The sequence below is a fragment of the Phycisphaerales bacterium genome (assembly GCA_035627955.1).
Taxonomy (GTDB): domain Bacteria; phylum Planctomycetota; class Phycisphaerae; order Phycisphaerales; family UBA1924; genus JAEYTB01.
Genome location: DASPKU010000002.1, coordinates 1 through 230,686, shown reverse-complemented (window position 1 = coordinate 230,686; position 230,686 = coordinate 1). Strand labels below are relative to the sequence as shown.

Sequence of the window (230,686 nt, the reverse complement as noted above, 5' to 3'; positions counted from 1 at the left end):
GCCGGAGGGCGGCGGTGCTGGAGTGGGGTGTTCGACCCGGGTTGAGCGGCAGCATTCGGACGAATGGCGACGTTCGCAACGAGCCCCGAACGAAGTGAGCGGGCCGATTTCACTGACGCCGCAAATGTCTCGGAGGACCCGTCACTGCGTTCCGGGCTCGTTCCGAACGCAACAGTCACAAAAAAAAGGCCCCGTATCGGGCGGGGCCTTTCGACTCACTCAGGTTGTCGCGGAGGCCTTACTTCTTCGGCTCGCTCTTCGGGGCCGCGGGGCTGGTGGGAGCCGTCGCGGGCGTGCCCGTGGTGCTCGGCGCCACCGGCCCCACGGCGGGCTTGGTGGTCTCGGCCGCGGGCTTGCTGGTGTTCTCGGCGCGGGTGTAGTTGATCTCCATCGCCTTGAAACTCTGGCCGTCGGGCGTGTTGGACCACATCTCGAAGGTCATGTGGTTGCGGTCGGTGAACCGCATGATCGACTTGCCGGTCTTGTGCGTGCCGTCCATGGGGCAGGTGTAGTCGTCGTTGAACACGATCTCGCCGCTGGCGTTCTTCTCGCCCTCGCTGAGCATCGTGCCCGTGCTCATGTTGTCGATCCACGTGCTCTGGTACTTCTTTGCCTTCTTGTGGTAGCCGATCGTGCCCTCGCCCTTGAAGGTCTGCGGCCCGAACTTGCCCTCAAAGCTTTGGCGGATGAAGCGGGCGCCCATGATCGGCTCGAACCGCGCGGTGCCCGTGCTCGTCATCGGCTCCTTCATGTCCGGGCCCATCCACGACTTCACCTCGGCGGTCCAGTCGCCGCTGAGGTTCTTGGCGAGCTCGATGTGCTCAGGCGCCAGGCGACCGGCCTCGGCCATCGCCTCCTGCATCTCCTTCATGTTCTCCGTCGTGGGCATGCCCGAGCTGCCGCCGGACTTGCTCTCGGGCTGCGTGGTCTTTGCAGAGGCGGGGGCGGCGCTGGCCGGTTTCGCCTCGGGCTGGGCAAAAACGACGGCGAGGCCAGAGCAAAGCACGAGCGCGGCGGCAACAGGGGCGAGCTTCATCGATGGGTCTCCTTGAGTTGCTGAGGTTGGATTCCCCCGGGTGGTCCTTTGGACGCTCCCCTCGGGGGAGGAACTCTATCCACCTGTATCGGCGAGATGCCCACCATGTCTGGACTGTGTTTGGACTTCCCCTTCGCGCCGATCCCCGGTGCCGGTAATCTGCCCCCATGCGACGCTCCCTCCTCTCGTGGGTTTCGGTTCTCGGCCTCCTCGCGACCGCCACGGCCTTCGCCCAGCCCAGCAGCACCAGCCCCCTCGCCCCGCCCGCCAACGGACCTCGGCGTGCGGACGCGACGTGGGTGGCCCTGACCAACTGCACCGTGCACGTCGCCCCCGGACGCACGCTCCAGCGGGCCACTGTCGTGTTCCGCGACGGCGTGATCACCCGCGTGATCGAGGAGGAGCGCGTCACGATGCCGAAGGGGGACAAGACGATGGTGGAGGTGATTCCCGCCGACCCCCCGCCCGGCGCCTTCGCCATCGACTGCACCGGCCTGCACGTGTACCCCGGGTTCATCGACCCGTATGTCGAAGTCGACGCCCCCGCCCCAGCCGGCGACGCGAGCACCAAGCACTGGAGCCCGAAGGTGACGCCGCAGCGCTCCGCCCTCGACGGCGCGGGAGTGGACGCCGCGACCGCGGAGTCCCTCCGCAAGCTCGGATTCACGACAGCGGTCATCTCGCCCAAGGGCGGCGTATTCCGCGGCACCTCGGCGGTGGTGTCCCTCGCCAAGCCCGCCGACGACGCCAGCGCCGCCCGCCCGCCTGTCTATATGGATAGGGTGTACCAGTCCGTCGCTTTCGAGCTCGGCGGCGGCTACCCCAGCAGCCAGATGGGCGCGATCGCGCTGATCCGCCAGACGCTGCTGGATGCCGACTGGCAGCAGGAGGCCCGCAAGGCCGGGGAGACGATTGAGCCCAACTGCCTGGATGCACTGGGTACCCCGCCGTTCCGCGGCGGCTCTTCCGATTCGCCCCAAGCCTCGGGCACCAATGCGACGAACAAGACCGCCGCGGAGCGGCGGGGTACCCAAAGCCAAACGCCCCTCCTCTTCACCACCGACGACGAGCTCGAGGCCCTCCGCTGCATCAAGATCGCCGACGAGTTTTCCCGCCCCTTCCTGCTGCTGGGCAGCGGCACCGAGTACCAGCGGCTCGCGGCCCTCGACGCCGCCCTCCGCGTCAAGCACGTCAACAAGCCGATGTTCCGCAGCACGCTCCTGCTGCCGCTCAACTTTCCCAAGGCACCCGACGTCGCCAGCATCGGCAAGGCCGAGACCATCGAGCTGCGCGAGCTGATGCACTGGGAGCAGGCCCCGACCAACCCGCGCCGGGTGGCCGCGTCGGGGCTGGGCTTCGCGCTCACCACCGCCAAGCTGCGCGACAAGGGCGACTTCCGCAAGAACCTCCAGACCGCCATCAAGCACGGCCTGACCGAAGAGCAGGCGCTCCAGGCCCTCACCGTCACCCCCGCGCAGCTCTTCGGGCTCGCGGGCACGCTGGGCACGATCGAGAGCGGCAAGCGGGCCAACCTCATCCTCGCCGACGGGCCGATCTTCGGCGACAAGACCAAGCTGCGGAGCGTGTATATCGACGGCGTGGCGCACGAGATCAACGCCGCGCCCATCGAGCTGGACGGGCGGTGGGACGTCCTGATGGCGGGCAAGACCCGCGAGGAGGTCGCCAACGACCCGACGCACGTGGAGCGCTGGCTGTCGATCGACAAGGACAACGCGATCACGCTCCACCGCGGCAAGAAGAGTGTGAAGGCCAGCAAGGTGAGCGTGGAGAAGGAGAAGGTCTCGTTCACCTTCGACCACGAGCCGCTCGACGGCGTCGCGGGGGTGTACGTGGCGACGGCGATCCTGGAGCGTGACGGCGGGCCCCAGAGCGACCCGGTGCGCATGAGCGGCGTCATGATGCGTCCCAACGGCGAGCAGGTCGCTTTCAACGCCTGGCGCACGCCCGCGAGCCCGCTCATCGGCAGCTGGAAGGTCATCGAGGCCGACGGCGTGCAGTTTGACCCCAAGGACAAGAAGGGCCTCACGATTTCGATTACCGACGGCGGCGCGACGCTGACGTTCGTGAAGGAGAAGAAGAAAGACACGAACGCGGAGGGGGCTGAGAAGGAAGCGGAGGGCGCGGAGAAGAAGGATCCTGAGAAGGATGTGGAGAAGAAGGAGCCGGGGAAGACGGATCCTGCGAAGCCCGCGACCCCGCCCGCGCGCCCGACCGAGAAGCCCGGCGTGAACAAGGTCGACACCGCGGACGGCACGGAGAAGCCGGCCCAACCCGCCGAGAAGACTGACAAGAAGCCCGACGCCGACCAGCCTGAGGCCGGCAAGGACGCCAACAAGCCCGACGGCGACCGCCGCAAGCGTGACGACGCCGACCTCGTCATCAAGTGCGAGGACGTCGTGCTCAAGGGGGACACGCTCACCTTCACGCATGACCTCAGCAAGCTCGGCACCGAGGGCAAGAGCACCGACACCATCAAGCTCCAGGAGAACGGCCCCGGTCGCGAGGACGACACATTCACGGGCGAGGGTGTGATGCCCGACGGGAGCAGGCACACGTACAAGGCCATCCGCACGCCGCGGGAGGGGACTGAGATCGCGCCGGGGCTGTGGGCGACCGACGACGAGCTCACCCGCATCAAGGCGATCCCGGAGAAGCTGCCGACGCCCTTCGGGCCGTACGGGCTCGAGGAGCTCCCCAAGCAGTCGACCGTCATCTTCAGAAACGCCACCGTCTGGACCAACACCGATCAGGGCATCGTGAAGAACGGCACGGTGGTCATCGCGGAGGGGAAGGTTGCGGGGGTGTTCGGCGGGAACAGCGACATCGGCGTCGCGCTGCCTACACGCGAAAAGCCCATCGAGATCGACCTCCAGGGCAAGCACATCACCCCCGGCATCATCGATGCCCACTCGCACACCGGCATCAGCCGCGGCGTCAACGAGGGTGCCCAGGCCGTGTCCGCCGAGGTCCGCATCGCCGACGTCACCGACCCCGACACCGTCGACTGGTACCGCCAGCTCGCCGGCGGCGTCACCGGCGTGCTCAGCCTGCACGGCTCGGCCAACGCCATGGGCGGCCAGTCGCAGACCAACAAGCTCCGCTGGGGCTGCGCCCACCCCGACGACATGCACTTTGAGGGCTCGATCCCCGGCATCAAGTTCGCACTGGGCGAGAACCCGCGTCAGGTGAACTTCGGCGGCGGCCAGCGCACCGGGCCCGTCCGCTACCCCAGCACACGCATGGGCGTTGAGCAGATCATCCGCGACCGGTTCACGGCCGCGCGGGAGTACGACGAGCTGCGCGTGACCGATCAGTTCCGCAGTTCAGCACAACCACCCCGTCGCCGCGACCTCGAGCTCGAAGCCCTCGCCGAAATCCTCCGCGGCGAGCGCCTCGTCCACTGCCACAGCTACCGGCAGGACGAGATGGTCATGCTCTTCAACGTCGCCCGCGACTTCAACTTCAAGATCGGCACGCTCCAGCACGCCCTCGAGGCCTACAAGGTCGCCGACGGCGCGCTCCAGTTCACTGGCGGCGCCTCGGGCTTCGCCGACTGGTGGGCGTACAAGGTGGAGGTGCAGGACGCGATCCCCGGCGCGTTCCCGATCATGCACGACGTGGGCCTGCTCGTGAGCTACAACAGCGACAGCAACGAGCTGGCACGCCGCCTGAACGTGGACGCGGCGAAGGCCGTGAAGTACGGGCGGAATATCACGCCCGAGCAGGCCCTCAAGTTCATCACGCTCAACCCCGCGAAGCAGCTGCGCATCGACAGCAAGGTCGGCTCGCTGGAGCCCGGAAAGGACGCGGACCTGGTCGTGTGGTCCGGCGAGCCGCTCTCGGCCTTCAGCAAGGCGGAGCAGACCTACGTCGACGGCCGCTGCCTGTTCTCCCTCGAGCAAGACGCCAAGCACCGCGAGACCATCCGCAGCGAGCGCGAGCGGCTGATCCAGAAGATCCTCGCCGACGGCAAGAAGAAGAGCGACGGCGACAAGCCCGAGGGCGACCGCGCAGACGGCGCAGCCCGGCCCGAGGGCGCTCCCGCCGGCGGTGGCCGCCGCCGCCGCCCGCCGCAGGACGCCAACGCCAGCTACGACTACTACATGAACCTCTTCACCAGCGGCAAGCGTCCCGGCGACACGCCCGGCGAGTGCGGCGAGGACGAGGTTATCGTCAGCGAGTGAGTGAACACGGAAGACGTAGCCGACGAGCCCGGAACGAAGTGACGGGTCGAGACATGCCAGATACCGAGACCACCATGACAACTGCACGCATCGAAACAACAAGGCCGGCCCGCTCACTTCATTCGGGGCTCGTTGCGAACGTCGCCGCGGCGCTATGTGCTATGGCTGCATTCACGAGCACCGGCAAGGCCCAAGACCTCACCATCAAGTCCGCCCCGCAGGCCCAGCCCATCGCGATCCACAACGCGACGATCCACACGGTCTCCGGCCCCGACATCGCCGACGGCGCGATCGTGTTCGAGAAGGGCCGCATCACCGCGATCTACACGAGCGACGAGTGGCAGAAGACGGCCCAGCAGCCCAAGAGCGGCTGGAAGCTGATCGACGCCAACGATGGGCACGTGTACCCCGGCCTGATCGGCGCGTACACGCACATCGGCATGACCGAGATCCAGGCCGTGCGGGCGACGATCGACTTCGAGGAGGCCGCGAGCCCGATCACGCCCGAGGTGCGGGCAGCTACAGCGGTGAACCCCGACTCGACGATCATCCCCGTCACGCGCAGCAACGGCGTGCTCACCGTCGGCGTCTTCCCCGCGGGCGGTGTGATCAGCGGGCAGGTCTCCGCCATCCGCATGGAGGGCTGGACCACCGAAGAGCTCACGCTCAACCCGAGCCTGGGGATCGCCGTGCGGTGGCCGAACACCCGTGCGATCACCGCGTGGTGGAACGACCGCAGCGAAGAAGACCAGATGCGGGAGATCCGGCAGAACCTCAAGACCATCACCGACGCCTTCGACGCCGCCGAGGCGTACGCCCGCGCGAAGGCCGCGGACCCCAACCACCCGACGGACCTGCGGTGGGAGGCGATGAGGGCGGTGCTGCCCGGCAGCGCCGCGTTTGCGTCCGATCTCAAGCCGGTGGTGAGTGAGAGCGCTGTCGGCATCGCCCCAACCCTCGATGTGGTGAGCGCCCAGGCCCGCACCTTCATCCTCGCCAACGACGTCGACCAGATCACTTCGGCCGTGGCCTTCGCCGTCACCCGCAAGCTGAGGCCGGTGATCGTCGGCGGGCGCGACGCCGCCCTCTGCGCCGACCTCCTCAAGAAGCACGACGTGCCCGTGATCGTCCAGGGCGTGCACCGCATGCCCCGCAAGGACGACGCGCCTTATGACGAGGCCTACACCCTGCCCGCCCGCCTCCATGCCGCGGGCGTCAGGTTCTGCATCGCCACCAACGACGACACCGCCCACGAACGCAACCTGCCCTACAACGCCGCCATGGCCCAGGCCCACGGCCTGCCCGCCGACGCCGCGCTCAAGTCCGTCACGCTCTGGCCGGCCCAGATCCTCGGCATCGACCGCGAGGTTGGCTCGCTCGAGGTCGGCAAGGCCGCGGTGCTGATCGTCACCACTGGCAACCCGCTGGAAGTGACCACACACGTCAAGCGAGCGTACTCCGATGGTCGCGACATGGACCTCTCCAACAAGCAGACCAAGCTCGACGAGAAGTACCGCGAACGCTACCGCCAGCTGGGGCTGATCAAGGAGGAGAGCCAGGGCGAGAAGCAGCAGCGGGAGAGGCCGGCGGGGTCGCAGTGAGCAGCCCCGTATAATCAGTCATGGCCCGCAAGATCACCATATCGATTTCGGATGACCTCGAAGCACGCATTGCGGAGCGGGCAAAGGCTCGTGGTCTGACACTCGAAGAGTGCGCAGCAATCAGTCTCTCCGAGTCACTCATCGAACTGCCCCGCGTACCGGCAACCCAAAAGGAGCTCGAAGTCGAGCTGCTCAAAGGGTTGGAAGGTCCCGGGATCGCTCCTGACAGGGCTTACTGGGAGCGCAAGAAAGCCGAGCTCGTCGCCAGGTACACGCGGAACAAGGCGGGTTGATGCGCTTCGAACTCAGCCCTCGTGCGGCGATTGATGTCGACCATATCGCCGAGTACTACTTCCGCCACAGCATCGATACTGGCACCCGCTTCTATGACGCCATAAGCATCACTCTTGAAGCTCTCACTGAGTTCCCGCACGTTGGCCGGGTGAGGCTCTTCGATGATCCGTCGCTCACGAACATCCGGAGCTGGCCCGTGGACGGGTTTCCCTCCATTCTGCTGCTCTATCAGATCCGAGAGGAGCTCCTCTGGGTAGTCCGGGTCCTGCACGCCTCGCGAGACATCGAAGCGGACCTCACCGCCCCGATCTGACCCCCTCCGCAAGGGAGCCGGGCCGCACCGGACCACCCCCCCACCCCCCGCCTATCCTTCCGCCCCTATGGGCAAGACCCGCGAGATCAAGAAGCGCATCAAGGCCGTTGGCAACATCCGCCGCATCACCAAAACGATGCAGATGATCGCCACCAGCAAGTTCGCCCGCGCCCAGCAGGCGTCCACCGCCAGCAAGCCCTACACCGAGGCCCTCTTCCAGCTCGTCACCGAGCTCGCCGCTGGCCTGGGCGACATGGGGCACCCGCTGCTCGACTCTGGTAGAGCCCGCTCCGGCAAGCCTTTGACGCTCGTCCTCACCAGCGACCGCGGCCTATGCGGGCCTTACAACGGCGCCGTCCTCCGCTCGCTCATGGGCCTACTCCGCAACACCCCCGGCGTCCGCGACGGGATCATCGAGCTCGTCGGCCGCAAGGGCGCCGGCTTCCTCAAGTTCGCCAACGTGCCCGTCGCGCAGCAGCACAACCAGTTCGGCGACAAGCCCAGCTACGACGCCGTGCGTGCCCTCGCGGACGAGTACATCAACAAGTTCAAGTCCGGCGAGGTCTCGACGGTGCGCGTGGTGTACATGAAGTACATCTCCGCCGGCCGCCAGACCCCCACCGCCATGCAGATCCTGCCCTTCCAGACGCCCGAGGCCAAGCCCGGCGCCGATAAGGCCCAGGGCCCCAACCAGGTCTTCGAGTTCAGCCCCAGCGCGGGCGAGTTGCTCGACGACCTGCTCCCGGCCGCGGTGAAGGCCCTGCTGTTCCAGGCCTTCAACGACGCGGTCGTCTCTGAGCACGTGGCCCGCATGGTGGCCATGAAGGCCGCGACCGACAACGCGGGCAAGATGGGCAAGGCCCTCACCCGCAAGTTCAACCGCGCTCGCCAGGCCCAGATCACCACCGAGCTGACCGAGATCATCTCGGGTGCCGCAGCACTCGAGTGAGGTAGGAACCGCGACCGTCAGGGAGCGATATGGCCGCGCTGCGCGGCCATGTTTCTTCTCGCTTGCCTAGTCGAGTGCAGGGTTTGCCACCGCTCCCTTACGGTCGCGGTTCTTACCTCTCTAGCACCGGCGCCCACTCCAGCCACTCCTTCTCCGCCTCTCGCGCCAGCACGAACCGCTCACCGCCGACGACCGGCTCGCCGGCCTTCGTCGGGGTTGCGAAAGCCACGCCGCCGCCGATGGCCGCCTCGATCGTCGGCATGCGCAGTGATGGCCCCTTCAGCCCCCAGTCCACACTGAACCCGCCGGCGTTCCAGAACCGCGAGTTCACCCGCACCAGGTGCCGGTACGCGGGCTCGATCGCCAGTGTCACCTCCACCACGCGGGCGTTGGCCGAGAGCGCCATCGACTTCACCGCACCCACACGCACGCCGCGGTAGGTCACGGGCGAGTCCACCGAGAGCGACGCACGGTCGGAGGTCTCTACCACCACCAGCAGCGCACCGTCGGTCGCGATGGTGCGGGCCGGCGGGCTCGCCAGGCCCGTGAACCGCGTCGCCCGCGCGCCCTGGCCCGGCAGGCACTCCACGTACCGCGGCCCCAGCAGGGCATCCAGCCCGCTTACCCGCGCGGCAGAAATCTCAGGCCGCACCACCCAGAACTGGCTGCCCTCCACCGCCAGCCCCGCCGCGTCCTTCCGCAGGCGGGCCTCGACTCGCACCTTCGTCAGGTCGGGCGAGAGCGTGACCGCTCGGACTTCACCGACGCGCACGCCGCGGAATGTCACCGGGTCGCCCGCCGCCAGCCCCTCGCCGCGATCGAAGTCGATCGCGATCAGCGGCCCACGCCCCGCCATCACCTGCCACGCCAGCAGCCCCGCGGCGACCACCGCCACCAGCGGCACCACCCACGGCAGCCACCGCCACCCGCCGCGAGAGACCGGCTTCGCCTCGCACGCACCCGCCTCAGCCGACCGCGCGAGCGCCACCTGCGATGGCGCGGGCGCCGCTACCACCACCGTCGCCGAGGACTCCGTCTTCATGCCCCGCCCTCCAGCCCGCGCGCGACGGTCGCCTGCGCCCGGGGAACATCAAACACGGCCGAGGCCAGCAGGCTCAGCACCACCACGCTGGCGAACGCGATCACGCCGGGCCCCGGCGAGATGTCCGCCCAGCTGCCCAGCTTGATGGCCGCGACCAGCACCGCCACCAGCAGCACATCCAGCATGCCCCACCGCCCGACCCAGTCGATCACGCGGTGCGTGCGCAGCCGCTGGTGCCCGCGCCCGCGCCAGGGCGACTCAAAGCCCAGCAGGAAGATGCCCAGCAGCTTCATCAGCGGGATCACGATCGAGCACAGGAACACCAGCACACCTACGGCCGTGTGCCCGCTGCCCAGCAGTTCCACCGCCCCCGACCACACCGTCACGTCGCGCACATGCCCCAGCTTGCGCAGCTGCATCACCGGCAGCGAGACCGCCAGGGGGTAGAGGATCAGCGCCGCCAGCGCGAATGCGCCGGCCCACGAAAGCCCACGGGATTCCCGCCGCTGGTCCATCCCGTCAGTTTATTGGGATCGGCGAGGCGTGCGTTACCGCTTCTGATGGGTACCCCGTCTTTCCGAGACGGGTGTTCATCCTCCCGTCTCGGAGAGAGGGGCTACCCAAGCAAAAGGGCCCGGGAGCTGCCCCGGGCCCTTGGACGCTCATTCATCCTGATCAGTTCTTGGCAGGCGCCGCCGAGACCGGCGTCTTCTCGTCCTTCTTCCCGCCGTCCTTCTTCGCCCCGCCCTCGGGCTTCACGGTGACGACCACCGCCGCGTCGGGCTTGTAGTACTTCGCGAACGCCGCCTTCACCTGCTCGTTCGTGAGCGCCTCGATCGCCGCGGCCTCGGTCAGCACGTCGTCGATCTTCACGCCCTTGAAGTCGATCTGGTCCAGCCGCCCCTGCCAGTACTGCGGCTGGATCACCTGGTCCTCGTAAGTCTTGGCGATCTGGTTCTTGGCGACGGTCATCTCCTCGTCGGTCGGGCCTTCCTTTGCAAACTCCGCGAACATCGCGTTAACCTTCGCCACCAGCGCATCCACCTTCTCAGGGTCGGTCGTGGCGCCGGCCTGCACCAGCCCGAAGCCCGGGATGGTGCTCGCGGGGCTCGCCGACGTGCCGATGCCGTACACCAGCTGCTCCTTCTCGCGGATCTCCTTCACCATGCGTGTCGAGAGGATCCGCGACGCGAGCGCCAGCGCCCGCACGTCCTCCACGTCCGTCAGGTTGGGCCCGTAGAACCCGCACATCACGTACGCCTGCTCGGTCTCGCTCGCGACCGTCGCCTGAGTCTTGCGCTCGCCCTTGGGCCGCTCGATCTTCCGCTCCTTGGCGTACAGGCTCGGGCTCACCCGCTCCCGCTTAGGCAGCGAGCCAAGGTACTTGGCCACCAGTTCCTCCGCCCGCTCGCGGCTCAGATCACCGACAATCGTCACCTCGATCGGTGAAGTCGTGACCAGCTTCTTCAGCCACGCTTGGGCCGCGGGCAGATCGATCCGCTGGATCTGCTCGACAGTCTCGGGCTGGAGGCGCACCTCGCTTTCGGGGTACACCGTCCGCGCCCGCACCCGGGCTGCGAACGACGCGGGGTTCTTGTTGGAAGCCTCGATGCCCTGGATCGTCTGCGTCTTCCAGCGGCTGAAGGCCGCCTCCTCCACCTTGGGGTCCGTCAGCATCAGGTACGCGAGCTGCATGCCGCTCTCCAGGTCCTCGGGGCTGCCGGAAACAATGAGCTTCACGCCCTCGGTCAGGCTCCCGCCCCCACCTCGACGACCGCCGCCCCCGCCGCCGCCGCCCACGATGACCTTCTTCCCGGTCATCAGCTCGCGAATGTCCGACGAGGTCAGCTTGCCAGTGGCCGGAGAGTTGAACGCCACCGCCGCGGCGTTGGTGATGCCGCGGTTCTCCGCCGTCTCCAGCAGCTCGCCGCCGTAGAGCGAGATCGAGATCGTCACCGAGTCCTTGCGCTCATCCATGAACTTGTGGTGCACGCGCACGCCGTTGCTCAGCCAGGCGTTCCACACGCCTGCGCCCTCGTGCACGGCGCTCTCGGCCACCTTCCCGCCCTCGGGCAGCTTGTCGATCAGCTTCTCCGCCCGCGCGATCTCCTTCTCCGGCGTGGGCTCCACCGTCAGGGCCTTGAGGCCCAGGGCCAGCACCTGCTCCTCCGTGGGCACATCGGCCGACGCAGGCAGCGTCACCACGAACGCGGCGTTCCTGGGCTCCATCTCCTTCGCGAAGTGCGACGAGACCTCCGCCAGCGTGATGCTCGGCAGGATCTCCTTCAGCAGGTTCAGCTCCTGCTCGGCCGACATCGTCACGCCCTCTCGCCCGATGTCACTGATAATCCCCTGGATCACGCCCCGCGAGGGCGTCGTGCTCTCGGTCTGCACGGCCCGCTCAGCGCTGCTCATCATCCGCTTCTTGACATTCGCCAGCTCGCGCTCGGTGAAGCCGAACTTGCGGGCCCGCTGCAGCTCCAATGCCGCGTCGCTCAGGGCCCCCTTCCACTTCGCCGGCTCGCAGGTGGCGTCCACCCCGCACTCCCGCAGCATGTGGGCCTGATCGCTCATGGAGGCGCTCAGCCGCAGGTAGCTCGTCCCCCCACGCGACACCTTGTCGGTCATCCGCGAGTTGAAGCACGACGCGGCCATCGCCTCCACCAGGTCCGCGCGGTACTCGGCGACGGTGCGCGGCGCCTTCTTCGGCAGGTCCACGCGCGAGATGCTCACGCTGCCAGAGGTGATCTCCTTGTCGCTCGCCACGATCGCGTACGGCTTGTCCGCGGGCTTGACCTTCATGTCCTGGCGCGCGGGCTTGCCGGTCTTGGGCAGGTCGCCGAAAGCCTTCTCGATCATCGGCTTGATCTCGTCGGGCTTCACGTCACCCACCACCACCAGCGTCGCGTTCCCCGCGCCGTAGTACGTGCCCCAGTAGTCCTTGAAGTCCTGCTGGTTGACGCTCTTGATCGTCTCGGCCGTGCCGATGGTCAGCCGCTTGCCGATGAGCGAACCGGGCACGATGCGGTCCATCACGTAATCGCGCACGCGCTGCATGCCGCCCAGGCGGCTGGTGCGCTCCTCCAGGATGATCTTCCGCTCGTTCTCGATCTCCTCCGGCAGCATGCTCAGCCGCCCGGTCACATCCGAGAAGAACAGCAGGCCCTTGGCGATCAGCTCCGGGTTGTTCTCCGGCATCGACAGCTGGTACACCGTCTCGGTCATGTTGGTGTACGCGTTCTGGTCGCGCCCGAACTGCAGGCCCATCGACTGGAACAGCGGCACCAGCGAGCCGGGCTCGAAGTTCTTGGACCCATTGAACGCCATGTGCTCGACGAAGTGGGCAATGCCGCGCTGCCGGTCTGTCTCGTTCATCGAGCCGGTCGCGAAGTGGATCTGAAGCTCGACCCGACCCTTGGGCACGTCGTGCGGGCGGATGATGTAGGTCAGGCCATTCTCGAGCTTGCCCGTGACCAGCCGCGGGTCGGTGGGCAGCTCCTGCGCAAAGGCAGAGGTAAAGGCCGCCAGCGACACCACGATCGCGGGCACGGGGGCGTACGTGTACATCCACATTCTCCTTCGCGTGCGCAATGCACGCGTCAACCAACACTGTCAACCACTCACATCATCACTCATGCGACGGCTCGCGGGCCATCAACTCCCAAACAGCGTGCACGGCCCCCCGCACCCATCCCCGCACGGGAACTCACCCTTCAGCATCCCGCGGGCCGCCTTGTCGATCTGCGCCCGCACCTTCGCCTCGTCCAACTCGGCGAAGGAGATTGTTCCCCGCTCGCCGGTCGAAAGGCACCAGTATTCCGCCACCCCCCGAACATCGCCCCCATCGGCCCACCCCAGACCCTTGGCCAGCTTCAGGGCGAGTGCGTAGATGCCCATCTGAAGATCGTCCTTCTTGGGCGCGAGGTACCGCTGCGACGCGTAGCCCGTCTTGTAGTCGATCACGCGCACACCGCCATCGGGCAGCAGGTCGATGCGGTCGAGCTTGGCCGTGAAGCGGTGGGCGACGCCGTCGACCTCGTAATCGAAGTCGATGGACCGCTCGGTCTCCAGCACCTGCGCCCCATCGTGGTGCAGGTTGGCCATCAGCAGCCGCATCTGGGCCGAGAGCTGCTCCAGCGCCTCGTTATCCACCACCTGTCGCGAACCCAGCGTCGCGATGAACGTCTCGCGCGCGAGCGTCACCAGCTGCTCCGCTCCCGGACGCGGCAGCCCCTCGGCGTCGGCCTTGGCCCAGCGGTCGTAGAAGGTCTTGAGGGCCGCGTGCGCCACGGTGCCCAGGTTCGCGTCGTCCGAGTACGGCTGCGGCAGCCGCAGCACCCGCCCCAGGTACCAGCACCGCGCGCAGTTGTGGTACTCGTAAATCGTCGTGTACGAGAGGTGCAGCGGCGCCGGCATCGCCTTCACCAGCAGCGACTCGGGCGATACATCCGCCGCGTTCTCCTCCTTCATCAGCCGAGCCAGCCGCTCGCCCATGGGCCGAAGGTCCGGGCGCTGCTTGAGCAGCCACGCGGGGGCCTGCCCCGCCGCCTGCGTCGCGGCCGTGAGGGCAATCTGCTCGGCCGCGCCCTTGAGCATCTCCGCCGCCTTCGTCACCTGCTCGGGCGTGACGTCGCCGCGGTCCACCAGTTCCAGCGCCCGAGCCGCCGCCAGCCGTGCCTCGCGCCGCGCCCGCTCCCCCGCCTGACGCGCCGCCGCCCGACCCTTGAAGTCCAGCCCCGCGACCTCGATCGCCGACGCCGGCACCCCGCCCCGGGCCGCGGCCTCTTCCAGGATGTGGCGTGCCTCGTGCACCGACACCGGCGTCCCCGGTGTCCGCGTCAGCTCGTCGAAGTAGTTCACCGTCTTGGTGACCGTCTTGTTGGGCTTGCTCAGCAGCACCAGCCGCCGCTCCGCCCGCGTGCACGCGACGTAGAACAGCCGCCGCTCCTCATCCGCGCAGCGCTCGGCCTCCGTCCGCGGGTCGAGGCTGTCGAACAGCCCCTCCGGCGGCTCCCACCCGCTGTCGCTCCGCAAGCACGGGAAGCCGTAGGGCGCCTTCACCCGCGGCACAAACACCGTGTCGAACTCCAGCCCCTTGGATGAGTGCGCCGTCAGCAGCTGCACGCCGCCGGCGGTCTCGTCCTCGTCCAGCGTCGCGGGGGTTTCGGACACCGACGACATGCCCTCGACCGCGGGGATGGCGCCGGCGGCCGAACGCAGCTCCTCGAGGTACCGCCAGAACTCCGCCAGGTCCCCCGGCGGCTCCAAGCGGTGCTGCTTGTCGCGCGCGAGCCCGATGAGTGCTACCAGCGCCGCCACCCGCTCCGCCCGGTCCCGCCCCGGCAGCAGCTCCGCGTGCGCGGCGTCGGTCGCGGTGATCACGCGGAACACCGCCTCGTCGCCGCGCATCGACCCCACCTCTGTCATCAGCCGCTGGTAGAGCTCAACCGCCCGCGCCACGGCCGGGTACTCCACCGCCCGCACCTTCAGCCACTCGTCGAACCGCCCGGGCTCCTCAACGCCCTCGCGCCCCGCCCCCCACTGCGACGCCTGCCCCTTGTACTCCAGCTCCCACGAGAGCGCGGCCTCCGCGGGCACGCCGTACGGCGGCCTGGCCAGCACACGGCGCGCCGCCCACGAGGCCTCGGGGTTGATCAGCCACTCCACCCACGCGAGCACATCCTCCACGCCCGCGTCATCGAGGATCGACCGCTCCTTCACGCGCTCGTACGGGACGCCCTCCAGCCGCAGCGCCGCGGCCACGCGGTCCAGATCGCCGTGCCCGCGGGCGATCACCGCGTAGCGGTTCCACGCACGCGTCTGGCCCGCCAGGGCCGTGGCGGTGCGGTCGCCGGTGATCATCGCAGCGATCACCTCCGCGTCCTGGAACTCCTCTTCGAGACGCACGCACTCAACGCCGCACTGGTCAGCAGGCAGTGCCACCTTCTTCTCGGGGAACACGATCGTCTTGTCGGGGCGGAAGCGCGACTGCGCCCGCCCGATCACCGCGTTGCCGACCGCGATGATCGCCGGCTGGCTGCGGTAGTTCTCCGTCAGCGGCACCACCTTGGGCCCCGGCCAGATGGTCTCGAAGCGCCGGAACGCCTGCTCGTCGGCGCCGCGGAAGCGGTAGATCGCCTGGTCGTCATCGCCCACGACGCACAGGTCCGGCCGGCTCTCAGGCGGCGAGAGCAGCCGCAGCAGCTCGATCTGCGCGGGGTTGCAGTCCTGGAACTCGTCCACCACGAACGCGCGGTAGTCGCCGCGGCAGATCGCCAGGGCGCTCTGGTGCTCCCGCAGCAGCCGCAGCGGCAGCGTGAGGAAGTCGTCGAAGGTCACCCACCCCCGCTTCCACCGCGCCTCGGCGAAGAAGTTCATCGCCAGCACCGCGTCGGCGAACCACGCGTGCTCCGCCTGCTGCGCCTCGTACTCGAGTTCAGTCAACGCGCCCGCGGTGGGCGGGCGCGGCGCCCGCTCCAGCCGCACGCCCCACTCGTGCACAAACTTGGTGCACTGCTTGTGCGATAGCCCGCGATTGGCGATCCCCGCGAACACCTGCTCCAGGTTCGCAATGAGCGACCGCAGCCCCTCCGCCCGCGAGTCTGCGAACAGGCCGTGCGTGACGATGACGTCCTTCAGCAGGCGGTGCGACTGGGCCGCGTCGATCAGCTCCAGCTCCGGCGGCAGTCCCAGCAGGTCGCCGAATCGCCGCACCAGCTTGTGCCCGAAGCCGTGGATGGTGGACACGTTCACGCGGTCGGCAAGCAGCGCCCCCACCTGGCCCGCCAGCCGCTCCCGCAGCTGCCCCGCGGCCTTCACCGTGAACGTGAGCGCCACGATCGACTCGGGCTCCACGCCGCGCTGCTCGATGAGGTGAGCCACGCGGGCGATGATGGTCCGCGTCTTGCCCGTGCCAGGGCCCGCCAGCACGATCAGCGGCCCCCCGCTGTGCTGCACCGCCTCGAGCTGTTGCCTGGTCAGCTGATCCGCCACGCGGGCAATGTACCACGAGGTGCGATAACCCCAACCGACGATTCACCCAGCCGCTGACATGATGTGTTCAGTCGCGCGAGGAAAGGTGGTCAGAGCGCCTCTCACTCCGTCACTTTGCCACTTTGCCACTTTGCCACTTCGCCACTTCAGGCTTTCCCTAGGCCTTCCGCATATACAGGTGCACCGCCATGTTGTGGTATACGTGGGTCTCCGGCCCCTGCGCGTTGGGCAGGTGCAGGTCCACGTCGATCCACGACGCCTTTGCCACCGTCGGCGATGCCTCCGCCAGCTCCTCGAGCGCCTCGTCGCGAGCGGTCAGACCATGGGCCGCCCGCCCGGGAGTGCTCCGGGGTTCAAGCACCTCGCGCTCCCAGGCTCGCCGATCGAAGCGGCCCTTGCCTTTCTTGGTCACCGGCGGGGCCACGGGCGCGGGCGAGCCCTGCTTGTGCTTGAGGGGCCACGGCGTGCGCAGCACCACGAAGCCGTCCAGGGTCAGCAGGTCCACCATCTTCTGCACCTGCGCCATCGTCCGCTTGAACCCCACCGCCTCCTGCACCAGCGGGTAGGGCGGGTCGAGGAACGCCAGCGTCAGTGGGCGCGGCGCCCGCGCCAGGGCCCCCGGGCCAAGCGCGTCGCCGATCACCAGCTCCGCCCGATCCTTCACGCCCAGCGTCTCGATGTTCTTTGAGAGCAGTTGCCCGATGGACTTGTCCTGCTCCACGAACACGCACCGCGAGGCCCCGCGGCTCAGGGCCTCCAGCCCGATCGCCCCCGTCCCCGCAAAGCCATCGAACACCGACGCCCCCTCGCAGTGCCCCCGCAGAAGGCCGAACAGCGACTCCTTCACCCGGTCGGGGATGGGGCGTGTGATCGAATCATCCGGCGGGGTCAGCAACCGCCTGGAACGGAACTCGCCAGCGATGATGCGCATTGCATCCAAGCGTAGGTCGGCACGAAGACCCCGCTCATTCATGAGAGCAGGTCCCCGTCAGAGCTACCCGACCCAGCAGACCTATTGGACCTACGCGCCTTACCGCTTGCCCAGCAGATCAATCCGGTACCGCATGAATGGCGGCGCCTCGATCCCCGTCACGACTTTCCAGAACGGCTCGTCGTGCTCATCGGCCCGCCAGCTCTGGAACTGGCCGCGGGCGTCCTCGCCGTAGATGTCCAGGATCGACCCGCCCACGTACACCGCCCGGTGCAGCAGCAGCAGCTCGTCGCTGACGTACTCGGCCTCGGCCGCGACGCCCGAGATCGCGTCCACCAGCTGCCCGAAGAGCTTGTGATTGGCCCGCAGCAGCACATCCGCGTCGTGCCAGATGTAGTAGCGGAACTTGCTCTCCGGCCGCCCGCGGAAGCTCGCCCGCGTCCGCAGCAGAGCAACCACCCCGCCGGGGCCATCGACGCGCCGCTCCAGCGTCGGCCCGGGGATCGCCCGCTCCAGCTGGTAGCAGAAGCTTTCGAGGTCGGTGATGTGCTTGCCGTAGAAGACACACACTTCGGTGTCCCGCTGGCTTCCGAGGAACTGACCCAGCGAGACTGCGAACTGTGTTCGGCGGGCGTGGCTGTCGGACCACGCCACCAGATGGTGCTCATCCAGCAGCTGCGTGACATCCGCCTGCCAGTCCTGGGCAAGCAGAATCACCTCGGGTTGACGCGACAGCGCACTCATACCACTCGCCCGATTGCGGCCGGGCGACTCCACGCAGCAGAACCCTCGACCGAAGGGACAGCCCCCCAGCCCACACGCACGGGCGTGCTGTGTCGAGAACGGGACCCACGCAGTGGAGCCCGTCCGTAAACCCCAACCCGGCCCGTCTGCTGGGAATGTGCACCAATTTTGCCTCTGGGCCACGATAATGGCCGCTCTTTTGGAACAAACGGCACAGGCCGAACGAAGGCGCGGCTCTCGGACCCTCGCCGCACGCCGCAAACGCCATCCGCTGTTTCGCACCCGTCACCCGCGCCGGGGAAGCCGCTGGGCTGTCGCTGCTTGCGCGCTCACGAGCCCTCGCCGATCCCGACCTCTTCCTCGCCGATCGGCCCCGCCGCGAGATCGCCGACTTTCGCTTCGATCAGCACCGCTTCGGGCTTCGCTTCCGCGTGCGCAACGGACGGCCTGATCCGCTTCTCGCCCGAACCCGCGTGCGCCGGGCGCTCGTGCACGGCCGCCTGACGCCCGTCCTCGGTCACCTTGTACACCACGCCGATGGTGGTCTCCGGCTCTCCCAGCAGCAGCCGGTTCACGCACTCCACGCCCTGCATGAGTGTGTGGTCGGTGTTCGCCACCTCGTACTTCCACATCCCGAACCGCCCGCGCGAGTAGATCCCCCGCGCCTCCAGCCAGGGAATCAGGACGCTCAGCACCTCATCGCGCTCCACACTCGGCGTCGGGTACGAGTAGTCCGCGTAGTAGTGCCACGTCGAGACGATGTCCTTGGTCTCCTCGCGCGTGATCAGCCCGGCGTTGATCAACCCCTCGATCGTGTCCTCCACGATGCGGGAGGCGTCCACCGGCTTCACGTCGCTCGTGCTCGTCTCGCACAGCAGCGAGTAGTACCGGTCCTTGTCCGGCGTCATGAAGGGCGAGTAGTTCGAGAGGTACGTCACCCGGTAGAAGGGGCAGTTGGCCTCGGGGAAGTACATCCAGCTCTTGGTGCTCGGGCACGGCCGCTTGATGCCGATGCCCACCATGTGCCCGCCGCTGTGCAGCAGCCTGCCTGCCGCCGCGCGGATCGAATCGGGAACGTTCCCCACCAGCACCTCGCGGCACAGCACGTCCAGTGGCATGGTGCTGATGAGCGTGTCGTAGGGAACCTGCTCCCCCGTGTTAAACGTCACCACCCGCGCATCCACATCGATGCTCACCACCGTGCGGCTCAGCTTGATGTGCGACCGCTGCGTCTCCCGCCCGTCCTCGGTCAGCCCCAGCACCGGCCCGAACCGGCGGTAGAACTCGCCCGTGCCGCCCTTCAAGGGGAACTTGAACTGGTTGTTGGGGCCCCAGCCGAAGTCATCCAGCCCCAGCATTACGTTCTTGAGCGCCCGCTCCACGTCGATCACCGCGACCCGCTCGCCGATCCACTGCTTGTTCATCATCTCGGGCGGGTACGCCCAGACCTTGAAGTTGTACGGGCGCATGAAGTGCTTGGCGATCCCCTCGCCGAACACCGCGTCGATGAACTCGCCGAAGTTGCGGGCCGCCGCGGGGCTCGGGACCTTCCCCTTGCCGCCCTGGGCTTTGATCAGCCCGGCGATGCACTCAAACGCCGCCTCCTTGGGCAGGTAGCGCACGTTGTTCTGGAAGGGGTACGGCACCCACCGGTCGAACATCCGCACCCAGCTCTCGCGGTTGTTCAGGGTGAAGTCGCTCCCCATCAGCTTCTCGAAGCACTGGTCGTAGTACGTGTAGTGCGAGAACATCACGTGCCCGCCGATGTCCCACGTGAAGCCCTTGTCGTCGGTGAAGCTGTGCGACAGCCCGCCTACGTAGGGGTGGCGGTCGTAGATCGCGAAGTTCGTGTGGCCGAGCTCCTTCAGGCGGTACCCGGCGCCCAGGCCCGTAGGCCCCGCGCCGATGATCACGATCCGCTCATCCGGCCCGACGGTCGCATGCTTAGTCAAACGCGGTCCTCTCCTGACAGATCCCAGCACCGATTCTAGCGGTGGTGGCCAGAGGACCCCATCATCGGCTGCGGTTGGGCGCTACGCCCGAGAACTCTTCCCCCACTCATCCCCCCGATCGACGGCCAGGACACCGGCGGCACCGGACGACGGCCGCTTATGGCTGCTGCGGTCAAGCCCTGACCAGGTTCACGGGCCATCCGTGCACCGGGCCCGGCCGTCGATCGGGGGGACGAGCACGGAGGTTAGTGCCCCCCGCTCCCCCAATCAAACCTGAACCCGCCGCCACCCCCAACCCGTACACTTGGACGGTGATCCTCCGCCCCAGCCAATCCCCCGAGCCCAACTACTCCCTCCACCCCGCCGAGGCCGCGGCCCGCCAGCGCGCGGTGATGCTCAAGATCGTCCGCGCCGCCTTCTTCATCCTCATCGCCACCTTCACCACCCTCGCCTTCCTCCAGCATCAGGAGGGCTTCAACGAGGGCGTCGGCACCCAGTGGTGGCTGCCGCTGCTCGTCTCGGTCATCCTGTTCCTCGGGGCCCTGGGCGTTGACCTCCTCACGCCCAACAAGAAGACCGGCACCATCGTCGGCGTGCTCGTGGGCGTCCTCGCCGGCCTCATCGCCACCTTGGCCCTTGGCTTCATCATCGACCTCGCCGTCGAGAGCTGGGCGGTGGAGGAGAAGGCCGTCGCCGAGCTCAAGCCCACCGTCAACTCCATCAAGATCATCATCGGCATCACCCTGAGCTACCTGGGCGTCTCCACCATCCTCCAGACGCAGGACGACTTCCGCCTCGTGATCCCCTACGTCGAGTTCGCCAAGCAGCTCCGCGGCGTGCGCCCCATCCTCATCGATACCTCCGTCCTCATCGACGGCCGCATCGCCGACGTCGCCGCGACCGGCTTCATGCAGGCTCCGGTGGTCATCCCCCGCTTCGTGGTCGGCGAGCTCCAGCAGCTGGCCGACTCCGCCGACGCCATGCGCCGCAGCAAGGGCCGCCGAGGGCTAGAGATCATCGCCAAGCTGCAGCGACAGCCGCGCCTGGACGTCACCATCGACGACACGCTCGTGCCCGGCAAGGCCGTGGACCAGATGGTCGTCGAGCTCGCCCGCTCGATGTCCGCGATGGTCGCCACCACCGACGTCGGCCTCGCCCGCGTCGCCAACATCCACGGCGTCCCCGTCCTCAACATCAACGACCTCGCCAACGCCCTCAAGTCCGCCCTCGTCCCGGGCGAGCAAGTCACCATCAAACTCGTCCGCCAGGGCGAGCAGGCCACGCAGGGCGTCGGCTACCTCGCCGACGGCACGATGGTTGTCGCCGAGGACGGCGCCCACGCCATCGGCCACACGGTGACGATGACGGTCACCTCAAGCCTCCAGACCTCCGCCGGCCGCCTCATTTTCGCCCGCATCAACGTGGCGGACGCGATGAACGACAGCCAGGCGCCGGCGATTGCCGAGGTGCCGCAGCCCGCTCCCGCTGCTCCCGCTAGTCCAACTGCTTCCGAGCAACCAGTTGCTCCCGAAGCGCCCACGCCCCACGCTGCCGCGAACGGCGCGGCCGAATCCGCTCCACCGCCGCGCACCCCCTTCCCCCCCAAGCCCCCGCGCACCCTCAAATCCGGCACCCCCCGCAACCCACGGCGCTGAGTGGCACGACCTCTGAACCCGCGTAGCGGGTGGCTTGTAGTAGCCCCGGGTGAAGCGAGTCTTCGAGCGCAACCCGGGGTTGTGTTCGCGAGCGTCTGCAGAGCCCCATCGGGGCGATTCTTCCGCTAACCGCTGCCCAAGAAGGCCCGATCGCGCATGGGCTGCTGGCTCCTTTCAACTACACTGCCCCAGCGTGATCAAGTACCTCGGCTCCAAACGCACGCTCCTCCCGCTGATCACAGAGGTGATCGCCGAGCTCGCCCCGGGCGGCACCGTCCTCGACCTCTTCTCCGGGACCTCACGCGTCGGCCACGCCCTCAAGGCCCGTGGCCACCGTGTGATCGCCAACGACCACAACGCCTACGCCCACGCCCTCGCCACCTGCTACGTGCAGGCCGATGCGGAGGACGTGCTCGAGAATGCCCAGCTGCTCGTCCGCGAGTTCAACACGCTCCCCGGCCGGCCGGGCTACTTCACCCACACCTTCTGCCAGCAGTCCCGCTTCTTCCAGCCGCACAACGGCGAACGCATCGACGCCATCCGCGAAGCGATCGCGGCCAAGTCCCTCGACCCCGAGCTCGAGGCCGTGATGCTCGTCTCGCTCATGGAGGCCGCGGACCGCGTGGACTCCACAACCGGCGTCCAGATGGCGTACCTCAAGTCGTGGGCACCCCGCGCCCACAACCCTCTCGAACTCCGCGTCCCCAACGTGCTGCCGCGCCCACAGGGCGCCAAGTGCCGCGCCCTCAGCCTCGACGCCCTCGACGCCGCCCGCACGCCCGCCGACATCGCGTACATCGACCCGCCCTACAACCAGCACAGCTACCTCGGCAACTACCACATTTGGGAAACCCTCGTCCGCTGGGACAAGCCCGCCGTCTACGGCACCGCCTGCAAACGCGCCGACGTCCGCGACCGCCGCAGCCCCTTCAACTCGCGCACGCAGTTCGCCGACGCCTTCGCGCGCCTCATCGAAGCGGTGGCCGCGCCCATCCTCGTCGTGTCCTTCAGCAACGAGGGCTACCTCACCCGCGAGCAGGCCGAGGCCATCCTCTCCACCCGCGGCCACGTCACCGTGCATGAGCGCGACTACAAGCGCTACGTCGGCGCCCAGATCGGCATCTACAACCCCGGCGGCCAGAAGGTCGGCACCGTCAGCCACCTGCGCAACACCGAGTTCTTGTTTGTCGTTACGTGACGCTCCCACGCGTACGAGATCGGAGCGCGAGCTCCTGACGAGTACGCGGTCACTCATATAACGACGCGGCCAGCAGCACTCGAGGTACCCCTCAAGCGTTGTGTGCCCCCATCGCTCAGGATTCGTTGTGAGGTCTGCTCGTAGCACTCGAACAAACGTACGGAAGTCCTCGACAGAGCCCACTCGCTCAACCTGCTCATATACGTCCATCCCTACTACCTCCCCCACTGCTGAAACGGCCGCTTCATCCACTCATCCAGGTCCTTCTGCTGCTCTGCGTTCAGCCGCTTCCGCAGTGACTCCAGCATCGCATCCGCGCTCGCCCGCGAGATCTTCCGCGACCACGCCGCGGCGAGCGTCGTCGCGTCCGCGCCCGGCTGATCCAGCCGCACGTTGTCGTACAGCACCTTCAGCACGTCGTCTTCGGGCGCCTCCAGCAGCGGGTACGCCGCGAGCCACAGTGTGTCCTGCAGCACCGGGTCTTTGGCCAGCTCTCCCAGGTTCGCGTACAGCTTCACCACGCCCGCGTTGTTCCCGCTCCGCAGCGCCGCCTGCACCGCGTACGCGACGCCGCGCGGTTCCAGCCCCTCTGGCCTGTCCTTCAGCAGCGAGAGCGCCAGCTGCGCTGCCTTCTGGTCCTTGCCCGTGAGCGTCAGCACCCGCAGCGCCTCCGTGAACTTCCCGCCCGTGAGCAGCTCGCGCAGCCCCTCGCTCACGTCCACCGCGCCCTCCAGCCCCAGGTCATCAAACCGCGGCTGCTCCCGCCCCAGCACGTACAAGGGGTCGCCCACCACCGCGAGCTTCCAAAGCTTGGCCGCGTCGGTCCGCACCGCCGGCGCAAACGGCGCCCCCGCCACCAGCCGCCCGGCCGCCGCCGGCGTCGGCAGGAACGCCTGCAAATACGGCTCGTTCACCGACCCGTAGTAGCCAAACGCCCCCCGCTCGATCCACCGCCCCGCCACCGTGCCCCGCGCCGTCAGGAACTGCGCCGACCACGAGTGCACGAAGTGCACCACGCTCGGCACGTCCAGCACGGGGATATGCCCCGGCCGGCACTGCCCCGGCTCCAGATCGAAGAAGTTACTCCCGCCCTTGCTGTTGACCAGCACCAGCTCCGCGCTCAGCGCCCGCGCACTCCGCAGCTTCCACTCCCGCGCCCCCTGGCGCGGCGTGTCGTCCACCTCCACCGCGACCCCCGCGTCCTTCAGGATTCCCCCCGCCTTCGTGCAGTCCCACTGGCTCCACGGCTCGCCCGTCGGGTACCCGTCGAACAGCCACGCCTTGCGCGTCGGGATGAACAGCGAGCACATCGCCATGTACGCGCTCTGCTGCTGGTTGCCGAACACCTGCCCCGTCCACGCCCAGCGCGTGCCGTCCTCCAGCCCCGTGCTGATCCGCCCGATGCGGTCCGTCAGCGCGTAGTACTCGTTGGGCTTGCCGGTATCGAGCTTCGAGGGGCAGTTGAGGCACAGCGTCACCGTCTCAATGGCGTCGCCCATCCCCCGCCACGCCTTACCGCTCGCCTCGGCACCCTCCTGGATGGTCTTCTCCAGTGCATCCGCGTCGGCGGTCGAGATCATCCCGCTCACGCCGCCGGGCACGCTCGCGCCGATGACCAGCTGCCCGCGGGCCGCCGCCAGCGCGACCGCCGCGGGCCACGCCGTGTCCCTGGGGCTCATCACCACCACGCCCGGCGGCTCGAACTTGAGCTTGTCCCACAACTGCACCAGCAGCGGCTCCGACGCGTGCTCTTTGGGGATGCCCCACGAGCGCGCCACGACCTTCTGCACATCCTCAACAGCCACCTCGGGCCATGCCGCGCCGCCTTCGCCGGCACCCTCCGCCTTCCACCGCACCACCTTCGCCGGCCCATACCCGCGCACGAACCTCGCGATGTTCTCGTGGGCCTCGGGCGTGCCGTCGTCGATCAGCACCGGGTACCGCGCGTCGGGCCGCCAGCGGCTGATCGCCTCCAGGTACGACGCGGCGTCGCTCACGATCACCACCGCGCTGCCGTGCTTGGCTAGAGCCCGCAGGCCGTTCACCCGCTGCCCCAGCTTCAGCTGCGGCGGCAGCGGCTGCGGTGCGGGCTGCGTCCCCGGCGCCGCCGGACCCGGGGCCGGAGGTGCCGGTGGCGGCTGCGTTTGCGCCCCCGCCCCCACACCCACGACCCCCACCACCACCGCCGCGACCAGTGTGCTTGGCTTCACGCGTCAAGCGTAGACCCGCCGCGAATTCCGCCACCTTCGCCTGACGGGCTTCCGCCGATCCTGCATCATCCTCTCCGGTGGCCGTGGTGCCCCTCCGCCCGCACGCGCCGGCGGACCTGCCAAGATTCCCGGAGCGCTCCCAATGACAACGCGCCGTCAGTTCCTCCAGACCTCCATGGCCGCGGGCCTCACCCTGTCCCTCGCCGGCGCCGCGATGGGCCAGCCCGCGACCAAGGGCGAGGCCAAGCCCGCCGGCAACGGCAAGAAGCTGCGCATCCTCATCCTCGGCGGCACCGGTTTCCTCGGCCCCGCCATCATCCGCGCGGCCCAGAAGAACGGCCACTCGGTCTCCACCTTCACCCGCGGCCGCACTCGCCCGGGCCTCTTCAAGGACGACGAGGTCGAGAAGCTCTTCGGCAACCGCGACCCCAGCAAGACCTCCGACCCCATCACCGTGAACGGCGAGGAGAAGAAGTACGAGGGCGTCAAGTCGCTCGAGGGCAAACAGTGGGACGTCGTCATCGACGACTCGGGCTACTACCCGCGCCACGTCAAGGCCTCCGCCGACCTCCTCGCCCCCAACGTCGGGCAGTACATCTTCATCTCCAGCGTCTCCGCCTACGGCCCCTCGCGGGGCGTCGGCGATGACGAGACCGCCAAGCTCGCGGAGATGGACGGCGACCCGACGGTCGAGAACATGGGCCCCGGCGGGAAGTACTACGGGCCGCTCAAGGTGCTGTGCGAGCGCGCGGTCGAGGCCGCGTGCCCGGGCAAGACCACCATCGTCCGCCCCGGTTACATCGTCGGCCCGGACGACCCCACCGGCCGCTTCGCCTACTGGCCCGCCCGCGCCGAGCGCGGCGGCGAGATCCTCGCCCCCGGCACCCCCAATGACCCCATCCAGCTCGTGGACGTGCGCGATCTGGGCGAGTGGCTCGTGCACCTCGCCGAGAACAAGACGCTGGGCGCCTACGACGCGCTCGGCCCCGCGGCCGGTGAGCTCAAGTGGGGGCGCGTGCTCGAGGCCTGCCAGAAGGCGTCCTCAAACAAGAGCACACTGACGTGGGTGCCCCACGAGTTCCTCAAGGATCAGGAGGGCGTCTACTTCCCGATCTGGATCCCGCCGGTCGATGAGTACGTCGGCTTCCACCAGCGCAACGTGAGCAAGGCGATCAAGGCCGGCCTCAAGTTCCGCCCCATCGAGGACACCTGCCGCGACACGCTGGAGTGGTGGAAGGGCCTGCCCGAAGCGAGCGGCCGCCGCAAGTTCCACCCCGGCGTCCCCGACGCCGAGAAGGAGCAGGAAATCCTCGCACGCTTCCACCAGCAGGGCCAGTCCAAGCCCGGCGAGAAGCCCGAGAAGGACGAGCCGAAGAAGGACTGACGCAGCTCTTACAGCACAGACAACCACAACGGCCGGCGCACCAGCGTCGGCCGTTTTCTTTCTGTTCCTGCTTTTTTTCCGCGCCGCCGCGAGCTCCGCGAGAGATTAAGACCTCACCTGGCCAATAGCGAAAAGACCCCATGCACTTCCGGGGCGCGACACGCGAATATTCCCTCGACATGAGCAACACCAACGAGCAGCGTCCGTCACCCGACAGCACCCAGCCCGCGGTCCCCCCCGCGAAGAGCTTCGACAAGAAGGTTGACCAGCTCCAGCAGTGGAATGTCGTCCTCATGAAGGACCAGGACCACTCGTACAACTACGTCACCTCCATGCTCCGTGACCTCTTCAAGCTCCCCGCCGCCAAGGCGGTCGAGGTCGCCTCCAAGCTGGACCGCCAGGGGCGTGCGGTCTGCATGACCAGCCACAAGGAGCACGCCGAGTTCAAGCGCGAGCAGGTCCTCGGCTACGGACGCGACACCCTCGTGGACCGCTCCAGCGGCTCCATGAACGCCGTGCTCGAACTGACCCAGTAACGAGAGCCGCCCCGGGATCGGGACACCGGCCGGGGCGAGTTTGCATCTGTTTCTCCTGAGCGGAGCCGGCCACGAGCAACCGTGGCCGGCTCTTTTTCTTGCCTCATCGCCCCAACGGGGCGCCAGAGTGTTGCCACCAGTGAAGCGAGTCTTCGAGCGCAACTGGTGGTAGGGGCCGGCCAACTCACATCGCCCCTAAGGGGCGAAGGATGCCTCCACCACGATCGAACCTAACCCCCAGCCCGCCTTCTCCCCACCCCCCGCCAATGATCCCCCCGTGACCCGCCCCTTCGTCCTCCAGACCGAAGACCTGGACCCCGCGGCCGCCGCATGGCTGCGCGAGTCCTGCGAGCTGGTCGCCAAGCACTTCTCTGAACCCGGCTTCGACGACCTGCTGGCTCGCGCCGACGCCGCCGTCGTCCGCACCTACACCCGCGTCGACGCCGCGTTCCTCGACAAGGCCCCGCGCCTCAAGGTGGTCGGCCGCGCCGGCGTTGGCCTCGACCGCATCGACGTCGCCGAGTGCCGCCGCCGCAGGATCGAGGTCGTCCACACGCCCGACGCCAACACTCAGGCCGTGGCCGAGTACGTCTTCGCCATGCTCTTCGACGGCCTCCGCCCCCGCCGCTTTCTGAGCGAAGCCATCGACCAGCAGCGCTGGAACCGCCTGCGGCGCGAGATGGAGGCCATCAACCAGCTCAGCGAGCTCACCATGGGCATCCTCGGCATGGGACGCGTCGGCTCACGCGTCGCCCGCGTCGCCCAGGGCCTCGGGATGGACGTCCTCTACACCGACCTCGTCGACGTCCCCGAGCAGCGCCGGCACGGCGCCCGCCCTGTTCCTCTCGACGAGCTCCTCTACCGCACCGACATCCTCAGCATCCACATCGACTCCCGCCCCACCAATCGACACTTCGTGAACGCCGCGCTGCTCGCCCAGCTGCGCAAGACCGCCATCGTCGTCAATACCAGCCGCGGCCTCGTCGTCGACGCCCCCGCTCTGGCCAGCTGGCTCCGCGCCACCCCCACCGCCAAGGCCCTCATCGACGTCCACGACCCCGAGCCCTTCTGCAACGATTACCCGCTGCTGGGCCTGCCAAACGCCTTCCTCTCGCCCCACCTCGCGGCATCGACGGCTACCGCCCACGTCAATATGAGCTGGGTGGTCAAGGACGTCTACCGCGTCCTGATCGGCGAAAAGCCCGTCCACCCGGCGCCCTAGTGCCACCGAGATGTCTTCATCTCGGTGGTGACGTGGTTCCACCTCGCTTACCGCACGGTTCAGCCCACACTCACCCCGTACGCGCTTTGGAGGGCGAACGCTGAAGGTGAAGGGAGCACTCCATGCCCCTCGCCGTGCGACACCCCCGCGACCCCGTCCGCATCACCAGCGGCCTCGACACCCTTGTGGGCCTGTGGCTCTTCGCCTCCGCCTTCCTCCTACAGGGCACCACCGCGTTCCCGTGGGACCTCGCCATCACCGGCCTGCTGGTCGCCACCCTCGCCGCGGCGCGAGCCGCCGGCTACGGCCCCGCCTGGCCCAGCTGGGTCAACGCCGCGCTCGGCCTGTGGATCATGCTCTCGCCGTGGATGATGTCGCGTGTGGTCGATCTCACCCTGATGTGGAACGCAGTCATTACCGGCGTCGTCATCATCATCCTCGCGACGTGGAGCGCCCTCGCCACCGAGCACCACGTGCGAGCCGAAGACATCAAGCGGGCGAGCTGAGCACACATGAGCAAAGGGCAAATGTCCAAAGGGCAAATGGGAACGCCGGCGGCCCGGCTCTGATTTGCCATTTGCAACTTTGCCCTTTGCCCTTTCGTTCCCCCCTTACACCGACGGCCGCTTCCCCGCCCGCCGCCACGCGCTCAGCTGCCCCAGGTGCGTCGCCTCGTGCGACGTCATCAGGTACACCACCGCGTCGCCAACCGTCGGGAACCGCGCCTTCCACCGCTCCAGCGGGATCGGGCGCGACATTACCGACACGTCCGCCCGCTCCAGCGCCGCCGCGGCGTCGTCGTGCGCCCTGATGAACGCCGCCACCAGCTCCGCCTTCTTGGGGTACACCCCAGCGTCCGCGCTGGGCGAGCTCCCCTTCGCAAACGGCGAGTTCGCCGGATCGGGGAACGCCTCGCCCCGCACCATCGACGCCACCGTCGAGCAGTACGGCAGCAGGTGCCCCAGCGTCCACGCCGGGTGGTTCATCACCACGCCCGGCACCGGTTGCGACACCATCTCCGCCTCCGGAACATCCGCCACCAGCTTCTGCACGTAATCACGGTGTGAGGCCCAGGTCGTCAGCAGCGCTCTGATCAGTGGATCCATGCGCAATGCTAGTGCCGCGCACGCAGGCCGAGACGCCGCCACACCTGGGCCGCCCCCGCGTAGGATCGCCCCATGCTGTCGCGCCGTGAAAGCAGCCGTGCCCGCTACCAGAGCTACCGGGCCAAGCGGCGCGAGGGCAAGCCCGACGAAACCGCAGAGGCGATGGCCAAGAAGAAGGCCCGCTCCCGCTCCTTCTTCCACCTCTTTGCCCAGTTCTGGTCCCTCTGCAGGGGCCACCGCGCGTACATCGCCCTCGCCCTCACCACGCTCACCATCGTCACCGGCATCGGCCTGCTGATCCCGGCCGCGACCAAGATCGCGATCGATTACATCATCACCGATCAGCCCGGCCCCACCGGTTTGCCCGAGTGGCTCAAGCCCCGCCTGCCCGACTCCCGCACCACCCTGCTCTACTGGCTTGGGGGCGCGATGATCGTCCTCTCCCTCGCGGCCGTGCTCATCGGCACCCTGGGCCGCTGGCAGATGACCCGCGTCACCAAGCGCGTCGCCACCGAGCTCCGCACCCGCGCCTTCGTGCACGCCGGCGCCCTGCCCCTCCACCGCATCTACCACTACAAGTCGGGCGGCATGTCGAGCCTCCTGCGCGAGGACGCCGGCTCCGTCGCCGACCTGCTCTTCCAGATGATCTACAACCCTTGGAAGGCGATCATCCAGCTGCTGGGCACGCTCGTCATCCTCGCGTGGGTCGATTGGCGCATGCTCGTCGGCGGCCTCGCCCTCATCCCCCTGCTCTTCGTGACCCACCGCACCTGGATCAGCCGCATCCGCCCGATGTTCCGCGACACCAAGATGGTCCGCCAGGTCATCGACTCCACCACCACCGAGGCCTTCGGCGGCATGCGCGTGGTCCGCGGCTTCAACCGCGAGCGTGCCGAATCGCTCCGATTCACCACCGCTCAGCACTACCTCGCGCGGCTCGAGGTCCACATCTGGTGGTGGAGCCGACTGCTTGAGTCCATCTGGGCCGTGCTCATCCCCGCGGCCTCCGCCGGCGTGCTCATCTACGGCGGCACGCAGGTGCTTAAGGGCAAGCTCACCATTGGCGACGTGATGATGTTCTCCACCTACCTGCTCATGCTGCTGGGACCCATGGAGACCCTCACCGCCACCGCCACCCTCATCCAGAACAACCTCGCCGCCCTCGACCGCGTCCTCGACCTCCTCCATGAAGAGCCCGAGTTCCACGGCCAGCGCACCGGCAAGCTCGTCTCCCGCGCCACCGCCAAGGGCGACATCGAGCTCCGCGACGTCTGGTTCTCCTACCCCCGCGCCGCCAAGAAGACCGCCGTGGAGGCCCTCGCGGCCAACACCCAGACCGTCGACAACGGCCAGGCCAAGACAAGCGCCGAACCCGAGCCCGTCATCAAGGGCGTCTCGCTCAAGGTCCGCGCCGGCGAGACCATCGCCCTCGTCGGCCCCTCGGGCTCGGGCAAGACCACGCTGTGCAACCTCATCGCCCGCTTCTACGACCCCACCAGCGGCAGCGTGCTCTTTGACGGCACCGACCTCCGCGACACCGACGTCCGCTCCTACCGCTCGCTGCTGGGCATCGTGGAGCAGGACGTCTTCCTCTTCGACGGCACCATCGCCCAGAACATTGCCTACGCCCGGCGCGACGTCAGCGAGCAGGAGATCACCGACGCCGCGAAGATGGCCAACGCCGACGGCTTCATCCGCGAGCTCGACAAGGGGTACAACACACTCATCGGCGAGCGCGGCGTGCGCCTCTCCGGCGGCCAGAAGCAGCGCATCGCCATCGCCCGCGCCCTCCTCGCCGACCCGCTCATCCTTATCCTCGACGAGGCCACCAGCAACCTCGACAGCGAGAGCGAGGCCCTCATCCAGCGCTCCCTGACGACGCTCATGCAGGGCCGCACCAGCTTCGTCATCGCCCACCGCCTGAGCACCGTCCGCAGCGCGGACCGCATCGCCGTGCTCGAGGCTGGCAAGCTCATCGAGCTTGGCACCCACGACGAGCTCACCGCCCTCGGCGGCCGCTACGCCGACCTCCTCCGCCTTCAGGTCGAAGGCCACAAGGCCATGCAGCTCGAAGCCCAGAAAGCCGCCCACACCGCCGCGCAGGCGTGAAGTGCCACCGAGATGTCCTCATCTCGGTGCTTTCCCCCGTCCCAACGGGGCGACAGAGTGTTGCCACCAGTGGAGCGAAGCCGCGCTTCGCGGCGAGCGCAACTGGTGGACCGTTGCGCAAAGAGCTCACTCGCCCCGAACCGGCGAAGGAAAGGCATAGGAAGTCCGAGCTTCACCGGCCGCCTCCCCGCCCCAACGGGGCGCCAGAGTGTTGCCACCAGTGGAGCGATGCCGCGCTTCGCGGCGAGCGCAACTGGTGGATGCCCGCGCGGAACTCACTCGCCCCGAAGGGGCGAAGGAGAACTCACACATCACCGCGCGCCAACCCCACCCCCCGCGCCCGCCCGCCCCTTCATCCACCCCTTCACTAACGAATACACCGGCCGCTCCACCCCAAACGTTAGCCCACTCGCCAACCCCGCCACCACACACAGCGCCACCACCACCGCCACATTCGCATCCACCCCACGAGCCTCACACTCTCTGATCACCACATACCCGATGTTCTGGTGCAGCAGGTAGAAGCTGTACGAGATCGCCCCCAGCCACACCAGCGGCCTCCACCGCAGCACCGCCGGGCGCATCCGCGCGGCCACCCACACCAGTGCTGCCGCGGTGACGACCACGAAGAAGTGCTCCCACCCGCTCGGCCCCGGCCGGTCCTCGAACATCCACGGCCAGTCCGACACCAGCTGCCCATACCCCTTGGCCTTGTTCAGCGGCAGCAACACGTCCATCATCGCCACCGCCAGCACCACCCAGTGGCGCACCTTCCACGCTCCTTTGAGGGTCTCGTACAGCACCATCCCGATGGCGAATAGGCAGAACCACCGCAGGTTCACGCTGTCGTAGAGCTGCGACGCACTCTTGAACCCTACCGCCTGCGCCCAGGACGCAGCCGTGTCGGCGCTGACCCACAGGCCGCACAAGTGCAGCCCCGCCAACCCCCCCACCACCCACAGCGCATGCTTCCGCAGCCCCACCAGCAGCACCACCCCCATCACCACATAGAACAGCAGCTCTTCCTTCAGGCTCCAGTACGCCCCGTCCACGTACCACACCCACGGCGCCACCGGCTTGAACCACATCGGCGCCATCGTCAGGTTCAGCCCCAGCACCGCCCCCGACACCTGCCGCCCCTTCAGCCCGCACCACTCCACGATCAGCCACGTCGCGGCGCACGCCACCCAGAACGCCGGGTACAGCCGCGCTGCACGCTGCACCGCGAACTGCCCCGCGCTCTTCGCGCGGCTCACGCTCATCAGGATCACGAACCCCGAGATGATGAAGAACAGCTGCACGCCGTACCGCCCGTACGACATCACCTCGTGCGTGTGCTCCCACCCCCCCAGCAGCCCCGGCGTGTGCCTGTACAGCTCGTCGTACCGCGCCGTGTAGTGGTACACCGCTACCGCCAGCGCCGCGATCCCGCGCAGCGCGTCCAGCTCCGGGATCCGCTCGTCCCTGACGCGCACGCCACCGCTCGGCACCACCTCCACCGGCGCCGGCGCTCGCTCGACCACTTGTTCAAGGACGCCTTGCGACATCAGGCCCGCAGGATACCCGCCCGCTCACGATCGCTGCACGCGTCCTCCGCGGCGTGCACTGACCACCGCCCTGTTCAGGGCCTGCGGTTCACCAGGTCCCCCCGCTCATAGAACCGCAGCGTCGCGTGCAGCAGCACCCGGTCCGCGCTATCCGCCGCGCCCGAGCGGTCCACGTCCGACGGCGTCACCTGCCACGCGTACGCATCGCCCACGCCCACCCGACCGCTCGCGTCCACGTCCTCGCTGCTCCGCCACGCCCGCGCCAGCGGATCGCCAATGGCCACGTGCATCCACGACAGGCACGGCACGCTGGTCCACGCCGCCTCCGCCCAGTGCAGGTTGCCCAGCAGGAAGTTGCTCGCCAGGTACTCGTTGTCCGCGATCGTGTCCGCCAGCGGCTCCCACACGTGCCCGATCGCCAGCGTCCCCCCCGCCGCGATGAAGTCCGACGCCTGCTCCTGCACGATCGACCCCTCGGTCAGTCCGCCGAACTTCCGCCCGTTGTAGCTCTCGATGGTGTTGAAGATCGCCCCGTTGGTGTAGTTGAAGGAATCCGCGAAGCTCGTCGCTACCGAGGCGCCGCCCGAGTTGGTCGGGAACGTCCCCGCGTGGTTGCTGCCGTACGTCGCCAGCAGCGCCACCGGGCTGGTCACCAGGATCCCGCCGTTGGGCCCCACCCGCGGCCCGATGAAGAAGTTGGCCGCGCCCCCCGCCGCGTTGTACCGCACGTTCGCGGCCGCGAACCGCCGGTCGGTGTTCAGCAGGTAGTCGCGCGTCCGCTCATAGTCATCACCGGATCGGATCCCGCCCAGCGCCCCCGAGTTGTCCAGCTCGTCGTTCGCCGCCGTGTCCGTAACGCCGTTGGAGTTCGCCTCATCCAGCAGCACGACATCGGTGTTCACGTTGTACAGGATGTTCTTGCCGCGGTTCACCATCCCCTGCACGTCCGCGAGCGAGTGCCCGTCGAGCCTGCACACCAGGTACATGTCACCCGGGAACAGCCGCGTCGCCCCCGCACCGCCGATTGCCCACACCGGCCCAAAGCTCGTCGATGTGAACGTCTTTGCCGTGGTGATGTTCGCGTTGGTGTAGCTGTTGATCGGCAGGTTGAGTTTCCAGTACGGGTTGACGATCAGCCCGTCGTCCTTGCTGTCGCTGGCATTGCCGTTCTCGCCGGTGTTGAGGTCCTGCCACAGCAGCGTCAGCTGGCTGTCGATGCTCGCGCTGGTCACGTCGAACGCGTTGTACTCGTTGACGAACGCGCCCGGGTTGTCCCCCACCACCAGCGCGTCGCTGTCGTCCATCCGGTGCGGCAGGCCTCTGGTCATCACCAGGCACCGCACCACCCGCTGCAGCCGGTTGGCCGTCAGGTGGGCCCGGATCGGGTCGCGGACCCGCGTGCGGAAGTCGTTGTACGAGCAATAGTCGGCCGTGGTCACCGGCGCCCCGCTGGTCGCAAGGTCAAACACCCGCACGCCCGGGCGCGCCGGCAGCACCCCGCCCACGCCCCCCGGCACCTTCTTTGACCCCGCGTAGAACTCCGCCACCGCGCGGCTGTCCGCCACCCGGCTGTCGTACACCACCAGCACCTGATCCGGGAACAGCGGGGTCTGCCCCGCCGTCTGGCCCAGGGCCTGCACCCCAGCGCACACGCCCGCCGCCGCCAACACCTTCACAAACGTCTTCCTCACGCGCGGGCTCCCGGGGTAAGAATCCAAAGGCCGTACCAGCGTAAAGCAGGCGGGGTGGAGGGCAACCCTATTTCTTTACGCACTTGCTTGATCGGCGGCCTCACCCAAGGGGTTTACGGATGCCCATGTTCGAGGACGACCCCCACACCCCCCAGTCGGTCCGCATCGCCCTCAAGGTCGTCCCCGGCAGCCGCCGCGACCAGATCGTCGGCCCCCTGGGAGACCGCCTGAAGGTCAAGGTCTCAGCCCCGCCCGAGGCCGGCAGGGCCAATAAAGCCGTGTGCGCCCTCCTGGCCGCGGCGCTCAACGTTAGCGAGCGCGACGTCGAGGTGATCGTCGGCCACGCCTCGCCCGAAAAGGTGGTCCGCGTCACCGGCAGGACCGCGTCAGAGGCGTCCGCCCTGCTGGCATGAGAAACCACATGGGCCACTCATCCCGGCGTCAGGCCGTCCCGCGAACATGCGGCCAAGGAGGTCGCCTTCCATGCCCAGCCCCAGACTCCGTCTGCCCGACAAGGTCGCCATCGTCACCGGCGGCGGCACCGGCATCGGTGAGGCCATCTGCAAGAAGTTCATCGATGAGGGCGCCTCCGTGGTCGTCGCCGGCCTCCCCGGCGACCCCGTGCACGACGTCTCCCAGGAGATCCGCGCCAAAGGCGGGCGCAGCACCGACTTCTCCGGCGACCTCGCCGACGACCTCCAGGCCCGCGCCTGCGTCAAGCTCGCCGTCGACACCTTCGGCAGGATCGACATCCTCGTCAACAACGCCGGCAGCTTCCCCAACCTCGAAGAGCTCCAGAACTTCACCACCGACGACTTCCAGCTCCTCCTCAAGAACAACATCACCTCCGCGTTCATGATGACCCGCGCCGCGCTCCCCGAGCTCCAGAAGAGCAACGGCGTCATCCTCTTCGCCGGCTCCGAGTCCGGCCTCGTCGGCCTCGAGCAGGGCGCCCCCTACGCCGGCACCAAGGGCTACCTGCACGCCTTCGCCAAGAGCCTTGCCGCCGAGCAGGCCAAGCACGGCGTCCGCGTCAACTGCGTCTGCCCCGGCCCCATCGACACCTCCTGGACTCACCGCGAATCCGGCCCCATGGACCTCAAGACCGAGAAGATGGCCATCGCCTCCACCCTCCTCGGCCGGCGCGGCACGCCCGAAGAAGTCGCCAACGTCTACGCCTTCCTCGCCAGCGACGAGGCGAGCTACGTCACCGGCTCGCTCTACAAAGTGGACGGCGGCATCACCATCGCCAAGGGCCCCGCTGGCCTCCAGGCCGAGCGCGATATGAAGAAACCCCCCGCCGGCCGCCTCGACCTCTCCCACTCCCGCGAAGGCCGCCCCAAGGGCGAGCGCGAAGCCCCGCGCCACGAGAAGCAACCCAAGCACGACTAACGAGCCCGAAGCGCAAGCGAGGGTCTTCCCGCTGGACGCCCGTTCACTCCAGCACCAACCCATCCCACGCCAACGAGACCCCCTCCGGCAGCTCCGCGTCCGTCTCCGCGTGCTTGAGGTCGTGCGTCATGTGGATGAACCACGTCCGCTCCGCACCGACGCGGTGCGCCACGCCTACCGCCTGCCCCACCGTGAAGTGCGTGGGGTGGTGCCGGTGCCGCAGCGCATCAAGGACCAGCGTCTTCACACCCTCCAGCCGCGCCCAGCTCTCCGGCGGGATCCCCGACACATCCGTGCAGTACGCCAGCGGAAACACGGAGCTCTCAACCCCCGCGGGAGGATCAATGCGGAACCCCAGCACCGGCAGCTTGCCATGCAGCAGCCGGATCGGCGTGACCCGCAGCCCGAACACATCGATCCCCCGCCCGCCCGCCACCGTCGACTCGTCGATCCGGTGCGCAAGCAGCGTCGCCACGAACGAGTCGTTCACGTTCCGGTGCGCCTCGAAGATGTGCTTGTAAACCCGCTGCAGGTGCTCCAGCGTGTGCGGCTCGGCATAGATATCGATCGGCCCGTGCTGCAGCACGTTGAACCGCCGCACCTCGTCCAGCCCGAACACGTGATCCACGTGGTTGTGCGTGAACAGGATGGCGTCGCACCGCTTCATCCCCCGCCGCAGCGCCTGCTGCCGCAGGTCTGGACCGCAGTCCAGCAGCACCACCCGCTCCTGCCCCTTCGCGTCCGTCCACTCCACGGCCGCGCACGTCCGCAGCCGGTTGTCCCGGGGGTCCGCGCTCGTGCACGTCGCGCACTCGCACCCGATCGCAGGGATGCCAGAGGACGTACCCGTTCCCAGGAACACGAAACGCATGATCCACGATAGTCACGGCCTTCCCTCCGGCTTCCTATGGCTCCTATGACCTCCTCTGAGTCCTATCTCCTGTAAGCTTCCCCTCATGAGCGACCGGTGGTTCAACTTCAAGCGCAGCGCCGCCCACAAGCTCGCCGACGGGCGCGACCGCTGGCGGGCACTCCCCCGCGAGACGCAATGGAAGATCGCCGGCGGCCTCCTCGCCGTCTCCGGCTTCTGCATGCTCATCGCCGTCGCCGTCCTCTGGCGCCGCGGCTCCGAGAACAACCAGGCCGACATCCCCACCAGCGTCGTCCTCTACACCTCCGCCGACCCCAACATCTACAACCCCGTCATCGCCCGCTTCGAGCAGCAGACCGGCATCAAGGTCGAGGTCCAGGGCGACACCGAAGCAACCAAAACCACCGGCCTCGTCCAGCGTCTCATCAACGAGCGCGCCAAGCCCCGCGCCGACCTCTGGTGGAGCAACGAGGCCTCCGGCACCATCACCCTCGCCAAGTCCGGCCTGCTCGACCCCTACGTCTCGCGCCAGGAGGCCGAGATCAAGGGCGGCTGGCCCGCCCACCTCCGTCCCACGGACAAGATGTGGTACGGCTTCGCCCAGCGCGCCCGCGTCATCGGTTACAACACCAACCGCTACACCAAGCAGACCGCCCCCACCAAGCTCCGCGACCTCACCAAGCCCCAGTTCTCCGGCAAGGTCGGCATGGCCCGCCCCCAGTTCGGCACCACCCGCACCTTCATCGCCGCGCTGCTCGCCCAGTCCGACGAGAAGACCGTCCGCGAGTGGCTCCAGGCCCTCAAGGACAACGGCCTCAAGCTCTACGACGGCAACTCCGCCGTGGTGCAGGCCCTCTCCACCGGCGAGATCGTCATCGGCCTCACCGACTCCGACGACATCTACGCGGGCAAGCGCGAGAACTGGCCCGTCGAGCTCGCCTTCGAGGTCCCCGACAAGCCCGGCATCAAAATCACCGGCCTCCCCAGCCACGGCCCCCTCGTCATCCCCAACACCGTTGCCAAGATCCGCGGCAACCAGCACCCCAACGAGGCCACCCGCCTCGCCGATTACCTCCTCTCCGCAGAGGTCGAGGAGATGCTCGCCACCAGCGACGCCCGCAACACCCCCATCCGCCCCGAGCTCGTGAAGAAACTCGGCATGACCGAAATCCCCAGCCCCTCCGCAATCGCCCCCGAGGAAGTCGCGGCCATGCTCCCCGCCGCCGACCGTCTCATAAGCGACCTCTTCCCCCTCCAGTGACGCACGCGCCGCCCCGATCCCCCGCGCACACATTCAGACCCGCTCATACCGCGCACGCGCTCTGCAGTCGGCGCAGTTTCCATCCGATCTGTTGGCGTGCACCCGTTCCGTAAGACAGGACCCCTGCGCATCCGCAGCCGCGCGACCCTCATCGCGCTCACGGTCCTGCTCCAGGCCGCCGTCATCGGCCTGGGCTGGCTCGCCAGCCTCCACCTCGCCCGCGCCGACGTCTCCGCCCGCGCCCGCGACCGCTTCATGGAAGAAGTCTCCCGCGGCGTCGAGCAGTTCAACGAGCAGCTTGCCAAGGTCACTGCCGGCCCGCTCCGCTACTCGGGCACTGGCTGGGAGGCCGCGCAATCCCTCGTCGAAACCTACAAAATGCCCCGCGGCGCCAGCCTCGTGCTCATCGACCGCTTCGGCCACATCGTCTGCCACCCCGGCCTCCGCAAGAACCCCAACCTCCGCTCCATCGACTACTCGGACGTGGTCATCACCCTTCACCCCAGCGGCGAGAAGGTCTCGGTCGCCGGGATCACGCCCGGCACCATCCTCACCGGCGACACCGACCTGCTCAATGGCAACGCCTCCGTCGCCGTCATGTACAACCCCACCGCCGAGACCAGGATCGTGGCTCACCAGTCCGCCGAGGCGATCGCCGCCCTGGAGTCCCGCCTGACGGGCGGCTTCACGATCTGGGGCGCCGCCGCGGGCCTCTGCGTGCTGGGCGTCACGCTGCTCGGCTCCATCATGCTCGTCCGCCGTTACGACAGCATCCTGGAGCGCGCCAACGAACGCCTCGAGCACGAGGTCGAGCGCCGCACACAGCAGGGTCTCGCCATCCGCAACGGCGTCATCTTCGGCCTCGCCAAGCTCGCCGACTCGCGCGATTCCGATACCGGCCGTCACCTCGAGCGCATCTGCCAGTACAGCGAGATCCTCGCCGAGCACCTCCTGGGCGTGCACCCCGAGATCGACCGCCCCTGGATCGAGCGCCTCAAGCTCGCCAGCTCGATGCACGACATCGGCAAGGTCGGCATCCCCGACGCCATCCTCCTCAAACCCGGGCCCTTCACCCCCGAGGAGCGCCGCCTGATGGAGCTCCACCCCATCATCGGTGCCGACACCCTCGCCGCCATCCGCCAGCGCGTGGGCGACGACGACCTCATCAACATGGGCATCCAGGTCGCCCTCTCCCACCACGAGCGCTACGACGGGCGCGGCTATCCCTATCGCCTTGAAGGCGAGCAGATCCCCTTGGCCGCCCGCATCGTCGCACTCGCCGATGTCTACGACGCCCTCACTTCCGCCCGCGTGTACAAGCCCTCGCTCTCCCACGCCGAGGCCGCGGCCCTCATCCGCGACTCCCGCGGCTCACACCTCGACCCCCTCGTGGTCGACGCCTTCGTCCAGGCCGAGCGCCAGTTCGACGAGGCCCGCCGCCAGTTGCACGCCGGCGAGGTGACGCTCGCGCCCGCCAGCCACGCCGAGCGCTCCGCCGCGTAGCATGCCCCCATGCCGCTCGCCGAGCTCATCCAGGGCGGGAAACTCCTGATCGCGGTCGCCGCGGACATCGAAGCCCGCGCCGTCATTGCCGCAACTCCGATGCATGCGCCCGACCCGCTGCCCCAATGGCAGTTGATCCCGCTGACCGCCACCACCGACCTCGTCATCACCGGCGTGGGCAAGGCCCCCGCCGCGGGCGCCGTCGCCCGCGTCCTCAACGCTTCCCACAAGCTCGTCCTCAGCACCGGCATCGCCGGCACCTACGGCCACCTCCCGCTCCTCGCCACCATCGCCGCTACCCACTCCATCCTCGCCGACGAGGGCGTCGCCACCCCCACCGGCTTCGACGACCTCACCGCCCTGGGCTTCGCCCCCTCCCCCCACGGCCTCCACATCCCCACCGACCCCCGCGCCCTCGAAGCTCTCCGCCCCCACTGCACCCACACCGGCCCCATCGCCACCGTCTCCACCTGCTCCGGCACCGACACCCTCGCCCGCGCCGTCAGCACCCGCACCGGCGCCCTCGCCGAGGCCATGGAGGGCGCCGCCGTCGCCCTCGTCGCCGAGCGCCTCAGCGTTCCCTTCGCCGAGCTCCGCGTCATCAGCAACACCACCGGCGACCGGCCGAACCAGACCTGGCGCATGCGCGAGGCGCTGAGCACGCTCACGAGCGTTATCGGGTCTGTGCTCAAAGGCGTCTGACACGCCTGACACGCCGCGTGTACCGCCTGCGCCGCCCCGCACGCCCGCGACGCCTGGGCAATCTGCACTCGACCCTGACACGCTGAACACCCGCACCCCGCTGGCCGATGCACCTCCTGCCGCGAACACGCGCGCCGGCGGGCACATGCTGCCCCCGACCTGCCTGTCCTGCCCCGTGTGGAGCTTGCCCGCCGATGGCGTTCAACGTCCCCAAGTTCAGCTCGCTCTCCAAGCTGGGCAACGTCCTCTCCTCCTCCGTGGGCGAGACGCTCGGCATCAACACCACCCACGCCCTCCCCATCGCCATCGAGTTCGGCACCGCCGCCCTCAAGATCCTCCAGGTGCAGCAGGGCGAGCCCCCCTCGCTCGTCGCCGCGGCCTGCCTCGAAACACCCCTCGACCTCCTCCGCGACCAGTCCCGCCGCCTCAAGTTCCAGCTCGAAGGCCTCCCGCGCCTCCTCCGCTCCGGCGGCTTCAAGGGCAAGCGCGCCGTGTGCGCCATCCCCGCCTGGGCCATCCACTGCAAGCACCTCTCGCTGCAGCGCGTCGAGGGCCAGTCCACGGCCGCGCTCGTGAACGCCGCGCTCCCTGGCGCCTTCAACCTGGACCCCGCGACGATCGTGCACCGCTTCACCGAAGTCCCCGCGCCCGACCGCCCCGGCAAGGCCGAGGTCATCGTCACCGCCGTCTCCTTCGAGCTCGTGCAGCAGCTCATGGGCGCGATCGCCGCCTGCAAGCTCCAGCCCGTCGGCATGCACAGCGAGTTCGCCGCCGTGCTCCGCACCTTCGATCATGTCCACAAGCGCGAGACCGACTCCGCCATCAACACCCTCTACCTCGACATCGGCAACGCCACCACCAACGTCATGATCTCGCACGGCAAGGACCTCGCCTTCGCCCGCGCCATCCAGCTCGGCGGCCGCCACTTCGACGAGACCATCGCCAAGCAGCTCAAGTGCGACCTCGCGGAGGCCGGCCGCCGCCGCATGGAGGCCGACGAGCTCGTCCGCACCATCCACCGCCCCGCCACCGTCGCGGCACCCGCTCCCGCGCTCGTCGGCGCGGGCGCGCACGCCGAGCCTTTCAAGCGCTCCGACGAACGCGGCCTGCAGCCCCTCGCCACCGGCTTCACCACCGACCTCGCCGCCCAGCCCCGCGCCGCCTTCGCCCCCGCCGCCGCCGACCTCAGCGAGCCCCTCGAGAGCCTCACCGACGAGGTTCTGATGTGCGTCCGCTACCACGAGAGCCAGTTTCCCGGCAAGCGCGTAGAACGCGCGATCTTCGTCGGCGGCGAGGCCCGCCACAAGGGCCTCTGCCAGGCCATTGCCAAGGCCCTCCGCCTGCCCGCGCAGATGGCCGACCCCCTCGCCCGCGTCGCCCGCACCGGCAGTGAGCCGGCGCTCGGCGTTGACCTCAAGCAGCCCCAGCCCGGCTGGGCCGTCACCCTCGGCCTCTGCCTCTCCCCCACCGACCTCTAACCCACGAATGTCCCCGACCCCCTGGAGCTCTCCATGAGCAACCCCTTCCGCCCAGTCGCGCCCGCGAACAGCAGCTTCCTCCCCGAGGACTACATCGCGCGCAAGACCGAGTCCCGCGTCAACATCCTCATCCTCTCGCTTTTCATGCTGGTCATGGCCGGCGTGGTCGGCGCCTTCCTGGTCACCAACCAGCAGGGCAAGGACATCCGCGCCCGCCAGATGCTCGTCAACGAGCAGTTCGACGCCGAGGGCAAGAAGATCGAGCAGCTCAAGGCCCTCGAAAGCCAGCGCGCCCAGATGATGGAGAAGGCCGAGATCACCTCCGCCCTTATCGACCGCGTGCCCCGCTGGGCCGTGCTCGGCGAGGTCACCCTCCGCAAGCCCATGTCCTCCACGCTCGACTCGCTGGTGATCAAGAGCACCCGCAAGGACCCCGTCGTCGCCGCACCCGCCGCGGCCGCGCCCGCCAAGAAGCCCATCGTCAAGAGCCTCACCGACAAGGTCGCCGGCGCCCCCGACCCCACCCCCGAGAAGCCCAAGGTCACCGCCCCCACGTTCACCTACGCCATGACCATCAGCGGCAGCGCCGACAACAACTCCGATGTCGCCGACTTCCTCAAGAGCCTCAAGGACAGCCCCATCCTCGACAAGGTCGAGCTCACCTTCATCCGCGAGGCCAGGGAGAAGGACAAGGAGTTCCGCAAGTTCGAGATCTCCGCAAGCATCAGGACCGACATCAACTCGCAGGTCCTCGCCGACAGCCTGACCAGCCTCAAGGCCGCCCGAAGCGCGCAGCTGCAGAAGGGCAGCACCACGCCCGACGCCAAGGCCGGCCCCACCATCACCGACGCCACTCCCAAGCAGGAGAACAACCCTTGAACACCCACCTCCGCGCCCTGCTCATCGCCGCCGTGGTCGGCATGCCCATCGCCAGCTACTTCTTCGTCTTCAAGCCCCTCAACAACGAAATCCAGACCCAGAAGCTGGAGGTCGAGCACAAGGAGCAGCTCCTGGTAAAGCTCCAGGAAGAGACCGCCCGCAACGCCGACCTCGAGCGCAGCAACGCCGAGATCCAGAACAGCATCAAGGTCATCGAGGCCCGCCTGCCCTCCAGCAAGGAGGTCGACGACGTCGTCCGCAAGGTCTCCGACCTCGCCGAGACGTACAACCTGCAGGCCCCGGCAATGAAGACGCTCCGCCCCATCCAGACCGCGCTCTACATGGAGCAGCCCATCGAGATCGAGGTCAGCGGCGACTTCCTCGGCTTCTTCACCTTCCTCGCGAGCGTTGAGAAGCTCCCCCGCATCACCCGCGTGCACGACCTGAAGATCTCGGGCAATCCCAAGGACGGCGTCGAGCTCAAGGCCGAGTTCACCCTCAGCATCTACTTCCAGGACGAGGCCCAGCTGGCCCAGGGAGGTTCCAAGTGAGCGGCAACGACATCTCCAACCTCAACGACGCGCCCATGATCACCGCCCCCGGCGCCCGCAAGCCCAAGATGCCCTCGCAGGTTCCCGTCCTGCTGCTCATCCTCAGCGTCAGCATCGGCGCCCTCTGGGGCATGCGCTCCTACGGCATGCGCTCGGGCTTCAAGTTCACCGAGGTCCCCGTTGACTTCAAGGAGGACGACTCCGCCAAGGCCCGCTCCTATGAGCGCATAATGGCCGACCTCGCCCGCGTCCAGAACCCCCTGGATGTCACCCTCACCGAGTTCGGCAAGAGCCCCTTCATGCGCGAGCGCCCCCAGGCCCTCGTCACCCCCGACGCCGGCCCCATCGAGCCCGGCCTCTCCGACGCCGACCGCCGGCGCGCCGAGGCCGTGGACGCTCTCAAGCGCATGAAGCTCCGCGGCATCATCGGCAACGTCGCCCGCATCGACGACCTCACCGTCCGCACCGGCGACCAGATCGACATCTTCACCGTCACCGGCGTCAGCGGCCGCACTGTCACCTTCGAGGCCTACGGCGAGACCTTCACCCTCTCACTCGAGGAGCCCAAGCCCAACACCCAGAAGAAGTCCCCCACCCGCATGGGCACCGGCCCCGTGACCCGTTGATTCGCCGCCCGTCATCGAGACTCGCAGGGAGAGACCGTGGCCAAGTACAACATCGACGACATCCTCAGCGAGCTGGGCGTTAGCGACCCCAAGGCCCGCAAGGAGGCCCAGAGCTCCAAGGAACTCCAGAAGGAGTCCGCCGACCGCAAGCACCGCGTCGATGAGGCCGAGGCCTCGTTCTCTCCCCTGCCCTCCATGCCCGCCAACCAGCGCGCCTTCGGCCAGGACGCGCCCTCCACCGCCGACGACCCCGCGGTGAAGCAGGTGAAGGGCTCCAGCGGCCCCGCCGTGGGCCCCGCTATCAGCGAGATCTACACCCCCGACGCCGCCATCGAGGCCGGCGCCAACCCCACCCTCGCCGAGCTGCTCCTCTCCCGCCAGGTGGTCAACGCCGAGAAGCTCACCACCGCGCTCAGCGTCGTCAAGGCCTCGCCCAACCGCAAGCTGCCCGACGTGCTCATCGAGCAGGGCGCCGACGAAGCCGGCGTGCAGTCCTGCGTCGCCGAGGCCGCGGGGATCCCCTTTGAGCGCATCGACCTCATCAAGGGCCTCGAGGGCGGCTTCGACGGCTCGCTGGTGCAGCGCCTCACCCTCGAGTTCTGCAAGCACCACATGCTCATCCCCCTCCGCACGGAGGGCAGCCGCGTCATCATCGGCACCACGCAGGCCGACAACGTCTTCCTGCTCGACGAGGTCCGCAAGGCCCTGGGCACCACCGGCGTCAAGATCGTCCTCGTCCCCGCCTTCGACCTCAAGGGCGCCTTCGAGATCCTCGGCGGCGGCAAGAACGACGAGCCCACCGACGACGTCAACCAGATCCTCTCCGAGGTCAGCGAGAACGACGTCCAGGTCGAGAAGAAGTCGCAGGACGAGGTGGACCTCGAGAAGATCGCCGGCGAGAGCCCGGTCATCCGCTTCGCCAACTACATCATCCAGACCGCCGTCAAGGAGGGCGCCAGCGATATCCACATCGAGCCCGCCGAGAAGAAGCTCAAGGTCCGATTCCGCATCGACGGCGAGCTCTTCGAGATGATGAACCCGCCCGTCTCCATGGGCCCGGCCATCGTCTCCCGCCTCAAGATCATGGCCAACCTCGATATCGCCGAGCGCCGCCTCCCCCAGGATGGCCGCATCCGCTGCACCGTCGCCAACCGCAAGCTCGACCTCCGCATGTCCACCCTCCCCACCGGCTACGGCGAGAAGGTGGTCATGCGAATCCTCGACACCCGCTCCATCAACGTCGAGCTCGAGAACCTGGGCTTCGACGAGAACACCTACACCATCTGGAAAAAGCAGGTCGACGCCCCCCACGGCATCGTCCTCGTCACCGGCCCCACCGGCTCGGGCAAGACCACCACCCTCTACGCCTCCCTCCGCCAGCTCGACAAGAACTCCATGAACGTCTGCACCGTCGAGGACCCCATCGAGTACCACCTCGACGGCATCACCCAGACGCAGATGCACGAAAAAATCGGCATGACCTTCGCCACGGCCCTGCGCTCCCTCCTCCGCCAGGACCCCGACGTCATCATGCTGGGCGAAATCCGCGACCACGAGACCGCCCACATCGCCGTGCAGGCCGCCCTCACCGGCCACCTCGTCCTCTCCACCCTCCACACCAACGACGCCCCCAGCTCCATCACGCGCCTGGTCAACATCGGCCTGGAGCCCTTCCTTGTCGGCGCCGCCGTCAATGCCGTGCTCGCCCAGCGCCTGATCCGCCGCCTCTGCACCCACTGCAAGCACCTGACCAAGCCCACCGAAGAGATGGCCGACTTCCTCGCGATGCACAGCTTCGACGCCGACGAGGTCTGGTCCCCCAAGGGCTGCGACCGCTGCCGCAACTGCGGCTACTCCGGGCGCGTGGGCATTTACGAGCTCCTCACCGTCGACGACCAGCTCCGCGACATCATCGCCCGCAACCCCAACGTCGCCGAGTTCCGCCGCCTCTGCATCGAACGCGGCATGGTCACCCTGAGAGCCGACGGCATGCGCAAGGTCGCCAAGGGCCTCACCACCGTGAGCGAAGTCCTCCGCGTCACCGAGGCGGTGCACTAGGCAACAGCCGCGTTCGTATGAGTCCTATGAGTCCTATGGCACGCGCTCAATCCTCGTGCCGCCCCACAATCAACCGCTCCAGCATGCCCTGCACGTGATGCCCCTCGGCGTCCTCGCCCGCGCCCGGCACGCCCATCGCCACCAGCACGCCGTAGCCCAGCCCCACGTGGATCAGGGTCCACGCGATCAGGTCCGCCGAGAACACCCTCATCACCTTCCGCTCGTCCTGCGCCCGCTTGAGCTCCCGCGCCAGGAACGCGTGCAGGTTCTTGAAGTGGTCCGACACCGCCTTGTTGATCTCCGGGTCGTTCACCTCGGTGATCGCCTGCAGCAGCACGCGGTACGGCGCCGCGCCCTCGCTGCTCACCATCGGGTTGTCGCCGATCAGCCTCCGCAGACGTTCCGCCGGGTCGCTCGCGTCGGCCAGCCGCTGCTCCCAGTGGTCCAGCGTCGCCTTCGCCGTCCGCTCGATCAGCGCGATGAACAGGTCCCGCTTGCTGTTGAAGTGCCGGTAGATGATCGGCTCGGTCACGCCGGCCGCCTTGGCCAGCTCCGCCGTCGTCGCCCGCGCGTACCCGCTCTTGGCGAACAGGTCCGCCGCGCAGTCCAGTAGCTGCTCCCGTCGTTTCTCCGCAGGCAGTCGGCTCATGGTCGCCCCATGCCGCACCCGTTCACACCACAGCTGAACGTGAGTGCGTTAGCAAGAGCAAACCTTATCACGCCTGCTGCGCTTTGTCGGCGGAAATCCCCTCAATCGCCACTTACAGGAGGCACCGGGTCGTAACCCCCCTTGGCGAAAGGGTGGCAGCGCAGCACCCGCCGCGCCGTCAGCCACGTCCCGCGCACCACACCGTGCGACCGGTAAGCTTTCAGCCCATAGTGCGAGCACGTCGGCCAGTACCGGCACTGCCCGCCAAGGAACCGCGAGAGCGTGATCTGGTACAGCCGGATCAGCAGCTCAAACGGGATCGACCACACGCTCGCACGCCCGGGCAGATCGACTCCCGGGGGCGACGCTTCCTTCTGACACCCGGGACAGCCCATCACCCCCGCCTCCGCCGCCACTCGCGATCCAAACTCCCCCCCAGATCCACCAGCAGCCGCCGGTACTCCTCCAGCGGCAGCTCCTCATGGTCCCGCGCCGTCACCACCAGGTCATAGCTACCGCCCTCATGCCGCGGCAGCTCCCCCTGCGCCAGCCGAAACGCCTCCCGCAGGTGCCGCTTCAGCCGATTCCGCGTCGTCGCCAGCCCGAACTTGCGGATCGACAGCCCTAACCGCGGGTGCGGCAACGCGTTGGGCAAAGTGAACATCGTCAGCGGCCCCAGCGTCCGCTTCACCCGCGCGCCGTACACCGCCGCGTACTCGTTGTCGTGCGTCAGCCGGCGGGACCTCGGGAACGTCTGGGCCACTCCGAAGCGTAGTGCCACGATCATGTCCTCATGATCGTGTCTCCCCCAACTACTCCAGATAAGGGTGCTTCCGCGCCGGGTGCCCCCACCCCCCGCTCGCCGGCAGCAGCCCCACCAACACGCACGCGGCCCCCGCCACGATCAGCCACAAGCGCGACCGCTCGCCGTTGGTCCACCGTTCCAGGATCGAGTCGTCCTGCACCCGCTCCGGCAGTTTCAAAGCCGGCGGCTCCAGGCTCGGGAACACCGACGCGTCCGCCATCGCCCCCAGCGCCCCCCGCTGCCCCGGGATCGGGGCCCGGTCCTCAGGGATCTCATTCAACTGGCTCGCCGCCAGCGACAGCACCAGCGACGGGTCCTTGTTGTCCAGGGCCGCGAGGTACTCCTCGTACCGCGCCAGCCGCTCCAGCCGGTGCTTCTCGATCGCCAGCGCCCGCTCGCGCTGGAACTTGGTCGCCGCCAGATCATCCGCTGCCGGGATCAGCACCGTCGCCGCCAGCAGCGCCAGCCCCGCCAGCAGGAACAACCACCCCGGATCAACCAGGTACGGCGCGCGCTGCGACTGGGGGGTGCGGATCACGCCCCCTGTATCGGCAGCCCCGCGCACCGATGATCAAATCCCGTCAGTTCGCCGCGTTCGGATCAACCTTGGGCCGCGGCGCAGGAGCCGGCTCTCTCTTCCGCCCCTCCTCGCCCAGCAGCCGGATCGCCGCCAGCGCCAGGTCCAGCAGGCGCGCCTCCTTCACCTCGCCTTTGGGGTTGTTCCACCCGATCGACATCACGAACAGCCGCCCGTCGTCCCGCTCCAACAGCCACGTCATGTTCAGCACGCCCGGCTCGTCCCCGCCCTTGTACCAGGCCCGTGGCCATAACTCCTGGCTCAGCTTCACCCCCCGGTTTGACTCCAGCGCCTCCGATAGCGGCTCCATGCCTTCCTTCTGCGTCAGCCGGTGCAGGTCCATCATCACGCGGCAGCACTCCGTCGCGCTCGCGAACCACCCGACCCGCTCGATCTCCGTTGGGTCCGTCCACTCCTCCGCCGCGTCCTCCGTCAGCGGCAGCGCGGCCACCTTCGCCAGCATCCCCCGCCGCTCCTCCACCCCCGCCACGCCGAACTTCGCCAGCATCTCCTTGTCCTTCCCGGTCTTGAGCGCAAAAACCTCCCGACTGCTCAGGAATGGCTGATTCCGTTCCGCCGCCAGATGCATCTTGGCCAGGTACGCCTCGACCTTGTCACGCCCGACATGGTGCAGCAGGTGGTCCGCAGCCGTGTTGTCGCTGTCGTCCATCACCCGCAGCACGAACTCGCGCAGCGCATGCTCCCCCTCCATCGCGCGCATCTCCCCCGGCGGCAGGCTATTCCACTCGGGCTTGAGGGCCACCTTGTCGTCCCAGCCCATCCGCTTGCCCGCGACCTCCTCCGCTGCGGCCCCCACGACATACAGGTACCCCGTCGCCCCCACATTCAGCCGCCGGTCCGCCCCGTTCTCCGCCAGCACCCGCATGGTCAGCGGGCTGCCCTCGACGTTGGGGTTCACCGGCACCAGCTCGTACGCCCCGAACGACACCCCCTCGGGCACGCGGTTCATCGCGTTGTCGAACTGCTTCCAGTTCCCCACGTTGCGCCCCACGCCCCCCGCCGGCGCGAACCGCAGCCCCCGGATCTTGCCGTCCTTCTCATCCACCATCAGGAACACGTGCAGGTACCGCCAGGACTCCTTGCTCGTGACCTCCGCTGAGATGTCGTTCTCCCGCTCGCCGTCGAGCACCTTGTTGACGATGACCTTGCCGCCCTCGAACACCTCCTGCCGCAGCCCCTCCAGCAGCACCTTGGTGTCGTCCCCCCGCGTCTGGATGAACCGATCGGAAAAGTGGTCTTTGAGGTCGCCAATCTCCTGCCCATTGACGACCTTCAGCACCCACATCAGCTGATTCCCCGCGGCCGTGGCCGGCAGCGTCGGCGGCCCCGCCTCCCGCTCCACGTCCTCCCGATCCTGTCCCAGCGAGGTTTTTGGCGTCAGGATCAAAAAAACTGCCACCGCCGCAACTGCTAGTCGGTACATCCACTTGTGGGGGTACGCTCGGTTCGGGCGTGCATCCATGGTCTGGCTCCTTGTCGGAACTCGGGGGGGATTCGCGCTACTACACCTATACCGGCGGCTTCATAGACCGGCAGCAGGGGTCCGTTAGACTTGCCTTCCATGCACAAAAGAGTCTTCATCACCGGTATCGGCGCCGTCACGGGCCTGGGCGTTGGCGTATCCGCTTTGTGGGAGGGTCTTTGCGCCGGCCGCTCCGGCATCGGCCCCATCACCCGCTTTGACCCGTCCGGTTTTCCCTGCAAGCTCGCCGCGGAGGTCAAAGATTTTTCCGCCAAGGACTACGTGCCCAAGAGCTACCGCAAGGCGGTCAAGGTCATGGTCCGGGACACCGAGCTCGCCGTCGGCGCCGCCAAGCTCGCGGTCGACGACGCCGGCCTGGTCACCAAGGCCACCCTCGAGTCCGACCCCTCGCGCCAACTCACCTACCCGCCCGAGCGCGTCGGCTGCCACATCGGGGCCGGCCTGATCTGCTCCGAGACGCAGGAAATCTCCGCGGCCATGGTCACAGCCCGCGACCCCGCCGCCACCCCCGAGCAGCTCGACAAAACCAACGGCCTCACCCTCAAGCGCTGGGGCACCATCCCGCCCGAGGGCGGCGGCGGCATGGACAACCTCCAGCCCCTCTGGATGCTCAAGTACCTGCCCAACATGCTCGCGTGCCACGTCACCATCATCCACGGCACTGAGGGCCCGAGCAACACCATCACCTGCGCCGAGGCCAGCGGCCTTCTCTCCATCGGCGAGTCCTGCCGCGTCATCGAGCGCGGCGCCGCGGACCTCTGCTTTTCCGGCGGGGCCGAGTCCAAGCTCAACCTGATGGGCATGGCCAAGATGACGCTCTGGAACCGCCTCCGCCCCACCGATGGCTCCCCCACGGTCCGCCCCTATGAGGCGGAGGGCGCCGGCACCATCCCGGGCGAGGCCGGCGGCCTGCTCGTGCTCGAGGAGGCCACCGCCGCGACGAAGCGCGGGGCCAAGGTCTACGCCGAGGTCGCCGGATTCGGCGCCGCCCACTCGATCCCTTCGGACGAGCCGCAGGGCGTGAACGAAGGGCTGGCTCATGCCATCCGCAACGCGCTCAGGGATGCACAACTCAAAGCCGAGGATATTGATGCCATAATCCCCCAAGGCTGTGGAATTGCGAGCGTTGACGCCGGAGAAGCCGGCGCGTTGCGTCAGGTATTTGGCGAGCACCTCAACACCGTCGAACTCGTCACCCTCACCCCGGCCCTGGGCGACTGCGCCGCCGGGAACGGCTCGATTCTCGCGGCCGTGGGGGCTCTTTGTGTGAAGGAGCAGCGTCTGCCCGCCCGATTTGAGACCGGCGGTGTCTTATCTGATAACTTCGTCGGTTCCAAGGCGGCCCGCGCGGCCCGCCTGCGGGCTATTCTCGTTTGTTCCAGCGCACAGGGCGGCCAGAACGCGGCCCTGGTGCTCAAGTCTGCTAACTGATCCAACCAACACCTCTACACAAAGAGGTTCTTTTCAGCGGAGTTTTTGCGTGCCGAACGACTACAGAGATGACGGGCGTAACCGGGGGGGGCGGAGCGGCGGTCGTGGTGGTCGAGGCTATGGGGGCCAGAACGACCGCAACTACAACGACCGCGGCTCGAACGGGGGCGGCAACGGCGGCGAACGCCGCGGCATCCCCCTCTCCGACCTTGACCCCAAGATCACCGAGGCCTCTCGCAAGGTCATCGGCTGCTCCATCGAGGTGCACAAGGCCCTTGGCCCCGGCTACCCCGCCGACATCTACCTTGAGGCCCTGCGCCTCGAGCTCGACAACATCGGCCTTCACTACAAGCCCCGTCAAACCTTCCCCGTCACCTACCGTGGACAGAAGGTCGGCGAGGTCACCTGCGGGCTGTTCGTCGATGGCCTGTTCCTGGTAACCGTGATGGCCGAGCCGCGCGAGGTCGACACGCCCGACCGCCTGCGCCTCCGCGCGCAGCTCAAGGCCGCGAACCTCGACCTCGGGCTCATTATCAACTTCGCTGACAAGCGCCTGACCGACGGCCTGGTCCGCGTGCTCAACATCGAGAAGATCAACCTCGATCGGGGGGTCACGAGTCAGCACGACGGCGAAGTGGACTCCGATGCGGGTCCCAGCGGCCAGATCCACGACTTCGAGAACCAGTAAGTCCCCGCCGCACTGTGACTAAACTGTGCCCGCACCGTCCCCCCGCTCTGAGGCCCGGGGCCGGTGCGGTTTTCTGTTCTTGATCTCGGGAGCACCATGAGCCAGCGGCGGGTCGTCATCACGGGCATGGGCTGGGTCACCCCCCTGGGCTCGGGGCTGGAAGAGGTATGGCAGCGGCTCCTCCGCGCCGATTGCGGCATCGGCCCCATCACCCGCTACGACGCATCCAGCTTCGCCACAAACTTCGCCGCCGAGGTGAAGAACTTCGACCTGTCGCGCTACGTCCCCACGACCCCGCGCCTGGCCAAGGCAGGGCTCAACTCGCAGTTCGCCCTCGCCGCCGCGAGCATGGCCTGGCAGCAGGCGGGCCTCACGAAGGGCGCCTTCGAGCCCTCGCGCATGGGCATCTACATGGGCGCTGGCGAAGGGCCGATGGACTTTGACACCTTCGCCTACGTCAACATCGCCGGCTGGGACGCCACCAAACGCGCGGTGAACGACGGCGAGTGGGAGAAGGCGGCGCTCTCGCGTCTGGACCCCATCAACGAGCTGGAGCAGGAGCCTCATCAGGTGCTGTCGCACATGGCCCGGCAGTTCGGCTGCATGGGGCCCTCCTTCAACTGCATGACCGCCTGCGCCGCCAGCACGCAGGCCATCGGCGAGGCCTTCGAGATCATCCGTCGCGGCGACGCCGACCTCATGTTCGCTGGCGGCAGCCACTCGATGATCCACCCGCTGGGCATGACCGGCTTCATCCGCCTGACAGCGATGTCGACACGGCGCGACGACCCGGCCCACGCCTCGCGCCCCTTCGACGTCTCGCGTGACGGCTTCGTCATGGGCGAGGGCGCTGGCGTGCTCGTGCTCGAGTCGCTCGAATCCGCCAAGGCCCGCGGCGCGACGCCGCTCGCGGAGATCGCGGGCTTCGGCAGCTCCGCCGACGCCTTCCGCATTACCGACATCCAGCCCGACGGCAAGGGCGCCATCGCCGCCATGAGCCAGGCCTGCCGCCAGGCCGGCATCGACCCGCGTGAGCCCGGCGAGAACGGCCGCCCGCGCGTGCACTACATCTCCGCCCACGGCACCGGCACGCAGGAGAACGACAAAATCGAGACCGTGGCGGTGAAGGGCGTCTTCGGCAACCTTGCGAAGCAGGTGCCCTTCAGCAGCGTCAAGAGCATGCTGGGCCACCTCATCCAGGCGGCGGGCGCAGTGGAACTGATGACCTGCGTCATGGCCATCCAGTCCGGCTGGGTGCCTCCCACGCTCAACCTGCACACGCCCGACCCCGAGTGCGACCTCGATTACGTGCCCAACAGCGCCCGCGACCTGCGGCCCCTCGGCGGCGTCGACGTCTGCCTCTCCAACAGCTTCGGCTTCGGCGGGCAGAACAACACGCTCTGCGTCCGCCGCTTCCGCTGAGGTCTGTGACGGGTTCAGGGGTTGAGCAGCGACAGCTCGCGCGAGCCCATCGGGTTCTCAAACGCGATGCCCACATCGTGCTGCTTAGACCCCACGTACTCGCACCGCACCACGCGCCCGGGCACCGCGAACAGCACGCCCTTGCCCCGCAGAAAAGACACCGTGGTCGGCGAGCCGGGGTACACGTAGTTCCCGTGCTGCACCCGCATGCCTGTGCGGGAGATGTCCCGCCCCTGCACCTCGAAGGTCACGGTCGTGGACCCGGGGTGCTCGACCGTGACCGCGACGCGGTGCTCGAACGGCACCCTGGGCGCCCGCTCCAGCTTTGGGCGCTGCGGCTGCTCACGTGAGCTTTTCCTGGGGCGCGGCGAGTTCACCTATCGAACGTCGGTCCGCGGCACGTGGTTGTTGAGCAGGACATCAAACTCCGGATGTTCTCGGGCCCTGCACGCCCTTTGTCCTGATCACCGCCTCAAGCGCGCCCCTCCGCTGGTCGAAAAACACACCCGAGTCCTCTGCAATGACCCACACCGCGGACATCAAGGCCGGAACGTCAAGCCGCGCAGGGTTTCTCCCCGTCTCCCTCGAGCACCTGCCCGTGGAATCGCTGCGCGGCATGGACACGTACATCCGCATCCGCCCCGAGACCCTCAACCTCGGCAGCGGCCCCGCCATCGAGGGCTACCGGCTCTACTGCTCCGGCGACATCCGCTTCACCGAGTTCCACCGCCAGCGTCTGATCGAGCACGGGCTGCGCTTCATCTACCTCCGCATCGCTGACCAGTCCCGCTTCCGCAAGCAGGTGGCCGAGAAGCTCGACCAGGTCGCCGCGAGCGGCGCCGCGCCCGAGGCAGCGACGATCATCTACGAGACCAGCATCGAGCTGATGAACGAGCTGCTCGCCGACCCCGAGACGCTCGCCAACTCGCCCAAGCTCGAGCAGCTCTCCCGCGGCGTAACGACGTTCGCCCTCAAGAACCCCGCAGCTTTCGAGCACCTCTTCGCCGCCTCCCACCATGACTTCTACACCGCGACGCACATGGTCAACGTCGCGACGTGGATGGTGCCCCTCGCGGTGGAGCTGGGCATCACCGACCAGGACGAGCTGAACCTCATCTGCCGGGCCGGCCTCGTGCACGACATGGGCAAAATCGGCGTGCCCGAGGAAGTGCTCAACAAGTCCGGCCGGCTCACCGACGATGAGTGGCAGATCATCCGCGCCCACCCGCAGGCGGGGTACGAATACCTGAAGAAGTTCGACGGGCTGGACGAGAAGATCCTCCGCGTCACGCTCGAGCACCACGAGCGCATGGACGGCACGGGCTACCCGCACGCGCTGACCGCCGAGAAGATCCACCTCTACAGCCGCATCTGCGCCGTCGTCGACTCCTTCGACGCCATGACGGCGTTCCGCCCCTTCAAGAAACACACGATGGGCGTCGGCGAGGCGATGGCGATCATGGAGAAGGAGGCCGGCACCAAGTACGACGCGGAGGTGATGGCCGCGTGGTCGCGGCTCGTTGCTCCCGCCGCCAAGGACGCGCCGCAGCCCACTGGCCACGACCTGCGCCGCCACCCGCGCACCACGTTCCACTGCCGCGCCAAGCTGCACGCGCTGGTGACCGAGGGCGACGCGGTGTGCGAGCTCCCCGGCTTTGCCGTGACAGCGCACAGCATCTCGCGCTCGGGCCTGGGGTTCATTTCACCAACGCCGCTGCGCCCCGGCCAGGCCGTGCGCGTGTATGTCCAGGCCGCGGGATGGCAGAAGCGCCCGCTCGAGGGCGAGGTCGTGCGCTGCCGCGAGCAGGGCGACAAGCACCACGAGTGCGGCATGAAGTTCATCCAGGTCAACGCCGCGGCGGCCTGAAACGACGCCGGGACTGAGCCGCTCTGGGCGAAGTCCCGGATTGGCGGCGACGCACCCACCGCGACTCGCTACGCCCGCGCGTCCTGCTCCTCGCCCCGCGCTTCCACCGCCTCTTCCACAGGCTCTGACCGCTGCACGCGCACCCGCGTGACGCGCATGGGCTGGGCCTCCAGCACCTGCACCATCACCCGCTCGTGCGTGAAGCTCTCGCCCGCCGCGGGGATCCGCCCCAGCGTCACCGTCACGAACCCGCCCACGGTGTCGTACTCATCGCTGGTGGGCAGCTCGATGCCCAGCGGCTCGATCCGGTCGTTCACGTCGTCGATGTACGCGCGGGCGTCGATCTCCGCGGTCTTGGCCGCGATGTCCACCTTTACCTCGGGCACCTCTTCCTCGGGCGCCTCGTACTCATCCTGGATGTCACCGAAGACCTCCTCGATGATGTCCTCCATCGTGACCAGCCCGGCCGTGCCGCCGTACTCGTCGGCCACCATCGCGATGTGGACGCGCTTCTTGAGCAGCTCGGGCAGCAGTTCGCGGACGGTCTTGGTCTCGGGCACGAAGAACGCGGGCCGCAGCAGGCGCTTGAGGTCGAAGGTCTTGCCGCCTACGCGCGCGTCGCCCGCCAGCCACTTCATCAGGTCCTTCACGTAAAAGATCCCGACGATGCGGTCGATGCTCTCCTCGTACACCGGGATGCGGCTGTGCCCCACCTCGCGGACCAGGGCCGTGACCTTGCCCAGATCGTTGGTCAGCTCCATGGCCTCGATCTCGGTGCGGGGCGTCATCACCTGCGCCACCGTGCGGTTGCGGAACTGCACCACGCCCTCGATCATCTGCTTCTCGGCCTCGTCGATGCCGCCCTCGTCCTGGGCCTCCTCGACCACCGACAGAAGCTCTTCTTCCAGCGCGTCCATGTCGTTCTTGGCCGAGCGCCCGGTCAGGCGGCGGATGACCTCGTCGATCCCTCGGGCCAGGGCGGTGATCGGCTTGCACAGCAGGTACGTCGTCCGCAGCACCAGCGACCAGGAGTAGACCGTGCCCTCACCCGCGTGCTTGGCGATGCTCGTGGGGATAGCAACGCCGAACACCCACAGCAGCACCGAGGCGATGCCGATGCCAATCACGGCGTCCACCCAGGTGATGCCCGGGTTGGGGTCATCCGCGGGCGTGCGGATGATCACCACGTACATCACCAGCGCCACCACCAGGACCAGGTTGGCAATGATGCGCGGCAGGGCAATCGCCGCGGCGTGACCCTCGAGGTCCTCGAGGATGGCCTTCACCCGCGCGGTGCGGGCCGGGCGGTTGCGAATCGCGGCGATTTCTTCGAGGGCGGTGCGGGAGAGGTCCCGCAGCGACTGCACCAGGGTGGACAGCACCGCGCCCGCCAGCAGGGCGAGGGTTGCGATTCCAATCCAGGCTGATGCGTTCACCCGTCAGGCTCCAGAACCGCCGCCAGGGCTCCCGGGCCGAAAAACTGGCCCGACCCCGATCGCGGCGAGCACGCCGTCCTCCACCCTGTGCATGGCCTCAAAGGCCTGCTCCTCGTGATCGTCCATCCCGAGGCAGTGAAGGATCCCGTGCAGGACGTACAACAGTAGTTCCCTCTGCACCCCCGGGGGAGGGTTTCCACCCGGTGCTGCCCCCCCGGATTGGCGGGCAGCTTCGTCCAGACAGACCAGGATATCCGTATCAATCTCGTACGGATTGGGTGTAGATTCCAAACGGGCGTGTTCCAGGACCATGGCCGGGGGTGGCCCCAGGTCCGGGTCGGTGAGGTCGAAGGTGAGGACGTCGGTCGTCCCGGAGACCCCCGCGAACTCCTCGTGAGCCTGGGCCATCTCGGCGTCGTCCACCACCCGGACGCGGACCTCTCCGACGCACCCCAGGTGCCGCATGCCTTTTTCCGCGTGCTGGGCGATCCAGTGCAGGGCCGGCTCGGGCAGGCGGCGGGTAGCGTCGAAAACCTCAACCGAGATGGTCATAGGTGATGGTACGGGGTGGGCGTGCCCCGCCGAGGGCCGTTCAGGGCGCCAGCAGCTTCAGAGCCTTTGGTACGACGTCGATGTTCAGCTCGACCCCCTTGGGGAAGGTGTGCCGCCCGCACTCGCCGTCCACCTGATAGGCAGGGGCGGGGCCTCGGTGATTGGGCGCGGTGATGCGGACCTTGCCAGCGGAAACGTACGTGAGCGGCTTCCCCAGGTGCTTGCGGAAGCGGGACTTGAGCATCCACGCCGCGAGCGAAACCCGACCGGCGCTGGGGAAGAACACGACGTCAAGAAGGCCATCGGTCATGGAGGCATTCAGGGCCGGGTCGATCCGCATGGCGTAATGGCGGCTGTTGGCGACGACGCACATGCCCGGCTGATCATCAATCACCTTCCTCCCGTCGACCTCCACCGTGAGGCGGGGCAGTGAGGGCGCGAGCAGCTCGGCCACGATCGGCCGGACGTAGGACAGGTGGCTGATGGGGCCACTCCTGGCGGCATCAAGCCTTCGGATCACCCCGGCGTCGGGGCCGATGCTGCACATGAGGACGAAGGGGCGCGGGGAGTCGCCATCGAGGGTGAGGGTCGCGACATCGATGTCGAGCGTCCGCCACGCCTTGACCGCTCGTTCCAAGGTCGCCGGCGAGCCGTCCATCGCGAACTGGCGGGCGAAGAGGTTCTCGGTGCCCATCGCCAGGTGGTAGAGCGGCACGCCCGAGCCGACCACGGATGGGAGCGTGTGGTGCAGCGTGCCATCCCCGCCAGCGACGATGAGCAGGTTCTGGCCCGCGAGGGCCGCGCGGAGGCGGGCGTGGAATGCGTCGGGCGGCTCCTTGGCCGTCCCCAACAGCGTGGGCGTGCCCCCGGTGCTGCGCAGCATGGCCGCGACGGACTCGGCGGTGCGCTGGCCGCGCCCGCGACCGGAGTGAGGGTTGTAGAGGATGAGGGCTCGCATCTCTCCCATAAGTCCCATAGGTCGTATGAGTCCTATGGGTCTTATCAAAGCCCCGCCGTCACCGCTGCGCACTCCGGTCCGCCACGACCGAGATCGGCAGCACGGCCTCGGCCTCGCTGCCGCTGGTGCGGTCCTTGACGGTCACTTTCAGGTTGTACCGCCCAATGCTGAGTGTCGCGGGCAGCTCGATCTGCTGGATGACGTAGAAGTCGCGCCGCTTGTTACGGCTGGTCTCTACCACTGCCCGCGCCGGGCGATGCCAGGAGAGCAGGCCGCTGGGGTCGGCGTAGAGGGAAAGCGCCTGCGACAGGTCCACGGTGACCAGCTCGCCGAGCGAAGCCCCGGAGAGCGCCACATCACCCTCGCGCGCGGGGCGGGCGGTGAAGCCGTCGAGTTCGACATACACGATCACCCGGATCGGCCGTCCAAACACGAACGTGCTCGTGGGCAGCGGGTCGTAGTGCCCAAAGCCGGTGACCCGCGAGCACAACGCGGCCCGCGCGATCTTCAACGTTGGCGGCGGGGCCAGCTTCGACAGGGCCTTCACCAGCGCCTCGTTCGCTCCGGCGGGGTTGGCCAGGATCGCGTCCCGCGCGCCGATCAGCGCCTCGCGATCCTCCGTGCTCAGCTTCGGGCCGATGCGGTTGTCCGGGTCCTCCAGATCCGCGAGGATCCCCGGCTCCAGCGCCTCGATGGGCCCCAGGGCCACGGCGTCAGGGATCTTTCGCCGCCCTTCGCCGGGCTCGCGCAGCAGCTTCGCGATCCGCTGGGCTAGGTCCAGTGTCTGGTCGAACGGCTCGGGCTCGGGCTCCGGCGGGGGCACCACCTCGGCGATCGGACCCACGAACTCCTCCGGCGGCTCGAAGGCGTAGGCCTCCGGCTCGCTTGTCGGCGTGCCGCTGCTCGCGTCGCCCTGACGCGCCCGGTCCAGCACGCCCGAAGCCAGCAGCTTCTCCAGGTTGATCGCGGCCAACTCCGCCTCCCGCGCCAGATCGCCCCGCGGCGGCGCGTGCGGGTCAGGAACGTTCAGGATCGGCGTCCCCCCCGAGCCCTCGGCGAGCGCTTCCAGCGATGTATTGGGGCCCTGGTCACCAGTCTTGGGCAACGCGGCGTCAGACTGGCGGGCAGGCGCGGCCTCACACCCCGCGAGCACACCCGCGAGCAGCAAAAGCCCCGAGGCTGTCAATGTCCAGCGGACCACCTGCGCCCTCCTGGCGAGACCAACGGAGCCTCCGGCCCCACCGCTCTATCGGCCAGACCACGCCCGCCGCGTTGACTTCGCTTCCACCCCGCCCGGGGCAACCCCGAAGCACTACCCTCCGCCATGCGCGTCAACGACCTCGTCAGGCTCATGGGCCAGATCGCACCCCTGGAGTACGCCGAGGAGTGGGACCGCGTGGGCCTGCTGGTGGGCGACGGCGAGCGCGAGCTAACGGGGCCCGTCCTGCTGACCATTGACCTGACCGAGCCCGTGCTGGCCGAGGCGATCGGCGCGGGCAGCAAGGCGATCATCGCCTACCACCCGCCGATCTTTGAGCCCCTGGCCCGCGTGACCGACGCCACGCCCCGCCAGCGGATCATCCTGCGGGCGATCGAAGCCGGCATCGCGGTGTACTCCCCGCACACGGCCCTTGACGCCGTGCACGGCGGGATCACCGACTGGCTCTGCGAGGGCCTCTCCGGGGGCGAGCCGGGCCGCATCAAGGGCGACGTCCGCGCCCTCACCCCCCACGCCAAGCTGCCCGCCATGCAGCAGGTCAAGATCGTCACCTTCATGCAGCCCCCGGATGTCGAGCGCATCCGCAACGCCCTGGCGAGCGGCGGCGCGGGCAACATCGGGGCGTACCAGCTCTGCTCCTTCGAGACCCGCGGAACGGGCACCTTCCTCCCCGGCCCCGGCACCCGCCCCGCAGTAGGCGAACCCGGGCACGTCGAGCGCGTGGACGAAGTGCGCCTGGAGATGGTCGCGGGCAAGGCGGCCCTGCCGCTGATCACCGAGCTACTGCGGCGCTTCCATCCATATGAAGAGCCCGCGATCGACGTGTACGAGCTGATGCCCCAGCCCCGCCGCAACGCCGGCGCGGGCCGCCGCCTGGTGCTCGACCGCCCCACCACCGTCGCGGAGCTCACCCAGCGGCTCAAGCACTTCCTCAAGCGCGAGCGCATGCGCTACGCCTTGCCCGCCGAGGACCGGCCCGTCACCCGCATCGGCGTGGTGCCCGGCTCGGGCGCGTCGCTCTCGCGCCTGGCGCGGGACGAAGGCTGTGAGGTCTTCGTCACCGGCGAGATGAAGCACCACGAGGTGCTGGGCGCCCTCAACGCCGGCATGGCCGTGATCCTGGGCAACCACACCAGCACCGAACGCGGCTACCTCCCCCGCCTGGCCCAGCACATGCAGCGCCTCGCGCCCGGGCTGCCGACGATCATCAGTGAGGTGGATCAGGATCCGTTGATCACGGTGTAAGCTGCACACAGGTTCGGTCTTCGTTCACAATGAGAATGGCCGCAACCCGCAAGTCTGTTCCCCTGTAGACGCTTCCGCGGCATCCCGTCATTCCTTTGCTTCGCCGCGCACAGAACGGAGCACGCTCATGCTCAACCGCTGGTTGCCGCTGCTGGTCATCGCGCTCACATGCGCGCGGAGCGTGGCCCAATGCGGCGAGTGGACCGTGGCACTGCCCGAGCAGCCCCGTAACACCGCCGCGCCGATATTTCTGGACACCACACAGAACAAGGTCGGTCTGTTCGAGCTCGCCCCCGGCAGCAACGAGCAGATGTGCTTGTGGCAGTGGAACGGGCAATACTGGGTTCCAGGTGCGCCGCTCTCGACGCCGGTGCCGTGGCGCGGGCAGTTCAAGCACGCTTACGACGCGGCACGCCAGCAGCTTGTCTGCGTGGCCCGCGCCGCGTCCGGTTCGCGAACCCTGCTCTGGAACGGCGCGACGTGGACGTCTGCCCAGGTCGCGAGCCCTCCGTGGAACGTCGAGCCCTCGATGACCTTCGACGTGGCAAGGGGCCGCGTCGTGTACTTCAGCGGCTCCGGCGTCGGGCAGACGTGGGAGTGGGATGGGCTTTCATGGACGCTGCGCACCACCGTCGGCCCCGGTGACCGCTGGGGCGCGACGCTCGCTTACGACGCGGCCCGCCAGCGTGTCGTTCTCTTCGGCGGGTACCGCTATGCTGGAGTGGTCATTTACCTCAGCGATACGTGGGAGTGGGATGGCGAGGCCTGGACGCAGCGCCAGGTGCAAGGTCCATCGCCGCGGGTGATGGCTTCCGCGGCGTACGACCCGTCGACTCAACGCCTGATCCTCTTCGGCGGAATGGCAGGCACCAACCCCACTGTGATGCCCGATGACACGTGGGCCTGGGACGGCACGGGCTGGTCCCGGCTGCAGGTGCCGGGCCCGCCCGGCCGTGCCGGTGCGGGGATGGTCCATAACCCCATCACGAATCGCATCATGCTTATGGGCGGGACACTGGCTCCGACGAAGTCTTACGGCGACTTCAACGACACCTGGGAATGGGACGGACAGCAGTGGACGAAGCGGGGTCCCGTCGCACCCAGCAACCGTCAGGACCACGCGATGGCATACGACGCTGCGCGTGACGAGATGGTCCTCTTCGGCGGGTATCAGACGAACTCCTGGACCTCACCTCTCGGTGATACCTGGCTGTGGAACGGAGAAACCTGGCGTCAATACGAAGGCGCAGGGCCGTCGGGGCGTACCCGCGCTGTGATGGCCTATGACCCGATCCGCCAACGCGTAGTCATGTTTGGAGGGGGAGCCCAGTCACTCTCGCCAGAGACCTGGGAGTGGGACGGTGACGCGTGGGCCCTCCGTGCTGTCGTCGGGCCATCGCCGCGGTCCGGGCACGCCATGACCTTCGATCCCGCACGCCAAGGAGTTCTGCTCTACGGCGGTCAGGTGGCGGGACAACCCTCGGCAGAGCAATGGCTGTGGAGTGGTGAAAGCTGGTCGCGATTGGCTGATGGTCCGCGCGCGGCATCTTCGGCACGGATGTCATTTGACACCGGGCGACAACGGCTCGTCCTATTCCTGTCACCCGCTTCGGTGTACGGGCCGCCTGACGAGACATGGGAGTGGGATGGTCATGACTGGGTACCATTCATCCAGCGCCTTGAACTTGGTGGTTCGCTCGGCCGGGCCAACGCTGGCTTCGCATACGACCCGGTTCGGCGTGCCGTCGTCATGCACGGCGGCGGATCGCCCTTAGCAACCTACTCCAGCGTGATGGAGTGGAACGGTTGGTTCTGGTACCAACGCCAGGCCCACTCATCGCTGTACCGCTATGGGGCGCCCATGGCGTACGACTCACTCCGCGGGCGGATGCTCATGTTCGGCGGCCAGGGAACGGTCGTGCGAGGCGACACAATCGTGCTCGCCTCCAGCCCCGCGCCGCCGCGCCTGCTCGTCCGCCCCGCGTCGGTGACGGTCAACGCCGGCGCTGATGTGACGCTTAGTGTGGGCGCCGAAAGCATCGAGCCGCTGTCGTATCAATGGCGCTTCGGCAGCACGCTACTCACCGACATGATCGACGCTCCGATGGCGCGAGAGATCACCGGCGCGTCAAGCCCCAACCTCACCCTTCGCGGCGTCCGCGCCCCCGGCGGCTTCGCGAGGTTCACCATTCAGTGCACGGTTTCTAACGCGTGCGCCACCCTCCCACCGCTCGAGGCAAGCGTCACCGTGCTCCCGTGTTCCGCCGACTTCGACAACGACGGCGACGCCGGGACCGACCAGGACATCGAGGCATTCTTCACCTGCCTCGGCGGTCACTGCTGCCCGACATGCGGCTCGGCCGACTTCAATGGTGATCGCGACACGGGCACCGATCAGGACATCGAAGCATTTTTCCGTGTCCTAGGAGGTGGTCACTGCTGAGGATCGTCCCGCAAACCCTCACTTGACCTCGACCACTCCCCGCCCCGCAAACCCCGTCTCCGGCCGGATCACATCCATATCAAACATGGCCTTCGCCAGCACCCCCGGCACGACGTACGTCACCGTGCCCTCGATCGTGTACGGCACCATGCCGCTGAGCTGCTGGGCGTGCGCGGCGGGAATGGCCGCAGGGAGCTGGAAGTCCTGCACGCCGTAGCGGCGAACGGTGGCCTGGGCGGAGCGGGTGCCGCTGAACAGGGGCTTGCCATGGAGTGAGACGGTGTACTCGACGTCGCGCAGGGGCACTTCCTGACCCGACGCGTTCTCGGCCTCCACCGTGAACAGCACCACAAGCCCATCCTGGGTGCGCTCGGTGACCTCCGCGCCCACTACCTTGAGCGTGGGGGCGGGCTGGCTGGAGCAGCCGACCAGGCTGCCGCAAAGGGGGAGGGTGAGGGCGAACAACAGGCGACGCGCGGCGGTAGTCTTGAGCATGGAGGGCGCGAGTGTAACCGCGCCGGCCATCGCCTGCCCTTGGCAGCGTCAAGCCCGGGTCACACCCAGAGTTAGGGTGTAATGCTGATCCACCGCGGGTCGTCCACAGCGGCCATCACCGCGTAATCTGGTTCGGTCGCCGTGACCTCGGCGTACGTGAGCCAGTGGTAACTCAGGGCCGCCATCGCGACGAAGCACACCCACGTGCCGACTTCGGCCCCGCGGTACCGCCGGGCCCAGAACAGCAGCCCGATGCCCACCAGCATCGTCGCCAGCTTCCACAGCACCACGTAGCCGGGGTGGTTGAGCTGCATCACGGCCCGGGCGACCGGGTTGGCCTCGATCATTCCGACGGAAGTGAGGAACGTCAGCGTGAGCGCGAGGTCGGCCAGCCCCATCAGCACCGTGGCGAACAGCAGCAGGGTCACCCGCTGCGATCGCGTGCGCGGCGTAAATGCCTCGCTCAGCGGCTGCCAGAACCTGGTGCTTGGCGCGTCCACGTTCATCAGCATTGGTGATCGGCGGTGCAACTGGAACGCTCAAGCGGAAGAAAGTGTCTTAAGAGGTTGCCGTTCCGGCAGTAACGGCTGGGCAACCCTCACCGGTCAGTGATTCCACGGGCCTTCCGGGTCGATGATGTACCCTGAGGCTGCCCGCAATCGGAGGATGGATGCGTCCGATCGCCCGACCCATTGCCCTTGCACTCCTCATGGTCCTCACCGCCGGCGTGGCCACTACTCCCGCGCTCGCCCAGCGCGGCCGCAGCGTCTTCCCCGATGAAGGCGTGGGCACACGTGACGCCCTCATCCGCGTCAGCGAGCTCAGCCAGGCTGGCAACATGCCCGAGGCCCTCCGCGTCCTTCAGAAGACCCTCGAAACCGAGGGCGGGCAGGTCGTGCAGTCTCTCGACCAGCCGGACCTGTTCGTGCCCGTCCGCGCCCACATCCACTCTTTATTGATCGCCAGCCCCGACCTGCTGAACCGCTATCGGCTGGAGCAGGAGCCCGCCGCCCGCCAGCTGCTGGAGCAGAACCGCCTGACCGAGCTGGAAGAGTCGCGGATGCTGACCCCGTCCGGGTTTGAGGCCGTGCTGCGGCTGGCGCAGGTGGAGCTGGAGGCGGCCCGATTTGAGTCGGCACGCCTGATGCTCTCGCAGCTGGAGCAGCACCCCGACCGCGCCGACAAGGCCCGGGGCGCCGATGCCGCGCGTCTGGCGGGGATGATCGCGTCGTACCTGCCGCGCGAGGATGTCCGCGCGTGGGCCGCCCGCTGGAGCAAGGACGCGGGGCTCAACGGCGAGGCGATGCTGCCGCCGGCGAAGATTCCCACGGAGGCCGCCGCAAGGGGCGTGTCGCCGCTGGTCACGCAGATCGCGCCGAAGTTCGACAACGTCCCCGCGCGCCCGTTGCAGTCGGTGGGGCTTGACCTCGAGCGCCTCGAGGTCGAGCGCAGCCCCGATGCGCCCGCGTACCTGAACCGGGTCGGCGCCTCGCCCTGGATCATCCCGACGCTTAAGGCAGGCGTGGTGTACGTGAACGACGGGCGCCGCATCAGCGCGTGGGACGCGGCGACCCTTGGCGAGCTGTGGCAGGTCAACACCGGCCCCGCGAGCATCAGCCCCCGCGCGGTTGAGGAGGACCTCGGGCTGTTCATCCAGCCCGGCGCGACCCAGAAGGAAGACGCGGCCACCGTGTGCGTCAGCAACGGCATCGCCGTGGGCGTGACGGGCATCGCCGAGGGTCGCGGGCGGCGCGGCGACCGCCGCATGCACGCCATCGACAGCGCCACCGGGCGCACGCTGTGGTCGATCGATCCGGCGACGCTCTCGGAGAAGCTCGCCGGCGGCGCGGTGTACGGCCCGCCGGTAATCGAGGCCGACACGATCGTGGTCGCCATGCGCTCGACGGGCGTGGTGCGCCGCGACACCCGCCTGCACCTTGTGGGCGTGAACCTCTACACCGGCGGCCTCAAGTGGGTGCGCCTGGTGGGCACGGTGCAGAGCCCCGGCTTCATGGGGCGGACCGCCGGCCGGCCCGACGGCGCGATGCTGCACAACGGCGTCGTTTACCGCTGCGACGAGATCGGCGTGATGTTCGCCTACGAGGCCGCCAGTGGCCGCCCGGTGTGGCTGCGCTCAATGCCCCCGAACTCGTTTACCAGCATGCTCCAGTTCGGTGGGGGTCGCGAGAGCGCCCCTCCGCAGGAGATGCACATCCCCGTGGTGGACGGCGACGCCCTCATGGCCGTCGAGTTCCCCAAGGGGCGGGTCGTGCGCGTGGGGCTCAATGACGGCAAGCTGCTGGCCCAGCGCGAGGGCTCGACGCTTGGCGACCCGCGGTACCTCGTGAAGGTCGGCGAGCACGTCGCGGCCGTCAACGGCAGCCGCATCGCGTTCATCAAGGGCGCGGACCTCGAGAGCGGCAAGGCACAACTCGTGTCGCCCAACGCCCGCGATTCCGTCGTCGGGCGCGTGTGCGCCGCCGGGCCCTACGCCCTGGTCCCCATGGAAACCGGCGCGGCCCTCGTCGACCCCAACAACCTCCGCAAGGAGATGACCGCCGCGTTCGAGTGCTCGGGCAACCTCCTGGTGGTGGGCGATGAGCAGGGCACGCACCTGGTGTCCGCCGACGCGACGCGCCTGCACACCTTCCTCTCGTGGGAAGAGGCCGAGACGATCCTGACGCAGCGCGTGGCCGCCCAGCCCAACCAGCCGCAGCCGCTGCTCACCTATGTGGAGCTCGCGGCCCGCACAGGGCGCGCCGAGCGCGTGCCCGAGCTCGCCGACCGCGCGCTCACCGTGCTCGACGCCCGCGCCGGCGACGGCGAGTCTGCCCGCCAGCGCACCCGCCTGTACTCCATGCTCCTGGAGATGGTGCGGGCCAGCCGCGGTGCGTGGACGAACCCCGGCCAGGTCGTCGCCGTCGGCGCGGCCCAGCCCATCAACGACGCCGCGCTGCTCGCGCAGCTGATGGACCGCCTGGAGCGCACCGCCGAGGCCCCGCAGCAGCAGGTGGCCATGCTGCTGGAGAAGGCGTGGCTCGCGGAGAAGCAGAGCGACAACGCCGCGGCCGTGGAGGCCTACCAGCGGATCCTCACCGACACCGGCCTTGTCGCGGTCGAGCTCGACAGCGGCTCGCGCCTGCACAACCAGCAGCGGGCGACCTCTTTCAGCAACGCGCGTACGGAGGCCACTGATCGCCTCGTCGCGCTGGTGAAGCGTGTGGGCCCCGCGCCCTACGCGGCCTTCGATGAGGAGGCCGCGCGCCTGCTCGCCGAGGCCGACGCAAGCAACCCCGAGCGGCTGGCCGAGCTCGCCCGCGCGTACCCCGTCGCGGCCGTCGCCCCCGAGGCGTGGAACCGCGCCAGCGCCGCCTACGCCGCGGCCAACATGCAGCAGCAGTCCAAGCTCGCCGCCGGCTCGGGCCTCGCGGCCGCTGAGCTGGGTGCCGCCATCGGCCGGCAGTCCACGGGCGAGATGCTGGGACGTCTCACCGGCTCGCTGCTCGCACGCTCGACGGGCCCGGCGGACATCGAGCCCGCGTTCCGCCTCATGCTGCGGCTGGACCGCGACATGAAGGACCTCGCCATCGATTGGAACGGCACCACCGCCGCGCCCGCGCAGATCGCGGCGGAGCTCCGCGCGCGTCTCGCCACCCGCAGCGGCCGGCCCGTGATCGGCCAGAACCTCTCCCGCACAGTGCAGGTCATCGAGACCTGGGTGCCGCTGGAGCCGATCGTCCGCCACGCGCCCGGCGTGTCGGGTGACTGCGTGGTGATGGATGACGAGAACGGCAAGAGCGTATCGATGTGGGCCGTGGCCGCGGAGGACGGCAAGCTCCGCCAGCTGTGGAGCAAGCCGTACTCAATGCGCCCGATCGTCGTCCGGGTGACGCCCGACAGCACGCTGCTTTTCTGGCCCAGCCAGAGCGGCGGAGCGATCGAGAGCATCTCGACCATCGACGGCAAGCCTCAGTGGCGCACGAAGGAGTTCGCCGCGTTCTTTGACGGCGGTGCGAACGGTGCGGACGACCGCGTCAACACGCCGCTCGACGGGCCCGTGCGTCCCAACGACCTGGTCGTGACCGCCGACGGCAGCACCCTGGTGCTGGTGCAGCGGCGCGGTCGGGCGGGCGCCTTTGACCTCACTAATGGCAACCCGCTGTGGACCAGCACGCTGGGGCTGAGCCGCGTGTACGAGATCGAGCAGGCGGGCGACCATGTCGTGATCGGCGGCACGGTGGGCAGCAAGTCCGGGCGCACGTCGGTTGCGGGCGTCATCGCCCTCGACAAGCGCACCGGCAAGGAGGTCTCGCGCCTCGGCCCCGATCAGCTCGGGGATCACGCACGCTGGATGCGGGCGGTGGGCGCCGACGTAGTCCTCGCGACAGCGAACGGCCTGCTCCGCTTCACCCCGCAGAGCGGCAAGGTGGCGTGGTTCACCTCCGGCGCGCCTGGCGCAAACTCGTTCGCGGGCTGGGTGGTGGGCGACGCGCTGTTCGTGCTTGACGGCGACGTCAACCTGTGGCACGTGTCGCTCAAAGACGGGGCGCACGCGGGCCGCCCCCTCGACAGCCGCGGGCGCATCGTGTTCCCAGTCAGCGGCACGGTCATGGGCAAGACGCTCGCGGTGGCCAGCACCAACGGCCTGCTGGTGTTCAACGACAAGGGCGAGCTCGTGGGCGCCGACGCCCTCGATGGCCAGGGCTCGCTGCAGACGCCCGTCGCCACCGAGTCGATGTTCGTGGCGGTGGAGAACAACCAGCGCGAGCCCGCCAGCGGCACCGGCATCGTCTCCCGCGTGTTCATGTTCGCTCACCCGACGGGCAAGCTCCTGAACACAGAGCGCGTGCGCCTCTACGAGAACCCCCACGCGACGATGGTCATCGACGGCAAGCTGCTGCTGAGCGAGGGTCCGGTGACGCTGGTGCTGGATGCGCCGCCGAAGTGATGTGCCACGATCATGGCTCTGCATGATCGTGTCCTGGGCTCATGGAGCACGATCATGAGGACATGATCGTGGCACATATCATCCATCATGTCACGCTACGAACAGTTCCAGCAGTACCGCTCCAAGATGAACTGCCGCATCCTCGGCGAGGATGACCAGCGCGGCACCAACGCCGACGGTTCGCCGCGGATGGGTGGCACGCTGGTCACCAAGCGATTCTTCTCTCTCGACGGCAAGACCTACGAGGACGGCGCGCTCTCAGCGAAGACCAAGGAGCTGCTCGGCCTGGTGGCCTCGATGGTCCTCCGCTGCGACGACTGCATCGCCTACCACATCGACCAGTGCGTGAAGGCCGGCGCGACCGACGAGGAGCTCTGGGAGACCTTCGACGTCGCCCTCATCGTCGGTGGATCGATCGTCATCCCGCACCTGCGCCGCGGCGTCGAGTTTCTCGACGAGGCACGCGCGGCCGTGCCCCACCAGCCCGCCTGCAGCTCCCACCCAAGGCAGTAGCCGCGGAGTTGCGCGAAGCAGGCGAAGTTGCGCTGAGTTTCCACACCCTGATTCCAAACTCCGCGCCACTCCGCCCTCTCCGCGCAACTCCGCGGTAGCTCTTCCCTCTTAGACTCAGCACGTGGGAAGACCCTCACACCACCTCTCCGCCCGCAAGGCCGCCGAGCACATCGTCCGCACCCTCACCGGCGCCGGGCACATCGCCTACTTCGCCGGCGGCTGCGTCCGTGACGAGCTGCTCGGCCTCACCCCCACCGACTACGACGTCGCCACCGACGCCAGCCCCGACCGCATCGCCGCCCTCTTCCCCCGCACCGCCGAGGTCGGCGCCTCCTTCGGCGTCATGCTCGTCCGCATCGACAGCGAGGTCATCGAGGTCGCCACCTTCCGCTCCGACGGCGAGTACACCGACCGCCGCCGCCCCAACACTGTCACCTTCAGCGACCCCCTCCAGGACGCCCACCGGCGCGACTACACCGTCAACGCCCTCTTCCTCGACCCCATCCTCGCCGACCACCCCTCGCCACCCATCGAGCACGCCCCCGGCGCGGCCATCGTCCCCGTCGCCGCCCACGGGCGGGTCATCGACTTTGTCGGCGGCATCGCCGATCTGGAGCGGCGGGTGCTCCGGGCCGTGGGCGATCCCGACCAGCGGCTGGCCGAGGACCACCTTCGGGCCCTCCGCGCTGCCCGCCTTGCCGCCAAGCTCGGCCTCACCATCGACCCCCCCACCGCCGCCGCCATCACCCGGCACGCGTCGGACCTTCAGGGCGTCAGCCGCGAACGCATCGGCGAGGAAGTCCGCCGGATCGCCGAGCACCCCAGCCGCGCCCAGGGCGCGGCCCTCATCCACTCCTTGGGTCTGGAGCGGCCGGTGTTCCTCCAGTCGGGGGCTCAAGGTCCGAGAAGCTGGCGCACGCTGTCGAATCTCCCCGCGGAGGTCGGCTTTGCGACCGCCCTGGCCGCGTGGGCACTCGATTTGGGGGTGGTGGGCCTCGCCCCCCTCCCCCTGGTGCAACAGTTCCGCAACACCCTTACCCTGAGCAACGACGTTCGGGATCAGTTTGCCTTCATTCTGGCAACCCTTCCCACCCTCGAACGCGAATGGGACAGCCTGCCAGTCGCCCGCCAGAAGCGGCTCGCGGCCTCGGCGTGGTTCTGGGAGGCCACCAGTGTGCTGCGGGCTAAGGACCCGTCCACAGCCGCTCGGGTGGAGGCCCGGGTCGGCGAACTTGCCCAGACCCACGGCGGGCTGAAACCGGATCCGTATGTCTCCGGCGACGACCTCACCGCCATGGGCCTCACCCCCGGCCCCCGGTTCAAGGTGATCCTCGACGGGGTGTACGACGCGCAGCTTGAGGGGCGGGTCCAGAATCGTGACGCGGCGCTGGAACTGGCCCGCGGGATGCGCGTCTGAGGAGGAGGGCGTTCGCCCCCGGGGCCCGTTCCCCGCTGCCTGCGTGGTATGCTTGGACCGGTATTTTGTTAGGGACAGTGTTCTCTTGCGGCGGCCCGCGGCTTGGCCAAGGGCTCCGAAGACCTGATTGAGGTGGCACCCATGAAGAACAGAGCTTGGAAGAACAAGGTCGCGACCTCCGCGTTGGCGGCGGTGATCGGCCTCTGCACCGTTCCGACCGCGGCACTTTCGCAGACCGAGAGCAGCGCGAAGGAGACGGCGTCCACGCAGGACATCATCATCTTCAAGAACGGCCGCACGCTTGAGGGCAAGATCGTGTCGGAGACGGCCTCTGCCATCCGCTTCAAGGGGCTTATCGCCGGCATCGAGGCCGAGACCGAGTACCCGATGTCGGACATCCTGACGATCAAGCGTGGCGTGGCAAAGACCACCGGCGATGCTCCGGCGGCCCCGTCCAACACCGCCGCCCCGACGCTCAAGAGCAGCGGCGGCAGCGACAAGGCCGCGGAAAGCCGCGACGGCAAGACGGGCATCTACTGGGTCGAGCTCAAGGGCGAGTTCGGGCAGGAGATCTCGGAGACCCCGATCCGCAACGCCATCCGGGACGCGAAGCGAAACAACGCCGAGGTCATCGTCTTTGAGCTCGACGCCGACTGGAACGACAAGGACGGGGTGATCAACGCCGACAAGGCCAACGACCAGGACTCCGACTTCCAGGGCATTTTCCGCGCCGAGAAGATCCTGCCCGTGCTCGTCAATGAGCTGCCCACCGAGTACAACCACAAGCCGCCGCGCATCGTGTTCTGGGTGAAGCAGGCGATGGCCGGCGCGGCGTTCGTGCCCCTGTGCGCTCCCGAAATCTACTTCTCGAGCGAGGCCCGCATGGGCGGCATCGGCAACCTCAGCCAGCTCTACGGCAACACCGGCGACGAGGTGGTTCGTGAGAAGCTCCGCTCCGCGTTCCTGCGTCACGCCGAGGGCTGGGCGATCAAGGGCGGCTACAACCCCATGATCATTCGGGCCATGGGCCGCTCCGAGTTCGTGATGAGCTACCGCGTCCGTGATGGCAAGGTGGAGCTCTTCGAGGGTTACCCACAGGCCCCGGGCGAGGTCCTGCTCACTGATGACGGCATGGGCGGCAACTTCGACTCCCTCAGTGAGCGCGTGCGCTGGACCGGCAACGACGTGCTCACGATGAACGCCGAGACGGCCAAGCTGGTCGGCCTGTCCAGGGGCACAGTCGACACCCGCGACGAGCTGCTCCACGCCATGGGCCTTGAGCGCACCGGTGTCCTCATCCCCGGGCGGGCCAAGCAGATCCAGAAGGAATGGGTCGACGGCGTGGCGAACGCCAAGAAGCGGATCGTGACCCTGTTCGAGGAGTACCAGGAAATCCAGGTGCAGGGCGACTATCAGGAGCGCACCCGCGCCCGCGGCCTGCAAATCCGCAAGCTCGAGGAGATCAAGGCCCTGATGCAGAAGTGGGGCGAGGGTCTCGAGCAGTGGCTCGGCGAGAACGGCATCCCGCCTGTGTCCGAGATCATGATCGGCATCGACCAGATCAAGCTCCGTCAACTCGCAGACAAGCGGTAACGCAAGAGGTACAAACCCATGTTGACCCGAATCACGTCCCTGCTCCGATCGCTGGCCATGCTCGTCTGTGTCGCGGTGCTCGCGACGACCGGCCTGGCCGACAAAGTCGTCCTGAAGAGTGGCAAGACCGTCGAGGGCACCATCGCCCGCGAGGAGTCCGGCCACATCTGGATCAAGACCACCATCGGCGGCATCGAGCGCGAGGAGTTCTTCTCCGCCGATGAGGTCGCCTCCGTCGAGCGCGGCCCGGTTGCCGGCACGACGGGCGCTGCCGCCACCACCGCCGCGCCCGCGCCGAAGAAGAACACCGGCGCCCCCAAGGCCGCGGTGATCACGCTGGGCGATGAAGAGAACGGCCACATGGTGGGCATCTACATGACCGCCCACCAGCTCGAGCAGATGATCCCCATCCTCGAGAAGGAACTGGGCACCGACGGCACCGGCATCGTGGTGCTCCGCGTCCACTCCGGCGGCGGCCTCACCCTTGAGGTGCAGAAGCTCTCCGACGTTATCCATAACGAGTACAAGAAGCGGTGGCGGACCGTTGCCTGGATCGACTCGGCCATCTCGGCCGCGGCCATGACCTCCCACTGCATGGAAGACATCTACTTCACCCGCCAGGGCAACTACGGCGCTGCGACGCAGTACTCGGGGGCCCTCAACGCCACCAAGGGCCGCGGCCTCGAGGAGGTCCTGCACCGGATGGAGAAGATCTCCGCCCGCGGCGGCCACCACCCGCTCATCGCCCGCGCTATGCAGATCCAGCAGCCCCTCTCCTGCACCGTCCGCGAGAACGGCAAGGTCGACTGGTACGGCGACGTCACCAGCGGCGAGATGGTCATCAATCCCATCGGCGAGGTGCTCACCTTCAACTCCGAGACCGCCCTCAAGTGCGGCTTTTCCAAGGGCACCTGCGAGACCCTCGAGGAGCTCACCAAGGCGATGGGCTACACCGAGCTCGAGTGGGTTGGCAACAACGTCCGCGGCTTCCCCTGGCCGATCAGCGCTGCCGAAAAGAACAACATGGAGTGGCGCAAGAAGGTCAAGAAGGACGAGGACCTGACCCGCAAGTACCAGGTCGACTACACCACCGCCATCAACATGGCGGCGCAGTCTCCGCCCGAGGACCGCGGCAAGTTCCTGGGCAAGGCCCGCCAGGCCCTCGAGCAGATCCAGCGCATGGTGAAGAACAACCCCAACTTCTCCTTCATGGCCTTCAACATGCTGATGGACGAGTTCGATGACTGGGTCAAGGAGCAGGAGAAGCTGATCCGCGAGCTGGCCCGCCGCTGAGGCGCTGACCACCATCGAGACCACTGAAACTGAGGGCCCGGCGGACCACCGCCGGGCCTTTCTCGTTTTTGCCTCCGGCTACCATCCGTTCATGCCCACCATCAGCACCACACTCGTTCCGGCCGACCTCGACGCGACCCGCTTTGACGCCCTCGAGCCGCTGTTCAAAGCCCTGCTCGAGCGGCCCGTGCGCTCGGCAGAGGAGCTGGAGGCGTGGCTGCTGGACCGCAGCGAGCTCGCGGCCGCGTGCAGCGAGGGCAGGGCCAACCTCTACATCTCCATGAGCTGCGACACCGACGGCAAGGCGGCGCAGCAGGCCTACGCGTCGTACATCGAGAACGTCGCCCCCAGGCTCACCCCGCTGTTCTTTGAGCTCGACAAGCGCTTGGTGGAGCTCGCGAAGAAGTTCCCACTGGATGCCGGGCGCTACGGCGTGCTGCTCCGCGCGGCCCAGGCCGACGTCGAGCTTTTCCGCGAGGAGAACGTGCCGCTGGAGACCGAGCTCGCCAAGCTCAGCCAGAAGTACGACCAGATCGCCGGGGCCATGTCGGTGCAGTTTGAGGGCGAGGAGAAGACGCTCCCGCAAATGGCCAAGTACCAGGAGCTGCCCGACCGCGCCAAGCGCGAGGCTGCATGGCGGACGGTCATGGACCGCCGCTTCCAGGACGTCACCGCCATCAACGATGTGTACGAGGAGATGGTCGCGCTGCGGACCAAGGTCGGGCGGAACGCGGGCTTTGAGGATTACGTCGGCTACGCGTTCAAGAGCAAGCACCGCTTCGACTACGGGGTCGAGGCGTGCCGCCAGTTCCACGCGGGCGTGGAGGAGGCGATCGTGCCGCTCGTCCGCGAGTTCGACAGGAAGCGCGCGGCCGATCTGAAGCTCGACGCGCTGCGGCCGTGGGACTTCGGGGTTGACCCCAAGGGGCGCGGGCCGCTCAAGCCCTTCAACGGCGGCAAGGACCTGATGGACAAGTCGCTGGCGACGTTCCGTCGGCTTGACGCGCGCCTGGCCGAGATGTTCGCGCGCCTGGGCACGGGCGAGGAGTCCCGCGGCGCCCGCGACGGCGCGTGCCTGGACCTGGACAGCCGCAAGGGCAAGGCCCCGGGCGGGTACCAGTACATGCGCGACCGCACGCGCCGGCCGTTCATCTTCATGAACGCGGCGGGCATGCACAAGGACGTGGAGACAATGGTGCACGAGGCGGGGCACGCGTTCCACAGCATGCTGTGCGAGGAGGAGCCGCTGGTGGAGTACCGGCACAGCCCCATCGAGTTCGCCGAGGTGGCGAGCATGTCGATGGAGCTGCTGAGCATGCCGCACTGGCGCTCGTTCTATGCCAGCGACGAAGACTGGGCCCGCGCCGCCCGCGAGCAGCTCAAGCACTCGCTGCTGCTGCTGCCGTGGATTGCCCAGATCGACGCGTTCCAGCTGTGGGTGTACGGCAACCCCAAGCACACCCGCGAGGAGCGGGCGACGTTCTGGCTCGGACTCGACGAGCGGTTCGGCAGCCGAATCGACTGGACGGGCCTTGAGAAGTACCGCCGCTGGATCTGGCAGCGTCAGCTGCACCTCTTCAGCCACCCCTTCTACTACATCGAGTACGGCATCGCCCGGCTCGGTGCGCTGCAGCTGTGGCTGCACTCGCTCGAGAAGGGCGAGAAGTCGGCGGTGGAGCTGTACATCAAGGGCCTGTCGCTGGGCGGCAGCCGCCCACTCCCCGAGCTCTTCCGCGCCAGCGGCCTCACGTTCGACTTCGGGCCCGATGCGGTGAAGCGGATCGCGGAGCGCGTGCGGGTAGAGCTCGATAAGCTGCCTGAATGAGCCTGGTCCTGTACGAACGGCGCGACCTGCGGCGCGTGGCACTCATCGTGCTGGTGGCGCTCGCGTGGTTCCTGCTGGCGAAGGGCTGCAAGGCGTGGGTCGATCCTCCTCCCAAGGTGGAGTGGAGAGCGTCATCGTCACAAGCGCCGCCCCCGGCGTTTCTGATCGTCGGCTTCCCGGTGCAGGCGCCGCTCCAGACCTTCGATGCTCCGGGCGGAACGCTGGTCGGGGAGTTGAACCGCGCCGTATCAATGACCCCGCTCGAGGAGAGCGGGACGTGGGTGCAGACTGAGGGCGTGTACGTGCGGCGAGCGGACCTGACGCTGACGCCACCGGCGGAGCCGCAAGTGTGGCTTGCGGGGCTCCTGCCGGTCCTCAGGAAGAGCGCGAACCCATCGCCAAACGGCATTCGAATGGGCGATTCAGACTTGCCCGGCACGGTGACGTTCGTGCAATCGTTCGGACGCGACGAACGGCACTCCCGGTATTCGATTGTGAATGGGCGCGCCGTGCCGGTGCATCTCGCACGCGACCAGTGGGAGGAGGGCCTCGTTGTCCTCCTCCGCGGCGTCGTCGGGTTTGGCGGCACTCTGGTGCTTGGGCTCATCGTCACGGTGGCGCTCTGGAGAGTGCTGCTGCCGCGGGCTGCTCGCGAGCCTGTGCGGGACAGTCTCTAGGAACACGCCGTTACCTGCTGGTTACGAGCGCTCATGGCTCGCCGGCGTAGTTTCATGCAGACACAAGGAGCCTGCCATGCGACTCGCCCGTTACACCGCTGTTGCGCTCGTCCTCACACCCGCACTCGCGCTCGCCCAGGCCGGCGCGCCGCAGCCGCTGGAGACCCGCGGCCAGATCGACTCCGTCACCGTCTACCGTGGCCAGGCGCTCGTCTCGCGCATCGTCGCGGTGCCCGCGGCCAAGGGTGTCGCGGAGGCCGCCGGGTCGGTACGCGAGGTCATCATCACCGACCTGCCCGCCCGCATCAGGCCAGAGAGCGTGCACGCGGATAGCCGTGACGGCGTGAAGGTGCGCAGCGTGCGGTTCCGGCAGCGGCCGGTCGTGCAGGACACCCGCGAGGAGGTCCGCAAGCTGGAGGAGCGGCTGGAGGCGGTCAACGACCAGCGCGGCTTCGCTCAGAAGAAGATCGAGCTCATCAACGAGCACCGCAGCGTGCTCGCGTCACTGCAGAACTTCATCGCCCCCGCCGCGACGGTCGAGCTGACCCGCGGCGTGCTCAACGCCGAGACGCTGGAGCGGCTGGCGACCTTCATGCGCGCCCAGCGGGGCAAGATGTGGGACGAGGAAGCGGCGCTGGGCGTCGAAGTCCGCCGTCTCTCGCGTGAGGCCGAACAGCTCCAGCGCGAGCGGGACCTGCTCACGGCGGGGTCGTCGCGGACGGTGCACGAGGCCGTGGTGCTGGTAGGTTCCGAGGCCGGCGCGGGCGGGGAGATCACGCTGCGGTACCTGGTGGACGGTGCCACCTGGGCGCCCTCGTACACCATGCGGGCGGCGGCCGGTGATGGCGAGCGCACACTCAACCTGGAGTACTACGCGAACATCCAGCAGATGAGCGGCGAGGACTGGAGCGGCGTGAACATGACGCTCTCGACCGCGACGCCGTCGCTGGTGGCCAAGGCGCCCACGCTCACGTCGATGGTCATCGGTCTCACGGCGCCCGCGAACGCGCCGCAGCCTGCGCAACAGCTGGCGTATCACGACGCCCGGCGCGAGCTGCTGGACAAGCAGCGTCAGGTGGCCCAATCGCGCGTGCAGGGCAAGGCCGGGCCCGCGGCCGAGAAGGACGCCGCCGAGTCGGCCCTCAACACTTACGCGGCCAACATCGCGGTGCTCGACCTGGTCTCCGCACAGAAGGTGGAGCGCGGCGCGGGTTCCACCCGTCAGGGGCGCGAGGAGGGGCTCGCCGTCACTTACACCATCCCCGGCCGCACCAGCATGCCCAGCCGCAGCGACCAGCAGCTCATCCAGATCGCCGCACTGCCGCTGAAGGCTGAGTTCACCAAGGTCGCCACGCCCGTGCTCACCGACTTCGTGTACGACGAGGCCGCGGCGGTGAACACCAGCACCATGGTGCTGCTCGCCGGTCCCATCACGGCCTACCTCGACGGCGCCTTCGTGGGCAGCGGCGCCCTGCCCACGGTCTCTGTGGGCGAGCGGTTCATGGCTGGGTTCGGCATCGACAGCAGCCTCAAGGCCGGGCGCGAGCTGGTGGAGCGCACCGAGACCATCCAGGGCGGCAACCGCGTCGTCGAGCTCACCTACCGCCTCACGCTCGAGAACTTCGGCGCGGCCCCCGCGCCGGTGCGGCTGCTGGACCTGCTGCCAAAGGTGCAGGCGAACCCGCAGGCCGGCGTACAGGCCAGTGACATCCGCGTGACCATGGTGCGCGTCAGCGAGACGCTGAGCGAGGCCGAGGAGTACGTGAAGACGCAGAAGAAGGACGGCGTGCTGCGGTGGGACCTCGTGGTGCCGCCGCAGGCGGTGGGCACGACCGCCGCGAGCGTGGAGTACACCTTCCGGCTGGAGTACGACAAGCAGATGGCGCTGGTGGGGATGCAGTGACCCGCGACCAGTGAGAAAGAGGCGTGGCATGCTCACCGCTCTGGGTGAGCATGTTCACTTTCGCGCCTGTATCGTCCCTCACTCAGCGCTCTTGTCATTCCCGCGCGCCAGCTCCGCGTCCGCACGCCTCGCGATCTCCTCCAGGTGGCCCCGCGGATCGCGGAACAGCACGGGCGACCACAGCCGCAGCAGGTTCCACCCCTGCCCGGTGAGGATGTCGGTGCGGAAGATGTCCCACTCCACGGGGTCGTCCGCGAGCGGGAACCGCGTCGTGTCGCAGAGGACGCCGATGGTGACGCCGTCGGGCTCGCGCGGGTGGCGGACGGCCACATCGACGCAGAAGCCGTCGTTGCCCCAGTGCACGATCGAGCCGACGTGCTGCTCTGTCTTCAACGCGCCCGCAAGCGACGCGGCGAGGGTTGAGGGCGCCCGCGTCTTCTCGATGATGACCTCATCAGTCGGCATCGGCTGCGGCGACTTCACCTCCACGTTGGGGTCCGGGATGGAGGGCGAGGGGTTCTCGCGGGCGTCGGCGTCGAGCTCGAGGGCCCTCTGGATGAGGCTGTACTTGGCCGCGAGGGTCTCGGCGTACAGGAGGTACGACATCAGCAGCCACCCGCCGCCGGGCTGCTGGCCCTGGGGGATGGGCGGGAGCGCGGTGTACACCTCGCGCGGGATCGACGTGACCAGGTGCACCTCGTCGCGGGCGCGGGTGACGAGCACGTTGAGCCGCCGCCCGCCGCCGGGCTGTGCGAGCGGTCCGAAGCGGCGGTAGAACCGCCCGTCGGGCGCGGGGCCGTAGGTCGTGCTGATAATGATGTGGTCGCGCTCGTCGCCCTGCACGTTCTCCAGGTTCTTGACGAACAGGCCCTCGAAGGCCCCCTTACGGCGCAGCTCGCGGGCCTTGGCGAGCGATGTGGCGAACGCCGGGTCGGCCGCGGCCAGCTCGTCGAGCTTCTCCAGGATCAGGTCGCGCTGGGCCAGGTTGAAGCACCCGATGCCGATGCTGGGCGGGTCGGCCCGTTTGAGCAGGTCGCGGACGATCTGGCACACGCGGTCCGCCTCGCGCTCGTTGGTGCGATCCTCGTACGTGCCGCCGACGTGGTAGAGCGTGAGCGGGGCGTAGCGCACGCGGTTGCGGGGGTGGCCGGGGATCGCCTGCAAACGGCGCGCGTAGAAGTGCTCGTTGCTGAACTCGATGAGGTCGCTGTTGCGGGAGCGGTAGTGGACGTCGAGGTAGCTCTGCTGGATGTCGAGCCCCAGGGCCGCACCGAGCAGGTCCTCGACCTCGCTCTGCTGGGCTTCGAAGAGCTGCTGATCGCTCTCGATCTCCTCGTTCTCGCTCACGGCGAGCGTGGTCTCGAAGAAGCGCGTGGGCGGGAGTTGCTTGGGGTCGCCGGCGATGACCACGCGCTTGCCGCGCGTGAGGACCGGCAGGGCCTCCTCCAGGCGGCACTGGCTGGCCTCGTCGAAGATGACCACATCGAAGAGCTGCTCGCGCGGGAAGATCTGCGCCACGGTCTCGGGGCTGGCCATCCACACGGGGCGCAGCTCCATGAGCGGGTCGCCGCGCTCCATGCCGCGACCCAGGGCGAGCACCTGGCGCAGGCGCATGGCGTTCCGACCGCGGGTGGTGAGGCGGCGTCGCACGTCCGCGCCCTCGGGGCTGAGTCGCGACCCTGTTGACGCCAGCAGCCGCTCCTTGGCCCTGGCGGTCCAGCGGTGCAACACCGCGTCGCGGACCTTCTGCCGCTTCTCTTCGTCGAGCTCTCGGTAGCGGTCGAACTGCGTCTGCACGCGCCGGGGGTCGAGGGACTGGAGCTTGGGGTTGTCGGCGAGGCGGCGGGTGATCTCGGCGCTGGTGACCTCGCGCTCGAGGGCGCGGATGCCCGCGACGGGGTCGGTAGACGCCGCGATGAGGGACTCGGTGGCCGCGCTCAGTGGCTTTGGGAGGCCGGCCAGCGCCTCCCTTATGCGGAGCACATCCTCGAGAGTTCGCAGGCTCGCCAGCAGCGCGCTGAACGTCGGTTCCGCTGCCGCGCCGCCGCGGAAAGTGGCGACCGAGCCCGTGAGCCACTCGCCGCTGAACATCGCCGTGCCGCTCGCCGCTTCTTCCATCACCCCCAGCGCCTTCGCCCGCGCCCCCGCGAGCCGCAGCCCTTCCAGGAGCTCCGGCGCGGCATCCTTCCGCAGGGCCTCGCGCACGAGCGGCCCGACGCTCTCCAGTGCCGGGTCGGTGAGCAGCTCCAGCACGCCCAGGACCGCCGCGTGCGACTGGAACCGGCGCTCCACAGCAAGATGGTCGGGCAGCGTGGGTGTCTGCCTCACCCCTTCGAGTTGTTCCGCGACAGCGTTCAGGATCAGCATCGCCCGCAGCCATGTCAGGAAGTCGCGCCCCCGCGTCGCGGCCGCGGCGTTCACGGGCAGGCCCAGTGGCGTCAGAACCCTCGCCGCGGCACTTTTCTTTCCGAACGCGAGGAACCCCCACCACTTGCTAGCGGTGGGCAGGTACGCCTCCAAAGCACCGATCTGCTGCGACAGCACCCCCACGGTCGGCACGCCCTGCACGCTCGCGAGCAGCTCGAGGTCCGGCGAGCCGGCACGGAAGGTCTCAAGGGCCGGGCGCGCGTCCTTGGCCAGCCGCAGCTTGACGGCGACGTCAGCAGGTGGCATGTTCGCCCAGTAGGTGCGCGTCTCGCGCGTGGCCTCCGCGAAGGCGTGGGTCAGCGCGGCGCGCAGCTGCTCGCGTTTCGCGGCCTGCTCACCCAACGGAACCGCGGGCCCGAACGGCGGGATGCGCGGGTCGATGGTCGCGTCGGCTGCCTTCGCGGCCTCCACGCACCGCGCGAGCAGCCCGCGGAAGTGGTCCATCGGCCGGCTCACCAGAGTCGCCAGCTCCACCCCCGCGGCCCTGCTCCACTCGTTGGTCGGGTACGACACATCAAGGGCCCGCTGCAACGCCTCGCGCACCACCGGCAGCACGGGCTCCAGTTCGTGCAGCGACACGCCCTCGAGGCCATCGAGCGCGGTGGCACTGCCCTCGGCCGTGAGCGCCAGCCACTGCCCCACTAGCGCGTGCAGCGACATCTCCTCACCATCGGGAGCACGCGACAGGGCGTCGTGCACCCCGGTCAGCTCGGCGTGCAGCGTGCCCAGCTCCTGGTCGATCTTCGCGACCCGCTGCTCGGCCATGGGGTGCGTCTTGACTTCGGCGAGCGTTTCCAGCTGCTCACGGATGCTCATGTACAGCTCGCGCTGGTCGCGCTGCGGGTCGTGCACGACAGCGCACAGCGAGCCCAGCCCCAACGCCGTGAGACGGTTGGCCACCACGTCGAGGGCCGTGCGCTTCTCGCAGACGAAAAGCACGCGCTCGCCGCGGGCGAGGTGGTCGCCGATGATATTCGTGATGGTCTGCGACTTGCCCGTGCCGGGCGGACCATGCACGACGAGCCCGGCGCTCGTGCGTGCGAGGGCCACCGCCCGCGCCTGGCACGGGTCCGCCGGCGCGACCAGCCGCTCGGTGGCAAAGACCTTCGGCCGCTTCTTTCTGGGCGTCGGCTCTTCAGGGGCCTGCTCCGCAACCGAGGCGTCAAGCGACACATCCGCGCGCAGGAAGCTCTCCACGGGCCCCCGCACACTCTCGCCAGCCAGCATCGCCTGCGTGTCCCGCAGCAGCCCCTGGTTGGCCATCGGGAACAGCCCCAGCACCGCCGCGTTGATGATCGCGGGCTTCGCCTCGCCCTCCTCCGCCTTCGGCGCCGCCTCCAGCGGCAGGGTCGCGGGGAGGGTGTCCGCCTGGAACAGCGCCGGGACATCGAGCTTCAGGGCCGCGCACGCGTGCCGCACCAGCTCCGCGATCTCGCGCCAGGTGTTGACGCCCTCGTCGTCGGTGAACAGCGTCTCGGCCTTCTTGCCGGTGTTCTGCTCGATCCACGCCAGCAGCGCGTCGTTCGCAACGACGCGGTCCACCTCGTCGGACTTGCACTCCACCCGCACGCCCGCGCTCGCCCCGGCCTTCAGCGTCACCGCCACCGGGATGAACGCGATGGGCGCGAGGATTCGGCGCGTGCCCTGGTGCTTGCCGAAGCTCGCGCCCGGTGGCAGGCTCACCAGCGGGTAGCCGACGTTGAGCACGTACGCGCCCGTGTCGTTCTCGTACGTGCGAGCTTCTTCGATGAGCACCCGGAGCTTGGACAGCAGCGAGTTCTGCTCGGTCCACGCCTTCTGCGCCGCGGACTCAGAGGGGTCCAGAGGCGTCTCCGAACCCTCGCCTTCGGACTTCTTGCGGAAGCGCACCTGCGTCGCCAGGCGCGCCGGCGGCTTGAGGCGGGAGGTGAGCTCGAATGCGGCGCCGTCGGACAGCAGGTCGTGCAGCGCGGCCGCCGGCTCACGGTCAGCCAGCTTGCCTAGCTGCATCAGGTCCACGCGCTGGCGGCTGCTGTGCGGGCGGCAGTTGAGGCTCGGCCCGCTGACGATCGCGGCGAACAGCCGGTCGAGCATACGGGCAAGAATCCGGTTCCCGGCGGGGTTCATGACGGGGAGTGTACGAAGCCGCCCTTGCCCACCGGTCTCATCACCGGTGGGTACGCTGACGCCCATGACGCCCGACGATTCGAGCCCCGTTCCGCACATGACCAGCGAGGAGTTCCGCGCGCTGGGGCACCGCATGGTCGACTGGATCGCGGCCTACTGGGACCGCGTGGAGTCGCTGCCGGTGCTGTCGCGGGTGACGCCGGGTGAGGTGAAGGGCGGGCTTCCCGAGTCGCCACCGGAGTCGGGGCTCGGCTCGCTCGGGGCGGAGCCGTCAGATGAATCGGGAGAGGGAGACTGGCCGCAGCTCGCCGCCGCGCCCGCGGATCAGGCGTGGTCAGCGGTGTTTGAAGACCTCGAGCGCACCATCCTCCCCGGCGTCACGCACTGGCAGAGCCCGAGCTTCTTCGGCTACTTCCCTGCCAACGCGTCGGGCCCCGCAGTGCTGGGCGAGCTGCTGAGCGCCGGGCTCGGTGTGCAGGGCATGCTGTGGGCCACCAGCCCCGCGTGCACAGAGCTCGAGGAGCGAGTGCTCGACTGGCTGGTCGAGGCGATGGGCCTGCCGCGGGAGTGGCGCAGCGACTCGGGCAAGGGCGCGGGCGTCATACAGGGCACGGCCAGCGAGGCCGCGCTCGTTGCACTGGTGGCCGCGCGCCAGCGTGCCCGCCGGCAGGGCTGGGACGGGCGGATGCGCTGACGGTGTACGCGTCCGAGCAGGCTCACTCGTCGATCATCAAGGCGGCCATGATCGCGGGGATCGCCAGCGGACCAGAGGACCGCGAGCACGTGCGGCTGGTGCCGGTGGACGCGTCGTTCGCGATGGATGCTCCCGCGCTCGCCCGCATGATCGCCGATGACATCGCGGCCGGGAAGTGGCCGTGTTTCGTGTGCGCGACACTGGGGACGACGGGGACGCTGGGGTTCGACAGCATCGTGAACATCGCGGCGGCGCGGGGCGGGGCGTGGCTGCACATCGACGCCGCGCACGCGGGCTCCGCGTGTGTGTGCCCCGAGTTCCGCTGGATGCTCGAGGGCGTCGAGCACGCCGACTCCTTCTGCTTCAACCCGCACAAGTGGCTGCTGACCAACTTCGACTGCGACTGCTTCTGGGTGCGCGACAAGCGCGGCCTCATCGACGCCCTCTCCATCACCCCCGAGTACCTCCGCAACACCGCCAGCGACTCGGGCGCCGTCACCGACTTCCGCGACCTGCAGGTGCCACTGGGCCGACGGTTCCGAGCCCTGAAACTTTGGTTCGTGCTGCGGCATTACGGGGTCGAAGGCCTGCGGGCGCAGATCCGCGAGCACGTGCGGCTGGCGGGGTTCCTCGAAGACCTCGTCCGTGCCGACGCTCGCTTCGAGCTGATCGGCGAGCGGCGGCTGAACCTCGTCTGCTTCCGCCTCCGCGGCGAGGGCCCCGCCGCCGACGAGCGCAACAAGCGGCTCCTCGACGCCGTGAACGCCTCCGGGCGTGCCTTTATCACCCACACGGTCGTGGAGGTTGGCGGCGTCCGCAAGTACGTCATCCGCGCGGCCATCGGCGCGACCCGCACGCAGGAGCGCCACGTGCGGGCTCTGTGGGAGCTGGTACAGCAGTGTGCTGCGGCGCTCTAGACCGGTACCATGGTGCACATGCTGAAGGCCCTGCCGCTGCTCCTCGCCGCTCTGCTCCTCGTCGGCTGCTCCCGCCCGACATCACCCGAGTTCCAGGTCGGCACCGGCCGCTACGCCGCCGCCTTCGACGCCGCGCGTGAGACGCTCCGCGACTACCGCTTCCAGCTCGAGCGCGTCGATGCCCAGCAGGGCGTCATTACCACGCAGCCCAAGGCCACCGCCGGGCTGGTCTCCATGTGGGACAAGGATCAGTCCTCGCTCTCGCAGGAGGTGGACGACACCGTAAACAACCAGTCACGCGTCGTCCGCATCACGTTCGAGAACGACGCGGGCGAGCCGGCACCCGTCGACCCCGCGGGCCTGTTGCGCGGACGTGTCGAGGTGACCGTGTACCGGCGTCAAAGCCCCGGCGTCCGCGTGTCGTCGCGGGCGATCGGCATGACCACCACAGCCAGCGACCCCCAGGCCGCGGCCCAGGGCGTGGGCGGCGAGTACAACGTCCCGGTCTCGCAGGACACACGCCTAGCCGCCCGCCTCGCGGCCGAGATCGAGAAGCGGCTGCTCAGGATCAAGTGAACCGCGCTTGGCGGACGCAGCCCGCGCGGTATCCTGCCGTCCATGCCGACGAAGACCGCCACCCCCGCACGCACTGGTAAAACCGTCGCAAAGGTCGCGAAGAAAGCCGCCACGTCTAAGAAAGCGGCAGGCGCGAAGCCCGCCGCGGGCATCTCTGACGGGGCGGTCGAGCGCGCCACCGGCAAGCCACAGTCCCACTGGTTCAAGGTTCTCGACACCTTCGCCAGAAAGCTCGGCGAGCACAACCACAAGCTCGCCGCCGAGCACCTGCACGACGCGCACGCCGTGCCCGAGTGGTGGTGCCAGATGGTCACGGTCGCCTACGAGCGCGACCGCGGCCTGCGCGCCAAGCACGAGCGTCCCGACGGCTTCTCCGTGAGCGCCAGCCGCACCATCAACGTGCCGATCAGCGACCTCTACAACGCCTGGAATGGCCGCGCCCGCGCCAAGTGGCTGCCCGATGACTTCACCGTCCGCAAGGCCACGCAGGACCGTTCCATCCGCATCACGTGGGGCGACGGCACGAACCTGGAGGTCATGTTCTACCCCAAGGGCGACAGCAAGGCCCAGGTGACCGTGCAGCACAGCAAGCTGCCCTCCGCCGCGGCGGGCAAGCGCGTCAAAGAGCAATGGGGCGCGCGGCTGGATGCCCTGCGCGACCTCCTGGAGCACTAACACATGCGACTTCTCGCCGCCACGGCCGCCGTTCTCCTGTGCCTTCAACACGCCCTCGCCCAGGGCTATCTCTGCGCCGAGGGCGGCGGCACCGGGCGTGGCCCCTGGGCCGCGGAGATGTACGGGTGGATGGCCGCGAAGGGTGGGAACGGGCACGTGGTGCTGCTCGGCGCGGTGGAGCTCGATGCGACCGACCAGCCCGACCCGCGGGAAGCGGCCTTCGTGAAGGCGGGCGCGAAGTCCGCCAAGAGCCTCGTCATCACCGAGAGGAACGCCGACACCCAGGAGACCTACGACGCCATCACCGCCGCATCCATCATCTTCATCCGGGGCGGGTCGCAGAGCCGCTACGTCCAGATGTGGCGCGGCACCAAAACCGAGGCCGCGATCCGCGAGGTGTTCAAGCGCGGCGGGGTTGTGGGCGGCACGAGCGCGGGCTGCGCCATCCTCGGCGAGCTCAGCTACGACGCCGTCAACGGCTCACTGCACCCCGACGAGATCGTCAAGGACGCCCGCCACCCCGACCTCACGCTCACGAAGGGCTACCTCGGGTTCGCCCCCGGCGTGCTGTTCGACACGCACTTCGGCGAACGGGCCCGGCTGCCGAGGCTGATGGCCATGCTGGCCCACGCCCGGGAGGTCCACAAGGCCGACGTGCTCGGCGTCGGGATGGACGCCCGCACCGCCCTGTGCGTCTCCCCCGATGGCACGGCGGAGGTGAAGGGCGAGGGTGTGGCCGTGCTGCTGGAGCTCTCACCCAGCTCGCGCATTGAGATCGTCAAGGACCGCCCGCCCCTGGTTTCCTTCGTCTTCATCACGATCGCCCCCGCGGGCGCGAAGCTGGACCTCAAGACGCGCCAGTTCATCACGGCGCGTGAACCGACGCCGGCGCGCACGGGCGGTTGGTCAATCACAAGCACCGAGATAGAGGTGCCCTTCACCGCCGCGCCACAGCCCGCGCCCCAGGGCGACGCGCCAGACCCGGCGAAGCGGGGATCGCCCGAGTGGACGCGCGTCGCCACGATGGGGGGCGGCCCGACCGTGTGGGTCGTCGGCAACCCTTATTCAGACGCCCGCCCCGTGATGGAGCGGATCAACACCATTTCTTGCGAGCGACAGGTGGCGGTGATGGCCCCGCCCGGCACGCAGTTGTCCTTCCTCGATACGCACATCAACATCGCGGTGCGCCCCGGGGCAACCGCGGCATCATCGGTGATACTCGACGGCGCGCACGCGCTCGAGGCATTCGCGCCCGGCTCGCTCAAGGCGGCCTCGCTGCACCGGGGTCTCGTCCACCTGCTGCCGCCCGGGTGGGGTGTCGACCTCGTCAGCGGCCAGGCTGTGCCGGCCCCGCTACCGATTCCACCGAAAGTCGACCATTCGACCGGGCTGTCGCCGGAGAGCCCGAAGCCGCGGTGAACCAGCAGCCCGGGCTGCCGTTTTCCCCCCTGAAATGCCGCCGGCTCGCCTCCCAATAACAGGGCGGAGGCTCCTATGCGCCGCATCCTGTCGCTGGTCCGCCGCCCGTTCGCCGTGCTGCTCACGCTGCCCTGGAGGGGCTACAAGGGCCTGTGGTGGGCCTTTGGCGACGAAGCGCTCGCCCCCGAGAGCATCAAGGGCACGCTGAAGGCCGGCTTCGGCTCCACCCTGCTCGCCTCATTCGCGTCCGCCATCGGCGTCTCCGCCGCGGCCGACTCCGGCGCGTTCACCGCGCCCACCGCGTGGGTTGTGTGGGGCTGGATCACGCTGCTGGCGGGCGTTCTCAGCGTGTGGGCGGTCAAGCATGTGGGGCGTCAGCAGGCCGCCCGCAAACCCGCGGACTGGAAGGCCAACGCCGCCGCCGCGGCCGCGGGTTTCCGCGACATGGGGCGCGAGGTCGCGGGCGCCGCGGTGAAGTGCAAGGACGCCACCGTCACGGTGGGCTCGCACATGGGCACGGCGGGTCGCCAGGTTGCACAGGCAGGCAAGTCCACGTGCGAGTACGCGCGTCGCGTGCGTGCGTGGGTGAGGCCTCGCCCGAGCTGAGCTCTCCAAGAAGCCGAGACTGAGCCGCTCCGGGCGAAGTCCCGGATCGGCGGACGACACTCGCTGAGGCAGACCAAGGCCACCGAGATGAGGACATCTCGGTGGCACGTTTGTCGCGGTTATGCTCATCTCATGGAGATGACGCCGCAGCGGTGGGACGCGACCCGTGACTACCTCGCCCGCGTGTTCGGCGGGTCGGACCCGCACCTTGCCACGCTGATGGACCGCGCCCGGGCCGCGGGGCTGCCCGATATCGCCGTGTCGCCCGACGTCGGCCGCCTGCTCCAGCTGCTCGCGACCACCGCCACGCAGGCCCCCGCCGCCCGCGGCGTCATCATCGAGGTCGGCACACTGGCCGGGTACTCGGGCATCTGGCTCGCCCGCGCCCTCCCGCCCGCCGGTCGCCTCATCGCCATCGAGTTCGAGCCCAAGCACGCGGCCTTCGCCCAGCGGGAGTTCGAGGCCGCGGGCCTGGCCGACCGCGTGCAGGTCATTACCGGCGCGGCCCTTGACGTGCTCCCCCGCCTTGCCCGCGAGCTCGGCCCCGCGTCCATCGACGTCGCCTTCATCGACGCCGTCAAGACCGAGTACCTCGCCTACTTCGAGCACCTCCGCCCCATGATCCGGCCCCGGCGGTCTGTTCATCGCCGACAACGCCCTGGGCGCCGGCAACTGGTGGATCGACAGCAACACCCCCGAGCAGCACGCGGTGGACACGTTCAACCGGACGGTCGCCGCGGACCCCGCCTTCGTTACCGCGTGCGTCCCGATCCGGGAAGGCGTGCTGATCGCGCGCAAGTCATGAGCTTTGCGGCGACCGTTCGTAACGAGCCCCGAACGAAGTGAGCGGGCCGGGCAGCCCTGCGTGCAAGGTTGACCGGAGGACCCGTCACTGCGTTTCGGGCTCGTTCCCAACGGGTCTCGCACGCACCAAACCCGCCGGTATGCTGTCCACCATGATCTGGCTCTACATCGCCCTCGCCGCCATCGGCCTGCTCGCGCTCTTCCTCCTGACCATGCACCTTCTCGGCAAGCGCCTGCCCGAGGAGCACACCGCCAGCGCCGCCATCACGCTCAACCAGCCGCAGCAGGTCGTGTGGGACACCATCGCCGACATCGCCGGCCATAAGAACTGGGTCAAGGGCATCAACAAACTGGAGCGCCTGCCCGACCGCGACGGGCACCCCGTGTGGAAGCAGCAGATGGGCCGCAACAGCTTCGTGCTGGTGTTCAGTGAGATCCAGCCGCCCACCCGCATGGTCGGCACCATCGCCGACGACGCCCAGTTCTTCAGCGGCAACTGGGAGTACCTCGTGTCACCCGAGGGCGGCGGCACGCGCGTCACGCTCACCGAGCGCGGGCGCGTAAAGCACGCCATCCCCCGCGCAATGATGGAATACCTGTTCGGCAAGGACACCTACCTCAAGCGGCACCTGCGCGACCTCGCGGCGAAGTTCGGCGAGAAGGCCCCGTTCTGACCCGCGGCCCTGAACAGCACACCCAGCGCACGCCCTCATACCCTTCCCGCATCATCTACCTCGATAACAACGCGACCACGCGCCCCAGCGAGGCGGTGGTGCGCGCGGTGGAAACAGCCCTCCGCGAGTACTGGCACAACCCCTCGAGCGTGCACCGAGCGGGCCAGGCCGCGCGCCAGCAGGTGGAACTCGCCCGCCAGTCCGCCGCCGACCTCATCGGGGCCAAAGCCCGCGAGATCACCTTCACCTCCGGCGGCACCGAGGCCATCGACCTCGCCGTCCGCGGCGTGCTGCACGCCCTGCCCGAATCGCGGCGCGTGCTCGTGACCACCAAGGCCGAGCACGCGGCCGTGCGTGACATTGGCGAAGAGTTGGAGAAGACCGGGCACACCCGCTGGCTCCGCCTCTCGAGCCACGGCCTCATCGACCTCGCCGACCTCGCCGCCAAGCTGACACCGGATGTCGGCCTCGTCAGCGTGCAGTGGTGCAACAACGAAACCGGCGTCGTGCAGCCGGTGGCCAACATCGCCCGCCTCTGCCGGGAACGCGGCGTGCTGTTCCACTGCGACGGCACGCAGTGGGTCGGCAAGGAGCCCGTCACCGAACTCCCCTGCGACCTGCTGACCTTCTCCCCCCACAAGTTCCACGGGCCAAAGGGCGTCGGCGTGCTGTGGGTGCGCAGCGGCGTGCGGCTGCGCCCGCGCGTCCTGGGCACCCAGGAGCTGGGTCGACGCGGCGGCACCGAGAACGTCGCCGGCATCATCGGCGCGGGCGTAGCCTGCGCGGAGGCGGCGGAGTGGTTTAAGAATGCGGGCGAGCGCGAGCGGCTCCAAGGACTGAGGGATCGGTTTGAATCGCTCGTTGTGAGGGCTGTGCCGGATGCGGTGGTCAACGGAACTCCCACTGGAAGACATAGCGACGAAGACGTCGCCATGGCACGCGGAGCAGCCGCCGTGCCACGCATCTGGAACACCACCAACATCGGCTTCCCGCGCCTGGAAGCCGAGGCCCTGCTGATGCTCCTCAGCGAGCGCGGCCTGTGCGCCTCCGCCGGGGCCGCGTGCAGCTCCGGCTCGCTCGACCCCTCCCCGGTCCTGCTGGCCATGGGCGTGCCCGAGGAGGTCGCCCACGGCTCGGTCCGCTTCAGCCTCTCGCGCGAGACCACCCCGGCCGAGATCGAGCAGGGTGCGGCCATCGTCATCGAGTGCGTGGACCGGTTGCGGAGGTCGATGACGTGATCGACGGGGTTGCCCGCATACCCTCGGGGTCATGAGCCAGTACAGCCCGGGCTACCCCAACTACCCCTCCGAGCCCTACGTCGAGCAGCGGACCAGCGTCATGGCCGTGCTGTCGCTGGTCTTTTCCCTGATCTGCTGCCCGCCCGGCCCCGCCGTGCTGGGCACGCTCTTCGGCGTCGCCGCCCTCATCGTCATTGCCAACAGCAACGGCCGCCTGGTGGGCCGCGGGCTGGCGATCGCCGGCATCATCATCTCGCTCGTGGTCTCGGCCGTGTGGCTGGGGCTTTCGATCGGCGGCGGGCATCTGTGGGCCGGCTACCAGCGCGAGGTGGCGACGCCGCTCACCGAGAAGTTCCGCGCTCTTGATACCGGCGACTACACCACCTTCCGCACCATGCTGACCCCCGAGGCAAACGCTCGCATCACCGACGCCGACCTTGACACCTTCCGGTCCTCCTACCAGGCGGAGCTCGGGCACGTGACCGGCGCCCCCGGCACGCTGATCGAGTTCGGCAAGGCCGCCATGGGCTCGGCCGACGCCTTCCAGGCCGCGCAAGGCCGCAACGACGTCTTCCCGCTCGTGATGACCTTTGACAAGGGCTCGGGCGTCGCCTGGCTGCAGCTCGACCCCGCCGGCCGAAGCAGCAGCAAGAACAATCAGCAGCCGCAGTTCTCCAACGTGATCATCTCCAGCCCCAAGGGCAGCAAGTGGACCCTGTGGGACCCCGCCCGCCTGCCCCCCGGCAGCAACCCCACGACGCCAGCACTGCCCGACGGCTCCAAGCCCGACGCGCCGACCGCTCCCACACCCGAGAATCCTGCGGACGCGCCGGCCGATCAGCCGACGGAGACTCCCGCGGAGACGCCCAAGCCCCCGTCGGGCGGCTGATCGCCGCGGCAGCCGGGCAGAGCGCGCAAGGGACCCTCATGGACGAGCCCGTCATCCAGTGCCAGGGCGTGGTCAAACGCTTCGACGGGCGGGCCGTGCTCCAGGGCGTCAACCTTGAGGTCCGCCGCGGCGAAACCATGGTCATCATGGGCGGCAGCGGCTCGGGCAAGAGCACGCTGCTCCGCCTCATCATCGGCTCGTTCCGCCCCGAGGAGGGCTCGATCCACGTCCTTGGCGAGGACATGACCGCCGCCACCCCCGCGCGCCTCGACGAGGTCCGCAAGCGCTTCGGCATCCTCTTCCAATCGGGCGCCCTGTTCAACTCCATGACGCTCGCGGAGAACGTGGCCCTGCCCATCCAGGAGCACACCGAGCTCTCCCGCAACATCATCGATATCCAGGTGAAGATCAAACTCGAGCTCGTCGGTCTGCTCGAGCACGCCGACAAGTACCCCTCGCAGATCTCCGGCGGCATGAAGAAGCGGGCGGGCCTGGCCCGCGCCCTCGCCCTCGACCCCGAGATCCTCTTCTACGACGAGCCCAGCGCCGGCCTGGACCCCGTCACCAGCGCCCAGATCGACCAGCTCATCATCGACCTCAGCAAGAAGCTCGGCGTCACCAGCGTGGTCGTCACCCACGAGATGGACTCGGCCTTCACCATCGCCGACCGCATGGCCATGCTCGACAAGGGCCGCATGCTCACCGTCAATACCCGCGAGTGGTATGACCGCGTCCGCAAAACCTCCGAGGACGCCGCCGCGGCCCTCTCCCCCGACGAGCGCCTGATCCGCCAGTTCCTCCGCGGCGACGCCCAGGGCCCCATCACCGACCGGCGCGACCAGGGGCTGCTCGAACGCGAGCTGTTCGGAATGACCAGGCCGCTGGCTGTTCCCAGTATCGAACCCACCCGGGGCTGAGGGACTGCGATAGACGTTCGGTACGAGCCCCGAACGCAGTGAGCGGGCCGTGCCACCTTCGACGCCGCTCCGCCCACAGACCCGTCACTGCGTTCCGGGCTTGTTCACAACGTGATAGAGTGCACCCATGTCCACCCGCGCAGCGCGGAACAACATCCTGGCCGGCGGCTTCGTGCTCACGGCCCTCGCCCTTGGCGTCTGGGCCAGCTTCAAGCTCAGCTCTGTCCCGCCCATGAGCGGCCTCACCCGCTTCACCGTCCGCTTCTCGCTGGAGGACGGCGCCACCGGCCTCAAGCCCGGGTCCGAGGTACTGCTCGCGGGGCAGCGGATCGGGCGCGTGCTGGCCGTGGACTTCGCCCGCCAGGACGGCGTGCCGACCGGTGTCGTCGTCGATGTCGAGACCCGCGCGGACGTCACCATTTACGAGGACGCCGGCGTCTTCCTCCAGCTCCCCCTGCTCGGCACGCTCAGCAGCATCAACATCTCCAGCGTCGGCACCGGGCGCGTGCCCCAGCACATCGGCGCCACTGCGAAGGTCGAGACCGGCGACACCGTCCCTGGCAAGCTCGCGCCGCCCGCCTTCCTGGCTCAGGCCGGCTTCGGCAGCGAGCAGGTGTCGCAGATGCGCTCCTCCCTCGCCTCCCTCGAAGCCTCGCTCGCGCGCGTCGCCGGCCTCATCGAGCGCTCCGGCCCGATGGTCGAGACCAGCCTCTCCGACGCCCAGGCACTCATCAACCAGCTCCGCAGCAAGCTCAGCGAGTGGTCGGTCCTCGTCGACCGCACGGCAGCGAACATCGAGAAGGCCTCCCAGCGCCTCGACCCCATGCTCAGCAATGCGGAGACCTCCCTCGATGACGCCGCGGCCACCGCCACCGAGGTCCGCCGCCTCGTTGCCGACAACCGCGACCGCCTCACGCAGATCCTCGCCAACCTCGAGAGCGCCACCGCCAAGCTCGACCGCGAGACCCTCACGCACCTCAACGACGCCCTCGCCAAGGGACGCGACGCCCTCGACACCTTCTCCGGCGCGCTCGCCACCGTCACCACCGTGGTCAAGCAAGAGACGCCCAGCCTGCACCGCACAATGGCCAACCTGCGGCTGATGAGCGACCAGCTCAAGCTGACCGCCATCGAGATCCGCAGCCAGCCCTGGCGCCTGCTCCACACTCCCACCACCAAGGAGCTGAGCACGCAGGTGCTCTACGACGCCACCCGCGCCTACGCCGAGGCCGCGAGCGACCTCCGCGCCGCCAGCGAGGCCCTCAAGGCCGTGCAGACCGGCGATGGCGCCGCCGAAGCCAGCGAAACCCTCACCCGCGCGGTCGAGAAGTACCGCGCCGCCGAGAAGGCGCTGATGGAGCGGCTGATCGCGGAAGAAAAGTAAAGAGCCGATCGCGTAAGCGATCGAATCTCATCACGACGGCAAGCTGCGCGTCATCTCAGCACGCCCCCGCAGTCTCGGCCTGAACCGAACCCGTCGCGGGCGACCGCGCAGCCGCGTGGACAAACAGCACATTCCCCCACGCCATCCCCTTCGGCGTCGCGCAGTGCGTATAGAACGTCACCACCCGGAACCCCAGCGGCGCCAACAACTGGTCGATATCGCGGAAGTTGGAGTGCGGCTCGGGGGTCACGCGGTCGAACTCGCACTCCACCATCACGGCCCGCACGCGCCCGGCCGCGAGGGTGCCCTCGAAGCCGCGGAGCACCTGCACGTCAAAGCCCTCGGTGTCGATCTTCAGCAGGTCGATCGAGGTTAGCCCCTCCCCGGCCATCCAGCGGTCGCCGGTAGTGATCCGCACCATCGCCGTGTTGGTCGCCCCCGCGCCGGCGCGGTTGAGCACCGAGTTGCGCTCATCCGCCTGCCCCAGCTCGATGGCGACGGTCTCCTCGCGCGCGCCCAGGCCGAAGGGGATGGCCCGCACCCGGGGCAGGTGCGCGACATTGGTGCGCAGCTGCTCATAGGTCGCGGGCACGGGCTCGAAGGCGTAGATGTTCGCTCCCGGGAACGCGCGGGCGTACTCAAGCGCGGTCTGCCCCATGTTCGCGCCAACGTCCAGGATGGTCGCCGGCGCCCCGAAGAGCCGCTCAACGTCGTACGCCGGGACGATGCCGAAGGGCAGGAGCCGCTTGCGAAAGACCAGGACCCCCGCGCGGGCAAGCAGCGACTGGAGTGTCTTGATGGGTCTCAACGGATGTCTCCCACACGGTGACTCACACCGGCACTATACATGACCGCCGCGGCGATGCTGCCTAAATCACGCTCGCGGGGGGGTTACGCTCAAGTGATTCTCACGCCGGTGTTTGGACGCGCTCAAAAACAGCGAGGGCCGGCGCTGGGCCGGCCCCCGGAACGACGTATGGAAGAGAGCTCTCAGACCCCCAGCATCTTCATCACGTTCTTCTGGATATCAGTCGCGGTGAGGCCGCACATCGCCAGCACCTCCTCCGGCGTCCGGGCGCTCTTCGGAATCCGCTTCACGTGCATCTGCTGGAGCTTGAAGGCGTCGCCGCTTTCGAGCAGTGCGTCGGCCACGGCGGAGCCGATGCCGCCGCCGAAGTTGTCCTCGATGGTCATGCACAGGCCGTTGTTGGCGCCGATGATGTCGAGGAGCGCGTCGGTGTCGAAGGGGATGGAGTAGAGGTCGACGAGCGTCGCGGAGACGCCGGCCTTGTCGAGGAGCTCGACGGCCTTGTTGGCCTCGTGCACCATGTAGCCGGAGGCACAGATACAGATGTCGCGGCCTTCGTTGAGCACCTCGAAGCCGCCGAGGTTGAACACCACGTCGTCGCTGTAGATGAACTCGGTGTCGGCCCGCAGCGTCCGCATGTAGCAGACGCCCTCGTACTCGGCCATGACCTGCGTGAGGGCGTACGCGGCGTAGGCGTCGCTGGGCTGGAGGATGTAGCAGCCGGGGTTGCCGCGGTGGTCCTTCATGGTGGTGAAGGCGCGGAACCAGGAGACGTCGGGCAGCGACATCTGGCTGGGCCCGTCGGCGGCGAGCGTGACGCCCGCGTGGCTGCCGACGATCTTGAGGTTGGCGCCCGAGTAGATCGCCATCTCGATCTGGTCGTACGCGCGGGTGACGAACTTGGCGAAGGTGCTGGCGAAGGGGACCTTGCCGCCCGCGGCGACGCCGGCCGCGACCGAGTACATGTTCTGCTCGGCGATCTTGCATTCGAGGAAGCGCGGCGCGGTCTTGGTGTCCTTCTTGAAGTACTCGGCGAAGGTGGAGTTGGAGACGTCGGCGTCGAGCACGACGATCTTGGGGTTGACCTGGCCCATGGCACGCAGGGCGATGCCGTAGGCGCGGCGGGTGGCCATGTTGCCCGAGTGGATCATCGACTCCATGTCGAACTTCTTCATGGCCTCGGTGAGCGTCGGGTACTCGGGGCTGGTGTAGTCCTGCTCGGGGGCGTCGGCGGGGTTCTGGATGGTGAACTGGTCGGTGGTCGCGAGCGCGGTGGTCGCCTCGACGCGCTTCTGGTCGAGCTCGGCGTAGGCCTTCTTGAGGGCGTCGCCGGTGGGCGGCTTGCCGTGCCAGCCCGCGCCCTGGAGCGAGGGGCAGCCCCAGCCCTTGACGGTCTTAGCCACGACGGCCATGGGCGTGCCGTTGCGGTTGTCCTGAAGGGACGCAAAGGCGTCGAAGGCGTTCTTGATCTGCGAAGGGCTGTGGCCGTCGATGATGCGGGCGTCGAAGCCGTAGGCCTTGAGCTTCTCGGCGAGGACCTCGGCGGACTGCTGGTTGCTGACGCGGTCGGCCTGGCCGTAGTCGTTGCAGTTGAAGATGGGCAGCACGTTGCGGAGCTTGCGGTCGATGATGTAGTCCATCGCCTCGGCGATCTGGCCCTCGCGGCTCTCACCGTCGCCCATGATGCAGTAGATGCGCTTGTCCATGTTGTCCAGGCGCGCGGCCTCCGCGAGGCCCGCGGCGACGGAGAGTCCCATGCCCAGCGAGCCGGTGGCGGCGTCGAAGAAGGGGAAGCCTTCCATCGGGTTGGGGTGGCCCTCGAGGATGCTGGTGCCCATGCGCAGGCCCTTGAGCTCATCGACGGTGAGCTTCTTGCGGGTCTCGCCCTTGCCCACCATGACGCCCAGCTTGGCGGCGGCGGCGTACACGATCGGCACTGCGTGACCCTCGCTCAGCACCAGCCGATCCGACGTCGGGTAATCGGGGTACTCGGGGCTCCAGCGCATGGCGGAGAACATGAGCACCGTGACGATGTGGCCGAGGGACATGGCGGAGCTGGGGTGGCCCGAGCCCGCGGCGGCGCACATTTCGAGGGAGAGACGGTCGAGCTCGATGGCCTGGGCGTTGACGACGGCTTCGAAAGACATTCGCGTGGCTCCCTTTGCTTGACCCGGCCTCTCGCCGTTTCGGCGGACCTTCTCCCCCGTTGCCACGCGCCCGGGAGGGAGAGAGGAGGAGGGGGATAAGGAGCCTGCGAGAGGCCGTGCGGACTGTTGGACTGCGACACACCCACCACCTGTCCCTGCACCCGGACACCCACGCGGGCGCCACGGCAGCAGGGCCCCCGGCCAAGCCCTCTCCTCGAGGTGCCCGAACCGGGGCAGGTCCGGGAGTATCTGGCCTGACGCCGGGCTTGGCAAGGGGCGGACCCCCACCGGGTGCAAAAGTTGTGCCATGCGGCGGGGCTGCGGAGAGCCCGGGGAGCGCAAGAAACGTTCGCAACGAGCCCCGAACGAAGTGAGCGGGCGGTGCTGCCCTCGTCACCGATCACCCCGAGGACCCGTCACTGCGTTCCGGGCTCGTACCGAACGGTTCAGGCGCTCGCCCCCAGCGCGTCGTTCGTAACGAGCCCCGAACGAAGTGAGCGGGCGGTGCTGCCCTCGTCGCCGGCCCCGAAGAGGACCCGTCACTGCGTTCCGGGCTCGTACCCAACGCCACTCGTCCGATCAATCCGCCGGATCGTCCCACGGCTCATCCCGATACGTCGCGTTCCGCCCCTTCGTTGCCGGCTGGCGGTGGTGCCACCAGATCTGCATGCCCTTGAACAGTGGCACGAGCAGCGCGATCCCCACCATCACCCAGCACGCGTCGCTCATGCCCCCTTCGGCCCCCACCTCACCAGATGAACCGCATCGACCCGAAGTCCGGGATCGGCACAGGCACGGGGCCGCGCCGCGGCGCGGGGAAGTAGACCAGGAAGGCCTTGCCGATGAGCAGGTCGCGGTGAACCACGCCGTGGGTGTCGTCGATCTCGTCCACCCACGGGTTGTGCGGGCCCCACAGCCGCCCATCCAGGCTCATCGGGCTGTTGTCGCCGCAGGTGAAGAACTGGTTGGGACTGAGCACGGCCGTGGTCGCGGGCGACAGCGTCTTGCCGGGCTGCCCCTCGCGCCCGCTCAGCGAGTTGTACAGGGCGGGCTGGTAGTAGATATCCCGCTCGATCGCTACGCGGTAGAGCGTGAAGGGCCCACCGGCGAACTCAAAGTGCGCCCCCGCCTGCTTGTAGTTGTTGGGCTGCATGAGGTAGAAGGGGTCGCCCTGCACGCGCTTGAGGTCCACCCCCAGCGACCGCTGCACCCGCTCCGCGGGCGACCAGTGGTACTCGGCGTACGCCACGCGCGAGTCATTCACGAACAGCGACATCGACTGGTCCACGTGCCAGAAGTCCAGGTTGGTCACCACGCCCGGCGTCAGCGGCTGGTCGAGCTTCGCCGTCGCCAGCGGCTGCCAGGGGCCGTCGGGGTTGATGCCGTCGGCCTGCCGCATCTGCAGCGTGACATCCGCGCCCGCGACCTCCGCCCGGAACTCGTGCCCGCGGGCGTTCACCACGGCCGCGACGCGCTGGCCCTCCTTCTCCGGGCGGATGCCCAGCGAGAGCCGGATGTCGCTCGTGGGGAACACCTGGAACCGCCCCGGCGAGGTCTCGTTGTACGCGACAAAGTCGGTGATCTGCCGCCCGGGGTGCCACGTCAGCGATGTCGGTGCCTGGCCCGTGTACTCGTAGTCTTTGCGGTCCGCCAGCTTCCAGCTGTTGGACTGGTCGCGGGGCGCGACCCACGGGGCCACGTACGCCGCGGCCGAAATAGGGGTGTACTCGCTGCTGAAGATCGGCTGCCACATGGCCCGCTGGGCTGCCTCGGGCTTGCGGGCGACGCGCCACTTGTTGCCGCCCCACAGCCGCTCCTCGGGGTTCACCTGCTCGCCGGGCGCGACGGGCTGCACAAACACATCGCCGTCGATCATGGCCACCATCTCGTTGGGCAGGCCAATCAGCCGCTTGATGTAGTTGATGCCCGGGTCCGTCGGGTTCTTGAACACCACCACGTCCCACCGCTTGGGGTCGTAGATGGAGTAGAGGTACTTCATCACGAAGATGCGGTCGCCCCACAACCGCGGCGTGTTCCGCGCCGGCAGCGGCTGCCCCGTCATCGGGTCGTTGACGTTCACCCCGGTCTGGATCGGGGCCGGAACGGTCCCGGTCTGGTCCAGGTACTCCTTGGGACCGGTCGTCCACTCATAGCCCGAGTACGGGCTCTTGTACCGCATGTGCGCCCCCAGCAGCGTGGGCGCCATGGAGCCGGTGGGGATCACGAACGCCTCGATCACGAACCCGCGGAACACGAACGCCATCGCGAAGGCGATGATGATCGAGGTGATCGTCTCTTTGATCTGCGTCGGCTGCTGCTCGGGCTTGGCGTCGGCCATGGCCCAAGAGTATGGCCCGCGGGGAATACCAAACACGGAGGCACGGAGATCACTGAGCGAAGACAGGAAAAGTCAGAACCAGAAAAGAACTCGGGGGCGATCACGCAGGGGTCTCATGCTCCCGCCTTCAATCCGATCCTGCTTCCATTTCCTATTCCCCGCTCCGTGCCCTCCGTGCCTCCGTGTTTGGTACCCGCCTTTACGAGATCGAGAAACTGGGCCGCGCGGCCTGCGACTTCATCGCCGCGACCGCCACCTGCTGCTCCACGCTCGCCACCAGCGCGGTCAGCGTCGCCCCCAGCTGCTGCCCCGCGCGGTCGCTGCCGGTGAAGTTGGCCGTGGGGTCGCCCTTGTCCGAGTTTGCCCGCAGCGACATCGTGATCGGCACCGCCCCCAGGAACGGCACGCCCAGCCGCGCGGCCATCTGCTCGGCCCCGCCGCGTCCGAAGATGTCGTACACCTTGCCGTCGTCGCCCACGAAGAAGCTCATGTTCTCCACCACCCCCAGCACGTCGATCTGGAGCTGCTGGAACATCCGCGCGGCCCGCGTCGCGTCGTCCTGGGCCACCTTCTGCGGCGTGCACACCACCACCGCCCCCGTGAGGCGCAGCATCTGCGCCATGGTCAGGGCGATGTCGCCCGTCCCCGGCGGCAGGTCGATGATCAGGTAGTCCAGCTCGCCCCAGTTCGTCTGCTCGGTGAGCTGCTTGAAGGCCCCATGCGCCATCGGCCCGCGCCAGATGAGCGGCTTGTCAGGCTCCACGAGCTTGCCCATCGTCATCACCTTGATGCCGTGGACCAGGAAAGGCTGGAGCATCCCCTCCAGCACGTGCGTCTGGTGGGACTCAAGGCCCAGCATGGTGGGCATCGAGGGGCCGTAGATGTCGGCGTCCAGCAGGCCCACGGCGTGCCCCTTCCGCGCCAGCCCCACGGCCAAGTTGAGGGCCACCGTGGACTTACCCACGCCGCCCTTTCCGGCACCCACCGCAACAATGTGCCGCACTCCCGGTAGACCCGAGGGCGAACCCCCCTGCTGGCCCGGGCGCAGGCCCGGGATGGGGGTGTGCCCGCCGGTGGCGGGCGGCGGCTTCGAACCTGCCTGTGAACCAGCCGGCGGCGGGTTCATGGAGCCGAACCGGGCCGTGTGAGCCACCTTGCCGCCGGGGCCGACGAACTCGGCGATGAAGGAATCAAGCTTGACGCCCTGCGATTGCGCTTTAGTCTGCAAGGCGTTATGGGCTTGTGCGGCCAGGGTCTGGCAGTCGGCAGGGCTGGCGTTCAGCCCCAGGCGCACGCTGGCGTAGGTATCGCAGGCCGCGACGTGCAGAAGGCACGCGGCAAGGTCGGAGGTCCCTGTTCGAACAGTGCCCAGGGCCTCGCGGACCAGTTCCTTGGTGATCGACATGGCCGATGGTAGGTGTTGGCAATAGGGCTTACAGCCGGCCGTTGGGCCGCAACAGGAGACCTTGGCATGAAACTCAGCGTGATCCTCGCGGCAGGTCTGGCGGTGAGCGTCGGCTGGAGTGCGTTCGCCCAGTCGAAGGAACAGCCTGCGAGCGACGAGCCCGTTCTCAAGGGGCCCACCGTTAAAGAAGAGGGGGTCGCCGGAGAGCAGCGGCAGTTCGCCCCGGGCCGCGCCCGCGGCAAGGAGATGATGGGCGGCGAGATCCCCCACCGGCTGTTCATGCGGGCGGTCGAGTCCCTCCGCAACAGCGACGACATGGACCTCCGCCTGACGCCCGAGCAGCAGTCGCAGATCCGCCGCATCAACGAGGCCTTCACCTCGAGCATGGGCAAGTATCGCGAGGACCACCGTGAAGAGGTGCGGGAACTGCTCGGCATGCTGACGCCCGAGGACCGGCGTCGGGCGATGGAGTTCCTGGCCCGCCAGGGCGAGAACCGCCGCCCCCAGCTGGATCAGCGCAAGAACAGCGTGACCAAGAAGGACGGGCAGAAGAGCGGCTCGATGGAGGAGCAGACCGACCCCCGCAAGGCCGAGGAGGCGCGGGAGCGGATCAAGGAGCTGTTGGCCGGCGCCCCCACGCCCGCAGACACACACGCCAAGATCCACGCCCTGCTGACCGATCCCCAGAAGCAGGCCTTCAAGGACCAGCTCCAGAAGCTCCGGGACGAGATGAGCGCCCAGCGCGAGATGGACCAGCGCAAGAAGGACGGGGTGAAGCCGGGCGCCGGCAAGAAGCCCGAGGCTCAACCCGAAAAGAAGCCCGAGGCCAAGCCGGAGGAGAACCCCTCCGAGGTCGTGCCCCAGCCCAGCAGCGGCGGGGGCGAGAAGGGCCCCGGCAAGCGGGCCGGCAACGGGCAGGACCCCAAGCGCGAGGCCATCAAGCGCTACCTGGACAAGAAGGAGTGGAAGAAGAAGCAGAAGGAGAAGGCCCCCGACTGAGCTTCCGCTCCAACGAACGACCCGGTGCGTGTAGGGGTGTTTCGCAGCGCACGCCCGGGTGAATGGCAGGGCCGATCAAGCGGGGTCGGCCCTGCCTGCTTTTTGGAACTGCCCGTGATCAGCTTGTGGAACTCACGCGCGGGACAGCCGTCGGATGACCACCGGGTGATCACATCCAGCTGGCACGCGGAATGCGAAGAGAGTGGGCGGCGGGGGAAACCCTGTTAATCGAGACGGGAACTTTGGGGCTTCCGCAACGCACCGACCGATACGACTCTATACTCCACTGATCTCTCTCTCCTCCAGCGGGGCGCTGTCTTTGATGGCGCCCTGCTTGTTTTTGCGGAACGTCTAGCGGGATTTGCACCGCGGGCGCGTCCCCTCGAGGCTCCAAGCACCCATGACCACCCAGCCTGTGCTCGTGACCGGCGCCGCCGGGTTCATCGGCTCTCACGTCGCCGCGGCCCTCCTGGCCCGCGGCCAGCGCGTCATCGGTGTGGATAACTTCGACCCCTTCTACGACCGCGCCGCCAAGGAACGCAACCTCTCGGAGCTCGGGTATCCCCTCTCTCCGAGACGGGCGGATTCCGCCTTCGAGTTCCACGAGCTGGACATCACGGACGCCACCGGCTTGGGCTCGCTCATGCAGCGCACCCGCCCCGAGGGCGTCATTCACCTGGCCGCGAAGGCCGGCGTGCGCCCCAGCATCCAGGACCCCGTCGGCTACTCCAAGGCCAACGTCCTCGCGACGAGCGTCATCCTCGAGGAGGCCCGCAAGGCCGAGTGCTCGCGGGTGGTGGTCGCGTCCTCGAGCTCGGTCTACGGCAACTCCCCCACCGCCCCCTTCAGCGAGACCCAGGACGTCAACCAGCCCATCAGCCCTTACGCGGCGACCAAGAAAGCCTGCGAGCTGATCGGCTACACGCATTGGCACCTCACGAAGCAGCCGGTCGCCATGCTGCGGTTCTTCACCGTCTTCGGACCACGCCAGCGCCCGGACCTCGCGATCAACCTGTTCATGCGCAAGATCTGCGCGGGTGACACGGTGCAGCTCTTCGGGGACGGCACCAGCCGCGACTACACCTTCATCGATGACATCGTCAGCGGCGTGCTCGCGTCGTATGACCGCATCCCGCAGTATGGCTACCGCGTGTGGAACCTCGGCGGCAACCACCCGATCGGCCTCGATGAGATGGTGAACACCATTGCGAAGGTCGTCGGCCAACCCGCGAAGATCGAGCGCGGCCCCATGCGCCCCGGCGACGTGCAGCGCACTTGGGCCGACCTCACCCGCGCCACCGCCGAGCTCGACTATCAACCAAAAACCCCCTTCGAGGAGGGGGTTGGTCGCCAGTGGGCGTGGATGAAGAGCGTGCGGGCCTAGTCCTGGTCCTGCTCCTCACGGGCCTGCTTGTTCATCGCGTCGATGAGGCCCTGCGTCTTGTCGGCCTGCATCTGCGGCTGACCCTTCACCTTGCGGTTGAACCGCTGGGTGATCGTCACCGCCAGGCGCGGCTGCTTGCCATTGCCCGCCGCGGGCTGCTGCCCGCCCGATGATCCACCAGCGCCGCCCGACCCACCGGGCGCGGGCTGCCCGCCGCTGACCGGCTTGGTGGAGGGGCGGATGCCCAGGAACCCGGTCACCTTGCGGTTGGTGGTCGGCTTCAGCTGCTGATTGATGCGCGGCTGGGTGGTGATGGCGCCGTTCCCGCCAGAGCTCCCGCCCGAGCCCCCCGAGCCCGAGGACCCGCCGCCCGTGGGCGGGGGCTGCGGCTGAGGCTGGGGCTGAGGCGCGGGAGCCACGTAGTTCGGCAGCCGGCCGTTCTTGAGGTTCTGGATGTAGGGGTCGCTGGCGACGATGGCCGCGGGCAGCGAGGTCTCCCAGCTGCGGGCGATGTTCACGTTCCGCGGCGCGTCCATGTCCACGAAGAGGATCGGCACGTAGCCCCAGGACGCGAAGCGGCGCACGTCCGCCTCGATCAGCGCGGGCGACGCCTCGAGCCCGAAGTACTGCCGCTGGAGGTGGTAGTGCAGCGAGGCCCAGTGCTCGTGCCCGGGCACGATGAAGTCCGCCAGCACGTGCGGGCCCTTGATCGCGTACATGTCGGCCACGCTCGCGGGGCGGCCATAGTCCGCGGCCACGCCCTCCAGGTAGCTGGCGGCGACCAGGTTCATCACGTCGCTCATCCACGGCTCGGTCACGAAGGACACGCCGGGGAAGCGGGCCTGCATGTCCTGGAGCCAGGGGATGGACTTCCACACCGGGCAGCGGCGGTGGCCGAAGGTGTCCAGGCCCACGACGCGGGCGCCGGTGTCATAGATGGCCTGCATTTCACGGAGCTGGATGGCCGCGAGCTCGGGGTTATCAGGGTCAAAGAGGATGGCCTCGTTGGTGTCCCACTGGCGGCAGATCTCGAGGGCACGCCCCCACCACACGCCAACCTCGCGCCCATCCGTAGCCAGACGCGCCAGGCCGATGCTGGGGTCGAAGATGGTGGAGAGCTTCGGATGGTTGCGCAGCGGGCTGGCCACGAGGTAGGGGTAGTTGAGGTGCTTGTTGTTGCGGTACCAGCCCGAGAGGCCCCAGATCATGCGGCTCTTGTAGTCAAAGCGGCCGAAGGACTCGACGGCCGGGCCCCAGCCGCGGAGGTCGGGGCGGATGTCGTTGCGGTAGGCGTAGATGTTGGTATCGGAGTGGTTGCTGCCCTCGGAGGCGCTCATGCCCAGCACGGGCGAGGTGCGGCGCATGTACTTGACGCCGCCGTAGAGGCTGCGGAAGTAGTTGCGGTAGGGCATGAGCGTGGTGACCCAGTTCTGCACGTCGCGGGTCATGCGCACGGAGACCACGTAGGTCAGCGTCTCGCCGGGGGGGATGATGCAGGGGTGGTTCTGGCGGGTGTAGACCGTCTCGCCGCCCAGGTTGCACAGGTTCATCCACACCAGCCAGCCCTTGCCGGCGGGGCCCTCGGCGAAGGAGCTGCCGGGGCTGGCGATGCCCACGGTCACGTCGTGCTTGTACTGCATCAGCGGGTACTGGATCGACACGCCGAACGCCACGTTCTGGTTCTTGATCACCATCACCGGCGAGTAGGTCGCGTCGGGGTACTGCGCGCCGAACGACGCCATCGCGGGGGCGTCGCGGTTGATCTTGACCATCTTCGCGGCCTTACGCCCGTCGAGGTACTCGATCTCGTGCCCGAGGTTGTAGATGCCCGTCGAGATCGTGCCCGCGCGCTGCGGCTGCTGTGAGGTGTTCGTCAGCTTGATCAGCACGTCGGCGCCGGTCGGCTGGGTCTGCAGCGTCAGCTCATGGGTGACGCCCGGGCCCGAGTCGCGCACCATCTTGAAGCCCTGGCGGGCGATCAGGTAGGCGCCCGTCGCGGCATCGCGCATCTCCAGCTGTCCTTCCACCAGCCGGCAGTTCACCTGGGCCGGCCCAGTCTCCAGCGCGGGGAGCTGGTGGGCCTGGGAGATGGCGGCCGCGATCGCCGCGGCCGCTGCACTGATCGCTTGCAAGAGCTTCATGGCACCTTCCTGCTCGGGGCGCAATGTGCCCCGGCCATCGACTATCGTCGCACCTGTTCTTCCGCTGAACGGATGAACCCATCCTTCCCAATGTGACGTGATTCTGGGGCCTGTGCACGCGTTCTACTCGCGCGGCGCGTCACCAACGCCGCTGGTTAGCGCAGGCCGCACGCCCGGAGCGTGTCCTCTGAAATTCTGGTGAGGCAGGTGGCCGCGACAAAGAGGGAATCGCTCAGGCGACCTCGCCGTACTCGGCGTATTCCGGCTCGCGCTGCTCCAGCGGCATGCCCGTGCTTCGACCCGCCACGAGACGCGCCAACAGCCGGAGCATCAGCCACGCCATGAACACGCCGCACACCGTGCGGAACATGTACAGCCCCAGCTCGCCGCGGGGGATCGCGATGAGATCGCCCAGCGCACCGCCCACCGGGATGATGGCGATCGGGTGCCCAGGCTGGAGCTCCACGGCTTTGTCCAGGATGTGCATGATCACGCCCAGCACGATGGCGTAGAAGGGCAGCGCCAGCCACGGGTTGTCGTTCCAGATGTGCCCGATCAGGCCCGGGCCCACGGTGAAGCCGTCGGCCTTGCCCTCGTTGAGACCCACCTCGGGCACCATCGACAGGCCCAGGGCCACCGGCTTGTCCTCGTACCACACGCGCGGGATGGGGTTGGTCGCGAAGTACCGGAACGAGTGCAGCGTGTCGTAGGGGAAGGAGTTGGGGCGCGACTCGATCAGCCACATGCTGATGGCGGCCGCGTACTGCCCCGACAGCAGGTCGATGACGCCGGCCTTGAGGTCGGCGTTGAGCATGCGCGAGTTGAGCTCCGACTGGCTGAGCTGCTTGTTCTCGCTGGAGCGGGAGGCGGTGAACGCCGCCACCACCACCAGCCCGCACCCGGCTACCAGGCCCAGGGGGATGATCGAGCGCCGCAGCGGCACGTAGCGGAAGTAGCCGTGGAACGCCCCCCACATGCAGCCGATGACCACGCTGAGCAGGTCGCGCCGGCCGAAGGCCTTGTTGGTCGCGACGACGAACGCGGCGCCGATGACGATGATCGCCGCCATGGCGTAGAGCGGGTTCATCAGCTTGCGGGCCCACACCCAGCACACCAGCCCGCTGCCCGCGGCCGCGAACGCTGTCGCGATGATGCCGGCCATGGCGCCGAACACGGGGATGTACACAAGCAGGAACCGCGAGATCGCGCCGAATACCACCAGCACGAACGCCATCCCGATCATCGCCCCGTCGGTGGGGATGGGCAGCTTGGTCTGCAAGCGCTGCGGCAGCCGGAACGCGAACCAGCCGCGCTTGTACACCTCGTTGAAGAGCAGGATGAACAGGATGAGGACGACGGTGTACTTGAGCCCGGTGGAGTCCGGGTCGCCGACGGGCGTCTCCCAGTAGTCCTCCAAAGAGAACGACAGGGCGGCGCTGACGATCTGGAAGATGAAGACGCCGAAGAAGAAGAAGTTGCGGGCCGACATCATCGGCACCGTGCCGCGCTTGGCCTGCACGATCACCATCGCCAGCAGTCCGATGGCGAGCAGCACGTGAATGAAAGCGAGCATGGACTCCATCGCGTCTCCGTGGGGCCGTGGTGCAGTGTGCAGTCTCTATCGGCCCGCGGCGGCCAATGGAACGCCCGGGCTGTGCAAACCCGGGTGAGAACCCTGTTACGGTAGACGGAGGGGGTGTGTGCGGGCGTGACCGGGGTGGTTCTGGGACTTAGGGGAGAAGACCCCCTGCACCACCGCCGATAGGAGGGTGGACCTCTCAGTTCAGTGTATGATTGGGAAGAGGTGCCGATGACCAGCCGGACCATGCAGCCGCCGACGAACACGCCTGAACTGGTGCGCAAGCACTTGGAAGCGTCCAAGAAGTTCCTCGAGGAGACGCTCAGGACGCCGGGTGCCGCGCGTGCTCACCTCATCAAGCTGGGCATCGTTGATGAGAAGGGCCGGCTGACGAAGGAATACTCGGACAAGTAACGCGTGTACGACGTGCTCCCTTCGTTCATCCTTGGCTTCCACGGGTGCGATCGCACCGTGGCCGAGCAGGTGTTCGCCGGCGCCGCATCACTCAAGCCGAGCGTCAACGACTTCGACTGGCTGGGTCACGGCGTTTACTTCTGGGAGAACAACCCGGCGCGGGCGATGGAGTACGCCGCACACCTCTCGGCCCACCCCCGCAAGGTCGGCCCGCGGATCAAGGATCCTGCGGTCGTCGGCGCGGTGATCGACCTGGGCCGCTGCCTCAACCTCCTCGATCACACCATGATCGAGCTCGTCAGGATGGGGTACACCCGACTCTCCAAGTTGTCGGAGCAGGCCAACGTCCCGCTCCCGCAGAACGTTGGCGGGTCCGACCTCCTCCGCAGGTATCTGGATTGTGCTGTGGTTGAGGAGGTCCACTCAACGCCTGGTGTTGAGCCTTTCGACACCGTCCGCGGCGTCTTCGTCGAGGGCGCCCCCATCTACCCCGGCGCCGGCTTCCACGAGAAGAGCCACATCCAGGTGTGCGTGCGCGAGGCCTCGTGCATCAAGGGGTACTTCCGCGTAATGCCCGAGGCGCTCCCGCACTCCTGATGATCACGCGAGATCAAACAGCAGGAACTCCGCGTCACGGTCCGCCTGGATCGTGAGCCTGGGCTCCTCCGACACCGCGGCCCCATCGCCCGCGCTCAGGGTCTGGCCGTTCACCGTCACCTGCCCACGGGCGATCTGGAGCCAGGCGTGCCGGCCGGGGGAGAGGGAGTGCGTGACCTGCTTCCCGCCACCCAGCAGCGACGCGTACAGGTTCACATCCTGGTGGATCTTGATTGCCCCGTCCTTGGGCTCCCGCGCGGCCACCAGCCGCAGCTGATCGCGCCGCGACGCCTCGGTGAAGTGCGCCTCGTCGTACCGCGGCTCCAGGTTCCGAGCCTCGGGCTTGAGCCATATCTGAAGCAGGTGGACCGGCTCGGTCTTGCTGGGGTTGTACTCGCTGTGCTCGATGCCGCTGCCGGCCGTCATGTGCTGCACATCGCCGGGCTTGATGGTGGACGCGCCGCCGGTGGTGTCCTTGTGGGCCAGGGCCCCGCTCAGGATGTACGTGATGATCTCCATGTTGTCGTGCGGGTGCTGCGGGAAGCCCATGCCGGGGGCAACGACGTCCTCGTTGATCACGCGGAGGCTGCGGAAGCTCATGTGGTTGGGGTCGTAGTAGTGGCCGAAGCTGAAGGTGTGGTAGGTGTCAAGCCAGCCGTGGTTGAAGTGGCCGCGATCGGATGACTTTCGGACAGAGATCATGCGAGGCTCCTTTCGTGGAACACGCGCCCGCCGGTCTCCCGGACGGGGCGCGCGAGGAGAGAAGGTCAGACGCGGTGCGGCGCCGCGTCACGCTTGCCGAAGAACAGGGCCTGCACCGAGTACTTGCCGGGGCCGGTGAACACGAGGGCCAAGGCCATCACCATGAGGTGAAACGGCAGCTCGCTCCCGTTCACCGTCTCGGTCTTGATGAACGAGAACTGGTGGGCCATGCCCCACGCCACCAGCATGGTGAACGCGAAGGGGATGCTGGCCAGGCGCGTGAACAGGCCGATGGCGATCAGGATGCCGCCGCCGAACTCCGCCAGCGCCGCCATGTACGCCGACACGCCCGGCATTGGGACGTTCATGCTGCCCAGGAACTTGGTGAAGCCCTCCATGCCCTTGCCGCCGAAGGCGCTGAAGAGCTTCTGCCCGCCGTGGAACACGCCGGAAATGCCCAGGGCCACTCGGAGCAGCAGCAGGCCGAGGTCGGGCTGGTGGAGGAAACGCAGGGCGGCGGGGGTGTGGGCTTCCATCGTCAATCTCCTTGTGGGTGCTTGTTGCAACAGGTTTCGGGCGGTGGGTCGGTCTCTCATCTGCCCGGCAGACCGACGAGGCCTGCCGTCATGTCGCTCGTTCACTGTGACGCGTTCTCGCCCGCGCTGCCGCGGACCTTCTCCAGCAGGCGGCTGAGTTCCTGCACCTCGGCCTTGGTGAGCCCCGCGAACTGCCGCTTGTGCAGCTGCCGGATCGGCTCATCCAGCCGGGCCAGCAGGGCCAGCCCTTTCTCGGTGATCTTGATGAGCACCACGCGCCGGTCCTCGGGCACGCGGCAGCGGGTCGCCCACCCTTCCTTCTCGAGCCGATCAACAATCCGCGTCACATCCGGCACACGGGTCACCATGTCGCGCCCGATCTCGCTGCACGCCCGACCGGCCTGCCCGCTGCCGCGGAGGATGCGGAGGGCGTTGTACGTGGCCTCGGAGAGGCCGTGCTCCTTGAACATCCGCTCGACGGGCTCGGCCAGCACCGACAGGGTGCGGAGCAGGTTGAGCCAGGCCTCCTGCTCGGGCAGGTCAAAGGGCCGCTTCTTGTTGATCTCCGCCGCCAGGCCGCGGACGGGGGCGTCGAGTTGTGGGTTGCGGGGGGGCATATCTGTTGGTCTGATAGTTGTTGTCACAATAGTCGGCACTGTGGGCTTCGTCAAGCCGGCACCGTCGGATTCGCGGGGCACCGCCCTTGTGCAGCCATGCCGCCTTACCGGCCGGAGCCCCAGACGCCGCAAGCCGTTACACGCGTGCCCCCCGCGCCGTCACCGCCCGCCCGAGGACCCGCCCCCAGCGGCTAAACTTCCACCCCGCTAACCGGAGGCCCCCTTGCCCTTCACGCTCAAGCCCGACGATGTGATCAATGTCGACTCCGACGCCCCTTCCTACCTGAAGGAGCACGTGGACACCGGCGACCGCTGGGTGCTCAACTTCGGCCCCCAGCACCCCGCCACCCACACCACCCTCCGCCTGGTGCTCGAGCTCGACGGCGAGCGCGTCGCCCGCTGCACGCCCCACATCGGCTACCTGCACTCGGGCTTCGAGAAGCTCGGCGAGGTGCTCGACTACAACCAGTACGTCACCATCGTCTCGCGGATGGACTACCTCAGCCCAATCGCCAACGACATCTGCTGGCACCACTGCGTCGAGAAGCTCTTCGGGATCGACCTGACGCCCCGCTGCAAGGTCGTCCGCACGATCATGGCGGAGATCGCCCGCATCCAGAACCACCTGCTGTGCGTGGGGGCCGCGGGCCTGGACCTCAACGCGTTCACGGGCTTCATCTACGCCTTCAACGTCCGCGAGAAGATCTACGACATCTGCGACTTCATCAGCGGCCAGCGCTTCCACGCCGACTGGACCCGCGTGGGCGGGGCCATGATGGACCTGCCCGACGAGGAGATGTTCAAGACCCTCGTCAAGAAGCTGATTCGCGAGGAGGTGCCCAACGCTCTCAAGGACCTGGAGGGGCTCCTCAACCGCAACCGCATCTTCATGGACCGCACGCAGGGCATCGGCGTGATGACCCACGACGAGGCCATCGCCTGGAGCCTCACCGGCCCCAACGCCCGCGCCAGCGGCGTGAAGCGCGACATCCGCAAGGACGAGCCCTACCTCTGCTACGCCGACAACTGGGACGGAGCGGGCGCCGAGGCCGTGAAGTTCCAGGTGCCCATCGCCACCGAGGGCGACACCTACGCGCGGTACTTCGTCCGCATCGAGGAGATGAAGCAGAGCCTGAAGATCATCGAGCAGCTGATCGACAAGATCCCCGGCGGCCCCATGGACACCTTCGCGGACAGCAAGGTGGTCAAGCCCAACAAGAAGGACGTCTACGGCTCCATCGAAGGCCTCATCCAGCACTTCGAGCTCATCATGACCAACCGCGGCTGGAAGGCCCCCATCGGCGAGGTCTACGGGTGCAACGAGACGGCCAACGGCGAGCTGGGCTACTACATCGTCGCCGACGGCACCCCCCGCAGCTGGCGGGTGAGGACAAGGCCGCCAAGCTTCATCAACTTCCAGGTCGTCAGCAAGATGCTCGAGGGGCACCTGCTCAGCGACACGGTGGCGGTGGTGGGCTCGCTGAACATCGTCGCGGCGGAGCTGGACCGGTAGGGGCCTTCCTCTCCGACCTATAGGTCCTATGAGTCCTATAGGTCCTATTCCGAGCCCTAGCGCCCCCGCTGCTTCCTTCTCCACTCGCGCTCCGCCTGCACCGCCGCGGCGGCCTGGGCGATCGACTCCTCGATCGTGCCGTTCACCAGGAACACGTTGTACACGCCGCAGTCGCGGGCCACGGCGATCTCCTGGCGGGCCGCCTCGAACCGGCGTTGGATGGCGCTCTCGTCCTCGCGCTTGCGTGAGCGCAGGCGCGCCAGCAGCTCCGCCTCGCTGGGCGGCAGCACGAACACGCCGAACGCGTCCTTCACCTGCGACTTCACCTGGATCGCCCCCTGCACGTCGATCTCGAGGATCACCAGCCGCCCGCGCTTGAGCTGCTCCAGCACCCACGCCTTGGGCGTGCCGTACTTCTTGCCGTACACGCCCGCGGTCTCGAGGAACTCGCCCGCCGCCTTCATCCGCTCGAACTCCTCGTCGCTCACGAAGTGGTAATCGACTCCCTCCACGTCCGCCGGCGTCTTGGCCCGCGTCGTCGCCGACACCGAGAACACCGAGTCGGCGATCGAGCGCTCGACGCCGCGGGTAATCGTGGTCTTGCCCACGCCGCTGGGGCCGCTGATGATCAGCAGCATGCCGTCGTCGGTATCGGTGGGAAGGCGGTGGTCGGGCGGGTGCATGGTCGGCAAGGGTATGTGGGGGCACGACCGCCAGAGCACGGCCGTGGCACTCAGAGGATCATCCGCTCCAGCACCGCCATGCGCACCAGCACCCCGTTGGTCACCTGCCGCAGGATCACCGAGCGCGGCCCATCGGCGACCTCGGCGTCCAGCTCGATGCCCCGGTTGATCGGCCCCGGGTGCATCACCACCGAGCCCTTCTTCATCCTCGCCGCCCGCTCGCCCGTCAGCGCGAACAGCTCGCGGAACTCGCGCACGCTGGCAATGGGCGACGACTTCGGCGCCTCCACCCCCGCCGGAGGCTTCCCGTCGCCGTAGCGCTCGAACTGGATCCGCAGCATGATCACCGCGTCGACGCTCGCCAGCAGCGGGTCGAGCTCGGCGCTCACCTGCGCCCCCAGCCCCGTCAGCGAGCGCGGCGCCATCGCCGGCGGGCCGACGCACACCACCTCGGCCCCCAGCGTCACCATGCCCGCGATATCCGACCGCGCCACGCGCGATGCGCCCACATCACCGACGATCGCGACCTTCAGCCCGCGCAGGTCAAAGTCGGCCAGCCGGCCGTGCGCCTCCGCCAGCGTGTAGATGTCCAGCAGCCCCTGCGTCGGGTGCTCGTGCCGCCCGTCGCCGGCGTTGAGCACCGGGCACGCGACGCTCCGCGCGATCATGCTGGCCGCCCCGCTCTGGCGGGCCCGCACCACCAGGGCCGCGACGCCCATCGCCTCCACGTTCCGCGCGGTGTCGATCAGCGTCTCGCCCTTGCTGACGCTCGAGTTGCCCCCCAGCAGGTCAACGACCTCCGCCCCCAGCCGCTTCGCCGCCACGCTGAAGCTCGTCCGCGTCCGCGTCGAATCCTCGAAGAACAGGTTGGCGATGATCCGGCCCGCGAGCGTGGACTCGGGCTTGCGCGAGGCCATCTCACGCGTCGCAACGAGCAGCCCGCGGAGCTCCGGCGCGGGCATCCCTTGCAGGCCCAGAAGGCCGCGGGTGGCGGTGGTGGTAGGCATCGGGGGCGATGGTAACAGCCCGCACGAATAGAGGCTCATTAGGGGGGTGGGGGTTGAGCCTCTATTCGCGCAGTGTCAACCCTGCACGTTCATACGAGCCCGGAACGAAGTGACGGGTTCTCGCGCGGACCCTGCGCGCAGGGCAGCACTGCCCGCTCACTGCGTGGGCGGACGCCGCGCGAAGACGCGTCGGGGCTCGTTCCCAACGGCTGTCGTGATCCCCGCGCGAAGGTCGAACATCGAATCGCCGCGACGTCAATCCGTGTGCTTCTCGCTCGCCACCCCGTCCGTCACTTCCATCTTCGGGCGCACACGCACAGTCAGCGGCTCCTGCGGCGTCACAACCGGCTCGGCCCTGGCCAGCAGCCCGCGGTCGTACTCCTCCCGCTGCGCGGGGGTCCACACCGTGGAGTACTTGAACTGCTCCACCCGCTCCATGTCGGGCACGAAGTAGACCGGCGGCGCCTCGTCAAAGCCCGGGTCCCACGCCCGCGCGTGCAGGGCCCGCCAGGGCTCGAAGCCGCCCTGCAGCCGCACGGTGAACTTCTGGTAGATGGGCTTGCCGTCAGGCCCGGCGCCCAGCTCCGGCACCGGCCGCAGCACATCAACGATGCCGCTGTTGAACCGCAGTTGCACCCGCGTCACGTGGAAGATCGGCAGCGTGCCCTCCTCCACCACCTCGGGCGTCAGCGGCACCACGCTCGGCCCGATCTTGCCGGGGATCCGCTCATAGAAGCTCTTGCGCATCCCCGCCGGCAGGTTGAGGGCGAACGGGTAGTCCACCATCAGCTTTCCCGGCTCCTTGCCCGGCTTGAGCGCCACGGGCTCACCGTTGGGCGGGTAGCGGTTGCCCACGTACTGCACCGCGGCCACGATCGCAGCCTCCGTCGCCGGGTTGCTGGGGTCCTCCGCCAGGCCCTTGCTCGTAGGGACGACGGGGTAGTTCTGGTACTTCTGGCAGCCTGCGTTGAGGGCCAGGGTGATGGCAAGGCCGACGACTGCGGCCGTGCCCGCGACGTTCGTGATCTTCGTGATGTTCATGCGTTCCTCCGACTCCGTTCGGCCCGGTGCGCAGATGCTGCGCGTCGGGTGCTCTCCCCGCGGCGTTCCACGCCGCGTGCGTCCATCGTACCGAAAGTGGACCGGCGGGGCTTTGGCAAGCCCCCGCGTCCGGAACCACTTACCATCGGCAGGATGAACGCGACTGCTGCAACCGTGGGCGGGCCGCCCGCAAGGCGTTACGTCGTCGGGGTTTCCGGCGCTTCAGGGGCACCCTACACCCTGCGGCTGCTGGAGCTGCTCCTGGGCGCCGGGCACGAGGTGCACTTCGTGTGCACCGAGTACGGCCGCCGCCTCCTCTTCGATGAGTGCGGCGTCCGCGAGCTGACCTTCGAGCAGCTCGTGCCCAACCTGGCCAACGCCGGGATCGACCCGCACCTGCGGCTGATTCTCCATCCCAACAAGGACGTCGGCGCCCTGATCGCCAGCGGCAGCTTCCACCACTCCGGCATGGCCGTGCTGCCATGCTCCTCCGCGTCGCTGGGCGCGATCGCCACCGGCAGCGGCAGCAACCTGCTCTGCCGGGCCGCGGCCGTGTGCCTCAAGGAGCGGCGGCCATTGATCATCTGCCACCGCGAGATGCCGCTGAGCCTGATCGACATCCGCAACATGGAGACGCTGGCCCTGGCGGGCGCGACCATCTGCTCACCGAACCCCGGTTTCTACATGATGCCCAAGCGCATCGAGGACCTGGTTGACTTCGTGGTGGGCAAGGTGCTGGACCACCTGGGCGTGCCGCACACGCTCAACACGCGGTGGGAGCAGCAGATCAATCCTCAGCCTCGATCAGCCTGACGAGGTCCTCGGCAACCCAGACTCGACCGTAGTTTCCACCCGTTATTTCGCGGAGAATCTTGGCCTTCTCGAGTCGGTCGATGTGCTTCTGTGCCGGTGGAGTTGTTATTCCGAGCTCCTGAGAGACGATCGCCGTCGTCACCGCGTGCCGCACGAAGAGCAAGTCCACGAGTTGCTGCGCTAGGACGCTTGTTTTCTTGCCGGTGACACGCTGGAGGTACTCCTCCCGCAGATCCGCCAAACGCCGCACCCGAACCATGTTCTTCGTGCAGTCTTCAACGATTGCCCTGCAGAAGAAGCGAATCCATGAAACCCAATCCCCTTTCGTACTGACTCTCAGGAGGAGCTCGCAGTACTCCTCCCGGTTGCTCTCAAGGAATCGACTCACGTGAGGCAATGCGAACTCAACAAGTCCTCGTTTGATCCCCGCTAAGGGAATCAAGAGCCGACCAAGGCGCCCATTCCCATCCATGAAAGGGTGGATGCACTCGAACTGGTAATGAACGAGAGCGAGTTCCACTGGGAACTCGATAGGAGAACCCGGATCAGCCTTCCGATTCAAGAACTTCTCGAAAGAGTTCAAGCAGGACTGCATCTCGTCACCTGGCGGCGCAGGAACGAAACGTGCAGTCTCCAGCCCCGGCTCGACACCACGGATGTGAACTTGACTCGCACGGAAGTGCCCCGGCTGCTTGGTGTCGTCCACGCCAAGCAGTAGCACCGCGTGCATTTCCCTCATGAGGCGCAGACAGAGCGGGAGAGGTGAGTTGATTCCATGCTGAAGGGCCAGCAAGTTGTTCCGAACCTCAGCCACTTCCGGCCGCGGGGCGGGCATATTTGCCTCGACCAGAGCGATCTCGCGGATCGAAGCGGTCGTGTTCTCGATCTTCGATGAGTACTTAGCCTCGCGCTTCAGCATCGGTCCGAGAAGCGCATGAGGGTCGGGCATGCCCCGGAGGAGTCCTTCCAGTCTGATGAGGGCCGTCTGCGCGGCGACCACCTCGCTCAAGACTTGACCACGCTGTGCATCCGAAAAGGAGGGCGGTAGTGGATTCGGCACAAATGCGTGAGACCGCACCGGTACCGATTCCCACATCCCTCGTCGAAGCCTCTGTTCGAAGCCTGTGGCAACGACCAGGCGACCAGGCGCTGTCGGCATGAACTCTTTGGGGTCCATCTTGGATTGAAACGATAGCTGAAATCCGGCCCCGCAATTGAAGCGATAGTGCCTTATCGTTGAAAAGTGAGCAGGGGTTCGATCGAATCGCTTCAAAGCGCATTCTGTTGGATGAACTGAGCTTCAAACCACTAGGGGTAGGGGTACCCCTAGCACGCCCCCCCGCCCAGAACCCTGAAAAACGCCTCGATGTCCTGGTCCGTCCCGGTGTCCCCGTCCCCGTTGAAGTCCGCCGGACCGCACGCCGCGCAGCAGTGGCCGCCGATGCAGGCGAAGAAGGCCTCGATGTCCTGATCGGTGCCGTGGTCGCCGTCGCCGTTGAAGTCCTGGTAGCAGGGGGTAGGGCAGCTCGGGCCGAGGGTCGCCAGGTACTCGACCTCCCACGGCGGACCCTCGAGGTAGATCGCCGCGATGCCCAGCCCCCGCAGCTCGGCCAGCTGCGTCGCCGGCACCGCAGGGTCCAGGCGGGGCTCGAAAATAAAACTCTCCGAGAAGTTGTGGTGCCCGGGGCGGTAGGTCTGGGCCTGCTCGCCCGTCAGGACGATCGGCTGGGCCGTGAGGCCGGTGATCACCGTCTGCTCCCAGCGGGTCAGGTGCGCGGTGTAGCCCGCGACCGCCCCGGACGCCGGGTCAGGCCAGTAGAACGACGTGGTCACCTGCACCCCGTTGGGCAGGTCGATCTCGCGCGTGACGAGCCCCGCCGGGACCAGCTCCTCGCATGGGCACAGCATCACGCTCTCGGTGTTCACCCACACGGGGTTGTTGAGCCAGTCGATCGACCGCACCGGGGCGTCGTGCGTGACCTGCAGGCCGAGGCCGCGCATGCCGTTGATGGGGTGGCCCAGGTCGCGGATGGTGAGCACTGGGGACTGGACCTGCGAGACCATGATGGGGATTGAGTCCACGCCCAGCGCGTTGGCCCGCGCATTCGTCAGGTCGGGCGAGCGCCACCGCTCGGTGATGGTCGATGTGCCGCCGCTCCACTGGTACTGCGGGAAGCCCGCCAGCGGCCCCTGTGCCTCGACCGTCGCACACCCATCCCGCTGCACCTGGCGTGCGCCGGTGAAGAACGACCCCGCGAGCGGCCGGTTCAGCCGCACGAACCCCGTGTCAAGGGTCAGCCGCTGCTTGAGGCGGTGGTTGGCGAACACATCGCCGTACTCGCCCTGGAACACGCAGTACTCCGTCGGCTGCGGCACCAGGTACGGCACCACCGACGGCGTGATGTCGGGCAGGGGCAGCGGGCGCATCTGCTTGATCTCAATCGCCCCGCCAAATGTCGTCTTCTTGAACTCGAAGTCCAGCAGGTGCTGCGGGGAGTTCATCTCGGAGGCGTAGCGGTCCGACGCGCTCACCAGCCGCGAGACCAGGGCCCCGTAGTCGGTGTCCCAGTTCATCACCGTGCCGCCCAGCGGCACACGGTCGCTGCTGCGGACCAGCCGCGTGAAGGACGTGAAGTTGAAGATGAGCACCTCGACCTGCTCGGGCGTTGAGCCGTCGCTGGGATTGGTGATGGAGGTCGCGCCCACCTGCGAGGTGATCCGAATCTCAAAGTTCCCGAAGGTGTTCCGCCGGACCACGGCGACGCCGTTGGCCAGCTCGGTCTCATCCGGGAAAGAGTGATGCACGAGCAGGCCCATGCCCACCTGCGACTCGTTCACGCCGAACCGCAGCCGCTGCATGAACGCGTTCTCGTTGTAGAAGCTCGCGTACACGCGCCGGATGGCACGGAACACGCCGCGCTCGTTGGCCTCGCCCGGCTCGCAGATGCTCGGGCCCACGGTGTCGCCGTCGAGCTCATCCGCCAGGCAGCCGCTGAAGGACTCGTACAGCCCCGCACCGGTGAAGTCGTCGGAATCCTCCACGTTGGTCGAGGACCGGAAGCGGAGCTTGACGTTGGGATCAAAGCCGTACTGCGGGTCCTGCAGCGTCGCCAGCACCGCCGATTGCAGCGTGGGCGAGAAGGTCGTTGCCGCCGTGCTGGTGAACAGCGCCCGCACGCCCTCCAGGTCCGCCCGCAGCGCCGCCATGCTCGCCGGCGGCCAGGTGTGGTGCCCCAGGCGTGCCGCGATCTCCTCGCGCAGCGTGCGCCCGTTCCCCAAGGGCTGCGAGAGGTACGCGTTCCACAGGTCGAAGGTGAAAGCCGCGCCCGGGCGGATGCTGGCGGGGATGGCCCGCCGCAGGATGCCGTAGTGCGACGCCTTGCCGCCAACGAAGCGGATATCCGCGGGCGTGAGCGGGTTCGTGTTCACGCTGTACGCCCCCCGCACCGCCATCGGCTGGATCTGCAGCACCGGCGGGGCCTTGAGCGCCAGCAGCTCCGCGGCCTGCGCCTGCGTCAGCGTGTCGGTCGTGTCCAGCAGCAGCACCTCGTTCCCGCCGAAAAAGTCGTACGCCCGCAGCAGCACCCGCCGGCCCTCCAGCGCCTGCGCCCGCGCGGCGTCCTCCGCCACCGCCAGGTGCGTGAAGGGCACGCCGTAGGACTGGCTCAGGATCGCCACGTGCGAGCTGGGCGTCGCGGGCCCCAGCGACACGATGCCCGCGACGAACGGCACCTCCGCGGGCACGCCGTCGGTCAGCAGGATGTCGGTGGGCAGCAGCGTGCCGGCGCCGTACGCGGCGTCGATCTGCGAGGCGGTGACGAACTTCAGCCGCCCCAGCGCCCACCCCGGGGCGTACACCGCGTTCCCGCGGGCCCAGCGTGCGGGGCTGGCCACGGTGATACCCTCGCCCGCGAACCACGCCCGCTCGCTCTCAGCGAGGGCGCTCTGCTCGAAGGTGGGCATGTACAGCGGCACCGCGGCCGGGTTGTTGAGGACCTTAGTCTTGACGGTGTTGAACACATCGCGCACGAACTCGCGCGGGTAGACGTCCTGCCCGACGAGCTGCACGCCGAACTCGTTGGCGCCCGTCGTGGAGCCGAAGCCTGGGAACAGCACCGCCCCCAGCACCGCCTGCTGGCCGGTCGTGTGCAGCGTGGACGCGTCGAACTGGGCGCGGCTCACGCCGATGAACGGCGGCAGGTGCTGGCGGGCGAAGTCGTAGTGGAAGCGGTACTGGTTGCTGTTCTGGAACACCACCGTCGCGGGGTCCGACAGCACGATCGCGAACTTCACCCAGCCCGGGTCTTCGCTGCTGGAGCTGGCGACGAACGGGTCGTTCCAGAAGTCGATGGTGTGGCGCATCACCTGCGCGAACGCGCGGGCGGGCAGCAGCGCGAGCAGGACCGCGATCAGTACACGGGCGGGCATGTTGAACCTCCCTCCGCGGGCCCGACCCCTCGCAGCCCCGGGGAACTCATTGTTCGCACCGGCGGCAGGGTGGGTTGCGGATAGGAAGCACCTTGCCCGTTCGTAACGAGCCCCGAACGAAGTGAGCGGGCAGTGCCGCCTTCGTCGCCGATCATCCTGAGGACCCGTCACTGCGTTCCGGGCTCGTACCGAACGGCGCTGGCGCTCCCTGCAGGCGCGTCGTTCGTAACGAGCCCCGAACGAAGTGAGCGGGCCGTGCCGCCTTCGTCGCCGATCATCCTGAGAACCCGTCACTGCGTTCCGGGCTCGTTCCGAACGTCTCTTGCGCGCACCTGCGCGCCGCCTTACACGAGCCGCGTCCGCACCACCCTCGCCCCCGCCGCGAAGTCCTCGCCCGCCGCCGTCTCCAGCAGCTTCGCCGCCCGCTCGTGCAGCTTGTCGATCTTCCCCGCCGTCGTGGGGAAGAACACGCAGCTGCCGCTGCCGGTCACCACCGGCGTCTCGCGCGTGGCCCGCGCCAGCGCGGTCACCAGCTGCCCCAGGCGCGGCTCGATGCGGAACGCGGGGATCGCCAGATCGTTGAACAGCTTGTCACCGTCCACGCGCCCAACCTCCGCCGCCTTCTGCCAGCGGGCTTCCACCAGCGACTCCCGCGGCGACGTCTGCCGCTCCTTGCCGCCGATCAGCCCCTTGCGGGCACGATCGATCATCTCGTCGCGCAGCTGCTCCTTCAGCACCTCGTCGAACATCCTGTACACCGGCTGCGTCGGGCAGCCGTACGCGGGGACGATCAGCAGCAGCTCGGACGCGACGCCCTCGACGCGATGCACCTGATCGCCGAAGCCGGTGATGAGGGCCGCGCGGGCGGGCGTCTGTTCGGCCGCGTCCGCGTCCGCGAAGAACCCGCAGTCAGACCCCAGCGACATCGCCAGCCGCAGCGTGTCGGCCGGATCAACCGAAAACCCAAGCACCCGCGGCACCGCCAGCAGCACCGCCGCGGCATCGGCCGAGCCCCCGCCCAGCCCCCCGCCCACAGGCACGCGCTTCACGACATCGACCGCCACCGGCAGCGGCCGCCCAACGTGCACTTCCAGCGCCTTGAGCGCCCGGTACGCCAGGTCTTTCTCGATGGGCCAGTCGATCGGCGTCGAGCGGAGGGCATCCTCCGCCCACCGCACTGTCACGCTCGACGGCGTGCCCTCCGCCCGCGTGCTGATCCGCACCTCGTCGTGCAGGTCGATGCACTGCATCCACGTCGCGATCGCGTGCCACCCCGCCCTGGGCGAGCCCTCGGGCTCGGGCGCACCCACCGACAAGCACAGGTTCACCTTCGCGTACGCCCGCCACAGCAGCTCGGTCATTCAGCGCCTCGATCCAGCAGTGTTCTGGGCGGTGTTGTGCGAGCCCAGCAGCTGCGAGAACCGCACCACCAGCCGCTCCAGCGTCCGCTCCACCTCGCCGAAGCCCGACTTGCTTCGGCTGTCGGCGGCGACGCAGTCCCGCAGCAGCCGCAGCGCCCGCGCTGGGTTCGCGTTGTTGCCCGCCTTGAGGATCGCGTGCTCGGAGGCGCCCCACAGCTTCAGCGTGCGGGCGATCACCTGCGGCGACACGCCTTGGTGCAGCGCCCGCGACGCGGCGTGCACCTTGCGCGCCAGGTCCACGAACGCGTACAGCACCAGCTGCGGCGGGTGCCGCGACACATCCAGCACGTACCTCAGGTGCTGCATCGCCGTATTCGCATCCTCTGTCAGCAGCGTCTGCTGGATGCCCCACACCGCCTCCTCGCGCGTGGGCTGCACGAACTGCTGCACGATCTCGGGCGTGATCAGCCCCTCGGGGGCCGCGGCCGCGAGCTTTGCCAGCTCCGTGTCGAGTTTCCCCAGCTCCGCGCCCACCCGCATCACCAGCATCGACACCGCCACCGGATCGATCTTCACCCGGTGCTCGCTCCCCGCCCGCTTGCTCACCCACTTCTGCGCCTCGTTGTCGCTCACCGGGTTGCAAAGGATCGTCATCCCCACCTCATTGACGATCTTGTCCAGCTTGCCCGCCCGCCACGCCCCGCTCCGCAGCACCAGCGTCGAGCCCTCACAGGGCGACTCGGCGTACCGCTCGAACAGCGGGCGCGTGTCCTCCTTCACCAGCTCCTCCGCGTCCTCCACGATCACCAGCTTGTGCCCCGACATCAGCCCGAAGCTGCGGCACTCGTCCAGCACGTCGGCCGCGGTGGCGCTGTTGCCGTCGAAGGTGAACACGTCCACGCCCCCGAAGTGCTTCTCCAGCCGCTCGCGCACCTCCGCCGTGCGCTCCACCCGCAGGAACGCCTCCTTGCCTTGGATGATGAAGACGCGGCACTCCTCCATCGGCTTGAGGTCGGTGCTCGCGGCGGGCTTCTTGGCCATGGCCAGAGGGTACACGGCTAGCATGGCCCCCGATGCCCCGCCCTCACCCGCAAGCCCGGAAAGCACGCCCCAGAGCCCGGCGCGTGCTGCTCCTGCTCCTGCTGGGCTTGGTGCTGCTCCTGGCGATCGCGGGCGGCTACGCCTGGTGGCTCTCGCAGCAGCGGCCGGAGTGGTGGCACGAGGTCCCGCTCGACGAGCCCACGCAGGTGCAGGCCGAGCAGGTGGAGAACACCGTCGTCTCCGAGCTCTCGCGGGCACGCCCCGCCGAGGCCCCCGGCCCCTACCGCAGCCGCGAGTGGCAGCTGGAAGTGAGCGAGGAAGAGGCCAACGCCTGGCTCGCCACGCGCCTCAAGGGCTGGGTCGCCAACCGCGACGGCCACTGGCCGCAGGCCATCGACGGCGTGCAGGTCGCCCTCGAGCCCGGCCAGGTACGCGTGGGCATCCACCTCGTGCAGGGCGGCTTCGATCGCGTCGTCACCGTCACCGGCCTGCCCGAGATCAGGGACGGCGGCGTGTGGCTCAACATCTCCGGCATGGCCCTGGGCGGCCTGCCCCTCCCCCGCGAGTTCCTCCTCGACCAGTTCGGCTCCATGGTCCGCGGCGACTCCACCGACGACATCCTCGCCGCCCTCGAGGGCCAACGCCCCGCCCTCGACCGCCCCGTCATCGAACTCGACAACGGCCGCCTCGTGCGCATCACCGGCGTGCGGGTAGACGCGGGCAGGCTGGTGCTGACGTGTAGGACGGAGAAGGATTGAGGGTGAACGAGGTGCACGTTCGCGACGAGCCCGGAACGAAGTGACGGGTCCTCCGAGAAACCAGCGACGCGGGCTGCACCCCCCGCTCACTCCGTTCGGGGCTCGTTCCGAACGTCTTCTGTGCGCACGGTGCCCGTTCGTAACGAGCCCGGAACGCAGTGACGGGTCCTTGCCTGAACCGGCGACGCGGGCTGCACCGCCCACTCACTTCGTTCGGGGCTCGTTCCGAACGTCGCTCGCATCGAAAAGCACCTCACTCGCCCGTGCCCACCCTGCCCGTTCATACGAGCCCGGAACGAAGTGACGGGTCCTCCGAGAAACCGGCGACCAGGGCAGCACCGCCCGCTCACTCCGTTCGGGGCTCGTTCCGAACGACTTCCGGGTTCACGCGCGCATGCCGCTCTTCCATGCTCTCACCCACCACCACAGTGCTGCCGTCCTCCGGCAGTCCCTGTTCGCGCAGCCACGCCTTCAGCGACTCAATGTGCGCCCGCGTCGCCCGCCGGTGCTCCTCGAGCATCTCGCGGTTCGGACCTGTCTGCCAGTCGTTGACGTACGCGATGGCCCCGTACAGCCCCGCGTAATCGTTGATCCAGCGCGTACTGCCGTGCTCCGCCCACAGGTGCTGATCCTCGCCCGCGAGATCGGCGCGCCGCAGCTCGCGCGTCAGCCTCGCATTGAACTGCGCCATTGCTCGTTCCGGCGAGTGCGAGCCACGGCAGTTCACGACCACATGGACGTGCGTGGTGCGCACGCTCTGCGTGATCAGCCGCCAGCCCCGCTCTTCGCACAGCTGTGGGATCGCATCCTCGACGACGGCCCGCATCGCTGCCGAGAGTGTCACCGGCGGTCCGTTCATCACCGCGCGCTCGCGGGCCACCCGCCTCGGGTCCGGTGCGAGCATCGGAGAGCCGCGCCGATTGTGCTCGCGGTCAACCGTGCCGCGCTCATCACCGTGCAGCCGCTGGCCATAGCACGCCCATGTGAGGAAGTACGCGAGCGGGAGGGACATGGCAGAAACTGTACAGACACCCTGCCCGCCCTTGCGCACCCTGCCCGCCCGTGCCCACCCTGCCCGTTCATACGAGCCCGGAACGAAGTGACGGGTCCTCCGGAGAAACCGGCGACGCGGGCTGCACCGCCCGCTCACTTCGTTCGGGGCTCGTTCCGAACGTCTCTCGCGTCAACATGTACCCTGCCCGTCCGTGCCCACCCTGCCCGTTCATACGAGCCCGGAAACGGAGTGACGGGTCCTCCGAGAAACCGGCGACAAGGGCTGCACCACCCGCTCACTCCGTTCGGGGCTCGTTCCGAACGACTTTTGAGCTGATCAACCCCCTGCCCGCCCGTGCGCACCCTGCCCGTTCATACGAGCCCGGAACGCAGTGACGGGTCCTCCGTGTAACCCGCCGACGCGGGCAGCACCGCCCGCTCACTCCGTTCGGGGCTCGTTCCGAACGACTTTTGCGCTGATGAACCTCCTGCCCGCCCGTGCGCACCCTGCCCGTTCGTACGAGCCCGGAACGCAGTGACGGGTCCTCGCGAGAACCGGCGACGCGGGCAGCACCGCCCGCTCACTTCGTTCGGGGCTCGTTCCGAACGTCCTCCGCGCGCACCACCATCACGGCGGCCCCGGCGCCTTCGGCTTCCCCGTCGCCACGTCCTGCCCGCGGAAGTGCCGCACCATGTCCCGCATCATCTGCTTGCCGCGCACCTTCTGCTCCGGCGACGCGTGCCCGCCCACGTTGTTGTTCATCAGCCCGAACGCCGTGCCCATCATGCGGCCGCTGGGCATCCGCTCCGGGTTCTTCTTCGCCCACTCCATGTCACGCGCGGCCTGCTTCTTGGCGTCCGCCACCCGCTCCTCGGGGCTCATGTCGCGCTGCTCGCCCACCAGCTGCTCCAGCGTCTGCGAGAAGTCCACGAACGCGTCCTCCAGGAACTTCTCGCGCTCCTCCGGCGGGACCGTGTCGTACTCCTTCGCGTGCTTGTCCCACAGGTCGATGGCGATCTTGCTGGCGTTCTCCTCCAGCTGCTTGCGCATCTTCCCGCCGATCCCCGACGCGAAGGCCGCGAGCAGCATCGAGTCCTCGGCGCTCATCCCCTTCATCCGCTGCACCAGCTGCCCCAGCAGCTTCATCCGCTCCTCGATCGGCAGCGCGTTGAACTCATCACTCAGCAGCGTGTAGTCGAACACCTCGTCCAGGGCCGCGGTCTCGTAGTTGGGCTGCATCCGCGGCCCCCACAGCCACCACGCCCCGCCGGCCAGCATCAGCACCGCCACCGTCCCGCCGATCCACAGCCGCCGCATCGTGCGGAGGCGCGTCGGCTCGTCGGCCGTCTGCCGCCCCCACCACTGCTGCACGCCGTCCTTCGCGCGCTCCTCCACCATCCGCAGCCGCTCGCGCAGCGGCATGCGATACCCCGACGACCCGCCCAGGGCATCACTCAGCCGCGAGAAGATGTTCGACAGTGCAGACACGGGTGCTCCTCAGGGTGAACCAAAGCCGCCGCTGAACTGGCGGACCAGTTCGAAGAAGTCTTGGAGAGTGCTCGTGTTTTGCTGGAACGGAACCTTCTCTGCGTGCAGGTCACCATAGATCAGGCCGTTGCGGTCCCACCGACGCTCGAGAGACTCGCTGCTGCCATCGCCGGAGCGTGTCTCCACGTCATACCGCGGGTTGTGCCAGTCGTTGGCATCCACCAAGATCGGCAGCTTGACCGGGAACACCTCGTACGCCTTGCTCACCGCATGCTGCACGTTGCTGAGCACGGCCATCTCCGCCGCCAGCATCGCATCACCCGGCGGGTACTCCCAACTGGTCCCCGTCGCCCGCCACGTCTTCTGGTCCGACGGGCACTTCCACGGGTCGCTCACCACCCACTCGCCCGAGTCCGGCGCCGTCTCCTGCGGCACGGCCGCGTCCACGTACCGCACCATCACGTCGAACAGCGACGGATCGTTCTGGTTGGTCCCGCTGTTCAGCGGCCGCACCTTGGGCAGGATGTACCCCTTGCCCTCGGTGTTCAGGTACAGCTGCACGCCCTGGCCGATGCCCTTGAGGTTGGCCAGGCACTTGGTCCGCCGGGCCGCCTCCCGAGCCCCGCTGAGCGTGGGCAGCAGGATGGCCATCAGCAGCGCGATAATCGAGATCACCACCAGCAGCTCGATGAGCGTAAAGCCGCGTGCCCTGGATGTCGTCACCCTCATGCCCCTCATATCGACCACCCCAGCTTGCTGACCCGAAGGCGAACGCCCAGCCCGACCGGGCCGACCTTCTACGCCCACCCCCGCCCCCGCGTTTCACCCTACCAACCCCCACCACCATATCAGGACCTCGCCCGGGTCAAGAGTGAATAGAGGCTCATCACCGGGGGTGGGGTGATGAGCGTCAATTCCTCTGACGAGGCCACGGCTTGCCGGCGAGCGGTCCTTGCACGCCGCAGCAGGTCCGTGGGCGGCGCTGGGCGGCCTGGCTCTGCCCACGCCTACTCACCGTCGCGCCTGCGGCGTGCTCAATCGACCCGCAAAAACAAAGAGGGCCCCGCACCCGCGGGGCCCTCCTGATCAACTCACGGAACACGCATCACTGCTTCGGCGCGGGAACCGGCTGCGAGGCCGGCGCCTCCTCCGGCAGGTACTGCGTCGGGATCGACTGCAGCGCCGGGGCCTGCTGCGTGGGCTGCACCGTCTCGGGCGTGTTGCCCAGGATGATGAACCCGCCCATGCCCCCCATGCCGCCGCCGCCGTTGAGGGTGTAGCCGGCATCCAGGGCCTTCTCGATCCGCGTGCGCGCCTCGGTCAGGTGAGCGAGCGTGTACGCGTCGAGGTTCCCGGCCGCGCCCTTGTCATCCAGCACGCGGGCGATGCGGTCCTTGAGGCCCCGCAGCTTGTACATCGCCAGGTTGGAGACCGGCTTGTACGCCTCGCCGCTGCCGCTGCCCGGGAAGGTCAGCTCGATCATGCGGTCGAGGTACTCGCGCTGCAGGTTGCGGCGCAGGCTGCTGATCATCGGCTTGCGCGCCGTGAACTTGCCGCTGCCACCCTTCTCGAGCTCACTCCACACGCTCGCGTGAATGGTGTCGAGCATCTCGGGCAGCGTGAGCACGTCCTCCTCGGCCTTGACGCGGAACTCGTTGTCGAACACCCGCCGCACCGTCGTGGGGTTCATCAGCATCGTTAGCACCGAGCTCTGGATGCCCGCGATGCGGTCGTGCACCGGCCAGGTCGCGTCCTCGGCCGCGTCGCGACCACCGCCCTGGTCCAGCCACTTCTGCACCGTCATCTTCTGGAGCAGCTCGGGGGTGAGCCCGAAGCTCTCATCGAAGAACGAGTTTTCGATGACCCACTTGAGCGCCTCGCGCTGCTGGGCCGCGGGAACCACCACGATCGGCTCGCGACCGTTGGGGTCGCCCTTGTGGTCGCGGTTGACGTGCGCCCCGCCCACCCACGGCGACAGCATGCTCAGCCCGCGCGTCTGCATGCCCAGGCTGATGGTGTAGCCCCGCCGCACCTTGGCCCAGCTCTCGCCGTTCTTCGCGAACTTCTCCAGCAGCCGCTCGCGGTGGTACTTGGCCAGCTCCATCTGGCTCTTGGCGTAATCGATCGGGTTCTTGGAGAAGTCATAACGCTGCGCCAAGGGGTCGGGCCCGCCGACGTCCTCGTCGGTGCCGTACTCGTGGCCCGGCTCGCCCACCTTCTCCAGCACCTTCTTGGGATCATCCAGCGTGTAGCCGTACTCGATCGCCCAGTAGTCGTACTTGCCCACGTCAATCATCGCGAAGTCGCCCGTGGCCTTGCCGTCCTTGATGGCGAAGTTCACGGGCGTGTAGTCCATGATCGACGCGGTGATCGGGCTCTTGCCCTTCACCTTCTCGCTGTTGACCTCTTCCAGCGTCCACTGGCCCGAGGCCTTGAAGTTGTGCCGCAGGCCCAGCGTGTGGCCCACCTCATGGCTCACCAGGTCCGCCAGCAGCGGCCCCACGAACCAGTCGGGGATCCCGTCGAGCGAGTCGCCCTTCTCCTTCTTCTTGCCCTCGCCCTTCTCTCCTTCAGCCGGCTCGCCCTCGGCCCCGGTCTCGATGCCGTAGGCCTTGGCCACCTCGTCCATGTCCATGATCTCCATGGTCATCTGCATGGTGGCCATGTCGAACGCCTTGCCCTTGGCCGCCAGGCACAGCCCGTTGAACTGGCTGGAGCGACCGATCAACCCGTCGAACTCCCGCGCGCCGGCCAGGCGCGTGGAGTCGTGCTCCTGGGCGCCCGAGGTGTGCATGGCGATGGGGTGCCCACCGTACGCCAGCACGCCGCGACGGGCGCGCTGGGCGATGATGGCGTCGCGCTCGCCCGGATCAGCCAGGCGGACGCGCGGGTCCCACTGCGGGTTCTTGTCCAGCCACGCGATCGTCTCGCCGGAGAGGTTCTCCATCGCGATCTCGGGCATGATCTCGTTGTACTGCACCCAGAAGTGGCGGATCCAGCCGTCGGTCAGCACCACGTCGGCGTCCAGGATCTGCCCGGTCAGCGGGTGCGTGCGGCTGGGGCCAATGGCCGTGCCCTCGTCATTGGAGAGCCAGCGGATGAAGTTGTACCGCACATCCTCCGGGTCCTTGTCCATGTGCTGGTTGGTGGCCTCGTCCTGCTGGTAGACCTCGATCGCGTCCTTGATGCCCACCTTCTCGAAGGCCTTGTTCCACCGCAGCACGCCCTCGCGCACCGCCGTGCGGTAGCGCACCGGTACCGCGGTGTCGATGTAGAACACGATGGGCTCCTTGGGCGGGCTCATCTTCAGCTTGGGATCGCGCTTCTCAACGTGCCAGCGGTTGATGTACCGCACCCACTTCTCGCGGTCGGTGAACTTGCCCAGGTCGCGGTACACCGTGGTGAAGTACCCCACCCGGTCATCCGCCACCCGCGGCTGATACCCCGTGCTGTCAGGGATCGAGCTGATCGAGTAGTGGAACGCCTGGATCCGCCCGTTGGTCGTGGGCATCTCGTACGTGATCTCGACGTTCTTCGGGAACGCCTTCGCATCCTTGATGGTCGCCAGGCTCGCGTTGGCGCTCAGCGCCCCGCGCCCAACGCGCCCCACGCCCCCGCCCGCGGTGAACACCTCGCGGATGCGACCGGCCAGCAGCGCCTTGAAGTCGATCACCGGCTGCCCGTTGGGCCCCATGCACACGATCGGCACATCCAGGATCACCCGGTCGGTGAACAGGTTCTTGACGCTGCTCTTGCTCTCAGGGTCCCCGTTGCTCCGGGTGCCCACGTTGGGCTCCATGAGCATCAGGCGGTTGTCGAACCGCTTCCAGTACACGTACAGGTCGCCGGTCTGCAGGCCCGCATAGCTCTCGCCGCTGGCCACCGTCATGGCAATGAACTGCTTCTGGCTCTCCCACCCGCGGGGCAGCTCCGCCAGCATGCCCCCGTCGCGCTTGCGGGTGAAGAGCGTGTAGAAGCTCTGCCCGTCCGCCGTGGAGATCACCTTCTCGTACCCCTTGCTCACCTCGGCAAAGGGCTTGAACTGCGGGGCCTCGCCACCACCAGAAGGGGCGCCGTCCTGGGCCACAACCGGCGTCGCGAGACCGCACGCCGCCACCAGAGCCGCCGCCGTCGCAATCCTGGCCAACCGCATCAGCATCAGAAACCTCCGTTCTCGAACACCTGCAAGCACTTACAAAGGCCCACGATGGGAAAACCGTGGGGCAGAGACTCTACGAGAGACGCACAACCGACAGTTCTCTGTCACGGATCGGTACTTCACCCCTATTGGGGAGCCCACAGCTTCCAACTCAGCACGCCCGCCGTCAAGAACATGAACGCCAGCACCGCCCCCTGCATCGGGCGGTCCTTCACCGCCAGCTCCGTCGGGTCGTCGTACTGCCCCCGCTCCAGCAGCACGATCGCCCGCATCAGGGCATAAATCGCCGGCACCATGGTGAACCACAGGAAGTTGAACCTGGCGAGGAACGGCCAGACCTGGAAGCTCGTCTCCGGCTCCCGCGCCTGCACATAACCCGCGTAGGTGATAAGGGTTGCAACACCCGTCACCACCACCACCATCCGCAGCAGCTCATCCGTGTACGCCGCCTGAACCCCCCGCGCACTGGCCGCATCCAGCCCCAGCGTCCGCCGCTCACCCAGCCGCTTCCCAAAGGCCAGGAACATCGCCAGGAAGAACGTCACGTTCAGCAGCCAGGTGGTCGGCGCGATCCCAACCGCGGCACACCCGCCGAACATCCGCAGCACGAACCCCAGTGCCAGGGACAGCACATCCGCGATCACCACGTGCTTCAGCCACGCCGAGTACGCAAACACGTTCACCACGTACCCCAGCACCACCGCCGCCACGCCCAGCCGTACCGCTGCGTCCAGCGCGAGAATGCAACCTGCCGCCAGCACGAACAGCACCGCCGCGAACACCCCCGCGGCCCCCTTCCCCACCGCCCCGCTCGCGATCGGCCGGTGCCGTTTCCGCGGGTGCATCCGGTCCAGCTCGGCATCGTGCAGGTCGTTGATGACGTAGCACCCGCTGCTGGCAAACCCGAACGCCAGGAACGCCAGCAGCCCCGCCGTGAGCGGCTCCCACCATAACTCGTGCTGCTGAGCAGTGAGGTCCTTCAGCCCGTACAACGGCCCAATGAGAACGAACACGCCCTTGAGCCACTGGTGCAACCGGGCCAGGCGCACAAGAGACCACACCGTGCCACGATCATGCTTCATGATCGTGTCCTGCCGGTGGCCCGACCTGTCGCGCTCACCATCCAGCGGCCTCAAGCTCCCGGCCCTTGCGATTCTGGCTTCCGCAGCACCGCGAAGTAGTGCAACCCCCCGCCGAACAGCAGGTTCACCACCGGCGGGTAGACCTTCATCGACCCAAGGCTCTCCGCCACTTCAAGCCCCAGCCGCCCCGGCACCTGTGACCACTCCCCCGGCGTGTTGTACCGGTACAAGCACGGCACGCCGTACGGCGCATTCGCCGCCCAGTCGATAAAGCTCACCCGCGCCTTGGCCAGCACGCCCTTCAGCTGATGGTCCTTGATGATCACCAGCCGCCTGGAAACCCGCGCACACTCCCGCAGCAGCCCCTCCGGGTCCTGCTCGTGGTGCAGCACGTCCGCCACGATCACCGCGTCGTAAGTCCCATCACCAAAGGGCATGCGCCCGCCCGGGTACGCGTGCACCGTGATCGGCTCGCCCCCCCGCGCCACACGCTCCAACCCCTCCACCACCAGCCCCCTGGGCGCGCGCGGGTCGTCCATCAACGCTCGCCCCAGCGTGCCGTTCCCACACCCCACATCGAGGACCTGGTCGCCCTCCTTGAGGTGTGGCAGGATGGCCGCGACCAGCGCCCGCAGCCGCGCCCGGTACACCGGCCCGTGCATCGCCTGCATCAACCTGGAGATTGGTCCTGCCATGATCCTCCTGTCCTGCATGGGTGGCCCGCCGCTCCGCGGCGGTCTTCCTTCGGACACCCATTATCGACCGGACACCCCCGCCAGTTCGTAAGCCTTGAAAAAGCCGCCGCGGAGCGGCTGGCCACCCAAATGCCGATACTCATCCTCGACGTGCCACCTCCAACCCTTAACCCCCGCCCCCTCCTCCCCGCCCTCACCCTCGCGGCCTTCACCCTCGCCCTCGGCCTCGCCCTCATCCTCTCTAGCCGCATCCCCTCCCGCGTCGCCTACGACCAGAAGCTCTACCACGAGCCCACCATCCGCCAGTTCGCCCGGCAGTGGCCCGACTTCGACCTCTGGCACTACAAGTCCGCCACCACGCCCGGCTACCACATCCTTGAGGCCGCCGTCGCCAGGTTCATCAGCCCCTCCATCACCGCCCTCCAGCTCGTCTCGCTCCTGATCGCAACAACGCTCTCATTTCTCCTGGGCCACGCCGCGGGACGTCGCGCCCCCCCACTGCTCGCCATCGCCATCACCCTCCCCTTCGCCTGCTCGGTCTACGTCGTGCAGAGCAGCGCCTGGCTCCTCCCCGACGACCTCGGCTGGCTGGGCGTGCTCGCCATCCTCCTCATCGCTCTCCGCCCGCGCCTCACACTCGCGTGGCTCACGCTCGGCGGCCTCATCCTCCTCGCACTGGTGCTCGTCCGCCAGATCCACGCGTGGACCGCGGGCCTGCTGTGGGTGGCCGCGTGGCTTACCCCTTCAAGCCAAGAGGCGACCGCCGACCCTACCACCGATCCGCTCATCCCCTTGAAGCTCGTCTTCACCGACGTGCCGCGACAGCTCACCCGCACGCTCCTCGCCGTCGCGTTCACGGTCCCCGCTCTCGCCATCCTCGCCCTCTTCGCCCGCTACTGGCAGGGCCTCGTGCCGCCCGTCTTCCAGGGCTGGTACAAGGGCGCCAACCCCGCGGCGTTCGTCATGATCCTCGCCACCTTCGGCGCCTTCTCACCCTTCTTCGCGCCCCTCTGGTGGCCCCACGCCCTGCGCCTGTGGCGCACGCAACGCACGACCCTCCTCGTCATCCTGGCGCTCATCTTCGTGGCCGCGTGCATCGTCCCCACCAACCACGACTATGAGGCCGGCCGCCGCAGCGGCCTGTGGAACATCGCCGCCAAGCTCCCGCTCATCGCCGGCCACACCTCCCCGTTCATGCTGGCCCTTTCGATGCTGGGCGCCCTCGCGATCCTCGCCCTCGCCGCCGCCAACGACCCCCGCCGCCGCCTCATCCTCATCGCGGCCATCCTCGGCTACACCGCCGCCAGCACCGCCAACCACGACCTCTTCCAGCGCTACGTCGACCCCTTCGCCCTCATGCTGTTCGCCCTGCTTTCTTCTGGTGGCACCGGTCTCCCGACCGGTGTGCCTTTCAACCGGCTCCTCCACTACCTCCGCCCCCTCACCCCCCTCGCCCTCTCCCTCGCCCTCCTCGCCGTGACCCTCAACTCCCTCCGCCACTCCGACCACATCAACGACCCCCCACCCGCCGCCAACCTCCCCCACGAACCCCCCGCCCCCGCCAACCTCCCCCGCCCACCCGAGCCCCCCAACCACCGCTTCTGGCCGCTCTGAAAGCCCCTCCCTGAGGGAGGGGTTGGGGTGGGTTTGATCGCCTCACGCCCGCAATCGTCGGTGCGATTCAACGCAACCCGTCGAACTCGCCCCGCCTCACATCCGAAGTCCGACATCGCACATCCGACATTTCTTCTCCCCCTTCCGCCTTCAACCCCACCTCTAAAATCGCCGACATCCCCCCTTCGGGAGTCTTAGGAGCCCACCTTGATCGCACCCCGCCGCGCCCTCATCACTGGCATCACCGGACAGGACGGCTCCTACCTCGCCGAGCTTCTCCTCAGCAAGGGCTACGAAGTCCACGGCATCATCCGCCGCAGCTCCTCCTTCAACACCGCCCGCATCGACCCCATCTACCAGGACCCCCACGCCGGCGGCGCTCGCCTGAAACTCCACTACGGCGACCTCTGCGACAGCAACTCCCTCTCCGAGCTCATGCGCCGCGTCCGCCCCCACGAGGTCTACAACCTCGGCGCTCAGTCCCACGTCCGCGTCTCCTTCGACATGCCGATCTTCACGGCCGACACCGTCGCCATGGGCGCCTTGCGCATCCTCGACGCCGTGCGCGAGTTCCAGCAGGAGTCCGGCCAGCAGTGCCGCTTCTACCAGGCCTCCAGCTCCGAGATGTACGGCAAGGTGCTCGAGGTGCCCCAGCGCGAAACCACGCCCTTCTACCCGCGCTCGCCCTACGCCTGCGCCAAGGTCATGGCCCACTACATGACCGTCAACTACCGCGAGGCCTACGGCCTGCACGCCAGCTGCGGCATCCTCTTCAACCACGAGTCCCCCCGCCGCGGCGAGACCTTCGTCACCCGCAAGATCACCCGCGCCGTCGGCCGCATCAAGCTCGGCCTGCAGGACAAGCTCTACCTCGGCAACCTGCACAGCAAGCGCGACTGGGGCTTCGCCGGCGACTACGTCAAGGCCATGTGGCTCATGCTTCAGCACGACAAGCCCGACGACTACGTCATCGCCACCAACAAGATGATCTCCGTCGGCGAGTTCGCCCGCATGGCCTTCGAGCACGTCGGCCTCGACTACACCGACTTCATCGCCTTCGACCCCCGCTACCTCCGCCCTAGCGAGGTCGACGAGCTGCTGGGCGACTACTCCAAGGCGAAAACCAAGCTCGGCTGGGAACCCACCACCACCGTCGAACAGCTCGCCAAAATGATGGTCGACCACGACCTCGAGCTCGCCCACCGCGAGAAGACCCTCAAGGACGCCGGCCACAAAATCCACCGCCAGGGCGACCACGACCGGTGACATTCCAATGCCCCTCCCATAGGGAGGGGTTGGGGTGGGCTCGCCCGCCATCGCTCGTATGAGTCCTAGAGGTCCTATGAGTCCTATCCGCTCACATACGATTGGCCATGGTCGCCCGACCCTCTGACCTAGGCCGAATCCTCTGGCCCTGCGAGAAGACCGACGACGAGGTTCTCGCCGAAGTCCGCGAGAACCTGAGTCTCAGTCTTGACCAGCGGCTCGCGAAGGCGGATCGAGCGCGCCGCAAGTCACGAGCACTCTGGCTGTTCCCTGGTCGACCCCGAGATCTCTGTGAAACTCGTAAACGCGAAGAAGACACCGAGTCACTCCGTTACCTGCTCGCAATTAAAGAGGTTCGTAAACAGCTCGGACACCGAGTGTGAACGTGCTGGCTGTGCGCAGTTCGTCCTCCTGGATCACGATCAATGCACCTCCACGTTGCCGCCGCAGCCATCGTCGGATTCCTCGCCGCACACGGTCAGCCCACGGATGAGCGTGCCGTGGAGTTCAAGATAGCCGTCAGAGACGAAACAGGAGCCGGGATTCCCGATGTCCCCTTTGTCGCGACCTGCAATGGAAGTGCAGGAGATAACGACATCTGTAGCACGGGGCCCGATGGGAGTGGGTTCAGCGACATCGCCGTCGTGCCACGTGGGCCCGCCACGCTGGTTGTGGCCCCCTTCGATCCCAACTTCCTGTTCGACCCCTTTTGCGAGAATGCCGAGGCCGCGGCCTTCAGAGCCCTGACACTCAAACGCTCGTTCAACAAGTGGTACGAGTTCCCCATCGCGGACACTGAGAAATCAATCTCAGGGGTCATCACGCTTCCGCGAGCAGTGAGCGCGACCGGGATTGTTCTCAAAGATGGCGAACCCGTCGGCCCTGTGTACGCCTCGAGGTCCCGCGGCCGATGCCTGTTCCTCTCCAAGAACAACCGCTTCAGTGTGGGTGGGTTCAAACGCGGCGAGCGCGGTACGTACTTCATCGCCCTCGAAAAGTCTCCGCGTGTGGCCGCTCAGGGGCGTGTCATATACCAGGACGTGACGGTCCCAGCAGATGCGTCATACGACACCGTGATCACTCTCCCCGATGTGCAGTGGCCGGCCGGTCCGACGGTTCTCGTCCCAGTGGAAGTCAACGTACAGAACTTCCGGAAGGCCCCGATGATCTACGGCGGCGTCCGCAAATCGGTCACCCTCCTCTCCGCCGACTGCGACCAGTTGTACACGTTCCCGATTGGCCCTGAGGGAGGAGTGTTCATGGACATGGATGGTCAGAAGGCTCCGCCAAAGCTTCCTCCCGGCACGTACTACCTCGCGATGGGAGACCTGCTGATTGGCCCGGCCGACCTCGTCTTCGAAGCTCTCCGTCGCTACGGCGCTGCGAGCCTGGACAAGGCCGGGTATCCCAAGATGGTCGTCAGCGCAGGCGACAAGGAGCCGAGCTGCCTCACCCTTGATGCCGAATCTGTCTGGGCAAAGATGAAGGCGCTCCCGCAGCCCTAATCGGGGCAGGCAGGTGAAGGGACCGCTGTACTGCCGGAGAACGCAGCGTCCAGCATCCCTCTTGAAACCGGCCGCTCGGCCATCACTCAAGGGGTACGCGCATGTCCACCACGCTCACCGAGGCCCCCGCCCCCTCAAGCCCTGACCAGCCCTCCATGTTTCCCGGCTACCAGCGCGAGAGGCTGGACGAGGCCGCGCTCCCGCCCGGGCCGCAGGCCCGCTGGCCCCTGATCAACCGCATTCTCTTCCGCTTCTCCTTCATCTACTTCACCCTCTACTTCCTCCCCTTCCCCCTCGACCACCTCGCGCGCCTCCAGTGGGTACCCGGCCTCAAGTGGCTCGCCGACGCCGCGGCCATCGTCGCCGGCACCTGGGAGAACGGCAAGCCCGTCTACGGCCTGTGGGACCAGGCCACGCAAGCCATGTGCAAGTGGGTGGGCGCCAACGTCCTGCACCTCCCCGACAGCGGCGCCGGCTCCATCATCATCCAGCCCACCGGCTCCGGCGACACCATGCTCAAGTGGGTCGAGGCCTTCTCGTTCCTGTGCATCGCCGCGTTCGGTGCGCTCGTGTGGTCGCTCATCGATTTCCGCCGCAAGGCCTACCCGCGCGTCTTCAGCTATTGGCACATCTACCTGCGCTTCGCCCTCGGCGCGATCCTTCTCGGCTACGGCTTCGCCAAGTTCCCGCCCTCGCAGTTCCAGCCGCCCAGCCCCGAGAAGCTCATCTCCACCTACGGCAACTCCTCAATGATGGGCCTGCTCTGGACCTTCATGGGCGCATCCCCTGCCTACACCATGTTCGCCGGCCTCGCCGAGATCATCGGCGGCGGCCTGCTCCTCTTCCGCCGCACCGCGCTCATCGGCGCGTTGGTGTGCTTCGGCGTCATGCTCAACGTGTTCATGCTGAACATGTGCTACGACGTCCCCGTCAAGCTCTACTCCTTCCACCTCATGATCGCCGCGGCCCTCATCGCGATGCCCTTCGCGTCCCGCCTCGTCTGCGTCACCCTGCTCAACCGCCCCACCACGCCATGCTCGCTGTGGTGGCCCTCGTGCAACATGTGGCAGAAGTGGTCATTCCGGGGCGTGCACGCCCTGGCCGTCATCCTCATCCTCGGCATGGGCTGCTACGGCTCCTATTACTCCTGGAAGCGGTACCTCAACCCGCCCCCGAAGCCGCCGCTCGCCGGCCTTTACAAGGTCACCTCGATCACGCTCAACGGCACCCCCGCCCGCGAGCTGCCCGACGAGCGCCGCTGGCGCCGCGTCTCCTTCACCCGCTGGGGCACCATGCTCGTCGAGAACTACACCGACCAGCGCGACTCCGTCGGCTTCAAGCTGAGCGACGCCGACAAGACCCTCACCCTCACGCCCAAGGGCCAGATGTACCAGCTCGAGCTCATCACCAACGACGACGGCACCCTCACTATCGACGGCCCGTACACCGGCGGCATGCTCAAGGCCACCCTCACCAAAGTCCCCGACGACTCATTCCTCATCAAGAGCCGCGGCTTCAACTGGATCCAGGAAATGCCGTTCAACCGGTGACCTTGATCGAGTACCCCCGCGCCTCCTCCTATGAGTCCTATGACTCATATGAGTCCTATCGCTTCTCACAGGAACCGCGCCCTCAGCTCCGGCGTCGGCATCATGCACGCGTCCTGCTTCCCGAACCACCTGTACCGGTTCCGCGCGATGATGTTGTACACCCAGTCCCGCACCGGCCGCGGCACCACGATCAGCACATACAGCACCCGCCACAGTCCACCCAGCCGCCGCGCAATCCGCAGCGCCGCCGTGCTCTTCCAGTACACGCGCCCACCCTCCACCAGCGCGATGCTGTCCGGCCGCTCGCTCGTCTCGCCGAGCAGCCCCCGCGCCGCCTCCGACTGCAACGGCGCAAACCGGAACCGCCCCTCCGGATCACGCCGGACGATGAACTGCACCGACGACGTGCACAGATTGCACACGCCATCGAAGAGCACCACCGGATGACTGTTTCCACTCACACCTGATTGTTGCATCGCAATCGGCAGACGATCGAACTCACGAAGCCCGTCAGCGTTGTCCCCTCTTTCTCCGCGTCCCCGCGTCTCCGCGAGAGACCCGCCTTCACTTCCGCCGCTTCGCCACGCTCACCCGCACATCCTTCAGCGTGACCGTGCACCTGGACCGCAGCAGCGCCAAGCCTCCGCCGCGCTTCCACTGATCCACCTCGAAGCATGCGCTCGCATCCGCGCACTCGATGTGCAGCACGCCGCCGGGCGTGAGCTTCACCAGCTTCGCCAGCGCGGCGAGCCCCGCGGGCGCCAGCTCCGCCCAAGCATCATCGAGCCCGCCAAACGCCCCCGCCTGCCGCGCAAACTTCCGCCGGTACTGCTCCACCTCGGCCCCAATGGACAGATCGCGCTTGGGCGCGTTGCGGTACTTCCGCAGGGTCGCGAGCTGCTGGGTTGGGCTGGGCTTCCGCACGCGCGCATCCTAACTCAGCCAACCACCCCGCCTGCTACATTTGCCGCCATGTCCTCAGCCACTGCACACCGCCCCTCCCCCACCGCCGCCGCGGGCACCGCCATCGCCATCGAGCAGATCACCAAGTCCTTCCCCGGGATCGGTGGCGGCGTCACCACGGCCGTGGACCGCGTCTCCCTCAAGATCGACGCCGGCGAGCTTTTCTTCCTCCTGGGCCCCTCCGGCTGCGGCAAAACCACCCTCCTCCGCATGATCGCCGGGTTCATCGAACCCACCTCCGGCAAGCTGCTGTTTGTCGAAGGCGCGCAGACCCGCGACGTCACCTTCCTCCCGCCCAACAAGCGCAACACCGGCATGGTCTTCCAGAGCTACGCCCTCTGGCCCCATATGACCGTCGCCGAGAACGTCGCCTTCGGCCTCGATGTCCGCAAAGTGACCGGCAAGGAACGCACCGACCGCGTGATGGACGCCCTCGCCGCAGTTCGCATGCAGGACTACGCCCAGCGCAAGCCCAACCAGCTCTCCGGCGGCCAGCAGCAGCGCGTTGCCCTGGCCAGGGCATTGGTTATCAGACCTTCCGTCCTCCTCCTCGACGAGCCCCTCTCGAATCTGGACGCAAAGCTCCGCATAGAGCTAAGGTCTGAAATCAGAAGGATTTGCAAAGAGGCCGGCACCACCACCGTCTACGTCACTCACGACCAGAAAGAAGCCCTGAGCATGGCCGACCGCGTGGCCATCATGAAGCACGGCGTCGTCCAGCAGATCGGCACCCCCGAAGACCTCTACCGCCAGCCCAGCTCGCGATTCGTCGCCGAGTTCCTCGGGGAAACCAACCTCATCGCCGCGAAGATCGCCCGCGTCACCGATCAGGGCATCCACCTCGACTCTCCCGTCTGCCCGCTCCTCGCCCGCTCACCCATTCCCAAGGGCGCGGCCCCCGGTGCCGAGGTCCTGGTCTCGATCCGACCCGAAGCCTTCAACTCCGCCGCCGCTGCTGGCCCGAACACCGTGCCTGCCCGCGTCCTCGACTCGATCTACCTGGGCGAGATGGTCCAGCACGACCTCGAGCTACCCGGCGGCGTGACGGTCAAGATGGCGGTGTTGAACCCCGGCGCAGTGCGGGCCAACGTCTCACACGTGCGCATCGCCCCGGAAGATGTCGTCATCGTCCCCGCCTAAGCCGCGGCCGCGGACGTAGTTGTTCCACGGGGAACACGCACACAGAACTTCGCGCCCGGGCCGCCGACCCGATCCAGCCAAACCTCGCCGCCCGCCTGCTTCGCAAGACGATCGCAGATCGAAAGCCCCAGGCCGGTTCCATAGCCCGACTGTGCCGCGAAGGGTTTGAAGAGCAGGGGAGAGAGGTCTTTCGGAACACCTGGCCCGTTGTCCTCAACCTCGATGAGGACGTCAGGGCCACGCGTGGACGCGCGGATGTCGATGGTGCCTCGCCCTCCCACCGCCTTGAGGGCGTTGAGGACGAGGTTGAGGACAATCTGCTGGAGCGAGACAGGGCTCGCGGCAGCCACGAGCGAGGATTCCGCATGCGTGCGGATCACGACATCCCGGCGTGTTCCACGTGGAACACACGCGATGACGTCGTCTAGAACGCCGCCCACATCGCACTCGCAAGGTCCGTCCTGCCCGCGCGCCAGCCGCAGGATGGCGTTCGCGGTCCGCGACGCCTGCTGGGCCCCGCTGATTGATCGCTCGAGCGACTTGGCCACCAGCTCCGCATCCTGCGGGCGGGCCTTCGCCATCTGGGCGTAGCTGATCACAGGGGTCATCAAATTGTTTACCTCGTGCGCCACCATCGCCGAGAGCGTCCCGAGCGTTGCCAGCTGCTCAGCCCGCGCCAGGTCGGTGCGCAGTGAGGCGACCTCCCGCTGCAGCGACTCGATCTGGTGCAGCAGCTCGGCGTTCATCGCCAGGTTCTGGTTTGCGGATGGTGGGGGCATCGCACTGGCTTATCGGCAGGATGAACACCCCACTTGCCTTCAAGTCAGCGACTCGCTTATCCACTTGAACGAGCCGTCGAGGGGCCTCGCGAGCCACAGCCGCACGGCCTCCGGGCGCACGTCCCGCTCGCCGATCGTGCCGAGGTCCGCCCATTCGAAGGAGATCTTCTCCTCCTGGCTCACCACCTCCACATCGGGCAGTTCCACGTGGAACACCAGATTCAGCTCATGCCGCACGCGCCTGCCTTGCCGAAAAATGTGCTCGTGGGCGAGGAGCAGGCGGCCGACCTTGCAGTCGATCGCGGCCTCTTCCTGGAGCTCCCGGGCCAGCGCCGTGCCTGCGGTCTCGCCGAACTCGACGTGCCCGCCCGGAAGGTAGAAGTAGTCGTGCTTGAGGTTCTTGCAGAGGAGGACGCGGTTGTTGCGGACGCACAGGCCGCGGGCGATGACCTCGACCTCGAGCGAATCGTGATTGGCTGTCATGTGGAACTCCGGCGCGCGGCGGCGCGGTGCTTGTTACCATGGGCGCGCGAGATCGACAACTGAGAGGAGAATCGCATGGATGCGAAGAAGGGCGCGGCCGTGGAAGTGAAGTCGCCGGCGCGGCGGTTGGGACGGGGGCTGAGCAGTTTGCTGGCGCTGGATACGCCGGCGGTGCCGGTGGCGGTTGAGACGCAAGTTGTTGCAGCGCAGGAACATAGGGCTGTTGCGACGCCGGCTAATGGCGAGGGCTCTGGGTTATCGGACTTTCAGTCGATCGCGGTGGCGGTGATTGAGCCGAGCAGGTATCAGCCGCGGAAGGTCATCGACGACGCGGCGATCGCCCGCTTGGCGGAGTCGATCAAGCGCGCGGGTGTGATGCAGCCGGTTATCGTGCGGCCGATCGCGGGCGGGCGGTACGAGCTGGTCGCGGGCGAGCGGCGGTGGCGGGCAGCGACGGCGGCGGGCCTGGAGAAGATCCCGGCTCTGGTGCGGCCGATGAGCGACGAGCAGAGCGCCGAGTGGGGGCTCGTCGAGAATGTGCAGCGCGAGGACCTCAACCCGATGGAGCGGGCGTGGGCGCTCAAGGCGCTGGGCGAAAAGTTCAACCTGCCGCAGCAGCAGCTCGCCGAGCGCGTGGGGCTGGAGCGGTCGACGGTTGCGAACCTGATCCGGCTGTGCGAGCTGGAGCCGGAGATCGCGCAGATGATCGTCAAAGGCGAGCTGAGCGCGGGGCACGGCAAGGCGCTGCTCGCGGCGCCGGCGGGGCCGCAGCGGGTGGGGCTGGCACGCGAGGCGCACACGTTCAACTACTCGGTGCGCAAGCTCGAGAGCATCGCCGCGAAAGTGGGGGAGCGCAAGGCCAAGGGGGGCAAGGCCGACCCCATGGAAGACCTGAGCACGCGGTACGCGCACCTGCGGGACCTGGAGCGGCAGATCGGGCAGCAGCTGGGAACGAAGGTGCAGATCCTCACGACCGGCAGCGGCAAGCGCGGCCGGCTGTGCATCGAGTTCTACGGGCTTGATCACTTCGATGGGTTGCTGCAACGCCTGAACGTGCGGGCGCACTAGTTCGAACGAACATTGCACGAACATATTTGTCGACGCGTGACATAGGTTTCGCGCCGGCGTGCATGTAGAATCGGCGACTCAGGTTTGTGCGATCATTGAGCCCGCAGGCTCATATCTGAGAGATCATGCGTGCAAGGCCCCACGCCAAACTCCGGGCCGGCAAAAGAGGAATGACACATGGGCCGGAAGTCTGGACTGTCGCATCTTTCGATGATTGAGCTGCAGGCGGAGCTGGCACGCCGTGCGAAGGCCGCGCAGGTGCTGCAGCGCAAGCGGGCGAAGCTTGTTTCCAAGCTGAGCGTGATCGATGCGCAGCTGCGGGAGATCGGGGCGGCGACGGGCGCTGTGCGCGTGGGGCGCGTTGGTGCGGTGCCGGGGCGCAAGCGGGCTCGGAACGAGATGAACCTCGCTGACGCGCTTGCCAAGGTGCTCAAGGGCAAGACGATGGGCGTGACGGAGGTGGCCGAGGCGGTGCAGAAGGCCGGGTACCAGACCACGGCCGCGAACTTCCGGACCATCGTGAACCAGTGCCTGATCAAGAACGGGAAGATGTTCAAGAAGGTCGAGCGCGGGCAGTACACGGCGGCGTGAGCGCGGCGCTACAACCTGGGAAAAGAAACAAGGGCCCGCGAGGGCCCTTATTCGTTTGAGTGTCGAAGCAGAAGACCCTCGCGTGCGCGTCGGGCTTGTTGGTGGCGATCAGTGGGGGATGGGCGCCGGGGAGAGGCGGCTGGGGCGGTCGGTGAAGGCGAAGCCGCGGGCCCAGTCTTCCTTCAGGGTGCGGTAGTTGGTGTCCCACGCGTGGGCGCGGCTGTTGCCGTAGTCGACAGCGCGGCCGCTGAGGGTGGCGAGGCCGGGGGAGAGGTCGCCGTCGACACTGCTGGCGCAGCCGCCGAGGGTCGAGGCGCCGGCGACGAGGGCGAGAAGACCAACGACACGGACCTTGCTGAGCATGCGGCGACTCCAGTGGGGCCCCGGGTGAGGGGCGGGGTGAGTTTGTAACCCAAGTGTGGCCCCTCGTCAAACGGTTTGCCGGGCGTTTGCCGGCGGGAGGGGGCGGTGGTACTCCAGGTGACGCGGGCAGAGAGGGATACGGACCGGCTGGATAGGTGGTTGCCGGGTAGCCGCACTATCAACTCACCGCTCAGAGCCGCGTTGAGTCCATGGCACCCGCGCGGCGCATAAGTCTTTGGCGTGGCACACTCAACAGGGTGTCACAGTGGCAGTCCCCGGGGCGTGAGTTGGTGACAAAGCCCAGCGATCGTGATCCCTGGGCTTTCCGGATGGGCCGGAAAGTGGCGCGCCGGTTGCATGTTCACCACCTGACCGCCGCCGTACAGGGCGTGGGTGGTCTCAAGGAGGAACCGATGCGACCTGACCGGATGACGACCGCCGCGCAGCAGGCCCTGGCCGATGCACAAAGCCTCGCGAGCACCCGCAGCAACCCCGAGGTGACCGGGCTGCACGTGCTCGCGGCCATGCTGACGGACCGCAACGGTCCCGCCTGGTCGGTCATCGGGAAGGTCGGGGCGGACCCGGCGCGGGTGTCGCAGCTGGCCGAGGCCGAGCTGAGCCGCCTCCCGAGCACCAGCAGCGGCGCGGGCTCCGCAGGGCGGGCGATCATGGAGGTGCTGACGAAGGCGGATGCGGAGGCCAAGCGCATGGGCGACGCCTACGTGAGCAGCGAGCACCTGCTGCTGGCGGTCACCGACTTCGCCGGGCCGGCGCGGGACGTGCTCGCGGCGGTGGGAGTCAACCACAAGCGCGTGCAGGAGGCGGTGACCGCGATCCGCAAGGCCTCGGGGGTGGACAAAATCACCGACCAGAACGCCGAGCAGAACTTCGAGAGCCTCAAGAAGTACGCGATCGACCTCACCGAGCGGGCCCAGCAGGGCAAGCTCGACCCGGTGATCGGGCGGGACGAGGAGATCCGGAGGTGCATGCAGGTGCTCAGCCGGCGCACCAAGAACAACCCGGTGCTGATCGGAGAGGCGGGTGTGGGCAAGACGGCGATCGCGGAGGGGCTCGCCCAGCGGATCGTGAACGGCGACTGCCCCGACGGGATGAAGAACAAGCGGATCATGGCCCTCGATGTGGGCGCTTTGCTTGCGGGCGCGAAGTACCGAGGCGAGTTCGAGGAGCGGCTCAAGGCCGTGCTGCGGGAGGTGATGGGCAGCAAGGGCGAGATCATCCTGTTCATTGACGAGCTGCACACGATCATCGGCGCCGGCGCGGCCGAGGGCGCGGTCTCCGCGGGCAACCTGCTCAAGCCGGTGCTTGCACGTGGCGAGCTGCGCTGCATCGGCGCGACCACGCTGGATGAGTACCGCAAGCACATCGAGAAGGACCCCGCGTTCGAGCGGCGGTTCCAGCCGATCTTCGTGGATCAGCCGACAGTAGAGCAAACGGTGGCGATCCTCCGCGGCTTGAAGCCGCGCTACGAGGCGCACCACGGCGTGCGGATCCTGGACAGCGCGATCCTCTCCGCGGCGCAGCTGAGCCACCGCTACATCGCCGACCGCTTCCTGCCCGACAAGGCGATCGACCTGATCGACGAGGCTGCGGCCAGGCTGCGGATCGAGAACGACAGCATGCCCAGCGAGCTGGACGAGCTGCGGCGCCGCATCATGCAGCTGGAGATCGAGCGCGAGGCGCTGCGGATCGAAGCCGAAGGAAGCACCGGTCGGGAGACCGGTGCCACCAAGGCAGGGACACTGCGCGAGCTGGAGCGCGTGGAGAGAGAGCTGAGCGAACTCGGCGAACAGAACCGCGCCCTCACAGCCCGCTGGGAGCAGGAGAAGAAGGGCCTCGATGCTGTCAAGGACATCAAGGAAGAGATGGAGCGCAAGCAGGTCGAGCTCGAGCAGGCCCAGCGGCGCGGCGACCTCGAACGCGCCGCCCGCATCCGCTACGGCGAGCTCCGCGACCTGCAGCTCAAGCTCGAACAGAGCGAGAAAGCCCTCGAGGAGCAGAAGAACCGGGGCGAGGCCCTGGTGAAGGAGGAGGTAGACGCCGAGGCCATCGCGGAGGTGGTGGGGCGGTGGACCGGCATCCCCGTGTCGCGCCTCGTTGAGGGTGAGCGCGAGAAACTCACTCGCATGGAGGAGCAGCTCTCGCGCCGCGTGGTCGGCCAGGAGCACGCCCTCAAAGCAGTAGCGGACGCGGTGCGGCGCTCGCGCGCCGGGCTGAGCGACCCTAACAAGCCGATCGGCAGCTTCCTGTTCCTGGGCCCCACGGGCGTGGGCAAGACCGAGACATGCCGCGCACTCGCGGAGTTCCTCTTCGATACCGAGGAGGCGATGGTGCGTATCGACATGAGCGAGTACGGCGAGAAGCACGCAGTTGCGCGCCTCATTGGCGCACCCCCCGGCTACGTCGGCTACGACGAGGGCGGGCAGCTGACCGAGACGGTGCGGCGGCGGCCCTACTGCGTGGTGCTGCTGGACGAGATCGAGAAGGCCCACCCCGACGTGTTCAACATCCTGCTCCAGGTGCTCGACGACGGCCGCCTCACCGACGGCCAGGGCCGCACCGTGGACTTCAAGAACACGATCATTGTGATGACCAGCAACTACGGATCCGCGCAGATCCAGGAGCTGACGAGCCAGGGCGCAGAGGACTGGGAGATCGAGGCCGCGATCCGCGAACTGCTTAAGCGCGGCCCCGGCGGGCTGATGGCAGAGGAGTTCGGCAGAGCGGCGGGGCTGCCGACGAAGGTGACAGAGGTCATGAGCCGCGCGGCCATGACGATGCAGGGCGGGCTGATGCGGCCGGAGCTGCTCAACCGCATCGACGAGGTCGTGATCTTCCACCAGCTCAAGAAGGAGGCGCTGTCGTCGATTGTGGAGATCCAGCTGGCGCGCCTGCGCAAGCGGCTCGCCGAGCGGGGCATGTCGCTGGAGCTCACTGACATCGCAAAGGCGGAGTTGGCGACGGAGGGCTGGGACCCTGCGTTCGGTGCTCGCCCGCTCAAGAGGACGATCCAGCAGCGCGTGGAGAACACCTTGGCCGCGCGGATCCTGAGCGGGGAGTTCGGGGCGGGGGACGCGATCGTGTGCGACTTCAATGGCGGGGTGTTTGTGTTCAGGAAGGCGTAAAGGCAGGTACGCGGAGTTGCGCGGAAGGGCGGAGTTGCGCGGAAGGGCGGAGTTGCGCGGAGGAAAGACAGTTGGGCGTAAAACACGGTCACCTGTTGTGCATCGGAGTCGGGCACTGTGCTGAGAGCGGGGGCGCTAGCGCATCCCAAGGCTCGATAGGAACAGCAGTGCGTCCGCGAGCTCATCCTCGCTGAGGTTCAGCAGCGACTTCCTGAGCGCCTGCTGGCGCGGCATGCGGTACACCACGACGTTGGTGTGAACCTCCTGCACCGCGTTGCGGAACCGGGCGAGCTGGCTCTTGCTGCGGTGCTGGTAGTCCAGGGTGATCGTGAACGTCAGCGCGAGCAGGCCCGCGAATGCCAGCACGTACGCGACGTTGCCAGGTGCCTCGCCACTGGTCGCATCGAGCACGGCCGGCCCGAACCCCACCAGGGCGATGCCGAGGATCGAGGGCGCCCAGGTCGGCCCGTCGCGCGGCTTGTGGCGGATAACGTAGACGACGGCAGCGACGAGGACGATCACCGCCAGGAGCAGGACGGCGATGGCGAGGGCGGTCCAGGAGAGGCCGTCGGTGCTGAGGTGGGGCGCGGCCATGGGCGTGCACTCCGGTGAGTCCACGCGCGGGCCTGAGAGCGTGGCCGCTATGGTTGGGGCATGGCCACGGTCTTCTTGAATGGTCGCTTTCTTTCGCGTGACGAGGCGGTGATTTCCGCGTTCGACGCGGGCTTTCAGCACGGCGTAGGGCTGTTTGAGACGTTGCTGGCGGTGAGGACGGCGGGTGGTGGTTTTCGGACTATCCACCTCGAGGAGCATGTGGGACGGCTCGCGGGCTCAGCCCGACAGCTTGGATTGTCGGAATCGCTGCGCGTGGGCGCCCTCGAGGAGGCGGTGCGGCGGACGGTGGAGAAGGCGGGCGAGGAGATGCCCGACCAGCAGCGGCTGCGGGTGCGGCTGACGATCACGGGCGGCGACCTGAACATGCTGGGGCGGCCGGGCGTGTCGTCCTCGGGGCCGGCCGGCGAGGGCGTGTCGCCGACACTGATGATCGTGGCGCAGCCGGCGACGCAGTACCCGGCGGAGATGTTCGAGCGCGGGAGCTCGGTAGTCGTAGCGGACCTGCGGGTGAACCCGCTGGACCCGTTCCAAGGGCACAAGACGCTGAACTATTGGCCGCGCCTGCGGGAGTTGCAGAACGCCGCGGCCAAGCGCGTTGGCGAGGCGCTGATCTTCCAGGTGACCAACCACCTCGCGGGTGGGTGCGTGAGCAACGCCTTCGTGGTGAAGGATGGGCTGATCTACACGCCGATTGCCCGCGGTGAAGAGGAGGAGGTTGCGGGGGGTGGGCTGGATGATGAGGGCGAAGAGCCGCCGCGCAGCGGCGGGGTACCCAGCGGAGCGGCGATGCCCAGCCCGGTGCTCCCCGGGATCGTGCGGCGGTGGGTGATGGACTGGTGCGGCACGGAGGGCATGGACGTCGAGCGGCGGATGCTGTCCATTGATGATGTGCTGGGCGCGGACGAGGTGTTCCTGACCAACAGCAGCTGGGGCGTGCTGCCGGTTGTGCGGGTCGAGCGCGAGCAGATCGGCGACGGGGTGGTAGGGGAGGTTTCGAAGAGGCTGGTGGAGGCGTGGGGGTCGCTGGTGAGCTGAGTCAGAGCCGTGCGAGCGATTCGCCGATGATGGCGCCCAGGTACATGACTGCGATGCAGAGCGGCGGCGATGCCGCGGCCGCGATGACCGAGGGAGTTCCCTCGTACTTCTTCTGACGCAGCACGTGGGTGACGAGCACCGGCGTGACGGCGATGAACCAGACCCACGCGAAACACACCGAGATGATGACGGGCAGGTCCCACGCCTCACTTCGATTGGTCGGGTGGCCGAACTCCCCGATCTCCTGCTCCACGAGAAACGACAAGATCGCGATGAACACAGCGGCGACGAGCGATGGCGCTGTGATGATGGTGAGGTGCCGCAGCCAGCGCCTGCCGTTCGGCACACGCCCCCTGCTCGAGCAGAACTCGCCGCACTCGGGGCATGTCACCACCCGCCCTGCGGCGGGCAGGCCTGAGAGTTCGTAGCGACAGTTGGGGCACCGGGGCATCGGATGGGGTGAGGCTACCAGCGCTGGCGCTTAGCGGAGCATCAGAAGAAACACTCCGAACAGGAACGCGGCCAGCAGCGTGCTGACATAGCCCACGGCCACCTCATCGAAGACGATCCGCGGGCGGGCGGCGTAGATACGGGCGCGGTACTTGGCAACGAGGAGCGGTGCGAAGAGGCCCCACAGGATGGCCGCGCAGAGGAAAGGGACGAGGTAAGGCCGAGCGTTCGGGAGTCCTTTGCTCGTGAAGTGCCACACGCCCCAGAAGGTGATCATCGGGACGATGATGACGACCAGGGCCATGCCGAAGTCGGGCATCACGCCGGGGCCGTCGGGCTCGTTGGTCTCGCGGACCTTGCCGCACTCGGGGCACTGCGCGGAACCGTCCGGCTTGTCCAGGCCCTGGAGGGCGTAGCCGCAGGCGCGGCAATGGGCGTCGAGGTAAGTGCGCGGCGGGGTGGTCTCGATGAGCGAGGACTGGCCGCACTCGGGGCAGGCGATCACGCCGGCGTGGGGAGGCAGGCCAGAGAGGTCGTAGTGGCAGGTGCGGCAGCGGATGAGTCAGCCCCCTGCGGAGGGTCACGGCTCGTGCTGGACGACGCGGACGTTGCGGCGGCCGTCGAGGAGGCCGTTGGGGGCGGAGGTGCGGGTGAAGAGACGGCGCACGGCGTTGACGGCCATGCCGGCGAGGAAGACCACCGCGATCACGATGGCGACCGGGATGAGGATCGCAAGAGCGATCAGCACGCAGACAATGAGCCCCGCGGACGCGGCCACGCGGGACACCCAGCTGGGCTGCCGCTGCACCACCTCGATGACACGCCCCATCGAGGTCGCTTTCTGGCGGATGGTGGTGATGGTGAACACGGGAAGATTCTAGGGAGCCGGCGGTTTGTGGTTTCAGTGTGGTGACGATGTCGGTTCAGTGGAATCGGGCCGGTGAGCCGGGGCGAATCGGTATCCTGTAGGTATGGCCGATGGACCGACCACCACCCCTGCACCTGGTACGAAGCCCGATATGGGCGAGTTTGTGCATCTGCACCTGCACACCGAGTACTCGCTGCTGGACGGCGGGAACCGGATCGACAAGCTGGTGGCGCGGGTGGCGGAGCTGGGGATGAAGGCCGTGGGGGTCACGGACCACGGCAACATCTTCGGCGCGGTGGCCTTCTACACCGCGTGCAAGGACAAGGGGGTCAAGCCGATCCTGGGGGTGGAGGCGTACGTGACGCCCCCGGGCAAGCCGCGGACGGACCGGACGTACAGCGGCGGGGGCGAGGGCGGGTTCCACCTTGTGCTGCTGGCGGAGAACGACGAGGGGTGGCGGAACCTGCTGTACCTGTGCAGCGAGGCGTACCTCACGGGGTTCTACTACAAGCCGCGGATCGACCGCGAGATTCTCGCCAAGCACAGCGCGGGGCTGATCGCGATCAACGGGCACCTTGGCAGCGAGATCGGCGAGCACCTGCTGAGCTACGTGCGCAGCAGCGACAAGAAGCACTGGGACGCGGCCGTGGAGTCGGCCCGGTGGCACGCCGAGCACCTGCCCAAGGGGAACTTCTACATCGAGCTCCAGCACCACGTGCCGGAGCAGAACGCGATCAACCCGCTGCTCATCAAGCTGGCCAAGGAGCTCTCTCTGCCGCTGGTGTGCGACAACGACTCGCACTTCCTGCGGGCCGAGGACCACGACAGCCACGACACGCTGATCTGCATCAGCACCGGCAAGAGCAAGCACGACACGCAGCGGATGAAGTACCCGACCGAGCTCTACGTCAAGAGCCCGCGCGAGATGCGCGAGGTGATGGAGGAGTACGGCGAGGCGGGGCGCGAGGCGATCGCAAACACAGTGAAGATCGCGGAGCGGTGCAATGTGACGCTGCCGATCGGGGCGAACCATGCGCCGTCGGTGCGGGTGAGGGTGAAAGCGGAAGGCGGAAAGCGGAAAGCGGAGAGCGGGGGCGGGGGCGGGGGCGGAGGTGGAGTGGAGAGCTGGCCGCTCGGTGAGCTGCCCAGGCACGACGATCCGCGCTTCGGGGGCGACCTGACCGCGTGGTACAAGGCCTACTGCCAGTGCTTCGAGGTGGTGCCGTTCCAGGTGCCGGCCGGGTGCAGCGAGGAGGAGCGGAAGGGGCTGGTCGCCGAGGCGAAGACCGAGTGCGACAAGGCGCTGCGGCTGCTGGCCGAGGCGGGGATGGTGTGGCGGTATGGGCCGCGGGAAAGCTCAAAGCTCAAAGCTCAAACCTCAAATGATGAAGCAGAGGCGAGGCTCGCGAGACTGGAGCGCGAGCTCGGCATCCTCAGCGGTAAGAACATCTCCGCGTACTTCCTGATCGTGTGGGACTTCGTGAACTGGGGCCGGCAGAACGGGGTGCCGGCGCTGGCCCGTGGTTCGGGCGTCGGCACGATGGTGGGGTACGTGCTGGGGTTATCCAACGCGTGCCCGGTGCGGTACGGGCTGCTGTTCGAGCGGTTCACCGACCCCGACCGCTCCGAGTACCCCGATATCGATATCGACCTGTGCCAGGACGGGCGCGGGAACGTCATCAACTACGTCCGCAACAAGTACGGGCACGTGGCGCAGATCATCACCTTCGGAACGCTGAAGGCCCGCGCGGCCGTGCGTGACGTCGGGCGCGTGCTGGAGATGCCGCTCGCAGACGTCGACCGGCTGGCGAAGCTGATCCCGGAAACACTGGGCATGACGCTGGAGGACGCGCTCACCGCCGAGCCCGACCTCAAGAAGCTGTACGACAGCGATGGCACGGTCAAGCAGCTCATCGACAACGCGATGGGCATCGAGGGCCAGGCCCGCCACGCGAGCGTGCACGCAGCCGGCGTCATCGTCGCCACGCGCCCCCTGCACGAGATCGTTCCGCTCTACCGCGCCAGCGGCTCGGCCGAGAACGAAGTGGTCACGCAGTGGGACGGGCCCACCTGCGAGAAGATGGGCCTGCTCAAGATGGACTTCCTGGGCCTGCGCACGATCTCGATCGTGGCGCGGGCGCTCAAGCTCATCCGCGAGACGCTCAGCGAGGAGGAGATCTGGAAGGCGGTTGGGCGCGGCGCGGACTACGCCTCCATCCAGAGCGGCAAAGAGCCTGCCTCGCGCGCCCACCCGCTCGACCTCGACCGCCTGGACTTCCGCGACCAGAAGGTGTTCGAGCTCTTCCGTCGCGGCGAGACCACCGGCGTGTTCCAGTTCGAATCCGGCGGGATGCGGCGGCTGCTGGTGGAGATGAAGCCCGACCGGCTGGAGGACCTCATCGCCGCGAACGCGCTGTTCCGGCCGGGGCCGATGGACCTCATCCCCGACTACAACCAGCGCAAGCACGGCCTTCAGGAAGTCCCCAAGGTCCACGACATCGTCGACCGCTACACCAGCGAGACCTACGGCGTGATGGTGTACCAGGAGCAGGTCATGCAGATCGTGCACGGCCTGGGCGGCATCAAGCTTCGCGACGCCTACTCGCTCATCAAGAACATCAGCAAGAAGAAGCACGACAAAATTGAGAAGGAGCGCCCCAAGTTCGTCGACGGCGCGCAGAAACAGGGGCTGACCAAGCAGGGCGCCGAGGAGCTGTTCGAGCTGATCCTCAAGTTCGCCGGCTACGGCTTCAACAAGAGCCACTCGACCGGCTACGCGATCGTGGCGTACCAGACGGCGTACCTGAAGACGTATTTTCCCAATCAGTACATGGCCGCGTTCCTGACGTACGAGTCGGGCGCGAACAAGGTCAGCGACTGGATCCCCTACCTCGAAGATTGCCGCCGCACGCGGTTCATCGACGCGGACACGGGCGTGCAGGTCAAGGTTGGGGTCGAGGTCCGCCCGCCGGACATCAACCTGTCGCTGTCGGACTTCGCGGTGGTGTACGACGACAGCGAGCCCCGGATCGCGCGACAGGGCCACGTGCGCTTCGGCCTCAAGGCCCTGAAGGGCGCGGGCGATAAGGCCATCGAAGCGATCATCACCGAGCGGCAGAAGAGCGGGCCGTTCACGAGCCTGTTTGACTTCTGCGAGCGGATGCCCCCGGGCAGCGTGAACAAGAGCACGCTGGAGGCGCTGATCAAGTGCGGCGCGTTCGACGGCGTGCACGGGCGGGCGACGCGCAGCGCGATGGTCGCGTCCATCGAGCAAGCCCTCAGCGCGGGGGCGCGGGCTGCGGCGGACAAGGCGGCGGGTCAGGCGGCGCTCTTTGGCGGGCCGGGCCCTGCGGCCGCGGCCAAGGCGCCCGTGATCACGCTCGCGAAGGCCGAGCCCTGGAGCGAGACCGAAACGCTCGCGAACGAGAAGGACGCGCTCGGGTTCTATGTGTCCAGCCACCCGCTGGAGCGGTGGAAGAGCTGGGCCGGCATCTTCACCACCGCGAACACGGCGAGCATCAAGGAAATGCAGCAGGACCAGCGCGCGGTGATCGCGGCCATGGTGCAGTCGGCCCGCACCATCGTGCTCAAGAACGGGCGCAATGCCGGGCAGAAAATGGCGATCCTCACCGTCGAAGACTCCTTCGGCGCGTGCGACTGCCCGCTCTTCGCCGACGGCTACGCGAAGTACGGCCACCTCGCCGAGGCAGAAAAGGTCGTGTTTGTGCTGGGGCGCGTGGACCTCAAACGCGGCGACCCGCAGCTGGTGATCGACCGGCTCGCGCCCATCGACGGCGTACCACTCGACGGCGGCAAGGTGCGGCTGATGGTGGACGAGCTGCGCCTGAACGGGTCGGCGCCAACGGTGCTGAAGCAGGTGGCGGGGCTGATCACCGCCCCGCCCAAGCAGCCGACCGTCGCGGTTCCGATGCTGCCCATCGAGCTGGTGATCGGCACGCAAGACCAGGTCGCGATTCTCGCGGCCGATGCGCAGCTGCGGATTCGACTGGAACCGGACCTGATCAAGGCCGTGGAAACGGAGCTGGGGCCGGGGATGGTGCGGCTGGTGGGCGGCGTGGCGTTCGAGAAGACGGAGAAGAAGCCGTGGGAGGGCAAAAAGCGCGGGGGTGGGGGAGCGGACTAGGCGTCGATAGGACTCATAGGACCTATAGGACTGATAGGACGTATAGATCAGATGGACTCGCGCCAGCGGTGCTGACGATTGACCACGACTAACGTTTGGGGCTCTCAGGAGTCCCTCATGCCCAAGCCTCTTATCGGGATCGATCTCGGCGGCACGAACATGCAGATCGGGCTGGTGTCGCCCGAATGGAAGATGCTGGGGCAGGCCAAGCGGAAGACGAAGGCGGATGAGGGGCAGGACGCGGTCGTGGCGCGGATCGTCGAGGGGATCGAGGAGGCGTGCCAGAACGCAGGGACGACGGTTGCCGGCGTCGGCGCGATCGGCATCGGCGCGCCGGGGGCGGTGGACCCGGTGAAGGGTGTGGTGGTTGAGGCCGTGAACCTGCGGTGGAATGACGTGCCGCTCGCGGCCATCCTCACGCGCAAGCTGAAGGTGAAGACGTTCCTTGATAACGACGTCAACGTCGCGGTCGTGGGGGAGAACCGGATCGGGGCAGGAAAGAACGCGAAGGACCTGCTGGGTGTGTGGGTGGGCACGGGGATTGGCGGGGGGCTGATCCTGAACGGGTCCCTGTACTACGGCTGCCATTTCAGCGCGGGGGAGATCGGGCACACGGTGCTGCACCCTGGGCGGGCGCTGGGGGATCGCACGTTGGAGAACGCGTGCTCGCGCACGGCCGTGGTCGACCGGCTGGTGCGCCTGATCAAGAGCAACCACAAGACGCGGCTGACGTCGGAGGTGGGGCAGGAGTACAACAAGATCAAGAGCAAGACGCTGGCGCAGTTCTATCACGGGAGCGGCAAGCCGGACAAGCTGGTGTGCCAGGTGGTGGATCACTCGGCGCACGAGCTGGGAATGGCCATCGCGAACATGGTGACGGTGCTGAGCCTGCCCCGGGTGGTGCTGGGGGGCGGGCTGACGGAAGCGCTGGGCAAGGAGTATGTGAAGCGGGTGGAGGCGTCGGTGCGTGAACACGCGTTCCCGGCCGCGTGTAAGAAGGTGGATGTGGTGGAGAGCCAGCTCGCGGACACGGCCGGGGTCTTCGGGGCGGCGATGATCGCGGCGGAGCGGCTGCGGGGGAAGTAAGACCAAACACGGAGGCACGGAGAGCACGGAGAAAGTCGCACAGAGTGGGGCGAGTGAAAGAGGTGTGTGATGCAGAAGGTGTGGACTGCGGCTCTGGTGTGTGTGCTGGCGGGCGCGGCGGTGGCCGGGCCTGAGGAGAAGGTGGAGCAGGAGCGGTTGATGGCGACGCTGCGGTCGCTGCCGACGGCGCGGGCGGCGCTGGGTGATGCGGCGTCGCGCGAGGGTTTGAAGAAGACCGAGGAACAGCTGATCGCGGCGCTCAAGGAGCTGGGGTACACGCCCAAGGTGCACGAGTTCAAGTGGGCGCTGCCGGCGCGCCGGTTCAACCGGGAGGCGGGCGAGGAGCCGGCGAAGCCCGAGGAGCACACGTACCGCAACATCAGCGTGGAGATCGTGGGGAAGGAGCTGCCGGGCGAGGTGCTGATCGTGGCGGCGCACTTTGATGCGGTGCCGGGGACGCCGGGCGCGGACGACAACGGCTCTGGCACGGCGGGGCTGCTGGAGCTCGCGCGGGTGCTGAAGGACGAGCCGATGAAGCGGACGGTGCGGCTGGTGTTCTTCAACCTCGAGGAGGTGGGGCTGGTGGGGGCGTCGCAGTATGTGAAGGAGCTGCGCGAGAGGGGGGTGATCGGGAAGAAGGAGAGCGGAGAGCAGGGAGCGGAGAGCGGGAAGGCGGAAAGCGGAGAGCGGAAAGCGGAGGAAGGCCCGGCGGCGCAGGAGGGGAAGGGTGCGGCCGCGGACGCGAAGCCGAAGGAGAAGATCATCGGCATGATCAGCCTGGAGTCGATCGGCTACTTCTCCGATGAGCCGGGGAGCCAGAAGAGTCCGATCCCGCCGATCAAGGGCGTGTTCGAGCCGCCGACGGTGGGGGACGGGATTGCGCTCGTTGGGTTCCAGCGCGACGCCGCGTTCGTGAAGGCGCTGGAGAAGGGGATGACCGGCGCGGCGAAGGAGCTGAAGGTGAACGCGTACGCGTTCCCGATGGCGCTGCCGGACCTGCTGCGGTCGGACCATGCACCGTTCTACGGCGCGGGCGTGCCGGCGGTGATGCTGACCGACACGGCCAACTTCCGGAACCCCAACTACCACAAGCCGACGGACACGGTGGAGACGATTGACCCGCGCCGGTTCACGCTGGTGGTGAAGGGGGTGGCGGGGGCGGTGGTGGAGGTGGCGGGGGAGTGCGGGCAAGGCAATCCTTGAGCGCCTGGACGCCTCGGTTAAGCCACCTAGGCATCTAGTCTGGCAACGCACATGCGGCAAGTGACAACCTTGACGCCGTGTGCGCTGGAGTTGCGTCTGTTGTGATGCGCTGGCGCAGTCAGGGGGCGGGGAGGCCGGCGGCAGCGAGCAGGTGCGCGGCGGAACGGCGCGGGTGGCGCGGCTTTGCGACCGGCGCGTCCTGGTGGTAGAGGGGCGTGAGCAGGGTCGGCGCGGAGGTGGGCGGGTGAAGAGGCGGTGGTGTTGTCATTGACGGCGTGCGCGGCGGTGTCGGTGGGGTCGGTGTGTGGGGGTTGGGCTGGGTTGATTGGTTCGGCGGCGCTGTGCTTTGAGCGCGGAGGAAGTCCTCGGCGGCTTCCAGTTCTTTGAGGATGTCGAGCGGGTTCGCAGACTTGACGTTGTGGACTGCCGGCGCCTGGTGCGGACGGGCGGGCCCACTCGAGACGCCAGGCGTGTGCTCGCCCAGTTGCCCACTGAACGCGTCGAAGGGACTCGCCCCTCCCTCCGGGACAGGCTTCGGAGCGCGGCGTGCATGGAGGATGGTGGTGGAGCCGCGGAGGATGGCGGTGAGGATGCGGCGTTTTTCGATGGGGTTGTCGGTGGTTTTGGCGAGCTCTTCGAGGTGGTCGAGGGCGCGGGAGGAGCGGCGGAGGTCCTGGAGCTCGCGGGCGATGGTGGCGAACTGGCGGTGGGCCTGGAGCCAGGGCTGCACGGAGCCCGAGTGTGCCCAGGCGGTCAGCTCATCGAGGGGCGTGCGCGTGCGGGCGGCTACGGCGGGGAGGTCGGCGTCGAGCTCCAGGAGCGCGGTCAGCAGGTGCCGCTGCGGGAGGTCTGGGTGTGGGCTCGGGGCGACCATGATGGGGGGAGAATACGGGATTTGGTTGGGGTGTCAAGGGGAGTTGTTTGGAATTTGGATGGCATCGGTGTAAGTAGTTGGCGGAGAGTGGGATAGGAGGTCATAGGAGGTCATGGGAGGCATAGGAGGACATGGGAGGGTCATGGCCGGCGGGGCGGGGAACTGCAGCAGGAGGGCTGAAACTGGCCGCGCCTTGGTGCGGTACGCTCCGATATGCACGTTGCAGTCATCGCGGGGCTGCTGCTGTTTGCATTCGTGCTCGTCTTGATCACGTCGTTTGGAATCGCGCGCAGGTTCGTCGGCGTGGACTGCTGCGCTGAGTGCCGGTATTCGCTCGAAGGCTTGAGTGTCGAGCGCTGCCCAGAGTGCGGTCAGGAGTTGGCTGGCGAGGGAGCGCTTCGCGGGGGAAGCCACGAGTACTTGTATGACCCTCCGGCTGTATTGAAGTGGTTCTGTCGCGTGCTGCTGATGGCGTTGTACACGGGGGTGTTTGTCCTCGTGGTGATGGAGTACTCGCCGCGGACCTATGTGGATTCGATTCGGTACACGCTCGTGCACGAGGGGTGGACTGCGGAGTTCAGGGCGCGGGGGACAAGGGATGGAGAGAGCTCTCAGGACTATGGCACCTGGCCGGTGTGTGTGCCGCGGCCGTCGGTGACGATGACGGTGCGGACCGATGAGGGCGAGGTCGCGACGGTGCGGTTGTTGGACTTGCTGAGGCGGGCGGTGCTCACGGATGCTCGGGGGCGTCGCATGGAGCTGGCGAACACTGTCACCGTGGCCGATCTGGAGGAGTGGGGGAGCGGGTTCGCCAATCCTGGGATACGTGATGCAATCGTGAGCTCCGCTGCATACATGGATCAGATGCTGGCGGTGTGCGCGACGGGGAGCACGCTGGGCGAGCCCGATGAGCGGTGGCAATGGTGGTACCCGCGGCGGCCGTGGTGGTTGATTGCGGCGGTTGGCTATGCTGTTTCGATGTGGCTGATGGTCGGCGTGTTTCGGCGGTTGAGTCCGGTGCTGCTGCGACGGTGAGCACAACACCGGAAAACGAGCGATGGTGCGGAAGGCGCGCGTTCGTAAAGAACTGCGACAATCGAGCGCCACGGAGTGCCGCCCCTCGGGGGCTCGGATGCGTTGCGCGAACGCAACCCAGGGCTCGCGCCCTGGGCTACCGGCTGGGCGCACCTCGGGTGCTGAGGAGCGCGGCGGGAGCGACCGCGGGCCCGAACGCGGTCGACGCATCACCGTGAAGGCCGGCAATGCGCGCGGTAGTTACAGGCGCGACGTTTGGGCGTCGATAGACTGAGAAAGGGAGGCCGCCATGAGGATCTGCAGCGCCGTCCTTGCCACAGCGTTGGTGATGGTTCCGTGTGTTGTGGGAGTTGCGCCTCACGGGAGGCAGGAGAGCACACAGCGTGCGGGCACGTCGAAGCCCGAGGTGGCGTTCTACATCTATCAGAAGGCCGGTCACGGGCCTGGGCACAGCGGGCTGTTGCTGGCCGCGTGGGATGACGGGCTCATTATCTTTCCGGAGGATCAGAAACAACCAGACCGGAAACAGCGGGCGGCGCGTGTTGACGGGGCGAAGGTGCGGGCGCTGGTTGCCGAACTGGAGACCATCGGGTTCTTTGATCCCGGCGTCCCGCAGAACCGCGGCCTCGCGCCGGATGCAGGCAGTATGACCATCGGTGCTGTCAAGGGCGGCGTCATGACGGAGTACACGCGCGGGGACATGGCGAAGGACACGTTCGAGAGCATCGACACGGCGGACTCAACTCGGAAGTTCGAGCGGGTGTGGGCGGGTGCATTCGCGACGCTTCGGCACAGCCTGCCCGCGGATTCGAAGCCGCTGTCCGAGGACAAGGAGGCGCAGGCGCAGTACGGCAGGGCGCGGGGCGGTAACAAGCTTCCGATACTTGTTCGGTAGAGTTCGACGACGGTCGCATTCAGGGCATGTATCAGGTGGGATGCACTTGAGCGGCACGGCACAGCATGGTGCCGAATGAAGTGCCGCCCCTTCGGCGCTCGGATGCGTTGCGCGAACGGAACACAGGGCTCGCGCCCTGGGCTACCGGTTGGGCGCACCTCCGGTGCTCAGGAGCACGGCGGGGGTGTCACTGGCGTTACGCCGGTGCGGCGGTTGCGCTCGCGGCGATTGAGCATCTTTGCCGCGCCAGCCTGGCCGCAAATAGTGACATTGCTCAGTGGCAGGTCGTCGAGAGGATCACTTCGCCCCACGCCGAGCTAGAGTTGGTGATGCGGATCATCGCGATTCTCGTGGTTTGCCTTGTGCACCTCGTTGGTTGCGCCGGCCGCACAACGCGGGCTGGGGCGATGCCACGGATCTGCACAAGGCGGCGCATCGGTGCGATGCGGACGGGGTGAGGGCGGCTCTCGCCGCGGGGCATGATCCCAACGCGGTCGCGACCATTCCGAACAGGCGGATTGTTCCGGCGATGCTCTTGTTCGAGAAGTTCGACATGCCTCAAACGCCGCTTTGGCTCGCGGTGAGCCGCGGCGGCGTGGAGGCGACACGTGAACTCCTGAAGGGCGGGGCGAAGCTCGACCCGCAGCTGATCTCGTACGCGGTTTCGGGGGGGCTCCACTTACCAGCGTGTTCCTGGACGCGGGGCTGGACCCCAGCCAGCCAGCACCCGGAGAACTCAAGACGCCGCTTCATTACGCCGCGCTCTATGAGCGGCCCGAGGTCGCCGAGCTGCTGCTGGAGCATGGCGCCAACCCCGAAGCGTTGGACTATTGGGGGAATACCCCGCTGATGTACGCGGCGTCGCCTGCGAGGGGCACCGGCGCGGTGATCAGCAGGGCGCTCGTGGGGAGGGAGCCGGCGCGTTCGGAGCGGTAGCGAGGGGGAACGGGTAGGAACGGGATGCTCGGGTGCTGCCCCCTGGGGTGCAGAGCCACACTTGGAAACCTTCACTCGCCCCGCTGGGGCGAAGACGATGTGGGCGACGAGCGATCCGGGGGTGTCGAGGACGCCACGCCCCGGCTAAGGGCGTGCGCCGCGGCCGCGGCGCGGAGGCGTGCTCAAAACCGAACCGAGGAGTCGAGCCTTTGGGGGGCCCGCTCCTCGGGGTTTGTGTGGATTGGGTTGTCTGCCGCTGGGTTGGCTGTTGGAGGGGCACGACCCGAAGACGGATCGTGCCACCCTATGGAGATCTATCGGTTAGAGGTCACCCTCTAGTTCGGAAATGGCGGCGTCGAGTTTCTCGGGGGTTTCGTAGGTGCCCTGCTGGATCTGCTCGCGGACCTCGGCGACGAGGTCTTCGCGGATGGGGTTCTCGCGGAGCTTGGCCATGAGGTGGGCGGCGGTGGAGACGTGGACCTCGTCATCGCCGCGTTCGACGCTGGTGGCGGGGCGGTAGGCGGCGCGGGCGGCGGCCGCGGTGGCGGGGTTGATGCTGGCGAGGCGGCCGGGGCCGATGGGTGCGAGTTCGGACATGAAGCGCGAAGCTCCTTGGTCAGGGCGCAGTGGGCGGTCGTCCAGGGGCCCCCAGGCCATCCTTCAGAACGCGATCCTCGCGTCTTCAACTCAACCGGGCACACATGATCCCGGGATGAGCGACACAGCTATCGGCCGGTGCGTCACCGAACACTGCAAAATACGGCGGCGGGCCTAAAGTGGGTGCAACAATCGCGGGCGTGCGGACTTATGGTGATAACACGAGAGGGGCCTACGAGCATGCGAGCAGGGTTTTTTTCGTGCCTCAAAGTTTCAAGGTTTGCACGGGCGTGGGGCGTGGCGTCGCTGTGCGCGCTGGTGGTGATGCTGGGGGCGTGCGGCGGTGGAGCGGCAAAGGACCAGGCGAAGCCTGAGGCTCGCCCGGCGGAGCAGCCGAAGCTCGCGTTCGAGCCCTTTGCGAAGGAAGCGCCGGAGGTGATGAACAGCGCGCCCAGGGCGCCGGGCGGTGAGGCGCGGCAGGCGGCGTGGTCGATCGTGATTGTCGCGGCCAGCGGCGAGCAGGCGAATGAGCTGGCGGCGACGGCGCTGCAGAAGGTGCGGACGGTGGGGGGGCTGCCGCAGGCGTACACCGAGCAGCGCGGCAAGAGCGTGGTGGTGGCGTACGGGCGGTACTCGGGGCCGGATGACCCGCAGGCGGGGCGGGACCTGGAGCGAATCCAGGGGATCGAGGTCGATGGGGAGCGGCCGTTCCGGGGTGCGGTGATGGTGCCGCCGCCGTTTGAGGCGCTGGAGGGGTCGATCCCCGAGTACAACCTGAGCAGCGTGAAGAAGGCGCGGGGGAAGGATGCGCTGTACACGCTGCAGATCGCGATGTACACGCGTTTGAATGTGAACCACCCCAAGCCGGAGGAGCTGGCGGAGTTCAGGAAGAACGCGGAACAGGCCGTGAACAACCTGCGGCGCGAGGGTGAGGAGGCGTTCTACTACCACGGCCAACGGGGGAGCATGGTGACGGTGGGGGTGTTCGGGCCCAAGGACCACGACGTGACCAAGCCGGGGCGGGAGTCGTTTGCGCTGAGCGAGGCGCGGCGGAAGTACCCGTTCAACCTGGTGAACGGGGCGCAGCTGCTGGTGAAGGTGAAGAACCAGGCGAAGGCGAGCGCGCAGCCGAGTTTCCTGGTGCCGATCCCGGAGTGATTTCTCGCGGAGACGCGGGGACGCGGAGGGAAGGCAGAAAGACGAGCGAGAGGCAGGATCGGGGAATCTGATCCTGCCTTATCTCCGCGCCTCCGCGTCTCCGCGAGAGACCTGTCTCTAGACGCCCGGGATGTTCCAGTTGGCGGAGATGAACTTGATGCCGGAGAACTGCCAGGTGTTGCCGGCGGGGACGGCGTCGAGGCGCCACCAGGAGATGACGGGTGTGCCCTGGGCGGTGACGCGGACCTTGACCTGCACCAGCGCGCGGTCCTTGGAGGAGGCGTCCACCTGTGCTTCGAGCACGGCGAGATCGTCGACGCGAACGACGCCGTTGGGGCCGAGCATGGTCTGCACGCGGTTGATGATCTGGTCTTTGTCCATGCCGGCGGGGGTGGCGGGGGAGAAGAGACGGGCGGAGGGGGTGAGGGCGCGGTCGACGGCGGGGCCGTCGCCGGTGGCGACGCTGGTGACGAGGGCCTTGGTGAGGTTGCGGACCTGCTCGCGGGCGGTGGTGATGGCGTAGCCCGCGCCGATGCACGCGATGGCGAGCAGCAGGGGGATGGGGGCGAGGCGGCGGGCCTTCTTGGGGTCGCGCGCGCTGAGAGAGAAGTAGAGGATGAGGGCGACGACGATCAGAAGGATGGCGAGTGGCCAGGGGTTCTCGAGGGTGTAGTGGATCAGCGGGTTGGGCGGGTTGAGGGGCGTGGGGGCCTCGGCGTCAAGGCGGGCCTGGGCGAGGGCGGGCGCGGCGAGGAGCAGTGGGGTGCAGGCGAGCACGGGGGGTAGCAGGCGGGACAGCGGGCGGGAGTTTGGCATCATTCCAGTGTCCTTTGGCGGACGGCCGATCACAAGGCGGGGCGCCGTGCGCCCGGGTTGTGCCATGGGCTGGCCGTGGAGTTGTACCGCGCGAAGGGCGTGGGGGTTCATGAGGTTCAAGGGGGAGGCGCGATTGGCGGGAAGGATGGACAGTGCGGTGCCGGGGCCAAGCCGGGAGCGGCTGGAGAAGAACCTGCGGCTGCTGCGGGGGCGGTCGGCGCGGGCGGTGGAGGCGGTGCGCGCGGCTGGGCCTTGCGCGGGGCTGGGGCTGCTGGTTGCGCCTGATGGAGGGGTGACGGGGAGTCTGAACGGGCGGCAGCTGGCGAGCTTGCGGGCGCCGCTGGCGGAGGCGGAGAAGTTCGCGCAGTCGATTGATATCGGCGCGAGCGCGGCGGTGGTGGTGCGCGGGTTCGGGCTGGGGCATCATGTTGCGGCGCTGGCGAAGCGGCTGAAGGGTCACGGGGCGGTGGTGGTGTTCGAGCCGGATGTGGCGCTGCTGCGGGCGGTGCTGGAGCGGCTGGACTGCTCGTGGCTGGCGGTGTCGAATGTGGCGGTGGTGACGGATGCGGACGACACGGGGGCGATCGCCGCGGCGACGAGCGGGATCGAGGCCGTGCTGGCCGCGGGGACGACGCTGGTGGACCACCCTGCGAGCAAGGCGCGGATCGGGGACGCGGGCGAGCGGTTTGGCGCGGCGTTCACGACGGTGATGCGGGCCGTGCGGACGAATGTGATGACGACGCTGGTGCAGGTGGACCAGACGCTGCGGAACCTGCTGCTGAACCTTGCGTGGTACGCGACGGTGCCGGGGGTGGCGGACCTGAAGGACGCGTGCAAGGGGAAGCCGGCGGTGGTGGTTTCGGCGGGGCCGAGCCTTCGGCGGAATGTCGAGCTGCTGGCGCGCCCGGGCGTGCGGGATCGGGTGGTGATCATCGCGGTGCAGACGGTGCTGAAGACGCTGCTGGCCAAGGGGATCAGGCCGCACTTTGTGACGGCGCTGGATTATCACGAGATCTCGCGGCGGTTCTATGAGGGGCTGATGGGCGCGGATGTCGAGGGCGTCACCCTGGTGGCGGAGCCCAAGTGCAACCGGGCGATCCTGGAGGCATTCCCGGGGGCGGTGCGGTGCGCGGGGGACGTGGTGCTGGACGGGATTCTTGGTGGCACCGGTCTCCTGACCGGTGTCGATGGTGGGCAGGAGCACCGGTCGGGAGACCGGTGCCACCAGGACCGGTACATCCCGCCGGGGGCGACGGTGGCGCACCTGGCGTACTACCTGGCGCGGCACATGGGGTGTGATCCTGTCGTGCTCATCGGGCAGGACCTGGGGTTCACGGATGGGCAGTACTACGCCCCGGGCGCGGCGATCCACCAGGTGTGGTCGGGCGAGCTGAACGAGTTCAACACGCTGGAGATGCTGGAGTGGCAGCGGATCGCCCGCATGCGGCCGCTGCTGCGGAAGGTGCAGGACCAGCAGGGGCGGCCGATCTACACCGACGAGCAGATGTCGACGTACCTCGTGCAGTTCGAGCGCGAGTTCATGAGCGACGCGGCACGGGGGCTGACGACGATCGATGCCACCGAGGGCGGGGTGCTGAAGCAGCACACGCGGGTGATGACGCTGCACGAGGCGCTGGAGGCGCACGCGCGGGAGCCGATGCGCGTGCCCGGGACGCCGGCGGGACTGGAGGGCGGTGCGCTTTCCAAACGCCTGGACGCTGTGCGCTCGCGGCTTGCTTCGCTGCGGGAGAGCACGGGGCGGATCGCGGCGCTGGGGCGGGAGGCGGGGGAGGTGCTGGAGGAAATGCTCGAGCACCAGCAGGATCAGGCGCGGGTGAACCGGTTGATCGAGCGGGTGAGCGGCATGGCGAAGGAGGCCGCGGCGGAGGTGGCGTTCGGCATCGTGCAGTGGGTGAACCAGACGGGGCAGTTCAAGCGGTACCGTGCGGACCGGGCGATTCAGATTGACCCGACGCTGTCGCCCATGGAGAAGCAGAAGCGGGAGATCGAGCGCGATCTTGTGAACGTGCGGTGGCTCGCGGACGCGGCGGAGTATGTGGGCGGGCTGCTGGAGGAGGCGGCGGAGAAGCTGGTGCGGGGGGTATGGGCGGGGAGTGCGCGGGAATCCTCGAAAGAAACGCGCGGCACATCTGATTGCAACGAAGAGAATCGTCCGGAGCTTGCGCGCCGGCCTCGTACTTTGAATGCAGGTGAGGGTCGCCTCTGGGTGATCGCTCATGTCGATACCGATGTTGGCAACATCGGCCTGCCGCGGGACCTTGGGGCGGAGCTGACGCCCGGCGTCAACCTGCTGCAGGCGACGCTCGCGCGGTTGGCGCGGTGCGGGCGGGTCGCGGGCGTGCTGCTGCTGTGCCCGGATGTCGAGGTCGCCCGCGAGCTGGTGGGGCGGGCTCCGGCGGGGCTGCGCGTGGAGTTCGAGCCGATCGACGGCGGAATGCTGCGCGATCGCACGCGCGGCGTGGGGGTCGGGCGGCTGTGGGCCCGGCACTGCTGGCGGGGTGGGCTGGCGAACCTCTCGTGTTATGACGAGGCGGTGTCGCCCCGGGTGGCGGCGCCGGCGATGGAGCGGCGGGGGCTCGCGAGCGCGGCGTTTGTGGGGGCCGCGTGGTCGCTGGTTGATCCGGCACTGGTTGATGGTGTGATCGAGCGGCACCTGGAGCGGCCCGAGGCCCACGAACTCACGTTCGCGCACGCGCCCCCGGGGCTGGGCGCGTGCGTGGTGTCGCGGCGGGTGCTGGCGGAGCTGAGCGCGGCGAACACGCCGCTGGCGAGCATCGGCGGGCTGATCGGCTACTTGCCGCATGCGCCGCAGATGGACCCGATCGCCAAGCCCGTGTGCGTGAGCGTTGAGCCCAAGGTGCGCGACCTGCTGCTGCGGTGCGTGCCGGATTCGCCCGAGCGGCTGGAGATGGTCCGGCGCGTGTACGGGCGTGTGCAGGGCGCGGGGTGCGCGGCCGTCGCTGATGCGCTGCACGGCTGGCGGGGCGCTCCCGAGCACATCACCGTCCATGCTGGCGGGCGCAACGACGAGCTGCTGGAGCAGCTGTGCCGCACCGGCGGCACGCCGTGCGTGACCATTGTGGATCACGGCGACTCACTCGATGACGCCCTGCGGCTGGTGGAGGTCGCCCGCGGCGCGGGGGCGGTGGGCGTGCACCTGCGCACGCCGCTGATCGAGGGCGTCAGCGCGGCCCGCGAGGTCCTTGCTGCACGCGTCGACATCGTCAGCATCGATCTGCTCGCCGAGGACGCAATGACCTATGCCGCTCTCACGGGCCGGCACGGCTTCGACCGGGTCCGCGACGGCATCGCCCACCTGATCGAGCACCGCCGGATGGTCGAAGGCCTGCCGTCGCTCTGGGTCGTGCCGCGGATCACGCGGCGGGACGCGGTGTACGAGCAGATCGAGGACTTCTACACCCGCGCTCTCATGATCGCGGACTCGGGGGTGATCGATCCGTTGCCGGCCCCCATCCCCGGGGAGCGCATCGAGCCGCTGCCGCTGCCCCCGAACGTGCGCGAGCGGCAACAGTGGAGCACGCGGGTGATCGCAGCGGACGGCAGCGTGCGCGATGGGTGTGGTGATCTGGTGGAGGTTGAGGTCGGGTGTGAAGAGGTCGGGTGACGAAGAAGGCATCAAGGCACGGGGCATCGAGGCATCAAGATGAAAACTGAAAGCACCAAGGCGCTCGCCGTCATCCTCGCCCGCTCGGGCAGCAAGGGCGTTCCCGGCAAGAACGTCGCGCCCGTCGCGGGCAAGCCGTGCATCCAGTGGACGATCGAGGCGGCCAAGCAGGCGACCAGCCTGTCGCGCATCCTGGTCAGCAGCGACGACCCGCAGGCCCTCGCCATTGCCAAGGGCATGGAGGTGGGCGCGGTGGTGCGGCCGGCGGACCTCGCGACCGACTACGCACGCGTCGATGACGCCGCGCGCCATGCGGTGCAGGCCGCGGCCACGGAGGTGGGAATCGTCGTCATCCTCTACGCCAATGTGCCGATCCGCCCGGCGGGGCTGATCGACCGCGCGGTGGAGATGCTGCGGACAACCGGTGCGGATTCGGTGCAGAGCTATGCGCCGGTGGGCAAGCACCACCCCTGGTGGACGGCCCGCCTGAATGGCAAGGGCGAGGTTGTGCCGTGGGAGGGCGAGGTCCTGAATCACAACGTGTTCCGGCGGCAGGACCTTCCCGCGGCCGCGATCCCGGATGGCGGCGTGCTCGCGGTCACCCGGCGGGCGCTGTTCCTGGAGGTGCCGGGGGTGCCGCCGGGGCCGCACGCGTTCTTCGGGGCCGACCGGCGCGGGCTCATGAACCCCGAGGGGAGCGTGGTCGACATCGATTCACGCGTCGATCTCATCGTGGCGGACACGCTGCTGCGGGCGGGGTGAGTACCCTTGCCTCGATGCGGATTGGCACGCGTGAGATAGGGCCCAACCAGCCGGCGTACGTCATCGCCGAGCTTGGTGTGAATCATGATGGGTCGGTGGAGCGCGCGCTGGAGCTGACGGACGCGGCGGCGCGAGCGGGCGTGGATGCGGTGAAGCTGCAGCTGTTCGAGGCCGAGCGGCTGATGAGCCGCGCGTCCAAGCTCGCGGCGTACCAGAAGACGGCGGGCGAGAAGGACCCGGTCGCGATGCTCAGGCGGCTGGAGCTGCCGCTTGCAGGGATGGAGCAGGTGATCGAGCGGGCGCACGAGAAGGGGCTGCACGCGATCGTGACGGTGTTCAGCCTCGAGCATGTCGAGGCCGCGAAGAAGATGGCGTGGGACGCGTTCAAGACGGCGTCGCCGGACATCGTGAACCGGCCGCTGCTGGAGGCCCTCGCGGGCATGCGTGGGGCGAAGGAGACGCGCCCGCTCATCGTGAGCACGGGGGCTTCGACGCTGCAGGAGGTGGCCAGGGCGCTCACGTGGCTGAGGCCCGTGGGGGAGCGGCTGGGCGTGCTGCAGTGCGTGAGCAGCTACCCGACCCCGCTGGGGCAGGGGGAGCTCGGTGGCATTTCGGCCATCGCGGACATCTGGCCGGGCGTGGTGGGCTACAGCGACCACACCCCGGACGTGATGACCTCCGCGGTAGCGGTGGCCCTGGGGGCCCAGGTGCTCGAGAAGCACATGACGTACAGCAAGCTGGCGGTGGGGCCGGACCACATCGCCTCGCTGGATGCGCGCGAGATGGGCGAGTACGTGGAGTTCGCGATCCAGGCGTTCGCGGCGAAGGAGCACCTCAAGAAGGAGCACCCGCCCGAGGACCTGACGCGGTTCATCGGGGGGGCGGAGAAGCTGACGGCGCGGCAGGGCGAGTACGTGAAGACCAAGCGCGTGCTGCCCATCGAGGAGGATGTGCGGCGGGTGTCGCGCCAGAGCGTCGTGTGCACGCGGGCGGTCGGCGCCGGGGAGGTGCTGCGGCGCGAGGATGTGACGGTGAAGCGGCCGGGGACGGGCCTGCCGGCGTACCTGCTGGATGATGTCGTGGGGAAGAAGGCGTTGCGCCCGATCGAGGCGGACGTGCCGCTGGTGGCGGAGGACCTGGAAGGGATCGCGGCTCTTGTGGGCGGGGGTGAGCGTTGATCGGCGACGGCTGGACCGACGAGCCCAGCGTGCGCCCCACGCCCATGGACCCACCGTTGAAGGGGCGGGCGCGCGTCGCCCTCGTAACGGGCACACGGGCGGAGTTCGGGCTGCTGCGGCCGGTGGGGCTGGCGATCGCGGCGAGGCAGGACCTGGAGCTGGCGGTGATCGCTGCGGGGGCGCACCTGATCTCGCCGGCGCTGACTTTCCGCGAGGTGAAGGCGTCGTTCAACATTGCCGAGGTCGTGCCGATGCAGATCGCGGGGAAGACGGGGCGGGCCGAGGATGCCGAGGCGCTGGGGCGCGGTGTGGGGCGGTTTACGCGGGCATACGAGAAGCTGCGGCCGGACTGGGTGCTGGTGCTGGGGGACCGCATCGAGGCGTTCGCGGCCGCGGCGGCGGCGAGCGTGGCGGGGTACGCGGTGGCTCATATCCACGGGGGCGATCGGGCCGAGGGTGTCGCGGATGAAGGGATGCGGCACGCGATCACGAAGCTGGCGCACGTGCACTTCGCGGCGAGCGAGCAGAGCGCGGAGCGGATCGTGCGGATGGGGGAGGCGCGCGAGCGGGTGCATGTGGTGGGGTCGCCGGCGATTGATGGCCTTGCAGCGGTGGAGGAGCTGAGCCAGAGCGGAGTTGATGAGCTGTATGGGGGGGCGGGCTTTCAGCACGCAAAGAAGGCAGAGGAGGGATCGCGCGGGCTGAAAGCCCGCCTCCCCGTTCTGTTGCTCTTGCACCCGGTTGGGAGACCTTCCGAAGTAGAGGAGGCCGCGGCTGCGGAAGTGCTGGAGGGCCTTAGAGGCGAGCGGGTGCTGGCGCTGCACCCCAACCACGACCCGGGGCGCGAGGGGGTGCTGCGGGCGATCGAGAGCGCGGGTGTCCCGATCGTGCAGCACCTGCCGCGCGAGCGGTTCGTTGGGCTGCTCAAGCACCTCGCGAAGCACAAGGGCGTGCTGGTGGGGAACAGCTCGGCGGGGCTGATCGAGGCGGCGGCGCTGCGGGTGCCGGTGGTGGACATCGGGCCGCGTCAGGGCGGGCGGGAGCGGTGCGGGAACGTGGTGCACGTGGAGCATGAGCGGGCGGCGGAGGTGCGGGCGGCGGTGGGCAAGGCCCGAGAACTCGATCTTGGAGGGCTCGTTCATCCCTATGGAGACGGGCACGCGGGGGAGCGGATCGCGAAGGTGCTGGCGGAGGTGAGCCCGCACCAGCCATGGGTGCTGCGGAAACGCAACGCTTACTAGCCCGCCACAGCTGCACCTCAATCGAGAACGGCAAACCCGGCAAGTCCGCGAAAGTGACCCCAGGTTCCGGCCGATGCTCTGTTACCGGCGGTTTGAGCGCCGGGAGGAGCTACGCATGAGCACCGTCACGAAAGAGCGGGACCAGATCGTCGCCAACGCGATACGCGAGATCAGCCACATCGCCACGCTGCCCGAGATCACCGTCAAGGTGGTCGAGCTCGTGGAAGACCCCAAGTCCACGGCCCAGGACCTGCACAAGGTCATCTCCGGCGACCCGGCGCTGTGCAGCCGCATCCTCAAGGTCGTCAACTCGTCGTTCTACGGCCTGCCGGGGCAGATCGGCTCGATCAACCGGGCGATCGTGATGCTCGGCCTGAACGCCGTGAAGAACATCGCGATCGCGGCGAGCCTTGCGAAGCTCTTCCGCGGCGGGGACCTCACGCCGACGTTCTCAGCGCGTGAGATCTGGACGCACTCGAACCTCACGGCCGCGGCGGCGAAGATGGTGGCCAACTCGCTGCGGATCGGGCTGGCCGACGAGGCGTTCCTCGCGGGGCTGATCCACGACATCGGCGTGATGGTGGAGATGCAGGCAGACCGCAACAAGCTGATCGACGTGCTCCGCCGCGTGGGCGCCGACAACAAGGGCGTGCCCGCGACCGACATGATTGAGGCGGAGAACGCGGTGTTCGAGGCCAACCACCAGGAGTTCGGCGCAGCCCTTTGCGAGAAGTGGAAGTTCCCCAAGAGCTTCGGCATCGTCACCGGCTTCCACCACAAGCCCATGGAGGTGCCCACCGAGAGCCGCACGCTCGTGGCGATCATCCACGTCGCGGATCGGCTCGCCGCGGACACGGGGCTGGGGTTCCGCCAGGACCTGCTGAACACGAACATCGATGCCGACGTGCTCGACTTCCTCAAGCTGCCGGCGGAGAAGGTGGCCGAGATCCGCGCCACGCTGATCGCGCAGAGCAAGGACCTGAGCAACGTGCTGGGCATGTGAACAGGGCGGGCGCTGCCCGCTTGCGATCTCTCTTTCTCTCTCTCCGGGCGGCCTCGTGGGAACACGGGGCCGTCGGTGTTTGGAGATGATCGTCTTGGAGGAGCCGATCGCGCGAGCGATCGCGTGGGCAGGTGTTGTGGCCGTGGTCCAATAGGTCCTCTGGGTCGGATAGGTCTTCTAGACCTATGCTCAATGGGTGAGCACTGCTGCTGCACAAAGTTCGTCGCCGAGGACTTCACTGCGGCTGATCGCCGCGGACATCAAGCTGGCGCACTCGGTGTTTGCGCTGCCGTTTGCGGTGCTGGCGGCGTTCATTGCGCAGGTGGCGTCAGGGTTGTCGTGGGTGAGCTTCGGGGGGAAGTTCGCGCTGATCCTGGTGTGCATGGTGACGGCCCGCACGTGGGCGATGCTGGTCAACCGGCTCGCGGACCGCGGGTTTGATGCGCAGAACCCGCGGACGCAGCGGCGGGTGTTCGCCGCGGGGCGGCTCTCGGCGGCGCAGGGGTGGGGAGTGGCCCTGGCATGCGCGGCGGTGTTCATTGCGGCGTGCGGGGGGTTCAGGCTGCTGTACGACAACTGGTGGCCCATCGCCCTCAGCGTGCCGGTGCTGGGGTGGATCGCGCTGTACTCCTATACCAAGCGGTTCACGGCCCTTTGCCACGTGTTCCTGGGGACGTCGCTGGCGATTGCGCCTCTCGCGGCGGCGCTGGCGGTGTGGCCCGAGGCGCTGCGGACGACGCCGAGTTTGTGGTGGATCGCGGGGTTTGTGGTCGCTTGGGTGGCGGGGTTCGATGTGATCTACGCGTTGCAGGATGAGGGCTTCGACAAGGGGCGGGGGCTGCGGAGCATCCCGGCTGCGCTCGGATCTGCCGGGGCCCGCGCGGTCAGCATCTTCCTGCACCTGGGGGCGGGCGCCGCCCTCATCATGGCCTGGCGGTCGCATGCGAGCTTTGGGCCGCTGCTGGGCGCGGGGGTGGTGGCCGTGCTCGCCCTGCTCGTGACCGAGCACGTGATCGTGTACCGCGGGGCGCGGCGCGGCCTCGCCGGGCTCAATATGGCGTTCTTCACACTGAATGGCGTCGTCAGCTGCGTGCTGGGGGCGCTGGGCGTGGCGGACCTGTTCTTCTGATGCGTGCGATGTGACTGGCGCTGGGGCGACGTCTTCGTCGCTCCCACGACTGTCCACAAGACACGACCGTCAGAGCACGGTCGTGGCACGTCCCTTTCAACGCCCTCTCATGCCCCGGGTGCACCCTGCATCCATGATCTCTCAACCCATCAAGAAGGTTGCCCTCATCACCGGGGCCGGCTCGGGCATCGGCGCTGCAACGGCCGAGCTCCTCGCCCAGCGCGGCCACCGCGTGGGCGTCCTGACCCGCACACCCGAGGAGGCGAACCAGGTCGTGCAGCGGATCACCGACGCGGGCGGCGAGGCCATGGCGCTGATTGCGGACGTGCGCGATGAGAAGGGGATGCAGCTGGCGGTGAAGGAGTTGGTGGACCGCTTCGGGGGGCTTGACGTGGTGTTCGCCAATGCGGGCATCAATGGCGCGGCCGGCCCGCTCGAGGAGCTGACCGTCGAGGACTTTGACGAGACTGTGGACACGAACTTCAAGGGGACATTTATCACCTTGAAGGCCGCGGTGCCGGAAATCAAGAAGCGGGCGAGCGAGAAGCAGCAGGGGGTGGTGGTCATCTGCTCGAGCATCAACGGCGTGCACACGTTCAACGACCCGGGCACCGTGATCTACTCGGCGACCAAGGCGGCGCTGGTCGCGATGACCAAGCTGCTGGCGCTGGAGCTGGCGAAGCACCACGTGCGGGTCGCGGCGGTGTGCCCGGGCTCGATTGACACGAATATTGACGAGAACACCGAGAAGCGCGACATCGACGAGGCCGGGCATCCCGTGCGGTTCCCCAAGGGGGAGATCCCCCTTACCGGCAAGCAGCCCGGCCGGCCCGAGCAGGTGGCGAAGCTGGTCGCGTTCCTTGTCAGCGACGAGGCGGATCACATCACGGGCACGGAGGTGGTGATCGACGGGGGGCAGTCGCTGGTGGTGTGAGGCCTTGCCCGTTCGATACGAGCCCGGAACGCAGTGTCGGGTCCTTCGGAGAATCGGCGACGAGGGCAGCACGGCCCGCTCACTTCGTTCGGGGCTCGTTGCGAACGACATTCGCGCGGGACAGCAGCGTGCCCGTTCGATACGAGCCCGGAACGCAGTGACGGGTTCCCCGAGTAACCTGTGACGAGGGCGGCGCGGCCCGCTCACTTCGTTCGGGGCTCGTTGCGAACGTCCTCCGTGGTGACCCTCGCGAGCTACCCACTCATTCTGCCGGTGTACCCTTGCCCCTATGCCCCCCTCCGACCTCATCCGCGGCAACGCTGTCATTGGCCAGTCCGGCGGGCCGACCGCCGTCATCAACCAGTCCCTTGTCGGCGTTGTCGAAGGCCTCCGGGGCGGGCTGCACGCGGCCGGGTTTGTGCCACGCATTCTGGGCATGCGGCACGGCGTGCGCGGGCTCACCAAGGGCGAGTTCGCGGACCTCACCGACATGCACCAGGACCGGCTGGATCGGCTGGCGGCGACGCCCTCGGCGGCGCTGGGCTCCACGCGCGACAAGCCGGACCCGGCATACTGCGAGCGCGTCCTGGAGGCGTGCAAGAGGAACGACATCCGCTACTTCTTCTACATCGGCGGCAACGACAGCAGCGACACGTGCCGCATTGTCCGCGAGATGGCGGTGAGGACGGGGTATGACCTCCGCTGCTTCCACGTGCCCAAGACCGTGGACAACGACCTGATGGAGAACGACCACACGCCGGGGTTCCCGTCGGCGGCGCGGTTTGTGGCGATGGCGTGCATGGCGGACTTTCTCGACAACATCTCGCTGCCGGGCATCAAGATCAACGTGGTGATGGGGCGGCACGCGGGATTCTTGACGGCCGCGAGCGCGCTGGCCCGCCGGCACGACCGCGACCTGAACCCGGTGGCGCCCGAGGAGTCGACCGACGGGCCGCAGCTGATCTATTGCCCCGAGGTGCCGTTCAGCCTCGATGAGTTCGCCGCGGATGTGGAGGCGATCTACGCGAAGAAAGGCCGCTGCCACATCGCCGTGAGTGAAGGGATCATGGACCCCACGGGCCAGCCCATCGGCGCCTCGCTCATCAAGAACGCGCAGACCGATTCGCACGGCAATGTGCAGCTCTCGGGCAGCGGGGCCCTGGGCGATGCGCTCGCCGACTTCCTGAAGGCGAGGCTCACGCCCGCGGGGGGCAAGGCGCCGCGGGTGCGTGCGGACACCTTCGGGTACGTGCAGCGGTGCTGGCCTGATCCCAGCCCGATCGACCAGCAGGAGGCGCGCCGGTGCGGGCAGTTCGCGGCGCAGCTCGCGATGGGCGGGCACCAGGACGGCAGCGTCGCCATTGTGCGGCAGGGCAGCGGGAGCGAGCGGTGGCTGGGCCGGGACAACGGGCAGCCGTACCTGTCCACCTACCGGCGGGTGGACCTCAGCGCGGTCGCGGCCAAGACCCGCCACATGCCCCCCGCGTTCCTCACCGGGCGGAACAACGTGAGCCGTGCGTTCGTGGAGTACTGCCTGCCGCTGGTGGGGCCGCTGCCGGGGTTCGAGCGCCTGTAGCGGCGTGCCGGGCGGGCTGCCGGTGCTTTCAAATACTTCTGAAAGTTCAGTGGACTTCCGCCCGCCCCCCTCCCACAATCAGGCATGGAGACACCCGCCCCCAAGGCCCTCATGGAGGCCCAGGACCGCTTTATTGCGGTCTGGGGTCAGATGGCCGGCGCCTGGGGCATCTCCCGGACGATGGCCGAGGTTCATGCGCTGCTGTACATCAGCGGGCAGGAGCTGTGCACCGATGACATCATGGACCGGCTGGAGATCTCACGCGGCAATGCGTCGATGTCGCTGAGGGCCCTGCTGGACTGGGGGATCGTGGAGCGGGCGCACAAGCGGGGCGACCGCAAGGAGTACTTCAAGGCCGAGCAGGACGTGTGGGCCATGTTCCGCGCCATCGTGCGCGAGCGGATCACGCGCGAGGTGGACCCGCTGCTGGCGTCGATGCACGAGATCCGCGACATGACCGGCCCGCTGGAGCGCGGCAAGAACCGCAAGACCGAGGGCGGCTCGGAGGCGGCGCTGAACGCGGAGCAGAAGAGGGCGTTGGCGGAGCACAACGCGCGGCTGGATGAGATGCTGGAGTTCTTCCAGACGCTCGAGCGGCTGGGGCAGCGGTTCGTGTCGCCGGCGGGGCGGGGGCTGCAGGTGGCGGCGACGCTGCTGAACCGGGTGCATGAGGTGATTACGCCGGATGCGCGAGGAGGGCGTGAATGAGCGCCGTCAACCGCGCCACCAAGGGCCCGCGCACGCGGGGGCCGCGCAAGCGGCAGCGCGTGGTGACCGTCGCGTGGGCGGTGTCGCGCGACGCGGCGTCGCGCGTGTGGCCGGTGGAGGCGGGGGATGGTGAGGTGGAGCTGCGGTGGGTGCTGGAAGCGGGGGTGAGCCGGGTTGTTTTGAGCGATGGTGCCCGCGAGGTTGTGATCGCGGAGGGTTCGTCTGCTGTTGTGGCGGATGAGGGGCTGCTGCACGTGGAGGCGTCGGCGGGGGAGTTCGGGTTCGCGGCGACGCTCCGCGCCGGGCGGGTGCTGTATGCGCGGACGGATGTGCTGGGGCGCCTGGGGGTTGAGGGTGGGCGGTATGAGGTGGTGAGGTAGGTGGCGCGCCGTCTCTGAGGCTGGGGGCGGGCTTGCGCCAGAAATTTGGTTCTAAGTCAGCATCTGTGTCCCCGGCTCCGAAGGAGCCCCGGAGTGTTGCCACCAGTGGAGCGACGCCGCGCTTCGCGGCGAGCGCAACTGGTGGAAGGTGGGCACGCCCCAAACCCCTGTCTTCTTTTGCTCTCCGCCCCTTCAGGGGCGGAGGAGTTCAGTCGAACACATACCGCTCATCAAACTCACAGTCATGCGCTCGCAGCAATTGCAGGTACTCCGTGCGGAAGTCCATCTTCTGGTGGTGCTCGGCTTGCGTATCGATGTAGCGCATGACTGCCGGCTCCTGCGACTTGCTCACGGTGAACGCGGCGTAGCCCTCCTGCCAGGCGAAGCGGCTGAGCCGGGGGAACTCGTCATGGACCCAGGCTGAGGAGCGGGACTTCACCACCCGCATGAGGTCGGAGATGCACACGTCGGGACGCCAGCGGATGTACATGTGCACGTGGTCGTCAACGCCGTTGATGTTCAGGGCCGTTCCTTTTTCGGCCCGCACAATGCCGCCCATGTAGGAATGGAGCCTTGGTGCGATCTCGGCTGTGATCCAGGGGTCGCGGCGTTTCGTCGAGAAGACAACGTGGAGCAGGAGCTGGGAGAATGTGCCGGCCATGGGCCCTCCGCCGCTCCGTTGGAGCGCAATGGGAAGGGGGAGGGTAATGGAGGGGGCTGTTTTCCACCAGTTGCGCTCGCGGCGAAGCGCCGCTTGCTCCACTGGTGGCAACACTCCGGGGCTCCTTCGGAGCGGGGGCGGGGGAGGAGGACAGAGGCGTGCGGCGGGGGCCTGGGCCCTCCGGCGCTCCGTTGGAGCGGGTAAGCAGAGAAAGGAAGGTAAGGGGTGGGCCTGCCTTCCACCAGTTGCGCTTGCCGCGAAGCGCGGCTGCGCTCCACTGGTGGCAACACTCCGGCGCTCCGTTGGAGCGGGGGCGGGGGAGGAGGACAGGGGCGTGCGGCGGGGGCCTGGGCCCTCCGCCGCTCCGTTGGAGCGGCATGCGAAGGAAGGAAGGTATATGAGGGGCCTGCCTTCCACCAGTTGCGCTCGCGGCGAAGCGCCGCTTGCTCCACTGGTGGCAACACTCCGGGGCTCCTTCGGAGCCCGAGGCAGGCGAGCGGCAGTAGCAGCTGAACCGCCCGGGAGCTGTGCTTCACTCCCCCTGCTTCTTCCGCGGCTGGGTGCTGATGATCTTGGCGCCGAAGAGCTCGGTGGCCTGCTTGATCAGCGGATGGTCGCTAATGGGGGTAGTTGGCGTGGCGGGTGGGTTGGGTGCGGCGCCCGGCGAAGTGGTGGCAGCGGCGGGTTTGGGGAGGGGCTCGACCTTCTCGCCGCTGGCGGTCTTGAGCTCGATAGCGAGGTTCTGGCCCCAGGCGATGCTCAGCAGCGTGCACAGGTCGCGCTCGGCGGACTGGGCGGCGGTCCGCATCTCGTCGGAGACCTCGAGCACGGCCTTGTGCTCGTCCTTGGTGACGAGCTTGAGGCTGCCCACCAGGATCCGCATGCGGTGCTGCTTCTGGCACGCCTCGGTCACCATGTTCCAGAGGGCGACGGGGTCCTCAGGCAGGTTGCCGGGCAAACGCGTGACGCCGGAAATGGGCGGCTTGGCCTCGACCTCGTGGCGCGTGGGTGCGGCGGGGCGCATCGCGGGTGGCGCGGCCGCGGGGCGTGGGGCGAGGGGTGCAGGCGCGGGAACGGCGGCAGGCTTTGGAACACCGGTCGGGAGACCGGTGCCACCCAGGACACCTGTCGCCGTCAGCGTTTTTTTGCTGGAGCGGCTCCGTTGCGCGGGGCGCCGGCCATCACGGCGGTGATGTCCGCGATCTTGTCTGTCATCGCCAATCGCACCAGCAAGGCGTCGAGCAGGGCCCGCGGCACGGCGGAGTTCTTCGCCGCCCGCTGCACGTTCTCGCACAGGGCGATCATGTGCACCAGGCCCGCGGCGTCGAACTTGCCGGCCCGCTCGACCTCGTCCTTGCGGGCGGAGTCCGAGAGCTCTACCAGCGGCGTCTGCGGGCCGCACGCGGCGATGATCATCAGGTCGCGGAGGCGGTGCAGCAGGGTCTCGAGCAGCTGGTCGATGCCGATCCCGCGCGAGAGCATGTCGGCGCCCTTGGCGAGCGCGACGGCCGGGTCGCCGCTGGCGAGGGCGTCAATGAGGTCCGACAACACGCTCCGCTCGGGCAGGCCCAGCAGCTCCTCCAGCAGCTTGACTGTGAGGTGCGTCTGGCCCGAGGCGATCAGCCGTTCGAGCAGCGTGAGAGAGTCGCGCATCGAGCCGTTGCCCAGGTGGGCGACCAGGTGCACGAGCTCGGGGTCCGCGGTGAGCTTCTCGTCCTTGATGACGCGGGTGAGGTGCTCGGCGACCAGCGACGAAGGGATATTGCGGAAGTCGAAGCGCTGGCAGCGGGACTGAATGGTGGCGGGGACCTTGTGGGTCTCGGTGGTGCAGAGGATGAACACGACGTGCTCGGGGGGCTCCTCCATGGTCTTGAGCAGGGCGTTGAACGCCGCGGTCGAGAGCATGTGGACCTCGTCGATGATGTAGACCTTGTACTTGCCGCGGAGGGGCTTGTAGACGGAGTTGGCGATCAGCTCGCGGGCCTGCTCGACGGAGTTGTTGCTGGCGGCGTCGATCTCGATGACGTCGGTGTCGTGGCCCTTCATGATGAGGGCGTCGATCTCGGGGGAGCCGCCGTTGAGGGCCTTGGCGAAGAGGCGGGCCATGGTGGTCTTGCCAACGCCGCGGGTGCCGACGAAGAGGTAGGCGTGGGCGACGCGGTTGGCCTTAATGGCGTTGGCCAGGGTGTTGGCGATGGCCTGCTGGCCGACCACCTCGGCAAACTCCTGGGAACGGTAACGGCGGGCGAGCACGGCGTAGGCCATGGCGGATTCTAGCGGAGACGAGGTTGGGGTCGGTCGGTGTGGGGGAGTGGGCTCATGAATAGAGCCGCGGGCCCGTCACTTGCCTTGCGGGCTTCATATGGACTGGCGGTATCACACGCCCGCTGCGGAGGTTTCGATCATCGCCGCGACGCGGAGCAGGGTGCATTCGTCAAACGCGGGGGCGATGAGCTGCATGCCGACTGGGAGCCGGGCACCTTCAACGGCAGCCTGCCCGCAGGGGATTGTGGCGGCTGGGAGGCCGGCGAGGTTGACGGCCACCGTGTAGACGTCCTCGAGGTACATCGCGAGGGGGTCGGTGGTCTTTTCGCCAAGTTTGAACGCGGGGCCGGGGGCGGTGGGCATGAGGATGGCGTGGCAGGCGGGGTGGCCGGCGCGGCCGGTGAAGGCGGCGTTGAAGTCGTCGAGCACGCGCCGGCGGACCTTGAGGGCGGTGTTGTAGTAGGCCTCGTAGTAGCCGCTGCTGAGCACGTGGGTGCCGAGCATGATGCGGCGCTTGACCTCGGGGCCGAGGCCCTCGGCGCGGCTGCGGCAGTAGAGCTCGTAGAGGCCTTCGCCTGCTTTCAGCTGGGCGCGGTGACCGAAGCGGACGCCGTCGAAGCGGGCGAGGTTCGATGAGGCCTCTGCGGGGGCGATGATGTAGTACGCGGCGATCGCGTCATCGAGCAGGGGCAGATCGATGTCAATAACGCGGGCGCCGCGCTCGCGGAGGCGGACGGCGGTTTCGTCCAGAACGCGGGTGATGTCGGGGCTGTTGCCGGGGCCACGGGCCTGGCGGGGGATGCCGACGACCAGGCCTTCGATTGGTTGATCGAGGCAGGCGACCAGGCCTGGCGGGGGCTGGTGCGCGGTGGCGTCGTGGGGGTCGATGCCGCAGATTGCTTCGAGCACGAGGGCCGCGTCGCGGACGGTGGCGGCGAGCGGGCCGATCTGGTCCAGGCTGCTGGCGTAGGCGACCAGCCCATAGCGCGAGACGCGCCCGTAGGTGGGCTTGACGCCGACAACGCCGCAGTGGGACGCGGGCTGGCGGATGGAGCCGCCGGTGTCGGAGCCCAGGGCCACGGGGGCGATGCCGGCGGCGACGGCCGCGGCGGAACCGCCGGAGCTTCCGCCGGGGACGCGGTCGGGGGCGTGGGGGTTGCGGGTGGGGCCGAAGTGGGAGCGTTCGGTGGAGGAGCCCATGCCGAACTCGTCCATGTTGGTCTTGCCGACGATCACGGCGCCGGCGTCGATGAGCCGCTGGACCGCTGTCGCGGTGAAGGGCGATTCGTACTTCGCGAGCATGCGGCTGCCGCAGGTGGTGGTGCCGCCGTAGGGCGGGCCGAGGCAGATGTTGTCCTTGATGGCGATGGGCACGCCGGCGAGGGGCAGCTGCTCGCCCATGGCGACGCGACGGTCGACGTCGGCGGCGGCCGCGAGGGTGCGCTCGGGGAAGGTGGAGATGAAAGCGTTGAGGTGGGCGTGCTGCTCGAGGGCGGCGAGGGAGTGCTGGGCGACGGCGAGAGCGCTGACCTCCCGCGCCTGCACGGCGCGGGCGGTGGAGATGGCGTCTGGCCTGGTCACGCGCCCTGTCACGGGCAGCTCACTTCTTCGCCTTCGAATCGGCGGCGGGGGCGTTGGGGTCGACGGGCGGGGCGGTGAAGTCGCCGACGGTCTTGCCGTTTGCGGTGTAGGCCCAATCCTTCACCTTGTCGGCGGTGACGGTGACGCGGTCGCCCTTCTTGTGGCCCGCGGCGTCGGCCAGCAGCGGGCCCGCGACCGAGGTGCCCACGACCGACTGCACGTTCACCCACGCTTCGCCGGTCTGGTTGGCGTTGCCCTGGATGGTGGCCTTCACCTTGAAGGAGCTGTGGTCGGTGGCCTTGCTGAAGGCTTCGAGGAACTCGGGCCAGCGCTTCTGGGCGGTGGCGGTGCCTTCGGTGGCGCGGATCTGGGCTTGCTGCTGGGCGGCGGCCTGGGCCTGCTTCTTTTCGCAGCCTGCGGCGAGGGTGAGGGCGAGGGCGGTGGTGATGGTGGCGGCGGTGCGGGTCGCGGTCATGGGGGCGGTCATGCGCCTCCTCCTTCGTCGAGAACTTTGGGGACCTTGATGAACGGCGGCAGGGCGTCGGGGGCCATGCGCATCAGCACGTCATTGGGCAGGGTGGGGGCGGGGGTGTCGGCGTCGAGGCGGTTGACGGTGTCCGCCACGTTGGCGAGCGGCTCGACGCCCTCGAGATCGAGGCGTCGGAGGCGGTCGACGTAGGTGACGACGGCGGAGAGGCGGGTCTGGAGCTCGGGGACCTCGGCGTCGGTGACCTGGAGGCGCGAGAGGCGGGCGACGTTGCGGATGTAGTCGGCGGATAGGTGGTTGTGGGGGTTGTGCGGGTGCGGGTCGGGCACGAGGGGAGTGTATCGGTAGGTTGGGTGTGATCTGTGGAATGGTGGGGGTGGTTAGGATCGTGGCGTGAAGGCTCCTTGCCCGCCGCGGAACCGGTTTGAGCGCTGGACGTGGCACCTGCGGAACCCGCTGGTGGTGGTGCTGCTGCTGGCGCTGGTGGGGATGAGCTGCTACTACGCGGACTCGTGGGATCGCGGCTCGCTGGGTCCGTTCCGGAAGCGGCAGGTGCGGTATCCGACGTACACCGAGCAGGTGTTCGTGCTGCGGAGGGGGGACGGCGGGTACGAGGTGCTGGACCCGCAGTTCATGAGCTGGGACCGGCTATCGCGACTGACGCAGGAGAATGCGTACGACCTGCTGGACGTGCAGTATGTGCAGGTGGACGAGGTCTTCGGGCGGTGGTACCCGACGTGGTACGAGTCTCGCCGTTGGATCGTCATGGACCCGCTGGGGCTGAAGGCGGGGAAGGAGTGGAGCGATGCCGAGCTTGCCCGGGTGCGCGAGCTGTTTCTGGGGCGGCTTGCGGTGACGATGCCGGAACAGGCCGCGTCGGTGCGGAACGGGAATGCGCTTGTGCGCGAAGTGCGTTGGGACGGTGTGGCTCTGAATGGGCTGTCGCTGGTCGTGGGGCTGCTGCTGCCGTTCCTGGCCTATGGCTCGCCGCCGTATGTGCGGCTGGCGGTGGCGCGCCGGCGGCTCGCGCGGGGGGAGTGCGGGTGCTGCCGGTATGAGTTGCAGGGGATGGTGGGTGCGGATGGGAGGGTGCGGTGCCCGGAGTGCGGGGCGGTGTGGGGGGCGGAGGGGGGTGGGTTGAGGGTGTTGGCGAGCGCGTAGAGATGCCACGGAGAAGAGTTCGATCGCTTGCGCGATCGGCTCTTCGGGGGCGGTTCAGTCCTTGAGAGAACCCAAGAGACAGCGTTCGATCGCTTGCGCGATCGGCTCTTTTGGGGGCATTAGCGCCGGTTGCTCTTGATGCCACGGATGAGGCGCTTGGGTGGGAGTTTCGTGGGGACGATGCCGCCGGGGAACTTGGTCTCGTCGACCTTGTCGGGCTCGGCGACGGGCAGGTCGGGGTTGAGCGAGTCCTTGATGCGGTTGGTCTTCTGCTCGGGCGCGGCTGCTGGGGCGGCGGGGCCGTTGGCGAGGGTGAGGCCGCCCTCGCGCCGGCCGCCGGGGAGCGGGTCGCGGTAGCCCTCGGGGCGGGGGTTGGGCTTGAAGTCGGGGTAGTCCATCCGCGGGATTTCCGCGTTGATGAGCATCTCGATCTCGGTCAGCAGCTCGCCCTGCTCGGGCGTGACGAAGGACCACGCGACGCCCTTCTTGCCGGCGCGGGCGGTGCGGCCGATGCGGTGGACGTAGACCTCGGGGTCGTCGGGCAGGTCGAAGTTGATGACGTGGGAGATGTCCTCGACGTCGATGCCGCGGCTGGCGAGGTCGGATGCGACGAGCACGGCGAGATGGCCCTCGCGGAGCTTCTTCATGGTGGAGTTGCGCTTGCCCTGGGGCATGTCGCCGTGGATCGCGTGGGCCTCGACGCCGCGCTGGGTGAGGCCCGTGGCGAGCTCGTCGACGGTTCGCTTGAGGCGGCAGAAGACGATGGTAAGGGCGGGCTCCTCGTGGGTGAGCAGGTGCAGGAGGAGGCGCTTCTTGTCCCAGGGGTTGACCGCGAGGTAGTGCTGCTCGACGAGGCTCACGGTGAGGGAGCCCGAGTGCACGACCACCTTCTGCGGGTCCTTCATGTAGCGGCGGGCGAGCTTTTCGATGTCGGGGCTGATGGTGGCGGAGACGAAGACGGTCTGCCGCTGGGGCGGGGTCTTCTCGAGGATCTTGCGGATGTCCTCGCGGAAGCCGATGTCGAGCATCCGGTCCACCTCGTCGAGGACGACGTGGCGGATGTTGTTGAAGTGGATGATGCCGCGCTCGAGCATGTCCATGACGCGCCCGGGCGTGCCGACGAGGATGTGCGAGCCCTTGCTGAGCTTGCCGGCCTGCGTCCGCACGGCCTGGCCGCCGTAGACGGTGGTGGCGCGGATGGGCGTGTGCTTGCCCAGCTCGTCGATCTCGGCGGTGATCTGGATGGCCAGCTCGCGGGTGGGGGCGAGGATGAGGGCCTGGAAGGGGTCGTCCTTGTTGAGCTTGCAGAGCAGCGGCAGCGAGAACGCGGCCGTCTTGCCCGAGCCGGTGCGGGCCTGGCCGAGGATGTCGCCGCCGGCCATGATGGGCGGGCAGAGCTGGCTCTGGGTGAGGGTGGGGTGCTTGAACCCGAGCTCCTCGATGCCCTTGAGGACGCTGTTGCGGATGCCCAGGTCGGCGAAGGTCTTGGTCTCGTCGAAGACCTCGGCCCGGTGCTTCTTGAGGGTGGCCAGGCGCTCGAGCTCCTCGGGCGTGTGCGGGTCGGGGACCTGGGCCTGGGTCTCGGGTGCGGGCTCGTGCGGGGTGTGGGGGAATTGCGGGTCGGAGTCGGTCGTGTGGTGCTGCGTCATCGGGGCCTTCTGTGCGGGGGCGTCGGGGCCGGTGCGGTTTGCCGTGTCACACCGTGCGTGGGAAAGGGCGCGCCCGGACAAGGGGAGTCCCCAGGGGCGGCCTGCGGGGATCATAGGTTCGGCAGGTGGTCGGCGCGTGCGGGTTTCCGGGCGGCTGGCGCGGGGTGGCGCGGGTGTGATATTGTGCGTGCCGGCCGCGTCCGGCCGATGCTGCAAGGCTGTTGAGGAGAGGTCATGACCGCGGTGGATGCCAAGCGAGGGGTTGTCGAGCGCGCCCAGCAGGGTCAGCAGGGCCTGCGCCCGAAGCACGAGATCGATGTTGCCGGGAAGCCTTCCTGCAAGGTTTACGTGGGCGACTGCCGCAAGGTGTTCGCCCGCCTGCCGGAGCTGAACGGGACGGTGGACCTGGTCTTCGCCGACCCCCCCTTCAACTGGAACCGCGCGTACGACAAGTGGGACGACGCGATGCCCCGCGAGGACTACCTGCGGTTCACGGAGGAGTGGCTGGACACGTGCATCGCCCTGCTGCGGCCGGGCGGGTCGTTCTGGGTGAACATCCCCGACGACACCTGCGCGGAGATCGTCGTGCATCTCAAGAAGCGCGGCCTGGAGATGGAGAACTGGTGCATCTGGCACTACCGCTTCGGGCAGAACACCAAGGCGCGGTTCATCAACAGCAAGGTGCACGCGCTGTGGTTTGTGAAGCCGGGTGGCGAGCGCACGTGGAACAGCGAAGCCGTGCTGGAGCCCTCCGACCGGGCGACGACGTACTTTGACCCGCGCACCATGGACAAGAAGGACGGCATGCCCGCGGGGATGCGGGTGCCGATGGACGTGTGGTACGGGCGGTACTGGGGGCGCATCCAGGGCAACAACAAGGAGCGGCGCGAGAACCACGACAACCAGCTGCCCGAGGTGTACCTGGAGCGCGTGATCGCGGCGTGCAGCAACCCGGGGGACCTGGTCGTCGACCCCTTCCTGGGCAGCGGCACCACGGGCGTGATGGCCCACGCGATGGGCCGGAGGTTCATCGGCAGCGAGTTCTCGGCGGACAACGCGAAGTCGGCGTTCACGCGGATCCGCGACATCGGGCCGGTGCCGCGGGAGAAGGACACTCAGGGCACGGCCATTTTCCCGCCCCGGCGGGTCGGCAAGCGCACGGCCGCGCGGATCAGGAAGACCACCTAAGGTGTAGGCCCTATGGGTACGAAGACCGTTGCCGTCACAGGTGCGTCGGGGTTTGTGGGCCGGTGGATGGTGCGCGAGCTGCTGGCCAGGGGCTACGGCGTGCGGGCGCTGGTGCGCAGCCGTGAGAAGGCCCGCGAGGTGCTGCCGAACGGGCCGGTGCTGGTGGTGGGGGACATCTCCGACGCGGGCAAGGCGGAGGAGCTGCTCGAAGGGTGCGGGGCGTGCATCAATCTGCTGGGCATCATCCGCGAAACCCGCGGCGACTCCGGGCAGCGGCCGCAGACGTTCCAGCGGATTCACGTGGACGCGACCCGGATGCTGGTGGCCAAGTGCCAGGAGCGGGGCGTGCGGCGGTTCGTGCAGATGTCGGCGATTAACGCCACCGACGCGGGGCAGACCGAGTACCAGCGGACGAAGTTCGAGGCGGAGATGCTGGTGCGGCTGAGCGACCTGGACTGGACCATCTTCCGGCCCTCGTTCATCCACGGGCCCGACGGCGAGTTCGTGCAGATGGTGAAGGGGTGGGCGAAGGGGCACGCGGCGCCGTACGTGTTCATCCCGTACTTCACGCGGAGCGTTGAGGACAAGCGGGTGCCGCTGGGGCCGGTGCACGACATCGACCCGAAGGTGGCGCCGGTGTACGTAGGGGACGTGGCCCACGCGTTCGTGGTGTCGCTGGAGAACCAGCGGACCTTCGGCGAGGTCTACAACCTCGTGGGCAGCGAGACGCTGAGCTTCCCCGACATGCTGCGGTTCATGCGCGACCACATCCATGGGGCGCACGAGAACCAGCCGGTGTTCGGGCTGCCCTCGCACGTGGGCGCGAACGTGGCCAAGGGCGCGAAGGCCCTGGGGATGGGCGGGCTGCTGCCCTTCGACGAGGGCATGGCGAAGATGGGGGCGATGGACACGACCGCGAGCCTCACGAAGTTCCGCGAGCACACGGGGATCGAGCCGGCGCCGTTCAAGGCGAGTTTTAAGACGTACGCGGGGCAGGTGTGAGGCGTGTGTAGGCGGTGACGTTCGGAACGAGCCCGGAACGCAGTGACGGGTTCTTTGCGCGATGTGCGCCGGTGAAGACCCTGCCCGCTCACTTCGTTCGGGGCTCGTTACGAACGATCGTTGCGCTCACAGAAGCGGTTTGAGCATCGCGTCAATCGACTCCCAGTACGCCTCCTGCTCGCCGAGGGGGGTGTTGTGGCCGCCCGTGAGCTCGATGAGGGTTGCGGTGGGGACCAGGGCTTTGAGGCGCTCGCCGTGGGAGAACGGCACGATCTCGTCGCCGCGGCTGTGCAGGATCAGGATGGGGCAGGCGAGGGTGGGCAGGACCCTGTCGGTGCGGTAGGAGTTTCGCACGAGGAAGGACGGCACGCCGTAGGACTTGGCAAACGAGGCGATGCTGGTGAAGGGGGACTCAAGGATGAGGGCGGCGGGCGGGCGTTCCTTCGCGACCTGCGCGGCCACGCCGGTACCCAGCGAGCGGCCGTGGTAGAAGAGACGGGAGGGGTCCACGCCGGCCTTGTCCTTGATGCTGTCAACGAACTTGACGGCGTCGGCGACGATGGCGGTCTGCGATGGCGTGCCGGAGGAGCGGCCGTAGCCGCGGTACTCCACGAGCAGCGTGGAGAAGCCGCGGTCACGGTACTGCTCGGCGAGCTGGTAGTTGTGGTCGATGAGCTCGGCGTTGCCGTGGAAGAAGACGACGCAGGGCATGGGACGGACGGAGCGCGAGGGGATGAACCAGGCCTCGGTGCGGCCGGCATCGGTGTCGATCCAGAGCTGCTCGACGTCGCGCGGGATGAGGGAGTCCTGCATCGGCGGGCCGGCGAAGGAGCGCGGGTAGACGAGCTTGGTCTCCAGGGCGGAGCAGGCGGTGAGCCACACGCCGTAGGTTACGAGGAGCAGGACGAGGACTCGCCTGAGCAGGCGGAGGATCGTGCGGGGTTTCTGCCGGGGGGTCGACATACAGCGTGTTGTACCGGATTGCGGCCCGGATCGGGGCCAGGCGGGCGTCACTACAGTTGGACATGCGAACGGTTTCCAAGGTGCTGCTGAGTGCGTTTGTGACCGCGTGCGTGGCCCTGCCGGCCCTCGGGTGGGACGCCTACGGCCACCGGCTGATCACGACGCTGGCGGTGGAGTCGATGAGGGGCGGGCCCGAGTGGCTGAAGGGCGAGGAGACGATCAAGAAGGTGGCCGATGGGGCCGTGGTGCCGGACCGCTGGCGTGGCACGAAGATCAACCAGCTCACGCACCTGAACAACCCCGAGCACTACCTGGATGTCGAGGATCTCGCGCCGTACGGGCTGAGCCTCAAGACGCTGCCGACGCTGCGGTACGAGTACGTGAAGGCGATGGCGCTCGCCAAGGAGCGCGCCGGCAAGGACTTCAAGGGGCGGCCCGTGAACCCCGCGCGCGACACGGCGAAGACCGACGAGCTGCCCGGCTTCCTCCCCTACGGCATCACCGAGCAGTACGCGAAGGTGCAGAACGCGTTCCTGACCGTGCGCGTGCTCGAGAAGCTCAACGACCCGCGCCGGGCGCACCAGCTGCAGCTCGCCAAGGAGAACGCGATCTACAACATGGGCGTGCTCTCGCACTACGTGGGCGACGCGGCCCAGCCGCTGCACATGACCAAGCACCACCACGGCTGGGTCGGCGAGAACCCCAAGGGCTACACCACCGACCGCGGCTTTCACTCGTACATCGACGGCAAGATCATCACGCACCACCGCATCAAGGCTTCGGACGTGCGGAAGTTTGTCGACGGCAAGGTGCAGGTGGAGGCGCGGGCGCCGTGGGAGGACGTGCTGAACTACCTGGAGACCTCGTTCGTGGAGGTCGAGCCGCTGTACGAGCTGAAGAAGACGGGCGAGCTGGAGCAGGCGAGGGGCAAGGAGTTCATCGAGAAGCGGCTGGCGAGCGGGGCGTCGATGCTGGGGGCGATGTACCGGGCGGCGTGGGAGAGCGCGGAGCCGACGCAGAAGGATGTCGATGACTTTGTGAGGTATGACGGGGCGGTGGAGGGGGAAGCGGCGGGCGCGGGGAACACGGCGACCGTTCGGAACGAGCCCGGAACGAAGTGACGGGCCTTCCCGCCAACGGCGCGCAAGGCGTGCACCGCCCACTCACTTCGTTCGGGGCTCGTTGCGAACGGGCCAGGAAGTTGGGTGCCGTGCGAGGACATAGCGACGAAGACGTCGCCATGGCACGCTTGAGACGCAATGGCACGCGGGAAGAGCCGCCGCGGAGCGGCGGGGTACCCAAGAGCTATACTCCGGCCCGCTCGGATTCCGGGCGGTTCCGGAGGCTTATCCAGTGGCTGAGCGGCACTTTGACATGGTGGTGATTGGCGGCGGTCCGGGCGGGTACATTGGGGCGATCCGGGCGGCGCAGCTGGGGTACAAGGTCGCCATCGTGGACCGGGCCAAGCTGGGCGGCGTGTGCCTCAACTGGGGCTGCATCCCATCCAAGGCGCTGCTGACCAACGCCGAGCTGATGGAGAAGCTCAGTCACGGCGAGGCCTATGGCCTGCAGATCCACGGCAAGATCAACGTGCAGTGGGACAAGGTCATCGGGCGCTCGCGCGACGTCGCGGCCAAGCTCAACAAGGGCGTTGAGTACCTGATGCGGAAGAACAAGATCGAGCACTTCGTGGCCAACGCGAAGATCATCAGTGGTCGCACGGGCGCCGGCGGCAAGTGCCGCGTGGAGATCGCCGAGTGCGAGGTGCAGGAGGAGCTGTCCAGCGCTCCGGCCAAGCCGGGCAAGGTGAAGGAGACGATCACCTGCGACAACGTGCTGATCGCGACGGGTTCGGTGGCCCGCGACCTGCCGTTCGCCAGGTTCGACGGCGACAAGATCTGGGGGGCTCGCGAGGCGATGTACAACAAGGCCCGGCCCAACAAGCTGATCATCGTGGGCAGCGGCGCCATCGGGATGGAGTTCGCGTACTTCTACAAGCAGCTGGGCACGCAGGTGACCATCGTGGAGATGCTCGACACCATCCTGCCCGTTGAGGATAAGGACGTCTCGGACGGCATGGCCAAGCTGTACAAGAAGCAGGGCTACGACATCCGCACGGGCACCACGACGACGAACATCGAGAAGACCGCCAACGGCGTGAAGGTGACGGTCGCGCCGGTGGTCAACGGCAAGGCGGACGAGGGCAAGAAGGAGACGCTGGAGGCCGACCGCGTGCTGCTGGCGATCGGCGTGGCGGCCCGCACCGACGGGCTGTTCGACGAGAAGCTGGGTCTCAAGACCGAGCGCGGCTGGATCGTGACCGACTACAAGCCGGGCGCGACCAAGGCCGAGCCGATCACGTACGCGACCAACCTGCCGGGCATCTACGCGATCGGCGACGTCATCGGGCCGCCGTGCCTCGCGCACAAGGCGATGGAAGAGGCCGTGACGTGCGTGGAGCGGATCGCGTGGAAGGACAAGAAGGCCAAGCACGAGCCCTACCCGATCGACTACTCGGTGCTGCCGGGGTGCACGTACTGCCAGCCGCAGGTGGCGAGCGTGGGCTACACCGAGCAGAAGCTGATCGCCGAGGGCAAGGTGAAGGGCAAGGACTATGAGGTGGGCAAGTACGCGTTCCAGGCGCACGGCAAGGCGATCGCCGCGGCCCACACGGACGGGTTCGTGAAGATCATCCGGGGTCTGCCGCGGGGCGAGATCCTGGGGGCGCACATTATGGGCGACGCGGCCACGGAGCTGATTGCCGAGCTGAGCCTGGCCCGCCGCCTGGAGGCGACGACCGAGGAGCTCATCGCGACGATCCACGCCCACCCGACGATGCACGAGGCGGTGCACGAGGCGGCGCTGGCGGCGGAGTCGCGGGCGCTGCACGTGTAAAGCACTAACCGCAGAGCACGCAGAGAACGCAGAGAAGAAAAACAGAGGCGGATTGGAATGGGGTGAGCGCCGGGCACGCTGTTCCAAGTGCTTTTCTCTGCGCCCTCTGCGTGCTCTGCGGTAAGTGCCTTCGCGCGAACCACCGACGGGCGTTGGCCAAAGGCTTGGTGAATCGGGGTTCAGGGTGACGCGGTGGACGGGTGGTGGTGGAACGGTGCGGTATGCACCGAGCCCTTCTGTTCGTGGCCTGCGTGCCGCTGGTGTGCCCGATCGCCGCGGCGGATGAGCCGATCTATTCAACGGGCGACCCCTTCGGCGGACCCATGGGCGTGACGGGGTTTGATGTGTGGGACGCCCAGTCGGTGGCGATCCGCTTCACGCCCGATCGCAACTGCTCGGTGAGCGAAGTCTCGCTGTGGCTGATGTGCAACACGACGGCCGGGCAGGAGATCGCGCCGACGCTGAACGTGACGCTGCGAGCGGACATGGACAATGATGGCGACGGCATCGGCCCGTCGCCCGAGCCGCTGGTGAGCTGGGTGTGTTCGGTGGCCCCAGTGCCCTGGCAGCCGGTGCGGCACGCGCTGGCGTGCGAAGAGAACTTGATGTTGGGGGCGGGGCAGAGCTACTGGATCGTCGCGGAGAGCGCGACGCCGCTGCGGCGCAACCCGGTGTGGAACTGGTCGGGTTCGGCCTCGGGGTACGTGGCCCTTCGCGGCAATGACGGGCAGTGGTCGTGCCAGGAGGGCGTGGCGGTGAGCGTCGAGGTGCGCGGGAGTTCGTGCGGGAGCGCGGACTACAACGGCGACGGCGACGCCGCGACCGACCAGGACATTGAGGCGTTCTTTGCGTGCATCGGCGGGTCGTGCTGCCAGTCGTGCGGGAGCGCGGACTTCAACGGGGATGGGGATATCGCGACCGACCAGGACATTGAGAGTTTCTTCAGGGTGATCGGGGGGCATAGCTGCTGAGGGTGCGGATAGGACTCAGAGGAGTGCAGAGGAGGCATAGGACGCCCCAGCCGGTAGAGACCACCGAGATGAAGGCATCTCGGTGGCACCCTAGCCTTCCGTGATGCAGCCGGTGCGGGCGAGCGAGGTCCATCCTCCGGTGACGTGGGCGTTCCCGCGGGCGGTGTTTACGGCGCGGTTTGAGCTGCGGGCGTCGATCGTCGCAGGCGTGCTGCTGGCGCTCGGCTACGTGCTGCACGTGTGGCTGAAGCTCGGGTGGGCCGAGGGGTTCATCTGGGCGAGCCTGGCCATCGGGATGGTGTACGGCGGTCGCGCGGCGTGGGCGTCCCTGCGCGAGAAGAAGTTCGACATCGACGTGCTCATGATCGTGGGGGCCGGCCTCGCGGCCTACATCGGCCACCCGGAGGAGGGCGCGCTGCTGCTGTTCCTCTTTGTGCTCGCGGGGGCGCTGGAGGACCTCGCGATGGAGCGCACGAAGCGCGAGGTGGAGGCTTTGCACAAGCTGATGCCCACTGAGGCCCTGGTGCTGCGGGATGGCGAGTGGGTGGAGGCGCCCGCGGAGTCGCTGGTGATCGGTGAGTCGCTGCGGGTGCGGCCGGGCGAGCGGGTGCCAGCGGACGCGGTGGTGGTGGAGGGGCAGTCGACGATCGATCAGTCGGCGATCACCGGCGAGTCGATGCCACGGGCGGTGAAGGCGGGCGACGAGCTGTACGCCGGCACGATCAACACCGACGACCCGCTCGTTGCGCGCGTGCTTCGACCTGTGAAAGAAAGCAGCCTCCAGAAGATCCTCGACCTGGTAACCCAGGCACGCGAGCAGCGCGAGCCGGTGCAGCGGACTATCGACCGGCTGAGCGAGCCGTACGCAATGGGCGTCATGGCGGTCTCGGTCGTCGTGTTTGTCGTGTGGTGGCTCGGGCTGGCGCGGGAGTGGACGGACGCCGCGTACACGGCCATCACGCTGCTGATCGTGGCGTCGCCGTGTGCGCTGGTGATCGCGACGCCGACGGCCACGCTCGCGGCGATTGCGCGGGCCGCGCGCGAGGGAGTGCTGTTCAAGGGTGGGCAGTCCATCGACCGGCTGGCCGGGCTGGCGGCGGTGGCGTTCGACAAGACGGGCACGCTGACATTCGGCCGGCCGCGCCTGTACGAGGTGCACCCGGTGGCGTGGAGCGACGGTCGCGAGCTGCTGGCGATCGCGGCCAGCCTGGAGGCGGACTCGACCCACCCAATCGCCGCAGCGGTGCGCGAGGCCGCGATGGAGCGGGGCGTGGGGACGGTGGAGATGACAGACGTCAACCACGTCACCGCACGGGGCATCGAGGGGCGGCAGGCCGACGGCGGGGCCCTGGTGCGGCTGGGGAGCTACGCGTTCACCGAGGAGGTAATCCCCGTGTGCCTGCGCAACCGCGTCAAGGAGGTGCTGACCAAAATCCAGCACCGCGGGCACGTGGCGGTCGTGGTGGCCCGTGCGGGGACCGGAGCAGGGACCGAGGAGGACCCCGGCGGAGACGCCGCCGTGCTGATCATGGCCGACCAGGTGCGCCCGGGGGCGGCGGGGCTCGTGCGCGAGCTGCACGCCCTTGGCATCAAGCCGGTGGTGATGCTGACCGGGGACAACCGTCTCACGGCGGGGCGGATTGCCGAGTCCCTGGGGCTCGACGGCTTCGAGGCCGAGCTGCTGCCGCAGGACAAGCTGGAGGCGGTTCGGAAGCTCAAGACGGGGGCGTCGGGAGGGGTGGGGGTGATCGGCGACGGCGTGAACGACGCGCCCGCGCTGGCGGCGGCGGATGTGTCGGTGGGGATCGGCACGATCGGCACCGCCGCGGCGCTGGAGAGCAGCGACATCGTGCTGCTGTCGGACAACCTGGCCGCGGTGCCGTGGGCAGTGGGGCTGGCCCGCAAGGCGCGGTCGACGGTGAAGCGGAACCTGGTATTCGCGGTGTCGGTGATCGTGCTGATGGCGGCGGCGACGCTGGTTGGTTCGTTGACTGGTCGGGTAGTGCCGCTCTCGGTAGGGGTGCTGGCCCACGAGGGCGGGACGCTGCTGGTGGTGCTGAACTCCCTTCTGCTGCTGTGGGGGAAGGGCATCACCACCGATCCGGGCGAGAAAAGCACTCCGATAACCGCAATTTGTGGAAAAACCAAGGTTTCCACTGTGACAAGCTAGGTTCTTGCGACGCCGGATTTCTGTTACTTTGGTGGGGCGTCGTGTGACTCTTCATGTTTTCTTCTTTTCATCGCCGCGCTCGGGGGGGCCCGGCCGGAGAGCGATGTGTTCTCGCAAACCACTGAATACGCGCTACGCGCGATGGCGTGCCTCGCCACTGCCCCCGGCGAGCTCGTCCCTACCACCACCCTTGCCACCAAAACCAATGTCCCTGCCAACTACCTCGCGAAGGTGCTTCAGCAGCTGGCGAGCTCGGGGCTGATCCGCGGGCGCCGGGGCGTCGGCGGCGGCTACATGCTGGCGCGCGAGGCGGGGGACATCAACCTGCTGGAGATCGTCCAGACGGTGGGTGAGCTGACGACGCACGACCGCGTCAGCCTGAGCTACGGCCCGCCAAATGATGTGGGCACGCTGCAGGACACCCTGGCGCAGGTCAAGACGATGGTGATGAAGTCGCTCGAGGGCGTGACGCTGCAGTCGCTGGTGCAGGACTCGCCCAAGGAGGGCGGCAAGCACAACAACGGGCGGCGGACGGCGGATTCGGCGCCCTGAGCCTGTTCTTGCGTTGGTTGTCGTGCGGCTGCTCGCGCCTTCGGCTGCGCGGCATGCCTAACAATGGGGCCTATGACGCAGACCTCGCAGGGCTCTGAGGGATCGCATCGGCTGGAGTCGCAACGGCGGGAGAACCGCAGCGCCATCGCGGCGCTGGGGCTGACGCCCTACGGCGTGCGCACGCCGGGGATCGTGAGCAACGGCGCCGCCAAGGCGCTGTACGACGAGGGCGCGGACCAGGAGCAGCAGACTCGCGGCAAGGAGCCGGGGTTCGTCGACCGGCGACCGGAGGCGTTAATCGCCGGGCGCGTGGTGCTGCTGCGCGACAACGGCAAGCTGGTGTGGCTGCAGCTGCGCGATGCGAGCGGGGACATGCAGGTGGCGGTCAGCCAGCGTGAGTGCAGCGAGACCGGGTTCAAGCTGGCGAAGCTGACGGACCTGGGCGACATGCTGGTGGCGCGCGGGCGTGTCATGAAGACCAAGAGCGGCGAGATCACAGTGTGGGCGAATGACCTGAGGCCCGGGGCCAAGTGCCTGGTGCCGCCGCCCGAGAAGCACGCGGGGCTCACCGACGTCGAGCTGCGGTACCGGCAGCGGTATGTGGACCTGTGGAGCAATCCCGAGACCATGAAGGTCTTTCAGATCCGCTCGCGGGTCGTGAGCGAGATGCGGCGCTACCTGGATGCGCAGGGGTACATGGAGGTGGAGACCCCGATGCTGCAGGTGCTGGCGGGCGGGGCCGCGGCGAGGCCCTTCGTCACGCACATGAACGCGCTGTCGATCAACCTGTTCATGCGGATCGCTCCGGAGCTGTACCTCAAGCGGCTGCTGGTGGGCGGCATGCCCCGCGTGTACGAGATCAACCGCAACTTCCGCAACGAGGGGCTGGACAAGCAGCACAACCCCGAGTTCACCATGCTGGAGGCGTACGAGGCTTTCGGCAACGCCGAGACAGTGATGGCGCTGACCGAGGGCGCGGTGCGGCACCTGGCGTTCTTCGTCGCGCGCGAGATGGGCGTGGACACCAGCGAGGGGCTGAGGCTTCCCTTTGGTGAATGGATGATCGACTACGGTGCGCCCTTCGACCGCGTGACGTACGCCGACCTGTTCCAGACCGCGCTGGGCTTCCCGATGACCGACGTGAAGCGGGCGCGCGAAGAAGCGGTGGGGCGGCACCTGATGGGCCCGGAGGCCGCGAGCAAGCTGGACGATGTGCTGGTGATCAACGAGCTTTTCGAGGAGTGCGCGGAGAAGTCGATCGACCCCGCGCGCCCGACGTTCATCACCGAGTACCCCTCGGCCATCTCGCCGCTCACGCGCCCCAAGCCGGACAACCCGGCGGTAGCGGAGCGCGCGGACCTGTTCATCGGGCACATGGAGGTCGCGCCGCACTACACCGAGCTGAACGACCCCGACGTGCAGGAGGCCAAGTTCCGCGAGCAGCTCAAGGGGCTGGACACCGAGAAGAGCGCGGAAGAGAACACCTTCCGCACCATGGACCACGACTTCCTGCGGGCGCTGAAGGTGGGCATGCCGCCCGCGGGCGGCATGGGCCTGGGGATCGACCGCCTCGTGATGCTGCTGACCAACCAGCGGACCATCCGCGACGTGGTGCTGTTCCCGCTGATGCGGCCTGAGGAGTGATCCTCGCCCTGTGGCTCGGCCGCGTGTGCGCTCAGGGCGTCGCCGTCTTATTCTCCGGCTCCTTCGCGGCCACTGGCGCGCCGTCCCACTTGGCCGCGGGGCGGCGGTCGGGGGCCATGATGGCGAGCATGGCCATGGCGGTGCCGTAGGCGGCGCTGCGCTCAAACACACGGTCGTTCCACGAGCCATCCTCATTCCGGACGCTGAAGAGCAGCTCGTTGATGCGGCGGTGGTACTCCTCGCGCTCAGAAGCGGGGAGCAGCTCCGCGGCGGTCGCGGCGTAGTAGTGGGCGAACATGAAGTAGTACGGGGCGACGCCGTAGGGCGGCACGTGGGTGCCGGTCTGCACGCGGCGCTGGTTGAGCCAGGACCAGTGCACGATGAAGGCGTCGCACGCGCCGCGCATGGCAGGGGTGTTGGACCGCCCGGCGAGGAAGAGCGTGGACTCGACCGAGCACATGCGGCCGGTGGCGCCGGGGACGCCGTCGGACTTGCGGGGCTCGCCGCGGGGCGTGCCGGCGTACATCACGGCGCCGGTGGCGTTCTTGCACTTCTCGAGGAACGCCAGGGCGCGGCTCACGACCTCCGGGTCCACGGTGTACCCCGCGGCCTTCGCCTCGAACAGCGCCTGCAGGGCGCGGGCGGTCATGAAGGTCGAGGGAGCGCCGGGGCGGGCGTAGTTCCACCCGCCGACCTTGGGCATCTCCAGCTTGTGCAGGGCGTCGAGGTAGAACGCCATGGCGTCCTCGATCTCCTGCTCCATGCCGGCGGGGAACGCCTCGAGCTGCTTCATGCGCGAGAACGTGGCCACGGCCTCGAGGTGGCCCCAGCTGCGGACGTCGTAGCTCTCCTTGTAGGTCTCGAGCGAGAGGTCCTTCTCGGTGCGGCTCTCGCAGATGAACTTGCAGGCCTTCTTCACCGCTTCCTGGCGCGTGGCGTCGTCCTTGTAGCCGGGGGCCTCGACCAGCGCGAGGGTGCAGATGGCGGTTCCGCCGACGCGGTAGCCCCAAGGGATCTGGCCACGCACGCGGTAGACGCCCTCGTAGGGCCACTCGGCGTTGTTGTTTCCCTGCTGCAGTTTCAGGATGACCGCGATGCCCTTGGTGATGGCGTCGGACTTCATCTCGGGCGTCACGGTCACGGGGGTGGCGTTGGGGGGGATGGTGACGCGCGGGCGCTCCGGCTGCATCATGCCGGGGCTGGCGGTCTGGGGAGCGGCGGAGCAGCCGGCGAGCAGGACGAGCAGCAGCGGGGCGTAGCGCATGGGGCACAGGCTACCAGCAATGCGGTAAAGGCGAAGGGGAAAGGCCATTATCGAGGACGAGTGCAGTAAGCCCACTCACTTCGTTCGGGGCTCGTCCCGAACGGCTGTCGCGTGAGTATGTGCTTGCCCGTTCGGAACGAGCCCGGAACGAAGTGACGGGGCCTTACCGGCGCGTCGGGCTGGCGATGGTGCTGTGGTGGCGTTCGCGGGCGCTCTTGAGGACTTCCATGGCGCTGGGGCCGTCCGCGGGGGTGGACATGGTGAACAGCAGCTTGGTGGAGCCGATCGTGATCTCGTCGTCGTCGTTGAGCACCGTCTCGCCGGTGATGACGCGATCGTTGATCCTGGTGCCGTTGGCGCTCTTCATGTCCGTCAGAACGTAGCCGTTGCGGGTCTCGTCGAATCGGACCTGGCAGTGCTTGCGGGAGGCGAGCTGGTCCTCGATCTGGAGCGCGATCGCGGGGTCGCGACCCACCACGGCCGTGCTGTGGCCCAGGGGCAGGAAAAGACCCTTCTGCTTGCCTTCGGTGATGATCAGCGCGGGCATGGTGGAACCTCCGGGCGGTCAGGATAGCGGATATGGGCGTCGGAACAAGGGCGACTTGCGCCCGCCGGATGCCGCCATGCCTGCGGGACGGCCGTAAAGTTGGGGCATTCCGCTGTACGAGTACGAAGCCGAGGACGGGACCGTGATCGAGCTGATTCGCCCGATGGCCGACGCCGACAAGCCGGTGACGGACCCTGAGGGCAAGGGGCGGAAGTTCAGCCGCAAGCACTCGGTGTTCGCGGGCGGCGGGTCGTCCTCCAGCGGCGGGCATGTGCACACGGGCAGCTGCGCGTGCGGCAAGCCGGGCGGCGGCTGCGGGCGGCCCTAAGCGCGGTCCACGCCGAAGAGGTGCGCGTCCTTGCTGGTCTTCTCAACGATCATCTCGCGAATGATGCGGGCCCCGGCCGCGGCGAGGGTGGTGCCGTTAGCGCCATAGCAGAGGCTCACGTACACGCCCTTCTTCCCGGGCACAGCCCCAATGTAGGGCAGGCCGTCGGGCGTCTCGATGAAGAACCCCGCCCAGGCGTACTCGGGCTCAGGCCGGAGCTTGGGGAAGAGGTGCCACAGGCGGGCCATGAGCGCGTTGGCCTTCTCGCCGATCAGTGCGTCGCGCTCATCGGGATCGGTGAGGGGCTCGTCGCTGCCGCCGACGATGATGCGGTTGTCGGGTGTGGTGCGGAGGTACAGGTAAGGCTTGCTGGTGGTCCAGAGCAGGGCGCGGTCCTCCCAGCCCTTGAAGGCCTCAACCGGCGTAGTGGCCACGGCGTAAGTGGAGATCAGCTTGTTGCGTGTGGGCATGCCCACGGCCTCGATGGCTTCGTAGCCGCCGGCGAGCACGACGTGCTCGGCGGTGATCTCGCCGCCACTGTCGGTGGGCAGGCGGTAGGGCGGGCCGGACTCCGGCAGGCCGACGCGGGTGTGGCCGTAGATGAGGGCGCCGTGGTCGAAGGCGTCATCTAACAGGGCATGGGTGAAGCGGTACCCGTCGATCTCCGCCGCGGCGGGGGACCACAGGGCTCCCGGGGCGGTGAAGGAGTAGCGGGCCTCGATCTCATCGCGCGTGAGCGGGGTGACCTCGAGCCCGGCCTCCCGCCGGGCGACCACCTCGCGTTCGATCATCTCGTTGGCCTTGGGGTCGTGGGCGATCAAGAGCGAGGGGCGCCGCTCGAAGCCGCAGGGGTCGAGCAGGTCCGCGGCGATCTCGGCAATGCGGTCGATCGCCTCGACGCCGACGCGGTAGCAGCGCTGGGCCTTCTCCTCGCCGATGCGGTCGGCGAGTTCGTGGAGAGGAACATCGAGGTCGTACATGAGGAGCGCGGTGCTCGCGGCCGTGGAGCCCCGACCGGGCTGGCGGCGGTCGGCGACAACAACCCTGAGGCCGGCGCGGGCGAGCTCGTACGCGGCGAGGGCGCCGGAGATGCCCGCGCCGACGACGCAGACATCGCACGCGATGTCCTTGGTGAGGGCGGGGTAACGCGGCTGGGGAGGGTCAGCCAGTGGCCAGTACGGATGCCCTGACCGCAGGTCCATGCGGCGGAAGCATGCGGGTGCGGGGAGGAGGGGGCGGTGAGTTCGGGCTGAGGCGCCGAGGAGATTGGAGCCGAGGCGGTTGGAAGAGAGGCATCAAGGCACGAGTTTCACACGGGTCGGCGAGCGCGCCATCTTCCACCAACCTGCCGCTTCACCAGGTCACGGAACGCCTTCCCGTCCACATGGCATGCCGCGGGAACTTGAGGCGGGCGGGTCCAGCAGCCGGTCCAGGCGCCGCGGGCGACCAGCCATTGGCGGCGGGGGGAGAGGCCGGCGAGGCGCACGGCCCAGGCGATGCCCGCGAGGGCGCCGATGCGTTTGGAGAAGCGGCGGCCGTGCCGGCGGGCGAGCCAGACCCAGTTGCGGGTGGCGAGGGTGAGCCAGCGGTCGCTCTTGCGGCTGGCGCCCGGGCTGTCGTGCCAGACGATCCACGTAGGGTCGAACCACACGTCGAACCCCGCGGCCAGCAGCTTGAGGGCGAGGTCGGTGTCGTTGCGGTAGAGGAAGAAGCCCTCCTCATAGCCGCCGACCGCCCGCCAGACCTCGGTGCGGATGAGGTTGCCGCAGCCCATGACGGGCCAGCGCGACTGCGGCAGCTTCTCGTGCCGCCATTCCTCTACTTGCGACACCGGGTGCTTGGGGAGGAGCGCGACCGCCCCGGTCGCGGGCTTGGTGCGGAGCATCTCCAGCGCGGCGACAAGTGCATCGGGCTCGGGCCAGGCGTCGTCGTCGAGGATGAGCAGCATGTCGCCGCGGGCGCGCTCGGCCCCGCGGTTGAAGCCGGCGACGCCAGCGTTGGTCGTGAGCGCGAGCACCTCGCATGCGGGGAACTCGGCCCGCACCATGTCGGGCGAGCCGTCGGACGAGGCGTTGTCGACGACGATGATCTGCGCGGAGTCAAACAGTCCCTGGGCGCGCAGCTCACCAAGCGTGCGGCGGAGGGCTTCGCGCCGGTTGTAGGAGAGGATGACGACCGAGAGCACGGCGTGAGACTATCCGCGCGCGGGCGTTCAGCCCACAGCCGCGGGAATCGCCTGCGGGACGACCTCCGTGGGGATGTGCTCTTCCGCCGGGACAGGCTTGAGGACCGGGCGGAATGCGGGTGCCGGCGGAAGCTGCATCGTGTGCGGGCCGCGCAGGCCGATTCCCACGGCGAGGCCGAAGCCGCGCCACGCGATGCTCGCGGCCTTGACCGCCTGCCGCATGGGACGCACGCGCCGCACCAGCAGCCCTTCGGTCGTGACCTGGATGAGGATGCGCCCGCGGAACCAGGAGGTCGGCCACCCGGTTGGAACGATCGCGACGTCGGCGGTGGGGGAGGTGAGCCCCCGCCATGCGGCCTCGACGAAGTCCTTCCACAAGTGACCCTCGAGGGCGCGGTTGCGCCACACGGAGCGCTCGGTGGGCCACTCGAACTTCACGCGGCGGAGCTCGCGCCGGAAGGCCTCGAGACCCGGGATCTTGCTCTTGAGCAGCGGGTGCACCCAGAGGTTGGGGCTGCTGATGCCCTCCTTCTGGAGCTCGGCCTTCGCGGCGTCGATCACCTGCTGGATGTCCTTGAAGGGCTTGAACCCCAGCGGCTTGACGAGGTCGCGGGGCTCGATCTTGGGGAAGTTCTTCGCCTTGGCGTCGGCGAGGCCCTTGATGTGCAGCTCGGCGAGTTCCTCCAGGCCCATCATGGCCTGGCCGACCGCCCGGGGCAGCTCGCGGAGGGCGCGCTTGAAGCGGGTCCAGTTGCCCAGCTTCATCACGTCCATGTGCGAGAAGCAGTTACGGGCGATGTAGTAGCGGCCCCACGTGACGTAGCGGCGGTTGCCTGGGGGGTGGTACGCGCGGCTCTTGGGGGCGCCCACGATCTTCAGGCCGGTCTTGGCCGTCATCTGGATGCACCAGTCGATGTCGTCGTAGTAGATGAAGTTTTCGGGGAAGAGGCCGGTGCGCTCCACGGCGGTGCGGCGGACCAGGCCCGAGCACGCGGCGAGGTAGTCGGCCTCGTTGGGGAAGCGCTTATCGGTGGGCCGGCATGGCTTGATGTAGCCGTTCTTCCGCGTGATCTTGGCGCCGGTCTCCCAGGTGTCGCCGGTGGGGATGTCGCCCAGGGCCGACCCGACGCCGCCGACCCGGGGGTGGCGGGCGAGCACCTTGACCAGCTCGCGCAGGCACTTGCGCCCGGCGCGGGCGTCGGAATCGAGCCACCAGAGGAAGTCGGGCTGCCCGAGCTCGGCCGTAAGACCTGCACCGGAGAGGACATGGGACATGCCGGCGTTGAAACCGCCCGAGCCGCCGGTGTTCTTCTCAAGCCGCACGAACTCCACCGTCAGCCCATCGGGAATAGAGATCGTAGAAAGCGGATCGGTCGATGCGTTATCAACCACGGTCAGCCACAGCTGAATGGGGCGGCCCTTGACGGGGCGGAGGTCCTGGCGGGCGACATCCTTGAGGAGGAGCACAAGGTCGCTGCGGCGGTTGAAGCAGGGGACAATGGCGGCGACTTTCCACGGACGCCCATGGGGGGTGTGGGTCGCATGCGAGCCGTTGGTGTGGATGGCGTGTGTGCCGTTCGCTCCGGCGGTGAGGGCCTCGAGGCCGACGACGGCGGGGCGGCTGCGGAGCGGGGACTGATCCATTGGTGGCGAGTATACACGCCAAACCCCCTCCCATTCGGGTGTTGCGCCGGGAATCGGCGGGCGCGGAGGGGAGAAACGGGCGGGAGACAGCACGGGACTTGCGCGCTAAGCACTGAAAGCGCATGCATTTTGGTGCGCCAAAGTCACCTGGTTCGAGTAGGATTGAGTGCGGGTGCGCCCGAGTGGGGCGGCGCCCGGAACCGCGGGTCGTGCGCCCGTGTACATGCACAAGCCGGGGGCGCGGGGCGGGCCGGAATGGCCGCCGCTGTCGCCGCCGATTGGAGTCAGGCATGCTGTCGATGATTGCGTCCCCTGGTCGGTCGATCACCGGTCTGCTCGCGCGTCTGCTGGCCACCCGAACCGGGAAGGCGCCGCAGGTGAGCGCGTTCGAGAGCCTGGAGCAGCGGAAGCTGCTGGCCAACAGCCCGCTGCCCACCATTGCGGACCTCGAGAGCCCCAATAACACGGTGGTCCGGATCGAGACCAACTACGGCGACTTCGACATCGAGCTGTTCAACAGCGCCGCGCCCATCACGGTGCAGAACTTCCTCAACTACGTCACCAGCGGGCGTTACGACGAGACATTCTTCCACCGCTCGGCCTTCAACCCCGACAACTCGCCCTTCGTCCTCCAGGGCGGCGGCTTCAAGTTCGACGACACGGCCGGGCTGTCCACCGTGCAGACCGACGCCCAGATCGTGCGCGAGCTGACCGGTCGCGAGAACAATGCACGCACGCTCGCCATGGCGCGGACGAACGCCCTGAACTCGGCCACGAGCCAGTGGTTTATCAACTACGTCGACAACGACTTCCTGAACCCCGACGCCCAGGGTAACGGCGGGTACGCGGTGTTCGGGCGGATCATCCAGGGCTGGAGCGTGGTGCAGACGATCCAGGGCTTGGCGCACCCGGACCTCACCGGTCAGGCCAAGTTCGCCGGCCCCGAGTCGACGAACTTCAGCACGGTGCCGGTCAACGCCGGGTTCAACGCAACGACGGGTGTGCGCGAGCGCGACCTCGTCACGATCGTGAACGCGGAGGTGATCAAGCCGGCGACGACCGCGGGCTTCTTCAACCAGACGCTGGTGTACCCCGAGGGCTTCCGCAGCGGCGCCAGCACCGAGAGCGTGGTGATCAGCAACGGCAATAACGTGCCGGCGAGCTACCAGATCATCGTTCACTACGAGACGGGCATCCGCGACGTGGTGGTGGCCCAGGGCACGATCGACGCCCGCAAGTCGATGACGATCCAGCTGTCGGACTTCGCGCAGGCGGGCCTGAACCTGGTGCGCAGCAACACGCCGTACTCGGTCGAAGTCCAGTCGGCCTTCGCGAGCACGGTGGTCAACCCGATCCCCGTTTCGGCCACGGCCCACCGCGTGGACTTCAACGGCGCGGTCTCGAGCGACTTCTACAACGTGCAGGCGGCGCCCAGCGGGACCAACCCGCTGCGGACCTGGGACCTGCCCCGCATCGAGCGCAACAGCAACAGCCGCGAGTTCATCACCTGGCAGAACCTGAGCGATCAGACCGGCACGGTGACGATCACCTTCCGCACCTCGACCGGGACGCAGTCCTTCACGCGGCGCGTGGAGCCCTTCCGCCGCAGCGGCATCGAGCTGGCCGACCTCAACCTGCCCGCGGGCACGCTGTCGGCCCGCGTGACCTCCACTGTTGACCTTGTGGTGAACGCCAGCGACTGGGACCTGCCGCTCAGCGGCCAGAACCCCCAGACCGCGTACACGCCGGCGTTCGGCCTCATCGGCGTTGAGGGCGGCGGCGCCACGCAGGGCGGAATCGCCTTCGTGCAGGCCAAGAACAACTTCACCAACGTGATCAGCCTGCTCAACATGGGCAGCAGCGCCGCCTCGGTGACGCTGTCCTTCTGGCCTACGGGCGCGAGCAACACCACCGCCACCACGCGGACGGTGCTGGTGCAGCCCAACAGCCGCAACGACTTCTCGGTGACGACCACGGACCTGGGCGTGGCCGACGGCACCACGTTCGCGGTCACGTACGCATCCACGGCTCCGATCGCGGCCCAGTACACGAGCTTCGACGCCGTGGGGCGCAACACGGTGACGGCGGGCAAGCGGGCCGACGGCATGACCTCTGCGTTCTCGCGGAGCATCTCGCCCAGCCTGTTCTTCGCGGGTCAGCTGAGCCCCAGCAACGCGAACCAGAGCGAGGTGATCAGCCTCTTCAACCCCTTCGCGGACCCGGACGTGAACTTTGCGTACACCGTGCGGTTCATCTTCAACGACGGCACCGTCATCGACGGCGCCTCGGGGACCCTGGGCGCCCGCGGGCGGGCCGACGTCACCACCAAGTCACTCGCGGCGGTGCTGGCCAAGATCGCGAGCAACGCGGCCTTCCAGAACTACACCATCCAGGTGTTCGGTACCGGCACCAACAGCCAGACGTCCTTCACGCAGTCTGCGGCGGGCATCGTGAGCGTCGTTCGCACGGATACCACCAACGGGCGGCAGACGATGCAGCGCGGCTACCAGTCGGGCCAGGGGCTGCCGCTGACCGATCCGGTGTTCGCGCCGAATCAGCCGTAAGTCTGGGCGAGTGGACCGGGGCACGCACTGCACGCGGCCCGGCCTCCGGCCGGGTACGCTCTGGGTTCAACGCCGCGGGCGGGGATCACAAGGGTCCCGCGCCCGCTCGGCGTGCGCCTGATGCCGCGAGTGAAGACGACATCTTCGGAGCGGGACGCGTTCTGGCAGTTCGCTCGCCGCATGCTGCGCTACCGGGCCCTGGTCCTCTGGACGCTGGCCATGGCCCTGCTGTCTGGCGGCACGCTCGCAGCGGGGATCATCGGTGCGAAGCCGGTGCTGGAGGGGATCCTTCAGGCCGACAGCCAGAAGCAGAAGGACCTGCGCGACCTCGCGACCGACTTCAACGGGGCCCTTGAGCGGGTTGAGGGGCCGCTGGGGCGGCTCACGCTGCGGGTGCCGCAGAGCACCATCGACGCCCTGCCGGAGGGGCCGTTCACGGCCTTGGCGGTTCTGATGGGGCTGCTGGCGGTGATCACCGTCGTCGGCAGCGTTGCCAACTTCCTGCACGCGTACCTCTCGCTCACGGTGGTCAACCGGACGATCACGCACATCCGGCGCGAGGCGTTCGTGGCGACCCTGCGCTCGCCGCTCAAGCGGGTGGTGGGGACGGGGACGAGCGACACCATCAGCCGCATCGTCAACGACACGGGCACGCTGATGAACGGCCTGAATGTCTTGATGAGCAAGGCCGTGCTGCAGGCGCTTAAGGGCGTGGCGGGGCTCGCGGCCGCGCTGTACTACAACTGGTTCGTGACGGTGAGCGCGGTGCTGGTGGCGCCGGCGCTGTACACGGTGATCCGCAAGCTGGGCAAGAAGATCAAACGGGCGGCGAACGCGGCCCTGCAGAGCCAGTCGGAGCTGCTGGGGAGCGCGACCGAGAGCCTGCAGGCGCTGCGGGTGGTGAAGGTGTACACCAACGAGGTGTACGAGGGCGGGCGCTTCCACCGGGCGAACAAGCAGGTCATGCGCGAGCTCAACCGCGTGCGCACAGCCCGGGCGCTGGCCAGCCCGCTGACTGAGATGCTCTCCATCTTCCTGCTGTGCGGGCTCACGCTCGCGGCCGGGTGGGTGATCATCAAGGGGATCAAGATCGACATGGGGCGGTTCGGGGGCGTGCAGGAGGTGCAGGTTGACCCCGCGGACTTCATCCTGGCGATGATCTCGCTCGCGGTGGCGGGGGCGTCTCTCAAGCCGCTGACCGGCCTGATCAACGACATCCAGGCGTCGGCGCCCGCCGCGGAGCGGCTGCGGCAGCTGATCGACGCGGAGCCGGAGCCAGGGCATGGCGGGCTCGTCGCCGGGGGCGAGAAGCTGGCCCGCCTGCCGCGGCATGCGGAGTCGGTGGAGTTTCGCGATGTGGTGCTGACGTACCCGGGGGCGAGCGCGCCCGCGGTGCGGGGCGTGTCGCTGCGGATCCCGCACGGCAAGCGCGTGGCGTTCGTGGGGCCCAACGGGTGCGGGAAGACGTCGCTGCTGAGCCTGGTGCCGCGCCTGTTCGAACCGGATGCGGGGACGGTGCTGGTGGACGGTCACGACGTGCGCGGGTTCTCGCTGCGGAGCCTGCGGTCGCAGGTGGGCGTGGTGACGCAGGAGACGGCGATTTTCGCGGGGACGATCCGCTCGAACATCGCCTATGGCCGGCTTGGGGCGAGCGAGGCGGAGATCGAGGCCGCGGCCAAGCAGGCGCACGCCCACGAGTTCATAGTGAATCTCCCCAGGGGCTACGACACCCCGGTGGCGGAGCAGGGGCTGAGCCTGTCTGGCGGTCAGCGGCAGCGGCTGGCGATCGCGCGGGCGGTGCTGCGGGACCCGGCGATCCTGATCATGGACGAGGCGACCAGCATGGTGGACGCCGAGAGCGAGGCCCAGATCGCCGCGGCGATCGCGGACTTCTCCCGCGGGCGGACGTGCCTGATCGTCGCGCACCGGCTGAGCACCGTGCTCAACTGCGACTCGATCGTGGTGATGGAGGCGGGGCAGGTGGTGGACCAGGGAACGCACGAGGACCTGATGGGGCGGTGCGAAGTGTATAGGGCGCTGGCGCAGCACCAGTTTCCCACGTAACAGGAAGCCCGACCGTGAGGAAGGGCATGGCCGCGCTTCGCGGCCATGGAGAGGCGGTGGAGTCGCGGCGCGCCGAGGTGCACCCCAGCCGCACGTATCGCCGCGAGGCGCGGCGATGCCCTCGCTGACGCTCAGGCTGCCGGTGGGTGCTTACCCTCCCGCATGCGCCGCGAGGGCACCGACGAGAACAACCTGCAGCCCGAGGACTTCCTGTGCGACTTCTGCGGGAACCACTGGACGGACACGCGCCCGATGGTGGAGGGGCACCGGGGGTCGCTCATCTGCGGCCAATGCCTGTCGATCGCGTACACGATGGTGGTGAAAAATGGGGCCGGGGAGCCCGCGCCCGAGGTGGTCACGTGCGCGCTCTGCTTGCAGCACCAGGAGACGCCGCACTGGCGCGGGTTCCGGGAGGACACGTGGGCGTGCACCAAGTGCATCCGGCAGTCCGCGGCCATCATGCAGAAGGACCCGGAATCAGGGTGGAAGAAGCCGGAGTAAACTGGTGGGCACCCAGGCACGACCGTCAGCACGGTCTTGGCACGGGCATCTGGGTGGGGTGGCAGAGTGGTCGAATGCGCCGGTCTTGAAAACCGGTATACCCGTCAGGGTATCAGGGGTTCGAATCCCCTCCCCACCGCTTGTTTCCCCTTCGGCGGGCGCTCCGGTTCTGAGGAACTGGTGAGATTGGATTCATCCCGGGACCCGCCACCTCGTACTGCCTTGAATCAACGTACGAGTATGGAATCATCTGCCAGTCCAATTCCGGAGACGGGAACGAGGTCCATGTCCGAGCAAGCGATCCGTGTGCTCTGCGTCGACGACAATGACTTTGTCGCGGAGGCGATCCGCCGCAAGCTGTCGCTCGATCCGACGTTCGAATGGGCGGGGTGGCTGCCCGAGGCGCGGGACCTGGTAAAGACCGTGAAGGAGAAGCGGGCGGACGTGGTGCTGCTCGACATCGACATGCCCGGCAAGGACTCGTTCGAGGCCCTGGCGGAGCTCGCCGGGGAATGCCCCGACGCCCGCGTCATCATGCTGAGCGGGTACGTGCGGGCCGACTACATCGACCGCGCCGTGGAAGCGGGGGCCTGGGGCTACGTCAGCAAGAACGAGAACACCGAGACGATCCTCGCGGCCATCCAGCAGGTGGCCAAGGGCGGGTTCGCGATGGGGTCGGAGGTGGAGGCGGAACTGAAGCGGCGGCGGGTGCACTGAGACGCCGATAGGAACCGCGACCGTAAGGGACGGGGGCTTTCGCCGCTGGTGCAGAACACACCCACGCCCGCCAGGCGCGGGCGTATCGCTCCCTCACGGTCGCGGTTCTTACCGCAGCCCCAGCTCGTGCGCAGCCTGGTCGAGAGCGGCGCGCACGGCGGTGGGGCGAGGCTCGCGGACGATGCGGACGCGGTCGGTGTCCGAGCCGTCGCCGCCGAGCATCAGGGCGCGGCGTTGATCGCTGCCGCGCACGAACTCCTGCACCTTATCGCGTGAGCCGGTACTGGCATCAACGACCCAGACGCTCGCGGAGCCGTCGGCGGGCGCGTCCGAAACGACAACCTCGAAGCCCAGCGACTTCAGCAGCTCGGAGGTGAAGCTGCGGAGGCGGGCGTCGGGAATCGACACCACCGCCCGCAGCGGCGGCGCATCACTCCGCCGGAGCGAGCGGGCGGCGCGCAGGTGGAGGATGAACTCGGAGCCCTGCCCCAGCTGCGTGCGGACCTCGATCGTGCCCTTGGCGCGTTGGATGATGCCGTTGACCAGCGCGAGCCCCAGGCCGGTGGAGATAGCCCGGGTCTTGGTGGTGAAGAAGGGCTCGAGGCAGCGGCGGCGGGTCTCCTCGCTCATGCCCGGGCCGTTGTCGCGCACACCGATGTCGATGGTGTCGGTCTCGGCGCCCTTGCGGGCCCAGACGGTGATCCGGCCGTGCCCGCGGGCACGCATGGCGTCGCCGGCGTTCTGCACGAGGTTGAACACGGCTTGCGTGAGCCCGTGGCGCGAGAGCAGCGCGGGCGGCAGATCCGCGCCAAAGTCGCCCTGCAGCTCGACGGACTCGGGGATGGCGTTCTCGAGCATCGGCCGCACCTCATCCCACCAGGCGCGGACGGGAGTCGCTTCCATCTCGCCCTCCTCCGGGTCCAGCGAGAGCAGGCGGAGGCCCTTGGAGAGGCGCTGAAGGTACTCGGCGCAGGTGCGGATCGCGGCAACGTCTTCCTTCAGCTCGGCGGGCACGCCGCGCGATTCGATGGACTCGAGGCGGGCCCGCACGGGCAGCAGCAGGTTGCCCATGTCGTGCCCAAGTCCGGCGGAGAGCGTGCCGATCGCGGCCATGCGCTCCGAGACGCGGAGGCGCTGGTACGACAGCTCGAGCTCCTTGTTGGCGTTCTCGAGCTGATCGACGCGGAGCTGGAGCTCGTCGCGGGCCCGCTGGAGGTCTTCCTGCGCCTTGCGGCGCTCGGCCACCTGGCCCTCCAGCTTGGCGTTGGCCTCGCGGAGCATGTCCGGGCTGGGGATGGTGAGGATCTTGGGGATGAGCGGCCAGAGCGCGACGGCGGTGCCGATCGAGAACGCGGCGGTGAGGGCCTTCACCACGCCGTCGAAGCGGTACATGGGGTAGTGCAGGGCGAGGACGTTGAAGACGTGAGTGGTGCCGCAGAGGAGGATAAAGCCACCGAAGAGGACGAACATCCACGGGAAGGCGAGGTCGCGCCGCTTGAGGACGAGGGTGATGAGGGCCACCGGTATGGAGAAGTAGGCCGCGGCGATGATGGTGTCGGAGACGAGGTGCAGCCAGACGACGCTGGGGTCGCGATTGAAGCAGATGACGCGGGCGGTGAAGTCGGAGACATCGAAGAGGCGTGCCAGAAAGGACCCGCCGCCTTCGATCGGGGCATGGAGATGGGGACTCTGCACCAAACCCTCCGATCCGAGCCGCGTCCTGCGGATGGAATCGCCGAAACGGAGACCGAGGCCCTTCTGTCGGTGAAGGGTATCTGGAATGCGCCCCGTGTGAGGCTTGGATTCAGGGTTGGGCGGGGGGCGTGGGTGTGTTGTCGGCGGCGGAGGAATTGGGGAGTTCTTCCACCGGATTTCCTTGGCCGGTTGATGGTTCAGGCTCGGGGGACCACGTCACCTTGCTGGCGCCCAGGAGCGTGCCCGTGGCGAAGGCGAGGTCCACCTGCGCGATCTGGTAGTCGGCGAGGGCGCGGGCCTCGGCGAACTCGGCCTCGGCGAGGCGGGTCGCGGCGTCGAGCACGTTGGTGCTGGTGGAACCACCGACGTCGAACTGCCGCTGCTCGGCCTGGAGGGTGCGGCGGTTCAGGATCACCGACTGCCGGGCCGCGAGCACGCGCTGCCAACCGGAGTCGATGGCGTCCACGGCGTTGAGCACTTCCTGGGTGATGGCGAGCTCGCGGGCCTGCTTCGTTGAGAGCCGCTGGATGCGCTCGAGGATGGCCGAGCGCAGGCGCGAGCGGGCGGCCTCGTTGCCCAGGGGGATTTCGGCGGTGAGGCCGAGCTCCCAGTCCTCGAAGCGGTTGCGCTGGAGCGTGTGGAAGGAGTCCTGCGTGGAGCCGCCCAGGCCGTTGACGCGGTAGGTGTAGTCGAGGGTGAGCAGCGGGAGCGTCTGGTTGCGGGCAAAGGCGATATTGGCGGCGTCGGCGGCGAGGCGGAGCTCGAGCTCGAGCATCTCCATGCGGTTGTCGAGCGCCTGCTTCACGAGGGCCGAGGTGTCGAAGACGTACTCGACGGGGTCGGGCGGGGAGGCTGGCACGACCATCGTCTGGGTGTCGAGCGTGAGGCCGGGGATGTTGATGATGCGCTTGAGCTCGCGCTGCTGGAACTGCACGTTGTTCTGGGCGACGATGATGGCTTCGAGGCGGTCGGCGCTGCCGGCCTGGGCGCGGGTGACCTCAATCGGCGCCGCGAGGCCTGAGTCGACACGGCGCTGGGCGCGGGCCTCCTGATCGGTGGCGAGCTCGTACTGCTGCTGCGCGACCTCCAGCTCGCGCCGGGCCTGGAAGAGGCGCCAGTACGAGCGGTCCACGGCCGCGAGCTGGCGGATGACCTCAAGCTTGGTCTGGGCCTCAGTCGCTTGAAGGTTGTAGCCGGCGATGCGGAGGGCGGCGGTGTTGGCGCGCCGCCCGGCTCCACGGAGCAGCTCGTGGCTGAGGGAGAACTCCAGGTCGCTGCTGTATGCGGGGTTGAGCGTCGAGAACGGGTTGTTGTTCTCGTTCTTCTGGATGGGCAGGCGGACCACGGCCTGGCCCCCCGTGCGCGTGGGGATGCGGACGCCGGGGATGAGCGTGAGGTTCTTGGACTGAGCAGCGCTCAGCTGCGAGGAGGTGGGGGCGTCGATCTCGCTGTAGGCCGCGCGGAGGGTGAAGGCGGACTCGAAGCGGGCCTCTTCGAGGGAGACCTGCTGGGCCGCGATGGTGGGGTTAACGAGGGCAACCTTGAGGTCGAGGTTGTGGCGGAGGGCCTGGGCGCGGGCTTCCTCCAGCGGCAGATCGAGCTTCTCAAGAGCGGCGAAGCGCAGGCGGGCGGCCGCGGCATCCTGCGGAGTCGGCGGCGTGGGCCGCTTGAACTCCTCGAGGCGCGAGGGCGGGATGTCGCGGAGACGCTCAAGGGCCACGCGCTTGGCGTAGTCGCCATCATTGGCGGCGAAGGGGTTGCCCTCGCACGCGGCGAGCAGGAAGGGCAGGCTGAGGCAGGCGGTGGTGATAGCGGCGCGGCGCACGGATGGTCCTGTGGTCGGGGAGGACAGGGTACACGTTGTTGGGGAGTCGCGGGCGCGGCTTGCGGTGGATCCGTGGTGCTACTGGAAGAGGCGCACCAGCCACAGGATGACGGTCACGAGGCCCACGAGGGCGAGCACCGGGACCCCGATCCAGAGGGAGGCGCAGCCGAAGCCGAGGGCGCGGTCGGCGGCGCGCTCCCCCTTGCTGCGGCGTTCACGCTTTGGGCCCTGCTTGTAGAACGGCGGCATGATGCGGGCGATGCGCTCGCGGGCGGCGGGCGGATAGGCGTCGAGCGGGAGGTTGCGCGCCCAGGGTGGGAGGGCGATCCAGAGCTGGAAGGGGTTATGGCCGCGGGAGGCCTCGAATCGCGCGATCGAGGCGGGGGCGTGCTCATCGCTGGAGTCGATGAGGAAGTACCACTGGCCCGCCGCGGCAGGGTCTCCCATGCGGAGGCAGAGGCGGGCAACGCGCTCGATGATCTCGGGGCGGTAGGCGGCCTGCGCGGCGGCCTCCACGCCGGCGAGCTGCGAGGGCAGCGGCTCGCGTGTGCCGCCCTTGCCGGCGAGGGTGCGGAGGTAGGAGGCAAGGCGGCGTCGGGCCGAGGCGAGATCGCCGTTGGCTTCGTCGTGCGCGGCTCGGTCAAGGGCGGACATGCCGTATGATTAGAACGCATGGACAATGGGCAGCACAAGGCCTTGCTCGAGAGGATCACGCAGCGCCCCGGGCAGTGCGGCGGGAAGCCGTGCATCCGCGGACTGCGCATCCGGGTTTCGGACGTGTTGGAGATGCTGGCGGCGGGGGTTGGCGAGGACGAGATCCTGGCGGACTACCCGGACCTTGAGCGGGATGACATCCGGGCGGCGCTGGTCTTCGCGGCGAAACGAGTTTCGCACAGTCAGGTGGCGGCTTGACCTTGTGGGTCGACAACCAGCTGCCGCCTGCTATCGCTCCCTGGATCGCCACGACCTTTACGATCGAGTGCCGCCACGTGCGTGGCACGCCGCTGCACACCGAGGACGACGCGGTCATCTTTCAAGCGCTGCGACAGCCCGGGGTCGTGATTCTGTCGAAGGACGAGGACTTCGCCGACCTGGTCACGCGTCTCGATGCGCCTCCGCAGGTGCTCTGGATCCGTGTGGGCAACACCTCGAATCGTGCGTTGAAGGAGTACTTCACGCTGACACTGCCGCGTGCGATTGAGTTGCTCAAGCGCGGCGAGCCGTTAGTGGAACTGCTCGAGGCAAGTCAATAACCATCACGTCTGCAGCACGCCGGTCTTGAACGGCTTGCTGTAGTCCCACCCCTGGTTCGCGGCCTCGAGCGCCGCGATGAGCTCGTCGCGGGTCTTGTGGGGTTCGATGAGGCAGTCGACCCAGCCGCGGGCGGCGCCGTGGCGGATGTCGGCCTGCTCGGTGTAGCCGGCGTGCACGGCGGCGAGGATCTGTTTGTGGGTGGCCTCGTCGATGACCTCGCCCTTGCGCTTGCGGCTGGCTTCTTCGATGGTGGCGAGCACGCCGGTGGCCTGGTTGGCGCCCATGACCGCGCACTTGGCGCTGGGCCAGGCGAAGGAGAGGAACTGGTCGAAGGCGCGCCCGCACATCGCGTAGTTGCCCGCGCCGTAGGAGCCGCCGGTGATGACGACGATCTTGGGGACGATGCAGTTGCTCATGGCGTTCACCATCTTGGCCCCGCTGCGGATGATGCCCGCCTGCTCGCTGTCGCGCCCGACCATGAAGCCGGTGGTGTCGTGCAGGAAGATCAGCGGGATCTTGCGCTGATTGCAGTCCATGATGAAGCGCGCGGCCTTGTCGGCGGAGTCGTCGTAGATGACGCCGGGCATGGCGGTCGCCTTGCTCGGTCCGGCCTTGCCGCCCGGCATGGTGCGCTGCGTGAGCTTCTTCTGGTTGGCGACGATGCCGCAGGGGAAGCCGCCGATCTTGGCGTAGCCGCAGACGAGGGACTGGCCGTAGTCGGCGCGGTACTCGTCGAAGTCGGGGGCGAGGGACTCGAGGCCGTCGGCGTTGGGGACGGCGCGGGCGTCGACAATCGCGGCGATGAGCTCCTCGACGTCGTACTGGGCGCCGGGTTTGTCGGTGAAAGCGGTGTAGAGGGTCTCGGCGTCCTTCGCGGCGTGGCTGCGCGTCTTGGTGGCGGGCGTGATGTGGTTGTACTTGCCGACGAGGTCGCGGAGGCGGCGGATGCAGCTCTCGTCATCCTTCTCCTTGAAGTCGATGGTGCCGCTGATGGCCGCGTGCATGTCGGCGCCGCCGAGCTCCTCGTCGGTGACGACTTGGCCGATGGCGGCCTTCACGAGCGCCGGGCCTGCCAGATACAGCCCAGAGCCCTCGGTCATAAGCAGCGTGTCGCAGAGCACGGGGAGGTAGCCGCCGCCGGCGACGCAGTTGCCCATGATGGCCGCGATTTGGGGGATGCCCTCGGCGGAGATCACGGCGTTGTTGCGGAAGATGCGGCCGAAGTCGTCGGTGTCGGGGAACACATCTTCCTGCAACGGCAGGAACACACCGGCCGAGTCCACCAGATAGATGAGCGGCAGGCGGGCCATCTGGGCGATGGTCTGGGCGCGGATGATCTTCTTGCAGGTCATCGGGAAGAACGCGCCGGCCTTCACGGTGGCGTCGTTGGCGATGATCATGCAGCGGCGGCCCTGGACGACGCCGATGCCCGTCACGACGCCGGCGGCCGGCGCGCCGCCGTGTTCCTTGTACATCTCGTATGCGGCCCAGAGGCCCAGCTCCTGGAAGTTGGAAGACCCTCGCTCGCGCGTCGGGCTCGTCGGGTCAACGAGCCGTTCAATCCGCTCGCGGGCGGTGAGGCGGCCCTTCTCGTGGATGCGCTCCACGGCCTTGGGCCCGCCACCCTGGCGGAGCTGCTCCTCGGCCTTGAGGAGCTGGGCGGTGAGGTCCTTGAGGGTTGGGGCGGGAGCAGGGGCAGCGGGGGCCTGGGTCATAGGACCCCGAGGGTATCAGGCGCGCGGGCTCGTCAGCGGCGGACCTGGCGCGGGTGCGTGATCCGCTCTTCCGCGGCGGGCGTACGGCCGCGACCCGAGGCTCCGCGCCCGGGTGTGACGCCAGACTGCGTGGGCGGGGCGCTGGGCTGCACGAACTCGTCCATCTCGTGCGGGTCGTGCGAGCAGATGACCTTCACCATGCCCGGAAACTGCCGCTGGAGCTCGCGCAGGCGTTCCTGGTTGCGGATGCGCAGGTCGCGGTCGGCCTGGTAAACCTGCTGGTAGGCCTTCACGCCCACGGGAGGATTCATGGTGCCGGTCGGCTCGACCTCGCGGTAATCGAAGTACGCGTCGCCGGCGTGGAAGAGGTAGGTGTCACCGGTCTTGACGGCGATGCCGCAATGGCCCACGGAGTGGCCGTGGAGGGGCACCATCAGGACCTCGGACTTGAGCCCCTCGACGGCGCGGACGCCGCCGAAGCCGAACCACTCGCCCCCGCCGGCAAGGTAGAGGTTCCAGCGCGGCGAGTGGGCCCACTGCACGGGCGCGTAGCGGCGGGACTTCCAAAGTGTCCTGCTCCCGGTGGCCGTCTTGTGCTCAAGCGTTGAAACGTGGACCGTTGCGCGGGGGAAGTCGCGCAGGCCGCCGGCGTGGTCGAAGTCAAGGTGCGTGAGGACGATGTCTCGTACATCCTCGGGCGAGTAGCCCAAGCGCTTCACGTGCGCGAGGGCAGTCTCGGCAAGGTCCAGGCGCGGGCGCATGAGCGGGAGCCACAGTGGGCCGCAGGTCTGTACGGCGTGCGCGATGTCGTAGGTGCCCAGGCCGGTGTCGATGAGCGCGAGGCCACCCTCGAGCTCAAGGATAAGACAATGGCACACCAGGCGGGCGGACTGGAACCAGCCGCCCTCACCGTTGATGACACGCCGGCTCATGGGGCAGAACGTGGCGCAGTTGACGTGGTAGATCTTCGAGGAGTTCACGCTCGAGGCTAGTGGGGCAGGCACCAAGGACGCGTCAAATCGGCGCGGAGAGGTGCTCACCCGCTCGATGTGCCTCAAAGGGAGTGTTCGGTGTTGAACGGGCCCGACGCGCCCGTTAGGCTCAAAGCCCAAGGAAGCCCCATGGACACTCGCGCACTCATCGTCCTGCCGGTGCTGCTCGCCCCCGCGGCGATCGCGCAGAACATGGTCCCGCTGGCGGGCTCGCCCGTCTCCTTCGCCGACAACGCCCTCACGCCGCTCGTCATCAGCGACGACTCGGCCCTGATGGTGCGCACCTCGCGGCCGGGCCCCTTCCAGCTGCAGCTCGAGCTCTTCCCAGCCGGCACAGCCCAGGTCACCGGGCCCCTGCAGCCGATGACCATGATCGACGCGAGCAGCCCCTTCCAGACCGGCGTGCAGCCCATCTACTGCTACCCGCCCAACCTGCCGCAGTACTGCCCCACGCCGCACTTCCTCACCCAAAACCAGTACGCCTACTTCGGCTTCCGATTCGAGGACATCGTCGGCACGCACTACGGCTGGATGCGGATGGAAGCGCGGGACCTGGGGTTCGGGCGTCTGGAGATCGAGATTGTCGGCGGCGCGTACGACTCGCGCGCTGGTGTGGGCGTGCCCGCGGGGATCATGGACGAGGGGCCCGTGTGCCCCGACACCTGCGGCACATCGGACTTCAACGGCGACGGCGACGCCGGCACCGACCAGGACATTGAAGCGTTCTTCGCCTGCCTCGGCGGGAGCTGCTGCGAAACCTGCTGGTGCTGGGGCGCCGACTTCAACGTCGATGGGGACGCGGGCACGGACCAGGACATCGAGTCGTTCTTTCGCGTGCTGGGCGGGAACCCCTGCTAGCGCGGCGTGCTAGTGTCTCGGCCCAAGGAGATGCCCCATGACCCTCAACCCCGGCAAGCCCGCGAACCGTGACGAGGACAACGACGACGACCTGCCGCGCGAGGTGACGCCCGGCGGAAGTGAAGTCATCCGCCACGAGGCGAACTTCGCGGAGGACCCGGGGTGCGCGTACCTTGACGAGGCCGAGATGGTGGCCATCCAGGACCATGTCCGCGAGCACATCGGCGACGTGGTGGATGTCATGCACGAGATCGCCTCCGAGGGCGTGCACCTGGACATCGTGCCGGTGCACGTCGATGACGAGGATGGGGACTTCACATTCGCCGTCACCATGGGCATGAGCGCGGCCCCGATGAACATGCCGCCCATGCAGCTGGAGCCCGGCGAAGAAGACGATTTCGCCCTGCCCTCGCCCTACGCGGAGCTCTTCATCGTGCTGCCGGGGCACTGGCCTGTTACGCAGGAGGCCCTGGAGAACCCGGAGAACTGGTGGCCATTCTTCCTGCTCAAGGAGTGCGGGCGCCTTCCGGTGCTGTTCGACACGTTCCTGGGCCCGGGGCACACCGTGCCCAACGGCGACCCGCCAGAGCCCCTGGCGCCCGGCTGCCCATTCGTTGGCGCCGTGGTGGTGCAGGGCGAGATCATCAGCGAAGAGTTCTCGCGCCTGGAGACCGAGGGCAAGACGATCGACTTCCTGTTCCTGGCCCCGCTGCACGCGGATGAAATGCGGTACAAGCTCGAGCACGGGTACAACGCGCTGCTCGACCTCTTCGAGCAGAAGGAGATGGACCCCTTCGAGCTGGCCAACCCGGAGCGGCCGAGCGTCTGCTCCTGATCCTGGCCCATCCCATCTGGCGAATCCTCAGGATCCGCCCGGAGTTCAGGCCGCTTTAGACCCGGCCTGACCGTGTTCGGGGCACACTGGCCTATGCCTGCGCTCGTTCACCTGACCGACGGCAAGGACGCGGAGCGGATCAGGGCGTGCGGCCTGCACGGCCTGCCCGCGTGCTTCCCCGGGGCACGTCTCACAGACAAGGTGCAGCTCGCCCAGGCGGTGTTCGCCATGCCCCTGCTGCCCAACGAGTCGGCGACGCACCAGTGGATGACCGAGCTGCTGGGGCGCGGGTACAAGACGATCGTGGCCGTGCACTTTGAGGTGGACCGGCACACAAAGGTGTGGGTGGGGCGCGAGCGTCACGAGCACCTGTGCCTACCCGTGTGTGACGCGGTCGACCGGATGCACAAGGCCAGCGACCTGCGCGGATGGGAGATCATCATCCCCGGCGATGTCCCGAGCGCGGCCATCATCGACCTGCGACAGGTCCCCTGTCGGGTGGTGCCGACGAAGGCGGAGCTCCACCCCTGCGATCCGGGTGAGCGTGGAAGTTCGCATGCACCCGAACGCCTTTCACCCTCCGTTGACCCTCGGCTGCCAATCTGACAAGCGCAGGGGCACGCGAGCCCGGGTGGCAGCGTTCCCTGGCCCGCCAGGGCCGAAATCGGTGGCCCAACGTTTGCCGAATCCATGGGTGATATGGCCAAGAAGCCCGAAACAACGCCACGCAAGAAGAAGCCCGAGGGCCCGCGCCCCTGGATGGTCGCGGCGTGGCCCGGCATGGGGAACGTCGCCGTAATCGCGGCGGGGTACCTCGTGCAGGAACTCGAGATGCGACCCGTCGCGGAGTTATTCCCCCGCGGGCACTTCGACATCCAGCAGGTGACCGTGAAGGAAGGCGTGATCGTCCCGCCCCACATGCCGCGGAGCGTGATCTACAAGTGGAAGAACCCGGTGCAGGGCGGGCGCGACCTGTACGTGTTCCTGGGCGAGGCACAGCCGACCTCGGGGACGTACTCCTTCGCGCACGAGCTGCTGGATCGCGCGGCCGAGCTGAACATCGAGCGGGTGATCACGTTCGCGTCGCTCGCGTCGCAGCTGCACCCCTCGAGCGAGCCGCGGGTCGTGGGAGCTGCAACGGACCAGGCGATGCTCGACGAGCTCAAGCGGCTGGAGGTCCGCACGCTCGAGGACGGCCAGATCGGCGGCCTCAACGGCGTGATCCTGGGGGCCGCGAGCCAGCTCGGGATTTCCGGCATGTGCCTGCTGGGTGAGATCCCGTTCTTTGCAGCCGCCGTGCCCAACCCAAAGGCCGCGTCCGCGGTGCTGGACGTGTTCAACGTCCTCGGCGGCGTCAGCATCGACATGGACGAGCTCAACGGCCATGCCAAGGCCGTGGAGGAAGCCCTCGTCGAGCTGATGGAGCGGATGAAGCAGACCGAGCGCGGCGTCGAGCTCGAGGAGATCGAGGACGACGAAGAGCCCGAGATCGAGGAGGGCGGCGAGGCGACCGGGATCATCGAAAAGCCCGAGCCGGTGAAGGACGCGCCCGAACGCCGCGGCGACCCCGTCGAACGCGGCGGCGCCGAGCGCGAGCCCAAGCTGCTGGACTTCTCGACCAAGAACCGCATCGAGCAGATGTTCGTGGAGGCCCGCAAAGACCGCGGGCGCGCGATGCGGCTTAAGGACGAGCTCGACAGGCTGGGTGCGTTCAAGCAGTACGAGGACCGGTTCCTGGACCTGTTCAAGCGGGCGGAGTGACTGCTTCACGACGCCGGGACTGAGCCGCTCTGGGCGAAGTCCCGGATTGGCCGTGGCCTTCCGGGCGCGGCGAGTCGCGCACAACCCGGGACTTCGGCGAGGACGCCTCAGTCCCGGCGTCGTGTCAAACTCCCAGCTCGGCCTTCGTGAACAGCGAGTCGAACACCAGCCCGGCGCTCTCGACGTTCTCGCGGGCACCTTCGAGGCGATCGATGGTTGCAATCACCGCGAGCACCTCCGCGCCCAGGTCCCGCAGCACCGACACCGCCTCCAGCGCCTGCCCGCCGGTGGTCGCCACGTCCTCGACCAGCACCACGCGGTCGCCCTTGTTCAGCACGCCCTCCAGCTGCTTGCTGGTGCCGTAGTCCTTCTTCTTGTTGCGCACAAAGAGGCAGGGCAGCCCGGTCTCCAGCGATGAAATCGTGACCAGCGGGATGCCGCCGAGCTCGGCGCCCGCGAGGCGGTCCACCTTCTTGTTCAGCCGCTGCTCGACCGCGCGGATGCGCTCGGCAAAGAGCGGCGCAAGCCCCTTGAGCAGCTCAGGGCGCGTCGAGAACAGGTACTTGTCAAGGTAGTAGTTCGAGGTCTTGCCCGAGCGGAGCGTGAACGTGCCGCGGAGCACCGCAATCTCGGCGATCTGCCTGGCGAGTGAAGCCTTGTCCATGGGCCGAGTGTAGAGCAGCAGCAGGAACCCCGACCGTGACGGAGGGGATGGGCTCGCCTCGCGGCCATCCGTGCTGCTCTGGTGTCATTGCTACCCGCGGCGGGACAAGCCCTCTCTGACGCTCAGGCCTCCTGTTTCCTACGATCCTCGATCCCAGAGGAGCCCCGCCCATGCTGATGCGCACCGCCGTTCTCGCCCTCGTTCTCGCCGCGGGCGCCGCCCACGCGCAGATGGTCGCCCCGGATGCAGCACCGGCCCCCGCCGCGCAGCCGGAGCAGCCGCAAACCCTCATCCGCCAGGACCCCGCGACCGGCATGGTGGTGCGCCTGGAGACCACGCCCGAGGAGGCGGCCCTCGAGCTTGTGAAGCTCGACGAAAAGGAGAAGGCCGCGGTCGACAAGGCCCTCGCCGAGCGCGGCGCCATCATCGACAAGGCTGTCTCGGCCAACATCGGCACGCTGCTCAAGTCCCAGGGCTTCCGCAAGGACGACACCAACCAGGAGCGCATGCAGGCGCTCGTCGAGCTCCAGAAGCAGGCGGGCAAGAGCCTGGAGGCGTACAACAAGGAGCACGGCTCGCTGATGCAGCAGATCGAGAAGCTCATCGCGCCGGAGAAGGCCGCGACCGTGCGCCGCCTCGCCAGCGACTACCGCACCGCCATCCAGCTGCAGAACGAGGCCACCTTCCGCACCTCTAAAGAAAAGGACGAGCAGAAGCGGATGTCGCAGATCCGCGGCATGGAGGCGATGCTCGCCTTTGGTGTCGAGGTCCGCCGCAGCTACGACCGTCACATCGCCGCGAAGGAGGGGCAGCTCAGCGCGATGCTCACCAAGGCGGGCGTCACGCCCGAGCAGGAGGCGACGGTCCAGGGCCTCACCGCCGAGTATCAGATGACGACCGAAGGCCGGCCCACGGTGACGCAGCGGCGCGAGTTCTTCCAGAAGGTGTTCGGCGCCCTGGACGACCGGCAGAAGCTGCTGCTGCTGAGCGAGATCTACGGCGTCAAGCCGCCAGAGGCCGCGCCGCAGCCGGTGCCGGCGCCGGTGGCAGAACCGAAGAAGTCCAGCGCCATCCCTTCACCAATCACCGACGAGGCGATCGCTGTGCTTGATCGTAATAAGGCAATGAAGGAGTGGTCCTCGCGCAAGGCCTTCCTTCAGAAGAATCCGGACCTCCCCGAATCGACCAGGGTCCGGCTGGAGGTTGAGGTTGAGAAGTGCAAGGCTCAGATGTTCAAGGAGCACGAGAAGAGCAGGAGGAAGTGAACCGCTCGTTCCGATCTTGCGAACCGTGGGCTACCATCGCCTGAGTTTGCCCACTGCCCCGCACTTCCCCCGCGCCCTCAACGCGCGGCCGGAGGATTCCCGATGCTCCCCAAGCCCCCGCCCCGTGAGGCGTCGCCCGGCTTCCTCTACCTGCCACCCTACCGGCTCTACGGCGAGTCCGTCGCCGGCGAGACCACGTGCCTGCAGATCCCCGAGCTTGACCTCGGGTTCGACATCGGCTCCTGCCCGCGGGCGATGCTGAGCTCCAAGTTCCTGGCCATCAGCCACGGCCACATGGACCACATCGGCTCGCTTGCGTACTTCTGCTCCCAGCGCCGCTTCCAGGGCATGGGCACCGCCAAGATCGTGTGCGACCAGCGCATCGCCCCCGCCATCAAGCGGATGATGGACGGCTACGTCGACCTCGAGCGGCAGCGCACGCCCTACGAGCTCATTCCGCTCCTGCCCGACCAGCCGCTGGAAGTCAAGAACAACATCGTGCTCAAGGGCTTTGAGACCGAGCACACCGCGCCCAGCTTCGGCTACACCGTGACCGAGAAGCGCACCAAGCTCCGCGAGCAGTACCACGACCTGCCGCAGGAGAAGCTCCGCGAGCTCAAGGACCGCGGCGTCGAGATCACGCGGAACCTCGAGATCCCGCTCATCGCCTACACCGGCGACACCTCGCCCGGCCCGCACCTGCTGCGCGAGGACGTGCGCAAGGCCCAGATCGTGATCAGCGAGTGCACGTTCTTCGAGCCCGACCACAAGGAGCGGGCCAAGGTCGGCATGCACATGCACCTGGACGACGTGGCCGAGTGGCTCCGCATCCTCGAGTGCCAGTACATGGTGCTGATCCACGTCTCGCGCCGCACCGACATGCAGTACGCCCGCCGCCGCATCGCCGAGGTCGCCGGGCCCAAGATGGCCGAGAAGGTGCTTTTCCTGATGGACTACAAGGCCAACCGCGCGCGCTACGAGGCCCAGCTCGCCGCCGCGGGCGTGAAGCTCGAGAAGCACGAGCGGGCGGAGGCGTAGGGCCTCTCGTCCTTTTGTCAGGTCGTCAGCAGAGTGGAGTATCGAAGCTTCCGGCCCCGAACGGGGCCGCTGAGTGTTGCCACGGGTGGAGCGAGGTCGCCGCGACCGAGCGGAACCCGTGGACGGCTCGCAGCACTCCGCCGCCCCAACGGGGCGGATGAACTTGAGAGCCGCACACCACCGGTTGAGCTCGAAGACTCGCTTCACCGGTGGCAACACTCCGCGGCCGCGTTCGCGACCGATGACACACGACACCAGGTACGCGAGCGCGCACGCGCCGACGCACTCCTGACACTTCCCGTGACGTGTTCGCACAATTTTCTGATCACCACCCCGCGCCACTTAGCCGCACTCCGCCTCGCGCGTCAAGGGCTCAAAAAAAACGCGCAGGGTTTGACACCACTCCACGCGCGAAGTACGTTCCCGTCCTGCTGTGGAGCGCCGGTGGACTCGCGGTAGCGAGTGGCGTTTTCAGGGCAGAAACGCGGTTCGTGGGACGTTCATATTCCTGGGTGACGTGCATCGGTGGACCCCCACGCCGGGGCCACTGGAAGGGTGTGAGAGACGATGACGATGGACCCTGATCGCCAGATCTGGGACGCCATGCTGGCGCACCTCCGTGCCAACTACCCGACCCTCTGCCGTCAATGGTTCGAGGAGCTCGAGCCCGTCGGCATCGGCGGCGGGTCGTTCCAGCTGCGCGCCCGCTCCGCGCTCCACCGCGACTACCTCAAGAAGCAGTGCGCCGAGCCGTTCAACGACGCGGCCCGCTCCGCCACCGGGCGCCTGCTCGCCATCCGCTTCCTGGGCCCCGACGACGAGATCGTTCGCCCACCCGCGCCGCCCAAGAAGGCCGAGCCGGCGCGCCCGGCGCCTCCGCATGTAAACGGCACGAGCAGCAACGGGACGCACGCCGCCCCCCCGCCGGGCGCACACACGCCCGCTCCGCTGCCCGAGATCAAGACGCCACCACCGGTAGAGTCCCCGCGGGACTCGCACCGCTACGAGTCGCTGGTCGTCAACCCCGACTGCTCATTCGAGAACTTCGTCGTCGGCCCCGCCAACCGCCTCGCGCACGCCGCCGCGATGGCCGTCGCCGCGAACCCGGGCCGCACGTACAACCCGTTCTTCGTCCACGGCGGAGTGGGCCTGGGCAAGACACACCTCCTCCAGGCCGTGTGCCTGAAGATCGCCGAGAGCAACCCGCGGGCCGTGCTGTACTACACGTCCTGCGAGGGCTTTGTGACGCAGTTCTTCGACTGCGTGCAGAACGGCGACATGAACGCCTTCCGCCACCGCTTCCGCGACGTGGACGTGCTGGTGATCGACGACATCCACTTCCTGACCAAGCGCGACCGCTCCCAGGAAGAGTTCTTCCACACCTTCAACGCCCTCTACCAGGCCAACAAGCAGATCATCCTGAGCTCCGACGCCCCGCCCGAGGAGATTCCGGACCTCGAGGAACGCCTCGTCAGCCGCTTCAAGTGGGGCCTGGTCACCAAGATCGACCAGCCCTGCTACGAGACGCGGATGGCCATCCTCAAGACCAAGGCCAAGCTCCGCGGCCTCTTCATGCCCGACGAGGTCGCCCAGTACCTCGCCCAGCGTATCGAGACCAACGTGCGGGAGCTGGAAGGGGCGGTGGTCAAGCTCCAGATCCTCTCCGCCACGCACGGGCGCCCGATCGACCTGGAGATGGCGCATGAGGCCGTGGGCGATCAGGCCCCCGCGATCGTGGGAGAGCCGACGATCCAGAACATCATCTCGGCGGTGACGGAGTTCTACTCGATCCGCCTGGCCGATCTCCAGGGCAAGCACCGGCAGCGGTCGATCGCCCTGCCGCGTCAGGTGTGCATGTACCTCTCCCGCCGCTGCACGAGGCACTCGCTGGAGGAGATCGGCGGGTTCTTCGGCGGGCGCGACCACACGACGGTCATGCACGCCATCCGCACGGTCGACACCAAGCGCGGCGGCGACGCGGACTTCGACCTCGTAGTGCGGTCGCTGGAGGAGAAGGTCCGCAACCCGCGGGGCGCGCAGGCGGGCTGAGTGCTTTCCCGAGCGTCTCGCAACGAGCCCGACGCGCGAGCGAGGGTTTCCGTTCTCCATTCAAACTCCCTCGCTTGCGCTTCGGGCTCGTCGGCCGGGGCTTCCCCGCGCGCAAAGGTCGTGTTCAGTTGGGGTTGTCTCAGGGGCGGGCAAGTGACAGGAAGCGTGTGGACACGGTGTGGATGGAGTGGCACCGGCGCGCGGGGGCGCTCGCCCTTTCATGTATGCCAGGGCTCACCGCCAACCGACAGCCCCGCGCAGGTGCGCGCCGGGCGCGATGACTGACACACAGGTGACAGGTTGGGATTTCCGCGACCCCACAGAAGTGCTGTGAATCACGGGAGTTGGAGAGTTCCACACGAGTTGTCCACATCCCGACAGCGCTTCTTACTATGACGATGAGAGTTTCTCATCTCTTCTTTAGAAGAGAGCTCCCGGACCCTCACGCGAAAAGCCCCTCCCGAGCCCGCTCGCGGCACGCCTGCTCCATGTGGATAACGCCCACGCTCACTTCTGGCAGCGGGAGCACCAGACCGTCGTACGCCCGCCCACGACCCCCTGCCTGAGCGTCCGCCCGCACTGGGGGCAGGGCTCGCCGCCCCGCCCGTACACGGCGTGGGTCTGCTGGGCCGTGCCCTTGCGGCCCTCCGCGTCCACGTAGTCCCGCAAGGTCGAGCCGCCCGAGGCAATAGACCGCTCCAGGACCGTCCGCAGGGCCGGGACCAGCCTCCGGTGCTCCTCGGGCTTCACACGCCGTGCGAGCCGTTGTGGCTTGATGCCGGCCAGGAAGAGGGCCTCGTCCGCGTAGATGTTGCCGACGCCAGCGATGACCTCCTGGTCGAGCAGCGCGGCCTTGATGGGCCGCTTGCTCCGATTGAGTGCCTCGATCAGGTGATTGGCGGTGACCTCCAGGGCGTCAGGTCCCAGTTTGGACCAGCGGGCTTCGCGCAGGGAGGCCAGGGAGTCGAAGGTCCACAGCCCGCCGAAGCGGCGGGGGTCCCGGAAGACGAGCGTGCCTGTCGGTTGCCCCTTGCGGGCCTCGACGAGCCACTGGGCGTGCACGTGCGTCGCGGGGAGCTCGGTGCCCTTTGGTCTCCAGAGGAGTTGGCCGGACATCCCGAGGTGCACGGTGATGCAGCGGCGGGACTCGCCGATGATGGCGAGCTGCTTGCCGTGACGCAGCAGCGAGTGCACGGTGTCGCCGGCGAGCAGGTCCGAAGGCGTGGTGTCCTTCTCGGTAATGCCCTTGGCGGTGCGCTGGTAGGAGTGGCAGATATCCGCGCGGTGGAGGACACCGCGGGCGAGGCGGCGGCCCACCAGGTGCGGCTCCAGCGTGCGGCGGACGCGTTCAACCTCGGGCAGCTCGGGCACGTGCCAAGGGTACGGGTGGCATGGTTGGGTAGGATGCAGCCGGATGAATCCGACCGACAGAGATCATCTTCGCTGTGTGCGCAAGCACGACTGGACCGATCGTGTATTTGGCACGCCTTTCCTCGTCCTGGGTCTGCTGCCGTTCCTGTGCGTCGTGGCCTTTGGCTTGGCGTACTTATTCGACCAACAACGCCGGGGAACGTTGGGTCAGATCGACGGAAAAAGCTGGATTATCTTCGCGGTGGCCGCGGCGTTGACGTTCCCGTTTTTCTACTACTCGGTGCTCGGCCTTCGCGGGCTGTACAGGGTGATTGAGATCTGGAGCGACCGGATCGTGGACCGTTGGGGCCCACTCAAGAAGGTGACGCCGCTGGCCCGGATAGAAACACTTGAGTGCCGCGCGTCGCGGTACTACAAGTTCGGGTTGTACGTGCGGACGAACCTGAAGGTGCGCGTCAAGGCGGGCCGGAGGACCATCCGATTTATGTGCCGGTACAACGAGGTGCCAAAGCTGCCGGTGGCCGGTAATGAGGAGTTTGAACCGGACAGAGCAATGGACGACGGGCTATCGGCCATCGAGGGCGCAATCGCGGACAGGCTTGAGCATCAACTGAAGGACAATGGCGAAGTGCGGTTCGGGCCGCTGTGCCTGCGAGCGGTGGGTGTGAAAGTTGCGGCAGATCAGGGGAAGGACCGATCGGTGCGGTGGAAGGATGTCACACGTGTGGAGGCCTCGCGAGCGACGCTCCCCGCGCCGAAGCTGAAGCTGTTCGCTTTCGGGGATGCACGGCCGATCGCAACCGTTACACGGCTTGAGAACTACGGCGCCGCCGTGAATCTCCTGAAGCGGTTTGCCCCGCAGGGTTTCCAGGAGCAGCCCGAAGGCGCCCCGGTCAGCGCGACCGCAGGTCTTTGAAGAACTCGCGGAGCACGTCGCCGCACTCTTGCGCCATCACGCCCGCGATCGGCGTGACCCGGTGGTTGAGTCGCGGGTCCTCGGTCAGCCGCATGAGCGAGCCCGCGGCCCCCGCCTTCGGGTCCGCAGCCCCGTAAACCACGCGGCCGAGGCGGGCATTCACGATGAGCCCCGCGCACATGGCGCAGGGTTCGAGTGTCACCACCAGCGTGCAGTCGTTCAGCCGCCAGTCGCCGCGGGCACGGCAGGCCCGCACGATCGCGATGTGCTCGGCGTGGGCGGAGGGGTCGTGGTCGGTCTCGCGACGGTTGAAGCCCTCGCCCAGGATCTCGCCCGTTGCGCTGAGATAGACCACCGCGCCCACGGGCACCTCGCCCAACACCGCGGCCTCGTCCGCGAGCACCAGCGCCCGCTGCATCGCCCTCACATCAAAGGGCGTGGCGCCGGCCGGCACTGGCGCGGACGCGCTCATCGCGGCCCCTCGACCAGGTCGTCCTCGTACTCCTCCTCGCTGCTACCCCACCGCGAGCCCGTGCGCTTGCCTGCTACGCGCTTAGCAGGGAACAGCCGCAGCAGGATGCCGCCGAGCTCATAGAGTAGGTACAGCGGCACGAGCAGCATGATCATCGATGCCGGGTCGCCGGGCGTGATCGCGGCCGCGACGATGGCGCACACGAGGATCGCGTGCCGGCGGTACTTGCCCAGCGTCTTCTGGTCCACCAGCCCCGCCCAACCCAGCAGCAGCACCACCACCGGCGCTTGGAACGCGACCGCGAAGGCGATCGTCAGCGAGAGCAGCAGGCTGAAGTACTCGCTGTAGCGGAACTCGGAGACCGCGCCCACGCTGGCCTTGAGCGACACCGACGCGATGGTGGGCACGCTGTCCTTCACTGCGACGCAGATCCGCAGCAGGTTCTGCGAGGTGTTGATCCACGCGGAGCCGGGCTGCAGTGCGTCCGCGGGCGGATCAGCGGCGAGCAGCGGCATGTTCGCGAGCGTCGTCCCGGGCGGCAGCGGGGCCACTGCGATCTCCGAAGCTCCCAGCGCGCTGTTGAAGTCCAGGAAGAACGTCAGGATCAGCGGCATGATGTAGAAGTAGAGGAATGCCACGCCGCTGGCCGTGAGGATGGTCGAGAGCGGGATCAGGAAGTACGCGAAGCGCTTCTCGTGCGAGTAGAGGCCCGGCGAGACGAACTTCCACAGCTGGTAGATGAGCCAGGGCGCGCCGACCACCACGGCCGCGAGAATCGCGACCTTCATATAGACCGCGAAACCTTCGGCCGGTCCGGTGAGGATCATCTGCCCCGCCTCGCCGTGGGCGCGGAGGGCGTCGGTGACGGGTTTGGTGATGACGTCCAGGAGCGGCTTGCCGAAGACGAAGGCGAGCACGATGATCGGGACGAGGCCAAGCAGCGCGATGATGACCCGGCGCCGGAGCTCTTCCAGGTGCTCGCCGAGGGACATGTGGGCTTCAGGGTCCTGTTTGGGCATATGAACGCGGGTTCAGCCGGGCGAACAGGATACGCCCGGGAGCGGTATCAACACCGATCGTGGGTAACACGTGGGCACGACAGCCAGAGCACGGTTGAGGCCCGTAAAGGCACGTGGCGGGAAACTCCTGGGCGCGCATCCCCATGAAGGCAACGGAGCCGTGTGTGGTTCAGGACCAGGCTGGGCTGAGGCTGACAAGGGGTGATCACCACGTCGACGCCACGGGCGGCGACGTGGTTGCTGCTATTTCAGGCGACCCTGAGGCGCTCAAGCGGGTGTGGAACGACAACCGCCGCTGGGTCGCGGCCGTGATCCTGGCCCACAAGCCCCGCTGGGCGGACTTGGACGACCTGCTCCAGGAGGTCGCCGTCTCGCTGGTGCGGAAAGTAGGGGAGGTCCGCGACCCCGCGGCCCTAAAACCCTGGCTCCGCACGGTGGCCATGAACGCCGCACTGGCCTCCGCCCGTTCGGGCCGCAAGCGGGCGCGGGACACCGGCATCGAGGACGATAACACGTACATGGGGCGGTCCGGCCGCCCCGAGGTCGGCAGCGAGGAGCGGGAAGAGGGGCGGCGGCTGATGGCCCTGGCCGAGAAGCTGCCCGACGGCTACCGCGAGCCGCTGCTGCTCAAGGCCCTGCACGACCTCAGCTACAGGGAGATCGGGGCGATCCTGGACCTGCCGGAGACGACCATCGAGACGCGGATCGCCCGCGGGCGGCGGATGCTGCGGGAGCTGGCGACGGCGAAGGTGTGAGGTCCGGCCCAAGTCTCGGCTGTAAAGCTGGGCAGCCTCCGGGCACCTCCCGCCCCCGCGACAGGGTCCGGGAAAAACCGGGGCCAACGTGCGCCAGGGGGGCGGAAATCAGGTCAGGAAACTTGAAAAATGACGGAGGACGGCGGGGTGCGCATCTGAGTGGTGTGGAAGGACCTCTGCGATGAACGACTCGAACCTGGACATTCTGATCACCCGCGTGCTGGACCAGCGGGCCAGCGCCGCGGACTGGGTCGAGCTGGAGGCTCTGGCGGCTCGCGACGCCTCGGTGTGGCGCGAGCTGGCGATGGCGCATAAGCAGGAAGCCGCCCTGAGCAGCGCGGTGCGGGAGGCCGCGGGGCGCTCGTCTTCCATCGAGTTGCCTGCCGGTGAGGGCGCGTCGCCCGCGCTGGTGCACCCGGCGGTCGCGCAGCATGCCGAAGCGGGTGTGCGCAGCCGCGTGCGGCTGGTCGCGACATGGAGCGGGTGGGCCGCGGCCGCGCTGGTGGCCCTCGCCTTTACCACCGGCCAGATCGGGCCGCGTACCACTCCGACCAGCACGCAGGTCGCCAGCCCCACACTCGGCCTCCCTGACATGCTCAACAGCTACCTCGAGCAGGGCAAGAAAGAGGGCGTGGTCGTCGGCGAGCTCCCGGAGAAGGTGGTGCTCGACACGGTGAAGCAGCCCGACGGCCGCACCGAGATCGTGTTCGTCCGCCAGATCGTGGAGCGGGCGCAGGTGAACGACCTCTACAAGCCCACCACCGATGAGGCCGGCAACCCCACGATGGTGAAGGTGCAGATCAAGGTCAACGGCCGCAAGTCGGCCATGTGAGCAAGATTCGTTCGAGCATCGCTCGAGCAGACGAACTGGTTTGGGGTGCAAGCGGGGAACTGGGTTCCCCAATGAAGGAGTCAGTCATGCAGATCAATGGCACTTCGATGAAGCGAGTGATGAGCCTGGCCGCGATGATCGCGGTGATGGCCGGCACCGCCGCGGCCAACGCCCAGGAGGGCGACGACCGCATGCAGGGCTTTGATCAGCCCCTCAAGGGCCGTCGCGGGCAGGAGTCCCGCGCCACGTCGACGACGGTGATGAGCGAGAGCGACGGCGAGCACACCTACACGGTCAAGATCGAGGGCGACAAGGTCACCGGAGAGATCGACGGCAAGGAGCTGCCCGAGAAGCGCCTGCGTCAGCGCGGCGGGCGCGTCGAGATCCTCGATGAGAACGGCGACGTGCTCAAGACCTTCCACACCAACGTTGTGGTGCGGAATCTGTATGGCGCCGCCCCGCGCTTCCGCGTGGAAACCCTCGAGCCCGGGCAGGGCGGCGCACTCGCCGGCCCCGGCGGCGTCACCGCGTGGGCCCCCGCCGCGACGCCTCCGAAGGCGATGATGGGCGTCACGATGACCGACGCCGAGGACGGCGGCGCCATGATCGACACCGTGATGGAGGGCATGCCCGCGGAGAAGGCGGGGCTCAAGCCCGGCGATCGCGTGGTGAAGGCCAACGGCAAGGACGTCGACAACCAGCAGGCGCTGCGCGAGGTGATCGCCAAGGCCGAGCCGGGTGACACGCTGACCCTGACCGTTGATCGCGACGGCAAGCAGCAGGAGCTCAAGGTCAAGCTGGCCAAGTGGGACCAGACGAAGGTCGCCCCCGCCCCGATGCCCGACGTGTTCCGGCAGTTCCACGGCGGCAACGAGAACCTGGACGAGGCCCGGGAGAGCCTCCGCAAGGCCCTCGATCTGCTCAAGGACACCAAGCGCGTCGAGGGCAAGGCGCTCGAGAACGCCCGCGAGGCCCTCGAGAACGCCCTGGAGAAGCTCGACGAGGCCAAGGTCCACGGCTTCCGATGGAACGCCGATGACCAGCTCCGCGTCTACAGCGGGCGCGGGCAGAAGTTCGTGCTGCCACAGGGCGCCGCGCCCATTGACGAGGACATGGCCCGCCAGATGGAGCGCCTCAACGCTCAGCTGGAGCGCATGAACAAGCGGATGGAAGAGCTCGAGAAGAACCGGCGCTGACGCGCCGCAGTAATCACAATCGTCTCCGTTCGGAGCGGGCCGCATCGCCACCCCTGGTGCGGCTCGTTCCTTTTTTGGCTTTGATCAAACGACGCCGGGACTGAGCCGCTCTGGGCGAAGTCCCGGGTAAGTGCGCGCGGACGATTGAGGCACATACGGCTCCACCGCGCGCGTACCCGGGACTTCGATCGCGTTGCGATCTCAGTCCCGGCGTCGGGCTGCTTTCCAGTTATCAGATCCAACTCGCAACACGACGCATGAATTCCCAAGAACCTGACGAAGGTTCACCGCGCTCTGCGCATCTTGTTGAGCACGGGGTGAGCAAGCACATCGGGGTAATCGAGGATTCGGCGATGGAACGTGGCTCACTCGTCAAGGACCTGGTGCGTGTGTGCGTCGCTGTCGCGTTGGGAACGTGCGCGACCTTGTGCATCGCCGCGATCGCGGAAACTGGGCCGCCCCCGGTGCGCAGCGCCGCGGCCGCGCCTCACGACATCGGCATGATCTTCGGCCCCGTAGGCCCGCTTGCTGGCCCGCTCGCGGGCCCGCTCATGGGCCCGGGCATGTCGCCGCTGATGGAGATGCCGGCGCAGGTGTACATCTTCTGACGCTGACGCGCTTCGTTGTGAGCACCTGAGCATTCTGATGAGGCGGCGGGCGCGGGGAGTGCCCGTCCGCAAAAGCGAAACACCACCGGCTCGTGGGCCGGTGGTGTTCGCGTTTGTGTGTCTAGCTGTGAGCCGCGTGCGCGATCAGCCCTGACCGCCGCCGCCCATCCCGCCGCCGCCACCGCCGCCCTCGTTACCCGAGGACTCGATGATGATGTCGGTGGCCTGGGCGCCGCCCATGCCGCCGCCCATCCCGCCGCCGCCGCCGCCACCACCGCCGCCGGAGCGACGGCCCGAAGACTTCTTGCTGGTCTTCTTGCTCGACGACTTCTTGCTGCTCGACTGGCCACCGGCCTTCTTGCTGCTCTTCTTCGCGCTCCCGCTGGAGCCGCCGCCCGCGCGACCGCCGCCGCCGCGGCTCGAAGACTTCTTGCTGGACTTCTTACCACTCGCCTTGCTGGACGACTTCTTCCCGGCCTTCTTCGCGGCCTTCTTGCCGCCGGCCTTCTTCGTGCTCTTCTTCTTCGCCATGGACAATGCCTCCTGGTGGAAATGCTGAGGCAGAATACATCCGAATCGGTGGTGTCGGCCAGTGCCGCCGCGTGATTCACAACTCAGGCTGTGAGAGATTCACCTCAGGGCGCGGGCGGGCCGCCCTGCGGACGCCCGCCGCCCGGACCTCCCGAACCCTGGCCGGGACCCTGGCCGGGGCCTGGGCCGGGACCGCTGCGACGGCGACGCCGCCGGCGCTTGTTCCCCTGGCCGGGTCCTCGGGGCGGGCGGGGCGCGCCATCGAGCGAGGGTCCACTTCCTTCCCCGTTCACGCTGTCTGGCTGGATCGGCGCATCCTCGCCAAGGTCGTCGACATCGTTGGCGTCTTCCTGGTCCGCGGGCGCAACCGGCTGTGGGGCCGGGCGTTGCGGCGGCTGGGGGGGACGCTGAGGGCGTGGCCCACGCTGGTCGCGCTGGCCGTCGCGGGAACCCTCGCGCGGGCCGTCTTGCACGCCCTCCCGGCGGGGGCGGCCATCCCGCGGACCATCACGCATGCCATCGCGGGGCGGACGTCCATCGCGCCCCTCCATCGGCGGATCGCGCCGGACCGGGGCCGCGTTCGTGGGCGCGGTCAGCTCCTCCACCGGAATCGCCACCTCCCGCGGCTTGCCGTCGGTCCCGGGCTCATCCAGCGAGACCAGCACCAGCTGCGTCAGGATCTGCGAGTCGATGACGATGCCGTCACCCTCGGGGGTGCCCACGCGGCTCTTGCGGCGGGGCAGCTTCTTCCGGAGGTCCTCGTACGTCGAGTCCTCGTACCGCAGGCAGCACATCAGCCGCCCGCACCGCCCGCTGATCTTGAGCGGGTCCAGCGTCGCCTTCTGCACCTTGGCCGACTTCATGCTGACGGGCTTCAGCACCTTCAGGAAGTTCTTGCAGCAGCAGTACTGCCCGCACTTCTCGTAGTCGGCCACCAGGCGGGCCTCGTCGCGAGCGCCCACGTGCCGCAGGTCCACCCGCGTCTTGAACAGCAGGGAGAGCTCGCGGATGAGGTCGCGCAGCTCCACCCGCTCCTCGGAGAGGTAGTACACCGTCAGCGTCTCGCCGCCCAGGATGGGCTCGACGTCGGTGATGCGGACCTTCACACCCAATCGCTCGGCCATGTCCCGCACCTGCAGCCGCAAGGCGTGGCGCGACTGCTCCAGCTGGGCCTGCTTGTCCATGTCGGCCATCTCGGCCACGCGCAGGGCCCGACCGTCAGAGAAGAACGGGTAGTCGCGCCCCCCGGAGTTGCTGATGTACTGGAGCATCTCCTTGCGGGAGACGCTCTTGCCGCACCCGGAGTTGGGGCAGGTGCTGGTGAGCATCTCGCCGATCTCGGTGCCGCGGAAGGTGCGCACGACGATCTTGGAGCCGCACCCGGGCTTGACGTTGCCGGCGTAGGGGAACTCGCCGACCATCTTGAGGGCGCCGAAGCGGACCACGAGAGTCTTGGGCGTCTTGAGGGCCTCGTACTCGGCCCGGTCGGCCTCGTCGAGCTGGGCCTTGAGGTCGGCCTCGAACTGGGGCAGTGGATAGATGGGCATTGCGTTCTTTCGTGCGGGGCCTCGCGTGCCCTTTGAGTCTTACTTGCCCTGGCTCATGGCCCGGGCGTCCTGGAAGAGCTTGGGGACGCTCAGCCGCTGCTGCAGGAGCACGCCGTTGCGGTCGCTGCGGTACACCAGCAGCTCCTCGGTGCGCCCCTCCAGCACCAGCAGCAGGTCGTCGGCCCCGCCGTCGGCGGTCATGACGGTGAGGTTACCGGTCTGGCTGACCATCCCCGCCTGCGCTGCGTCGCCGCGCTCAAAGGGCTGGGCCAGCATCGTCTCGGCCTGGATCAGCACCAGCGCCAGCAGCACGAAGGCGCTGGCCCACAGGGCGTTGAAGGGGGGGCGGGTCGGGGTGGGAGCGGGCGCCGGGGTGGCGGGTGAATCAGAACCTCGCTCGCGCGTCGGGCTCGTTTGCGTGTCGTTGGTCATGAGTGCGCTCCTGTTCACCGGCCGGGGGGTGCGGTGGCGCCGTCGCCCGAGAGGTTGCGGTAGCCCAGGCCCATCAGCGACTGCTTGCCGGTGTCCCAGCGGAGGGCGATCAGCTCCTGGTTGGAGGAGTCGATGATGTACACGGCGTCGGCCCCGCCGCTCATCGTGCGGCCCGAGACCATCGTGTACTGCCCGCGGGCCCGACCCGCCCCCACGCCCGGCTGGGCCGTGGCCAGCGGTGCGAAGGTGATCGCCCCCAACGTCGCCAGCAGCGCGGCGTTGATCGCGATCAGCCCGCGACGCCCGGCGAAGGCGCGGGCGAACCTCCCAGAGAGTGAAGTGGAATCGGTGCGCATCAGGACCCTCCTGCGGGCGCCTCGCGCCCGCGTTACTGGAGACCCCTGCCCGCTTGAAGTCAGACCCTGCGAGGGGTCAGTCCTGGTGGCCGCGCTTGCTGGGGATGAGGGCCGCGCCGCCCGCGAGTGCGACCACGACCACGATGGCCATGTAGTTCCACACGATGGGCGGGTCGTCCGGCTTGTTGGGGGCCGGCGGCTTGAGCGACTCGTGCTTCTTGGGCTCGGTCTGAGCGAGCGCCGACGGCGCCGCCACACCCACGAAGAGGGCCACCAGCAGGAGCACAAGGCCCGGCACACCGGACCTCAGGAAGGCGGGGGTCTTCATAACCCCAGATGCTACCAGACGCTCCCCGTGAAAGCGAGCCGGTTTCGGATGGGAAGGTGGGAGTGGAGGAGTGGAGGAGTGGGGGAGTGGGGGAGCGCGTTGAGCACCAGCGCCGCGAGGAGCCCGCCGAGGACGAGCGCCGGATGGAGGAGGGCCTCCGGCGGACGCAGCAGCTCCCGGCCCGTAGCCGCCTGGAGGAGCCCGGCTACGACGAGGCTGAGCGCTGGCAGGCTGAGGAGCAGCCCGAGCCCGGCAAAGTGGCCGGGGTGGCGGTCGAAGAACGAGAGGGTCATGGCAAGGATGGAGCAGGGGGTGAAAGCGGCGGCGAGAAGTGGGATAAGAGGAGGGGAGCAGTGCTTCCCTCATCCCCCTTCCCCCTTCACCCGTTGCACGAGCGCTTCCATCTGGTCGAGGTAGCGTTCGAGGGCGCGGCGGCCGGCGTCGGTGAGGCTGTACTCCGTCCGCGGCGAGCGATCGTCGAAGAACTTGTGGCAGGCGATGTAGCCGGCGTCTTCGAGCTTCCGGGCGTGGACGGAGAGGTTGCCGTCGGTAAGGGCGAGGACCTCCTTGAGGTCGTTGAATGAGAGGCGGCCGGCGGCGGCAAGCGCGCTGACGATGCCGAGCCGGACGCGCTGGTGGATGGTCTCGTCGAGCGCGGGCGCGGCCGAGATGGCGGGGAGGCGGGTGCGGGTCGTAGCCATAGGATCAGGAAACGCGGACGCCCCGGCGGCTCCCCAGCACGGAGCCGGCCCCGACGAGGACCTCGCTGAGCACCGGGATCGCCGGGGTGTGGAGGTTCGACGCCGCGACGGCGAAGGCCACCGCGAACCCGGCGAGGCCCCCGGCCACCGTCGCCCCGAACGCCGCCGGCGCGAACCACCCCGCCCGCCGCCCGACGACCGCCGCGCCGACGACGCCGAGCACGCCGCCCGCGAGCGCGCCCCCTAGGAGGCCGGTTGGGCCGAGCGCGTTGCCCAGGATGGAGCCGCCCACGGCGAGGGCGCCGCTAAGAAGGCACGTCAGGGAGAAGAGGAGGAGCGGTCGCATCGTCTTCAGCCGCCGTACTGCCGGGCGAGGAGG

The 230,686-nt window shown here is 68.1% G+C and carries 200 protein-coding genes, 1 tRNA gene and 1 other RNA gene; 110 read left to right on the top strand and 92 right to left on the bottom strand.

The features are described 5' to 3' along the window. Nucleotides 1-238 precede the first annotated feature (238 nt). Complete coding sequence (locus VD997_03150) at nucleotides 239-1,036, bottom strand: DUF1579 domain-containing protein (protein HYE60970.1); 798 nt, start codon at nucleotides 1,034-1,036, stop codon at nucleotides 239-241. Nucleotides 1,037-1,203: 167 nt separating this feature from the next. Here VD997_03150 and VD997_03145 point away from each other — a divergent pair, with 167 nt between their 5' ends. The 5 genes from VD997_03145 to atpG all read left to right on the top strand — a co-directional run bounded on the left by VD997_03145 (nucleotide 1,204) and on the right by atpG (nucleotide 8,398). Then, entirely contained in the window at nucleotides 1,204-5,241 is a 4,038-nt protein-coding gene (locus VD997_03145) for an amidohydrolase family protein (GenBank protein ID HYE60969.1), read from the top strand. A 161-nt stretch (nucleotides 5,242-5,402) separates the two neighbouring features. Next, the gene (locus VD997_03140) at nucleotides 5,403-6,842 is read left to right on the top strand and encodes an amidohydrolase family protein (protein ID HYE60968.1); all 1,440 of its coding nucleotides are present in this window, start codon (nucleotides 5,403-5,405) and stop codon (nucleotides 6,840-6,842) included. 20 nt (nucleotides 6,843-6,862) lie between these two features. Then, a complete protein-coding gene (locus tag VD997_03135; protein ID HYE60967.1) occupies nucleotides 6,863-7,135 on the top strand; it encodes a hypothetical protein in 273 nt (90 codons plus the stop codon). Then, nucleotides 7,135-7,449, top strand: a complete 315-nt coding sequence (locus VD997_03130; protein ID HYE60966.1) for a type II toxin-antitoxin system RelE/ParE family toxin — start codon at nucleotides 7,135-7,137, stop codon at nucleotides 7,447-7,449. The genes VD997_03135 and VD997_03130 overlap by 1 nt, the downstream gene beginning before the upstream one ends. 67 nt (nucleotides 7,450-7,516) lie before the next feature. Next, nucleotides 7,517-8,398 (top strand): ATP synthase F1 subunit gamma, encoded by an 882-nt coding sequence (atpG, locus tag VD997_03125; GenBank protein HYE60965.1) that lies wholly within the window; start codon nucleotides 7,517-7,519, stop codon nucleotides 8,396-8,398. A gap of 112 nt (nucleotides 8,399-8,510) precedes the next feature. Here atpG and VD997_03120 read toward each other — a convergent pair whose 3' ends face one another. From VD997_03120 to ffs, 8 genes are all read right to left on the bottom strand, one after another. Next, the gene (locus tag VD997_03120; GenBank protein HYE60964.1) at nucleotides 8,511-9,440 is read right to left on the bottom strand and encodes an MlaD family protein; all 930 of its coding nucleotides are present in this window, start codon (nucleotides 9,438-9,440) and stop codon (nucleotides 8,511-8,513) included. Then, nucleotides 9,437-9,955: a paraquat-inducible protein A gene (locus VD997_03115; protein ID HYE60963.1), complete on the bottom strand. Its 519-nt coding sequence runs from the start codon at nucleotides 9,953-9,955 to the stop codon at nucleotides 9,437-9,439. The genes VD997_03120 and VD997_03115 overlap by 4 nt, the downstream gene beginning before the upstream one ends. 160 nt (nucleotides 9,956-10,115) lie before the next feature. Next, nucleotides 10,116-13,007, bottom strand: a complete 2,892-nt coding sequence (locus VD997_03110) for a pitrilysin family protein (protein HYE60962.1) — start codon at nucleotides 13,005-13,007, stop codon at nucleotides 10,116-10,118. A gap of 87 nt (nucleotides 13,008-13,094) precedes the next feature. Then, nucleotides 13,095-16,433 (bottom strand): ATP-dependent DNA helicase, encoded by a 3,339-nt coding sequence (locus tag VD997_03105; protein HYE60961.1) that lies wholly within the window; start codon nucleotides 16,431-16,433, stop codon nucleotides 13,095-13,097. A 157-nt stretch (nucleotides 16,434-16,590) separates the two neighbouring features. After that, entirely contained in the window at nucleotides 16,591-17,364 is a 774-nt protein-coding gene (locus VD997_03100; GenBank protein HYE60960.1) for an RsmD family RNA methyltransferase, read from the bottom strand. Between the two features lie 99 nt (nucleotides 17,365-17,463). After that, nucleotides 17,464-18,108 (bottom strand): hypothetical protein, encoded by a 645-nt coding sequence (locus VD997_03095; GenBank protein ID HYE60959.1) that lies wholly within the window; start codon nucleotides 18,106-18,108, stop codon nucleotides 17,464-17,466. A gap of 329 nt (nucleotides 18,109-18,437) precedes the next feature. Then, nucleotides 18,438-20,060: an FAD-dependent oxidoreductase gene (locus tag VD997_03090; protein ID HYE60958.1), complete on the bottom strand. Its 1,623-nt coding sequence runs from the start codon at nucleotides 20,058-20,060 to the stop codon at nucleotides 18,438-18,440. Nucleotides 20,061-20,180: 120 nt separating this feature from the next. Then, nucleotides 20,181-20,279: signal recognition particle sRNA small type (ffs, locus tag VD997_03085), an RNA gene on the bottom strand. A 92-nt stretch (nucleotides 20,280-20,371) separates the two neighbouring features. Between ffs and VD997_03080 the strand changes: the two genes are divergently transcribed. Then, on the top strand, nucleotides 20,372-21,715 hold the full coding sequence (locus VD997_03080; GenBank protein HYE60957.1) for a hypothetical protein: 1,344 nt from the start codon (nucleotides 20,372-20,374) through the stop codon (nucleotides 21,713-21,715). A 193-nt stretch (nucleotides 21,716-21,908) separates the two neighbouring features. Next, nucleotides 21,909-22,913, top strand: a complete 1,005-nt coding sequence (locus VD997_03075) for a DNA adenine methylase (protein HYE60956.1) — start codon at nucleotides 21,909-21,911, stop codon at nucleotides 22,911-22,913. Nucleotides 22,914-23,128: 215 nt separating this feature from the next. On the opposite strand, the gene VD997_03070 is transcribed toward VD997_03075, so the two are convergent. Then, nucleotides 23,129-25,123: a hypothetical protein gene (locus VD997_03070; protein ID HYE60955.1), complete on the bottom strand. Its 1,995-nt coding sequence runs from the start codon at nucleotides 25,121-25,123 to the stop codon at nucleotides 23,129-23,131. Between the two features lie 142 nt (nucleotides 25,124-25,265). On the opposite strand from VD997_03070, the gene VD997_03065 reads away from it, so the two are divergent. The 4 genes from VD997_03065 to VD997_03050 all read left to right on the top strand — a co-directional run bounded on the left by VD997_03065 (nucleotide 25,266) and on the right by VD997_03050 (nucleotide 28,771). After that, nucleotides 25,266-26,507 carry an NAD-dependent epimerase/dehydratase family protein gene (locus VD997_03065; GenBank protein HYE60954.1) on the top strand — a complete coding sequence of 414 codons (1,242 nt, stop codon included), beginning with the start codon at nucleotides 25,266-25,268 and terminating at the stop codon, nucleotides 26,505-26,507. A gap of 179 nt (nucleotides 26,508-26,686) precedes the next feature. After that, nucleotides 26,687-27,043 (top strand): ATP-dependent Clp protease adaptor ClpS, encoded by a 357-nt coding sequence (locus VD997_03060; GenBank protein HYE60953.1) that lies wholly within the window; start codon nucleotides 26,687-26,689, stop codon nucleotides 27,041-27,043. 277 nt (nucleotides 27,044-27,320) lie between these two features. Further along, complete coding sequence (locus VD997_03055) at nucleotides 27,321-28,265, top strand: NAD(P)-dependent oxidoreductase (GenBank protein ID HYE60952.1); 945 nt, start codon at nucleotides 27,321-27,323, stop codon at nucleotides 28,263-28,265. 122 nt (nucleotides 28,266-28,387) lie between these two features. Then, on the top strand, nucleotides 28,388-28,771 hold the full coding sequence (locus tag VD997_03050) for an SPW repeat protein (GenBank protein ID HYE60951.1): 384 nt from the start codon (nucleotides 28,388-28,390) through the stop codon (nucleotides 28,769-28,771). Nucleotides 28,772-28,876: 105 nt separating this feature from the next. Here the strand turns inward: VD997_03050 and VD997_03045 are convergent, their stop codons facing one another. Next, nucleotides 28,877-29,371 carry a DinB family protein gene (locus VD997_03045; protein HYE60950.1) on the bottom strand — a complete coding sequence of 165 codons (495 nt, stop codon included), beginning with the start codon at nucleotides 29,369-29,371 and terminating at the stop codon, nucleotides 28,877-28,879. 72 nt (nucleotides 29,372-29,443) lie between these two features. Here VD997_03045 and VD997_03040 point away from each other — a divergent pair, with 72 nt between their 5' ends. Continuing rightward, nucleotides 29,444-31,480: an ABC transporter ATP-binding protein gene (locus VD997_03040; GenBank protein HYE60949.1), complete on the top strand. Its 2,037-nt coding sequence runs from the start codon at nucleotides 29,444-29,446 to the stop codon at nucleotides 31,478-31,480. 311 nt (nucleotides 31,481-31,791) lie between these two features. On the opposite strand, the gene VD997_03035 is transcribed toward VD997_03040, so the two are convergent. Together VD997_03035 and VD997_03030 are read right to left on the bottom strand one after the other, a co-directional pair. Further along, nucleotides 31,792-33,027, bottom strand: coding sequence for an acyltransferase (locus VD997_03035; GenBank protein HYE60948.1), 1,236 nt, complete (start codon nucleotides 33,025-33,027; stop codon nucleotides 31,792-31,794). Nucleotides 33,028-33,101: 74 nt separating this feature from the next. After that, entirely contained in the window at nucleotides 33,102-34,718 is a 1,617-nt protein-coding gene (locus tag VD997_03030) for a hypothetical protein (protein ID HYE60947.1), read from the bottom strand. A gap of 119 nt (nucleotides 34,719-34,837) precedes the next feature. On the opposite strand from VD997_03030, the gene VD997_03025 reads away from it, so the two are divergent. Further along, a complete protein-coding gene (locus tag VD997_03025) occupies nucleotides 34,838-35,131 on the top strand; it encodes a DUF167 domain-containing protein (GenBank protein HYE60946.1) in 294 nt (97 codons plus the stop codon). Nucleotides 35,132-35,201: 70 nt separating this feature from the next. Next, on the top strand, nucleotides 35,202-36,110 hold the full coding sequence (locus tag VD997_03020) for an SDR family oxidoreductase (protein HYE60945.1): 909 nt from the start codon (nucleotides 35,202-35,204) through the stop codon (nucleotides 36,108-36,110). A gap of 43 nt (nucleotides 36,111-36,153) precedes the next feature. Here VD997_03020 and VD997_03015 read toward each other — a convergent pair whose 3' ends face one another. Further along, entirely contained in the window at nucleotides 36,154-36,981 is an 828-nt protein-coding gene (locus tag VD997_03015; protein ID HYE60944.1) for an MBL fold metallo-hydrolase, read from the bottom strand. A gap of 85 nt (nucleotides 36,982-37,066) precedes the next feature. Between VD997_03015 and VD997_03010 the strand changes: the two genes are divergently transcribed. The 8 genes from VD997_03010 to VD997_02975 all read left to right on the top strand — a co-directional run bounded on the left by VD997_03010 (nucleotide 37,067) and on the right by VD997_02975 (nucleotide 46,039). After that, nucleotides 37,067-38,242, top strand: a complete 1,176-nt coding sequence (locus tag VD997_03010) for an extracellular solute-binding protein (GenBank protein ID HYE60943.1) — start codon at nucleotides 37,067-37,069, stop codon at nucleotides 38,240-38,242. A gap of 96 nt (nucleotides 38,243-38,338) precedes the next feature. Then, nucleotides 38,339-39,745, top strand: coding sequence for an HD domain-containing phosphohydrolase (locus VD997_03005; protein ID HYE60942.1), 1,407 nt, complete (start codon nucleotides 38,339-38,341; stop codon nucleotides 39,743-39,745). 9 nt (nucleotides 39,746-39,754) lie between these two features. Then, entirely contained in the window at nucleotides 39,755-40,447 is a 693-nt protein-coding gene (gene mqnB, locus VD997_03000) for a futalosine hydrolase (protein ID HYE60941.1), read from the top strand. 194 nt (nucleotides 40,448-40,641) lie between these two features. Further along, nucleotides 40,642-41,925 (top strand): pilus assembly protein PilM, encoded by a 1,284-nt coding sequence (gene pilM / locus VD997_02995; protein ID HYE60940.1) that lies wholly within the window; start codon nucleotides 40,642-40,644, stop codon nucleotides 41,923-41,925. Between the two features lie 33 nt (nucleotides 41,926-41,958). Beyond that, entirely contained in the window at nucleotides 41,959-42,804 is an 846-nt protein-coding gene (locus VD997_02990) for a PilN domain-containing protein (protein HYE60939.1), read from the top strand. Then, complete coding sequence (gene pilO / locus VD997_02985) at nucleotides 42,801-43,355, top strand: type 4a pilus biogenesis protein PilO (protein ID HYE60938.1); 555 nt, start codon at nucleotides 42,801-42,803, stop codon at nucleotides 43,353-43,355. Before VD997_02990 ends, pilO begins: the two co-directional genes overlap by 4 nt. Then, on the top strand, nucleotides 43,352-43,981 hold the full coding sequence (locus VD997_02980; GenBank protein HYE60937.1) for a hypothetical protein: 630 nt from the start codon (nucleotides 43,352-43,354) through the stop codon (nucleotides 43,979-43,981). Before pilO ends, VD997_02980 begins: the two co-directional genes overlap by 4 nt. A 36-nt stretch (nucleotides 43,982-44,017) precedes the next feature. Then, the gene (locus tag VD997_02975; protein ID HYE60936.1) at nucleotides 44,018-46,039 is read left to right on the top strand and encodes an ATPase, T2SS/T4P/T4SS family; all 2,022 of its coding nucleotides are present in this window, start codon (nucleotides 44,018-44,020) and stop codon (nucleotides 46,037-46,039) included. 46 nt (nucleotides 46,040-46,085) lie between these two features. Here the strand turns inward: VD997_02975 and VD997_02970 are convergent, their stop codons facing one another. From VD997_02970 to VD997_02950, 5 genes are all read right to left on the bottom strand, one after another. Further along, on the bottom strand, nucleotides 46,086-46,688 hold the full coding sequence (locus VD997_02970) for a TetR/AcrR family transcriptional regulator (GenBank protein ID HYE60935.1): 603 nt from the start codon (nucleotides 46,686-46,688) through the stop codon (nucleotides 46,086-46,088). Between the two features lie 101 nt (nucleotides 46,689-46,789). Next, nucleotides 46,790-47,083 carry a membrane protein insertion efficiency factor YidD gene (gene yidD, locus VD997_02965; protein HYE60934.1) on the bottom strand — a complete coding sequence of 98 codons (294 nt, stop codon included), beginning with the start codon at nucleotides 47,081-47,083 and terminating at the stop codon, nucleotides 46,790-46,792. Next, nucleotides 47,083-47,475, bottom strand: a complete 393-nt coding sequence (gene rnpA / locus VD997_02960; protein HYE60933.1) for a ribonuclease P protein component — start codon at nucleotides 47,473-47,475, stop codon at nucleotides 47,083-47,085. The genes yidD and rnpA overlap by 1 nt, the downstream gene beginning before the upstream one ends. A gap of 25 nt (nucleotides 47,476-47,500) precedes the next feature. Continuing rightward, the gene (locus VD997_02955) at nucleotides 47,501-48,031 is read right to left on the bottom strand and encodes a hypothetical protein (GenBank protein ID HYE60932.1); all 531 of its coding nucleotides are present in this window, start codon (nucleotides 48,029-48,031) and stop codon (nucleotides 47,501-47,503) included. A gap of 43 nt (nucleotides 48,032-48,074) precedes the next feature. Next, nucleotides 48,075-49,553 carry a serine hydrolase gene (locus tag VD997_02950; protein HYE60931.1) on the bottom strand — a complete coding sequence of 493 codons (1,479 nt, stop codon included), beginning with the start codon at nucleotides 49,551-49,553 and terminating at the stop codon, nucleotides 48,075-48,077. 99 nt (nucleotides 49,554-49,652) lie between these two features. Between VD997_02950 and VD997_02945 the strand changes: the two genes are divergently transcribed. The 3 genes from VD997_02945 (at nucleotide 49,653) to VD997_02935 (ending at nucleotide 53,115) form a co-directional block, all read left to right on the top strand. After that, nucleotides 49,653-51,005, top strand: coding sequence for a beta-ketoacyl synthase N-terminal-like domain-containing protein (locus VD997_02945; protein ID HYE60930.1), 1,353 nt, complete (start codon nucleotides 49,653-49,655; stop codon nucleotides 51,003-51,005). A gap of 49 nt (nucleotides 51,006-51,054) precedes the next feature. Beyond that, nucleotides 51,055-51,693, top strand: a complete 639-nt coding sequence (locus VD997_02940) for a GxxExxY protein (GenBank protein ID HYE60929.1) — start codon at nucleotides 51,055-51,057, stop codon at nucleotides 51,691-51,693. A 96-nt stretch (nucleotides 51,694-51,789) separates the two neighbouring features. Beyond that, nucleotides 51,790-53,115: a beta-ketoacyl-[acyl-carrier-protein] synthase family protein gene (locus tag VD997_02935; protein ID HYE60928.1), complete on the top strand. Its 1,326-nt coding sequence runs from the start codon at nucleotides 51,790-51,792 to the stop codon at nucleotides 53,113-53,115. Nucleotides 53,116-53,129: 14 nt separating this feature from the next. Here the strand turns inward: VD997_02935 and VD997_02930 are convergent, their stop codons facing one another. Then, nucleotides 53,130-53,420, bottom strand: coding sequence for a PilZ domain-containing protein (locus VD997_02930; protein ID HYE60927.1), 291 nt, complete (start codon nucleotides 53,418-53,420; stop codon nucleotides 53,130-53,132). 215 nt (nucleotides 53,421-53,635) lie between these two features. Between VD997_02930 and VD997_02925 the strand changes: the two genes are divergently transcribed. Continuing rightward, the gene (locus VD997_02925; GenBank protein ID HYE60926.1) at nucleotides 53,636-54,982 is read left to right on the top strand and encodes an HD domain-containing phosphohydrolase; all 1,347 of its coding nucleotides are present in this window, start codon (nucleotides 53,636-53,638) and stop codon (nucleotides 54,980-54,982) included. Nucleotides 54,983-55,050: 68 nt separating this feature from the next. Here the strand turns inward: VD997_02925 and VD997_02920 are convergent, their stop codons facing one another. Genes VD997_02920 through VD997_02905 form a run of 4 tightly spaced genes read right to left on the bottom strand, consistent with a single transcriptional unit; the run spans nucleotide 55,051 to nucleotide 59,129 of the window. Then, nucleotides 55,051-56,418, bottom strand: coding sequence for a hemolysin family protein (locus VD997_02920; GenBank protein ID HYE60925.1), 1,368 nt, complete (start codon nucleotides 56,416-56,418; stop codon nucleotides 55,051-55,053). A gap of 3 nt (nucleotides 56,419-56,421) precedes the next feature. Continuing rightward, a complete protein-coding gene (ybeY, locus tag VD997_02915; protein ID HYE60924.1) occupies nucleotides 56,422-56,970 on the bottom strand; it encodes an rRNA maturation RNase YbeY in 549 nt (182 codons plus the stop codon). 40 nt (nucleotides 56,971-57,010) lie between these two features. Then, entirely contained in the window at nucleotides 57,011-57,928 is a 918-nt protein-coding gene (locus VD997_02910) for a diacylglycerol kinase family protein (GenBank protein ID HYE60923.1), read from the bottom strand. A gap of 58 nt (nucleotides 57,929-57,986) precedes the next feature. Further along, nucleotides 57,987-59,129, bottom strand: coding sequence for a hypothetical protein (locus VD997_02905; GenBank protein ID HYE60922.1), 1,143 nt, complete (start codon nucleotides 59,127-59,129; stop codon nucleotides 57,987-57,989). 123 nt (nucleotides 59,130-59,252) lie between these two features. Between VD997_02905 and VD997_02900 the strand changes: the two genes are divergently transcribed. Both VD997_02900 and VD997_02895 read left to right on the top strand, forming a co-directional pair. After that, the gene (locus tag VD997_02900; protein ID HYE60921.1) at nucleotides 59,253-60,392 is read left to right on the top strand and encodes a Nif3-like dinuclear metal center hexameric protein; all 1,140 of its coding nucleotides are present in this window, start codon (nucleotides 59,253-59,255) and stop codon (nucleotides 60,390-60,392) included. A gap of 127 nt (nucleotides 60,393-60,519) precedes the next feature. Beyond that, the gene (locus VD997_02895; GenBank protein ID HYE60920.1) at nucleotides 60,520-62,835 is read left to right on the top strand and encodes an immunoglobulin domain-containing protein; all 2,316 of its coding nucleotides are present in this window, start codon (nucleotides 60,520-60,522) and stop codon (nucleotides 62,833-62,835) included. A gap of 18 nt (nucleotides 62,836-62,853) precedes the next feature. Here VD997_02895 and VD997_02890 read toward each other — a convergent pair whose 3' ends face one another. Together VD997_02890 and VD997_02885 are read right to left on the bottom strand one after the other, a co-directional pair. After that, complete coding sequence (locus VD997_02890; GenBank protein ID HYE60919.1) at nucleotides 62,854-63,330, bottom strand: LEA type 2 family protein; 477 nt, start codon at nucleotides 63,328-63,330, stop codon at nucleotides 62,854-62,856. A gap of 71 nt (nucleotides 63,331-63,401) precedes the next feature. Then, nucleotides 63,402-63,830, bottom strand: coding sequence for a DUF5658 family protein (locus VD997_02885; GenBank protein HYE60918.1), 429 nt, complete (start codon nucleotides 63,828-63,830; stop codon nucleotides 63,402-63,404). Between the two features lie 170 nt (nucleotides 63,831-64,000). On the opposite strand from VD997_02885, the gene VD997_02880 reads away from it, so the two are divergent. The 8 genes from VD997_02880 to VD997_02845 all read left to right on the top strand — a co-directional run bounded on the left by VD997_02880 (nucleotide 64,001) and on the right by VD997_02845 (nucleotide 77,499). Further along, complete coding sequence (locus VD997_02880; GenBank protein ID HYE60917.1) at nucleotides 64,001-68,278, top strand: PQQ-binding-like beta-propeller repeat protein; 4,278 nt, start codon at nucleotides 64,001-64,003, stop codon at nucleotides 68,276-68,278. A gap of 87 nt (nucleotides 68,279-68,365) precedes the next feature. Further along, entirely contained in the window at nucleotides 68,366-68,791 is a 426-nt protein-coding gene (locus tag VD997_02875) for a carboxymuconolactone decarboxylase family protein (protein HYE60916.1), read from the top strand. 121 nt (nucleotides 68,792-68,912) lie between these two features. Then, nucleotides 68,913-70,208 carry a CCA tRNA nucleotidyltransferase gene (locus VD997_02870; GenBank protein HYE60915.1) on the top strand — a complete coding sequence of 432 codons (1,296 nt, stop codon included), beginning with the start codon at nucleotides 68,913-68,915 and terminating at the stop codon, nucleotides 70,206-70,208. Between the two features lie 141 nt (nucleotides 70,209-70,349). Beyond that, complete coding sequence (locus tag VD997_02865) at nucleotides 70,350-71,801, top strand: hypothetical protein (protein ID HYE60914.1); 1,452 nt, start codon at nucleotides 70,350-70,352, stop codon at nucleotides 71,799-71,801. 57 nt (nucleotides 71,802-71,858) lie between these two features. Beyond that, nucleotides 71,859-73,094: a hypothetical protein gene (locus tag VD997_02860; GenBank protein HYE60913.1), complete on the top strand. Its 1,236-nt coding sequence runs from the start codon at nucleotides 71,859-71,861 to the stop codon at nucleotides 73,092-73,094. Between the two features lie 91 nt (nucleotides 73,095-73,185). Then, nucleotides 73,186-74,919 carry a M3 family oligoendopeptidase gene (locus VD997_02855; GenBank protein ID HYE60912.1) on the top strand — a complete coding sequence of 578 codons (1,734 nt, stop codon included), beginning with the start codon at nucleotides 73,186-73,188 and terminating at the stop codon, nucleotides 74,917-74,919. Next, the gene (locus tag VD997_02850) at nucleotides 74,916-75,596 is read left to right on the top strand and encodes a hypothetical protein (GenBank protein HYE60911.1); all 681 of its coding nucleotides are present in this window, start codon (nucleotides 74,916-74,918) and stop codon (nucleotides 75,594-75,596) included. Before VD997_02855 ends, VD997_02850 begins: the two co-directional genes overlap by 4 nt. A gap of 76 nt (nucleotides 75,597-75,672) precedes the next feature. Next, nucleotides 75,673-77,499: a mucoidy inhibitor MuiA family protein gene (locus VD997_02845; GenBank protein HYE60910.1), complete on the top strand. Its 1,827-nt coding sequence runs from the start codon at nucleotides 75,673-75,675 to the stop codon at nucleotides 77,497-77,499. Nucleotides 77,500-77,577: 78 nt separating this feature from the next. Here the strand turns inward: VD997_02845 and VD997_02840 are convergent, their stop codons facing one another. After that, nucleotides 77,578-82,032: an AAA domain-containing protein gene (locus VD997_02840; GenBank protein ID HYE60909.1), complete on the bottom strand. Its 4,455-nt coding sequence runs from the start codon at nucleotides 82,030-82,032 to the stop codon at nucleotides 77,578-77,580. Nucleotides 82,033-82,096: 64 nt separating this feature from the next. On the opposite strand from VD997_02840, the gene VD997_02835 reads away from it, so the two are divergent. From VD997_02835 to VD997_02780, 12 genes are all read left to right on the top strand, one after another. Further along, complete coding sequence (locus tag VD997_02835) at nucleotides 82,097-82,726, top strand: pyridoxal-dependent decarboxylase (protein ID HYE60908.1); 630 nt, start codon at nucleotides 82,097-82,099, stop codon at nucleotides 82,724-82,726. Between the two features lie 2 nt (nucleotides 82,727-82,728). After that, complete coding sequence (locus VD997_02830) at nucleotides 82,729-83,643, top strand: pyridoxal-dependent decarboxylase (GenBank protein HYE60907.1); 915 nt, start codon at nucleotides 82,729-82,731, stop codon at nucleotides 83,641-83,643. A gap of 18 nt (nucleotides 83,644-83,661) precedes the next feature. Next, nucleotides 83,662-84,219: a hypothetical protein gene (locus tag VD997_02825; protein HYE60906.1), complete on the top strand. Its 558-nt coding sequence runs from the start codon at nucleotides 83,662-83,664 to the stop codon at nucleotides 84,217-84,219. A gap of 42 nt (nucleotides 84,220-84,261) precedes the next feature. Then, nucleotides 84,262-84,894: an SRPBCC domain-containing protein gene (locus tag VD997_02820; protein ID HYE60905.1), complete on the top strand. Its 633-nt coding sequence runs from the start codon at nucleotides 84,262-84,264 to the stop codon at nucleotides 84,892-84,894. A gap of 3 nt (nucleotides 84,895-84,897) precedes the next feature. After that, nucleotides 84,898-86,313, top strand: coding sequence for a cyanophycinase (locus VD997_02815; protein ID HYE60904.1), 1,416 nt, complete (start codon nucleotides 84,898-84,900; stop codon nucleotides 86,311-86,313). A 75-nt stretch (nucleotides 86,314-86,388) separates the two neighbouring features. Continuing rightward, on the top strand, nucleotides 86,389-86,919 hold the full coding sequence (locus VD997_02810) for a hypothetical protein (protein ID HYE60903.1): 531 nt from the start codon (nucleotides 86,389-86,391) through the stop codon (nucleotides 86,917-86,919). 132 nt (nucleotides 86,920-87,051) lie between these two features. Further along, nucleotides 87,052-87,765, top strand: coding sequence for a class I SAM-dependent methyltransferase (locus tag VD997_02805; protein HYE60902.1), 714 nt, complete (start codon nucleotides 87,052-87,054; stop codon nucleotides 87,763-87,765). A 110-nt stretch (nucleotides 87,766-87,875) separates the two neighbouring features. Next, nucleotides 87,876-88,397 (top strand): SRPBCC family protein, encoded by a 522-nt coding sequence (locus VD997_02800; GenBank protein HYE60901.1) that lies wholly within the window; start codon nucleotides 87,876-87,878, stop codon nucleotides 88,395-88,397. Next, on the top strand, nucleotides 88,316-89,635 hold the full coding sequence (locus VD997_02795) for a cysteine desulfurase family protein (GenBank protein HYE60900.1): 1,320 nt from the start codon (nucleotides 88,316-88,318) through the stop codon (nucleotides 89,633-89,635). Before VD997_02800 ends, VD997_02795 begins: the two co-directional genes overlap by 82 nt. A 31-nt stretch (nucleotides 89,636-89,666) precedes the next feature. Further along, the gene (locus VD997_02790) at nucleotides 89,667-90,524 is read left to right on the top strand and encodes a hypothetical protein (protein ID HYE60899.1); all 858 of its coding nucleotides are present in this window, start codon (nucleotides 89,667-89,669) and stop codon (nucleotides 90,522-90,524) included. A 38-nt stretch (nucleotides 90,525-90,562) separates the two neighbouring features. Beyond that, the gene (locus VD997_02785) at nucleotides 90,563-91,441 is read left to right on the top strand and encodes an ABC transporter ATP-binding protein (GenBank protein ID HYE60898.1); all 879 of its coding nucleotides are present in this window, start codon (nucleotides 90,563-90,565) and stop codon (nucleotides 91,439-91,441) included. Nucleotides 91,442-91,568: 127 nt separating this feature from the next. Next, nucleotides 91,569-92,825, top strand: coding sequence for an MlaD family protein (locus VD997_02780; protein HYE60897.1), 1,257 nt, complete (start codon nucleotides 91,569-91,571; stop codon nucleotides 92,823-92,825). A gap of 55 nt (nucleotides 92,826-92,880) precedes the next feature. Here VD997_02780 and VD997_02775 read toward each other — a convergent pair whose 3' ends face one another. The 5 genes from VD997_02775 to VD997_02755 form a co-directional block, all read right to left on the bottom strand. Then, the gene (locus VD997_02775) at nucleotides 92,881-93,633 is read right to left on the bottom strand and encodes an FkbM family methyltransferase (protein ID HYE60896.1); all 753 of its coding nucleotides are present in this window, start codon (nucleotides 93,631-93,633) and stop codon (nucleotides 92,881-92,883) included. A 182-nt stretch (nucleotides 93,634-93,815) separates the two neighbouring features. Beyond that, nucleotides 93,816-95,780 carry a transketolase gene (locus VD997_02770; protein ID HYE60895.1) on the bottom strand — a complete coding sequence of 655 codons (1,965 nt, stop codon included), beginning with the start codon at nucleotides 95,778-95,780 and terminating at the stop codon, nucleotides 93,816-93,818. A 579-nt stretch (nucleotides 95,781-96,359) separates the two neighbouring features. Then, nucleotides 96,360-96,509 carry a hypothetical protein gene (locus tag VD997_02765; GenBank protein ID HYE60894.1) on the bottom strand — a complete coding sequence of 50 codons (150 nt, stop codon included), beginning with the start codon at nucleotides 96,507-96,509 and terminating at the stop codon, nucleotides 96,360-96,362. 19 nt (nucleotides 96,510-96,528) lie between these two features. Continuing rightward, nucleotides 96,529-98,118 carry a S26 family signal peptidase gene (locus VD997_02760; protein HYE60893.1) on the bottom strand — a complete coding sequence of 530 codons (1,590 nt, stop codon included), beginning with the start codon at nucleotides 98,116-98,118 and terminating at the stop codon, nucleotides 96,529-96,531. Between the two features lie 199 nt (nucleotides 98,119-98,317). Continuing rightward, nucleotides 98,318-99,523 carry an Mrp/NBP35 family ATP-binding protein gene (locus VD997_02755; GenBank protein ID HYE60892.1) on the bottom strand — a complete coding sequence of 402 codons (1,206 nt, stop codon included), beginning with the start codon at nucleotides 99,521-99,523 and terminating at the stop codon, nucleotides 98,318-98,320. 66 nt (nucleotides 99,524-99,589) lie between these two features. Between VD997_02755 and VD997_02750 the strand changes: the two genes are divergently transcribed. Both VD997_02750 and VD997_02745 read left to right on the top strand, forming a co-directional pair. Continuing rightward, nucleotides 99,590-100,522 (top strand): hypothetical protein, encoded by a 933-nt coding sequence (locus VD997_02750; GenBank protein HYE60891.1) that lies wholly within the window; start codon nucleotides 99,590-99,592, stop codon nucleotides 100,520-100,522. 400 nt (nucleotides 100,523-100,922) lie between these two features. Further along, complete coding sequence (locus VD997_02745; protein HYE60890.1) at nucleotides 100,923-101,906, top strand: GDP-mannose 4,6-dehydratase; 984 nt, start codon at nucleotides 100,923-100,925, stop codon at nucleotides 101,904-101,906. On the opposite strand, the gene VD997_02740 is transcribed toward VD997_02745, so the two are convergent. Together VD997_02740 and VD997_02735 are read right to left on the bottom strand one after the other, a co-directional pair. After that, on the bottom strand, nucleotides 101,903-104,047 hold the full coding sequence (locus tag VD997_02740) for a hypothetical protein (protein ID HYE60889.1): 2,145 nt from the start codon (nucleotides 104,045-104,047) through the stop codon (nucleotides 101,903-101,905). The genes VD997_02745 and VD997_02740 overlap by 4 nt on opposite strands. A 232-nt stretch (nucleotides 104,048-104,279) precedes the next feature. Next, nucleotides 104,280-105,620 (bottom strand): hypothetical protein, encoded by a 1,341-nt coding sequence (locus tag VD997_02735; protein ID HYE60888.1) that lies wholly within the window; start codon nucleotides 105,618-105,620, stop codon nucleotides 104,280-104,282. Between the two features lie 237 nt (nucleotides 105,621-105,857). Here VD997_02735 and VD997_02730 point away from each other — a divergent pair, with 237 nt between their 5' ends. Beyond that, nucleotides 105,858-106,040, top strand: a complete 183-nt coding sequence (locus VD997_02730; GenBank protein ID HYE60887.1) for a hypothetical protein — start codon at nucleotides 105,858-105,860, stop codon at nucleotides 106,038-106,040. Nucleotides 106,041-106,043: 3 nt separating this feature from the next. Then, nucleotides 106,044-106,637, top strand: a complete 594-nt coding sequence (locus tag VD997_02725) for a hypothetical protein (protein ID HYE60886.1) — start codon at nucleotides 106,044-106,046, stop codon at nucleotides 106,635-106,637. Between the two features lie 3 nt (nucleotides 106,638-106,640). Here the strand turns inward: VD997_02725 and VD997_02720 are convergent, their stop codons facing one another. The 3 genes from VD997_02720 to VD997_02710 form a co-directional block, all read right to left on the bottom strand. Continuing rightward, on the bottom strand, nucleotides 106,641-107,339 hold the full coding sequence (locus VD997_02720; GenBank protein ID HYE60885.1) for a pirin family protein: 699 nt from the start codon (nucleotides 107,337-107,339) through the stop codon (nucleotides 106,641-106,643). 65 nt (nucleotides 107,340-107,404) lie between these two features. Then, nucleotides 107,405-107,875, bottom strand: coding sequence for a DoxX family protein (locus VD997_02715; protein ID HYE60884.1), 471 nt, complete (start codon nucleotides 107,873-107,875; stop codon nucleotides 107,405-107,407). A 101-nt stretch (nucleotides 107,876-107,976) separates the two neighbouring features. Next, the gene (locus tag VD997_02710) at nucleotides 107,977-108,492 is read right to left on the bottom strand and encodes a MarR family transcriptional regulator (GenBank protein ID HYE60883.1); all 516 of its coding nucleotides are present in this window, start codon (nucleotides 108,490-108,492) and stop codon (nucleotides 107,977-107,979) included. A 223-nt stretch (nucleotides 108,493-108,715) separates the two neighbouring features. Here VD997_02710 and VD997_02705 point away from each other — a divergent pair, with 223 nt between their 5' ends. Then, nucleotides 108,716-110,005 (top strand): NADH-quinone oxidoreductase subunit D, encoded by a 1,290-nt coding sequence (locus VD997_02705; protein HYE60882.1) that lies wholly within the window; start codon nucleotides 108,716-108,718, stop codon nucleotides 110,003-110,005. 56 nt (nucleotides 110,006-110,061) lie between these two features. Here VD997_02705 and gmk read toward each other — a convergent pair whose 3' ends face one another. The 3 genes from gmk to VD997_02690 form a co-directional block, all read right to left on the bottom strand. Then, the gene (gmk, locus tag VD997_02700) at nucleotides 110,062-110,688 is read right to left on the bottom strand and encodes a guanylate kinase (GenBank protein HYE60881.1); all 627 of its coding nucleotides are present in this window, start codon (nucleotides 110,686-110,688) and stop codon (nucleotides 110,062-110,064) included. A 50-nt stretch (nucleotides 110,689-110,738) separates the two neighbouring features. Continuing rightward, a complete protein-coding gene (locus VD997_02695) occupies nucleotides 110,739-111,695 on the bottom strand; it encodes an aspartate carbamoyltransferase catalytic subunit (GenBank protein ID HYE60880.1) in 957 nt (318 codons plus the stop codon). 255 nt (nucleotides 111,696-111,950) lie between these two features. Continuing rightward, complete coding sequence (locus VD997_02690; GenBank protein ID HYE60879.1) at nucleotides 111,951-112,736, bottom strand: hypothetical protein; 786 nt, start codon at nucleotides 112,734-112,736, stop codon at nucleotides 111,951-111,953. Between the two features lie 153 nt (nucleotides 112,737-112,889). Here VD997_02690 and VD997_02685 point away from each other — a divergent pair, with 153 nt between their 5' ends. Then, a complete protein-coding gene (locus tag VD997_02685) occupies nucleotides 112,890-113,549 on the top strand; it encodes a UbiX family flavin prenyltransferase (GenBank protein ID HYE60878.1) in 660 nt (219 codons plus the stop codon). On the opposite strand, the gene VD997_02680 is transcribed toward VD997_02685, so the two are convergent. The 4 genes from VD997_02680 to holA all read right to left on the bottom strand — a co-directional run bounded on the left by VD997_02680 (nucleotide 113,524) and on the right by holA (nucleotide 120,379). Continuing rightward, a complete protein-coding gene (locus tag VD997_02680; GenBank protein ID HYE60877.1) occupies nucleotides 113,524-114,549 on the bottom strand; it encodes a Fic/DOC family N-terminal domain-containing protein in 1,026 nt (341 codons plus the stop codon). The two genes, VD997_02685 and VD997_02680, sit on opposite strands and share 26 nt — an antisense overlap. Before the next feature lie 326 nt (nucleotides 114,550-114,875). After that, nucleotides 114,876-117,977, bottom strand: coding sequence for a PEP/pyruvate-binding domain-containing protein (locus VD997_02675; GenBank protein HYE60876.1), 3,102 nt, complete (start codon nucleotides 117,975-117,977; stop codon nucleotides 114,876-114,878). 344 nt (nucleotides 117,978-118,321) lie between these two features. Continuing rightward, entirely contained in the window at nucleotides 118,322-119,338 is a 1,017-nt protein-coding gene (locus VD997_02670; GenBank protein ID HYE60875.1) for a hypothetical protein, read from the bottom strand. Further along, nucleotides 119,339-120,379, bottom strand: a complete 1,041-nt coding sequence (gene holA, locus VD997_02665) for a DNA polymerase III subunit delta (GenBank protein HYE60874.1) — start codon at nucleotides 120,377-120,379, stop codon at nucleotides 119,339-119,341. A gap of 83 nt (nucleotides 120,380-120,462) precedes the next feature. Here holA and VD997_02660 point away from each other — a divergent pair, with 83 nt between their 5' ends. Continuing rightward, complete coding sequence (locus tag VD997_02660) at nucleotides 120,463-121,137, top strand: hypothetical protein (protein HYE60873.1); 675 nt, start codon at nucleotides 120,463-120,465, stop codon at nucleotides 121,135-121,137. A gap of 346 nt (nucleotides 121,138-121,483) precedes the next feature. Here VD997_02660 and VD997_02655 read toward each other — a convergent pair whose 3' ends face one another. From VD997_02655 to VD997_02630, 6 genes are all read right to left on the bottom strand, one after another. Beyond that, the gene (locus VD997_02655) at nucleotides 121,484-122,149 is read right to left on the bottom strand and encodes a transposase (GenBank protein ID HYE60872.1); all 666 of its coding nucleotides are present in this window, start codon (nucleotides 122,147-122,149) and stop codon (nucleotides 121,484-121,486) included. 609 nt (nucleotides 122,150-122,758) lie between these two features. Beyond that, on the bottom strand, nucleotides 122,759-123,619 hold the full coding sequence (locus VD997_02650; GenBank protein HYE60871.1) for a hypothetical protein: 861 nt from the start codon (nucleotides 123,617-123,619) through the stop codon (nucleotides 122,759-122,761). Nucleotides 123,620-123,628: 9 nt separating this feature from the next. Next, a complete protein-coding gene (locus VD997_02645) occupies nucleotides 123,629-124,348 on the bottom strand; it encodes a type II secretion system protein (protein HYE60870.1) in 720 nt (239 codons plus the stop codon). A 376-nt stretch (nucleotides 124,349-124,724) separates the two neighbouring features. Next, nucleotides 124,725-127,778 carry a zinc-dependent metalloprotease gene (locus VD997_02640; GenBank protein HYE60869.1) on the bottom strand — a complete coding sequence of 1,018 codons (3,054 nt, stop codon included), beginning with the start codon at nucleotides 127,776-127,778 and terminating at the stop codon, nucleotides 124,725-124,727. 125 nt (nucleotides 127,779-127,903) lie between these two features. Continuing rightward, complete coding sequence (locus VD997_02635; protein ID HYE60868.1) at nucleotides 127,904-128,860, bottom strand: UbiA family prenyltransferase; 957 nt, start codon at nucleotides 128,858-128,860, stop codon at nucleotides 127,904-127,906. Nucleotides 128,861-128,910: 50 nt separating this feature from the next. Then, nucleotides 128,911-129,555: a class I SAM-dependent methyltransferase gene (locus VD997_02630; protein HYE60867.1), complete on the bottom strand. Its 645-nt coding sequence runs from the start codon at nucleotides 129,553-129,555 to the stop codon at nucleotides 128,911-128,913. Between the two features lie 129 nt (nucleotides 129,556-129,684). Between VD997_02630 and VD997_02625 the strand changes: the two genes are divergently transcribed. From VD997_02625 to VD997_02610, 4 genes are all read left to right on the top strand, one after another. Beyond that, nucleotides 129,685-131,169, top strand: coding sequence for a hypothetical protein (locus VD997_02625; GenBank protein ID HYE60866.1), 1,485 nt, complete (start codon nucleotides 129,685-129,687; stop codon nucleotides 131,167-131,169). A 207-nt stretch (nucleotides 131,170-131,376) separates the two neighbouring features. Next, entirely contained in the window at nucleotides 131,377-132,435 is a 1,059-nt protein-coding gene (gene gmd / locus VD997_02620) for a GDP-mannose 4,6-dehydratase (protein HYE60865.1), read from the top strand. A gap of 425 nt (nucleotides 132,436-132,860) precedes the next feature. Next, a complete protein-coding gene (locus VD997_02615; protein ID HYE60864.1) occupies nucleotides 132,861-133,940 on the top strand; it encodes a hypothetical protein in 1,080 nt (359 codons plus the stop codon). Nucleotides 133,941-134,041: 101 nt separating this feature from the next. After that, on the top strand, nucleotides 134,042-135,490 hold the full coding sequence (locus tag VD997_02610) for a hypothetical protein (GenBank protein HYE60863.1): 1,449 nt from the start codon (nucleotides 134,042-134,044) through the stop codon (nucleotides 135,488-135,490). A gap of 65 nt (nucleotides 135,491-135,555) precedes the next feature. Here VD997_02610 and VD997_02605 read toward each other — a convergent pair whose 3' ends face one another. Both VD997_02605 and VD997_02600 read right to left on the bottom strand, forming a co-directional pair. Beyond that, on the bottom strand, nucleotides 135,556-135,951 hold the full coding sequence (locus VD997_02605) for a thiol-disulfide oxidoreductase DCC family protein (GenBank protein ID HYE60862.1): 396 nt from the start codon (nucleotides 135,949-135,951) through the stop codon (nucleotides 135,556-135,558). A 103-nt stretch (nucleotides 135,952-136,054) separates the two neighbouring features. After that, complete coding sequence (locus tag VD997_02600; GenBank protein ID HYE60861.1) at nucleotides 136,055-136,414, bottom strand: hypothetical protein; 360 nt, start codon at nucleotides 136,412-136,414, stop codon at nucleotides 136,055-136,057. Nucleotides 136,415-136,462: 48 nt separating this feature from the next. Between VD997_02600 and VD997_02595 the strand changes: the two genes are divergently transcribed. Further along, entirely contained in the window at nucleotides 136,463-137,593 is a 1,131-nt protein-coding gene (locus tag VD997_02595; GenBank protein HYE60860.1) for an ABC transporter ATP-binding protein, read from the top strand. On the opposite strand, the gene VD997_02590 is transcribed toward VD997_02595, so the two are convergent. Both VD997_02590 and VD997_02585 read right to left on the bottom strand, forming a co-directional pair. After that, a complete protein-coding gene (locus tag VD997_02590) occupies nucleotides 137,590-138,372 on the bottom strand; it encodes a HAMP domain-containing sensor histidine kinase (GenBank protein ID HYE60859.1) in 783 nt (260 codons plus the stop codon). The two genes, VD997_02595 and VD997_02590, sit on opposite strands and share 4 nt — an antisense overlap. Nucleotides 138,373-138,411: 39 nt before the next feature. Further along, the gene (locus VD997_02585) at nucleotides 138,412-138,855 is read right to left on the bottom strand and encodes an NUDIX domain-containing protein (GenBank protein ID HYE60858.1); all 444 of its coding nucleotides are present in this window, start codon (nucleotides 138,853-138,855) and stop codon (nucleotides 138,412-138,414) included. Between the two features lie 75 nt (nucleotides 138,856-138,930). On the opposite strand from VD997_02585, the gene VD997_02580 reads away from it, so the two are divergent. Further along, on the top strand, nucleotides 138,931-139,923 hold the full coding sequence (locus tag VD997_02580) for a ParB/RepB/Spo0J family partition protein (protein HYE60857.1): 993 nt from the start codon (nucleotides 138,931-138,933) through the stop codon (nucleotides 139,921-139,923). Nucleotides 139,924-140,133: 210 nt separating this feature from the next. Next, entirely contained in the window at nucleotides 140,134-140,514 is a 381-nt protein-coding gene (locus VD997_02575; protein ID HYE60856.1) for a hypothetical protein, read from the top strand. A gap of 108 nt (nucleotides 140,515-140,622) precedes the next feature. Here the strand turns inward: VD997_02575 and VD997_02570 are convergent, their stop codons facing one another. Then, on the bottom strand, nucleotides 140,623-140,877 hold the full coding sequence (locus VD997_02570; GenBank protein HYE60855.1) for a hypothetical protein: 255 nt from the start codon (nucleotides 140,875-140,877) through the stop codon (nucleotides 140,623-140,625). A 413-nt stretch (nucleotides 140,878-141,290) separates the two neighbouring features. Between VD997_02570 and VD997_02565 the strand changes: the two genes are divergently transcribed. Continuing rightward, the gene (locus VD997_02565; GenBank protein HYE60854.1) at nucleotides 141,291-144,020 is read left to right on the top strand and encodes an AAA family ATPase; all 2,730 of its coding nucleotides are present in this window, start codon (nucleotides 141,291-141,293) and stop codon (nucleotides 144,018-144,020) included. A gap of 135 nt (nucleotides 144,021-144,155) precedes the next feature. On the opposite strand, the gene VD997_02560 is transcribed toward VD997_02565, so the two are convergent. Next, a complete protein-coding gene (locus VD997_02560; protein HYE60853.1) occupies nucleotides 144,156-144,614 on the bottom strand; it encodes a hypothetical protein in 459 nt (152 codons plus the stop codon). 60 nt (nucleotides 144,615-144,674) lie between these two features. Here VD997_02560 and VD997_02555 point away from each other — a divergent pair, with 60 nt between their 5' ends. Further along, nucleotides 144,675-145,670, top strand: a complete 996-nt coding sequence (locus VD997_02555) for an aminotransferase class IV (protein ID HYE60852.1) — start codon at nucleotides 144,675-144,677, stop codon at nucleotides 145,668-145,670. A gap of 1 nt (nucleotide 145,671) precedes the next feature. Here the strand turns inward: VD997_02555 and VD997_02550 are convergent, their stop codons facing one another. The 3 genes from VD997_02550 to VD997_02540 all read right to left on the bottom strand — a co-directional run bounded on the left by VD997_02550 (nucleotide 145,672) and on the right by VD997_02540 (nucleotide 146,988). Next, a complete protein-coding gene (locus VD997_02550; GenBank protein HYE60851.1) occupies nucleotides 145,672-146,016 on the bottom strand; it encodes a hypothetical protein in 345 nt (114 codons plus the stop codon). A 135-nt stretch (nucleotides 146,017-146,151) separates the two neighbouring features. Continuing rightward, on the bottom strand, nucleotides 146,152-146,625 hold the full coding sequence (locus VD997_02545) for a hypothetical protein (protein HYE60850.1): 474 nt from the start codon (nucleotides 146,623-146,625) through the stop codon (nucleotides 146,152-146,154). A 75-nt stretch (nucleotides 146,626-146,700) separates the two neighbouring features. Beyond that, the gene (locus VD997_02540; GenBank protein HYE60849.1) at nucleotides 146,701-146,988 is read right to left on the bottom strand and encodes a hypothetical protein; all 288 of its coding nucleotides are present in this window, start codon (nucleotides 146,986-146,988) and stop codon (nucleotides 146,701-146,703) included. Nucleotides 146,989-147,091: 103 nt separating this feature from the next. Here VD997_02540 and dnaE point away from each other — a divergent pair, with 103 nt between their 5' ends. The 3 genes from dnaE (at nucleotide 147,092) to VD997_02525 (ending at nucleotide 153,421) form a co-directional block, all read left to right on the top strand. Beyond that, nucleotides 147,092-151,132, top strand: a complete 4,041-nt coding sequence (gene dnaE / locus VD997_02535) for a DNA polymerase III subunit alpha (protein ID HYE60848.1) — start codon at nucleotides 147,092-147,094, stop codon at nucleotides 151,130-151,132. 117 nt (nucleotides 151,133-151,249) lie between these two features. Further along, the gene (locus VD997_02530; GenBank protein HYE60847.1) at nucleotides 151,250-152,218 is read left to right on the top strand and encodes an ROK family protein; all 969 of its coding nucleotides are present in this window, start codon (nucleotides 151,250-151,252) and stop codon (nucleotides 152,216-152,218) included. A gap of 69 nt (nucleotides 152,219-152,287) precedes the next feature. After that, nucleotides 152,288-153,421 (top strand): M20/M25/M40 family metallo-hydrolase, encoded by a 1,134-nt coding sequence (locus VD997_02525; protein ID HYE60846.1) that lies wholly within the window; start codon nucleotides 152,288-152,290, stop codon nucleotides 153,419-153,421. A 118-nt stretch (nucleotides 153,422-153,539) separates the two neighbouring features. Here the strand turns inward: VD997_02525 and VD997_02520 are convergent, their stop codons facing one another. Beyond that, nucleotides 153,540-154,295, bottom strand: a complete 756-nt coding sequence (locus VD997_02520; GenBank protein HYE60845.1) for a hypothetical protein — start codon at nucleotides 154,293-154,295, stop codon at nucleotides 153,540-153,542. 213 nt (nucleotides 154,296-154,508) lie between these two features. Here VD997_02520 and VD997_02515 point away from each other — a divergent pair, with 213 nt between their 5' ends. The 3 genes from VD997_02515 (at nucleotide 154,509) to VD997_02505 (ending at nucleotide 157,161) form a co-directional block, all read left to right on the top strand. Continuing rightward, a complete protein-coding gene (locus VD997_02515; protein HYE60844.1) occupies nucleotides 154,509-155,330 on the top strand; it encodes a hypothetical protein in 822 nt (273 codons plus the stop codon). Nucleotides 155,331-155,619: 289 nt separating this feature from the next. Continuing rightward, nucleotides 155,620-156,225: a hypothetical protein gene (locus VD997_02510; protein HYE60843.1), complete on the top strand. Its 606-nt coding sequence runs from the start codon at nucleotides 155,620-155,622 to the stop codon at nucleotides 156,223-156,225. 687 nt (nucleotides 156,226-156,912) lie between these two features. Next, a complete protein-coding gene (locus VD997_02505; GenBank protein HYE60842.1) occupies nucleotides 156,913-157,161 on the top strand; it encodes an ankyrin repeat domain-containing protein in 249 nt (82 codons plus the stop codon). A 321-nt stretch (nucleotides 157,162-157,482) separates the two neighbouring features. On the opposite strand, the gene VD997_02500 is transcribed toward VD997_02505, so the two are convergent. Continuing rightward, a complete protein-coding gene (locus VD997_02500; protein HYE60841.1) occupies nucleotides 157,483-157,758 on the bottom strand; it encodes a flagellar biosynthesis anti-sigma factor FlgM in 276 nt (91 codons plus the stop codon). 297 nt (nucleotides 157,759-158,055) lie between these two features. Between VD997_02500 and VD997_02495 the strand changes: the two genes are divergently transcribed. Further along, nucleotides 158,056-158,916, top strand: a complete 861-nt coding sequence (locus VD997_02495; GenBank protein ID HYE60840.1) for a hypothetical protein — start codon at nucleotides 158,056-158,058, stop codon at nucleotides 158,914-158,916. Between the two features lie 117 nt (nucleotides 158,917-159,033). Here VD997_02495 and VD997_02490 read toward each other — a convergent pair whose 3' ends face one another. Continuing rightward, nucleotides 159,034-159,732 carry a DUF4440 domain-containing protein gene (locus tag VD997_02490; GenBank protein ID HYE60839.1) on the bottom strand — a complete coding sequence of 233 codons (699 nt, stop codon included), beginning with the start codon at nucleotides 159,730-159,732 and terminating at the stop codon, nucleotides 159,034-159,036. Between the two features lie 157 nt (nucleotides 159,733-159,889). Between VD997_02490 and VD997_02485 the strand changes: the two genes are divergently transcribed. The 10 genes from VD997_02485 (at nucleotide 159,890) to VD997_02440 (ending at nucleotide 172,289) form a co-directional block, all read left to right on the top strand. Continuing rightward, nucleotides 159,890-163,378, top strand: a complete 3,489-nt coding sequence (locus VD997_02485; protein HYE60838.1) for a 6-hydroxymethylpterin diphosphokinase MptE-like protein — start codon at nucleotides 159,890-159,892, stop codon at nucleotides 163,376-163,378. A 39-nt stretch (nucleotides 163,379-163,417) separates the two neighbouring features. Then, on the top strand, nucleotides 163,418-164,140 hold the full coding sequence (locus VD997_02480) for an acylneuraminate cytidylyltransferase family protein (GenBank protein ID HYE60837.1): 723 nt from the start codon (nucleotides 163,418-163,420) through the stop codon (nucleotides 164,138-164,140). 14 nt (nucleotides 164,141-164,154) lie between these two features. Beyond that, on the top strand, nucleotides 164,155-165,318 hold the full coding sequence (locus VD997_02475) for an N-acetylneuraminate synthase family protein (protein ID HYE60836.1): 1,164 nt from the start codon (nucleotides 164,155-164,157) through the stop codon (nucleotides 165,316-165,318). Next, nucleotides 165,315-166,559, top strand: a complete 1,245-nt coding sequence (gene neuC, locus VD997_02470; GenBank protein HYE60835.1) for a UDP-N-acetylglucosamine 2-epimerase — start codon at nucleotides 165,315-165,317, stop codon at nucleotides 166,557-166,559. The genes VD997_02475 and neuC overlap by 4 nt, the downstream gene beginning before the upstream one ends. Nucleotides 166,560-166,674: 115 nt before the next feature. Then, a complete protein-coding gene (locus tag VD997_02465; GenBank protein ID HYE60834.1) occupies nucleotides 166,675-167,562 on the top strand; it encodes an HDOD domain-containing protein in 888 nt (295 codons plus the stop codon). A 196-nt stretch (nucleotides 167,563-167,758) separates the two neighbouring features. Beyond that, complete coding sequence (locus VD997_02460; protein HYE60833.1) at nucleotides 167,759-168,691, top strand: 4-hydroxybenzoate octaprenyltransferase; 933 nt, start codon at nucleotides 167,759-167,761, stop codon at nucleotides 168,689-168,691. 133 nt (nucleotides 168,692-168,824) lie between these two features. Beyond that, the gene (locus tag VD997_02455) at nucleotides 168,825-169,625 is read left to right on the top strand and encodes an SDR family NAD(P)-dependent oxidoreductase (GenBank protein HYE60832.1); all 801 of its coding nucleotides are present in this window, start codon (nucleotides 168,825-168,827) and stop codon (nucleotides 169,623-169,625) included. A gap of 289 nt (nucleotides 169,626-169,914) precedes the next feature. Beyond that, nucleotides 169,915-171,201 (top strand): diphosphate--fructose-6-phosphate 1-phosphotransferase, encoded by a 1,287-nt coding sequence (locus VD997_02450; GenBank protein HYE60831.1) that lies wholly within the window; start codon nucleotides 169,915-169,917, stop codon nucleotides 171,199-171,201. Between the two features lie 84 nt (nucleotides 171,202-171,285). Next, nucleotides 171,286-171,909 (top strand): ArsR family transcriptional regulator, encoded by a 624-nt coding sequence (locus VD997_02445; protein ID HYE60830.1) that lies wholly within the window; start codon nucleotides 171,286-171,288, stop codon nucleotides 171,907-171,909. Next, on the top strand, nucleotides 171,906-172,289 hold the full coding sequence (locus VD997_02440) for a hypothetical protein (protein HYE60829.1): 384 nt from the start codon (nucleotides 171,906-171,908) through the stop codon (nucleotides 172,287-172,289). Before VD997_02445 ends, VD997_02440 begins: the two co-directional genes overlap by 4 nt. A gap of 208 nt (nucleotides 172,290-172,497) precedes the next feature. On the opposite strand, the gene tnpA is transcribed toward VD997_02440, so the two are convergent. From tnpA to gatC, 6 genes are all read right to left on the bottom strand, one after another. Then, on the bottom strand, nucleotides 172,498-172,950 hold the full coding sequence (gene tnpA, locus VD997_02435; GenBank protein ID HYE60828.1) for an IS200/IS605 family transposase: 453 nt from the start codon (nucleotides 172,948-172,950) through the stop codon (nucleotides 172,498-172,500). A gap of 532 nt (nucleotides 172,951-173,482) precedes the next feature. Beyond that, complete coding sequence (locus tag VD997_02430; GenBank protein HYE60827.1) at nucleotides 173,483-173,974, bottom strand: hypothetical protein; 492 nt, start codon at nucleotides 173,972-173,974, stop codon at nucleotides 173,483-173,485. A gap of 110 nt (nucleotides 173,975-174,084) precedes the next feature. Then, nucleotides 174,085-175,215, bottom strand: a complete 1,131-nt coding sequence (dnaX, locus tag VD997_02425) for a DNA polymerase III subunit gamma/tau (GenBank protein HYE60826.1) — start codon at nucleotides 175,213-175,215, stop codon at nucleotides 174,085-174,087. A 111-nt stretch (nucleotides 175,216-175,326) separates the two neighbouring features. Beyond that, nucleotides 175,327-176,808, bottom strand: coding sequence for an Asp-tRNA(Asn)/Glu-tRNA(Gln) amidotransferase subunit GatA (gene gatA, locus VD997_02420; protein HYE60825.1), 1,482 nt, complete (start codon nucleotides 176,806-176,808; stop codon nucleotides 175,327-175,329). A gap of 7 nt (nucleotides 176,809-176,815) precedes the next feature. Beyond that, nucleotides 176,816-177,283, bottom strand: coding sequence for a DUF2314 domain-containing protein (locus tag VD997_02415; GenBank protein ID HYE60824.1), 468 nt, complete (start codon nucleotides 177,281-177,283; stop codon nucleotides 176,816-176,818). Beyond that, on the bottom strand, nucleotides 177,280-177,612 hold the full coding sequence (gatC, locus tag VD997_02410; GenBank protein HYE60823.1) for an Asp-tRNA(Asn)/Glu-tRNA(Gln) amidotransferase subunit GatC: 333 nt from the start codon (nucleotides 177,610-177,612) through the stop codon (nucleotides 177,280-177,282). The genes VD997_02415 and gatC overlap by 4 nt, the downstream gene beginning before the upstream one ends. 64 nt (nucleotides 177,613-177,676) lie before the next feature. Here gatC and VD997_02405 point away from each other — a divergent pair, with 64 nt between their 5' ends. Then, nucleotides 177,677-178,444 carry a hypothetical protein gene (locus VD997_02405; GenBank protein HYE60822.1) on the top strand — a complete coding sequence of 256 codons (768 nt, stop codon included), beginning with the start codon at nucleotides 177,677-177,679 and terminating at the stop codon, nucleotides 178,442-178,444. Between the two features lie 119 nt (nucleotides 178,445-178,563). On the opposite strand, the gene VD997_02400 is transcribed toward VD997_02405, so the two are convergent. Continuing rightward, the gene (locus VD997_02400; GenBank protein ID HYE60821.1) at nucleotides 178,564-180,093 is read right to left on the bottom strand and encodes a DEAD/DEAH box helicase; all 1,530 of its coding nucleotides are present in this window, start codon (nucleotides 180,091-180,093) and stop codon (nucleotides 178,564-178,566) included. A gap of 234 nt (nucleotides 180,094-180,327) precedes the next feature. Between VD997_02400 and VD997_02395 the strand changes: the two genes are divergently transcribed. Beyond that, a complete protein-coding gene (locus tag VD997_02395) occupies nucleotides 180,328-181,281 on the top strand; it encodes a DNA methyltransferase (GenBank protein ID HYE60820.1) in 954 nt (317 codons plus the stop codon). A gap of 12 nt (nucleotides 181,282-181,293) precedes the next feature. Next, nucleotides 181,294-182,283 carry an NAD(P)H-binding protein gene (locus VD997_02390; GenBank protein ID HYE60819.1) on the top strand — a complete coding sequence of 330 codons (990 nt, stop codon included), beginning with the start codon at nucleotides 181,294-181,296 and terminating at the stop codon, nucleotides 182,281-182,283. Nucleotides 182,284-182,409: 126 nt separating this feature from the next. On the opposite strand, the gene VD997_02385 is transcribed toward VD997_02390, so the two are convergent. After that, entirely contained in the window at nucleotides 182,410-183,246 is an 837-nt protein-coding gene (locus tag VD997_02385) for an alpha/beta fold hydrolase (GenBank protein ID HYE60818.1), read from the bottom strand. A gap of 62 nt (nucleotides 183,247-183,308) precedes the next feature. Here VD997_02385 and VD997_02380 point away from each other — a divergent pair, with 62 nt between their 5' ends. From VD997_02380 to lysS, 6 genes are all read left to right on the top strand, one after another. Beyond that, a complete protein-coding gene (locus tag VD997_02380; protein ID HYE60817.1) occupies nucleotides 183,309-184,367 on the top strand; it encodes a hypothetical protein in 1,059 nt (352 codons plus the stop codon). A gap of 232 nt (nucleotides 184,368-184,599) precedes the next feature. Then, nucleotides 184,600-186,141, top strand: a complete 1,542-nt coding sequence (lpdA, locus tag VD997_02375) for a dihydrolipoyl dehydrogenase (GenBank protein HYE60816.1) — start codon at nucleotides 184,600-184,602, stop codon at nucleotides 186,139-186,141. Between the two features lie 221 nt (nucleotides 186,142-186,362). Further along, on the top strand, nucleotides 186,363-187,112 hold the full coding sequence (locus tag VD997_02370; protein ID HYE60815.1) for a hypothetical protein: 750 nt from the start codon (nucleotides 186,363-186,365) through the stop codon (nucleotides 187,110-187,112). 103 nt (nucleotides 187,113-187,215) lie between these two features. Continuing rightward, a complete protein-coding gene (locus VD997_02365; GenBank protein ID HYE60814.1) occupies nucleotides 187,216-189,282 on the top strand; it encodes a cation-translocating P-type ATPase in 2,067 nt (688 codons plus the stop codon). Nucleotides 189,283-189,387: 105 nt separating this feature from the next. After that, complete coding sequence (locus tag VD997_02360) at nucleotides 189,388-189,834, top strand: Rrf2 family transcriptional regulator (GenBank protein ID HYE60813.1); 447 nt, start codon at nucleotides 189,388-189,390, stop codon at nucleotides 189,832-189,834. Between the two features lie 72 nt (nucleotides 189,835-189,906). Next, nucleotides 189,907-191,478: a lysine--tRNA ligase gene (gene lysS / locus VD997_02355; protein HYE60812.1), complete on the top strand. Its 1,572-nt coding sequence runs from the start codon at nucleotides 189,907-189,909 to the stop codon at nucleotides 191,476-191,478. 31 nt (nucleotides 191,479-191,509) lie between these two features. Here lysS and VD997_02350 read toward each other — a convergent pair whose 3' ends face one another. Together VD997_02350 and VD997_02345 are read right to left on the bottom strand one after the other, a co-directional pair. Continuing rightward, nucleotides 191,510-192,742 carry a prenyltransferase/squalene oxidase repeat-containing protein gene (locus tag VD997_02350; protein ID HYE60811.1) on the bottom strand — a complete coding sequence of 411 codons (1,233 nt, stop codon included), beginning with the start codon at nucleotides 192,740-192,742 and terminating at the stop codon, nucleotides 191,510-191,512. Nucleotides 192,743-192,905: 163 nt separating this feature from the next. Next, a complete protein-coding gene (locus VD997_02345; protein ID HYE60810.1) occupies nucleotides 192,906-193,289 on the bottom strand; it encodes an FHA domain-containing protein in 384 nt (127 codons plus the stop codon). 142 nt (nucleotides 193,290-193,431) lie between these two features. Between VD997_02345 and VD997_02340 the strand changes: the two genes are divergently transcribed. Next, the gene (locus VD997_02340) at nucleotides 193,432-193,617 is read left to right on the top strand and encodes a hypothetical protein (GenBank protein HYE60809.1); all 186 of its coding nucleotides are present in this window, start codon (nucleotides 193,432-193,434) and stop codon (nucleotides 193,615-193,617) included. Here the strand turns inward: VD997_02340 and VD997_02335 are convergent. The 3 genes from VD997_02335 to VD997_02325 form a co-directional block, all read right to left on the bottom strand. Next, entirely contained in the window at nucleotides 193,614-194,819 is a 1,206-nt protein-coding gene (locus VD997_02335; GenBank protein HYE60808.1) for an FAD-dependent oxidoreductase, read from the bottom strand. The two genes, VD997_02340 and VD997_02335, sit on opposite strands and share 4 nt — an antisense overlap. A gap of 107 nt (nucleotides 194,820-194,926) precedes the next feature. Further along, nucleotides 194,927-195,802 carry a glycosyltransferase family 2 protein gene (locus VD997_02330; GenBank protein HYE60807.1) on the bottom strand — a complete coding sequence of 292 codons (876 nt, stop codon included), beginning with the start codon at nucleotides 195,800-195,802 and terminating at the stop codon, nucleotides 194,927-194,929. Nucleotides 195,803-195,829: 27 nt separating this feature from the next. Continuing rightward, nucleotides 195,830-197,446 carry a glycosyltransferase family 2 protein gene (locus tag VD997_02325; GenBank protein HYE60806.1) on the bottom strand — a complete coding sequence of 539 codons (1,617 nt, stop codon included), beginning with the start codon at nucleotides 197,444-197,446 and terminating at the stop codon, nucleotides 195,830-195,832. A 290-nt stretch (nucleotides 197,447-197,736) separates the two neighbouring features. Between VD997_02325 and VD997_02320 the strand changes: the two genes are divergently transcribed. From VD997_02320 to VD997_02300, 5 genes are all read left to right on the top strand, one after another. After that, nucleotides 197,737-200,010 (top strand): peptidylprolyl isomerase, encoded by a 2,274-nt coding sequence (locus VD997_02320; protein HYE60805.1) that lies wholly within the window; start codon nucleotides 197,737-197,739, stop codon nucleotides 200,008-200,010. 180 nt (nucleotides 200,011-200,190) lie between these two features. Then, complete coding sequence (locus VD997_02315) at nucleotides 200,191-202,074, top strand: ABC transporter ATP-binding protein (protein ID HYE60804.1); 1,884 nt, start codon at nucleotides 200,191-200,193, stop codon at nucleotides 202,072-202,074. 162 nt (nucleotides 202,075-202,236) lie between these two features. Beyond that, on the top strand, nucleotides 202,237-202,575 hold the full coding sequence (locus VD997_02310; protein ID HYE60803.1) for a ClpX C4-type zinc finger protein: 339 nt from the start codon (nucleotides 202,237-202,239) through the stop codon (nucleotides 202,573-202,575). A gap of 52 nt (nucleotides 202,576-202,627) precedes the next feature. After that, nucleotides 202,628-202,714: transfer RNA gene (locus VD997_02305), tRNA-Ser, on the top strand. Between the two features lie 146 nt (nucleotides 202,715-202,860). Continuing rightward, the gene (locus tag VD997_02300; protein HYE60802.1) at nucleotides 202,861-203,292 is read left to right on the top strand and encodes a response regulator transcription factor; all 432 of its coding nucleotides are present in this window, start codon (nucleotides 202,861-202,863) and stop codon (nucleotides 203,290-203,292) included. A gap of 108 nt (nucleotides 203,293-203,400) precedes the next feature. On the opposite strand, the gene VD997_02295 is transcribed toward VD997_02300, so the two are convergent. The 3 genes from VD997_02295 to VD997_02285 form a co-directional block, all read right to left on the bottom strand. Next, the gene (locus tag VD997_02295; protein ID HYE60801.1) at nucleotides 203,401-204,987 is read right to left on the bottom strand and encodes an ATP-binding protein; all 1,587 of its coding nucleotides are present in this window, start codon (nucleotides 204,985-204,987) and stop codon (nucleotides 203,401-203,403) included. Nucleotides 204,988-205,096: 109 nt separating this feature from the next. Further along, nucleotides 205,097-206,812 (bottom strand): TolC family protein, encoded by a 1,716-nt coding sequence (locus VD997_02290; GenBank protein ID HYE60800.1) that lies wholly within the window; start codon nucleotides 206,810-206,812, stop codon nucleotides 205,097-205,099. A gap of 78 nt (nucleotides 206,813-206,890) precedes the next feature. After that, nucleotides 206,891-207,466 (bottom strand): DUF6584 family protein, encoded by a 576-nt coding sequence (locus VD997_02285; GenBank protein ID HYE60799.1) that lies wholly within the window; start codon nucleotides 207,464-207,466, stop codon nucleotides 206,891-206,893. Nucleotides 207,467-207,484: 18 nt separating this feature from the next. On the opposite strand from VD997_02285, the gene VD997_02280 reads away from it, so the two are divergent. Continuing rightward, the gene (locus tag VD997_02280) at nucleotides 207,485-207,724 is read left to right on the top strand and encodes a DUF433 domain-containing protein (GenBank protein ID HYE60798.1); all 240 of its coding nucleotides are present in this window, start codon (nucleotides 207,485-207,487) and stop codon (nucleotides 207,722-207,724) included. Next, on the top strand, nucleotides 207,721-208,065 hold the full coding sequence (locus VD997_02275; GenBank protein ID HYE60797.1) for a DUF5615 family PIN-like protein: 345 nt from the start codon (nucleotides 207,721-207,723) through the stop codon (nucleotides 208,063-208,065). The genes VD997_02280 and VD997_02275 overlap by 4 nt, the downstream gene beginning before the upstream one ends. 3 nt (nucleotides 208,066-208,068) lie before the next feature. Here VD997_02275 and VD997_02270 read toward each other — a convergent pair whose 3' ends face one another. After that, nucleotides 208,069-209,781 (bottom strand): acyl-CoA carboxylase subunit beta, encoded by a 1,713-nt coding sequence (locus VD997_02270; protein ID HYE60796.1) that lies wholly within the window; start codon nucleotides 209,779-209,781, stop codon nucleotides 208,069-208,071. A 32-nt stretch (nucleotides 209,782-209,813) separates the two neighbouring features. Next, complete coding sequence (locus VD997_02265) at nucleotides 209,814-210,761, bottom strand: MBL fold metallo-hydrolase (GenBank protein HYE60795.1); 948 nt, start codon at nucleotides 210,759-210,761, stop codon at nucleotides 209,814-209,816. Nucleotides 210,762-210,902: 141 nt separating this feature from the next. Here VD997_02265 and VD997_02260 point away from each other — a divergent pair, with 141 nt between their 5' ends. The 4 genes from VD997_02260 (at nucleotide 210,903) to VD997_02245 (ending at nucleotide 214,227) form a co-directional block, all read left to right on the top strand. After that, nucleotides 210,903-211,631 carry a hypothetical protein gene (locus VD997_02260; protein ID HYE60794.1) on the top strand — a complete coding sequence of 243 codons (729 nt, stop codon included), beginning with the start codon at nucleotides 210,903-210,905 and terminating at the stop codon, nucleotides 211,629-211,631. 37 nt (nucleotides 211,632-211,668) lie between these two features. After that, nucleotides 211,669-212,466, top strand: coding sequence for a suppressor of fused domain protein (locus tag VD997_02255; GenBank protein ID HYE60793.1), 798 nt, complete (start codon nucleotides 211,669-211,671; stop codon nucleotides 212,464-212,466). 93 nt (nucleotides 212,467-212,559) lie between these two features. Next, nucleotides 212,560-213,072 carry a hypothetical protein gene (locus VD997_02250; protein HYE60792.1) on the top strand — a complete coding sequence of 171 codons (513 nt, stop codon included), beginning with the start codon at nucleotides 212,560-212,562 and terminating at the stop codon, nucleotides 213,070-213,072. 93 nt (nucleotides 213,073-213,165) lie between these two features. Beyond that, nucleotides 213,166-214,227, top strand: coding sequence for a PAC2 family protein (locus VD997_02245; protein HYE60791.1), 1,062 nt, complete (start codon nucleotides 213,166-213,168; stop codon nucleotides 214,225-214,227). A gap of 124 nt (nucleotides 214,228-214,351) precedes the next feature. Here VD997_02245 and pyrE read toward each other — a convergent pair whose 3' ends face one another. Next, nucleotides 214,352-214,891, bottom strand: coding sequence for an orotate phosphoribosyltransferase (pyrE, locus tag VD997_02240; protein HYE60790.1), 540 nt, complete (start codon nucleotides 214,889-214,891; stop codon nucleotides 214,352-214,354). Nucleotides 214,892-215,061: 170 nt separating this feature from the next. On the opposite strand from pyrE, the gene VD997_02235 reads away from it, so the two are divergent. The 3 genes from VD997_02235 to dnaA all read left to right on the top strand — a co-directional run bounded on the left by VD997_02235 (nucleotide 215,062) and on the right by dnaA (nucleotide 219,243). Further along, entirely contained in the window at nucleotides 215,062-216,156 is a 1,095-nt protein-coding gene (locus VD997_02235; GenBank protein ID HYE60789.1) for a hypothetical protein, read from the top strand. A gap of 102 nt (nucleotides 216,157-216,258) precedes the next feature. After that, entirely contained in the window at nucleotides 216,259-217,194 is a 936-nt protein-coding gene (locus VD997_02230) for an MBL fold metallo-hydrolase (GenBank protein ID HYE60788.1), read from the top strand. A gap of 573 nt (nucleotides 217,195-217,767) precedes the next feature. Further along, nucleotides 217,768-219,243, top strand: coding sequence for a chromosomal replication initiator protein DnaA (dnaA, locus tag VD997_02225; GenBank protein ID HYE60787.1), 1,476 nt, complete (start codon nucleotides 217,768-217,770; stop codon nucleotides 219,241-219,243). Between the two features lie 507 nt (nucleotides 219,244-219,750). On the opposite strand, the gene mutM is transcribed toward dnaA, so the two are convergent. Continuing rightward, nucleotides 219,751-220,614 (bottom strand): bifunctional DNA-formamidopyrimidine glycosylase/DNA-(apurinic or apyrimidinic site) lyase, encoded by an 864-nt coding sequence (gene mutM, locus VD997_02220; protein HYE60786.1) that lies wholly within the window; start codon nucleotides 220,612-220,614, stop codon nucleotides 219,751-219,753. Between the two features lie 43 nt (nucleotides 220,615-220,657). Between mutM and VD997_02215 the strand changes: the two genes are divergently transcribed. Further along, the gene (locus tag VD997_02215; protein HYE60785.1) at nucleotides 220,658-221,530 is read left to right on the top strand and encodes a hypothetical protein; all 873 of its coding nucleotides are present in this window, start codon (nucleotides 220,658-220,660) and stop codon (nucleotides 221,528-221,530) included. Here VD997_02215 and tadA read toward each other — a convergent pair. Both tadA and VD997_02205 read right to left on the bottom strand, forming a co-directional pair. Then, the gene (gene tadA, locus VD997_02210; GenBank protein HYE60784.1) at nucleotides 221,508-222,002 is read right to left on the bottom strand and encodes a tRNA adenosine(34) deaminase TadA; all 495 of its coding nucleotides are present in this window, start codon (nucleotides 222,000-222,002) and stop codon (nucleotides 221,508-221,510) included. The two genes, VD997_02215 and tadA, sit on opposite strands and share 23 nt — an antisense overlap. Next, nucleotides 221,999-222,994 (bottom strand): twin-arginine translocase subunit TatC, encoded by a 996-nt coding sequence (locus VD997_02205; protein HYE60783.1) that lies wholly within the window; start codon nucleotides 222,992-222,994, stop codon nucleotides 221,999-222,001. The genes tadA and VD997_02205 overlap by 4 nt, the downstream gene beginning before the upstream one ends. Before the next feature lie 191 nt (nucleotides 222,995-223,185). Here VD997_02205 and VD997_02200 point away from each other — a divergent pair, with 191 nt between their 5' ends. The 4 genes from VD997_02200 (at nucleotide 223,186) to VD997_02185 (ending at nucleotide 226,412) form a co-directional block, all read left to right on the top strand. Then, nucleotides 223,186-223,776 carry a sigma-70 family RNA polymerase sigma factor gene (locus tag VD997_02200; GenBank protein HYE60782.1) on the top strand — a complete coding sequence of 197 codons (591 nt, stop codon included), beginning with the start codon at nucleotides 223,186-223,188 and terminating at the stop codon, nucleotides 223,774-223,776. Between the two features lie 181 nt (nucleotides 223,777-223,957). Beyond that, entirely contained in the window at nucleotides 223,958-224,608 is a 651-nt protein-coding gene (locus tag VD997_02195; GenBank protein HYE60781.1) for a hypothetical protein, read from the top strand. Between the two features lie 86 nt (nucleotides 224,609-224,694). Continuing rightward, a complete protein-coding gene (locus VD997_02190; protein HYE60780.1) occupies nucleotides 224,695-225,804 on the top strand; it encodes a PDZ domain-containing protein in 1,110 nt (369 codons plus the stop codon). 353 nt (nucleotides 225,805-226,157) lie between these two features. Continuing rightward, a complete protein-coding gene (locus VD997_02185) occupies nucleotides 226,158-226,412 on the top strand; it encodes a hypothetical protein (GenBank protein HYE60779.1) in 255 nt (84 codons plus the stop codon). Between the two features lie 144 nt (nucleotides 226,413-226,556). On the opposite strand, the gene VD997_02180 is transcribed toward VD997_02185, so the two are convergent. The 8 genes from VD997_02180 to VD997_02145 form a co-directional block, all read right to left on the bottom strand. After that, on the bottom strand, nucleotides 226,557-226,943 hold the full coding sequence (locus tag VD997_02180) for a hypothetical protein (GenBank protein ID HYE60778.1): 387 nt from the start codon (nucleotides 226,941-226,943) through the stop codon (nucleotides 226,557-226,559). 104 nt (nucleotides 226,944-227,047) lie between these two features. Then, nucleotides 227,048-228,490 carry a regulatory iron-sulfur-containing complex subunit RicT gene (gene ricT, locus VD997_02175; GenBank protein ID HYE60777.1) on the bottom strand — a complete coding sequence of 481 codons (1,443 nt, stop codon included), beginning with the start codon at nucleotides 228,488-228,490 and terminating at the stop codon, nucleotides 227,048-227,050. Nucleotides 228,491-228,529: 39 nt separating this feature from the next. Then, complete coding sequence (locus VD997_02170; protein HYE60776.1) at nucleotides 228,530-228,922, bottom strand: hypothetical protein; 393 nt, start codon at nucleotides 228,920-228,922, stop codon at nucleotides 228,530-228,532. Between the two features lie 14 nt (nucleotides 228,923-228,936). Further along, nucleotides 228,937-229,278, bottom strand: a complete 342-nt coding sequence (locus VD997_02165; protein HYE60775.1) for a hypothetical protein — start codon at nucleotides 229,276-229,278, stop codon at nucleotides 228,937-228,939. A 76-nt stretch (nucleotides 229,279-229,354) separates the two neighbouring features. Further along, entirely contained in the window at nucleotides 229,355-229,606 is a 252-nt protein-coding gene (locus VD997_02160; GenBank protein ID HYE60774.1) for a hypothetical protein, read from the bottom strand. 11 nt (nucleotides 229,607-229,617) lie between these two features. Beyond that, nucleotides 229,618-229,899 (bottom strand): hypothetical protein, encoded by a 282-nt coding sequence (locus tag VD997_02155; GenBank protein HYE60773.1) that lies wholly within the window; start codon nucleotides 229,897-229,899, stop codon nucleotides 229,618-229,620. Between the two features lie 69 nt (nucleotides 229,900-229,968). Beyond that, complete coding sequence (locus tag VD997_02150) at nucleotides 229,969-230,307, bottom strand: transcriptional regulator (GenBank protein ID HYE60772.1); 339 nt, start codon at nucleotides 230,305-230,307, stop codon at nucleotides 229,969-229,971. Between the two features lie 4 nt (nucleotides 230,308-230,311). Continuing rightward, on the bottom strand, nucleotides 230,312-230,686 hold a 375-nt coding region (locus VD997_02145), incomplete at its 5' end, for a hypothetical protein (GenBank protein ID HYE60771.1).

Coding starts and splice junctions, on each gene's coding strand:
- VD997_02440 (HYE60829.1), top strand. CDS start 171,906: ATGAGCGCCGTCAACCGCGCCACCAAGGGCCCGCGCACGCGGGGGCCG.
- VD997_02560 (HYE60853.1), bottom strand. CDS start 144,614: ATGGCCGCGCCCCACCTCAGCACCGACGGCCTCTCCTGGACCGCCCTC.
- VD997_02770 (HYE60895.1), bottom strand. CDS start 95,780: ATGTCTTTCGAAGCCGTCGTCAACGCCCAGGCCATCGAGCTCGACCGT.
- VD997_02910 (HYE60923.1), bottom strand. CDS start 57,928: ATGCGAGCCCTCATCCTCTACAACCCTCACTCCGGTCGCGGGCGCGGC.
- VD997_02730 (HYE60887.1), top strand. CDS start 105,858: ATGACCAGCCGGACCATGCAGCCGCCGACGAACACGCCTGAACTGGTG.
- VD997_02155 (HYE60773.1), bottom strand. CDS start 229,899: ATGACCCTCTCGTTCTTCGACCGCCACCCCGGCCACTTTGCCGGGCTC.
- VD997_03130 (HYE60966.1), top strand. CDS start 7,135: ATGCGCTTCGAACTCAGCCCTCGTGCGGCGATTGATGTCGACCATATC.
- VD997_02350 (HYE60811.1), bottom strand. CDS start 192,742: ATGCGCTACGCCCCGCTGCTGCTCGTCCTGCTCGCCGGCTGCTCCGCC.
- VD997_02990 (HYE60939.1), top strand. CDS start 41,959: ATGAGCAACCCCTTCCGCCCAGTCGCGCCCGCGAACAGCAGCTTCCTC.
- VD997_03115 (HYE60963.1), bottom strand. CDS start 9,955: ATGGACCAGCGGCGGGAATCCCGTGGGCTTTCGTGGGCCGGCGCATTC.
- VD997_03060 (HYE60953.1), top strand. CDS start 26,687: ATGAGCAACACCAACGAGCAGCGTCCGTCACCCGACAGCACCCAGCCC.
- VD997_02480 (HYE60837.1), top strand. CDS start 163,418: ATGAAAACTGAAAGCACCAAGGCGCTCGCCGTCATCCTCGCCCGCTCG.
- VD997_02395 (HYE60820.1), top strand. CDS start 180,328: ATGACCGCGGTGGATGCCAAGCGAGGGGTTGTCGAGCGCGCCCAGCAG.
- VD997_02850 (HYE60911.1), top strand. CDS start 74,916: ATGAGCCTGGTCCTGTACGAACGGCGCGACCTGCGGCGCGTGGCACTC.
- VD997_02630 (HYE60867.1), bottom strand. CDS start 129,555: ATGGCAGGACCAATCTCCAGGTTGATGCAGGCGATGCACGGGCCGGTG.
- VD997_02840 (HYE60909.1), bottom strand. CDS start 82,032: ATGAACCCCGCCGGGAACCGGATTCTTGCCCGTATGCTCGACCGGCTG.
- VD997_02890 (HYE60919.1), bottom strand. CDS start 63,330: ATGCTCAAGACTACCGCCGCGCGTCGCCTGTTGTTCGCCCTCACCCTC.
- VD997_02205 (HYE60783.1), bottom strand. CDS start 222,994: ATGTCCCTCGGCGAGCACCTGGAAGAGCTCCGGCGCCGGGTCATCATC.
- pilM (HYE60940.1), top strand. CDS start 40,642: ATGGCGTTCAACGTCCCCAAGTTCAGCTCGCTCTCCAAGCTGGGCAAC.
- VD997_02900 (HYE60921.1), top strand. CDS start 59,253: ATGCGCGTCAACGACCTCGTCAGGCTCATGGGCCAGATCGCACCCCTG.
- VD997_02390 (HYE60819.1), top strand. CDS start 181,294: ATGGGTACGAAGACCGTTGCCGTCACAGGTGCGTCGGGGTTTGTGGGC.
- VD997_02455 (HYE60832.1), top strand. CDS start 168,825: ATGATCTCTCAACCCATCAAGAAGGTTGCCCTCATCACCGGGGCCGGC.
- VD997_02235 (HYE60789.1), top strand. CDS start 215,062: ATGCTGATGCGCACCGCCGTTCTCGCCCTCGTTCTCGCCGCGGGCGCC.
- VD997_02490 (HYE60839.1), bottom strand. CDS start 159,732: ATGCCAAACTCCCGCCCGCTGTCCCGCCTGCTACCCCCCGTGCTCGCC.
- holA (HYE60874.1), bottom strand. CDS start 120,379: ATGGCCAAGAAGCCCGCCGCGAGCACCGACCTCAAGCCGATGGAGGAG.
- VD997_02195 (HYE60781.1), top strand. CDS start 223,958: ATGAACGACTCGAACCTGGACATTCTGATCACCCGCGTGCTGGACCAG.
- VD997_02625 (HYE60866.1), top strand. CDS start 129,685: ATGCCGATACTCATCCTCGACGTGCCACCTCCAACCCTTAACCCCCGC.
- VD997_02950 (HYE60931.1), bottom strand. CDS start 49,553: ATGGATGCACGCCCGAACCGAGCGTACCCCCACAAGTGGATGTACCGA.
- ricT (HYE60777.1), bottom strand. CDS start 228,490: ATGCCCATCTATCCACTGCCCCAGTTCGAGGCCGACCTCAAGGCCCAG.
- VD997_02670 (HYE60875.1), bottom strand. CDS start 119,338: ATGACCGAGCTGCTGTGGCGGGCGTACGCGAAGGTGAACCTGTGCTTG.
- VD997_02855 (HYE60912.1), top strand. CDS start 73,186: ATGCCCACCATCAGCACCACACTCGTTCCGGCCGACCTCGACGCGACC.
- VD997_03150 (HYE60970.1), bottom strand. CDS start 1,036: ATGAAGCTCGCCCCTGTTGCCGCCGCGCTCGTGCTTTGCTCTGGCCTC.
- VD997_02245 (HYE60791.1), top strand. CDS start 213,166: ATGGCCAAGAAGCCCGAAACAACGCCACGCAAGAAGAAGCCCGAGGGC.
- VD997_02845 (HYE60910.1), top strand. CDS start 75,673: ATGCGACTCGCCCGTTACACCGCTGTTGCGCTCGTCCTCACACCCGCA.
- VD997_02750 (HYE60891.1), top strand. CDS start 99,590: ATGAAACTCAGCGTGATCCTCGCGGCAGGTCTGGCGGTGAGCGTCGGC.
- VD997_02180 (HYE60778.1), bottom strand. CDS start 226,943: ATGGCGAAGAAGAAGAGCACGAAGAAGGCCGGCGGCAAGAAGGCCGCG.
- VD997_02635 (HYE60868.1), bottom strand. CDS start 128,860: ATGAAGCATGATCGTGGCACGGTGTGGTCTCTTGTGCGCCTGGCCCGG.
- VD997_02590 (HYE60859.1), bottom strand. CDS start 138,372: ATGCCCCCACCATCCGCAAACCAGAACCTGGCGATGAACGCCGAGCTG.
- VD997_03145 (HYE60969.1), top strand. CDS start 1,204: ATGCGACGCTCCCTCCTCTCGTGGGTTTCGGTTCTCGGCCTCCTCGCG.
- VD997_02935 (HYE60928.1), top strand. CDS start 51,790: ATGAGCCAGCGGCGGGTCGTCATCACGGGCATGGGCTGGGTCACCCCC.
- VD997_03120 (HYE60964.1), bottom strand. CDS start 9,440: ATGAAGACGGAGTCCTCGGCGACGGTGGTGGTAGCGGCGCCCGCGCCA.
- VD997_02785 (HYE60898.1), top strand. CDS start 90,563: ATGGACGAGCCCGTCATCCAGTGCCAGGGCGTGGTCAAACGCTTCGAC.
- VD997_02765 (HYE60894.1), bottom strand. CDS start 96,509: ATGAGCGACGCGTGCTGGGTGATGGTGGGGATCGCGCTGCTCGTGCCA.
- VD997_02500 (HYE60841.1), bottom strand. CDS start 157,758: ATGTCCGAACTCGCACCCATCGGCCCCGGCCGCCTCGCCAGCATCAAC.
- VD997_02170 (HYE60776.1), bottom strand. CDS start 228,922: ATGACCAACGACACGCAAACGAGCCCGACGCGCGAGCGAGGTTCTGAT.
- VD997_02865 (HYE60914.1), top strand. CDS start 70,350: ATGAAGAACAGAGCTTGGAAGAACAAGGTCGCGACCTCCGCGTTGGCG.
- VD997_02825 (HYE60906.1), top strand. CDS start 83,662: ATGCTGAAGGCCCTGCCGCTGCTCCTCGCCGCTCTGCTCCTCGTCGGC.
- yidD (HYE60934.1), bottom strand. CDS start 47,083: ATGGGCTGTCCCGGGTGTCAGAAGGAAGCGTCGCCCCCGGGAGTCGAT.
- dnaA (HYE60787.1), top strand. CDS start 217,768: ATGGACCCTGATCGCCAGATCTGGGACGCCATGCTGGCGCACCTCCGT.
- VD997_02430 (HYE60827.1), bottom strand. CDS start 173,974: ATGCGCCCCGCCGCACCCACGCGCCACGAGGTCGAGGCCAAGCCGCCC.
- VD997_02525 (HYE60846.1), top strand. CDS start 152,288: ATGCAGAAGGTGTGGACTGCGGCTCTGGTGTGTGTGCTGGCGGGCGCG.
- VD997_02595 (HYE60860.1), top strand. CDS start 136,463: ATGTCCTCAGCCACTGCACACCGCCCCTCCCCCACCGCCGCCGCGGGC.
- VD997_03110 (HYE60962.1), bottom strand. CDS start 13,007: ATGTACACGTACGCCCCCGTGCCCGCGATCGTGGTGTCGCTGGCGGCC.
- VD997_02285 (HYE60799.1), bottom strand. CDS start 207,466: ATGTCCGCCCTTGACCGAGCCGCGCACGACGAAGCCAACGGCGATCTC.
- VD997_02280 (HYE60798.1), top strand. CDS start 207,485: ATGGACAATGGGCAGCACAAGGCCTTGCTCGAGAGGATCACGCAGCGC.
- VD997_02810 (HYE60903.1), top strand. CDS start 86,389: ATGCGCCGCATCCTGTCGCTGGTCCGCCGCCCGTTCGCCGTGCTGCTC.
- VD997_02815 (HYE60904.1), top strand. CDS start 84,898: ATGCGACTTCTCGCCGCCACGGCCGCCGTTCTCCTGTGCCTTCAACAC.
- VD997_02300 (HYE60802.1), top strand. CDS start 202,861: ATGTCCGAGCAAGCGATCCGTGTGCTCTGCGTCGACGACAATGACTTT.
- tnpA (HYE60828.1), bottom strand. CDS start 172,950: ATGGCCGGCACATTCTCCCAGCTCCTGCTCCACGTTGTCTTCTCGACG.
- VD997_02735 (HYE60888.1), bottom strand. CDS start 105,620: ATGCTCGCTTTCATTCACGTGCTGCTCGCCATCGGACTGCTGGCGATG.
- VD997_02255 (HYE60793.1), top strand. CDS start 211,669: ATGACCCTCAACCCCGGCAAGCCCGCGAACCGTGACGAGGACAACGAC.
- VD997_02510 (HYE60843.1), top strand. CDS start 155,620: ATGAGGATCTGCAGCGCCGTCCTTGCCACAGCGTTGGTGATGGTTCCG.
- VD997_02315 (HYE60804.1), top strand. CDS start 200,191: ATGCTGCGCTACCGGGCCCTGGTCCTCTGGACGCTGGCCATGGCCCTG.
- VD997_02655 (HYE60872.1), bottom strand. CDS start 122,149: ATGTCCCTCCCGCTCGCGTACTTCCTCACATGGGCGTGCTATGGCCAG.
- VD997_02585 (HYE60858.1), bottom strand. CDS start 138,855: ATGACAGCCAATCACGATTCGCTCGAGGTCGAGGTCATCGCCCGCGGC.
- VD997_02610 (HYE60863.1), top strand. CDS start 134,042: ATGTCCACCACGCTCACCGAGGCCCCCGCCCCCTCAAGCCCTGACCAG.
- VD997_02450 (HYE60831.1), top strand. CDS start 169,915: ATGCCCCCCTCCGACCTCATCCGCGGCAACGCTGTCATTGGCCAGTCC.
- VD997_02570 (HYE60855.1), bottom strand. CDS start 140,877: ATGCTCAGCAAGGTCCGTGTCGTTGGTCTTCTCGCCCTCGTCGCCGGC.
- VD997_02970 (HYE60935.1), bottom strand. CDS start 46,688: ATGAGCCGACTGCCTGCGGAGAAACGACGGGAGCAGCTACTGGACTGC.
- pyrE (HYE60790.1), bottom strand. CDS start 214,891: ATGGACAAGGCTTCACTCGCCAGGCAGATCGCCGAGATTGCGGTGCTC.
- VD997_03100 (HYE60960.1), bottom strand. CDS start 17,364: ATGCGCATCATCGCTGGCGAGTTCCGTTCCAGGCGGTTGCTGACCCCG.
- VD997_02755 (HYE60892.1), bottom strand. CDS start 99,523: ATGTCGATCACCAAGGAACTGGTCCGCGAGGCCCTGGGCACTGTTCGA.
- VD997_03140 (HYE60968.1), top strand. CDS start 5,403: ATGGCTGCATTCACGAGCACCGGCAAGGCCCAAGACCTCACCATCAAG.
- VD997_02720 (HYE60885.1), bottom strand. CDS start 107,339: ATGATCTCTGTCCGAAAGTCATCCGATCGCGGCCACTTCAACCACGGC.
- VD997_02520 (HYE60845.1), bottom strand. CDS start 154,295: ATGGTCGCCCCGAGCCCACACCCAGACCTCCCGCAGCGGCACCTGCTG.
- VD997_02640 (HYE60869.1), bottom strand. CDS start 127,778: ATGCTGATGCGGTTGGCCAGGATTGCGACGGCGGCGGCTCTGGTGGCG.
- VD997_02675 (HYE60876.1), bottom strand. CDS start 117,977: ATGCCCGCCCGTGTACTGATCGCGGTCCTGCTCGCGCTGCTGCCCGCC.
- VD997_03065 (HYE60954.1), top strand. CDS start 25,266: ATGACAACGCGCCGTCAGTTCCTCCAGACCTCCATGGCCGCGGGCCTC.
- VD997_02345 (HYE60810.1), bottom strand. CDS start 193,289: ATGCCCGCGCTGATCATCACCGAAGGCAAGCAGAAGGGTCTTTTCCTG.
- VD997_03010 (HYE60943.1), top strand. CDS start 37,067: ATGAGCGACCGGTGGTTCAACTTCAAGCGCAGCGCCGCCCACAAGCTC.
- VD997_03050 (HYE60951.1), top strand. CDS start 28,388: ATGCCCCTCGCCGTGCGACACCCCCGCGACCCCGTCCGCATCACCAGC.
- VD997_02690 (HYE60879.1), bottom strand. CDS start 112,736: ATGAACATCACGAAGATCACGAACGTCGCGGGCACGGCCGCAGTCGTC.
- VD997_03040 (HYE60949.1), top strand. CDS start 29,444: ATGCTGTCGCGCCGTGAAAGCAGCCGTGCCCGCTACCAGAGCTACCGG.
- VD997_02860 (HYE60913.1), top strand. CDS start 71,859: ATGCTCGTCTGTGTCGCGGTGCTCGCGACGACCGGCCTGGCCGACAAA.
- VD997_02465 (HYE60834.1), top strand. CDS start 166,675: ATGAGCACCGTCACGAAAGAGCGGGACCAGATCGTCGCCAACGCGATA.
- VD997_02250 (HYE60792.1), top strand. CDS start 212,560: ATGCCTGCGCTCGTTCACCTGACCGACGGCAAGGACGCGGAGCGGATC.
- VD997_02715 (HYE60884.1), bottom strand. CDS start 107,875: ATGGAAGCCCACACCCCCGCCGCCCTGCGTTTCCTCCACCAGCCCGAC.
- VD997_02565 (HYE60854.1), top strand. CDS start 141,291: ATGCGACCTGACCGGATGACGACCGCCGCGCAGCAGGCCCTGGCCGAT.
- VD997_03135 (HYE60967.1), top strand. CDS start 6,863: ATGGCCCGCAAGATCACCATATCGATTTCGGATGACCTCGAAGCACGC.
- VD997_03045 (HYE60950.1), bottom strand. CDS start 29,371: ATGGATCCACTGATCAGAGCGCTGCTGACGACCTGGGCCTCACACCGT.
- VD997_03015 (HYE60944.1), bottom strand. CDS start 36,981: ATGCGTTTCGTGTTCCTGGGAACGGGTACGTCCTCTGGCATCCCTGCG.
- VD997_02415 (HYE60824.1), bottom strand. CDS start 177,283: ATGACCGCCCCCATGACCGCGACCCGCACCGCCGCCACCATCACCACC.
- VD997_02270 (HYE60796.1), bottom strand. CDS start 209,781: ATGACCCAGGCCCCCGCTGCCCCTGCTCCCGCCCCAACCCTCAAGGAC.
- VD997_02215 (HYE60785.1), top strand. CDS start 220,658: ATGAATCCGACCGACAGAGATCATCTTCGCTGTGTGCGCAAGCACGAC.
- VD997_02580 (HYE60857.1), top strand. CDS start 138,931: ATGGATGCGAAGAAGGGCGCGGCCGTGGAAGTGAAGTCGCCGGCGCGG.
- VD997_02555 (HYE60852.1), top strand. CDS start 144,675: ATGGCCACGGTCTTCTTGAATGGTCGCTTTCTTTCGCGTGACGAGGCG.
- VD997_02745 (HYE60890.1), top strand. CDS start 100,923: ATGACCACCCAGCCTGTGCTCGTGACCGGCGCCGCCGGGTTCATCGGC.
- VD997_02150 (HYE60772.1), bottom strand. CDS start 230,307: ATGGCTACGACCCGCACCCGCCTCCCCGCCATCTCGGCCGCGCCCGCG.
- atpG (HYE60965.1), top strand. CDS start 7,517: ATGGGCAAGACCCGCGAGATCAAGAAGCGCATCAAGGCCGTTGGCAAC.
- VD997_02740 (HYE60889.1), bottom strand. CDS start 104,047: ATGAAGCTCTTGCAAGCGATCAGTGCAGCGGCCGCGGCGATCGCGGCC.
- mqnB (HYE60941.1), top strand. CDS start 39,755: ATGCCGCTCGCCGAGCTCATCCAGGGCGGGAAACTCCTGATCGCGGTC.
- VD997_02475 (HYE60836.1), top strand. CDS start 164,155: ATGCGGATTGGCACGCGTGAGATAGGGCCCAACCAGCCGGCGTACGTC.
- VD997_02685 (HYE60878.1), top strand. CDS start 112,890: ATGAACGCGACTGCTGCAACCGTGGGCGGGCCGCCCGCAAGGCGTTAC.
- VD997_02945 (HYE60930.1), top strand. CDS start 49,653: ATGCACAAAAGAGTCTTCATCACCGGTATCGGCGCCGTCACGGGCCTG.
- dnaX (HYE60826.1), bottom strand. CDS start 175,215: ATGGCCTACGCCGTGCTCGCCCGCCGTTACCGTTCCCAGGAGTTTGCC.
- gmk (HYE60881.1), bottom strand. CDS start 110,688: ATGCACCCGCCCGACCACCGCCTTCCCACCGATACCGACGACGGCATG.
- VD997_02780 (HYE60897.1), top strand. CDS start 91,569: ATGTCCACCCGCGCAGCGCGGAACAACATCCTGGCCGGCGGCTTCGTG.
- VD997_03035 (HYE60948.1), bottom strand. CDS start 33,027: ATGTCGCAAGGCGTCCTTGAACAAGTGGTCGAGCGAGCGCCGGCGCCG.
- lysS (HYE60812.1), top strand. CDS start 189,907: ATGACGCAGACCTCGCAGGGCTCTGAGGGATCGCATCGGCTGGAGTCG.
- VD997_02895 (HYE60920.1), top strand. CDS start 60,520: ATGCTCAACCGCTGGTTGCCGCTGCTGGTCATCGCGCTCACATGCGCG.
- VD997_02710 (HYE60883.1), bottom strand. CDS start 108,492: ATGCCCCCCCGCAACCCACAACTCGACGCCCCCGTCCGCGGCCTGGCG.
- VD997_02760 (HYE60893.1), bottom strand. CDS start 98,118: ATGGCCGACGCCAAGCCCGAGCAGCAGCCGACGCAGATCAAAGAGACG.
- VD997_02695 (HYE60880.1), bottom strand. CDS start 111,695: ATGCCTACCACCACCGCCACCCGCGGCCTTCTGGGCCTGCAAGGGATG.
- VD997_02530 (HYE60847.1), top strand. CDS start 151,250: ATGCCCAAGCCTCTTATCGGGATCGATCTCGGCGGCACGAACATGCAG.
- VD997_02835 (HYE60908.1), top strand. CDS start 82,097: ATGACGCCCGACGATTCGAGCCCCGTTCCGCACATGACCAGCGAGGAG.
- VD997_02880 (HYE60917.1), top strand. CDS start 64,001: ATGCGTCCGATCGCCCGACCCATTGCCCTTGCACTCCTCATGGTCCTC.
- VD997_02320 (HYE60805.1), top strand. CDS start 197,737: ATGCTGTCGATGATTGCGTCCCCTGGTCGGTCGATCACCGGTCTGCTC.
- VD997_02365 (HYE60814.1), top strand. CDS start 187,216: ATGCAGCCGGTGCGGGCGAGCGAGGTCCATCCTCCGGTGACGTGGGCG.
- dnaE (HYE60848.1), top strand. CDS start 147,092: ATGGCCGATGGACCGACCACCACCCCTGCACCTGGTACGAAGCCCGAT.
- VD997_02790 (HYE60899.1), top strand. CDS start 89,667: ATGAGCCAGTACAGCCCGGGCTACCCCAACTACCCCTCCGAGCCCTAC.
- VD997_02190 (HYE60780.1), top strand. CDS start 224,695: ATGCAGATCAATGGCACTTCGATGAAGCGAGTGATGAGCCTGGCCGCG.
- VD997_02185 (HYE60779.1), top strand. CDS start 226,158: ATGGAACGTGGCTCACTCGTCAAGGACCTGGTGCGTGTGTGCGTCGCT.
- VD997_02385 (HYE60818.1), bottom strand. CDS start 183,246: ATGTCGACCCCCCGGCAGAAACCCCGCACGATCCTCCGCCTGCTCAGG.
- VD997_02335 (HYE60808.1), bottom strand. CDS start 194,819: ATGGACCTGCGGTCAGGGCATCCGTACTGGCCACTGGCTGACCCTCCC.
- VD997_02615 (HYE60864.1), top strand. CDS start 132,861: ATGCACCTCCACGTTGCCGCCGCAGCCATCGTCGGATTCCTCGCCGCA.
- VD997_02515 (HYE60844.1), top strand. CDS start 154,509: ATGCACGTTGCAGTCATCGCGGGGCTGCTGCTGTTTGCATTCGTGCTC.
- VD997_02160 (HYE60774.1), bottom strand. CDS start 229,606: ATGAAGACCCCCGCCTTCCTGAGGTCCGGTGTGCCGGGCCTTGTGCTC.
- VD997_02310 (HYE60803.1), top strand. CDS start 202,237: ATGCGCCGCGAGGGCACCGACGAGAACAACCTGCAGCCCGAGGACTTC.
- VD997_02325 (HYE60806.1), bottom strand. CDS start 197,446: ATGGATCAGTCCCCGCTCCGCAGCCGCCCCGCCGTCGTCGGCCTCGAG.
- VD997_02805 (HYE60902.1), top strand. CDS start 87,052: ATGGAGATGACGCCGCAGCGGTGGGACGCGACCCGTGACTACCTCGCC.
- VD997_02165 (HYE60775.1), bottom strand. CDS start 229,278: ATGCGCACCGATTCCACTTCACTCTCTGGGAGGTTCGCCCGCGCCTTC.
- ybeY (HYE60924.1), bottom strand. CDS start 56,970: ATGACCATCTCGGTTGAGGTTTTCGACGCTACCCGCCGCCTGCCCGAG.
- VD997_02820 (HYE60905.1), top strand. CDS start 84,262: ATGCCGACGAAGACCGCCACCCCCGCACGCACTGGTAAAACCGTCGCA.
- VD997_02400 (HYE60821.1), bottom strand. CDS start 180,093: ATGACGCAGCACCACACGACCGACTCCGACCCGCAATTCCCCCACACC.
- VD997_02380 (HYE60817.1), top strand. CDS start 183,309: ATGCGAACGGTTTCCAAGGTGCTGCTGAGTGCGTTTGTGACCGCGTGC.
- VD997_02800 (HYE60901.1), top strand. CDS start 87,876: ATGATCTGGCTCTACATCGCCCTCGCCGCCATCGGCCTGCTCGCGCTC.
- VD997_02575 (HYE60856.1), top strand. CDS start 140,134: ATGATTGAGCTGCAGGCGGAGCTGGCACGCCGTGCGAAGGCCGCGCAG.
- VD997_02645 (HYE60870.1), bottom strand. CDS start 124,348: ATGAGGGTGACGACATCCAGGGCACGCGGCTTTACGCTCATCGAGCTG.
- VD997_03025 (HYE60946.1), top strand. CDS start 34,838: ATGCCCATGTTCGAGGACGACCCCCACACCCCCCAGTCGGTCCGCATC.
- VD997_03020 (HYE60945.1), top strand. CDS start 35,202: ATGCCCAGCCCCAGACTCCGTCTGCCCGACAAGGTCGCCATCGTCACC.
- VD997_03095 (HYE60959.1), bottom strand. CDS start 18,108: ATGAGTGCGCTGTCGCGTCAACCCGAGGTGATTCTGCTTGCCCAGGAC.
- VD997_02875 (HYE60916.1), top strand. CDS start 68,366: ATGTCACGCTACGAACAGTTCCAGCAGTACCGCTCCAAGATGAACTGC.
- rnpA (HYE60933.1), bottom strand. CDS start 47,475: ATGATCGTGGCACTACGCTTCGGAGTGGCCCAGACGTTCCCGAGGTCC.
- VD997_02925 (HYE60926.1), top strand. CDS start 53,636: ATGACCCACACCGCGGACATCAAGGCCGGAACGTCAAGCCGCGCAGGG.
- VD997_02230 (HYE60788.1), top strand. CDS start 216,259: ATGCTCCCCAAGCCCCCGCCCCGTGAGGCGTCGCCCGGCTTCCTCTAC.
- VD997_02370 (HYE60815.1), top strand. CDS start 186,363: ATGCACCGAGCCCTTCTGTTCGTGGCCTGCGTGCCGCTGGTGTGCCCG.
- VD997_02445 (HYE60830.1), top strand. CDS start 171,286: ATGGAGACACCCGCCCCCAAGGCCCTCATGGAGGCCCAGGACCGCTTT.
- tadA (HYE60784.1), bottom strand. CDS start 222,002: ATGAGCGCGTCCGCGCCAGTGCCGGCCGGCGCCACGCCCTTTGATGTG.
- VD997_02260 (HYE60794.1), top strand. CDS start 210,903: ATGGACACTCGCGCACTCATCGTCCTGCCGGTGCTGCTCGCCCCCGCG.